The sequence below is a fragment of the Pedococcus sp. P2_D7 genome (assembly GCF_056404295.1).
In genome coordinates this window covers 1-230686 of sequence record NZ_JBFUEH010000005.1, presented here as the reverse complement: position 1 = coordinate 230686, position 230686 = coordinate 1, and the positions used below count along the sequence as shown (strand labels likewise).

General features: G+C 70.7%; 204 protein-coding genes, 1 tRNA gene, 1 other RNA gene and 2 pseudogenes (1 of these 208 cut by a window edge). 103 read left to right on the top strand and 105 right to left on the bottom strand.

The annotated features are described in order from the left end of the window. Positions 1-336, top strand: the final stretch of a protein-coding gene (locus AC1DWJ_RS13520) for a LysR substrate-binding domain-containing protein (RefSeq protein ID WP_477621022.1). It extends 591 nt beyond the left edge of the window; only the last 336 of its 927 coding nucleotides appear in the window; its start codon lies off the left edge, out of view; it ends in the stop codon at positions 334-336. A gap of 294 nt (positions 337-630) precedes the next feature. Beyond that, complete coding sequence (locus AC1DWJ_RS13515) at positions 631-2418, top strand: FAD-dependent oxidoreductase (RefSeq protein ID WP_477621210.1); 1788 nt, start codon at positions 631-633, stop codon at positions 2416-2418. 186 nt (positions 2419-2604) lie between these two features. Here the strand turns inward: AC1DWJ_RS13515 and AC1DWJ_RS13510 are convergent. Together AC1DWJ_RS13510 and mobF are read right to left on the bottom strand one after the other, a co-directional pair. After that, positions 2605-2694 (bottom strand): annotated as a pseudogene (locus tag AC1DWJ_RS13510) (L-serine ammonia-lyase, iron-sulfur-dependent, subunit alpha); the annotation flags it as partial. A 364-nt stretch (positions 2695-3058) separates the two neighbouring features. Further along, on the bottom strand, positions 3059-6271 hold the full coding sequence (gene mobF, locus AC1DWJ_RS13505) for a MobF family relaxase (protein ID WP_477621021.1): 3213 nt from the start codon (positions 6269-6271) through the stop codon (positions 3059-3061). Between the two features lie 330 nt (positions 6272-6601). Here mobF and AC1DWJ_RS13500 point away from each other — a divergent pair, with 330 nt between their 5' ends. Together AC1DWJ_RS13500 and AC1DWJ_RS13495 are read left to right on the top strand one after the other, a co-directional pair. Next, positions 6602-7498 carry a nuclease-related domain-containing protein gene (locus AC1DWJ_RS13500; RefSeq protein WP_477621020.1) on the top strand — a complete coding sequence of 299 codons (897 nt, stop codon included), beginning with the start codon at positions 6602-6604 and terminating at the stop codon, positions 7496-7498. A 116-nt stretch (positions 7499-7614) separates the two neighbouring features. Next, a complete protein-coding gene (locus tag AC1DWJ_RS13495; protein WP_091783928.1) occupies positions 7615-7869 on the top strand; it encodes a hypothetical protein in 255 nt (84 codons plus the stop codon). A 10-nt stretch (positions 7870-7879) separates the two neighbouring features. Here the strand turns inward: AC1DWJ_RS13495 and AC1DWJ_RS13490 are convergent, their stop codons facing one another. Then, on the bottom strand, positions 7880-9124 hold the full coding sequence (locus AC1DWJ_RS13490) for a hypothetical protein (RefSeq protein WP_477621019.1): 1245 nt from the start codon (positions 9122-9124) through the stop codon (positions 7880-7882). Positions 9125-9296: 172 nt separating this feature from the next. On the opposite strand from AC1DWJ_RS13490, the gene AC1DWJ_RS13485 reads away from it, so the two are divergent. Together AC1DWJ_RS13485 and AC1DWJ_RS13480 are read left to right on the top strand one after the other, a co-directional pair. After that, positions 9297-9818, top strand: a complete 522-nt coding sequence (locus tag AC1DWJ_RS13485; RefSeq protein ID WP_477621018.1) for a hypothetical protein — start codon at positions 9297-9299, stop codon at positions 9816-9818. Then, positions 9815-10234 (top strand): hypothetical protein, encoded by a 420-nt coding sequence (locus AC1DWJ_RS13480; RefSeq protein ID WP_477621017.1) that lies wholly within the window; start codon positions 9815-9817, stop codon positions 10232-10234. Before AC1DWJ_RS13485 ends, AC1DWJ_RS13480 begins: the two co-directional genes overlap by 4 nt. Here AC1DWJ_RS13480 and AC1DWJ_RS13475 read toward each other — a convergent pair. After that, the gene (locus AC1DWJ_RS13475; protein WP_477621016.1) at positions 10179-10676 is read right to left on the bottom strand and encodes a hypothetical protein; all 498 of its coding nucleotides are present in this window, start codon (positions 10674-10676) and stop codon (positions 10179-10181) included. The two genes, AC1DWJ_RS13480 and AC1DWJ_RS13475, sit on opposite strands and share 56 nt — an antisense overlap. A 93-nt stretch (positions 10677-10769) precedes the next feature. Here AC1DWJ_RS13475 and AC1DWJ_RS13470 point away from each other — a divergent pair, with 93 nt between their 5' ends. The 10 genes from AC1DWJ_RS13470 to AC1DWJ_RS13425 all read left to right on the top strand — a co-directional run bounded on the left by AC1DWJ_RS13470 (position 10770) and on the right by AC1DWJ_RS13425 (position 22757). Further along, entirely contained in the window at positions 10770-11843 is a 1074-nt protein-coding gene (locus tag AC1DWJ_RS13470) for a C40 family peptidase (protein ID WP_477621015.1), read from the top strand. Between the two features lie 80 nt (positions 11844-11923). Further along, positions 11924-12208: a DUF6112 family protein gene (locus AC1DWJ_RS13465; RefSeq protein ID WP_091783938.1), complete on the top strand. Its 285-nt coding sequence runs from the start codon at positions 11924-11926 to the stop codon at positions 12206-12208. Beyond that, entirely contained in the window at positions 12208-13032 is an 825-nt protein-coding gene (locus AC1DWJ_RS13460; RefSeq protein WP_477621014.1) for a hypothetical protein, read from the top strand. The genes AC1DWJ_RS13465 and AC1DWJ_RS13460 overlap by 1 nt, the downstream gene beginning before the upstream one ends. Continuing rightward, complete coding sequence (locus AC1DWJ_RS13455) at positions 13029-14216, top strand: TrbL/VirB6 family protein (protein ID WP_477621013.1); 1188 nt, start codon at positions 13029-13031, stop codon at positions 14214-14216. The genes AC1DWJ_RS13460 and AC1DWJ_RS13455 overlap by 4 nt, the downstream gene beginning before the upstream one ends. Continuing rightward, positions 14209-15666 (top strand): SCO6880 family protein, encoded by a 1458-nt coding sequence (locus tag AC1DWJ_RS13450; protein ID WP_477621012.1) that lies wholly within the window; start codon positions 14209-14211, stop codon positions 15664-15666. The genes AC1DWJ_RS13455 and AC1DWJ_RS13450 overlap by 8 nt, the downstream gene beginning before the upstream one ends. Then, positions 15626-17068: a VirB4 family type IV secretion system protein gene (locus AC1DWJ_RS13445; RefSeq protein ID WP_477621011.1), complete on the top strand. Its 1443-nt coding sequence runs from the start codon at positions 15626-15628 to the stop codon at positions 17066-17068. Before AC1DWJ_RS13450 ends, AC1DWJ_RS13445 begins: the two co-directional genes overlap by 41 nt. Before the next feature lie 563 nt (positions 17069-17631). Continuing rightward, on the top strand, positions 17632-19062 hold the full coding sequence (locus AC1DWJ_RS13440) for a type IV secretory system conjugative DNA transfer family protein (RefSeq protein ID WP_477621010.1): 1431 nt from the start codon (positions 17632-17634) through the stop codon (positions 19060-19062). Then, positions 19040-19444 carry a hypothetical protein gene (locus tag AC1DWJ_RS13435; protein WP_477621009.1) on the top strand — a complete coding sequence of 135 codons (405 nt, stop codon included), beginning with the start codon at positions 19040-19042 and terminating at the stop codon, positions 19442-19444. Before AC1DWJ_RS13440 ends, AC1DWJ_RS13435 begins: the two co-directional genes overlap by 23 nt. 583 nt (positions 19445-20027) lie before the next feature. After that, complete coding sequence (locus AC1DWJ_RS13430) at positions 20028-20867, top strand: DUF3825 domain-containing protein (RefSeq protein ID WP_477621008.1); 840 nt, start codon at positions 20028-20030, stop codon at positions 20865-20867. 264 nt (positions 20868-21131) lie between these two features. Further along, a complete protein-coding gene (locus tag AC1DWJ_RS13425) occupies positions 21132-22757 on the top strand; it encodes a DUF6119 family protein (RefSeq protein ID WP_477621007.1) in 1626 nt (541 codons plus the stop codon). Positions 22758-22947: 190 nt separating this feature from the next. Here the strand turns inward: AC1DWJ_RS13425 and AC1DWJ_RS13420 are convergent, their stop codons facing one another. Genes AC1DWJ_RS13420 through AC1DWJ_RS13400 form a run of 5 tightly spaced genes read right to left on the bottom strand, consistent with a single transcriptional unit; the run spans position 22948 to position 30828 of the window. Continuing rightward, complete coding sequence (locus AC1DWJ_RS13420) at positions 22948-23361, bottom strand: hypothetical protein (protein ID WP_477621006.1); 414 nt, start codon at positions 23359-23361, stop codon at positions 22948-22950. Beyond that, positions 23354-23806, bottom strand: a complete 453-nt coding sequence (locus AC1DWJ_RS13415; protein ID WP_477621005.1) for a hypothetical protein — start codon at positions 23804-23806, stop codon at positions 23354-23356. Before AC1DWJ_RS13415 ends, AC1DWJ_RS13420 begins: the two co-directional genes overlap by 8 nt. Before the next feature lie 10 nt (positions 23807-23816). After that, positions 23817-27566 (bottom strand): type I restriction endonuclease subunit R, encoded by a 3750-nt coding sequence (locus AC1DWJ_RS13410; protein ID WP_477621004.1) that lies wholly within the window; start codon positions 27564-27566, stop codon positions 23817-23819. A gap of 5 nt (positions 27567-27571) precedes the next feature. Continuing rightward, on the bottom strand, positions 27572-28825 hold the full coding sequence (locus AC1DWJ_RS13405) for a restriction endonuclease subunit S (protein WP_477621003.1): 1254 nt from the start codon (positions 28823-28825) through the stop codon (positions 27572-27574). After that, on the bottom strand, positions 28822-30828 hold the full coding sequence (locus tag AC1DWJ_RS13400; protein ID WP_477621002.1) for a type I restriction-modification system subunit M: 2007 nt from the start codon (positions 30826-30828) through the stop codon (positions 28822-28824). The genes AC1DWJ_RS13405 and AC1DWJ_RS13400 overlap by 4 nt, the downstream gene beginning before the upstream one ends. A gap of 353 nt (positions 30829-31181) precedes the next feature. Here AC1DWJ_RS13400 and AC1DWJ_RS13395 point away from each other — a divergent pair, with 353 nt between their 5' ends. The 9 genes from AC1DWJ_RS13395 to AC1DWJ_RS13355 all read left to right on the top strand — a co-directional run bounded on the left by AC1DWJ_RS13395 (position 31182) and on the right by AC1DWJ_RS13355 (position 41299). After that, positions 31182-31826 (top strand): hypothetical protein, encoded by a 645-nt coding sequence (locus AC1DWJ_RS13395; RefSeq protein ID WP_477621001.1) that lies wholly within the window; start codon positions 31182-31184, stop codon positions 31824-31826. After that, the gene (locus AC1DWJ_RS13390) at positions 31823-33292 is read left to right on the top strand and encodes a CHC2 zinc finger domain-containing protein (protein ID WP_477621000.1); all 1470 of its coding nucleotides are present in this window, start codon (positions 31823-31825) and stop codon (positions 33290-33292) included. The genes AC1DWJ_RS13395 and AC1DWJ_RS13390 overlap by 4 nt, the downstream gene beginning before the upstream one ends. Positions 33293-33307: 15 nt before the next feature. Further along, positions 33308-33640, top strand: a complete 333-nt coding sequence (locus AC1DWJ_RS13385; protein WP_477620999.1) for a hypothetical protein — start codon at positions 33308-33310, stop codon at positions 33638-33640. Further along, positions 33637-35028 (top strand): MerR family transcriptional regulator, encoded by a 1392-nt coding sequence (locus tag AC1DWJ_RS13380; protein ID WP_477620998.1) that lies wholly within the window; start codon positions 33637-33639, stop codon positions 35026-35028. The genes AC1DWJ_RS13385 and AC1DWJ_RS13380 overlap by 4 nt, the downstream gene beginning before the upstream one ends. A 623-nt stretch (positions 35029-35651) precedes the next feature. Beyond that, positions 35652-36020, top strand: coding sequence for a DUF7793 family protein (locus tag AC1DWJ_RS13375; RefSeq protein ID WP_457252280.1), 369 nt, complete (start codon positions 35652-35654; stop codon positions 36018-36020). Between the two features lie 131 nt (positions 36021-36151). Further along, a complete protein-coding gene (locus tag AC1DWJ_RS13370) occupies positions 36152-38176 on the top strand; it encodes a response regulator (protein WP_457252281.1) in 2025 nt (674 codons plus the stop codon). 195 nt (positions 38177-38371) lie between these two features. After that, positions 38372-39127 (top strand): alpha/beta hydrolase family protein, encoded by a 756-nt coding sequence (locus tag AC1DWJ_RS13365; RefSeq protein WP_477620997.1) that lies wholly within the window; start codon positions 38372-38374, stop codon positions 39125-39127. A 71-nt stretch (positions 39128-39198) separates the two neighbouring features. Then, positions 39199-39996: an IclR family transcriptional regulator gene (locus AC1DWJ_RS13360; RefSeq protein ID WP_477620996.1), complete on the top strand. Its 798-nt coding sequence runs from the start codon at positions 39199-39201 to the stop codon at positions 39994-39996. Positions 39997-40084: 88 nt separating this feature from the next. After that, positions 40085-41299, top strand: a complete 1215-nt coding sequence (locus AC1DWJ_RS13355) for a 4-hydroxybenzoate 3-monooxygenase (protein WP_457252284.1) — start codon at positions 40085-40087, stop codon at positions 41297-41299. A gap of 25 nt (positions 41300-41324) precedes the next feature. Here the strand turns inward: AC1DWJ_RS13355 and AC1DWJ_RS13350 are convergent, their stop codons facing one another. Beyond that, positions 41325-41996 carry a substrate-binding domain-containing protein gene (locus AC1DWJ_RS13350; RefSeq protein WP_477620995.1) on the bottom strand — a complete coding sequence of 224 codons (672 nt, stop codon included), beginning with the start codon at positions 41994-41996 and terminating at the stop codon, positions 41325-41327. A 125-nt stretch (positions 41997-42121) separates the two neighbouring features. Here AC1DWJ_RS13350 and AC1DWJ_RS13345 point away from each other — a divergent pair, with 125 nt between their 5' ends. Genes AC1DWJ_RS13345 through AC1DWJ_RS13325 form a run of 5 tightly spaced genes read left to right on the top strand, consistent with a single transcriptional unit; the run spans position 42122 to position 47120 of the window. Continuing rightward, on the top strand, positions 42122-43147 hold the full coding sequence (locus AC1DWJ_RS13345; RefSeq protein ID WP_477620994.1) for an amidohydrolase family protein: 1026 nt from the start codon (positions 42122-42124) through the stop codon (positions 43145-43147). Positions 43148-43171: 24 nt separating this feature from the next. Then, positions 43172-43861, top strand: a complete 690-nt coding sequence (gene ligK, locus AC1DWJ_RS13340) for a 4-carboxy-4-hydroxy-2-oxoadipate aldolase/oxaloacetate decarboxylase (RefSeq protein ID WP_457252287.1) — start codon at positions 43172-43174, stop codon at positions 43859-43861. 3 nt (positions 43862-43864) lie between these two features. Continuing rightward, a complete protein-coding gene (locus AC1DWJ_RS13335; RefSeq protein ID WP_477620993.1) occupies positions 43865-44794 on the top strand; it encodes an amidohydrolase family protein in 930 nt (309 codons plus the stop codon). Beyond that, positions 44791-46158 (top strand): protocatechuate 4,5-dioxygenase subunit alpha, encoded by a 1368-nt coding sequence (gene ligA, locus AC1DWJ_RS13330; RefSeq protein ID WP_477620992.1) that lies wholly within the window; start codon positions 44791-44793, stop codon positions 46156-46158. Before AC1DWJ_RS13335 ends, ligA (AC1DWJ_RS13330) begins: the two co-directional genes overlap by 4 nt. Further along, positions 46155-47120, top strand: a complete 966-nt coding sequence (locus AC1DWJ_RS13325; RefSeq protein WP_477620991.1) for a Gfo/Idh/MocA family oxidoreductase — start codon at positions 46155-46157, stop codon at positions 47118-47120. The genes ligA (AC1DWJ_RS13330) and AC1DWJ_RS13325 overlap by 4 nt, the downstream gene beginning before the upstream one ends. A gap of 52 nt (positions 47121-47172) precedes the next feature. Here AC1DWJ_RS13325 and AC1DWJ_RS13320 read toward each other — a convergent pair whose 3' ends face one another. Then, positions 47173-47481: a prolyl oligopeptidase family serine peptidase gene (locus AC1DWJ_RS13320; RefSeq protein WP_477620990.1), complete on the bottom strand. Its 309-nt coding sequence runs from the start codon at positions 47479-47481 to the stop codon at positions 47173-47175. Between the two features lie 201 nt (positions 47482-47682). On the opposite strand from AC1DWJ_RS13320, the gene AC1DWJ_RS13315 reads away from it, so the two are divergent. Next, entirely contained in the window at positions 47683-48018 is a 336-nt protein-coding gene (locus tag AC1DWJ_RS13315) for a hypothetical protein (protein WP_477620989.1), read from the top strand. Positions 48019-48233: 215 nt separating this feature from the next. Further along, positions 48234-50417, top strand: coding sequence for an MMPL family transporter (locus tag AC1DWJ_RS13310; protein WP_477620988.1), 2184 nt, complete (start codon positions 48234-48236; stop codon positions 50415-50417). Positions 50418-50439: 22 nt separating this feature from the next. On the opposite strand, the gene AC1DWJ_RS13305 is transcribed toward AC1DWJ_RS13310, so the two are convergent. Next, positions 50440-50670, bottom strand: a complete 231-nt coding sequence (locus AC1DWJ_RS13305) for a DUF3263 domain-containing protein (protein ID WP_477620987.1) — start codon at positions 50668-50670, stop codon at positions 50440-50442. A 181-nt stretch (positions 50671-50851) separates the two neighbouring features. On the opposite strand from AC1DWJ_RS13305, the gene AC1DWJ_RS13300 reads away from it, so the two are divergent. From AC1DWJ_RS13300 to AC1DWJ_RS13285, 4 genes are all read left to right on the top strand, one after another. Continuing rightward, complete coding sequence (locus AC1DWJ_RS13300) at positions 50852-53134, top strand: fibronectin type III domain-containing protein (protein WP_477620986.1); 2283 nt, start codon at positions 50852-50854, stop codon at positions 53132-53134. 78 nt (positions 53135-53212) lie between these two features. Further along, positions 53213-53890 (top strand): hypothetical protein, encoded by a 678-nt coding sequence (locus AC1DWJ_RS13295; protein ID WP_477620985.1) that lies wholly within the window; start codon positions 53213-53215, stop codon positions 53888-53890. A gap of 385 nt (positions 53891-54275) precedes the next feature. Next, positions 54276-54761 carry a cupin domain-containing protein gene (locus AC1DWJ_RS13290; RefSeq protein WP_477620984.1) on the top strand — a complete coding sequence of 162 codons (486 nt, stop codon included), beginning with the start codon at positions 54276-54278 and terminating at the stop codon, positions 54759-54761. Beyond that, positions 54758-55267 carry a rhodanese-like domain-containing protein gene (locus tag AC1DWJ_RS13285; protein ID WP_457252298.1) on the top strand — a complete coding sequence of 170 codons (510 nt, stop codon included), beginning with the start codon at positions 54758-54760 and terminating at the stop codon, positions 55265-55267. Before AC1DWJ_RS13290 ends, AC1DWJ_RS13285 begins: the two co-directional genes overlap by 4 nt. Positions 55268-55360: 93 nt before the next feature. On the opposite strand, the gene AC1DWJ_RS13280 is transcribed toward AC1DWJ_RS13285, so the two are convergent. Together AC1DWJ_RS13280 and bcp are read right to left on the bottom strand one after the other, a co-directional pair. Beyond that, positions 55361-55651 carry a DUF3618 domain-containing protein gene (locus tag AC1DWJ_RS13280; protein WP_457252299.1) on the bottom strand — a complete coding sequence of 97 codons (291 nt, stop codon included), beginning with the start codon at positions 55649-55651 and terminating at the stop codon, positions 55361-55363. A 64-nt stretch (positions 55652-55715) separates the two neighbouring features. After that, complete coding sequence (gene bcp, locus AC1DWJ_RS13275; protein ID WP_457252812.1) at positions 55716-56186, bottom strand: thioredoxin-dependent thiol peroxidase; 471 nt, start codon at positions 56184-56186, stop codon at positions 55716-55718. Positions 56187-56377: 191 nt separating this feature from the next. Between bcp and AC1DWJ_RS13270 the strand changes: the two genes are divergently transcribed. Genes AC1DWJ_RS13270 through AC1DWJ_RS13255 form a run of 4 tightly spaced genes read left to right on the top strand, consistent with a single transcriptional unit; the run spans position 56378 to position 58950 of the window. After that, entirely contained in the window at positions 56378-57067 is a 690-nt protein-coding gene (locus AC1DWJ_RS13270; protein WP_457252300.1) for an energy-coupling factor ABC transporter permease, read from the top strand. Further along, positions 57064-57441 carry a PDGLE domain-containing protein gene (locus tag AC1DWJ_RS13265; RefSeq protein ID WP_457252301.1) on the top strand — a complete coding sequence of 126 codons (378 nt, stop codon included), beginning with the start codon at positions 57064-57066 and terminating at the stop codon, positions 57439-57441. Before AC1DWJ_RS13270 ends, AC1DWJ_RS13265 begins: the two co-directional genes overlap by 4 nt. Position 57442: 1 nt before the next feature. Continuing rightward, on the top strand, positions 57443-58204 hold the full coding sequence (gene cbiQ / locus AC1DWJ_RS13260; protein ID WP_477620983.1) for a cobalt ECF transporter T component CbiQ: 762 nt from the start codon (positions 57443-57445) through the stop codon (positions 58202-58204). Further along, positions 58201-58950 (top strand): energy-coupling factor ABC transporter ATP-binding protein, encoded by a 750-nt coding sequence (locus tag AC1DWJ_RS13255; protein ID WP_477620982.1) that lies wholly within the window; start codon positions 58201-58203, stop codon positions 58948-58950. Before cbiQ ends, AC1DWJ_RS13255 begins: the two co-directional genes overlap by 4 nt. Here the strand turns inward: AC1DWJ_RS13255 and AC1DWJ_RS13250 are convergent. The 4 genes from AC1DWJ_RS13250 to AC1DWJ_RS13235 form a co-directional block, all read right to left on the bottom strand. After that, complete coding sequence (locus AC1DWJ_RS13250; RefSeq protein ID WP_477620981.1) at positions 58947-60287, bottom strand: CoA transferase; 1341 nt, start codon at positions 60285-60287, stop codon at positions 58947-58949. The genes AC1DWJ_RS13255 and AC1DWJ_RS13250 overlap by 4 nt on opposite strands. A gap of 74 nt (positions 60288-60361) precedes the next feature. Then, the gene (locus tag AC1DWJ_RS13245) at positions 60362-60634 is read right to left on the bottom strand and encodes an Ada metal-binding domain-containing protein (RefSeq protein WP_477620980.1); all 273 of its coding nucleotides are present in this window, start codon (positions 60632-60634) and stop codon (positions 60362-60364) included. 6 nt (positions 60635-60640) lie between these two features. Continuing rightward, a complete protein-coding gene (locus tag AC1DWJ_RS13240; RefSeq protein WP_457252306.1) occupies positions 60641-61300 on the bottom strand; it encodes a DUF1684 domain-containing protein in 660 nt (219 codons plus the stop codon). A gap of 127 nt (positions 61301-61427) precedes the next feature. Then, positions 61428-61931 (bottom strand): cupin domain-containing protein, encoded by a 504-nt coding sequence (locus AC1DWJ_RS13235; RefSeq protein WP_457252307.1) that lies wholly within the window; start codon positions 61929-61931, stop codon positions 61428-61430. 33 nt (positions 61932-61964) lie between these two features. Here AC1DWJ_RS13235 and AC1DWJ_RS13230 point away from each other — a divergent pair, with 33 nt between their 5' ends. After that, entirely contained in the window at positions 61965-62585 is a 621-nt protein-coding gene (locus tag AC1DWJ_RS13230; RefSeq protein WP_457252308.1) for a TetR/AcrR family transcriptional regulator, read from the top strand. A 67-nt stretch (positions 62586-62652) separates the two neighbouring features. Further along, positions 62653-62736: transfer RNA gene (locus AC1DWJ_RS13225), tRNA-Leu, on the top strand. 18 nt (positions 62737-62754) lie between these two features. Here the strand turns inward: AC1DWJ_RS13225 and rdgB are convergent. Together rdgB and rph are read right to left on the bottom strand one after the other, a co-directional pair. After that, positions 62755-63378 carry an RdgB/HAM1 family non-canonical purine NTP pyrophosphatase gene (rdgB, locus tag AC1DWJ_RS13220; protein WP_457252309.1) on the bottom strand — a complete coding sequence of 208 codons (624 nt, stop codon included), beginning with the start codon at positions 63376-63378 and terminating at the stop codon, positions 62755-62757. Continuing rightward, complete coding sequence (gene rph, locus AC1DWJ_RS13215) at positions 63378-64124, bottom strand: ribonuclease PH (RefSeq protein ID WP_477620979.1); 747 nt, start codon at positions 64122-64124, stop codon at positions 63378-63380. The genes rdgB and rph overlap by 1 nt, the downstream gene beginning before the upstream one ends. Before the next feature lie 57 nt (positions 64125-64181). On the opposite strand from rph, the gene AC1DWJ_RS13210 reads away from it, so the two are divergent. Further along, on the top strand, positions 64182-64982 hold the full coding sequence (locus AC1DWJ_RS13210) for a deoxyribonuclease IV (RefSeq protein WP_477620978.1): 801 nt from the start codon (positions 64182-64184) through the stop codon (positions 64980-64982). 16 nt (positions 64983-64998) lie between these two features. Here the strand turns inward: AC1DWJ_RS13210 and AC1DWJ_RS13205 are convergent, their stop codons facing one another. The 6 genes from AC1DWJ_RS13205 to clpS all read right to left on the bottom strand — a co-directional run bounded on the left by AC1DWJ_RS13205 (position 64999) and on the right by clpS (position 69038). Then, positions 64999-65718, bottom strand: coding sequence for an MBL fold metallo-hydrolase (locus tag AC1DWJ_RS13205; RefSeq protein ID WP_477620977.1), 720 nt, complete (start codon positions 65716-65718; stop codon positions 64999-65001). Positions 65719-65842: 124 nt separating this feature from the next. After that, on the bottom strand, positions 65843-66352 hold the full coding sequence (locus AC1DWJ_RS13200) for an ASCH domain-containing protein (RefSeq protein ID WP_477620976.1): 510 nt from the start codon (positions 66350-66352) through the stop codon (positions 65843-65845). Next, positions 66349-67128, bottom strand: a complete 780-nt coding sequence (locus AC1DWJ_RS13195) for an MBL fold metallo-hydrolase (protein ID WP_457252314.1) — start codon at positions 67126-67128, stop codon at positions 66349-66351. The genes AC1DWJ_RS13200 and AC1DWJ_RS13195 overlap by 4 nt, the downstream gene beginning before the upstream one ends. Beyond that, the gene (gene murI, locus AC1DWJ_RS13190) at positions 67125-67946 is read right to left on the bottom strand and encodes a glutamate racemase (protein ID WP_457252315.1); all 822 of its coding nucleotides are present in this window, start codon (positions 67944-67946) and stop codon (positions 67125-67127) included. Before murI ends, AC1DWJ_RS13195 begins: the two co-directional genes overlap by 4 nt. A 146-nt stretch (positions 67947-68092) precedes the next feature. After that, the gene (locus AC1DWJ_RS13185) at positions 68093-68746 is read right to left on the bottom strand and encodes a DUF2017 domain-containing protein (protein WP_477620975.1); all 654 of its coding nucleotides are present in this window, start codon (positions 68744-68746) and stop codon (positions 68093-68095) included. Position 68747: 1 nt separating this feature from the next. Further along, positions 68748-69038 carry an ATP-dependent Clp protease adapter ClpS gene (gene clpS, locus AC1DWJ_RS13180; RefSeq protein ID WP_457252813.1) on the bottom strand — a complete coding sequence of 97 codons (291 nt, stop codon included), beginning with the start codon at positions 69036-69038 and terminating at the stop codon, positions 68748-68750. A 61-nt stretch (positions 69039-69099) separates the two neighbouring features. Between clpS and AC1DWJ_RS13175 the strand changes: the two genes are divergently transcribed. The 10 genes from AC1DWJ_RS13175 to AC1DWJ_RS13130 all read left to right on the top strand — a co-directional run bounded on the left by AC1DWJ_RS13175 (position 69100) and on the right by AC1DWJ_RS13130 (position 82425). Beyond that, the gene (locus tag AC1DWJ_RS13175; protein WP_477620974.1) at positions 69100-70395 is read left to right on the top strand and encodes a nicotinate phosphoribosyltransferase; all 1296 of its coding nucleotides are present in this window, start codon (positions 69100-69102) and stop codon (positions 70393-70395) included. 37 nt (positions 70396-70432) lie between these two features. Continuing rightward, positions 70433-71017, top strand: a complete 585-nt coding sequence (locus AC1DWJ_RS13170) for an isochorismatase family protein (RefSeq protein WP_477620973.1) — start codon at positions 70433-70435, stop codon at positions 71015-71017. 111 nt (positions 71018-71128) lie between these two features. Next, on the top strand, positions 71129-71602 hold the full coding sequence (locus tag AC1DWJ_RS13165) for a nitrite reductase (NAD(P)H) small subunit (protein ID WP_477620972.1): 474 nt from the start codon (positions 71129-71131) through the stop codon (positions 71600-71602). 211 nt (positions 71603-71813) lie between these two features. Then, positions 71814-73202 (top strand): MFS transporter, encoded by a 1389-nt coding sequence (locus AC1DWJ_RS13160; RefSeq protein WP_477620971.1) that lies wholly within the window; start codon positions 71814-71816, stop codon positions 73200-73202. Between the two features lie 22 nt (positions 73203-73224). Beyond that, a complete protein-coding gene (locus tag AC1DWJ_RS13155; RefSeq protein WP_477621209.1) occupies positions 73225-75441 on the top strand; it encodes a molybdopterin oxidoreductase family protein in 2217 nt (738 codons plus the stop codon). Then, the gene (locus AC1DWJ_RS13150; protein WP_477620970.1) at positions 75438-77078 is read left to right on the top strand and encodes an FAD-dependent oxidoreductase; all 1641 of its coding nucleotides are present in this window, start codon (positions 75438-75440) and stop codon (positions 77076-77078) included. The genes AC1DWJ_RS13155 and AC1DWJ_RS13150 overlap by 4 nt, the downstream gene beginning before the upstream one ends. Positions 77079-77088: 10 nt before the next feature. After that, a complete protein-coding gene (nirB, locus tag AC1DWJ_RS13145; protein ID WP_477620969.1) occupies positions 77089-79668 on the top strand; it encodes a nitrite reductase large subunit NirB in 2580 nt (859 codons plus the stop codon). Further along, the gene (gene nirD, locus AC1DWJ_RS13140) at positions 79665-80102 is read left to right on the top strand and encodes a nitrite reductase small subunit NirD (RefSeq protein ID WP_457252323.1); all 438 of its coding nucleotides are present in this window, start codon (positions 79665-79667) and stop codon (positions 80100-80102) included. The genes nirB and nirD overlap by 4 nt, the downstream gene beginning before the upstream one ends. Further along, positions 80099-81313, top strand: a complete 1215-nt coding sequence (gene cobA / locus AC1DWJ_RS13135) for a uroporphyrinogen-III C-methyltransferase (protein ID WP_477620968.1) — start codon at positions 80099-80101, stop codon at positions 81311-81313. The genes nirD and cobA overlap by 4 nt, the downstream gene beginning before the upstream one ends. A gap of 20 nt (positions 81314-81333) precedes the next feature. Then, on the top strand, positions 81334-82425 hold the full coding sequence (locus tag AC1DWJ_RS13130) for a uroporphyrinogen-III synthase (protein WP_457252815.1): 1092 nt from the start codon (positions 81334-81336) through the stop codon (positions 82423-82425). Between the two features lie 46 nt (positions 82426-82471). Here AC1DWJ_RS13130 and AC1DWJ_RS13125 read toward each other — a convergent pair whose 3' ends face one another. Together AC1DWJ_RS13125 and AC1DWJ_RS13120 are read right to left on the bottom strand one after the other, a co-directional pair. Continuing rightward, positions 82472-84373, bottom strand: coding sequence for a bifunctional metallophosphatase/5'-nucleotidase (locus AC1DWJ_RS13125; protein ID WP_477620967.1), 1902 nt, complete (start codon positions 84371-84373; stop codon positions 82472-82474). A gap of 139 nt (positions 84374-84512) precedes the next feature. Continuing rightward, the gene (locus tag AC1DWJ_RS13120) at positions 84513-85787 is read right to left on the bottom strand and encodes a homogentisate 1,2-dioxygenase domain-containing protein (protein WP_477620966.1); all 1275 of its coding nucleotides are present in this window, start codon (positions 85785-85787) and stop codon (positions 84513-84515) included. A gap of 106 nt (positions 85788-85893) precedes the next feature. On the opposite strand from AC1DWJ_RS13120, the gene AC1DWJ_RS13115 reads away from it, so the two are divergent. Both AC1DWJ_RS13115 and fahA read left to right on the top strand, forming a co-directional pair. Continuing rightward, entirely contained in the window at positions 85894-86748 is an 855-nt protein-coding gene (locus tag AC1DWJ_RS13115; protein WP_477620965.1) for a hypothetical protein, read from the top strand. Position 86749: 1 nt separating this feature from the next. Further along, entirely contained in the window at positions 86750-88030 is a 1281-nt protein-coding gene (gene fahA, locus AC1DWJ_RS13110; protein WP_477620964.1) for a fumarylacetoacetase, read from the top strand. A 102-nt stretch (positions 88031-88132) separates the two neighbouring features. On the opposite strand, the gene AC1DWJ_RS13105 is transcribed toward fahA, so the two are convergent. Continuing rightward, positions 88133-89044: an RDD family protein gene (locus AC1DWJ_RS13105; protein WP_477620963.1), complete on the bottom strand. Its 912-nt coding sequence runs from the start codon at positions 89042-89044 to the stop codon at positions 88133-88135. A 150-nt stretch (positions 89045-89194) separates the two neighbouring features. Continuing rightward, positions 89195-90415, bottom strand: a complete 1221-nt coding sequence (gene hppD / locus AC1DWJ_RS13100; RefSeq protein ID WP_457252330.1) for a 4-hydroxyphenylpyruvate dioxygenase — start codon at positions 90413-90415, stop codon at positions 89195-89197. 108 nt (positions 90416-90523) lie between these two features. Between hppD and AC1DWJ_RS13095 the strand changes: the two genes are divergently transcribed. Next, positions 90524-91000, top strand: a complete 477-nt coding sequence (locus tag AC1DWJ_RS13095) for an Lrp/AsnC family transcriptional regulator (RefSeq protein WP_457252331.1) — start codon at positions 90524-90526, stop codon at positions 90998-91000. Between the two features lie 32 nt (positions 91001-91032). On the opposite strand, the gene AC1DWJ_RS13090 is transcribed toward AC1DWJ_RS13095, so the two are convergent. From AC1DWJ_RS13090 to AC1DWJ_RS13040, 11 genes are all read right to left on the bottom strand, one after another. Then, complete coding sequence (locus tag AC1DWJ_RS13090; protein WP_056923837.1) at positions 91033-91242, bottom strand: dodecin; 210 nt, start codon at positions 91240-91242, stop codon at positions 91033-91035. A gap of 85 nt (positions 91243-91327) precedes the next feature. Next, positions 91328-91723: a hypothetical protein gene (locus AC1DWJ_RS13085; RefSeq protein ID WP_477620962.1), complete on the bottom strand. Its 396-nt coding sequence runs from the start codon at positions 91721-91723 to the stop codon at positions 91328-91330. 78 nt (positions 91724-91801) lie between these two features. Then, positions 91802-93553, bottom strand: a complete 1752-nt coding sequence (locus AC1DWJ_RS13080) for a DEAD/DEAH box helicase (RefSeq protein WP_477620961.1) — start codon at positions 93551-93553, stop codon at positions 91802-91804. 159 nt (positions 93554-93712) lie between these two features. Then, entirely contained in the window at positions 93713-94699 is a 987-nt protein-coding gene (locus AC1DWJ_RS13075; protein ID WP_477620960.1) for a zinc metalloprotease, read from the bottom strand. A gap of 183 nt (positions 94700-94882) precedes the next feature. Beyond that, positions 94883-95194: a DUF3039 domain-containing protein gene (locus AC1DWJ_RS13070; RefSeq protein WP_056923710.1), complete on the bottom strand. Its 312-nt coding sequence runs from the start codon at positions 95192-95194 to the stop codon at positions 94883-94885. 42 nt (positions 95195-95236) lie between these two features. After that, the gene (locus AC1DWJ_RS13065) at positions 95237-95788 is read right to left on the bottom strand and encodes a YqgE/AlgH family protein (protein WP_457252816.1); all 552 of its coding nucleotides are present in this window, start codon (positions 95786-95788) and stop codon (positions 95237-95239) included. Positions 95789-95912: 124 nt separating this feature from the next. Further along, complete coding sequence (locus AC1DWJ_RS13060; RefSeq protein WP_477620959.1) at positions 95913-98141, bottom strand: DEAD/DEAH box helicase; 2229 nt, start codon at positions 98139-98141, stop codon at positions 95913-95915. Positions 98142-98355: 214 nt separating this feature from the next. Further along, positions 98356-98736, bottom strand: a complete 381-nt coding sequence (locus AC1DWJ_RS13055) for a VanZ family protein (protein ID WP_477620958.1) — start codon at positions 98734-98736, stop codon at positions 98356-98358. A gap of 43 nt (positions 98737-98779) precedes the next feature. Continuing rightward, positions 98780-100234 (bottom strand): NAD-dependent malic enzyme, encoded by a 1455-nt coding sequence (locus AC1DWJ_RS13050; RefSeq protein WP_457252338.1) that lies wholly within the window; start codon positions 100232-100234, stop codon positions 98780-98782. Between the two features lie 17 nt (positions 100235-100251). Next, a complete protein-coding gene (locus AC1DWJ_RS13045; RefSeq protein WP_457252339.1) occupies positions 100252-100704 on the bottom strand; it encodes a hypothetical protein in 453 nt (150 codons plus the stop codon). Then, positions 100704-101423 (bottom strand): class I SAM-dependent methyltransferase, encoded by a 720-nt coding sequence (locus tag AC1DWJ_RS13040; RefSeq protein ID WP_477620957.1) that lies wholly within the window; start codon positions 101421-101423, stop codon positions 100704-100706. The genes AC1DWJ_RS13045 and AC1DWJ_RS13040 overlap by 1 nt, the downstream gene beginning before the upstream one ends. Positions 101424-101446: 23 nt before the next feature. On the opposite strand from AC1DWJ_RS13040, the gene AC1DWJ_RS13035 reads away from it, so the two are divergent. Further along, positions 101447-102088 carry an SIMPL domain-containing protein gene (locus AC1DWJ_RS13035; RefSeq protein WP_457252341.1) on the top strand — a complete coding sequence of 214 codons (642 nt, stop codon included), beginning with the start codon at positions 101447-101449 and terminating at the stop codon, positions 102086-102088. Positions 102089-102090: 2 nt separating this feature from the next. Further along, a complete protein-coding gene (gene trxA, locus AC1DWJ_RS13030) occupies positions 102091-102462 on the top strand; it encodes a thioredoxin (protein WP_457252342.1) in 372 nt (123 codons plus the stop codon). 10 nt (positions 102463-102472) lie between these two features. Here the strand turns inward: trxA and AC1DWJ_RS13025 are convergent, their stop codons facing one another. The 3 genes from AC1DWJ_RS13025 to AC1DWJ_RS13015 all read right to left on the bottom strand — a co-directional run bounded on the left by AC1DWJ_RS13025 (position 102473) and on the right by AC1DWJ_RS13015 (position 105451). Next, positions 102473-102850, bottom strand: coding sequence for a hypothetical protein (locus AC1DWJ_RS13025; protein ID WP_457252343.1), 378 nt, complete (start codon positions 102848-102850; stop codon positions 102473-102475). Positions 102851-102920: 70 nt separating this feature from the next. Further along, positions 102921-104618, bottom strand: coding sequence for an alkaline phosphatase family protein (locus AC1DWJ_RS13020; protein ID WP_477620956.1), 1698 nt, complete (start codon positions 104616-104618; stop codon positions 102921-102923). Next, on the bottom strand, positions 104615-105451 hold the full coding sequence (locus tag AC1DWJ_RS13015) for a CDP-alcohol phosphatidyltransferase family protein (protein WP_477620955.1): 837 nt from the start codon (positions 105449-105451) through the stop codon (positions 104615-104617). Before AC1DWJ_RS13015 ends, AC1DWJ_RS13020 begins: the two co-directional genes overlap by 4 nt. Positions 105452-105542: 91 nt before the next feature. Between AC1DWJ_RS13015 and AC1DWJ_RS13010 the strand changes: the two genes are divergently transcribed. From AC1DWJ_RS13010 to AC1DWJ_RS12980, 7 genes are all read left to right on the top strand, one after another. Continuing rightward, entirely contained in the window at positions 105543-106604 is a 1062-nt protein-coding gene (locus AC1DWJ_RS13010) for a zinc-dependent alcohol dehydrogenase (protein ID WP_477620954.1), read from the top strand. Positions 106605-106618: 14 nt separating this feature from the next. Then, positions 106619-107008, top strand: coding sequence for a 6-pyruvoyl trahydropterin synthase family protein (locus tag AC1DWJ_RS13005; protein WP_477620953.1), 390 nt, complete (start codon positions 106619-106621; stop codon positions 107006-107008). Positions 107009-107018: 10 nt separating this feature from the next. Continuing rightward, the gene (locus AC1DWJ_RS13000; protein ID WP_477620952.1) at positions 107019-108173 is read left to right on the top strand and encodes a glycosyltransferase family 4 protein; all 1155 of its coding nucleotides are present in this window, start codon (positions 107019-107021) and stop codon (positions 108171-108173) included. Between the two features lie 74 nt (positions 108174-108247). Next, on the top strand, positions 108248-109258 hold the full coding sequence (locus AC1DWJ_RS12995) for a lysylphosphatidylglycerol synthase transmembrane domain-containing protein (protein WP_477620951.1): 1011 nt from the start codon (positions 108248-108250) through the stop codon (positions 109256-109258). After that, positions 109251-109970, top strand: a complete 720-nt coding sequence (locus AC1DWJ_RS12990; RefSeq protein WP_457252350.1) for a RibD family protein — start codon at positions 109251-109253, stop codon at positions 109968-109970. The genes AC1DWJ_RS12995 and AC1DWJ_RS12990 overlap by 8 nt, the downstream gene beginning before the upstream one ends. Beyond that, positions 109957-110610: a GTP cyclohydrolase II gene (locus AC1DWJ_RS12985; RefSeq protein ID WP_457252351.1), complete on the top strand. Its 654-nt coding sequence runs from the start codon at positions 109957-109959 to the stop codon at positions 110608-110610. Before AC1DWJ_RS12990 ends, AC1DWJ_RS12985 begins: the two co-directional genes overlap by 14 nt. 34 nt (positions 110611-110644) lie before the next feature. Then, a complete protein-coding gene (locus AC1DWJ_RS12980) occupies positions 110645-111268 on the top strand; it encodes a hypothetical protein (protein ID WP_457252352.1) in 624 nt (207 codons plus the stop codon). A 7-nt stretch (positions 111269-111275) separates the two neighbouring features. Here AC1DWJ_RS12980 and AC1DWJ_RS12975 read toward each other — a convergent pair whose 3' ends face one another. Then, complete coding sequence (locus tag AC1DWJ_RS12975; protein ID WP_457252353.1) at positions 111276-112100, bottom strand: phosphatase PAP2 family protein; 825 nt, start codon at positions 112098-112100, stop codon at positions 111276-111278. 163 nt (positions 112101-112263) lie between these two features. Beyond that, positions 112264-112630: a transfer-messenger RNA gene (gene ssrA / locus AC1DWJ_RS12970) on the bottom strand. A 234-nt stretch (positions 112631-112864) separates the two neighbouring features. Between ssrA and AC1DWJ_RS12965 the strand changes: the two genes are divergently transcribed. Next, positions 112865-113506, top strand: coding sequence for a fasciclin domain-containing protein (locus AC1DWJ_RS12965; protein WP_457252354.1), 642 nt, complete (start codon positions 112865-112867; stop codon positions 113504-113506). A gap of 122 nt (positions 113507-113628) precedes the next feature. Here AC1DWJ_RS12965 and AC1DWJ_RS12960 read toward each other — a convergent pair whose 3' ends face one another. Together AC1DWJ_RS12960 and AC1DWJ_RS12955 are read right to left on the bottom strand one after the other, a co-directional pair. Beyond that, positions 113629-114366, bottom strand: coding sequence for a CAP domain-containing protein (locus AC1DWJ_RS12960; RefSeq protein WP_457252355.1), 738 nt, complete (start codon positions 114364-114366; stop codon positions 113629-113631). 62 nt (positions 114367-114428) lie between these two features. Beyond that, a complete protein-coding gene (locus AC1DWJ_RS12955) occupies positions 114429-114812 on the bottom strand; it encodes a winged helix-turn-helix transcriptional regulator (RefSeq protein ID WP_457252356.1) in 384 nt (127 codons plus the stop codon). A gap of 89 nt (positions 114813-114901) precedes the next feature. On the opposite strand from AC1DWJ_RS12955, the gene AC1DWJ_RS12950 reads away from it, so the two are divergent. The 3 genes from AC1DWJ_RS12950 (at position 114902) to AC1DWJ_RS12940 (ending at position 119423) form a co-directional block, all read left to right on the top strand. Then, positions 114902-115531 (top strand): NAD(P)-dependent oxidoreductase, encoded by a 630-nt coding sequence (locus AC1DWJ_RS12950; protein ID WP_457252357.1) that lies wholly within the window; start codon positions 114902-114904, stop codon positions 115529-115531. 158 nt (positions 115532-115689) lie between these two features. Beyond that, entirely contained in the window at positions 115690-119067 is a 3378-nt protein-coding gene (locus AC1DWJ_RS12945) for a pyruvate carboxylase (protein ID WP_457252358.1), read from the top strand. Between the two features lie 182 nt (positions 119068-119249). Further along, positions 119250-119423, top strand: coding sequence for a CsbD family protein (locus AC1DWJ_RS12940; RefSeq protein WP_457252359.1), 174 nt, complete (start codon positions 119250-119252; stop codon positions 119421-119423). Positions 119424-119534: 111 nt separating this feature from the next. Here AC1DWJ_RS12940 and AC1DWJ_RS12935 read toward each other — a convergent pair whose 3' ends face one another. The 8 genes from AC1DWJ_RS12935 to AC1DWJ_RS12900 all read right to left on the bottom strand — a co-directional run bounded on the left by AC1DWJ_RS12935 (position 119535) and on the right by AC1DWJ_RS12900 (position 128735). Continuing rightward, the gene (locus AC1DWJ_RS12935; protein ID WP_457252360.1) at positions 119535-121457 is read right to left on the bottom strand and encodes a DUF2207 domain-containing protein; all 1923 of its coding nucleotides are present in this window, start codon (positions 121455-121457) and stop codon (positions 119535-119537) included. Positions 121458-121461: 4 nt separating this feature from the next. After that, positions 121462-121947 (bottom strand): SsrA-binding protein SmpB, encoded by a 486-nt coding sequence (gene smpB / locus AC1DWJ_RS12930; RefSeq protein WP_200961977.1) that lies wholly within the window; start codon positions 121945-121947, stop codon positions 121462-121464. 165 nt (positions 121948-122112) lie between these two features. Continuing rightward, the gene (locus tag AC1DWJ_RS12925) at positions 122113-123477 is read right to left on the bottom strand and encodes a M23 family metallopeptidase (RefSeq protein ID WP_457252361.1); all 1365 of its coding nucleotides are present in this window, start codon (positions 123475-123477) and stop codon (positions 122113-122115) included. 198 nt (positions 123478-123675) lie between these two features. Next, positions 123676-124581 (bottom strand): permease-like cell division protein FtsX, encoded by a 906-nt coding sequence (gene ftsX, locus AC1DWJ_RS12920; RefSeq protein WP_457252362.1) that lies wholly within the window; start codon positions 124579-124581, stop codon positions 123676-123678. Positions 124582-124664: 83 nt separating this feature from the next. Further along, positions 124665-125354 carry a cell division ATP-binding protein FtsE gene (gene ftsE, locus AC1DWJ_RS12915; RefSeq protein ID WP_457252363.1) on the bottom strand — a complete coding sequence of 230 codons (690 nt, stop codon included), beginning with the start codon at positions 125352-125354 and terminating at the stop codon, positions 124665-124667. Positions 125355-125511: 157 nt separating this feature from the next. Continuing rightward, a complete protein-coding gene (prfB, locus tag AC1DWJ_RS12910) occupies positions 125512-126627 on the bottom strand; it encodes a peptide chain release factor 2 (protein WP_457252364.1) in 1116 nt (371 codons plus the stop codon). A 114-nt stretch (positions 126628-126741) separates the two neighbouring features. Then, complete coding sequence (locus tag AC1DWJ_RS12905; RefSeq protein ID WP_457252365.1) at positions 126742-128148, bottom strand: GntP family permease; 1407 nt, start codon at positions 128146-128148, stop codon at positions 126742-126744. After that, positions 128145-128735: a gluconokinase gene (locus AC1DWJ_RS12900; RefSeq protein ID WP_457252366.1), complete on the bottom strand. Its 591-nt coding sequence runs from the start codon at positions 128733-128735 to the stop codon at positions 128145-128147. The genes AC1DWJ_RS12905 and AC1DWJ_RS12900 overlap by 4 nt, the downstream gene beginning before the upstream one ends. Before the next feature lie 149 nt (positions 128736-128884). Between AC1DWJ_RS12900 and AC1DWJ_RS12895 the strand changes: the two genes are divergently transcribed. The 4 genes from AC1DWJ_RS12895 to AC1DWJ_RS12880 all read left to right on the top strand — a co-directional run bounded on the left by AC1DWJ_RS12895 (position 128885) and on the right by AC1DWJ_RS12880 (position 130788). Further along, positions 128885-129625, top strand: coding sequence for a FadR/GntR family transcriptional regulator (locus tag AC1DWJ_RS12895; protein WP_457252367.1), 741 nt, complete (start codon positions 128885-128887; stop codon positions 129623-129625). A gap of 165 nt (positions 129626-129790) precedes the next feature. Further along, entirely contained in the window at positions 129791-130123 is a 333-nt protein-coding gene (locus AC1DWJ_RS12890) for a PadR family transcriptional regulator (protein WP_457252368.1), read from the top strand. A 31-nt stretch (positions 130124-130154) separates the two neighbouring features. Then, positions 130155-130337, top strand: coding sequence for a hypothetical protein (locus AC1DWJ_RS12885; RefSeq protein WP_457252369.1), 183 nt, complete (start codon positions 130155-130157; stop codon positions 130335-130337). A 16-nt stretch (positions 130338-130353) separates the two neighbouring features. After that, on the top strand, positions 130354-130788 hold the full coding sequence (locus AC1DWJ_RS12880) for a hypothetical protein (RefSeq protein WP_457252370.1): 435 nt from the start codon (positions 130354-130356) through the stop codon (positions 130786-130788). On the opposite strand, the gene AC1DWJ_RS12875 is transcribed toward AC1DWJ_RS12880, so the two are convergent. Both AC1DWJ_RS12875 and ligA (AC1DWJ_RS12870) read right to left on the bottom strand, forming a co-directional pair. Next, positions 130785-131243, bottom strand: coding sequence for a mycothiol transferase (locus tag AC1DWJ_RS12875; protein WP_457252371.1), 459 nt, complete (start codon positions 131241-131243; stop codon positions 130785-130787). The two genes, AC1DWJ_RS12880 and AC1DWJ_RS12875, sit on opposite strands and share 4 nt — an antisense overlap. A 19-nt stretch (positions 131244-131262) precedes the next feature. Further along, positions 131263-133437 carry an NAD-dependent DNA ligase LigA gene (ligA, locus tag AC1DWJ_RS12870; RefSeq protein ID WP_457252372.1) on the bottom strand — a complete coding sequence of 725 codons (2175 nt, stop codon included), beginning with the start codon at positions 133435-133437 and terminating at the stop codon, positions 131263-131265. 152 nt (positions 133438-133589) lie between these two features. Between ligA (AC1DWJ_RS12870) and AC1DWJ_RS12865 the strand changes: the two genes are divergently transcribed. Beyond that, positions 133590-135092: a long-chain-fatty-acid--CoA ligase gene (locus tag AC1DWJ_RS12865; RefSeq protein ID WP_457252373.1), complete on the top strand. Its 1503-nt coding sequence runs from the start codon at positions 133590-133592 to the stop codon at positions 135090-135092. Positions 135093-135168: 76 nt separating this feature from the next. On the opposite strand, the gene AC1DWJ_RS12860 is transcribed toward AC1DWJ_RS12865, so the two are convergent. Next, positions 135169-136164 (bottom strand): DMT family transporter, encoded by a 996-nt coding sequence (locus tag AC1DWJ_RS12860; protein WP_457252374.1) that lies wholly within the window; start codon positions 136162-136164, stop codon positions 135169-135171. 7 nt (positions 136165-136171) lie between these two features. After that, entirely contained in the window at positions 136172-137158 is a 987-nt protein-coding gene (locus tag AC1DWJ_RS12855) for a uroporphyrinogen decarboxylase/cobalamine-independent methonine synthase family protein (protein WP_457252375.1), read from the bottom strand. A gap of 219 nt (positions 137159-137377) precedes the next feature. Between AC1DWJ_RS12855 and AC1DWJ_RS12850 the strand changes: the two genes are divergently transcribed. Together AC1DWJ_RS12850 and AC1DWJ_RS12845 are read left to right on the top strand one after the other, a co-directional pair. Continuing rightward, the gene (locus tag AC1DWJ_RS12850) at positions 137378-138295 is read left to right on the top strand and encodes a hypothetical protein (RefSeq protein WP_457252376.1); all 918 of its coding nucleotides are present in this window, start codon (positions 137378-137380) and stop codon (positions 138293-138295) included. Positions 138296-138361: 66 nt separating this feature from the next. Next, positions 138362-140173: a hypothetical protein gene (locus AC1DWJ_RS12845; RefSeq protein ID WP_457252377.1), complete on the top strand. Its 1812-nt coding sequence runs from the start codon at positions 138362-138364 to the stop codon at positions 140171-140173. A gap of 18 nt (positions 140174-140191) precedes the next feature. Here the strand turns inward: AC1DWJ_RS12845 and AC1DWJ_RS12840 are convergent, their stop codons facing one another. Genes AC1DWJ_RS12840 through AC1DWJ_RS12830 form a run of 3 tightly spaced genes read right to left on the bottom strand, consistent with a single transcriptional unit; the run spans position 140192 to position 142853 of the window. Then, complete coding sequence (locus AC1DWJ_RS12840) at positions 140192-140578, bottom strand: MmcQ/YjbR family DNA-binding protein (RefSeq protein WP_457252378.1); 387 nt, start codon at positions 140576-140578, stop codon at positions 140192-140194. Positions 140579-140580: 2 nt separating this feature from the next. Further along, positions 140581-141666, bottom strand: a complete 1086-nt coding sequence (gene mnmA, locus AC1DWJ_RS12835) for a tRNA 2-thiouridine(34) synthase MnmA (RefSeq protein ID WP_457252379.1) — start codon at positions 141664-141666, stop codon at positions 140581-140583. Further along, the gene (locus tag AC1DWJ_RS12830) at positions 141666-142853 is read right to left on the bottom strand and encodes a cysteine desulfurase family protein (RefSeq protein ID WP_457252380.1); all 1188 of its coding nucleotides are present in this window, start codon (positions 142851-142853) and stop codon (positions 141666-141668) included. Before AC1DWJ_RS12830 ends, mnmA begins: the two co-directional genes overlap by 1 nt. Before the next feature lie 198 nt (positions 142854-143051). On the opposite strand from AC1DWJ_RS12830, the gene AC1DWJ_RS12825 reads away from it, so the two are divergent. Beyond that, positions 143052-144503 (top strand): S8 family serine peptidase, encoded by a 1452-nt coding sequence (locus AC1DWJ_RS12825; RefSeq protein WP_457252381.1) that lies wholly within the window; start codon positions 143052-143054, stop codon positions 144501-144503. 325 nt (positions 144504-144828) lie between these two features. On the opposite strand, the gene AC1DWJ_RS12820 is transcribed toward AC1DWJ_RS12825, so the two are convergent. Further along, positions 144829-145788, bottom strand: coding sequence for an electron transfer flavoprotein subunit alpha/FixB family protein (locus AC1DWJ_RS12820; protein ID WP_457252382.1), 960 nt, complete (start codon positions 145786-145788; stop codon positions 144829-144831). 31 nt (positions 145789-145819) lie between these two features. After that, positions 145820-146602 carry an electron transfer flavoprotein subunit beta/FixA family protein gene (locus tag AC1DWJ_RS12815; protein ID WP_457252383.1) on the bottom strand — a complete coding sequence of 261 codons (783 nt, stop codon included), beginning with the start codon at positions 146600-146602 and terminating at the stop codon, positions 145820-145822. Between the two features lie 173 nt (positions 146603-146775). On the opposite strand from AC1DWJ_RS12815, the gene AC1DWJ_RS12810 reads away from it, so the two are divergent. After that, complete coding sequence (locus AC1DWJ_RS12810; protein WP_457252384.1) at positions 146776-147537, top strand: class I SAM-dependent methyltransferase; 762 nt, start codon at positions 146776-146778, stop codon at positions 147535-147537. Between the two features lie 21 nt (positions 147538-147558). On the opposite strand, the gene arfB is transcribed toward AC1DWJ_RS12810, so the two are convergent. Beyond that, positions 147559-147966, bottom strand: coding sequence for an alternative ribosome rescue aminoacyl-tRNA hydrolase ArfB (gene arfB / locus AC1DWJ_RS12805; RefSeq protein WP_457252817.1), 408 nt, complete (start codon positions 147964-147966; stop codon positions 147559-147561). A gap of 74 nt (positions 147967-148040) precedes the next feature. After that, entirely contained in the window at positions 148041-148754 is a 714-nt protein-coding gene (locus AC1DWJ_RS12800) for a VOC family protein (protein ID WP_457252385.1), read from the bottom strand. Positions 148755-148948: 194 nt separating this feature from the next. Between AC1DWJ_RS12800 and AC1DWJ_RS12795 the strand changes: the two genes are divergently transcribed. Further along, positions 148949-149365: an MmcQ/YjbR family DNA-binding protein gene (locus tag AC1DWJ_RS12795; RefSeq protein ID WP_457252386.1), complete on the top strand. Its 417-nt coding sequence runs from the start codon at positions 148949-148951 to the stop codon at positions 149363-149365. 3 nt (positions 149366-149368) lie between these two features. Here the strand turns inward: AC1DWJ_RS12795 and AC1DWJ_RS12790 are convergent, their stop codons facing one another. Beyond that, entirely contained in the window at positions 149369-150067 is a 699-nt protein-coding gene (locus AC1DWJ_RS12790; RefSeq protein WP_457252387.1) for a hypothetical protein, read from the bottom strand. A gap of 70 nt (positions 150068-150137) precedes the next feature. On the opposite strand from AC1DWJ_RS12790, the gene AC1DWJ_RS12785 reads away from it, so the two are divergent. Together AC1DWJ_RS12785 and AC1DWJ_RS12780 are read left to right on the top strand one after the other, a co-directional pair. Then, a complete protein-coding gene (locus AC1DWJ_RS12785) occupies positions 150138-151658 on the top strand; it encodes a 1,4-alpha-glucan branching protein domain-containing protein (RefSeq protein ID WP_457252388.1) in 1521 nt (506 codons plus the stop codon). 177 nt (positions 151659-151835) lie between these two features. Beyond that, positions 151836-152267: a hypothetical protein gene (locus tag AC1DWJ_RS12780; RefSeq protein WP_457252389.1), complete on the top strand. Its 432-nt coding sequence runs from the start codon at positions 151836-151838 to the stop codon at positions 152265-152267. A gap of 48 nt (positions 152268-152315) precedes the next feature. Here AC1DWJ_RS12780 and AC1DWJ_RS12775 read toward each other — a convergent pair whose 3' ends face one another. The 4 genes from AC1DWJ_RS12775 to AC1DWJ_RS12760 are packed head-to-tail and all read right to left on the bottom strand — an operon-like array spanning position 152316 to position 155255. Next, positions 152316-152972: an acyltransferase gene (locus AC1DWJ_RS12775; protein ID WP_457252390.1), complete on the bottom strand. Its 657-nt coding sequence runs from the start codon at positions 152970-152972 to the stop codon at positions 152316-152318. Positions 152973-153000: 28 nt separating this feature from the next. Then, positions 153001-153972 (bottom strand): class I SAM-dependent methyltransferase, encoded by a 972-nt coding sequence (locus AC1DWJ_RS12770; protein ID WP_457252391.1) that lies wholly within the window; start codon positions 153970-153972, stop codon positions 153001-153003. 3 nt (positions 153973-153975) lie between these two features. Then, complete coding sequence (locus tag AC1DWJ_RS12765; protein ID WP_457252392.1) at positions 153976-154770, bottom strand: enoyl-CoA hydratase/isomerase family protein; 795 nt, start codon at positions 154768-154770, stop codon at positions 153976-153978. Beyond that, the gene (locus AC1DWJ_RS12760) at positions 154767-155255 is read right to left on the bottom strand and encodes a T3SS (YopN, CesT) and YbjN peptide-binding chaperone 1 (protein WP_056922757.1); all 489 of its coding nucleotides are present in this window, start codon (positions 155253-155255) and stop codon (positions 154767-154769) included. The genes AC1DWJ_RS12765 and AC1DWJ_RS12760 overlap by 4 nt, the downstream gene beginning before the upstream one ends. Positions 155256-155290: 35 nt before the next feature. On the opposite strand from AC1DWJ_RS12760, the gene glgX reads away from it, so the two are divergent. Further along, on the top strand, positions 155291-157447 hold the full coding sequence (gene glgX, locus AC1DWJ_RS12755; protein WP_477620950.1) for a glycogen debranching protein GlgX: 2157 nt from the start codon (positions 155291-155293) through the stop codon (positions 157445-157447). Positions 157448-157453: 6 nt separating this feature from the next. On the opposite strand, the gene AC1DWJ_RS12750 is transcribed toward glgX, so the two are convergent. The 3 genes from AC1DWJ_RS12750 to glgP form a co-directional block, all read right to left on the bottom strand. Beyond that, the gene (locus tag AC1DWJ_RS12750) at positions 157454-158944 is read right to left on the bottom strand and encodes an FAD-dependent monooxygenase (protein ID WP_477620949.1); all 1491 of its coding nucleotides are present in this window, start codon (positions 158942-158944) and stop codon (positions 157454-157456) included. Positions 158945-159060: 116 nt separating this feature from the next. Continuing rightward, complete coding sequence (locus AC1DWJ_RS12745; protein ID WP_477620948.1) at positions 159061-160098, bottom strand: acyltransferase family protein; 1038 nt, start codon at positions 160096-160098, stop codon at positions 159061-159063. 151 nt (positions 160099-160249) lie between these two features. Continuing rightward, entirely contained in the window at positions 160250-162829 is a 2580-nt protein-coding gene (gene glgP, locus AC1DWJ_RS12740; protein WP_457252396.1) for an alpha-glucan family phosphorylase, read from the bottom strand. A gap of 155 nt (positions 162830-162984) precedes the next feature. Here glgP and AC1DWJ_RS12735 point away from each other — a divergent pair, with 155 nt between their 5' ends. The 6 genes and pseudogenes from AC1DWJ_RS12735 (at position 162985) to AC1DWJ_RS12710 (ending at position 173194) form a co-directional block, all read left to right on the top strand. Next, positions 162985-165063, top strand: coding sequence for an alpha-1,4-glucan--maltose-1-phosphate maltosyltransferase (locus tag AC1DWJ_RS12735; RefSeq protein WP_477621208.1), 2079 nt, complete (start codon positions 162985-162987; stop codon positions 165061-165063). Further along, positions 165063-166772 (top strand): maltose alpha-D-glucosyltransferase, encoded by a 1710-nt coding sequence (gene treS / locus AC1DWJ_RS12730; protein ID WP_457252397.1) that lies wholly within the window; start codon positions 165063-165065, stop codon positions 166770-166772. Before AC1DWJ_RS12735 ends, treS begins: the two co-directional genes overlap by 1 nt. Beyond that, entirely contained in the window at positions 166765-168201 is a 1437-nt protein-coding gene (locus tag AC1DWJ_RS12725; RefSeq protein ID WP_477620947.1) for a maltokinase N-terminal cap-like domain-containing protein, read from the top strand. Before treS ends, AC1DWJ_RS12725 begins: the two co-directional genes overlap by 8 nt. A 488-nt stretch (positions 168202-168689) precedes the next feature. Further along, positions 168690-170885: pseudogene (glgB, locus tag AC1DWJ_RS12720) on the top strand (1,4-alpha-glucan branching protein GlgB); the annotation flags it as partial. Next, positions 170882-172525 (top strand): phosphoglucomutase (alpha-D-glucose-1,6-bisphosphate-dependent), encoded by a 1644-nt coding sequence (gene pgm, locus AC1DWJ_RS12715; protein WP_477620946.1) that lies wholly within the window; start codon positions 170882-170884, stop codon positions 172523-172525. The pseudogene glgB and the gene pgm, both read left to right, overlap by 4 nt. A 498-nt stretch (positions 172526-173023) precedes the next feature. Then, on the top strand, positions 173024-173194 hold the full coding sequence (locus AC1DWJ_RS12710; RefSeq protein WP_457252400.1) for a hypothetical protein: 171 nt from the start codon (positions 173024-173026) through the stop codon (positions 173192-173194). A 75-nt stretch (positions 173195-173269) separates the two neighbouring features. On the opposite strand, the gene AC1DWJ_RS12705 is transcribed toward AC1DWJ_RS12710, so the two are convergent. The 4 genes from AC1DWJ_RS12705 to AC1DWJ_RS12690 form a co-directional block, all read right to left on the bottom strand. Continuing rightward, positions 173270-174583 (bottom strand): ATP-grasp domain-containing protein, encoded by a 1314-nt coding sequence (locus AC1DWJ_RS12705; protein WP_457252401.1) that lies wholly within the window; start codon positions 174581-174583, stop codon positions 173270-173272. A 66-nt stretch (positions 174584-174649) separates the two neighbouring features. Beyond that, positions 174650-175660, bottom strand: a complete 1011-nt coding sequence (locus tag AC1DWJ_RS12700; protein WP_457252402.1) for a tetratricopeptide repeat protein — start codon at positions 175658-175660, stop codon at positions 174650-174652. Between the two features lie 15 nt (positions 175661-175675). Next, positions 175676-176665 (bottom strand): DUF8094 domain-containing protein, encoded by a 990-nt coding sequence (locus AC1DWJ_RS12695; RefSeq protein ID WP_457252403.1) that lies wholly within the window; start codon positions 176663-176665, stop codon positions 175676-175678. Beyond that, positions 176662-177429 carry a hypothetical protein gene (locus AC1DWJ_RS12690; protein ID WP_457252404.1) on the bottom strand — a complete coding sequence of 256 codons (768 nt, stop codon included), beginning with the start codon at positions 177427-177429 and terminating at the stop codon, positions 176662-176664. The genes AC1DWJ_RS12695 and AC1DWJ_RS12690 overlap by 4 nt, the downstream gene beginning before the upstream one ends. 167 nt (positions 177430-177596) lie before the next feature. Between AC1DWJ_RS12690 and AC1DWJ_RS12685 the strand changes: the two genes are divergently transcribed. Next, positions 177597-178238 carry a TetR/AcrR family transcriptional regulator gene (locus AC1DWJ_RS12685; protein ID WP_457252405.1) on the top strand — a complete coding sequence of 214 codons (642 nt, stop codon included), beginning with the start codon at positions 177597-177599 and terminating at the stop codon, positions 178236-178238. A gap of 115 nt (positions 178239-178353) precedes the next feature. Here the strand turns inward: AC1DWJ_RS12685 and AC1DWJ_RS12680 are convergent, their stop codons facing one another. The 12 genes from AC1DWJ_RS12680 to AC1DWJ_RS12625 form a co-directional block, all read right to left on the bottom strand. Then, the gene (locus AC1DWJ_RS12680; protein WP_457252406.1) at positions 178354-180093 is read right to left on the bottom strand and encodes an acyl-CoA mutase large subunit family protein; all 1740 of its coding nucleotides are present in this window, start codon (positions 180091-180093) and stop codon (positions 178354-178356) included. Between the two features lie 156 nt (positions 180094-180249). Beyond that, positions 180250-180765 (bottom strand): MarR family winged helix-turn-helix transcriptional regulator, encoded by a 516-nt coding sequence (locus tag AC1DWJ_RS12675; RefSeq protein WP_457252407.1) that lies wholly within the window; start codon positions 180763-180765, stop codon positions 180250-180252. A gap of 10 nt (positions 180766-180775) precedes the next feature. Beyond that, positions 180776-181486, bottom strand: coding sequence for an ABC transporter ATP-binding protein (locus AC1DWJ_RS12670; protein WP_457252408.1), 711 nt, complete (start codon positions 181484-181486; stop codon positions 180776-180778). Beyond that, the gene (locus AC1DWJ_RS12665; RefSeq protein WP_457252409.1) at positions 181479-182357 is read right to left on the bottom strand and encodes an ABC transporter ATP-binding protein; all 879 of its coding nucleotides are present in this window, start codon (positions 182355-182357) and stop codon (positions 181479-181481) included. The genes AC1DWJ_RS12670 and AC1DWJ_RS12665 overlap by 8 nt, the downstream gene beginning before the upstream one ends. Beyond that, entirely contained in the window at positions 182354-185473 is a 3120-nt protein-coding gene (locus AC1DWJ_RS12660; RefSeq protein WP_477620945.1) for an FtsX-like permease family protein, read from the bottom strand. Before AC1DWJ_RS12660 ends, AC1DWJ_RS12665 begins: the two co-directional genes overlap by 4 nt. Positions 185474-185623: 150 nt before the next feature. Beyond that, positions 185624-185932, bottom strand: coding sequence for a thiamine-binding protein (locus tag AC1DWJ_RS12655; RefSeq protein ID WP_457252411.1), 309 nt, complete (start codon positions 185930-185932; stop codon positions 185624-185626). Between the two features lie 73 nt (positions 185933-186005). Continuing rightward, positions 186006-187067: a GNAT family N-acetyltransferase gene (locus tag AC1DWJ_RS12650; protein WP_457252412.1), complete on the bottom strand. Its 1062-nt coding sequence runs from the start codon at positions 187065-187067 to the stop codon at positions 186006-186008. Positions 187068-187108: 41 nt separating this feature from the next. After that, positions 187109-187531, bottom strand: a complete 423-nt coding sequence (locus AC1DWJ_RS12645; RefSeq protein ID WP_457252413.1) for a DUF4265 domain-containing protein — start codon at positions 187529-187531, stop codon at positions 187109-187111. A 26-nt stretch (positions 187532-187557) separates the two neighbouring features. Next, on the bottom strand, positions 187558-189246 hold the full coding sequence (locus AC1DWJ_RS12640; protein WP_477620944.1) for an NAD(P)/FAD-dependent oxidoreductase: 1689 nt from the start codon (positions 189244-189246) through the stop codon (positions 187558-187560). 10 nt (positions 189247-189256) lie between these two features. After that, on the bottom strand, positions 189257-190801 hold the full coding sequence (locus tag AC1DWJ_RS12635) for a serine/threonine-protein kinase (RefSeq protein ID WP_477620943.1): 1545 nt from the start codon (positions 190799-190801) through the stop codon (positions 189257-189259). Positions 190802-190951: 150 nt separating this feature from the next. Next, on the bottom strand, positions 190952-191914 hold the full coding sequence (gene meaB, locus AC1DWJ_RS12630) for a methylmalonyl Co-A mutase-associated GTPase MeaB (protein ID WP_477620942.1): 963 nt from the start codon (positions 191912-191914) through the stop codon (positions 190952-190954). Positions 191915-191917: 3 nt separating this feature from the next. Then, positions 191918-193132: an acetyl-CoA C-acetyltransferase gene (locus AC1DWJ_RS12625; RefSeq protein WP_477620941.1), complete on the bottom strand. Its 1215-nt coding sequence runs from the start codon at positions 193130-193132 to the stop codon at positions 191918-191920. Positions 193133-193480: 348 nt separating this feature from the next. Here AC1DWJ_RS12625 and AC1DWJ_RS12620 point away from each other — a divergent pair, with 348 nt between their 5' ends. Continuing rightward, entirely contained in the window at positions 193481-195226 is a 1746-nt protein-coding gene (locus AC1DWJ_RS12620; RefSeq protein WP_457252418.1) for an HNH endonuclease signature motif containing protein, read from the top strand. Between the two features lie 24 nt (positions 195227-195250). Here the strand turns inward: AC1DWJ_RS12620 and AC1DWJ_RS12615 are convergent, their stop codons facing one another. Together AC1DWJ_RS12615 and AC1DWJ_RS12610 are read right to left on the bottom strand one after the other, a co-directional pair. After that, positions 195251-199141, bottom strand: a complete 3891-nt coding sequence (locus AC1DWJ_RS12615; RefSeq protein ID WP_457252419.1) for a hypothetical protein — start codon at positions 199139-199141, stop codon at positions 195251-195253. Beyond that, positions 199141-205956 carry a hypothetical protein gene (locus AC1DWJ_RS12610; protein WP_477620940.1) on the bottom strand — a complete coding sequence of 2272 codons (6816 nt, stop codon included), beginning with the start codon at positions 205954-205956 and terminating at the stop codon, positions 199141-199143. The genes AC1DWJ_RS12615 and AC1DWJ_RS12610 overlap by 1 nt, the downstream gene beginning before the upstream one ends. 407 nt (positions 205957-206363) lie before the next feature. Between AC1DWJ_RS12610 and AC1DWJ_RS12605 the strand changes: the two genes are divergently transcribed. Further along, positions 206364-206486, top strand: coding sequence for a hypothetical protein (locus tag AC1DWJ_RS12605; RefSeq protein WP_457252421.1), 123 nt, complete (start codon positions 206364-206366; stop codon positions 206484-206486). Positions 206487-206509: 23 nt separating this feature from the next. On the opposite strand, the gene AC1DWJ_RS12600 is transcribed toward AC1DWJ_RS12605, so the two are convergent. From AC1DWJ_RS12600 to AC1DWJ_RS12570, 7 genes are all read right to left on the bottom strand, one after another. Then, positions 206510-206926, bottom strand: a complete 417-nt coding sequence (locus AC1DWJ_RS12600) for a pilus assembly protein TadG-related protein (protein ID WP_477620939.1) — start codon at positions 206924-206926, stop codon at positions 206510-206512. Between the two features lie 77 nt (positions 206927-207003). Continuing rightward, complete coding sequence (locus tag AC1DWJ_RS12595) at positions 207004-207459, bottom strand: TadE/TadG family type IV pilus assembly protein (RefSeq protein WP_477620938.1); 456 nt, start codon at positions 207457-207459, stop codon at positions 207004-207006. A gap of 8 nt (positions 207460-207467) precedes the next feature. Beyond that, positions 207468-207818 carry a TadE family protein gene (locus AC1DWJ_RS12590; RefSeq protein ID WP_477620937.1) on the bottom strand — a complete coding sequence of 117 codons (351 nt, stop codon included), beginning with the start codon at positions 207816-207818 and terminating at the stop codon, positions 207468-207470. Positions 207819-207865: 47 nt separating this feature from the next. Continuing rightward, positions 207866-208075: a hypothetical protein gene (locus AC1DWJ_RS12585; protein ID WP_457252424.1), complete on the bottom strand. Its 210-nt coding sequence runs from the start codon at positions 208073-208075 to the stop codon at positions 207866-207868. 58 nt (positions 208076-208133) lie between these two features. Further along, the gene (locus AC1DWJ_RS12580) at positions 208134-209066 is read right to left on the bottom strand and encodes a type II secretion system F family protein (RefSeq protein ID WP_457252425.1); all 933 of its coding nucleotides are present in this window, start codon (positions 209064-209066) and stop codon (positions 208134-208136) included. Then, a complete protein-coding gene (locus AC1DWJ_RS12575; protein WP_477620936.1) occupies positions 209063-209929 on the bottom strand; it encodes a type II secretion system F family protein in 867 nt (288 codons plus the stop codon). The genes AC1DWJ_RS12580 and AC1DWJ_RS12575 overlap by 4 nt, the downstream gene beginning before the upstream one ends. Positions 209930-209934: 5 nt before the next feature. Beyond that, complete coding sequence (locus tag AC1DWJ_RS12570) at positions 209935-211158, bottom strand: CpaF family protein (protein WP_477620935.1); 1224 nt, start codon at positions 211156-211158, stop codon at positions 209935-209937. A gap of 153 nt (positions 211159-211311) precedes the next feature. Here AC1DWJ_RS12570 and AC1DWJ_RS12565 point away from each other — a divergent pair, with 153 nt between their 5' ends. Continuing rightward, entirely contained in the window at positions 211312-215631 is a 4320-nt protein-coding gene (locus AC1DWJ_RS12565) for an FtsK/SpoIIIE domain-containing protein (protein ID WP_477620934.1), read from the top strand. Further along, positions 215628-216038 carry a PPOX class F420-dependent oxidoreductase gene (locus AC1DWJ_RS12560; RefSeq protein WP_457252429.1) on the top strand — a complete coding sequence of 137 codons (411 nt, stop codon included), beginning with the start codon at positions 215628-215630 and terminating at the stop codon, positions 216036-216038. The genes AC1DWJ_RS12565 and AC1DWJ_RS12560 overlap by 4 nt, the downstream gene beginning before the upstream one ends. Positions 216039-216051: 13 nt before the next feature. Here AC1DWJ_RS12560 and AC1DWJ_RS12555 read toward each other — a convergent pair whose 3' ends face one another. Next, on the bottom strand, positions 216052-216465 hold the full coding sequence (locus AC1DWJ_RS12555; RefSeq protein ID WP_457252430.1) for a hypothetical protein: 414 nt from the start codon (positions 216463-216465) through the stop codon (positions 216052-216054). A 412-nt stretch (positions 216466-216877) separates the two neighbouring features. On the opposite strand from AC1DWJ_RS12555, the gene AC1DWJ_RS12550 reads away from it, so the two are divergent. Further along, on the top strand, positions 216878-217126 hold the full coding sequence (locus AC1DWJ_RS12550) for a WhiB family transcriptional regulator (RefSeq protein ID WP_056922793.1): 249 nt from the start codon (positions 216878-216880) through the stop codon (positions 217124-217126). A 74-nt stretch (positions 217127-217200) separates the two neighbouring features. Here the strand turns inward: AC1DWJ_RS12550 and AC1DWJ_RS12545 are convergent, their stop codons facing one another. Next, positions 217201-218694: a sensor histidine kinase gene (locus AC1DWJ_RS12545; RefSeq protein ID WP_457252431.1), complete on the bottom strand. Its 1494-nt coding sequence runs from the start codon at positions 218692-218694 to the stop codon at positions 217201-217203. Between the two features lie 89 nt (positions 218695-218783). Between AC1DWJ_RS12545 and AC1DWJ_RS12540 the strand changes: the two genes are divergently transcribed. After that, positions 218784-219350, top strand: coding sequence for a cyclic nucleotide-binding domain-containing protein (locus AC1DWJ_RS12540; protein ID WP_457252432.1), 567 nt, complete (start codon positions 218784-218786; stop codon positions 219348-219350). Here the strand turns inward: AC1DWJ_RS12540 and AC1DWJ_RS12535 are convergent. After that, on the bottom strand, positions 219327-220046 hold the full coding sequence (locus tag AC1DWJ_RS12535) for a metallophosphoesterase family protein (RefSeq protein ID WP_477620933.1): 720 nt from the start codon (positions 220044-220046) through the stop codon (positions 219327-219329). The genes AC1DWJ_RS12540 and AC1DWJ_RS12535 overlap by 24 nt on opposite strands. A 79-nt stretch (positions 220047-220125) precedes the next feature. Continuing rightward, entirely contained in the window at positions 220126-220836 is a 711-nt protein-coding gene (locus AC1DWJ_RS12530) for an MOSC domain-containing protein (protein ID WP_477620932.1), read from the bottom strand. Positions 220837-220900: 64 nt separating this feature from the next. Here AC1DWJ_RS12530 and AC1DWJ_RS12525 point away from each other — a divergent pair, with 64 nt between their 5' ends. Then, positions 220901-221359: a hypothetical protein gene (locus tag AC1DWJ_RS12525; RefSeq protein WP_477620931.1), complete on the top strand. Its 459-nt coding sequence runs from the start codon at positions 220901-220903 to the stop codon at positions 221357-221359. Positions 221360-221413: 54 nt separating this feature from the next. Here the strand turns inward: AC1DWJ_RS12525 and AC1DWJ_RS12520 are convergent, their stop codons facing one another. Continuing rightward, the gene (locus AC1DWJ_RS12520; RefSeq protein ID WP_477620930.1) at positions 221414-226303 is read right to left on the bottom strand and encodes an NAD-glutamate dehydrogenase; all 4890 of its coding nucleotides are present in this window, start codon (positions 226301-226303) and stop codon (positions 221414-221416) included. A gap of 223 nt (positions 226304-226526) precedes the next feature. Here AC1DWJ_RS12520 and AC1DWJ_RS12515 point away from each other — a divergent pair, with 223 nt between their 5' ends. From AC1DWJ_RS12515 to AC1DWJ_RS12485, 7 genes are all read left to right on the top strand, one after another. Next, positions 226527-226685, top strand: coding sequence for a DUF6131 family protein (locus tag AC1DWJ_RS12515; RefSeq protein WP_091784347.1), 159 nt, complete (start codon positions 226527-226529; stop codon positions 226683-226685). Positions 226686-226774: 89 nt separating this feature from the next. Then, positions 226775-227065, top strand: coding sequence for a hypothetical protein (locus tag AC1DWJ_RS12510; RefSeq protein WP_477620929.1), 291 nt, complete (start codon positions 226775-226777; stop codon positions 227063-227065). After that, the gene (locus AC1DWJ_RS12505; RefSeq protein ID WP_477620928.1) at positions 227062-227583 is read left to right on the top strand and encodes a hypothetical protein; all 522 of its coding nucleotides are present in this window, start codon (positions 227062-227064) and stop codon (positions 227581-227583) included. Before AC1DWJ_RS12510 ends, AC1DWJ_RS12505 begins: the two co-directional genes overlap by 4 nt. Further along, positions 227580-228350, top strand: coding sequence for a LamB/YcsF family protein (locus AC1DWJ_RS12500; protein WP_477620927.1), 771 nt, complete (start codon positions 227580-227582; stop codon positions 228348-228350). The genes AC1DWJ_RS12505 and AC1DWJ_RS12500 overlap by 4 nt, the downstream gene beginning before the upstream one ends. 6 nt (positions 228351-228356) lie before the next feature. Next, entirely contained in the window at positions 228357-229118 is a 762-nt protein-coding gene (locus AC1DWJ_RS12495) for a 5-oxoprolinase subunit B family protein (RefSeq protein ID WP_477620926.1), read from the top strand. Then, the gene (locus AC1DWJ_RS12490; RefSeq protein ID WP_477620925.1) at positions 229115-230023 is read left to right on the top strand and encodes a 5-oxoprolinase subunit C family protein; all 909 of its coding nucleotides are present in this window, start codon (positions 229115-229117) and stop codon (positions 230021-230023) included. The genes AC1DWJ_RS12495 and AC1DWJ_RS12490 overlap by 4 nt, the downstream gene beginning before the upstream one ends. Positions 230024-230120: 97 nt before the next feature. Next, positions 230121-230612, top strand: a complete 492-nt coding sequence (locus AC1DWJ_RS12485; RefSeq protein ID WP_477620924.1) for a DUF2505 domain-containing protein — start codon at positions 230121-230123, stop codon at positions 230610-230612. The last annotated feature ends 74 nt before the right edge of the window (positions 230613-230686 follow it).

The following is a 230686-nucleotide window of genomic DNA, read 5'->3' as shown; positions in this document are numbered from 1 at the left end:
ATGGTGCTGCTCGACGCTCCGCCCAGCGCGGAGCACGCCATGGCCTGTTGCCAAATGGCCGGCTTCGTCCCCGAGATCGCCTACCGAACACGCACCTACGAAACAGCGCGCTCCTTCGTCGGCCGCGGCCTCGGCTGGACCATGCTGCTCCAGCGGCCCACCGCCGACGTTACCTACGAGGGCCTGCCCGTCGTCGTGCGCGAGATCCGCACCCCACAGCTCGAGCCGGTCTCGATTGACGTTGTGATCCATGGCGACACGCTGCTCAACCGCGCCTCACGCAAATTCGTCGACCACGTCGTACGGCTCGGCACCCAGATCACGCTTCTGCAATAGATTCGAGCAATAACCTTCAAAATCACTGCTTTTCAACAGAACTGCTCGCCGCCACACTCGTGATCAGGACCCGGAGGACGATCCGGGACCATGACCGCTTGGGGGCCTTTTCGTGACAGCATCCACCGTCGGCGTGCCCCCGAGCGCGGCAGCGCGGCCGCAAATCGGCCTGCCCGTCGGCGTTGTGTCCGTCGGAGCGCCCACGCCCGGTCACGGGATGGCTACTGCCGAACGCGGTGGGAGACGATGACCACTACCCCCTACTTCAGGCCGCCGATCCATGAGTCGTCATACTTGCCCGACGAAGCGCCCGCCGCGATGGTGGTCGTCGTCGGCGGGGGCCCCGTGGGGTTGGCAACCGCACTCGGACTGGCCCGCCGCGGCGTGCGGGTGGTCGTGCTCGAAGCAGCCAACCAGGTCTCCTTCGGCAGCCGTGCAATCTGCGTTTCCCGCCACAGTCTTGAGATCGCAGACCGGCTCGGTTTCGGCAACGAACTCACCGCACGGGCACTTGAGTGGGAGGGCGGCCGGAGCTTCCATCGCGACCACGAGGTGCTGCGATTCCGGATGCGGCGCGAACCGCACGCTGTGCGCCCGCCGATGGTGAACGTCTCGCAGAGCGAACTCGAGTACGTGATGGCCGAGGCCGTCGAGGCGGACCCGCTCATCACGTTGCACTGGGGCTGCGAGGTCACCGGGCTGGCCCAGGGCGAGCACGCCGTCCAACTCCAGGTGACCACCGCCGCCGGACCGCGACTTCTCAACGCTGCCTGGGTGGTTGCTGCGGACGGTGGTCGAAGTCGTATGCGCGAGCTCGAGGGACTGCGGCTGCAGGGCACCTCATATGAGGGCCGCTACGTCATCGCCGACATCCAATGGGAGTCCGGCTTGCCCGCTGAGCGGATGGTCTGGTTCGACCCGCCCAGCAATCCGGGGTCGACTGTGATCATGCACCGCCAGCCGCACGACATCTGGCGGATTGACTACCAGCTCGGTCCCAACGATGACGCCGACGTCGAGACCTCTGAGGAGCGGATCCGCGAGCGCATCACCCGCCACCTTGCCTGGTTGGAGAGCACAGCCCAGGAGTCGGGAGGGCCATGGACGCTCGAGTGGTTCGGCTTCTACAAGGCCCACGCACTGGCCCTCGACGACTTCGTGCACGACCGCGTAATCTTCGCAGGCGACGCCGCACACCTGGTGCCCATCTTCGGCGTTCGCGGGCTCAACTCGGGCATGGAGGACGCCGATACCCTCTCCTGGATCCTCGCAGCGGTGGTGCACGGCGCAGCCGACCCAGCGCTGCTCACCTCGTACGCCGCGGAAAGGCACGACGCGTGGAAACAGAACGTCGCCGCTGCCGGGAAGTCCACGCTGATCATGACGCCCGGGAGCGACGGGTACCGCGCTACCCGCGACGCGCTGCTCGACTTGGCGGAGACACGACAGGAGTTCAGGCACCTCATCGACCCTCGCCAGAGCACGGCTACCCACGCGCGCCGCTCCGCTCTCACCGTGGCTTCGGCAAAGCCGGGGCTGGTGCCAGGCGATCCGCTGGAGGACCGGGCCCTTGACATCAACGGCAAAGAGCGGTCGCTGCACGAAATCCGGGGCACCGGCTTCGGGCTGTACGTCGTGCAGCCGCAAGCGCCCGACCTGGAGGCCGCCCGGGGAATGGCGACCGATCTCGCTACCGCGCTGCCGCACGAGGACATCGGGTTGATCGCAGTCCACGACGAGGACACCGTCACGGCCTGGCTAGCGCGGCCCGGCGAGGTCGTCGTGGTCCGCCCCGACGGCCTTGTGCTGGCCCGCGGCCAAGTCGAGGACCTCGCCGGGCTCGGCGCGCGGCTCACCGGCCGCGACCCGCACGCGGTCCGCACCACGGCTCCTGACCCCCAAGCCCTCTCCCGCGAACAGCTCGCCCGCGAGCAGGTCTGGCTTGCGCTGTCCGAGGCGCTCGACGACGCGCCCGCCGACGACCGGCAATCCATGCTGACCCGGCTAGCGCTCGTCTTGGGCGACCACGTCGGTCCCGAACAGGTGCGCGCGGCCCTTGCGGACGTCGCACGCCCCCAATAGCAGCGAGCGACAGCGAAGCCACCTGCTCGTCGGCGACGCGCCACTCATCCGTCGTACCCAGCACCGCTCGTCACATAGCGCCTCCACCAAACGCTCTCCGCGCACGACCGACACGTTGGCGCCGACCGCACGACGCCTTCCTCGCTGAACGACGGCAGGAACCGCTGGCAATAGTGCAGGACCGCCGGGGATGATGCCGGCGGCGCCGTTCGTTGGCGCTGTCACCACCCTGCCACCGGCGGAGTTCTCCGCGTTGATTGCCAAGGCAAATGCTCCAAAACTGGGAGCCAGCCGAGCTCGACTGCAAAGAAGAACACCAGAATCAGCCCCGCCACGAATGCGGGTGTGGCGCTGAGGACGCTCGTTGAAGCCACGACGATGTCGTCCGCCAGGCGACGAGCCTGTGGCACTGCGGCGTCCAAGCGAGCTGCACGTTTGGCCGGGAGGATTCCACGCATTCGACCTGACAGCACCGGGTACCGCCCTCGCCCAAGCGATGACGGCCGCGCGCGACGCCTGGGTCAACCGGTTGTTCGCGACAAAGCATCGGCGTGGACGTCGACGATGTCATCATTGTCGGTGCCTCCGATCCTTTCCAGCTCGTCCGCATCCTGTTCGAGGTGGTGCGGTCCCTTTGGAGTCACTCCAGTCGGGGACTCTGCTGCGGCCTGACAGGCGGTTCGGACCGGATCCGTTGGTCACACTCGCGGCGGGTGTCGTGGTGGGCGTTCCAGGCAGCGAGTCCGGCGTCAACTCGAGCCATTAGCGGCTGGTCCGGCTTCCCCCGTGCACTGGCGGTCTGCAGTGCAGCTTGCAGGTCGAGACCCAACTGTTCGGCCAGTCGCATCCGCTCCAGCATGGGGCGCCAGCGATTGGCGGCCTTGGCCCCTTCGATGTGCTCGGGCGGGACCCCTGCGGCAAGTAGGAGGTCGGTGTAGCGCTGGTGGCGTCGGTGGTGCTGGATGGCGGCGCCTTCGGCGTCCAGTCGGGCCGGGCTGCTCGCCGCGGCGGCCTCGTGGTCGCGGGTTTGGATGGCTGAGATCTCGGCGCCGGACGTGGCGAGAACCTTCTTTAGGACCTCTTCGACCGGGACGAGGTCGCCGAGGTCGTGTGCTGTGTCGGTGTCCGGGTCGTAGCTGGTGTCGATGTAGAGCCGGTTGGCCTCGCGGCCTCGGGTGGCCATCACGTAGAGCGGTTCGCGGACGGTGGCGGCGCTGACGTAGGCGTGGCAGGTGTCGACGGTGCGGCCTTGGGCTCGGTGGGCCGTGGTGGCGTACCCGAGTTCGACGTGCTCGCGCACGTAGTCGGCCGGCAGCCGGGTCGTCGTCCCCACCTTGTTGGTGCGGTGGACGGTGAGCGATCCGTCGGCGTGGACGGCGCTGACCCTCCACTGGTCGCCATTCTTGACCCACCCCCCGGCGGCATGCAGATCGCGCTGGTTGAGTCGGGTGACCACAACGTCACCGGCCCCGATCGTGGTCCCGTCCGTGACCGACACCCCATGGTCAATGACTTGACCGGTGGCGACCAGGTCCGCGCGAGCGCGGGCGTTGAGCTCGGCCACGGTCTGAGCGTCAGCGGCCACCATCAGGGAGGTGCGACCGGCCCGAGTATCGGCCCGCCACGCCCGGTAGACGGCCTCGATCATGGTGTCTCGGTCACCGTCCTGGACCCGGCCATGGTGCAGGTAGGGGTGGGCGGCGGTGGGATGGCCATCGCGCAGGGCCAGGCTGGCCGTGCGTTCCCATTCGTGCCGGAACCGGCGCACGTCAACGAGCTCGGGCGCGTCTTCCCGGTCGGTGACCAGGAGCCGGAAGGCGCCGCCGGCGGCGACCGGGGACAGCTGTGCCGGGTCCCCGACCAGCAGCACCTTCGCCCCGACCTGACGGGCTTGGGTGGTGAGGGTGTCGAGCTCGAGGGTGCCGACCATGGAGGCTTCGTCGACGATGACCAGCTGACCATCGCGCAACCGCCACCGGTCCAGTTCCGCCTTGACCTGGCGTGCGCGGCGGGTGATAGCGCGGGTCCGAAGGGACGGGCTGGCGAAGCGCAGCTTGCCATGCAGGGAGGCCAGTTCAGCAAGTCGCTGGTCCTGCCGGGCTTGTTCGGTTAGCCACTTGGCGGTGTTCTCCGTCGGCACCCCGACCGCGTCCGCGAGGACCTCGGCGGCTGCCGCGGAGGGGGCCAGCCCCACCACACTCCCCCGCCCAAATACCGGCTCCCACGCGGCCCGCACACCCGCCATGGTGGTCGACTTCCCCGTCCCAGCCGCACCCACCAGCACGTCGAGGGCGCGGCCGGACGTGACCACCCGGCATACAGCGTCGGCCTGCTCGCCCGTGAGCCGGCAACCATCCGCCCGCCCCGGCAACGGCGCACCGGCCGCAGCCGAGGCCACCCCCGCATGCACCTGGGGTCCGTCGGTGGCGCGGCCCGCGGCGAGCAGCCGTTCCTCCGCCTCCAACACGGCCGTGGTGGTGTAGATGGTGGCGTCCCGGGCCCGCAAGCGCGTGGAACCGTCGGGACGCAGCAGCGTCGCGGGGACGCGTCCGACCTCCGGTGGGGACAGCTGCACCGAGGCCTCCAGCGCCATGATGGTGACTCGTTCGGCCGCGTGGGCGCGCTCGTGCGGGGTGGTGAACCGGACCCCGTGCAGCTGCCGCAGCGCCTCGGCCAGCACGTTGGAGCGGGTGAACGTCGCCCGCCTGGCGGCGACCGCATCCACCACCACGGTCGCCGCGTCTTTGAGCATTCCGTCCTCGAGGTCGGCCGCGCTCAGGGCGGGGAGGTCGCACCTGTTCGCCAGCGTGGCCACCCATGCCTGCGGCTCAGAACCCAGGTGCGGCTTCGCCCGGAGTCGCCAGTCGCGGACCAGGTTGGCCAGCGGTCGCAGCTCCTTGTCGGGTCGGGTGGCCAGGGTGGCCTGCTGCCGAAGCCGGATGACCTCGGCCGCGGTGGGCTGCCGTTCGCGGGAGTCGGCGAAGCCCGCGATGAGGTCACTGGCGGCGGCGTTGATCGCGGTCGAGCGTTGCGAGAACTCCTCCCGCAACTCCTTCCCAACCCCGGCCACCTCCCACGTCGGGGACGTGGACCGTGCCCGTGCCCGGGCTTCCCAACCCCACCCAAGATCGGCGGTGAGCAGGTCCATCAGGGCGCCGTTGTACAGCTCCGACAACGCGACGTTCGCCTTGAACAACGCCCGCGAGTCCAAGGTGCGCCACGCCCCATCTGTGGCGGCCCGGACCCGGTTCAGCACCACCGCGTGGGTGTGCAGCTGCGGGTCACCCGCGCGGGAGTCCCAGTGGTCAAAGCCGGTTGCAACCACACCCCGGACGGCTTCGCTGACCACCCCGCCGCGCCCGGTCCGGGTGGTGAACACCTCCCGCTCGGCGTATTCAATGACGAACTCCAAAGCCCGCTGGTGCGCCGCGCAGATACGCTCCCGGGTCGGCCCATCCGCCATCGCCCACGCCACCGACACGCTCTTCGGGGCGGAGAACGTCAGGTCGAACCCGGCCACGGTCCGCGACGCCGGACGGCGCCTGCCCCCCGCGTCACGACGGGACGGCCGATCCGCGACCGGGGCACGCCCAAGGGCGCGCCCGGTGACCGGGTCCTGCAGCATCCCGAGCATCCGCCACAGGTGCTCCTCGGTCACGACCGACCCCGGCTCGACCCCGCTCCCACCGGCCAGACCAGCCAGCCCGGACCCGAGGAACCGGCCCGGCGGGGTGCCCCCTTGGGTGTAGTACGCCGTCAACGGATCCGTCGTCAGGCCCTCCCGATCGGCGCGCGCGACCGAGGACATCAGGTACCGGAAACCAGCCCCCAACGTCATTCGCCGCATCGACATCGTCACGCCAAGGCAACGGGCATCACGGGGCACCATCGGCCCACCAGCGCAGCTGGTGCCTGACGTGTGGCACGAGAATGAGAGCTGGATGGAGGTGTTCGGGTGGGCGTGGCTGAGGTGGAGTGGGTCGGGGTGGATGCGCCGGGGACAGGCGGGGCAGATGGGGTAGCCGAGGCTGTGAGGAGTTGGGTCGCGGGGGTGACGGGACGAGAAGGTCTGAGGCCGGGCCGTCAGACTCCGAGCGGCTAACAACCGAGCAGCATCCGCCGAACGGACCAGTGGACCTCCAGTCCCCCGCGACTCCCCCTGAGGCTTCGTAGTGTCAGAGTTATGGAGACCGACGAGCCGCCCGCGGCGAAGCCGCTGCGCCTGCGGTATGCCGGCACCTGCACAGTCTGCGCCGCCGAGCTCCCAGCCCGGACCACGGCGATCTACGACCGAGGATCCAGGACCGTCCGTTGCCTCGACTGTGACCCCACCGGACACCTGGCTGACCCCGTAGTCGACGTCCGACAACGGCCAACTCCTCCAGCCGCGGAAGAACCAAGCGAAGGGCCGACCCAAGATGAGTCCGCGGCGACCGGGATAGCCGGCGCCTCGGCGCGCCGCGAGTTCGAACGCCGCAAGGCGCGCCGCGAGGACCGCGTCCGTGCGGCCCACCCAAAGCTGGGCGGCCTGCTCCTCGCCGTGTTCGATGATCCGCAGTCGACCCGCGCTTGGGACCAGGGCGCCATCGGCGAAGAACGTCTCGGCCACCGGCTCGACGGCCTCATCGACGAGGGTGTGGCGATCCTTCACGATCGACGGATCCCGAAGACCAAAGCCAACATCGACCACATCGCGGTGACGAGCAACGGGGTGTGGGTCATTGACGCCAAGCGCTACAAGGGGCGACCGACGCTTCGCGTCGAAGGCGGAATCATGCGACCGCGGGTCGAGCGACTCCTCGTAGGCCGCCGTGACTGCACCAAGCTCGTCGACGGTGTCGCCAAGCAGATGGTGCTGGTCGCCGAGGCCCTCGCGGCCGAGGGGCTCTCGGCGCCAGTCAAGGGTGCGCTGGCCTTCGTCGACGCCGACTGGCCACTCGTCGGAGGTTCCTTCACCATACGAGGGCTGCAAGTCCTCTGGCCCAAAAGATTGGCCAAGATGCTCGCGGAGCCGGCCGAGGAGGTCGCGCACGTCACCGCTATCCACAAGGCCTTGGCATGCCGCTTTCCACCAGCCTGACCGCCAGCGCCCTCCGCAAGTCTCCGGCCGGTTTGCACAGATCGCTACTGGTCCGAGTCGCATGGTGCCCCCTTCCAGCGGTTGTCCACGTATGGACATAAGGAGGAAGGGCTGGGATGAGTAGGTTCCAGAATGACGAGGGGGCGCGCCGCCGGCTGTTGGACGCGCAGCGTGCCGAGTCAGGGGCGCTCCGAGCGGTGATGGCAGTCGAGCGCAGGAAGCACAGCGCCCAGGAGCGCCTCGACGCCGTGGATGGCGAACTCGCTGAGGCTCAGGCCATGCTGGTGTCGATCTCCGGCTTGAGCCGAGCCGCGCAACTCCTCGAGGCGGATGAGCGCGAACTGAAGCAGAGGGTGAAGCGAACCGACTAGGAGGCGCGCCTCAGTGGGGCCCGGAGTCCTTGACCGGATGTCCGAGCAGGTAGATATGGCGACCGAAGTCGACGGCGCTCTCGCTGTGCGGATGCAGACGCACCAGCTCATCCGCGACCTCGCTGCCAACCATGAGCAGCGACGGCAGCGACCGACGGTCACCGGCGAGCCCAGCCTCCGCGGCTGACGTCGCCTGATCGACCTCACCATTCCGCGCGAGCACCGTGGCCCTGGTGAGTTCTGCCTCTGAGAGTCGCATCGGCGAGATGACTTCACCGCCAGGTGAAGTACTCGTCGCGGTCACCGCATCGGCCATCGCCATCGCGAGTGCATCGTCGCCGACGGCGCGATAGCAGTCCATGGCGTAGAAGTCGAACTTCGCTGGGTCCACCTGGAAGTGGTTGCGCGGGTTGGTTGGGTAGTCCATCCGGTCCAACAGGTCTCGCCCACGGTCGAGCGCGAGCTCGACCTCTCGGCGCCTGCCAAGACGGGCCCACGCCTTGGCAGACTGAGCCTCGAGCTGTACCGCCACCGAGTGCTCGCGGGTCTCGCGCAGCCCGACCTTGGCGGCCTCCAGGACGCCGTAGTAGTCGCCGCGGGTCAGGGCCATCCACGCACGGATCTCCTGCGCCCATCCGAGGATCTCGCGGTGGCCAATTTCTTTGGCGAGCATGATGGCACCAGCTCGAGCCTTCTCGGCACTCCGCTCGTCGCCCTGGTCATAGTGCAGACACGCCACCAGCAGCGAAAGCCAGCCCGCGAGTGCGTAGATCTCGCCGAGCTGTTGATAGCGCATGGGCTTGTCCTTCAATGCGGCGATCTCCGCGAGCCAGCGTTGCGCCTCGTCCAACACCTCCTCTCCGGGCCGAGAGGCGTAGTCAGTGCACAGCCGATCCGTCATGACCTGCGCCAACTCCAGGGTGGCCGGGTCCACGCTGGAGGCACGCAGCCGTTGCACCAGTTCGAGGGTCTCGTCGTCACTGAGATGTGGGGGCGCAGCGACGGGTCCAGACGGCCCAAAGTACGCGTCGACCGCGGTGCCGAACATCGCCGCGATGGCCTGCTGGTTCTCTTTGGCCGGCACGCCCTTGATGGCGCCGCGCTCCCAGCGCTTCCACGCAGTCAGGACCGATTCGAAGTCGTCCGGAACATGGTGGTCGGCGTGCGCGATGAACTCCCGGACGGCCTGCGCTTGCGAAAACCCCCGGGTCTCACGGTCTCGTCTGAGCCGTTGCCACCACTCCTGTGACGCCATCAACCACCCTTCCTGCTGTGGCACATCCTTGCGGATGGAGTCATTTGCGAAGGTAACACACAGGGACATGGGGGACATTGACGTTATCCCCAGCTGTGTACCTTTTGTCGCGCTATCCCCCCGGTGAGAGTAAGCATCGTAAGAGCACAACTTTGGAGCCGAGGGGGCAATCATGAAAGCGCTGACCACACAGTCGAATCCCGTTGCGGGACAGTCGTTCTCCAACCGACCGGAGCACGGTTCGTTCCGAAACCATCCGTTCGAAGGCCAGGCCGACGCCCTGGTCGACAACCAGGAGAAGGCCGGACGGGTGATCCACAAGGCTTTGCACGCCTGCCCGAGCCTTGGTGAAGAGTCACCCGCACGTGACGTGCTGTGGATGACCGTTCAGGAAGAGATCTGCACCACGACCCCAAGGATGATCCAGCCGTTCGGATCCAAGAGGCCGTTCCTCGTGACACAGGAGCACGCGACTGAAGAACTGATCACGGCGATGACGTGGCTGACCGCACACGAGGCGGACGCTCGCTCCTACTCGCCGCTCCACCTGTTCGTCATGCTTCGTGGCGTAGCCACCAGGAGTAGCGGCGGCTCGGCACGCGCGGCGCAAGCGGACTCGCTTTGCGGCATCACCGACGTGCCGCAGGGCTGCTTGCTCAAGCGTGGATCCGCCGACGAGGTGGATGCGGCATGACCTCCGACGGATCCTTCGAGGTGTGGGTGGCCAACGAAGCCGGGCTGAGCGCGCCCGAACTAGAGGAGCTCAAGCTGACCGCATCCTTCGATGTCTATGTCTCCCGACTGGAGATCGCCCGCCAGCGCGGCGCCGAAGACCCACTGGCGACGATCTCGCCATGCGGCGCGGGTGGGAACTCCCGCGCATGCACCCGCGGGATGCTCGCGCAGCTCGGCTACACCGCGGCCGAACTGCGCGTTGTGCACCGGCTCATGGCCGGCTCCGCCAGCGGGTGGCCCGGTCTCATCAGGCTGTATGCCGCAGGGTCAACCCTGAGCGCAGCGCAACGCGAGTACGTCCACCGACAGGTCCACCTCGTCACCCAGCGTTCCGAGCCGTCCGCCGCAACGCAGCAAGTGCCGGGTGCGTCGTGAGCGCTTTGACGCCATACAGGCTGGCGACGCCAGCGACAGCCACCGAGGCTGCGCCCGGTCCGGTCACGGCGCGCGGTGAGCCGTCCCCATAGTCGAAGACGACATGCCCTAGTTCGAGATCGGGGTCGAAGCCCACAAGGGATCCCCACCACAGTGAGAACACCTCACCGCTGTACAGCCGCACCAGCAGGCGTCTACTGGTCAGCAGAGCCAGACCCGGCGATGCAACGCTCCATGCACCATCCACCATGACCCTGAACCAGAGGCTGTCCAGCCGTCGCCACGCGGTCTCGTCGAGCTCGAGAACGACCCGCATACCCACAGGGTCCACAGACACACCGGGCTCGAGCCCGGCGAGTTCCATGGCCAGCCGGCGAGCCTCCTCGTGGGCGTTGAGGACTCGGTTCTCCACCGATTCGGCGGTGCGCCCCTTGCCCCTCATTTGTCCTCCCAGATAGTGACCTACCACTGTGCCCCGAAACACCGACAGTCGCGAGCCCTGCGGATGTTGCCCCTTCCTCTCGGTTGACCTGACGTGCCGATTGCCAAGCTGACCGCCGCCACCGTCGCGCTATTGCTCGGCCTGGTTGGCGCCGTGGTGCTGCTCGTGCGCCTGTCTGGCACCGACGCGAGTCGTATGCCGGTCTGCACAACGTCCGGTCCCATCGAGGGCTTGAGTCCGGTCCAAGCCCAGAACGCGCGCACGATCGCGGCCACCGCCTCGGATCGGGGCGGCCAACGCGCTGCTCTCGTTGCCATCGCGGTGGCCCTCACAGAGTCGGGCCTGCGGGTTTTGGGCAATCCGAGCGTGGTGGACGCGAACCTGGTGCCCAACCAGGGCCTCGGGTCCGACCACGACTCCGTGGGTCTGTTCCAGCAGCGCGCTAGCTGGGGCAGCGCCGCTGCTCGCATGGACCCGGTGACCTCGACGAATGCATTTCTCGACGCGCTGTTCGCCGTGGACGGGTGGTCCTCACTGCCGCCTTGGGTCGCCGCTCAGCAGGTGCAACGCTCCGCCTTCGACGGTCGGCCGGCAACGGCCAACCACGGCTCGACGGTGTACGGCGGAAACTACCTCGCGCAGCTGTCCCTCGCCGATCAGGTCCTTGAGGCCATCGAAGAGCCGTCGTCCACAGATTCCTGTGCAGGCATTGACAACGTGAACAACATCCTGGCCTCGGGTGGACCGGGTCATGGACTCCCAGCTGACTACGAGCTCCCATTAGGTGTCTCGCCTGCTGCGAGGATCGCGGTCAGCTACGCGCTTGCCCAGCGCGGAAAGCCGTACCTATGGGGAGGGACCGGACCCGACCGGTTCGACTGTTCTGGACTGACCATGTCCGCGTGGGGAGTCGCCAGTCACCGGCTCGGGCGAACCACGTGGGATCAGATGAGGGACGGCGCGCCCACCACGATCGCCCGCTTGCGTCCGGGCGACCTCGTGCTCACTCCTGGCAGCGGAGGCTCCCTCGCTTCGCCCGCGCACATGGGTATGTACATCGGCGATGGCCTCGTCGTCCAGGCCCCCAAGACCGGTGACGTCGTCAAGGTGACGCCCCTGTCCGCGTTCACCTCCAGGGGCATCTCTGCCCTGAGGCACATCGCGTGAGCGACGAATGCTGCCCCGTCACCATCCGTAGACCAATCACGCGCGGGATCGGCCCGCCACCACCAGAGAGAGGCAAGGTCATGGTTGTTCCATCAATCGATGTTCAGCCCAACGGCGACGGGCTTCCAGGCATCACTGCGCTGAGCCACATGGTTGGCGCGCTGCTCACCTTCGGACTGGTGGCCGCCGTTGCCGGGGTGGCAATCGCAGCAATCACGTGGGCGATCGGCTCGAACTCCTCCAACCCCCACATCGCCGGGCGTGGCAAGAACGGCGTACTTGTCGCCGGCGCGGCCGCCCTGCTCATCGGCGCTGCCAACACCTTGGTCAACTTCTTCAACAACGCTGGAGCGGCGATCCACTGATGTCCAGGTATCCACGTTCTCGAACGCGGTTCCGCGTCGTCGGCGCGACGGTCGCCATCCTCACCGTGCTAGTCGCGAGCACTGTCATTGGGGTCTCCTTCGTGATGGGCGACGAACGCGAGGGTGCCACCCAGCACAGGGAAGTCACCCAATCTCCATCCCCGCCCACAGCTACTCACACTGGTGAACCCAGCACGGCGGCGGAGCAACCCGGCATACGAAACGGCGAGCTCGATGCGGATATCGCAAGGCTTCGCGCGTTACCCGCGACGGCCACTGGCTCCCCGCTCCCGAGAATCGATGGCGATGCGACGCAGCAGCCGGACCTTTACGCGGCTGAGTTCACTCGACGGCTGCTGACCCAGAACTACGGCAAGTCGCGGCAGGCCTGGCTGTCGTGGGTACAGAGCGAGTCAGCCCGCACAGAGGAGCCACTTGTGGTGGGACTCGTCCCGCCCGAGCTACGGGATCGGTGGGCGGTGTTCTCGGTGACCGACGTGACCGACAGCGCGGCTCCGATTCCGACAGCGGAGGAGTGGGCAAGGCTTTCCCAGCAGTCCGGCCGGACCACGGTCCGGGTGCAGCGCGTCAGCGAACCAATGGCGTGGACCAACGCAGTCGAAGCCGGACGAATCACCGACCCGGGCATCACCGCGCGCATCGTCAGTGCCGAAGTGACCCTGACGACTGAGATCGACGGACGCACGCGCCGCGACGTGAACAGCGTCGAGCTTGGCCTCGAGTTCGAAGGTCCTCCGACCCGCGACGCCTGGGGTTTCGTTGGCGCCGTCACCTACACCGCAATCCCCTTGGGGTCGTCATGAGGTGTGACGGCCTGCAGAAGCTCGACCCGCTCTGCCAAGCCGGCCAATACATCCAAGGTCAGGCGAACAACGCCGTCGACAGCGCGTTCACCCGCGTCGCCAACTCTTTCAGCGAGGTCGCGATGAACGCCACGACCTGGCTGTGGCAGCAGATAAACGACGCGACCACCCTCGACTTGCAGGACCCCAAGCTGCTCCGCGAGATCGGCACCAGCGCGGCAATCGCTGCCGTACTGTGCCTCGGCCTGTTCGTCATCCAGGTCGTCACTTCGGTGCTGCGTCGCGAGCCGGGCGGTCTCGCCCGCGCCGTGTCGGGACTGGCCGTCAGCTTTGTCGGTTCCGCCCTCGCCATCGCGGCCACCCGCACACTGCTCGGGGTGGTCGACGCGCTGAGCGCCGGCTATGTACAACACGCGCTGGGCACCAACGTCGAAGGCCTCGGGGAGAAGTTCGCGTTCGCACAACTGGGTAACGTCCAGGCTCCCGCCGCAACGCTGCTCCTATCACTGGTGATCCTCATCGCCGTGGTCATGGTTTGGGTCGCGATGATGGTCCGCAAGATGGTGCTGATCATCGCCGCCGTCCTCGCCCCACTCGCGTTCGCGGGCGCCACTGCGGACATCACCCGAGCGTGGGTGCGGCGCTGGATCGAGTTCGTCTGCGCGATGGTCGTGTCCAAGCTGCTGCTGGTCATCATCCTCAGCATCGGGCTCGCGGTGTTCAACGGCAGTGGGCAGGACGGCAGCGGCGTAGGCCAGGGCGCAACCCAACTCGCCGCCGGGTCGCTGATCCTCATGATGGGCGGCTTCGCGCCGTGGATGGCGATGCGGATGTTCTCTTTCGCCGGCGACACCATCCACGCCGCCCACGCCAGCGTCGGACAGGTGACCGCTGGCGGACAGGCTGTCATCGCCGCTCCGCAAAAGGTGTCCTCGATGGCCTGGACCGCCAGCTCGCTCGGGAGCATGGCCCGCGGTCGCCCGGGCATGGTTGGCCAAACGCCGGCGGCTCAAGTGGGCGGTCCGCGACAGAGTTCCTCGCTGGTCAGCACCAGCGGCGCACCGCAGGCTCCCCCGAAGTTCGATGTCGGCCGCGCCCAGGTGGCCCAATCCGCGCCGGCCAAGACGGTCAACCCGCCCCCTGAGCAGTCGCAGATCAGGTCCCCAGGAGCAAGCCATGAATGACACCGCACCCGTCGCCCCGGCCGCCGCCACCGTCCGATTCGGTCGACTCCCCCAGCGTGGTCTGCTGCTCGGCTTCTCCACGCCTCGAGTGCTCTGCGTTGCCGGAGCGGCCGCTACCGCCATCCCCATGCTCTTCACCACCGGCATGCTCGGCGTCGCGGCGTCCGCGCCGTTGTGGCTCACCTTCTTGGTCCTCGCGTTTGCACCTTGGCACGGGCGTCCCACGATCGAAACGCTGCCCACTGCCGGCCACTATCTATGGCGTCGCTCATTTGGCCAGACCAAACATCGGGCACGGCCATCCACGCCAAGACCGGCCGGCGCCATGGCCCTTCCCGGCGACCTCGCCGCGCTCCGCTTCCACATCGACGAGGACACCGGCACGGCGATGGTCCACGACCCACACGCTGGCACCCTGACGGCAGTCGCACTCATCCGCCACCCGGCCTACGTCCTGCTATCCGCGGAGGAGCAGACCCGTCGCGTGCACGGCTGGGGGCGCGCCCTCGCCACCCTGGCCAACTCCGGCACCATCGCCCGCATCCAGATCCTCGAGATCTCCCTGCCCGACTCGGGCAAGGGCATCACTGGCTGGTGGGCGACGCATGGACACAAGGACACCAGCCAATGGGCAGTTAGGGAGTACGAGGAGCTCATGCGCACCTGCGCCCCGTCCGCCAGCACCCATCGCACCCTCATTGCCCTGTCCCTCGACATGAGAGCCGCCCGCAGCAGCATCCGACGCCGCGGACGGGGACTCGCCGGAGCTGCGGCTGCGCTGCGTCAGGAGATGAGCTCGCTCGAGGCCGGTCTGCGCGCCGCTGAGCTCCACCTCGCTTGCTGGCTCGACGAACCCGAACTCTCCGCCACGCTGCGCACCGCCTACGACCCTGCCCACGACGCCTCCACGAACGGCGGGCCACGATCGCTAGCGGCGGCCGGGCCTATGGCCGTGGACGAACACTGGGATCACCTGCGACACGACACCGGGCAGTCCGCCGTTCTGTGGGTCAACGAGTGGCCGCGAGTCGACGCAACGCCATCGTTCCTCCACGCCCTGGTCTTCCGCCCGGGCGTCCGCAAGACCCTCTCGATCACCGCGACCCCAGTCGCCACCGCCGTTGCGATGAGAGACATCCGTCGCTCCAAGGTCGAGTACGCCACCGACGCGACCCAGAAGGCACGTATCGGCGCCCTCGCCAACCTGTCCGACGAAGCCGAGTGGTGCGACGTCATCGACCGCGAACGCGCCCTGCTCAACGGCCACGCCGACCTTCGCTTCTCCGGTCTCGTCGCGGTCACCGCGCCATCACGGGACGAGCTCGAGGCCGCTGTCGCAGAAATGGAGCGGGCCGCCATCCAGAGCGGATGCGAGACTCGACGCCTGTTCGGCCAACAAGCGCGCGCGTATGCCGCTGCTGCGCTGCCTCTGGCACGCAAGGTCAGCTGAGCGCGCCATGGGACTAGGGCTGAAGAGACACCAACGCTCCTCGACCGCGCCGGTCCGCCGGCTTTCGCCGTCGACGGCCGTTCCTCCACCCTCCGGCGAGCGGGGGGCCGAAGCGCTCCGGGCCGTTCGACGCCTGCGGCTTCCAACGCACCGTGCCACATCAGACGTTCTGGCCGGTGCCTACCCCTTCCTCGCCGAGGCCGGTCTGGGCAACGAAGGTGTGTATGTCGGTCAGGACGCGTGGTCCGGTGGCGGATTCTGCTTCGACCCGTGGGAGCTCTACCGCCAAGGAGTCCTGACCAACCCCAACTGCCTGCTCGCGGGCGTCGTTGGGAAGGGCAAGTCCTGCCTCGCGAAGTCAATTGCCACTCGGTCCATCGCGTTCGGCCGACGCGTGTACGTCCCCGGCGACCCCAAGGGTGAATGGTCCGTCGTGGCGCGCGCCGTGGGCGGAGCTGCGATCCAGCTCGGAGGCGGCACGCCAAATCGACTCAACCCGCTGGACCCTGGGCCGCGCCCGAACAACCTGGCGAACGACCAATGGGCCCAGCTGGTCCAGAGCAGACGTCGAGTGCTCCTGGGGTCCCTCGCCGAGTCAGCGCTAGCCCGACCTCTCGCATCCGTCGAGCACACAGCACTGGACGCCGCCCTCCACGACGCGATCGCCGGGGCCGAGGTGCCGACGTTGCCCCGGGTCGTCGATGCTCTGCACTCCCCCACCGACGCAGTCCCCGGCGCAACCAAGGAAGAGCTGACCAGGGACGGACGCGACCTCGCCCACGCCCTGCGCCGCCTGGTGAAGGGCGACCTCGCCGGATTGTTCGACGGTCCCTCGACCGTTACCTTCGACCCCGCGCTGCCGATGATCTCGTTGGACCTCTCGCAGATTCAGGGTTCCGACCAGCTGATCGCCATGGTGATGACCTGCACCTCCGCGTGGATGGAGGCCGCCCTGACCGACGCAGAGGGCGGGCAACGCTGGGTGATCTACGACGAAGCCTGGCGCCTCATGCGCCAGCCCGCACTACTCGCACGAATGCAGTCCCAGTGGAAGCTCTCGCGCGGGCTCGGTATCGCGAACCTGCTCATCGTGCATCGGCTCTCCGACCTCGACGCGGTCGGCGACGCAGACTCCGAAGCACGCGCCCTGGCACGCGGGCTCCTTGGCGACTGCTCCACCAAGATCGTCTACCAGCAGGAGGTCTCCGAGGCATCGCGCACCGCCCGGGAACTCGGGCTCACCAGCGCAGAGCGGCAACAGCTCCCCGATCTTCAACAGGGAGAAGGACTCTGGCGAGTCGGCCAGCGCTCGTTCGTCGTGAGGCACGCTGCAACCACGAACGAGCTTGCCGCCTTCAACACCGATGTCCGCATGACCACGCTTGCAAAGGTGCGGTTCTGACCGATGGCCTGGAAGCAAGGCTCATGCCTGACACTTTGCTCTCGTGCGACGTGCTTGCCCATCCACCCTCGCGAACAGAGGTGCCCCCTTCGATTTCAATATGGCGCAGTGTCAGCGGTCCTGCACTTCTCGGGGGAGGAGCATCAAGCCGCCGCGAAATCGCCTCTCCCCGACCCTCGTTGCGTCGTCCAACTCTGCCCCCTTGCGGCCGTTGACCAGTCATCGGATCTTCCGGAGGAGCGAAGGTGTCGCAAGGTCGAGCTGGTGTATCTGACAACGCGGTGGCCGCTGCGGTGCTGTCCGGTGGGTTGCTGTGGGGCACTCTGTGGGCTGGCGCCGCATCGAGCACGGCACTGTCCGGACAGGGCTGGCTGAGGCCACGGGTGGCGCCACCCTTCCTCGCGCTCACCCAGCCGTCAGACCCGGCTCAGGGGTGGGACTCGCCGGTCGGCCCGAGTTGGCTGTATTGGGCAATGACGGCACTGGTCCTCGCCATGACCGCGGCAGGCGCCCTCCTGCTCCGACACAACACGAAGGCAGGTCCAGAGGCGGTGGGGTCGGGCATGCAGGGGACCGCCAGGCCGGGCGAGATTGCCCGATCGGCCGGTGCCCGGCGACTGAGCAGAAGGGCAGAGGTCCTGCGCCCTGGACTCGTCAGCCCATCGGTCAACGATCTGGGCCACGAACTCGGCCGCGCAGGTAGTCGGATCTGTTACGCCTCGATCGAAGACTCGGTAGTCCTGCTCGGTCCGCCCCGCTCGGGCAAGGGACTTCACTTGGTCATCCCGATGATCCTGGACTCGCCGGGCGCGGTGATCACCACAAGCACCCGGCCCGACAACCTCACCGCCACCCTTCGAGCTCGTCACCGTAAGGGACCGGTGGCGGTATTCGACCCGCAGGGGCTCGCGCGCGGCATACCGTCGGCCACCCGCTGGTCGCCCATCCGTGGGTGCGAGGACCCGCACATCGCCATGGTCCGGGCCAAGGCGCTGACCTCCGGCACCGCCGCAGGCACCACCGACTCGAACTTCTGGCAAGCATCTGCTGAGCAGGCGGTCCGGTGTTTGCTGCATGCCGCCGCGCTGGCTGGGTGTTCGCCGACTGACCTGTACCGCTGGTCCCTCTCGGCCGTTCACGCCCGCGAAGCAGCCATGACCCTGGCCACCCACCCGCACGCGGCCACGGGATGGCACGAAGCGCTCGAGTCGATCACGAATTCCGATCCACGCCAACGTGATTCCGTCTGGTCGATGGTCACCATCGCGTTCTCGGCGATGGCCGACCCTCGGGTCCTCGATGCCCTCTCCCCCGCACCCCACGAACACTTCGACCCCGAACGGTTCCTCCGGCAGCAGGGCACCGTTTACCTGCTTGGCACCTCCACCGGCACGGCCGCCACCGCGGGGATCGTCGGCGCATTCGTCGAAGACGTTGCCGAAGCCGCCCGCCGACTCGCCGCCGGCTCCGCCGGCTCACGGCTCGACCCACCGCTCGCGCTGATCCTCGACGAGGCCGCCAACTACCCACTGCCATCGCTGCCATCGCTGATGTCTGAAGGCGGCGGCACCGGCATCTCCACCATCGTCGCCCTTCAGTCACTCTCCCAGGCGCGCGCGGTGTGGGGCGAACACGCCGCCAACGCGATCTGGGACGCCGCCATCGTCAAGGCCATCCTCGGCGGCGGGTCCAACGCCCGCGACCTAGAGGACCTGTCCAAGCTCATCGGCCAACGCCCCGACCGGCAGACCTCCATCAGCACCGGACCGGACGGTCGGCGCAGCACATCCACCAGCACCCACCAGGTCCCGATACTCGAGCCCGGCCGGCTGCGCACGCTGCCGTTCGGGACGGCGGTCCTGCTGCTGCGCTCAGCCCGCCCGATCGTCCTGACCCTGCGGCCATGGATCGAACGCCGGGACTCCAAAGCCCTGCAGGCTCAGCGCCTCGAGCTCGAGGAGGCGATCCACCGTGCGCACGCTACGGCGCCGTGACCGGGGCACCGTCATCCGCCGGCGGGCCGTCTACGACGCCTACCTCGCCTCCCACGCCTGGCGTCAACGCCGCAAGGCCTGGTATGCCGCGTGGCTCACCCGGGCGGGCACGCCACCTGCCTGCCTGGTGTGCAACCGCGAATGGAGCCTGCGCAACGGACATCTGCACCACCTGACCTACATGCGCATCGGCGACGAGGACGACCGCGACCTCGTGCCGTTGTGTGCCCGGCATCACCGTCGACTGCACGAGGTCCTGGAGAAGTCGACATGGTGGCGAAAGGTCGGACGGGAGCAGGCAAGCCTCCAGATCATCGCCCTACTTCGACAATCGCACCTAGAGCACACCCTGGCTCGCACTTCGGGGTTGTCCACGTCATGACGGCCCACGAGCCCCTCAGCTTTGACGCAGGCCCCCTCGGGGACGCATTCGGGCAGCTTGACGGACCAATGCACCTGCCGTCGCTGACGGCGCCAGAGCGGGAACGCGCTATGGGGCAGCTGCGCGAGTGGGTCACCGCCCTGGTGCGCCGATTCGCGATCGAGCCTCGTGTGATCCCGCCCTGCTGGGAGCAGCACAACGGGACGGTCGAGGCGTTGTCCGCACTGCGGGACCACGAACGCGCCTGCTTCGCCGAGACCGCCTCACCCACCGCAGCCGTCGAGTGGTTCCACGCCTTCCGCGAAATTGAGGCTCGACTATTGAGCTTGGGAGCCTTGACCCGATGCACAGTTCACGAGCACCGGCCAACTCCCGTTCAAGCCTGGGAGTGAGTCGGCGGTCCAGGAGCCATCTCTCCGATAGATCTGGGCTAGTGCGCTCGACCACACTTAATGGGCCAGTCTCGCAGCGGCGTTGACGGCGGAGAGACGCAGCCCAACCTCAACGAGGTGACGTGGGCCAATTCCCTCGGATCGGCGGCACATCTGGCAGCATGTGGCAACGACCTTGCATTAGGGGGGGCATGTTCTTTCACGACTTTGCTTCATGGACTCAAGCCTCGCTGGCAGCCCTTGCCGGCATGGCCCAGCCTGACGAATGGGAGTACCGCCGGACTACAAGCGAGCGGCCGTTGCCGATCCTGCGAAACTACGTCGTATACACGTTCCGACGTGCGCACTTCCAGAACAGGGTCATGGAGTTAGCTGACGATGACGGCTCTCGGCATGCTGCTTTCAACACGGGTCTGCTCACCCCCCACTTCGAGGGCATCTACGGCTATTTCGTCGAGCAGACCAACCACGCCTACCGCCAGCCATGGTTTCTCCATGGGTTCTACCGCGAAAGCGATCACCGGCTCCTCCGCTTCCAGCGGCTCCCAGAGCGAGCCTCCTACTTCGACGAGCCGGCTGATCTTCTTTACGACCCCAGGCTCGACCTCCGAATCCAGTACGAGCACATTGTGAACGACAACGTGGATCGCTTTCCCGACGATTTGCAGCGAGACGAACAGCGTCGCGTCGAGGCCGTACGTCAGGCGGTAAAGCATGCCGAGTTTCGAGTCGAACAGAACTACAAAGCCGCCATCCCGCAGTACTACTGGCCAACGCGCGGCGATGCGGACCCAGGAAAGTTGCAACTCCTTCTCCCCCTTTGCCTGCAAGACGTCAACCGAGCTGACCTTGCGTTGAGCGTCGACAGGGTTGGATCTGTCTACCGAGCTGCCACAGTGCTCACTCTCGACATGGCATACAACAACGCCCGCCTCATTGCTCGCCCCGACAAGGAATGGCTTGAGCCGATCTCGACGACCGTGTCTGCTGCAGACAAGGACTCGGAGGAAGGGTCGACTGCTGACGATTGACGAGGGCCCTCGTGGTCGCGAGAGGGCGCCCAACGCGGAGGAAGGGCGCAATCCCTAGGGCAGCAGTTACGCAGACCGGGTCGTGTCAGCCAGACCCGAGGACCGCCTCCTTCCCGGAACGCCGCAGCGAAGCAGGCGTCTCCCGGGCAAGGCTCAGTTTCGCCTGATTCCATCCCAAGGGCCCAAAAGGTGGGCAAAGACTCCCCCGGAGTGGCAGCCTTGGATTCACGTGTCCGGGGGTAGCGCGGATGACTTGGGGGAGGCATGGCCACACGCAGACTGACGATCTACCTGTTGAACGAGTCGACCAGCGATTTCGACGAATGTCTCGCGCAGGGGAAATCCGCTACGGTCATTGATCTTTCGCCCGATTCGGGACTCGACGGACGATTTCATCACGCCGTCAGCACCCCCAAGACCCCGGGGTGGGTTCCGTACCTACAACCGGTCCTCCTTGGGGACATAGCTGGAACACGGAGCCTTTCCGCGTCGGGTCTCCTACTGCTCAGGGTTCGTGATCGGGTCTTCGCCCTCACGTTCGGCTACGGGCGAGCCCTTTTGGACCTGTCGCGGATTGAGTACCAGTTTGGTCTCCGCGTTGCCCTGAACTGCATCGACGCTTCCCAGCTCAGGAGTCTTGACACGAAGACATTTGAGGATCTTGTCGTGACTACTACGACTCAAGTTAGCCGGAGCGCAGAACTGCCTACATTCGGAGTAGACGTGTCCACGGACATCCTCAGGGGTGTCACAGGCGAGCCGAAGGATGCCGCCCTGGCCAAACGCCTCTCGGGCTCGGATGCACTGGTGCTCAATGTCGAGACGGCTGTAACGGACCTAGGCGCCCTGTGCCAGCGCTTGCTTGATGCCTTTGGCGACAGCGCGTACAAGGAGAACTTCGAGTGGATCGATCAGCTCGCCCAGGTGCGGAGGTCGGATCTCATCGAAGCACTGGATGAAGCCATGTTGACTGAGCTGCGCGAGGGCACAACGAGCGCAACACACCTTGCCCTTCCGGAGTCGATTGACTGGGAAGACATAGACGTTTTCAAGATTGCTGGGACGCGTGCGCACGAGTATGACGACCTAGACCTCGATGCCTATCTGGCAGAACTAGGCGAAGGGCGGTCAGATCTGACCAGCGACGTTCTGCGGTCTCGGCGCGTGTCGGTCCGCTTTTCGCGCAACGACAGCTTCGACGACCGGTGGAGTCTCTATCGCTGCCTGGTGTCGGAGCAGCGCGTCTCCGACCAACAGTACGTCTTGATCGAGGGTCGATGGTTCGCCGTAAGCGACACACTTGTTGAGCAGGTGGATCACTTCTTGGCAACTATCCCGGCATCCCCTCTAACGTTCCCTGTCGCCGAAATCGGTGAAGTTGAGAAGGCGTACAACGAGCGCCTGGCCGCCTCAGTCGGTCAGGCGGCACTCAACTTGGATGCGCGGATCAAACGACCGGGTGGCGCTGCAAGTGGAATTGAGGTCTGCGACGTGTTCACACGGGATGGAGAGTTCGTCCATGTAAAGCGCAAGTCGCGATCAGCCACACTCAGCCATCTTTTCGCCCAAGGCAGCGTGTCGGGGACGGCGTTTCTGACTGACGGGCACTTTCGAGATGAGATCCGTGACGAGATCAGGTCGATGGTGGCGGAGGTGGAGCAGGAGGAGTGGCTGCAGTTAGTTCCTGGTGCTGCGGACGAGGTTGACCGGACGCGCGTGTACGGAGTCACATATGCCGTTGTAACGGCATCGAAGGGGCAGGGTACGGACTGGTTGCCGTTCTTCAGCAAACTGAACCTCATGCAGAACACACGCCAACTCCGAAGTCTCGGCTTCCGGGTCTCGATAGCCCGGATCCCGGTTCGGGCCGGAGACGCAGTCAGCGGTTGAAGAGGGTTAGGGAGACCGCAACCAGGTCGTTCCGAGTCGAGTCGGAATGGCGCCGGTGCTGGACCGCACGATCCACGGTATGCACGGATGAATCCAACTTTAGGCTCGGACGGCCACGGCAGAGCGTTGCTCGTGGCGCTGCCGGACGGACGCGGCGGCACGCGGTGCACTCACTGCGTCGGGCGTCGAGTCACCGAGGTGGCCCACCAAAGACGAAGGCGGCAGAACCGAGAACCAGAATGACCACAAAGACGCCGAGACTCACCGGGCTAACGAGCCCCCAGAGCACGCTTCGGGAGGCGTACGCCTGCGGCTCGTGGGCCATCAGCAGGACCACGAGTATGCCCGGACACAAGATGGAAGCGGCCACGGTCAGAAGAGTCATGTTCGGGCCTAGGTGGCCGGCGAACGCAGCGGCCGTCAGACCAAGCGTCATCATGGTGGGAAAGGTCTGTGCCACATCGAGTCGGTAGTCGAAGTCTGCTCTCGCTGCCGCCGCATCCTGTGTCGCCACACGCCGCATCGGCTTCGCCAACTGTTGCCCCACGATGCCGGCGACCTGTGTCAGCAATGTGATTACGTACGGCATGAGCAGATCAAGCATGACAGGTGAATTGATAGCTGGTTGCGCCACCTTTGGGCACGTTTTCTTCGGGGTTCGCGCCACGAATCGACACCCGGACGTCGGCGGTATGGCCATTGCCTGCCGCACAGGACCCCGGGTGTTCTAGAGCGCGAGCCCTTTGGGCCCTCGCTGCCCGCACCAACAGCCCCGTGCGCGGCGGGTCGACAGGGAACTCCTCGGATGTCCAGATTTGTCCCCCACCGCGGTCGTACTTCACCTCGGCTCCATCAAGCTCCGAGGTCAGGGTGAAGAAGAGCCTCTGGCCCTGCCATCGATTGGCGACACGAATCTGGTGGAGCGCGGTTGCGCCGATTACGATCGTTGCGTCCACTTCGCCGCTCGTGATCCGCGTCTCGGCCTTGACGGTACCGGTGTTCTGCGGAGGGACACTGTTCATCGTGATCTGAATGTTCTGGAACGACATTGGACCCCAATCAGATGATGCTTGCAGTTAGTGCGGCGGCCAGTCCGCCACGGTTCTCGTTGAGGTGAGCTCGCACTGACTCAGTCGCTGTAGCCGCGATTAGGCCGATCAAGGTCTCGAGACCTAGTGACTCGAAGCTGACGGAAATCTCGCTGTATGGCACTTGTCCATTCCTCAACTTGACCAGCGGCTCACGCCAAGAGACGACAGAGTCGATGAATCCCAGCGCGACGGCGACCGGGTCCGCTAGATCATGTGCCAAGTCGGCGACGGTCTCGGTCGCCACAACGTGATCCCGACCGTCTCTAGCGACCACATAGCCCGCACACTCGTCAGTGTGTTCGCCGAACCGAGCGGCGCTCCCATCTACGAATTCGAGTGCCGAGGCTGTTGTCGACCACATAACTGTGGAGCCGCCGTCGGTAACCTCAATTTGAACGTACTCCTCGCTGTCGAACTCGTAATACCCACCAGTCACGCCAAGGCCAGGCGTCAGACTGACGGTCTTCACGAGTCCGCTCCAAGGGCGCTCCGGCTCCTCGATAGGTGGAACTCCAATTGGCGTCTCGTCGCTCATCCGGAGCCGGCGGGCCTGGTAGAGGTATGCGCCGATCAGTCCTATGAGGTCGTCGGCACGTTCGTTCTCGCCCGTGAGTGCACTGGTGAGCTTGCCGAACGCACCTTCGTTTAGAACGGCGGCGTCAGTTAGGGTCTCGCGGAGGTCGGGGGATGCCAGGAACTGGTCGACGGCGTTGTGGTCGATCTGATCGGCGATGCGGGAGTCCTCCTCAGCCATGCCGGCGGCAGCGATCACGAATCCCTCGATCTGCGGGTCGCCGAACTCGGACCCAAAAAGTTCGTTGATCCGCGCGACCACCTCCGACAGCAGTGCTTGCTGTGGGTCCTTATGCGACACACCTGATCCGATCCCCGTGATGCCCCTCAACGACGGAGTGGGCTGGTCACCGGACAGGCCGATGTCTGCCTTTCCCTGGTCGATCTGCCGGACCCGGCGCAGCACCAGACCGGACACGTCCACGTCCGCCCCTGGCCCGTCGACCGCGAGCAGTCGCGTCAGCTGACGCAAGAACTCCGCCAGCTTTTCCAGATCACTGGTGCCGTAGTCGACAACCTGTGACATGAAGTCGTACAGGCGCACATATGAGCCGCAGTCCTTACGGAACGTCCGCAACTCGTCGAGGGTCTGCCGGTCCTGCCGGTCGGTGGCCTCCGCCCATCTGTGCGCGAACTCGTCGCGAGCCGGTGTCACTGCCGCAGCCAGCGCAGCATGAGACTGCGTGGGGGCCCACCAGGCCTCCGCGTAGCGTTCCACGTCCGCGCGTGTGTAGATCCTCGCTTGGGCCAGCTTGGTCGCAAGCCGGTGAACCAGGTTCGGGTCGGTGGCAGTCTCCACATGTGCTTCGAGGTAGTAGGTAAGGAACGCCTCCCGAATGTCGGCGGGGTCGTTGACGAAGTCGAGCACGAATGTGCGGTCTTTTGTCTCTCCCGACGGTGTTCGGTAGACGCGGTTCAGGCGGGAGAGGGTCTGGACCGCGTGCACGTCCGGGAGTCTCTTGTCCACGTACATGGCGCACAGCAGCGGCTGGTCGAAGCCGGTCTGGAACTTGTCGGCGACGAGCATCAGCCGGTACTCGGGCCGGCGGAACTCCCTTGCCAGGTCGGAGCCGAGACCCGGGTTCATCGAGGCCTCGGTTGCGCCTACCAGGCCGTAGTCCTCGTCGCTGATATTGCCGGAGAACGCCACGATCGTCTGGTACCCGTATTGCTTCTGCTTCAGGTACTTGTCTGTCTCGACCTTGTACCGGACCGCGGCCTGCCTCGAGTCGGTCACAACCATGGCCTTGGCGTGCCCCTCGAGGAGGTGGGCAACGTTCGCGTGGAAGTGCTCGACGATGATCTCGACCTTCTGGCCCACGTTCGAGGGGTGTAGGTTCGCAAACCGCATGAGTTTCCGGGTCGCGACCTTCGGGTCTACGAGTTCATCTGCTCCATCGTTCGTCACCGTGCCGTCGGTGAGGGCGGTGACGACGCCCTGCTCGCCGCGCTGTTCGATCTCGAACGCGGTCCTGTAGGTCTGGTACCCGCGCAACACGTCGAGGATAAAACCCTCCTCGATCGCCTGCCTCATCGAATAGACGTCGAACGAGACCGGCCTCCCCTCGTCGTCGGGACGACCGAAAAGCATCTTCGTCTTGACCTTAGGCGTGGCCGTAAACGCAAGCAACGACAAGTTCGCTGCGCCCGCTCGCGCCGCAGTCTCGGCGGCGATCCGCGTCTCCCGCTCTGCCAGTTCCGCCTCCACCAGCTCGTTGACGACGTCCTGGGCGTCGATCTCCTCGTCGGTCGTGACCTGGCCGCCCTCGGTGAGGACCTTCTTCAGGTCGGCGGCCGTCTTTCCGGACTGCGAGGTGTGCGCCTCGTCCACGATCACCGCGAAGTTCTTGTCGCCCAAAGTGGTCTCGAGAAGCCCCTTGACGTACGGGAACGTCTGGATTGTAACGACAACGATGAGCGCTGACCCAGTCAGCGCATCCACGAGGGCTCTCGACTTGGAGCCGCCGGAGCGGCGAACGGCGGCGGAGTCGATGACGGCGACAGTGCCAACGGTGTCGTCAACCTGCTCGACCGCCTGTTGTAGCTGCGCGTCCAGGACCCTCCGGTCGGACACGATCAGGATCTTGTCGAACACCTTGTTGTTGGCCTTGTCGTGGAGCCGGGCGAGCCGATGCGCGGTCCAAGCGATAGTGTTCGTTTTCCCCGACCCGGCGGAGTGCTCGATCAGGAACCTGCGACCGGGACCTTCGTCGCTGACGGCGGACACGAGCTTCTTCACGGCGCGCCACTGGTGGTAGCGCGGAAACATGAGCGTCGTGGACCGCCTAATCGTACCGGTGGTGGGATCTTCGTCGGTCTCGGTCTTCAAGAACATCTGGGAGCCGAGGATGGCCAGCCAGTTGTCCCGCTGCAGGACGTGCTCCCACAGGTACGACGTGGCGGCCCCCTCCGGGTTGGGCGGGTTGCCGGCCGCGCCGGTGTCCTCGTGTCCTCGGTTGAAGGGAAGGAAGTAGGTCGCGTCGCCCGCCAGCTTGGTAGTCATGTGGACCTGGTCGTCGTCGACGGCAAAGTGGACCAAGGCGCGGGTGCCGAACCCGAGCAGCGGCTGTCCCGCCGGGTGCCGGTCGCTGCGGTACTGGCTGACCGCAGCGTGCCACTCCTGCTTGAAGAACGACTTCAGCTCACAGGTCGCCACCGGCAGGCCGTTGACGAAGAACACCAGGTCGATCGACCGGGCATCGCCCCGCTTCGGGGAAAAGTGCACTTGGCGCACTACCCTTAGGCGAACCTTCTGATAGTGCTCGGTGACTTCTCTGTTCAAGGTAGTGGCAGGCTTGAACTGGCACATCCTGAGGTGCGCGGTTGCCCCCCTGGTATGGGCGAACCGCCGCCGCAGCACGTTCAGCGTGCCACCGCCCGAGCCCATCGGCGTATCCAGCCGGGTCACGAGCGAGTCCAGCAGCGCGTCGCGATCCGCCGCCTCCGCAGCGGTACCGACCCGAACCACCTTGCCGTACTGGTCCGGCTGCGTCTCGCTCAACCACCAGTGCACGTCCTCGGGCCACAAGGCCCGTTCGGTGTCGTAGCCCTCGTCGGTCTCGCTGTACTCCCAGCCGTGCGCGTCCAGGTACTCGGCGATCTCGGTCTCGAATGCCTCCTCACGAGTGCCGTCAGGTGCCCCCATCGTCGTCAGCTCGCCTTCCGTTCGGTTCGAACATCGATCTGCCCCGCCACCGCCGCCGCGATCAGAGCCGAACGCCGCTCCTTAGCCAGCGCGATGTGCTCCTCAGTCTTGGCGATCAGGGCGTCGATCCGGGTCGTCTGCTCCCGGATGTGCTCGACCATGGCGCGCTGTTCTTGGATCGGCGGAATCGGCAGGGCCAGGTTATCGAGATCGTTCTGCTTGATCCGGCGGTCGAACGTGGTGTTGGACCGTGTGTACAGCTTGTATTGGTCGAAGTACGGCGCGGAGCGAAGCACAGCGTGCAAATACCACGGATCTAGGACATCCACGATCTCGAAGACGCGATAGTCGGGGCTCACGACCCCTCGCTTGTCTGAGACGCCGATCGCACCGCCGATCAGCCACATCGGGTTGACGACGAGATCGCCCGGGCGGGCCACGAAGTAGCGCGGTATAGACGCGTCCGAGGCGTTCTGCTGGACCGCCATCGTTGACCGGTCGATCAGGTGTCCCTTGACGGTCAACGAGAGCATCAACTCGGTGCCCTCGACATTGCGTTCCTCCCGTGGGAAGCACACAGTCTTGAAGCGCTCCATACCCCAGCGGCGGGGTGCCCTCAAGAGCCACGGCTCGAGAGCGAGCGAGCTGCCCCATCGGGTGATGTCGTGGCTGCCGCTTTCCTCGCTCCGAAGACCAGTCAGGGCTGTCCGCGTGACAACCGCGAGTCGTCGCTCCTCCAGGTGGCGGATCAACTCCTGCTGCGTAGCCACAAGCGCGTCGATCTGAGCGGTCTCGTGGTCGAGGTAGTCGGCAATGGCACGCTGCTCATCGGTCGCGGGAACAAGCAACGGGATCGACAGCATCGCTCCCTGGGTCAACTTGTCGCGCGTTGCTCCCGAGATCACTGTCGAGTAATCAACGGCGTTTAGAGCGTAAGCGAGCCAACGGCCGTTGACGTCGAGATTCGGAAACAAAACGTGGATGTGGTTGTTAGGCCAGATCGGCTCGTCGACATAGAAGGCGACCGGTTTGTCGCGATCCAGGAATGGTGCCCCGTCTTCGCCTAGGAGAACGACGGGCGCGCTCACCTTGGCGCGATTCACGTAGTCCTGGATCGCATTCGCCCCCCAGTACGGGACTGATCCCTTCATCTGTGCTCGCTCGGTCGCATTCACGGGCTCACGCAGATCGTCGCGACACACGGCAAGTCGACGAACAGGCATGCGTCTCCAGTCCGGTCGCGCGATGGTGATCGTCATGCCTCGACCTCTTGCAGCATCTGAAGGATCTCACCGACGACCCGGTTCAGGTCCGCGTCGATCTCCTCGAGCGGCCTGGGAGGCTCATACGTATAGAAGTGCCGATTGAAGGGGATCTCGTACCCGGTCTTTGTCTTGGACCAGTCGATCCAGGCGTTGTGGAGGTGGGGCTTGACCTCGATGTCGAAGTACGACTGCACGGTTCGCGACAGGGCCTCGTGGGTCTTGGGGTGTCCGCCCCAGCCGAACGGGACGTTCTCGGTGTCGCGCAGGGCTGGGTCGGGCTCGGGCTCGCCCTTTTGGGCGCCGCCAGTATGCAGACAGATGTCGGCGGCCTCGTCGTGGACGCCGATGGTCTGCCACAGGATCTTGCGCTGGGCGGTGGTCAGGTTGACTCCGTGGTCGCGCAGGTGGGCGGCGATCTCGCGGTTGAACTTCTCCCGGTTGAGGTACGGCTCATCGCCGAACGCCTCCAGAGCGTCAACCAGGCCCCTGATCTTGCCGAGCGTCTTGTGCGTTTCCACCTCGGCGATGGATTCGGGGGTGCATTCGAAACGGAGTTGGAGTGGCCGCTCGACTGTGACGGTCCAGTAGGCGAAGTCGCGGTTGGCGAACACCTGCACGGGCACTGTGGTCCAGTCATCCTCGCTATCGGCGCCGGCGAACGCGCGCACGATCGCGTCGCGGTCCTTGTCAGCAATCTCAACGCGCTTGTCGCCGATCGACTTGTGCAGCTTCGAACCGAGCCCGGTCGCGTCAATCAGCTGGACCCTGCCCTTACGGTCGGCGGGCTTGGCGTTGGAGAGAATCCAGAGGTAGGTGGCGATGCCGGTGTTGTAGAACATGTCGTTCGGCAGGGCGACGATGGCCTCGACCAAATCGTTCTCGAGCATGTGGCCCCGGATGTCGGATGGCCCGGATCCGGCGCCGCCGTTGAAGAGCGGTGAGCCGTTGAGGACGATGCCGGACTTGCCACCACGTCCGGTGTCGTCGACGTCGCGCATCTTGGAGGCGACGTGGAGCAAGAACAGCATGGCCGCGTCACCAACTGCGGGGAGCCCCGGGGCGAACCGGCCCTGGCCTCCGCGCGCGTGCTCATTCTTGACCTCGGCCTCGACGGCTTTCCAGTCGGTCCCGAACGGCGGGTTGGATAGCACGTAATCGAACCGCCGGTCAGCGAACCGGTCTACGACGAGCGTGTCGCCCTGGCGGACGTTGGACGGGTCTTGGCCCTTAATCAGCAGGTCGGCCTTGCAGATGGCGTAGGTGCGCGGGTTGATTTCCTGCCCGAAAAGCGCGGTGGAGGCATCGGGGTTGAGACTGTGGAGGTGCTCGTCGGCGACGGTCAGCATTCCGCCGGTTCCGACCGTGGGGTCGTAGATGGCACGGACTGTGCCGCGGTCACGCAGTGCTTCCGTGTCGTCGGCGTAGACGAGGTCGACGAGGAGCCGGACGACGTCGCGAGGCGTGTAGAACTGCCCGGCCCCGTCGTTGGCGGACTCCGCGAAGCGGTAGATGAGGTTCTCGAACAGGTCCCCCATGTCTGCGTTCGAGACCTCGTAGGGGGACAGGTTGATGCCCTCGAAATGTCGGGTCACCTGGGCAAGGCGGTCACGTGCGTCGAGCGTGCGGATCACATTCTCGAAGTCGAACGACTTGAACACGTCCAGGTTCGCAGAGAACCCGCCCACGTAGTCGATGAGATTCGCGGCCAAGTTGTCCGGATCCTGCAACGCCCTCCTGAGCGTGTAGTCACTGGAGGTCCAGAAGGACAAACCGGCATTGTCCTCCGTGCGGGTCTTGATCTTCAGATGGGTGCGTCGCTGCTGCTCGCCCGGATACTGCGCGACGATCTCGGCCATCGGTTCCCGGTGCGGGGCCATCACGCACTCCAGTCGGCGCAGCACGGTGAAGGGCAGGATGACGGAGCCGTACTCGGCCTCGGCATACGGGCCGCGGAGAGTGTCGGCGACACTCCACACGAAGCTGGACAGGACAGACACGATGGTGGTACTCCGGATCTGAGAAGACGCTTTGGGGATGGGACTCAGCCTAGTAACGAGGATCGAGCCCTTGTGGCCAGTCGGGCCGACTAATGGCGATTGGGACCTGATGCGGTACCGCGACGTCGACAATAGCGACAACCAGGCTGCGTCGATGTTGGCGATTCGACCGCGCGTCTATGTGGGCGCAATGACGCAGGGAGTGACGTTCCTGCCCGGTTAGTGGTCGCGCTCATCGCGCAACTCGGTGTCCAGTGGCAAGGAGGCGTCATCACACGTCCCAGCAGATGATGCCCCCTTGCGGCGGTTGACCTTTCGGAAGCGCGGGAAGGGCTCGCGCGGGGAAGGCCGCCATGGTCGCTCAGCCAGCCGAACGGCATACCGATCAGTTGCACGAGAAGCTGGTCGCGTTGTCCCGCAACGCCCAGGTCAACGTCGACCTGGACGACCCCGCGGACTACTGGTACCGGCTCGGACAGCGCAACGCATACGCGCACGCACTCGGGCTCAGCGTCGCCAGGGGTGTTGACCACATTGCCTTCGAGGTCGGCGACCGGCTCACCGGCGCCCTCGCAGATGGCGAGCACAGGGTCGACCTCCTGCTCGCCAGAGCCCTCGACAGAGCACCTTCCAAGGATCCGACATCGCCTGAGTGGATTGGGCCGCAGGCGTTTTCGGCGCAGTACGGCCACGTCCCAGGAGTCGACCGCGACTACGGGATGCGGTGGGGCAACCGCAGCGACCAGCGAATCTCTTGGCGAGCACCGCTCGACGCCAACACCGGACTGCTCTACGCCTACGACCCTCTGTGGGCGGAGTACAAGGTCTTGGGGACAGACGTGCCGCGGCAGTCGGTGGAAGCGGCCTTCAAGCAGGCGCTGGACATCGACGTCCACATGGACGTCGCCGCCTTCGCCGAGATCGCCCGCGCCCACACCCTGTCGCAGCGCGCGCGACCCTTCGACCCCATAACAGCAGTGCGGGTGATCGAGCCATGACACCGTCCAGCGCGAGCCAAGTAGACATATCGGCGGTCCGCATCGCCCATCCGATCCACGAGGTCGTCGCCGCCGCCGGCATCGAGTTGACCCCGCGGGGGCACGGGTTCGTCGGCTGCTGCCCCTTCCACGACGACTCGACCCCATCACTGTCGGTCGGCGGCGTCCCGGATCGGTTCCACTGCTTCGGGTGCGGCGCCTCCGGTGACGTCATCGACTTCGTTGCCCGCTTGGAGAATCTCGGCTTCCGTGAAGCCGTGCACCGCCTCGACGCTGCCACCAACGCCGTTGCTCCTTCCAGGCCAGCCGCACGTGCACCTGCCGGACCCGATCGGTGGCCGATGGTCAGCGCCGAACGCGGCTACGCCATCAACGCCCTCGCGTGGGAGTACTGCTGCGCAACGGTTCCGCACGCGTTCGCCGTCAGCTACCTGCGTCACCACCGCGGCATCGACGTCAGCCATTTGGAAACCCAGGCTGGCAAACCCTTGGTGGGTCACAGCGGGCAGCCCTGGGCCGGCATGACTAGGCACCTGCTGGGCCGCGGCGTAAGTGCGGACGAGCTGCTCGCGATGGATCTGTCTCGGCGCAGCAAGAGCGGCCGACTCACCGATACCTTCCGCGGTCGACTCATCGTCCCGGTCCGCTCCCCCTCCGGCCAGATCGCTGGGTTGCTGGGCCGCACCACCTTGACCGAATCGCGAACTCCCAAGTACCGCAATCCCACCCGCACCGCCACCTTCGACAAGTCCACCGCCCTCTACTCCCCAACGGCCGCCAGCTCCGGAGCTACGGCCGTGGTCGTTGAGGGGGCCCTTGACGCGCTCGCGGTCGCCGCAGCGGCCGCCAATCGCGGGCGGCTCGCCGAGTTCTGGCCGTGCACCGCCAACGGGGTCAGCGTGTCCCCTGCGCAGGCGCGCCGGGTCACGAGCAGTGGCGCGGCGAAGGTTGTGGTTGCCCTCGACGGGGACATCGCGGGCGCCGAGGGCAGCGAGCGGTGGATCGATGCCGTATGCCGCGGGGAACGGCGACCGGCGATGCTCACCCGCCTGCCGGACGGATGGGACCCAGCAGACTGGCTTGCCCAGCACGGCCCGACCGGGTTGGCAGCCTTCGACCCCGCGGCCACCTCAGGTGACCCGCGACCAGGACAACCCGGCCGTGAGCTCGTGCGGGCCGCGCTGGCTACCGCAAATGATCCGGTGCGCGACAGCATCCGCGACCTCCTGCCCGTCCTCATGGCATTGCCGGGCAGGGACGCCCGAGCCCTGGCCGCGCAGGCCGACGGCGAGATGACCCGTCAGGGGTGGAATCCGAAGGGCACCTTCACGCAGACCCTTCGGCAGGCCGTCGCGGTCGCCGCCGCACAACGGTGCGACGTCGACGCCCCGCGCAGCCTGCGATTCGACACGCCAACGGCCGGCCGCCGCCTCGAGCTGGAACCCGGCCGTGCGGCATACCGCTGACCCTCAAGGAGACCCGTGCACCCCCACCAGACACCAGACGACCTCATCGAGCTCGCCGCGGCCCACCTGCGCATGGCAGCCACCGAGGCAGGCCGCCGGGGTGACGCCGACCCGTTCTCGCCGTGGCATGCCTACGCAGGCCAGCTCGACCTAGCCGCTGCTGGCCTCGGCACTCGGCCCGGGCTCATCCCTCAGGTCGCCGACCACGCCGACGTACTCACCCACCTCGAGTTGGCCAGTCGAGCCCTCGACCAAGTGCCGCCCGGCCGGGGCCCCACCGACGTCGCACTGTGGTGCTGGCACCTCACCGAGCTGGCGCGCGCGGCCAGGGAGATGGCGGCCGCATGAGCACCACCACCGGGCAGGACCTCATCGACCGCGCTGACCAGCTCGCCCGCGAGCTGAGCCGTTTTCGGCTGCCCGTCGAGACCAAACTGTGGGAGTCCTTCGACACCACTGCCTACCGGCTGATGCGCGAGCTCATCGGTCCTGGACGCGACGACGCTGGCTCGTCCACCCATCGCCGCGCCACCCTGCTCCAAGTGATCCACGCATACCCCACCCCGTTGCGCCCCCCTTTGGACGCAGACTTCTCGGTCACAGAGGCGACACGTTTCCTCACCTTCAGCCGCAAAGACCTGATCAGGCGCATCCGGGAAGGCGAGGTGCCCACCCATGTGGTCGGCGGCCAGCCCCGGATCGACGCGGCCGACCTGGACGCCCGAACCGACATCACCCCTACCGACCCGGCCGACCCGCACCCGCTCGCGCGTCTGTCCACCACGCTGGGGGTCCTCGCGGACATGGTCAACCATGAACGCCGCCACCCCGGCACCGTCGACGGGCTGAGCGACGACGCTGTACGTGATGCCGCCGCTCGCGTCATGACCTGGTTGGCAGTCGCCGGCCGCTACACGCTCCGGCACGGACCGATCGAGAACGGCGACCGACCCCTCGCCGTCGCCCAGTATGCGGATCGGTCCATCGACGCACTGGGTGGCACAGCGCGGTCGATCGCAGGCCTGGATGCCCTCGCCGCGCGAGTCCCGACGCTTGGGTCGGGTTTGAGCGAACAGCTGGACAGCAGCCTGCACCGCTGGGCCGCGGCCGCGCGCCAGGAGCTGCAGAGGACCATCCCCGCCACACAGGTGATGGCCAACATCGCCAGCGTCGGCACGCTCATGATGGCCAGCACTCACCGACTGCACACCTTGTCGCCCTCGACGCCAGCGGAGGCGCTTGTGGCGATGACCAGCGACCTGCGGGGTGCGGCGGATGCCCTCAAGGAGGCAGAGGCCACCTGGAAACGTGTCACGACCCTTCAACCGCAAGGCCGCGCCTTCGGCGCCGCGTCGTTCGAGCTATTCGACACCCTGCGCAAGGTCGTCGCCGTGCCGGCCGAACCGGCGAAGCAGCACGCGCTCGGGCTCGGGACTGACCAGTCAATTCCGTCGCTCGAGCGAGGTATGCGCGACTTGGCGACCTTCGTCGAGCAGAGTCACGACGCAACACGGGCCTGCCTCAACAGCGAACTCCTGTTCGCGCCGGCTCGATGCCTGGACCAGTCGGCCGAGCACCTGCAGTCTCGCGCCCGCGGCGGCTACCTCCCTGTTGCCCCCGACGCTGCTAACTACCTGTTGGAGTCCATCCAACGCGCGGCATCCCTCACCGCAGCCCTCTCGGTTGACCTGGTTGCCGTGGAAACGGCTCACGCATCCTTGGCCGTTCGTCGGTAAGAATGGAGTGCACCAGTTGCACAAGGTGGCTCGCCCGCCGGAGATCGCAATCGAGGCCGAGCGTCCGACAAACCCTCCGGCTTTGGACGAGAAACGCGACGAACTGACGAGCACCTCGGAGGTCCCCAAACCGGCATCTTTGCAGGTCAGAAGGCATTCACGGGTTCGCATGGGCAGCGATCGGCCCCTCTCACCTTTGCCACTTCAGGATCTCTCGCTCGCTCGATCCCCGTCCGTGAAGCAGCACGACGATCGGTGCCGACGAGTCGGTCGCGCCGTAGGTCGCGACCACGGGCGCGCTTTTCGTTGGCTGCGAGGGAGATCTGCAGGAAGCCGATCGCCTCGAGCTCGCTGGTTCCTGTCCTTGCGGCAACTACGGTTGCCTCGAGGCGATGGCCTCAGGGCCCGCCATCGGAGGGTCCATCTCGGCTGTCGGCGAGCAGTCGCGGGAGCGGAGGCCGCCCACCGATCGGCCGCCTGTCGCGAACGTGAGGCAGTACACCGAAATGTCGGACATCACCACTGGGGGGCCAATTGCCTGGGCCGATGCCGTTCTGCCCTTTACGGGAGGTACTGGACTACATTGGCCGTAAGTCGTGAGGTGCGGTTGCGGAGGTGTGGGGATGGATGCCGAGGACAAGTGCTACGCCGTCACGTGGGACGAGGAAAGCGCTGTCGCACGAACCGACTGGCTCCCGGGTGCGGTGTGCGGCATTGAGGAGGCTCGCGCTGTGGATGCCGAGATCAAGGCACTAGGACGGGGCAAGGTGCTCTCGCTGGTCGACCTCCGTCAGGTCGCCTCGATCGACCGGCCCGCCCGGGAGTTCTTCATGGACCGCAATCCCAACTACCGGGCCGTCGCGCTCATCGCCGCCTCCGCGTCGACGCGAATGCTGGCCAACTTCTTCATGGGCCTGAAGCGAGGCGCGATCCCGGTGAAGATGTTCACCTCCGAGGCCGACGCAGTCGCGTGGCTGCAAGTGCAGGCATGACCGGGGCGCGTCAGACGGGCATCGACAACATCATCGAGCTCCTCACCCGCCTCGCCGCTGGCGACCTGGACGCCCGTGGGGCACGCAGCGCGGCGGACGACGACCTCGACGCTGTGGTCTTCGGAATCAACATGCTCGCCGAGGAGCTCAGCGCCAACCGCTCGGAGCTCGAACAGCGAGTACAAAGCCGCACCGTCGAGCTCGAGGTGGCGCGCAAGGAGGCCATGGAGGCCTCGCGCCTGAAATCGGAGTTCCTGGCGACGATGAGCCACGAGATCCGCACTCCCATGAACGGGGTCATCGGACTCACCGAGCTACTCCTGCACACGGGCCTGGACCAAACCCAGGCCCAGTACGTCCACAGCCTCCAGAATGCCGGGCAGACCCTCCTTCGGGTCATCAACGACATTCTCGACTTCTCCAGACTCGAAGCGGGCATGGTCGACTTCGAGCTCGTCGACCTCGACCCCCGAGCGCTGGTCGAGTCCGTCGCGACCCTGGTGGCGCCGATATCCTCGCGCCAGGAGCTGGAGCTCATCGCCTACTGCGCCCCTGAGGTCCCGTCGCGGCTGGTCGGTGACGAGGGCCGACTGCGTCAGATCCTGCTGAACCTGGCCGCGAACGCCGTCAAGTTCACCGACAAGGGTGAGGTCGTGATCACGGCCCGGATGAGCGAGACGAACCCGGGCCTGGTGCGGTTTCAGGTGGCGGACACGGGCATCGGCATTCCAGACGACGCCCAGCACGCCATGTTCGACTCGTTCACCCAGGCCGACGCCTCCACCACGCGCAGGTACGGCGGCAGCGGTCTCGGGTTGGCCATCTCGCGCAGCTTGACCGAGGCGATGGGCGGCACCATCGGAGTAGACAGTGAGGAAGGCGTCGGCAGCACGTTCTGGTTCGAAGTGCCGCTCCCCGTGTCGGCGACCGATCCGCCCTCGGTGCCTGGCCGCGACCAGCTACGGGGACTGCGCGTCTTGGTCGTCGACGACAATGCCACCAACCGGCTGGTCCTGGAGGCGCAGCTCAAGGACTGGGGAACGCGACCCGACGTGGTGGAGCATCCGCACGCCGTCGTCGGCCTGATGCGGGCCGCTCTCGCTGCTGGCGATCCCTATGCGATCGCGGTGCTCGACATGTGCATGCCGTCCGTCGACGGCCTCGAGCTGGCCGGCCTCATCTGCGCCGACGAGACGTTGAGCGGCACCGCGCTGTTCATGCTGTCGTCGACGATCGAGGTCGACCGAACCGCGCTGCGCCGCGCCGGGGTCCGGGACGCGTTGCGCAAGCCTGTGCGCAGCGGCGAGCTCTTCGACCGGCTCCTCAGACTGGTGGGAGATGCGCCGGTCAAGGCGTCTCGACGGGCGGAGCAGACCGACGCCCCGCGCGCGGAGACTGTCTTGGGACGGGTACTCGTGGTCGAGGACAACACCGTGAACCAACTGGTCGCCGAGGGGCTGGTCTCGCATCTGGGTTACGACGTCGACATCGCGGAGGACGGTGCGCAGGCCCTCGACGCCGTCGCGGCCACCCACTACGCAGCCGTGTTGATGGACTGCCACATGCCCGTGATGGACGGGTACGCCGCGACCCAGGAAATCCGGCGGCGGGAGGCCGGTGGTGAACGGGTGCCGATCATCGCCATGACGGCCGGAGTGATGGCCGCGGATCACGAACGTTGCCTGGCGGCCGGGATGGACGCCTACATTCCCAAACCCGTCGACCTGAGCACGCTGGAGGACGTTCTCAGCCGCTGGGCGCGGCCCGCCCCTGGCCAGGCAATCCAACCCGACCCGGAGCCGGCCGCCTCGCTCGACAGTGACACGTCGGCCTTGGACCCGGAGCGCCTCGCGGCCCTCCGCGCGCTCGGCGCAACGGCCGGGCCCGGGCTCCTCCCCGCGCTGGTCGATGCCTTCACCACCGCTTCCCCGGGCCTGCTTGCGACGATGCGCCGGGCCCTCGACACGACCGACACGAACGGCCTGCGAAGCGCCGCCCACGAACTCAAAGGATCCGCAGCGAACATCGGTGCCGTCAGGGTCGCCGACCTGGCCCGTCAGGTCGAAACCGGCGGAAGACCAGCTGACGTCGCACTGCTCGACCTGCTGGGGTCCGAGCTCGAGCGCGCACAACGACTGTTGCGCGTGGCCTTCTGACACCAGAGGACCCGCCGACCAAACGACCACGCGTCGCTATCGGATGGCCAACGACGCGAACCCCATCTGGATAACCAGCGGGTTCGGGGCTCGAATCCCTGATGGCGCACTGTCGGCGAAGCATCGGGTTCCTCGTCGTGCCGGCTCCTGAGATCGACGAGCCGAGATCCCTCCAGCTTTGGGAGGATGGGCGCCATGGCCGAACCTGTGTGGTTTCCGAGCACCAGCGGGCCGCGGCTGGCCGGGGTGATCGACCACCCCGAAGGCGCCGTCCGGGGCTGGGGGGTGTTCTCGCACGGCTTCACCCTCGGCAAGAACAGCCCCGCGGCCAGTCGGATCTGCAAGCAGCTGGCCTACGAAGGCGTGGGGATGCTGCGGTTCGACAACCTGGGACTGGGTGACTCCGACGGCGACTGGGGCGACGGCTCCTTCTCGCACAAGGTCGCCGACACAGCTCAGGCGGTCCGCTTCATGAACGACTCCGGTCGGACCGTGCGGCTCCTGGTGGGCCATTCCTTCGGCGGAGCAGCCGTCATCGCGGCCGCTCACGAGCTCGACTCGGTGCGAGCCGTGGCGAGCATCTGCGCGCCGTACCAACCAGGACACGTGGAGCACAACTACGACGCCCTCGTGGAGCGCATCATCGCCGAGGGCGAGGCCCCATTCCTCATTGGTGGCAAGGCGCTGGTCCTGCGTCGGCACTTCATCGAGGACGTGCGCGCGGCTGACCTGCGCGAGCAGATCCGCACGCTTCGGCGCGCCCTGATGGTCATGCACTCCCCCACCGACAACACGGTCGGCATCGCGAACGCCAGCGAGATCTTCCGGGCCGCACGGCACCCCCGCAACTTCGTCTCGCTCGAGGGCGCCGACCACCTCCTGACGGGTCGGGACCAGGCCAAGCGTGCGGCCCGGATCATCAGCGCCTGGGCCGATCCCTACCTCACCTGAGACCCTCCACCCCATCGCTTCGTCCGGCGGAACCTCGACTCGGCGGCCGACGAGAGTGACAGGATCGGGCCATGGCGAGTGAAGGCGTGAGTGCGGCCGGCAAGGCCTTGGCGGTCCTGTCCACCTTCGGGCGCGACCATGACCACCAGACCCTCTCCCAGATCGCCCGGCGCACCGGGCTTCCGCTCAGCACCGCACACCGGATCGTCGCCGAGCTCGGAGACTGGGGAGCTCTGGAGCGCGATGACGAAGGGCGGTGGCACATCGGCCTGCGCCTCTGGGAAGTGGGCTCGCTCTGCCCTCGCGGCCAGATCCTGCGGGAGGTGGCTCTCCCTTATCTCCAGGACCTCTACGAGGTGACCCACGAGAACATCCAGCTCGCCGTGCGGGAGGGCACTGAGCTCACCTTCGTCGAGCGCATCGCGGGCCACCGGTCCGTCGAGCTGAAGACGATGGTGGGCACCCGATTCCCGTTGCCGTCGACCGGCGTGGGCATGGTGCTGCTCGCCTTCGCCCCGACGGACATCCGGGACGCCGTCCTGTCCCAGCCGTTGCCGCGGCACACCGAGTTCACGGTCACGGACCAACGACGGCTCCGCGCCATGCTCGCCTCCGTCCGACGACACGGGTATGCCGTCAACGACCGCCAGCTGTCCGACCACACCGTGGGACTCGCCGCCCCGGTGCGGATCGGCGCGGCAGGTCCGGTCCATGCCGCCATCGGCATCGTCGTGCTGGGCAAGACCGCGGCTGCGGTGCGCCACCTGCGGCAGCCCGTGGTCGCCGCGGCTGCTGCCATCTCGGTCGAGCTGGGCCGACGGGCGGGCCCCACGTCGGGCGTCGACGTGGCGGACACCGCGCCTCGATAGTCCTTCCACCTGGCGGAAGGTGGCTGTGGAGGCCTTGGAATACCGGCGATGCTGAACCCCACCACACCACCGCCCCGAGGAGACCCGGGTGGCACCTGCCCCAGCATCCCCCGTCGACATCGTCGTCGACGTGCCCGTCGCCATCGTCGGCGCGGGTCCGGCGGGGCTGATGCTCGCGCACCGGCTGGGCAGGTCGGGCATCGACTGCGTGAACATCGACCTGCGCACGCGGTCGGAGATCGAAGCCACTCACCGCGCCGGCATCCTCGAGGCCGGCGCCGCTCGGGACCTCGTCGACACGGGCGTCTCGGACCGCATCCTGCGGGACGGGCACGAGCACGGCGGGACCGAGCTGCGCTTCGCCGGTCGGGGACACCGCATCGACTTCCGCGACCTCGTCGGCGGGTCCGTGTGGCTGTATCCGCAGACCGATGTCTTCATCGACCTGGCCAACGCGCGGGACCGCGACGGGGGGACGGTCCACTTCGGCGTGACCGATCCCGAGGTGAGCGGGGTCGAGGGAGATCGACCGACGTTGCGGTTCACGAGTGCCGACGGCGTGCGCCACGAGGTGCGCGCCAAGGTCGTCGTCGGTGCAGACGGCTCACGCTCGATGTGTCGGTCGCTCATCCCCGAAGCACGCCGCACCCAGTACTTCCGGGAGTACCCGTTCGCCTGGTTCGGCATCCTGGCTGCCGCGCCGAAGAGCGCCCCGGAGCTCGTGTATGCCCACTCAGAGCACGGCTTCGCGCTGATCAGCCAACGCACCGACGCCGTGCAGCGCATGTACTTCCAGTGCGACCCCGACGAGGACACCGCGGCGTGGAGCGACGACCGGATCTGGGAGACGCTGCAGCTGCGCGTGGCCGGCGACGACGGCTTCTCCCTCGTCGAGGGGCCGGTCATCGAGAAGACCGTGCTGCGCTTCAGATCCTTTGTGCAGCAACCAATGCGGTGGGGTTCCATGGTGCTGGCCGGGGACGCGGCGCACACCGTTCCACCGACCGGCGCCCGTGGTCTCAACCTGGCTCTCCACGACGTCAAAGTCCTCGCCGAGGTGCTCCCGCGCGCCCTCGGCTCGGCAGGGCTCGACGCCCTCGACGGCTACGAGCCGCGAGCCCTCAGCCGGGTCTGGCGGGCGCAGAACTTCTCCTACTGGATGACCCAGATGTTGCACACCGCGCCCGGCGCGAGCGCGTTCGACCTGCGCCGACAGCTGGGCGAGCTGGACAACGTCGTCTCCACGCGCGCCGGCCGGACCTACCTCGCCGAGCAGTACGCGGGGTGGCCCAACGACTCGTAACGGCAGTGACGCGTGACGCTCGACGTCAGTCGACGGGATCACCGGCAGGCGCGAGGGCGTGACGCCTGATCACGTCGTGAGCCGCTGCGTGAGCGAGCAGGGTCAGGGCAGCCAGTGCCTCAGCCGGGTGGTCCGAAGACGTCGCGACCGCGCCCGTGAAGATCGTGACGATCTCTGCACCGGGTGGCATCGGGCCGATGACGGTCACGCCCGGGGCGGCGGCGAGCTCGCTGCGCTGCTGGAAGCCGAGATCCGCTGCGCCGTCGGCGAGCAGCCGGGCGACCGGCATACCCGGAGGTGCCTGCACCCACCTGTCCGCGAGGTCTTCGCCGAGGCCCCAAGCCCCGACGAGGGCAAGCAGGGCCGAGCCACTCGGCCCAGTGGAGTGGCCGATTCGTCGCGAGGCGAGCAGGGCAGCAGTCAGGGCCTCGATGCTGCTGATGTCCGGTACAGGAGCGCCCGCGGGGACCCCGACCACGACATCGGACACGAACAAGGGCCGGGCCGTCTGACCGTCGACGACGCCGTCGTGGGCCAGCGCCTCGATCGCGTCACCCGCCAGCACCACGACGTCGGCCACCTCACCCGCCCTGAGTCGCTGCGCCACCTCGATGCCGCCTCCCGACTCCACAGTGAGGTGACCCAGTCCGAGGTCGTCCTCGGCTGTCAGCGCAGTCAGCACGCCACGCGTTGCCATCGACGAAACCCCTCGCAGCGCAACCACGGTGTCCACGCTAGGCGGCCACCACAGTCCTCCACAGAGCCCTTCCGTCAGGCGGAAGGCCCGCTCGACGACCGGTCCACGGATGCGAGGCTGGACCGGTGATCATCGACTGCCACGGGCACTACACGACGGCGCCGGCGCCGCTCGAGGCCTGGCGCAACGCCCAGGTCGCCGCGATCGGCGACCCGGCCAGCGCGCCCGACCCGGCGGCACTGCAGATCACCGACGACGAGATCCGGGCGAGCATCGAGGCCAACCAGCTGCGGCTGATGGACGAGCGTGGCATCGACGTGACGATCTTCTCGCCGCGCGCCAGCTTCATGGCCCACCACATCGGCGACTTCGACGTCTCCTCGACCTGGGCCCGGATCTGCAACGACCTCTGCCACCGGGTCAGCACCCTCTACCCGGACCGCTTCGTCATGGGAGCCATGCTGCCGCAGTCGCCGGGGGTCGATCCCGCCACCTCGGTGCCCGAGCTGCGGCGTGCGGTCGAGGAGCTCGGCGCCGTCACGGTCAACCTCAACCCCGATCCGTCGGGTGGCCACTGGGACAGCCCGCCCCTCACCGACCGGTCCTGGTACCCGGTCTACGAGGCGTTGGTCGAGCTCGACGTGCCGGCCATGGTGCACGTCAGCACCTCCTGCAACGACGCCTTCCACACGACGGGGGCGCACTACCTCAACGCCGACACGACGGCGTTCATGCAGCTCCTCCAGGGCGACCTCTTTGCCGACTTCCCCACGCTGCGCCTGGTCATCCCGCACGGCGGCGGGGCAGTCCCCTACCACTGGGGCCGGTTCCGAGGACTCGCGATGGCACTCAAGCGGCCGGACCCGGAAGCGTTGCTCGCCAACGTCTTCTTCGACACCTGCGTCTACCACCAGCCGGGGGTCGACCTGCTGACGAACGTGATCCCCAGCAGCGCCATCCTCTTCGCCAGCGAGATGATCGGAGCCGTCCGTGACGTCGACCCGCGCACCGGTGCGTACTTCGACGACACCAAGCGCTACGTCGACGCCACACCGCACCTGACCGATGACCAGCGCCAGGACGTGTATGCCGCGAACGCGCGTCGGGTCTACCCCCGCCTCGACGCGCGGCTGCGCGAGCAGGGACGCTGACATGAGCACTGAGGAGGAGACGCCGTGAGCGGGACAGAGCTGGGTGTCGTGCACACCAGGGTCGAGCGGGCTGACGCTGACGCTGTCCGGGCCCTCTCGGCCTACGGCGTGGCCACCGTCCACGAGGCCATGGGCCGGGTCGGCCTGATGCGGCCCTACATCCGGCCCGTCTACCAAGGCGCGAAGCTCTGCGGGCCGGCCGTGACGGTCCTGCTCCAGCCGGGCGACAACTGGATGCTCCACGTCGCCGCCGAGCAGGTCCGGGAGGGCGACGTCCTCGTGGCGGGGTGCACGACGGAGAGTGAGGACGGGTTCTTCGGCGAGCTGCTGGCCACCTCCCTCCGCAGCCGGGGCTGTGCCGGTCTGGTCATCGACGGTGGTGTGCGGGACGTTGCCGACCTGGAGAAGATGGACTTTCCCGTCTTCAGCCGGGCCATCAACGCCAAGGGGACGATCAAGGCGACCCTGGGCTCCGTCAACATCCCGGTCGTGTGCGCGAATGCCCTCGTCCACCCCGGTGACGTCATCGTGGCCGACGTCGACGGGGTGGTCGTCGTGCCCGCCGCGAGCGCGCCCGCCGTGGCAGCGGAGGCGGCCAAGCGGGAGGCGAACGAGGAGGGCAAGCGGGCCAAGTTCCGCAGCGGCACACTGGGACTCGACCTCTACGACATGCGTGAGCCGCTCGCCCGTCTCGGCCTGCGCTACGAGGACTGACGGATGACCGAGACCATCACCAAGACGCCCGGCTGGCTGGACTGGTACGCCGGCCCGACGAAGCCCGGCTTCGTGCTCCCCGACGGCGCAGTCGACGCACACTGCCACGTCTTCGGCCCTGGCGCGGAGTTCCCCTTCGCGCCGGAACGCAAGTACACCCCCTGCGACGCCTCCAAGGACCAGCTCTTCGCGCTGCGCGACCACCTCGGCCTCGGCCGCAACGTCATCGTCCAGGCGACCTGCCACGGCGCCGACAACCGCGCCATGGTCGACGCCTTGCAGGCCTCCGACGGCAGGGCTCGCGGGGTGGCGACGGTTCGTCCCGGCATCTCCGAGGTCGAGCTGGCCGACCTGCACGAGGCCGGCGTCCGCGGCGTGCGGTTCAACTTCGTCAAGCGGCTCGTCGACACACCCTCCCCTGCGGACCTGCAAGACGTCGTCGCCCGGATCACCCCCTTCGGCTGGCACGTCGTCATCTACTTCGAGGCTCCGGACCTGCCCGAGCTGCGCGACTTCTTCACCGCGATCCCCCTGCCCCTCGTCGTCGACCACATGGGCCGGCCCGACGTGTCCGCGTCGCCGGACGGACCTGGCTTCACCGGCTTCCTCGACCTCATGCGGACCAAGCCCGACGTGTGGTGCAAGGTGACCTGCCCCGAACGCCTGTCGCGCACCGGGCCACCGGCCCTCGACGGCGAGCACGCGGCATACCGAGACGTCGTGCCGTTCGCCCGCCGCGTCGTCGAGGAGTTCCCCGACCGGGTGCTGTGGGGCACCGACTGGCCGCACCCGAACCTCACCGACCACATGCCTGATGACGGCCTCCTCGTCGACGGCATACCTCACATCGCGCCCACACCCGAGCTGCAGCAAGCTCTGCTGGTCGACAACCCGATGCGCCTCTACTGGCCTGAGGAAGGATCAACCCCATGACGATGGACAAGCCGTACCTCGACGTGCCCGGCACGACGATCTTCGATGCCGACCAGTCGGCCAGGGGCTACCACCTGAACCAGTTCTGCATGTCGCTGATGTCGCCGGAGAACCGCAGCCGCTTCATCGCCGACCAGAGTGCCTACCTCGACGAGTGGGAGCTGTCGCCCGAGCAGAAGCAGGCCGTGCTCGACCTCGACCTCAACGAGTGCATCCGGCTGGGCGGCAACATCTACTTCCTGTCCAAGATCGGTGCGACGTTCGGGCTGTCCTTCCAGCAGATGGCCGGGTCCATGACGGGCATGACCGAGGCCGAGTACCGCGACATGATGCTCGCCGGGGGTCGCTCGATCGAGGGCAACCGGATCCGCGACGCGCTCGCCGCCCGGATCGTCGAGAAGGGCTATGCCGCGCAGCCCGCAGCGGTCGAGGCGCACCCGACGATCACGGCCAGTGTCTACACCTCGCACGTGCCGGCGATCGGTGCGGCGATGGACCTCGGCAAGACCGAAGAGCCGTACTGGAAGGCGGTGTTCGACGGGTACGAGTGGTCGCGTCAGTGGATGGCCGAGAACACCCCCGACGTCGTCATCCTCGTCTACAACGACCACGCGACGGCCTTCGACCTGCACCTCATCCCGACCTTCGTCATCGGGACCGGACCCCACTTCCCGGTGGCAGACGAGGGGTATGGACCGCGCCCGGTGCCCCCGGTGGAGGGCGACCCCGACTTCGCGGCCCACCTCGCCCAGTCACTCATCCTCGACGACTTCGACCTCACCCTCGTCAACGAGATGGCCGTCGACCACGGCCTGACCGTGCCGTTGTCGCTGATGTTCGGCGAGCGCAGTCCCGACGACCCGTGGCCGTGCAAGGTCATCCCCCTGGCCGTCAACGTCGTGCAGTACCCCGTCCCCCACGGTGCCCGCTGCTACGCGCTCGGTCGGGCCCTGCGCCGGGCGGTCGAGTCGTATGACCAGCCGCTTCGCGTCCAGGTCTGGGGCACCGGCGGCATGAGCCACCAGCTGCAGGGGCCGCGGGCCGGCCTGATCAACCGGGAGTGGGACAACGCCTTCCTCGACCAGCTCATCTCGGACCCCGCCGGGCAGGCAGAGGTGGGCCACCTCAACTACGTCGAGGAAGCCGGCTCCGAGGGCATCGAGCTGGTCATGTGGCTGATCGCGCGCGGCGCGATGGCCGACATCGCCGACGATGGTGGCCCCGGGGCCGGCACCACCGAGGTGCTGCACCGCTTCTACCACGTGCCGGCATCCAACACCGCGGTCGGACACCTCGTCCTCGCCAACCACGCGGCCCAGGACCCAGCCAGCGGTCCGGCTACCCCACAAACAGGAGCGAGATGACCAACCAGCCGATCCGAGTGGCCCTCGCCGGGGGCGGCGCCTTCGGCGCCAAGCACGTCAACGGGTTGAAGCGCATCCCCGACGTGGAGGTGGCCGCGGTGGTCAGCAGCTCGCTGGAGTCGGGGCTGGCCTTCGCGGCCGAGCACGGCGTAAGCCGGGCCGTGGCCACCCTCGACGAGATCCTCGCGATGGACGACGTCGACGCGGTCATCCTGGCCACCCCGACCCCGATGCACGCCGACCAGACCCAAGCCGTGCTGCGGGCCGGCAAGCACGTCCAGGTGGAGATCCCCCTCGCCGACTCGTTGGCGGGGGCGCTGGCGTGCGCTGAGCTCCAGCGGGAGACGGGGCTGGTCGCGATGGTCGGCCACACCCGCCGGTTCAACCCCAGCCACCAGTGGGTGCACCAACGAGTCGTGGAGGGCAGCTTCACCATCCAGCAGATGGATGTGCAGACCTACTTCCTGCGCCGTCAGAACCTCAACGCCCTCGGCCAGCCCCGGTCGTGGACCGACCACCTCCTGTGGCACCATGCCGCCCACACGGTGGACCTGTTCGCCTACCAGACCGGCTCACCCATCGTGCAGGCCAACGCGATCCAGGGCCCGATCCACCCCGAGCTCGGCATCGCCATGGACCTGTCCATCCAGCTGCGGGCCGAGAGTGGCGCGATCTGCACCCTGTCCCTGTCGTTCAACAACGACGGCCCGTTGGGCACGTTCTTCCGCTACATCGGCGACACCGGTACCTACCTGGCGCGGTACGACGACCTCAGCACGGGCAAGGACGAGCCGATCGACGTGACCCGGGTGGCCGTGTCGATGGACGGCATCGAGCTGCAGGACCGCGAGTTCGTGGCGGCCATCCGCGAGGGCCGGCAGCCCAACTCCTCGATCGCCGACGTCCTCGCCTGCTACCAGACCCTCGAGGCACTGGAGCGGCAGCTCGAGGCGGCCCGGTGACCCAGGCCTCGGCAGGGGGTCCTGGGGTCAGCCCGCGTGAGCCAGCAGGAAGTCAGTCGTCCGGTCCACCAGGGCCTCGACCTCTGGCGTCGGCAGCGTCGGGAACATGGGCCCCTCCCCCGGGCACGGTGACCACCTCGGCCGCCACCCCGGCAGCCAGCAGAGCCTCGGCCAGGCGGGCGCTCTGCCGATGCGGTACGGCCAGGTCCGCGTCACCGTGCACCAGCAGGAACGGCGGCGCACCGGAGTGGGCGTGGTTGACCGGGCTCGCCTCCCGGGCCAGATCGGGGAGGTCGGCCGCCGGTCTGCCGAGGAGCACCGCCTCCCGCGAGCCCGGCCCACAGTCGGCATCGCCCCCCACCGCGGCCGGTCGTCGGGCATGGCCAGCAGGTCTGTGACGGGGTACCAGAGCGCGGCTGAGGTGACGGGCGGCGCAGTCTCCGTGCGGAGAGCGTGCAGGGTGGCGAGGTGGCCGCCGGCGCTGACTCCGACCACGGCCATGGGCACGTCACCGAGGCCGAGCTCTTCCCGGTACGGGCCGCACGTCCCACCGTCGGAGACGGTGCGTCTGGACCCCGAGTCGGTCCGGGTGGTCGAGACGGCGTTCCGGCTCGGCGAGGACGCCCTGCGCGAGTTCAGGCCTGACGCGGAGCGGACGCTCTGGCCGGAGCACTTCGACCTCGCCATCACGGTGGACCGGGTCAACTTCGGAGTCTCCCCCGGCGACGGCTACCTCGACCGGCCCTATGCCTACGTCGGCCCGCACCACCCGCTGACCGGGGACTTCTGGAACGCACCCTTCGGCGCCGCGCGGCTCGTCGACGAGCTCGGCGACGTCGCGGAGATCGGCGCCTTCTTCAGGGACGGGGCCCGCCTCGCGGCCCGATCGCAACCCTGACCTGCAGCTGACCCAGGCCGTCGCACTCGCGGCCTCTCCCCCTACAAGACCCGCCCCTGTCTGCAGCCAAGGTGTGCCGGACCGGGAAGTGGGGTATTCCTTCTCCATCACACGAGAGGCTGGTCAATGAGGTCGTGGCGCAAGTCCGAGGCCGGCGGTCTCGCCAGGCTGTTCGCGTGGCTCATGGTCACGTTCCGCTGGTCCATCGTGGTCGGGTGGGCGGCATCCTGGTCGCGGCGGCAGTGTGGCTCCCAGCCTCCAGCACCAGCGCCGACCTCGGCGGCTTCGCGCCGCCCAACAGCAAGGCCATCGCCACGGAGACCACCTCGGCCAAGGCGTTCGGCTTTCCCGTCCTGTCGCGCACCATGCTCGTGCAACGCGACGCCAACGGCCTGTCGCAGGCAGCGCAGCAGCGGGCCGTGGAGCGCGCCGTGGCCGTGGCCAAGCACACCGGAGGGGACGTCGGCCCGATCGTGGCGGTCGTGCCGATCGGCAACACCCAGGGCGTCTTCCCCTCGTCGTCGGAGCGGGACACCACTGCCGTGAGCTACGTCTTCACCAAGCCGGGCACCACGTTCGGCGACGAGGTCGGTGCCGCGGACAGGTTCGCTCGGGAGAAGGTGAACCAGCCGGATGACCACTTCGTCGGGGTCACGGGGACGGTCCCCGCGCAGCTCGCTCAGTCCACGATCCTCTACGACCACCTGCTGCTGCTCGAGGGCGTCACGCTGGTGGCAGTCATCGGGATCGTGGCCCTCAAGTTCCGGTCGATCGTCGCCCCGCTCGTGGCTCTGGTGACGGCGGCAGCGTCGTACTTCCTGGCCGTCCGGGTCACCAACTACGCCGGGGGGTTCGTGGAGGGCGGTGCGCCCGACGAGCTCAAACCCTTGGTGCTGGCGCTGGTGCTCGGCATCGTGACGGACTACGCGATCTTCTACCTGTCCAGCATGCGCGCCGGTCTCGAGAGCGGGTTGGACAAGGTGGCGGCGGCCAGGGCCTCGTCCGCGCAGACCGGTCGGATCGTGCTGGTCGCCGGGATCGCGGTGGCGGCAGGCAGCGCCGCGATGGTGGTCGCCGAGTCGGGCTTCTTCCGCGCGTTCGGACCGGTGCTGTCGCTGTCCGTGCTGTCCTCCATGGTCGTCTCGCTGACCTTGCTGCCCGCACTGATGGCGATCTTCGGTCGCGCGCTGTTCTGGCCCACCCGGCCCCAGCGGGAGCGGAACCAGCCCGTCGCGCGGGCCGCCGCCCGGGTGCTGACGGTGCGGGTGGTGGCGCTGGTCCTCGGTGGAGCGTGCGTGGTCGGGCTCGCGACCCTGGCCACGGACGCGGGGCGGCTGCACCTGGGCGTCTCCTTCGCGGCGTCCCTCCCCTCCGACAGTGCGCCGAATCGGGCGGCTCAAGCGGCCGCATCCGGGTTCGCACCGGGCATCGTCGCGCCGACCGAGCTGCTGCTCCAGGGGAGCAACGTCGGCGGCGACCGGGACAAGCTCACCCGCCTCGGCCACGAGCTGTCAGAGCAGGAGGGGGTCGCCGGCGTGCTGAGCCCTGACGCACTGCCCGACGAGGTGGTGCGTGGGGCGCTGGTGACCAAGAGCGGCGACGCGGCTCGCCTGATCGTGGTCCTCGACCACGATCCGTTGGGGCCCACCGCGATCCGTGACCTCAACCGGGTGACTGCAGCCATGCCCGACCTGCTGCAGCGGGCCGGGCTGGACGAGGTCCCCTATGGCTTCGCCGGCGACACCGCAGTGGCCAGCGAGCTCGTCGCCGCCACCAACGCCGACCTGCGCCGCATCGCGGTCGCGGTGCTGCTCGTGAACCTCGTCCTCCTGATGGTGTTCCTGCGTGCGATCGTGGCGCCGGTGCTGCTGCTCGGCTGCAGCGTGCTGGCCCTCGCCGCATCGCTCGGCTGCCTCACGCTCGTCTTCCAGGACCGGCTAGGCCATGACGGGGTCGCCTTCTACGTGCCCTTCGCCGCGTCGGTGCTGCTCCTCTCGCTCGGGTCCGACTACAACATCTACGGCGTCGGCCACATCTGGACCCGGGCGAAGCACACCACGATGCGGGAGGCCATCGCCGAGCGAGTGCCCGAGACCTCTGGAGCGATCACCGCAGCAGGGGTCACCCTCGCGGCGAGCTTCGCCATGCTCGCCATCGTCCCGCTGCGGCAGTTCCGCGAGCTCGCGTTCGTCATGGGCCTGGGCGTCCTCATCGACGCACTGGTCGTGCGGGGCGTCATGGTGCCCGCACTGCTCGCCCTTCTTGGTCGGTTCAGCGCCTGGCCCCGGAAGCTCGGGGGTGCCACGGCACGCGAAGAGCCGGCGGGGGCCGCCCAACTCGACCAACTCGACCGGGCCGACCGAGCCGACCGAGCCGACCGGGCCGACCGAGGCAACTAAGGCGCGAGGCCGAAGCGCCCGGTCAGTGTTCGACGAGCTCCGTGCGGCGCTGGGGCACGAGCCTCCTGCGGATCCGCCGCACGGTGAGCGGGTCGTACTCCATCGCCTCGGGACGCAGGGCGATCCCAATCAGTCGGCCGCCGTACTCGGCGGCGCTCAGGCCCCAGCGCTGCTGGACCTCTGCCTCCTTGGTGCCGGCGTGGCGCCACCACTCCCGCTCGAAGTCGAGCATGGCCATCTCATCGGCCGTCATCGGAACCTCCTTCACCGGGCGCGCCAGCGGACGTCACCAGCACGCCCTTACCCGGATCCGTCCTCCTCAATCACTCCGCCCCGCCGGTCACCTGGCCAGTCGGTGCGTGAAGTAGCCCTCAGGGACGGCATCGGGCCGTACACTCGTGCCGCCACACGACCATCTCTTGGGGGGACCAACCGTGAGCTTTCTGCCGTCCTGGCGCCATGTCCTGGGTGGAGCCACCGCGTTCGGCGTCCTCGTCGGCGTGCTCGCTGTCGCTGCGCCGGCAGCCCAGGCCGCCGACACCGACGCTCCCGTGCTGACCTCCTTCTCGGTCGCGCCCCGCGCCGTCGCGCCCGGACAGGATGTCACGGTGACCTACGCGGCGACGGAGGCGGCGGGGACCCTCTCGTCGGTCGAGTTCCAGTTCCAACGCGGCACAGTCGCCTACACGGCCCACGCGACCGGTGCGGTGCCGACCTCAGGCACCGTCCACGTCAGCCTGCCGGACGGCTCCGCGAACGGGATCTACTCCCTCACCCTCGTGCGGCTCAAGGACCCCGCGGGCAACACTTCCATCGCCTTCCGCAACGGCTCAGTCAGCTACTCCGCGGGCGCCACCGGCCCGGCGACCCATCCGTTGACCCTCTCCGCCGGGGACCTCACCCTGACCGGCTCGGTCCCCGACCAGACGTCAGCCCTGTTGACCTCCGCCTCCATCACCGACTCGACGCTCACGGTGGGCGATCAGGTGGCCGTCGGCTACGGGATGACCGAGCAGCACCTCCTGCGCGCCGTGACCGTGTACTACCAGAACAAGACCGCCAACTTCTCGACCTCCGTCCAGGCTGCCAAGCCGGTCGACGCCGACCTGCCGACGTCGGGGGTCGTCACCACCACCGTGCCTGACACCTGGGCCAACGGCCTGTATGCGGTGACGTCGGTGGCCGTGGTCGACCAGTTCGGCAACACCTCGAGCTTCTACTCCGACGGTAGGACGCTCCGCGATGGGTTCTGGGGCACCCACAGCGTCGACCTGACCGCCCTGTCCTTCACCGTCTCGGGCTCCCCGGCCGACTTCGAACCCCCGGTCCTGACCGGCCTGGGTCTCCCGACGCCGCTGGCCACCTTCGGGGGAACGGTCTCCCTGCCGTACACCACGACCGACGCCAGCGGCCCGCTCAACAGCATCACGGCCACCTTCGCCTCGTCGTCCGGCGACGCCTTCACCCTGACCAACACCGGCGCGCCGTTGTCGGGGACGCTCACCGGACCAGCCAACCCGGCCCCGATGAAGAGCATCGCGGACTACGAGCTCGCCTCCCTCCGCATCACGGACGCGAAGGGGCGCTCGGCGACCTATCACCATGGCGGCCTCCTCGACCTCCCCGGCGGCTCGACCACCCACAGCTTCGACTTCTCGCTCCGCGAGATCCGCCTCGCGAAGGCTCCGACCGCTACGACGTGGGCTGCTGTGACCCCGGGCCCGGCCTCGGCCAGGGTCCAGTGGGACGACGCCGGTGACAACGGCGCTCCGATCACCGGCTGGACCGTGACCGTCAGCCCCTCGGGCAAGGTGGTCACGACGAGCGGCACGGCCCGGTCGGCGACCATCACCGGGTTGACCAACAAGACTCGCTACACCTTCACGGTCCGCGCGAAGAACGCCGTCGGCACGGGTGCAGGGAGATCGGTCTTGGGTATGCCGCGCGCCTTCGGGCTGCGCATCCTCTCGCCCGGGGACTTCGACGGTGACAGCAAGAGCGACATCCTGGCCGTCAACCACGACGGCAAGCTGCTCTTCTACCGCGGCAACGGGCGCGGCGGTTTCGCCTCCACCGGCAAGGTCATCGGTGCCGGCTGGCAGGTCAACCGACTGGTCTTCCCGCGACAGGGTCCCCAAGAGGGCGGTCTGTTCCCCGACGTGTGGGCGGTCAGCTACGACGGCACCCTCCTACGCTACGCCTCGACGCGAAACGGGACGCTCTCGCCCGGGGCGCCGATGGGCTCCGGCTGGGACAAGTACGCCAAGGTGTTCACGGCCGGCGACTTCGGCACCGATGGCTACCCGGACGTCATGGGCATCACCGACGGCGGCGACCTCTACTACTACCCGCACCGGTGGCAGACGGGCGGCTTCTACCCGGGCGTCCGGATCGGCGGCGGCTGGCAGGCGTTCACGCAGGTGTTCGGCGCGGGCGACCAGACCGGCGACGGGCGCAACGACCTGATGGCGATCAAGTCCGACGGCACGCTCTGGCTCTACGCGGGCAACGGCAAGGGCGGGTTCGCCGCAGCCGGCAAGCGGATCGGCAGCGGCTGGGGCTCGGTGCGGGCGGCGTTCATCACCGACTTCGACGGTGGCGGTCCCGACCTCCTCACCGTCGACGCCAAGGGCGACCTACGGCTCTACCGCGGCAACAACCGGGCCGGGTTCAGCTACCGCGGCGTCATCGGCAAGGGCTGGAACATCTTCCTCTGACCGTCGGTCACGACTGGCTGACGAGCGGGCACCGGGCGGAGCACACTGGCCAGACGAGTCGTCGGCAGGAGGCCCAGCATGACCGTGTCGCCATCGGAAGCACCCCCACCGCAGGGAGTCCCCGATGGGGTCCGTGCGCAGATCCTCGCCACTGAGCACTGGAGCCTGCTCGCCACGCGCAGCATGACCTGGTCGGAGGTGATGAGCCGGATCACCATCCACCTCACCGTGGCCTCGGCGTCGCTCGTCGTGCTCGCCCTGTTCGCCCAGGCGTCCGGGTTCACCACGGCCTTCCAGGTGATGGCCATCGGCCTGGCCGCAGCGGTGCTCGTCATGGGCACCCTGACCCAGATCCGGGTCGTCAACGCCAGCATGGACGACGCCTCGACGGTCCTCGGCATGAACCGCCTCCGCGCGGCCTACCTCGACCTCGACCCAGGTCTCGCGCCCTACTTCGTCACCTCTCCCCACGACGACCAGAAGGGCCTGATGCAGACCTATCTCATGGGCTGGCCCCGATCGACACTGAGCCATGTCGCGGGCAGCACGAGCGTCTTCCTGACCGTGGTCAACGCGATCGTCGCGGGGACCCTCGGGTCCCTGGTGGCCGATGCGACCGGCGCCGCCTCGGCCGTCGTCGTGGGCGCGGGTCTCCTGTGCGGCCTCGGCTACGTGGCCGGCCAGCTCGTCATCGGGCAGCGGACCTTCGCCTCGATCCGCCAGGAGTCGCGCTTCCCCACCCCCGAAGACGACTGAGCTGTTCGTCCGTCCCGGTTCCGCCCCCGTCTCGTCCGGTCTGCGAGACATCCCCCCGACGTCGTGGACGAGCCCCGGCCACTCGTGCTCCACTGGTGACATGTCTTCGACCACCGCGGTGACCGCCATGCGCATGGACTCCATGTGCTGCGGCGTCATGCGGTGTTGCTGCTGCGCCTGAGTCCCAGCCCGCACCAGCCCGGCGCTCCATCTGAGTGAGCGCCCCACCCCATCGGAGACCAAGTCATGAGCAGCACCCTCGCCAGCCACGCGGCATACCACCGCATCCACCTCGACCTGCACCTGACCCAGGGCTATGTGTGTCCCCGAATGTGTTGCCACGCCGCACATTCCGACACCCAGTCCACTGAACAGGAGCAGTTCCATGACCGCCATCACCACCGCCGGGACCCCCGGCGTCAACCGCTTCACCCGTAGCCAGCTGCTGCGCACCGCACGGCTCTTCGCCACCGACCCCGACCTCGACCGCCTGGTCGACCCCGAGGCCACCGAGCGCAGCTGGCAGCGCCTCGACGCGACCGACCACCTCGAGATCTGGCTGATCAGCTGGCCCGTGGGCGCGAGCACCGGGTGGCACGACCACCTCCAGTCGGAGGGCGCCTTCCTCACCGTCAAGGGCGAGCTCGCCGAGCAGTCCTGGTCCGGGGGCACCGCCCACGACCGCTACCTCTGGGAGGGCGAGGGCCGCACCTTCGGCCCGCACCACGTCCACAACGTCGCCAACCTCGGCGACCGGCCGGCCCTGTCCGTCCACGTCTACTCCCCCTCGCTGCGCGGGATGACCCGCTACGCCCTGCTCGACGGGCGGCTCAAGCAGACCGCGATCGAGCGGGCAGGAGAGCAGTGGTGACCGCCACCGTCGCACCGACCACCACGGTCGCGCCCTCCGTCCACTGGGAGACCCGGCTGTTCAGCGACCCGACCGCGACCAGCGCGCCGCCGGCCGGACGCGGCTGGGACGCGCCCACCTACGCCGGCATCGACGACCAGCTGGGTGACGCCCGCAGCCGGCTGGACCGGGTGAGTGTGCGCGCCGCCTACCAGGAGGTGCTCTACGGACGGGCCATCCTGGTCGACATCCGTCCGGCCGCCCAGCGCCTCGTCGAGGGCGAGGTGGCTCCCCACCTCGGCGTCCTCGTCGTCGAGCGGAACGTGCTCGAGTGGCGGTTCGACCCGCGGCACGACGCGCGACTCGACGTGGCATCCTTCGACGCGCGCATCCTCGTGCTGTGCCAGGAGGGGTTCACCTCGTCGCTGGCTGCGGATGCCTTACTGCGCTTGGGGATCCACCGCAGCACGGATATCGTGGGCGGGTTCCGTGCCTGGCGCGAGGCGGGCCTGCCCGTCGTCGCCTGAGCGGTCACCCCGGCGACCGAGGTATGCCGCGCGGCCCGGCCCCGCGGCATACCTCCGTGCGTCGTGGTCCAGCAGTGTCGGGGCCTTGGTGGCTCAGCCGCGTCGGCGGCGGATCGCGCTCAGGCCGATGAGGGCGACCGCTGCCGCGGCCAGCGCGGCGATGCGCTCGGTGCGCAGGTCACCGGACTCGGTGCGGGTGGCCTCGGTGAACTTCGCCTTGGCCGACTCCACCTGACGTCGGGCGATCTCGTGCGGCGCGGTGCGGGTGTGCAGCTCGTCGACCGTGCCAGCGAGCCGCTCGCGCGCGGCGGCGATGTCGGCCTCGATCTGGTCGACCGACCGGCTCGCCTCGGACGAGGCCTTGCCGTTCTGGTTGTCGCTCATGCGGCGCTCCTCGGTGGGTGGGGCGGAGTCTGGGTCAGGCGGGGAGACGGGGCTGAGCCGGTCGTCAGGCCAGCCCCAGGTCGCGGCGCAGCTTGGCGACGTGGCCGGTGGCCTTGACGTTGTACCAGGCGTTGGAGACCTTGCCGTCCTCGTCGACCACGACCGTGCTGCGCAGGACGCCCTCGACGGTCTTGCCGTAGAGCTTCTTCTCGCCGAACGCGCCGTAGGCGTTCATGACCGCCTTGTCGGCGTCGGAGAGCAGCCGGATGGTCAGGCCGTCCTTCTCCCGGAACTTCGCGAGCTTCTCTGGCTTGTCGGGGGAGATCCCCAGCACCTCGTAGCCCTCACCGCGCAGCGTGTTGATGTTGTCGCTGAAGTCGCACGCCTGCGTGGTGCACCCCGGCGTCATTGCAGCCGGGTAGAAGTAGACGATCACCTTGCGGCCACGCAGGTCGGACAGCGAGACCTCGCCGCCCTGGTCGTCGGGCAGGGTGAAGTCGGGGGCGATGTCACCTGTGGTCAGTCGCTCGGCCACTGCTGTCTGCTCCTCGTCGTCCGGACGGTGTTGTTGCACGATGATGTTATTGCGAGTCAGTTGCAATAACGTGGCTGTCACCAGCGGTTCCCAACCTATCCCAGCCCGGCTACGAACACCTCAGGGACAGGGCACCGTCAACCAGGCGGCAGCCTCGACCAGGCGGCACCATCCACCCGAAGGAGCGACCCGTGCACGTCCCCGACGGATTCCTCGACGCACCGACGTCGATCGGCACCGCAGTCGTGGCCGCCGGTGGGGTGGCGCTGGCCCTGCGTGGAGCCCGTCGCGAGCTCGACGACCGCACCGCACCGCTCGCCGGACTGGTCGCGCTGTTCATCTTCTGCACGCAGCTGCTCAACTTCCCGATCGCCGCAGGCACGTCGGGCCACCTGCTCGGGGGCGCCCTCGCTGCGGTCCTGGTCGGACCGTGCACGGCGACCCTGTCGATCACCGTGGTCCTGCTGGTCCAGGCGACCCTGATGGCTGACGGCGGGATCACCGCGCTCGGCACCAACATCACCCTGATGGGGCTGGTCGGGGTGTGGACCGGCTGGCTGGTGTTCATCGCCCTGCGCCGGGTGCTGCCCCAGCGCCCCCTGTGGGTGGTGCCCGCCGCAGCCGTCGCAGCGCTGGTCTCCGTGCCCACGGCCGCCTTGGCGTTCTCCGTCCTCTTCGACGTGGGCGGCACGGTGGACGTGCCGTTCGCGACCGTCGCCACGGCCATGGTCGGGGTGCACGCCATCATCGGCATCGGCGAGGCGATCATCAGCGCCCTGGCCGTCCTGAGCATCGTCGCCGTGCGACCCGACCTCGTCCACGGAGCCCGGCCGAACCTCCAGCACCGCACCCTGACCATCCGCGAAGGGGTGCCCGCGTGACCGCTCCCCGACCTCGCGTCTCGACCCGACGCCTCATGGCGGTCGGCATCCTGGTGTGCCTCTTCCTCGCGGGGGTGGTCTCCTACTACGCCTCCAGCCACCCCGACGGGCTCGAGTTCGTCGCCAAGGACAAGGGTTTCGCCGGCTCGGCCGCGCCCCACGCCAGCGACGACTCCCCGTTCGCGGGCTACGCGACGCGTGGCATCGACAACGCCCGGGTGTCCGGCGGCGTGGCCGGCATCGTCGGTGGCGCGCTCGTCTTCGTGATCGCCGGCGGGCTCTTCCTGGCCGTGCGTCGACGCGACGACGGCACCGGGCACGCGGAGGCCGGCGTCGACACGGTCGGCGGCCACCCCGAGCGGGACGGCGACTGACATGGGCGCGGGACACGGCCACCACCTTCATTTCCACGGGCACTCCCCCGTCCACCACCTGCCGGCGCACCTCAAGATCCTCGCCCTGGTGGGTTTCGTCCTGACCGTCGTCCTCACCCCGCGCACCGCCTTCGCCGCGTATGCCGTCTACCTCCTCCTCGTGCTCGTCGCCCAGCGTGCGTCCCGGGTGCCGTTCGGCTACTTCGCCAAGCGGATGGTGGTCGAGGTGCCCTTCGTGCTGTTCGCGCTGCTGATGCCGTTCGTCGCCACTGGCCCCCGCCTCACCGTGGGTCCGCTGCGGCTGTCCGAGCACGGGCTGATCGGCGCCTTCGCCCTGCTGGCCAAGGGCACGCTGGGGGTGATGGCGTCGCTGGTGCTGGCGACCACCACCGAGCCGCGCCACGTGGTCGCCGGTCTGGAGCGGCTCCGGCTGCCCGGCCAGCTCGTGCAGATCATGGGCTTCATGGTCCGCTACCTCGAGGTCGTGACCGGCGAGGTGTCACGGATGAAGGTCGCCCGCGAGTCGCGTGGCTTCCAAGCCCGGTCGGTGCGCGCGTGGCCGGTGCTCGCGTCCACTGCCGGCGCCCTGTTCATCCGCTCCTACGAGCGTGGCGAGCGGGTCCACCTGGCCATGCTCTCCCGCGGCTACACCGGGTCGTTGCCGGTGACCCACCCGGTGACGGCGACACCCGCGCAGTGGCGCGTGGCCGGCATACTCCCCGCCGCGGCCCTGGCGACCCTGCTCGTGGTGGCGACCCGGTGACCACGCCGGTGCTCGACGTGCGCGGGCTGGCCTACGCCTATCCCGACGGACACCAAGCGCTGTTCGGCGTGAATCTCCATGTGCACCAAGGGGAACGTGTCGCCCTCCTCGGACCCAACGGCGCGGGCAAGACCACCCTGGTGCTCCACCTCAACGGCATCCTCACGGCCGGTGCCGGGTCGGTCTCGGTGTCCGGCCTGCCGGTGACCGAGCCCAACCTCATGGAGGTGCGCCGGCGGGTGGGCGTGGTCTTCCAGGATCCTGACGACCAGCTCTTCATGCCGTCCGTGCGGGCCGACGTGGAGTTCGGGCCGGCCAACCTCGGCCTCCGTGGCGCGGCGCTCGAGGCCCGGGTGGTCGCCGCCCTTGAACAGGTCGGGATGCTCGACTTCATCGACCGACCACCGCACCACCTGTCGTTCGGTCAGCGTCGACGGGTCGCGGTGGCCACCGTGCTCGCGATGGAGCCCGAGATCCTGGTGCTCGACGAGCCCTCGTCGAACCTCGACCCCGCGTCGCGACGGGAGCTGGCCGACATCATCCGGTCCCTGGACGTGACCGTCCTCATGGTCACCCACGACCTCCCCTACGCCTACGAGCTCTGCCCCCGCTCGGTGGTCCTGTCCGACGGGGTCGTGGTCGCGGACGGCGCGACGCGGGAGGTGCTGACCGACGACGCCCTGATGTCGGCGCACCGGCTCGAGCTGCCGTTCGGGTTCGACCCGCGGACCATCCCCACCCCCTAGCGGGGTCCGGGCTCCCACGCGGCCTCGTCGGCGCCGTAGCGGCGCCCCACCCACGCGAACTCCCGCGGGGCGTCGTCGAGCGTGAACGCCGGACGAGCCTGCACGACGTGCCCGTATGCCGTGTCGAACCCGACCGTCCACGGGCCCAGGTCGTCGACTGGCTCGACTCCCCCGTCGAGGGCGTCGGTCTGCAGCAGCCAGTGGGCGGTGCGCGCCAGGTGCGCCTCCACCCGCCAGGTGCCGCCCTCCTCGGCGCGGCGGCGCAGCGCTGACAGCACGCCCGCCGCGAGGAGGTAGCCGGTCGCGTGGTCGAGCGCCTGGGCGGGGAGCGCGCCCGGCGTCCGTCCGTCGCGGGACTCGAGCACGGCGATGCCGGTGGCCGCCTGCACGATGCTGTCGAAGCCGCGGCGCCCGCCCCACGGCCCGCTCGGCGTCCACGCACTCAGGCTGGCGCAGACGAGGTGGGGGTGCTGCTCGGCGAGGTGCTCGGGGTCGAGGCCGAAGGCTGCCAGCGCCCCGGGCCGGTAGCCGGTGACCAGGACGTCGGCCGCCGCCAGCAGGTCGTGGAGGCGGTGGCGGGCATGCTCGTCCTGCAGGTCCACGAGGGTCGAGCGCTTGCCGGAGTCCGTGTCGAGGTGCAGCACGTCCAGCTCGGGGAGGTGGGGGCTGTCGACCCGCAGCACGTCGCACCCCAGCTGGGCCAGCGCCCTCGTCGCCACGGGGCCGGCGAGGACGCGCGTGAGGTCGAGGACGCGAGGCCGGACCGGCGTGGGCATCGGGTCCGTCGTGGCGACCGAACGCACCGCCAGGACGTCGTGGCGCGCGATCGCGTGGGCCTGTTCGGACGCCATCCACTCGGTGATCGTCCGGACCCGGACGGCGATGCCGTGGTCGGCGGTGACGACGTCCTCGAGAGCCTGCGCCGGCCGGTCGGCGATCGCCGAGCTGGCGTCGTGGCGGGTGGCGCCGTCGGGCAGCCCGAGGGCCCGCAGCAGTCGCACCCGGTGGTGGGGATAGTTGGCGTGCGTGCGGACCCAGCCATCGCTCGCCTCGAAAAAGCCTGACAGCGCTGCGAATCCGGGCTCGCGCGCGCCGTCGATGGTCTGCACCTGGTCGTTCCGGAAGGACACCGACACCTGACGAGGGTCGACCCGCACCCGCTGCGCACCCCGCAGCGCGGCGCCGGCCAGCCCGGCGGCAGCGACCGCTCCGCAGGCGAGGGTGTTCACCGGGAGTTCGGAAGGAAGGGCGCCGCCGGGCGCGAGCTGGAGGTGCGCCGCCGCATACCCCTCGTCGAGGCCCAGGGCCGGGAGCACCTCGCGCAGCAGGTGGTTCACACGTCGACTCTAGAACCCCCGGGAGACCTCGTCGTCCTGGCTGCTCGCCGGTGCCTCAGCGGCTCGCCGGTGCGTCAGCGGCTCGCCGGTGCGTCGGCGACGGCCTGGGCCTTCCACGCGGCGTACTCGGTCCGCAGGCAGGTGCCGCAGGGGCGGTAGCCCGCGGCGACGGCGGTCGCCGCGTCCGCGAAGAAGACCCGGTGCTGGACGTAGCCGCCCTGGCGGATGGCGCGCAGCGCGGACGGGCAGTCGAGGCGTCCGTAGAGCTTGCCCCGGCGGTTGCCACCCAGCGTCCCGGGCACCTCACTCTCGCAAGGCTTTCCGTCAGCGCCGATGAGCGTGAACACGGTGGCCTAGTAGCCCTCCGGAAGGAGCTCGCCGACCGGAGTGCTGGGCTCGATCCGGTTGGCCGCAGGCGCCAGGGGGCAGACCCAGCGGTAGTCGTAGACGCACGACGGGTTGTACGCGAAGTTGAGGTCGACCACCCACCGGCCGTCGTCGTCGCGACCCAGGTCGGTGCCCTTGACCGTGTCGAGCAGGTAGCGACCGGCACCGTAGGTCTCGGTGCCCGCCGAGCCGTCGCGCACCGGCAGGAAGATGCCGCCGCCGTAGGAGTTGAGCCACCACACGTCGAGCGTGCCGAGTCCGTCGAGGGTGACCCGACCGGCGCCGGTGAACGGGACCACCCCGTCGGTCGCGGACCGGAACTCCCATGGCTGCTGGGCGTCTGCGTCGTCCTCCCCCACCGCCTGCACCTCGACGACGAACCGGTAGGCCGCGTCGTACGCCGCGTGCCGCAGCTGCTGGCCCTCGCGCCGGGGCGAGGCAGGGTGGTCGAGGAAGAGCTCGGACCGTCGCTCGACCCAGAGCGCGTGGGAGGTGGCCGGGTCCGGCTCGGCCCGCACCGCGGCATACAGGGCATGCACCTCACGCCGCCACGACGCGACGTCAAGGGCACCGGGGTACTCCAGCTCGTCCTGCCCTTCGAGGTCGCTGCCTTCGTGGTCGCTCACTCGCCGATCGTAGGCGCCTCGCCCTGCTCCGTCGTCCCCACCCAGCGTGGGTCGCTCCCCAGCACGTACCCGGACTGGACCAACAGAGCCGTGACGTGCCCTGCCGACAGGTCGGCTTCGGGCGCGGTCAGAACGGCGGGGGTCCCAGGATGACGATCGCGCCAGTGGCCGCGGCCGCTGAGGCGACGCGCTCAAAGTCAGGAGGCGGCGGCTCCGCGAGCCCGGCCGGGTCGCTTGCCTGCCGGTAGAAGGCTTCCCCTGTGCCGGGAGTCTGGAGGCAGAGCATCCGCGCCGTTGGCGTCGTCACCATGAAGGCGTGCGGTATGCCGCGCGGGATGATCGCGATGCCGCCCGCCGCAAGGGTCTGCTCGTGACCGGCGACGTGAAGGCGCACCTCGCCGTCGAGCATGTAGAAGGTCTCGTCCGCCTCAGGGTGCTGGTGCAGCGGGGTCACCTTGCCCGCGTCCAGGAGGTCCTCGAAGAGGAGGTACGCGCCACCGGTCTCGTCCTCGGTGGCCAGCCAGGTGTGCACTCCCCCGCCGCAGAACCAGCGACGCTCACCCGCTCCGTCCGCTCGCAGTGTCGTTGCCAGCGTCGCCATGAAGAGACCCACCTTCTTCGTGGGACTCATGTCCCATGATGAGATTAGGGTACCGTGAAACTCGTGTCAACGCCCTATGAGCTCACCGGTCGATCCCGCCAGAAGGTGCGAACCCGCGACGCGCTGGTCGCCGCCGCGCGTGATCTCGTCGCGCAAGGTGGAACCGCGCCAACCGTCGAGTCGGCCGCTGAGGCGGCATCGGTCTCGCGCACGACCGCCTACCGGTACTTCCCCACTCAGAAGGCTCTGCTGGTCGCTGCGCATCCCGAGATCAGCGCGAAGACCCTCGTCCCTGAGGACGCCGGCGACGACCCGGAGACCCGACTCCTGGGCGCGGTCGACGCCTTCATCAGGATCGTCGTGGACACCGAGCACCAACAGCGAACCATGCTGCGGCTCTCGCTGGACCCGGACATCTCGCGCGAGTCACTGCCGCTCCGTCAGGGGCGCGCCATCACGTGGTTCGAGGAGGCCCTCGCCCCCCTGCGTCCGCGCCTCTCCGACGCTGAGATCCATTCACTGGCACTGTCCGTCCGCAGCGCCGTCGGCATCGAGTCGCTGGTCTGGTTCACCGACATCGCTGGGCTCACCCGCGAGGAGGCGGCCCATCGGATGCACTGGTCCGCGCGAGCCCTCCTTCGGCAGACGCTCGCGGAAGCCGGTCTCGGGAGCTCGACCGGCTGACGCTCAGGCGCGTGGCCACCGCAGGGGGCCAGCGCGCCCACGGCGTCTGCGTAGAATTGCCGCGCTCGCCGGAGTGGTGGAACTGGTAGACACGCGGCACTTAGGATGCCGTGCCTTAGGCGTGGGGGTTCGAGTCCCCCCTCTGGCACCAATGCCTGACGTGTGGGGCTCAGCCGAGGAGCTCGCGCAGGTGCGGGACCATGGCGCGGAAGGCCTTGCCGCGGTGCGAGATGGCGTTCTTCTCCTCGGGGCTCAGCTCTGCCGCGTGGCGGGTGTCGCCCTCCACGACCAGGACCGGGTCGTAGCCGAAACCGTTGGCGCCCTTGGCCTCGCGCGCCAGCGACCCCGCCATCCGGCCCTCCGTCGCGCGGACCGTGCCGTCGGGCAGGGCGAGCACCGCAGCGCAGACGAAGGCCGCGGCGCGGTGCTCGTCCTTGACGTCGGCGACCTGGGCCAGCAGCAGGTCGAGGTTCGCCCGGTCGTCGCCGTGCCGCCCCGACCAGCGCGCCGAGAAGATGCCCGGCGCACCACCGAGCACGTCGACCGCGAGGCCGGAGTCGTCGGCGAGCGACGGCAGGCCGGTGTGGGCGGCGAGCGCCACGGCCTTGAGGCGGGCGTTGCCCTCGAAGGTCACCTCGTCCTCGACGACGTCGGGCGCACCGTCGAACTCGGACGCCCCGACGATCTCCAGGCCGAGCTCCTCGCACACGTCGGCGAGGATCGCCCGCAGCTCGCCGACCTTGTGGTCGTTGCGGGTGGCAAGGACGACCCGGCACACAGGCTGCGCTGACATCAAAGGACGCGCTCGCGCGGGGTCGTGGCGAGCGCCTCCTGCTGCTTGAGGGTGAGGTCGGCGCACCCGACGGTGGCCTTGTCGAGCAGGAGGTTGAGCATCTCGCGGTCGAAGGGCGCACCCTCGGCGGTGCCCTGCACCTCGACGAACCGCCCGTCGCCGGTCATGACGACGTTCATGTCGGTCTCGGCCGTGGAGTCCTCGGGGTAGTCGAGGTCGATGACGGCCTCCCCGTTGACGATGCCCACGGAGACCGCCGCGATCGAGCCGGTCAGGGGCTGGGCGTCCTTGCGGATCAGGCCCTTGGCGCGAGCGTCCTCGATGGCGTCGACCAGGGCGACGTAGGCGCCGGTGATCGAGGCGGTGCGGGTGCCGCCGTCGGCCTGGAGGACGTCGCAGTCGAGCACGATGGTGTTCTCGCCCAGGGCCTTGGTGTCGATGATGGCGCGGAGGCTGCGACCGATGAGCCGGCTGATCTCGTGGGTGCGCCCGCCGACCTTGCCCTTGCGGGACTCGCGGTCGGAGCGGGTGTTGGTCGACCGCGGGAGCATCTCGTACTCCGAGGTCACCCAGCCGGTGCCCTTGCCCTTGAGCCAGCGCGGCACGCCCTCGGTGAACGACGCCGCCACCAGCACCCGGGTGCGGCCGAACTCCACGAGCACGCTGCCCTCGGCGTGGTCGAGCCAGTTGCGCGTGATGCGCACCTCGCGGGTCTGGTCAGGGGTGCGTCCGTCGTGGCGAGTCATGCGGCAAGGCTAACGGGGGCGTGCCGGGCGTCGGTGGCCCGGCCTAGGGTGGGAGCCATGGCTGACACCACTCGTCTCGGCGCCCACGTCGACTCGGCCGACCCCGTCACCGCTGCCCAGGAGCGCGGCGCCGGGTTGAGCCAGTTCTTCCTCGGCAACCCGCAGGGCTACAAGGGTCCTGAGTACGCCTACGAGGGTGGGCCGGAGGCGTTACGGGCTGCTGCGGAGGCCGCCGACGTCGACCTCTACATCCACGCCCCCTACCTCATCAACGTCGCCTCGACGAACAACCGCATCCGCATCCCCAGCCGCAAGCTGCTCCAGCAGTTCATCGACGCGGGTGCGCTCATCGGGGCCAAGGGGCTCATCGTCCACGGCGGCCACGTCGAGCAGGCCGCTGACGTCGACAAGGGCATCGACAACTGGCGCAAGGCGATCGAGGCCACCGACCTCAAGATCCCGCTCCTGCTGGAAAACACCGCAGGCGGCGACAACGCCATGGCGCGCACGCTCGAGCGCATCGCCCGGGTCTGGGACGCGATCGGCACTGCCGAGGGGTCCGACAACGTCGGCTTCTGCCTCGACACCTGCCACGCCCACGCCGGCGGCATCCCCCTGGCCACCGCGGTCGACGACCTCCGGGCCATCACGGGTCGGATCGACCTGGTCCACTGCAACGACAGCCGCGACGAGTTCGACTCCGGAGCCGACCGGCACACCAACCTCGGCGAGGGACTCATCGACCCCGACGAGCTGGTGGGCGCGGTGCGGGCAGCCGGGGCCCCCGTCGTCATCGAGACCCGTGGCGGGCTCGAGGGGCAGCAGGCCGACCTGGACTGGCTCCGCGCTCGGCTCTGACCCGGGTGGAGACCGCTCAGTCGACCAGCGGGTGGGTGGCGAGGAACCGGCGGATGTGCTCGCGCGGCTGGTCGGCCAGGTGCGGGCCGTGGGTGAAGGCCGCCGTCGAGTAGTCCAGCTCGGCGAGCCGGTGGGCGGTCTTCTGGGTCAGGGCGAAGTTGGAGCAGAACGACTTGATCGGCCAGCGCAGTCCGCGGACGTTGAAGATCGAGTCACCGGTGATGAGCACCCCCGACTCGCGGTGCAGGTATGCCGCGTGGCCGGGTGAGTGCCCGGGAGTGTGCACGACCTCGAGACCACCGGCGACGTCGAGCACCTGGCCGTCGGTCAGCCGCTCCCCCACGGTGACCGGCGGGAACCCGTTGGTGCCCATCAGCCTGGTCATGATCCTGGCCACGAGGAACGACTGGTCACGCTCGGCCGTGTGCCCGGCCTCGGCGTACGGGGCGTCGTCCTCGTGGATGCCGAAGTCGCGCCCGGTCTGCTGGGCCACGTGCGCCGCCCCGCCGGCGTGGTCGGGGTGGGCGTGCGTCAGGAGCAGCCGCGTGACGTCCGACGGGCCGGAGCCGATCGACGCGAGGGCGGCCATCACCTTGGGCCCGGACTGCTTGATGCCCATGTCGACCAGCGTCACCTGGCCGTCGGCGTCACGGAGGATGAAGCCGTTGACGAAGTCCCCGAGGAGGGGGATGCGCCAGACACCGGACGCGATGGGGACGGCTGCCGCTCTGGCCATGCTGCGAGCCTAGGCGATCACCTGCCACCCCGCCCTTCTCCACTTCTGGCCGCCCATGCCGCACCGACTGCCCCTGAGGCGGCCCGCACGCGGCACGCGTGGCCGGAAGTGCGCGGGGAGCCGGTCAGTCGGCGAGGTCCGGGGGCCAGACGAGGGTGAACCGCTCGAAGCAGACCTCCAGGTCCTCGGAGAACGCGATGCCGAGCCCGGCACACTGGCGCTCGTAGGCCGCGCGGTGACCGTCGAGCCAGGTCTGCAGGGTGCGGTCGTACTCCCCCTCGTCCCACGCGAACCGGGTGTCGACGCTGTGGAACGGGCCGAGCCGCAGCTCCGTGGTGCGCAGCACGGCACGGGGCACCCCGGCTCCGTCGCAACAGACCCAGTAGGCCCCCAGCGGTGGGAACGGGTCGCCCGACGCGAGGTATCCCGCGACGAGGGTGGCGGTGGCCCGCTTGGCACCCCCGACGATGAGGCCAAGGATCTCGTCGGCGACCTCGGGCGTGCTGCCGAAGCAGATCACCTCGGTGTCGTCGCGGCGTGGGACCTCGGGGTGGGCGGCGAGGAAGTCGTCGTACATCCGCAGGCCGGCGTCCCGGTCGACGGGCACGGAGGGGCCAGTCGGGTCCCCGCTCACGAGCTGCCGCCCACCTCGTAGGTCGCGCCCTGGAAGGCCACGTCCAACGGACCGGACCAGATCGCGGCGGCCTCCGCGCGGCATACCTCGGGGTCGTTCCACGGCGGGATGTGGGTGAGGACGAGGCGACGGACACCCCCGGCCGCGACCGCTGCGGCGGCGGCGCGTCCACCCGACAGGTGGATGCCCTGGGTGTCGTCGCGCCCCTCGACGAACGCGCTGTCGGTCAGCGCGAGGTCGGAGCCGGCCAGGAGCGGGGTCAGGGCCTCGCAGGTGTCGGTGTCGCCCGTGTAGGCGATCACCGCGCCGTCGGCTTCGACGCGGAAGCCGTAGGCCTCGACCGGGTGGTTCACCCGGTATGCCGTGATGGTGAACGGACCGACGCGACTCACCTGGGTGTCGGCCAGCTCGTGCACGGCGAACTCGTTGGTCATGCCCCCGTGCTCGAGGCCGTGGTACATCAGCGCGAAGCGCTCGTCGGCGCCGGAGGGCGCATGCACCGGGAGCTGGCCCTCGACCGGGCCGCTCGGGCGGTACTTGCGCGTGACGTAGAGGCCGCAGACGTCGACGCAGTGGTCGGGGTGCAGGTGGCTGATGAAGACGGCGTCGAGGTCGGCGAGGTCGACGTAGCGCTGGAGCGGGCCGAGGGCGCCGTTGCCGAGGTCGAGGACGATCGACCAGGAGCGCCCCTGGTGGTCAGCCTGGATGAGGTAGGAGGAGGCGGGGGACGCGGGCCCGGCGAAGGAGCCGGAGCAGCCGACCACGGTGAGCCTCATCGAGCCACCACGACCGTCCGCACCACGGAGTTGCCGTAGACGTCGCCGACCTCCGGCCCGAGGAACCGGCGGGCCAGAGCCCGGAACTCCTCGGCATCGCCGGTGGTGGTGAACCCGTGCTCGGGTGCGGGCAGGTGGCCCGGCCGAAGCAGGTCGCGGTCCGCGAGCACCCGGTAGACGTCCTTGGCGGTCTCGTCGGCGGAGGAGACCAGCGTGACGCCGTCGCCCATCACGTAGGAGATCGCGCCCGTCAGCAGCGGGTAGTGCGTGCAGCCGAGCACCAGGGTGTCGACGTCGCGGTCGACGAGCGGCGCCAGGTAGTCCCTCGCGACGTCGATGACCTCCGGGCCACTGGTGACGCCGGACTCGACGAACTCGACGAACCGCGGGCAGGGCACGCTGGTGACCTCGAGGTGTGGGGCGGCGGCGAAGGCGTCGACATAGGCGCCGGACTGGTGTGTGCCCCGCGTGGAGATGACGCCGACCCGGTGGTTGCGGGTGGCGCGGGCAGCGCGACGGACCGCAGGCCGGATGACCTCAACCACCGGCACCTCGTAGCGCTCGCGGGCGTCGTGGAGGACGGCCGCGCTCGCGGTGTTGCACGCGATGACGAGGGCCTTCACGCCGTGGTCGACCAGGCGGTCGAGGCACTCGAGCGCGAACTCCCGGGACTCGGCGATCGGCCGTGGTCCGTAGGGCGCACGGGCCGTGTCGCCGAAGTAGGCGATCGACTCGTGGGGCAGCTGGTCGAGGACGGCCCGGGCAACGGTCAGCCCGCCATAGCCCGAGTCGAAGATCCCGATGGGTGCGTCCGCCACGGGGTCAAGGCTAGGTGCCGACCCCGGTCTCGTCCTCATCCTTCCGGCGTCTCGTGTGTCACACGGTCGCTCTCTCATGCAAAAGGCGAGTTAGCGCCGCGGCTGGCGGCGCTAACTCGCCTTTTGCATGAGTGGTCACCGGGAGGTCAGGGCGCCAGCGCGTGCGCCAGCGTCTCCTGGAGCCAGGTGAGGAAGTCGTAGACGGCCAGGGCGTAGACCGCGGGGTCGTCGTCCTCGAGGCCGGACACCTGCTCCTCCAGCAGCTCCATGTCGTCGTCGTGCTTGAGCCCGAGCCGCTCCCCCAGCACGAGGCGCACGTCGGTCAGGGCGATGAGCAGGGCGAGGGCCTGCGGCTGCTCGAGGGAGATCTTCTGGTCGTCGATGGCGGCCAGGGCCGTGATCGCCGTCGTCAGGTTGGCCGCCTTGCGCGCCCGGAGCCCGTCCTCGGTGAGGCGGCGGAACTCCGCGGCCACCTGCTCGTCCTCGCGGTTCGCCGTGGGGAAGATGCGCTCGAGGGCGGGGTCGCGCGGCTGCGGGACGGAGCCGGAGAGCTCGGGCACCTGGTCGGCCGCGGACAGCGAGATGCCCATCCCGATGCTGCCCAGCCCGGCCACGATCCGGTCGAACTCGTCCTCGTCGGTCGGGTCGGTCGGGTCGGTCGGTTCGGTCCCGAGGTCGGGCTCCGGCTCGGGCTCGACCAGCTCGAGCACCTGTTCCATCAGCCCGACCACCAGCCCACGCTCGACGGCGTCGAGCTTGGCGACGAACCGCCCGTCGCGGCGTTTGAACCCGCGGGCCACGTCAGCTGTCCTTCTGGAAGGTGGCCCACAGGCCGTAGCCCTGGAGTGCCTCGGTGTCGGTCTCCATGCGTTCGCGGGCGCCGGTCGACACGACGGCGCGGCCCTTCACGTGGACGTCCATCATCAGCCGCTCGGCCTTGGCCTTGGAGTAGCCGAAGTAGGTCTGGAAGACGAACGTCACGTAGGACATCAGGTTGACCGGGTCGTTCCACACCAACGTGATCCACGGGACATCCACCTCCGCCAGCTCGTCGGTGGAGACACTCTCCTGCTGCACGGGCGCGATGGACATCACCGCAGTTGACGTCATGGAGGGGACAGCATGGGGCACGGGTCCACCTTAGGCTGCGACCGTGACCCCGCGTTCACCCAGCACCGCCCTGTTGACCGACCACTACGAGCTCACGATGCTCGAAGCCGCCCTGCGCAGCGGGGCGGCCTCGCGCCGCTGCGTCTTCGAGGTGTTCGCCCGCCGGTTGCCCGACGGTCGTCGCTACGGCGTGGTGGCCGGCACCGGTCGGCTGCTCGACGCGATCGAGCGCTTCCGCTTCGCGGACGATGAGCTCGAGCACCTGCGCGAGGTCGTGGACGAGCCCACCCTGGCCTTCCTCGCCGACTACCGCTTCGACGGCGACGTCTGGGGGTATGCCGAGGGCGAGAGCTACTTCCCCGGCTCACCGGTGCTCGTGGTCGAGTCCGACTTCGCCCACGGGGTGGTCCTGGAGACGCTCGTCCTCAGCATCCTCAACCACGACAGCGCGATCGCCTCAGCGGCGTCGCGGATGACGTCGGCGGCGGGCGACCGGCCCTGCATCGAGATGGGGTCGCGCCGCACGCACGAGGAGGCGGCGGTGGCCGCCGCCCGCGCGGCATACCTCGCCGGGTTCGCCACCACCTCCAACCTGGAGGCAGGACGCCGGTTCGGGGTGCCGACGGCGGGCACCGCCGCGCACGCCTTCACACTCCTGCACGACGACGAGCGGGGGGCCTTCACGGCCCAGATCGCGGCGCTCGGCAAGGGCACCACGCTGCTCGTGGACACCTACGACGTGGCGACCGCGGTGGCCCTCGCCGTCGAGCTGGCCGGGCCCGAGCTCGGTGGCGTGCGGCTCGACTCGGGTGACCTGCTGGCGCAGGCCCGCGAGGTGCGCGAGCAGCTCGACCGGCTCGGCGCCACGCAGACCCAGATCGTGGTGACCAGCGACCTCGACGAGTACGCCATCGCCGCGCTGGCCGCGGGCCCGGTGGACCGCTACGGCGTGGGCACGTCCCTGGTCACCGGCTCTGGCGCCCCGACCGCCGGCATGGTCTACAAGCTGGTGGCCCGGAGCGACGACGACGGCGTCATGGTCGGGGTCGCCAAGAAGAGCAAGGACAAGGCGTCGGTCGCCGGGCGCAAGTACGCGCTGAGGAGGCGCAACGCCAGGGGCATCGCCGACGCCGAGGTGCTCGGCATCGGCGAACCGCCGGTCGACGACGGCGACGACCGCGAGCTGCTCGTCCCCTTGATGACGTCCGGACGCACCGTCTCGACGTCGACCCTCGAGGACGCCCGAGAGCGCCACGCCGCGTCCCTGGCCGAGCTCCCCCGGGCTGCCCTGCGGCTGCAGCGCGGCGAGCCCGCCATCCCCACGGTCTACGAGGACTGACCACGCGTCGGCCCGCGGTGGGCAGTAGCGTCGCGGCATGAGCCGCGCGCTGGTCATCGTCGACGTGCAGAACGACTTCTGTGAGGGCGGCTCGCTCGCCGTCGCGGGAGGAGCGGAGGTGGCGCGACGAGTCAGCGAGCACGTGGTCGCCCACCTCGACGACTACGCCGCGATCGTCGCCACGGCCGACTGGCACGAGGATCCGGGCGCGCACTTCTCGACCGACCCCGACTTCGTGGACAGCTGGCCGGCACACTGCCGGGTCGGCAGTGACGGCGCGCTCTTCCACCCCGCTGCCGGGCCCGCATTCGAGCACGTCGAGGCGATCTTCCGCAAGGGTCACCACAGCGCCGCCTACAGCGGTTTCGAGGGTTTCACCGTCGAGGCCGACCGCAAGGTCGCCCTCGCCGACTGGCTGCGCGACCGGGCCATCGAGCAGGTCGACGTCGTGGGGATCGCCACCGACCACTGTGTCCGCGCCACGGCTCTCGACTCCGCGGACGAGGGCTTCGAGACGACCGTGCTGCTCGACCTCACCGCGGGCGTCGCCGCCGAGACCACGAGGGCAGCCCTGGCCGAGCTCGCCGCCGCCGGGGTGGAGACAACCGGCGCACCGGCCTGACGGCTCAGGCGGCCACCGGGCCTGACGGCTCACGCGCCCCCTGACTGAAGGTTTACCGGGACGACACACGGGCACCCTCATCGCGAAACAGGCGGTCCCTAGCGTGGCGGCGTGGACCAGGACCCCGATGCTGCCGCCGGACCGCGGACGGCGTCCGCGCGGGTGGCGTCGGCGCGGGTGGCGTCGGCGCGGATGGCGCCCCACCTGGTGGCGCTCTGCGGCCTCAAGCACGTGCCGACCCGGCACGGAGCGGCCATCACGGTCGCGGGCGTGGCCCTTGCACTGTTCCGCGCCGGCGACCGGGTCTGGGCGGTCCACGACCACAACCCCTACACCGGGTGCGGCGTCGCCGGTGGCCGGATGTCACGGGTCGGCCGCACGCCGGTCGTCGTGTCGCCGATGTACCACCTCGTGTTCGACCTGCGGACCGGCGCCTGCCTGAATGCGGTCGACCTCCCGCAACAGCGTCTGCGCACCGTCCCGGTGGAGGTGGTCGCGGACGTCGTCCACGTCGACCTGACTGACCTCCGGGCTGACCAGCTCCACCGCGCCGACCGGGCCGTCGCCGCCCGTGTCAGCGCCTAGTCAGCGGGCACCCGCCCCGTCGATCTCCCCACTTCTGGCCAGCCGTGCGCCTTCGGACCCCGGGTCCGGGCCCCGCGTGCCGCCTGCGTGGCCAGAAGTCGGGGAGGGGTCGCAGTTCTCACAACCACTCGGGACCCCTTGTGCGGCAATGGTTACGGAGCCTTTACGGCAGTCGTCGGGACGGGAAACACGGTCTTGCCACGCTGACTGCGTGACCACGAACCTGAGCCCCGACCCCACGACCGCGACGTCGCCGACCACGACCACGCCGCCCCCGTCGTCCACCACCACGGCCGCCCCCACGCACCGCAGCGGCCGCTGGATCGACCACTGGGATCCCGAGGACCCCACCTTCTGGCGCGGCGGCGGCCGCGCGATCGCCCGTCGGAACCTGACCCTGTCGGTGTTCGCCGAGTTCCTCGGCTTCTGCGTCTGGGCCCTGTGGAGCGTCGTCGTGCCGCTGCTCCCCGGCGCGGGCTTCAGCCTGACCCTCGACCAGCAGTTCTGGCTGATCGCCGTGCCGAGCCTGGTGGGCGCGACGGTGCGGATCCCCTACACCTTCGCGGTACCGCGCTTCGGTGGCCGCAACTGGACCATCATCTCGGCCCTCCTGCTGCTCCTGCCGGCGTCGGCCCTCGCATGGGTCGTGAGCGACCCGTCGTCGTCGTTCGGGCTGCTGCTCACCTGCGCCGCGCTGGCCGGCTTCGGCGGCGGCAACTTCGCCTCCTCGATGACCAACATCTCCTTCTTCTTCCCGGAGGCCGAGAAGGGCAAGGCCCTGGGGCTCAACGCCGCCGGCGGCAACCTCGGCACCGGCCTCGTGCAGCTGGTCGTGCCCGCTGTCATCGTCATCGGCGCCGGGACGCACCTCGAGCGGGCCGGGCTGATGTTCATCCCGCTGGCCATCCTCGCGGCCGTCCTGGCCTGGCGGGGCATGGACAACCTCACGGGCGCCAAGGCGGACTACCGCAGCTTCGCGGCTGCCACCCGCAACCGGCACACCTGGATCATCTCGTTCCTCTACATCGGCACCTTCGGGTCGTTCATCGGCTACTCGGGGGCCTTCCCGACCCTGCTCAAGACCCAGTTCCCCGAGACGCCCACGACGATCGCCTTCCTGGGCGCGCTGATCGGGGCGCTGACCCGACCGCTCGGTGGCATCGTGGCCGACCGGCTCGGTGGTGCCCGCGTCACGATCGCCTCGTTCACCCTCCTCATGGTCGGTGCGATCGGTGCCATCGAGGGTCTGAAGTCGCACAGCTTCGTCGTGTTCTTCGGGTCGTTCCTCGTCCTGTTCGTGGGTGCCGGTATCGGCAACGGCGCGACCTACCGGATGATCCCTGCGGTCTTCCGCGCCGGTGTCAGCGCCGACCGCCTCCCCCTCGCCCGCAAGACGGCCGCCGGGTGCATCGGCATCGCCGGCGCAGTCGGCGCCTACGGAGGCTTCTTCATCCCCCGTGGCTTCGCGATGGCCAAGGAGACCTACGGCTCGCTCGTGCCTGCGCTGTGGGTGTTCGTGGTCGCCTACGCCCTCATGGCGGCAACGACGTATGCCGTGTACGCGCGGCGCGGCTCCGCCCTCGCCGCCGAGTCGATCTGAGCCGGGAATCCTGTTGACCCCCATTCCCCGCGCCACCGGCAGCCCGACTCCCAGCGACAGCGCTGCTGGGAGCCCGGGTGTCGCCACCCACTGCCCGTACTGCGCCCTGCAGTGCGCCCAGACCCTGACGGCCACCCCCGGACTCGACGGTGCCAACGGCGTCACCGTCGAGGGCCGGGCCTTCCCCACGAACCGAGGAGGTCTGTGCCAGAAGGGCTGGACGAGCGGAGAGTTGCTCACGACTCACGACCGACTCACCACCCCGCTCGTCCGGGGGCACGACGGCGAGCTGGCGCCGTCGAGCTGGGAGGACGCCCTCGACCTCGTGGCAGATCGGCTGCTCGTCATCCGGCAGCAGTCCGGCCCGGACGCCGTCGCGGTGTTCGGTGGGGGCGGCCTCACCAACGAAAAGGCTTACCAGCTGGGCAAGTTCGCCCGGGTGGCCCTCGGCACCGCAAACATCGACTACAACGGGCGGTTCTGCATGAGCAGTGCCGCAGCCGCCGCCAACCGGTCGCTCGGGGTGGACCGGGGCCTGCCGTTCCCGCTGACCGACCTGGGCGGGGCCGACGCCATCCTCCTGCTGGGGAGCAACCTCGCCGAGACCATGCCTCCGTCGGTGGCCCACCTCGCCGAGGTGCGCGCTCGAGGAGGGCTCGTCGTCGTCGACCCGCGCCGCAGCGCCACCGCCGACCTCGCGGCGGACGAGCAGGGGCTGCACCTCCAGCCGGTGCCCGGCACCGACCTCGTGGTCCTCCTCGCACTGCAGCACGTGCTGCTCACCGAGGGCCTCGTGGACACCGACTACGTGGAGCGACGCACGAACGGGCTCGAGGACGTCCGGCGGCGCTCGGCGCTGTGGTGGCCGGAACGCGCCGAACAGGTGTGCGCCGTGCCCGCCGACGTCCTGCGCGACGCGGCCCGACTGCTCGCGGCCGCCAGCCCGTCCCGGGGCGGCGCCGGCGCCTTCGTGCTCACCGGCCGGGGGGTCGAGCAGTCCCGCCAGGGCACCGCCACGGTCTCGGCGGCCATCACGCTGTCGCTGCTGCTCGGGCTACCGGGCCGGGTGGGCAGCGGGTACGGCGCCGTCACCGGCCAGGGCAACGGCCAGGGTGGCCGCGAGCACGGGCAGAAGTCCGACCAGCTGCCCGGCTACCGCATGATCGACGACCCCGCGGCGCGCGCCCACGTGGCGAAGGTCTGGGGCGTGTCGCCGGAGTCGTTGCCCGGCAAGGGAATGCCCGCCGTCGAGCTGCTGGCCTCGCTCGGGACGGCCGACGGTCCGCGCGCGCTGCTGGTGCACGGCTCCAACCTCCTGGTCAGCGCCCCGAACGTCCACCGCGTGGCGGACCGCCTCGCGGCCCTCGACCTGCTCGTGGTCTGCGACTTCGTCCCCTCCGAGACGGCGTTGCTGGCCGACGTGGTCCTCCCCGTCACCCAGTGGGCCGAGGAGGAGGGCACCATGACCTCCCTCGAAGGTCGTGTCATCCGGCGACGCAAGGCGGTCGACCCACCCAGCGGCGTCCGCAGCGAGCTCTGGGTCTGGGCGCAGCTGGCGGCCCGCCTCGAGTCGGCGGGCACCTGGGACACCGAGCCGACCCTGGTCTTCGACGAGCTCGCCCGGGCCAGCCGCGGGGGCCGCGCCGACTACAGCGGCCTCAGCCACGCGCGGCTCGACGGCGACCAGGCCCTGCACTGGCCCTGCCCCGCCACCGCCGACGGGGAGCCCGACCACCCGGGCACCCCACGACTGTTCGCCGAGTCGTTCTCGACTCAGGACGGGCGGGCCCTGATGGTCGCGGTCGACCACCTCGGGCCGGCCGACGACCTGCGCCCCGACGCTCCCCTCTACCTCGTGACCGGCCGGGTCCTGCAGCACTACCAGTCCGGTGCCCAGACCCGGAGGGTCCCGGCCCTGGCCGGCGCCGTGTCCGGCGCCTTCGCCGAGGTCCATCCCCTGCTGGCCGCGCGGATCGGGATCGGGGACGGCGAGCGGGTGCGACTGACCACGGCACGGGGGTCGCTCGCCGTCCCGGCCAGGGTGACCGACTCGATCCGCCCCGACACGGTGTTCGTGCCCTTCCACTGGGCCGGCACCGGCAGCGTCAACCGGCTCACCAGCGACGCGACCGACCCCGTCTCGGGCATGCCCGAGTTCAAGGTCTGCGCCGTGGAGGTCACCTCCGCGCGGGTGCGGCCCGCAGCTTCGCCGCGACCGACGGCAGGGGTGTCGGCATGACCCGCCTCGTCGTCATCGGCAACGGCATGGTGGGCTCCCGGTTCGTCGAGGACCTGCTGGCCGCCGACACCAGCGGCCGCTACGACATCACCGTCGTCGGGGCCGAGGCGTGCGAGCCCTACAACCGGGTGCTGCTGAGCGAGGTCGTGGCAGGCAAGCACGACCTCGCCGCGCTCACCCTCCCCACCCCCACCAGTCCCCGGCTGACCGTGCTGCGCGGGGCGCCCGCCGCGCACCTCGACCGGGAGGACCGCGTCGTCGTGACCGCGGACGGCGTCCGACTGCGCTACGACCGCCTCGTGCTGGCCACCGGGTCGGCGGCCCGGGTGCCCCCGCTGCCGGGCCTGCGCAGTGCCGACCCACTGCACGGTGACGAACACCAGCACAGTGCCGACCCCCTGCGCACCGACGACCTGGCTGCCGGCGTCCACGCGCTGCGCACCATCGACGACGCGCGTGAGGTCGTGGCCGCCACCCTCAACGCGACCCGGGCCGTGGTGCTCGGCGGGGGCGTGCTCGGGATGGAGGCGGCCTGCGGTCTGGCCCGGCGTGGCGTCGTCGTCACCGTGGTGCACCCCGCGAGCACGCTCATGGAACGCCAGCTCGACGCCGAGGCAGGGCGGGTGGTGGAGCTCGCGATGGCGCGCCTGGGCATCGACCAGCGCGTCGGCGTCGGGGCCACCAGCGCCGTCGTCGACGGTGGGCGCCTGACGGGACTGCGCCTCGACGACGGCGAGCTCGTGCCGACCAACCTCCTGGTGCTGGCGACCGGCACCGTGCCGAGCACGGCGCTGGCCGCGAGCGCCGGGCTCGGGGTGGACCGCGGGGTCGTGGTGGACGACGACCTCCGCTCCCCCGACGACCACCGGGTCTTCGCGATCGGTGACTGCGCCCAGCCCCCTGAGGGCGGCACCGGGCTGGTGGCCCAGGGGTGGGAGCAGTCACGACGCCTTGCCGCCCACCTCTGCCGCGCCTCCAGCGCCTCCAGCGCCTCCAGCGCCTCCAGCAAGGCCACTTCCACCCTCACCGTCAGCACCGACCTGGCTCGCCGGTCGTCGACGTCCGGCAGCGACGTGGTCCGGCTCAAGGCCCACGGCCTCGACGTCGTGACCATGGGCGTGTGCGGTTCGGCTCGCGCGGACGACCCGGCCCAGCGCACCCTGCGCCTCAGCGACCCGGACGTCGGTCGGCACGTCGAGGTCGTCGTCTCCGGGGGTCGGCTGGTCGGCGCCACGTGTGTGGGCGCCGGCGCCGTCGCCGCCGACCTGGTCACGACGTACACCCGGCGCACGCCCGTGCCCGCCGACCCGGCATACCTGCTGCTGCCGGCCCTCGCACCGCACCAGGGGGGCGGGCCCACCTCCCCCGCCGACCTGGCCGACGACGCCGCGGTCTGCCGGTGCAACGGCGTGACCAAGGCCGGCATCGAGGCGTGCGTCCGGGACGGCGCGACCAGCGTCGCGGAGGTCGCCACCGCCACCCGCGCCACGACCGGCTGCGGTGGGTGCCGCGACGACGTGTGCGCCCTCCTCGACTGGCTCACACCCGCGTCCTCACCCGAGCGCGCCGACACCGGCGAGAACGACGTAACGAAGGGGAAACACATGATCCACAGCACCGAAACGGCGGGCTCCTAACGTGGCCGCCATGGTCCAGCCCACGGCTCCGCGCCAGCTCGTCGTCGTCGGCGGCGGGATGGTCGCGCGCCGGCTGGTCGATGCCCTGCGCTCGCGGGACGTGGCGGGCCAGTGGGCGGTGACGCTGCTCTGCGAGGAGCCGCGCGCTCCGTATGACCGCGTCGCCCTGACGTCGTACTTCACCGGTCGCGACCCCGACGACCTGGCGCTGGGTGGCCAGGAGCTCTGGGACGACCCGCTGGTGACGCTGCGGCGCGGCGTGGCCGCCACGTCGGTCGACCGCGACGCCCACACCGTCAGCACCACCGACGGCCGCGTCCTCCCCTACGACTCCCTCGTGCTGGCGACCGGTTCGTATGCCGCCGTGCCCCCGGTCCCGGGCAAGGACCTGCGCGGCGCGTTCGTCTACCGCACCATCGACGACGTCGCCGGGCTGCGCTCCTACGTGGAGAGCCTCCGCACCGAGGTGGACCGCCCGCTGCGCGGAGCAGTGGTCGGAGGCGGCCTGCTCGGGTTGGAGGCGGCCGGTGCACTCACGGCCCTCGACGTGCACACGACCGTCGTCGAGTTCGCTCCCCGGCTGATGCCACTCCAGGTCGACGAGGGCGGCGGCGAGGCACTGCGCCGGCTCATCGAGGCCCTGGGCGTCAGCGTCCGCACTGGCACCGCCACCGCCAAGATCGTGGGGCGACTCGGACGGGTCTCCCGCATGGAGTTCGCCGACGGGGCGCCGCTCGATGTCGACGTGGTCGTCTTCGCCGTCGGCGTGCGTCCCCGCGACGAGCTGGCCCGCGAGTCCGGTCTCGAGGTCGGCGAGCGCGGTGGCGTGGTCGTCGACGACGCCTGCGCCACGAGCGACCCGGCGGTCTGGGCCGTGGGCGAGGTCGCGTGCATCGGTGGCCGCACCCTCGGCCTGGTCGCCCCCGGCTACACCATGGCCGAGGTCGTGGCCGACCGGCTCCTGGGCGGAGCGGGCACCTTCCCGGGGGCCGACCTGTCCACCAAGCTGAAGCTGCTCGGGGTCGACGTCGCGTCGTTCGGCGACGCCTTCGCGGCCGAGCCCGGTGGGCTCGAGGTGGTCATCTCCGACCCCGTCGCCGGGGTCTACAAGAAGCTCGTGATGTCCGACGACGCCCGCACCCTTCGGGGCGGCATCCTCGTCGGCGACGCCAGCGCGTACGCCGCGCTGCGCCCCATGGTGGGCCGCGCGCTGGGTGGCGACCCAGCGGCATACCTGCTCCCCGAAGGGTCGGCGCCGGCACCCGCCGGCGACCTCCCGGACGATGCGGCCGTGTGCTCCTGCAACAACGTCACCGCCGGTGCCATCCGCTGCTCGGTGACCGACGCGGGCTGCACCGACCTCGCCGGGGTGAAGGCGTGCACGCGAGCCGGCACGAGCTGCGGCTCCTGCCTCCCCCTCGTGAAGCGGCTGGTCACCACCGAGCTGGAGAAGTCCGGCATCGCGGTGAGCAGTGCGCTGTGCGAGCACTTCGAGCTCTCCCGCGCGCAGCTCTTCGACGTCGTGCGGGTGCAGGGGCTGACGACCTTCAGCGAGATCATCGCCCGGCACGGCACCGGCCGCGGCTGCGACATCTGCAAGCCGGTCATCGGTTCGATCCTCGCCTCGCTCGGCACCGGTCACATCCTCGAGGGCGAGCGCGCGTCCTTGCAGGACACCAACGACCACGTGATGGCCAACCTCCAGAAGGACGGTTCGTACTCCGTCGTCCCACGCATCCCGGGCGGTGAGGTCACCCCCGAGGGCCTGATCGCCATCGGCGAGGTCGCCCAGGACTTCGGGCTCTACACGAAGATCACCGGCGGCCAGCGGATCGACCTGTTCGGGGCACGGATCGAGCAGCTGCCCAGGATCTGGAAGCGGCTCGTCGATGCGGGCTTCGAGTCGGGTCACGCCTATGGGAAGTCGCTGCGCACCGTGAAGTCGTGCGTCGGCTCGACGTGGTGCCGCTACGGCGTGCAGGACTCGGTGGGTCTGGCCATCGCGCTCGAGCTGCGCTACCGAGGGCTCCGCTCGCCGCACAAGCTCAAGCTCGGGGTGTCGGGCTGCGCCCGCGAGTGCGCCGAGGCGCGTGGCAAGGACGTCGGGGTGATCGCCACCGACCACGGCTGGAACCTCTACGTGGGCGGCAACGGTGGCTTCACCCCGCGCCACGCCCAGCTCCTTGCCGAGGACCTCGACACCGAGACCTTGGTGCGCACGATCGACCGCTTCCTCATGTACTACGTCCGCACCGCCGACCGCCTGCAGCGGACGGCGGCCTGGGTGGAGGACCACGAGGGTGGCCTCGACGCCATCCGGGCGGTCGTCCTCGAGGACTCGCTCGGGATCGGCGCCGACCTCGACGTCGCGATGGCCGGGCACGTCGACGCCTATGAGGACGAGTGGGCCGCTGCCCTGGACGACCCCGAGACGTTGCGGCGCTTCGGGTCGTTCGTCAACGCACCCGACCAGCCCGACGACACCTTGGCCTACGTCAGCGAGCGCGGACAGCCGCGCCCGGCCACGGAGTCCGAGCGCGCCGACTCGAGCGTCTTGATCGCCGGGACGACGCTGGAGGTGCGGCGATGAGCGTGGAGGTCGGCGCCGACCTCGGCACCAGTGTCGAGGTCGGCTCGGGGGCGGTCGCCGCGAACGACTCCACCGTGACGTGGCACGAGGTGTGCGTGCTGGCCGACCTGTCCCCGGAGCGCGGCGCCGCCGCCTTCCTCGACGGCGTGCAAGTCGCGCTCTTCCGCACCCACGACGACCAGGTGTATGCCGTGCAGCAGCTCGACCCCTACAGCGCCGCGAACGTGATGTCGCGAGGGATCGTCGGGAGCCGGGGCGAGGTGCCGACCGTCGCGTCGCCGATGTACAAGCAGGTGTTCGACCTGCGCACCGGTGAGTGCCTCGACGCGGTGGGCAAGGAGCCGAAGCCCTTGGCGTCCTATGCCGTGACCGTCCTCGACGGCGTCGTGCGCGTCGCCGTGCCCGGCTCCGGTCCCCCCGGCGGTGCGGGATGACGACCCTGGTCGGCCTGGACGTCACCGGTCGGCGCGTCGTCGTGGCCGGCGGTGGACCTGTGGCCGCCCGCCGCGCCAACGCCCTGGCCCACGACGGAGCCGTTGTCACGGTCGTCGCCCCACAGCTGTGTGAGGACCTGGTCGACGCGGTCGCCGACGGCACGGTCGCGTGGGTCGCCCGCGAGGTCGTGGAGGGCGACCTCGCCGACGCGTGGCTGGTCCACGCCGCCACCGACGACCCGGGCGTGAATGCCCGGGTCTCGCAGTGGGCGACCGCCGCCCGGGTCTGGAGCGTGTGCGCCAGCGATGCCGAGCTCGGGACGGCCCGCACCCCTGCGACCACCGAGCACGCCGGTCTGCTCCTCGGGGTGGTGTCGACCGGCGACGCCGACCCGCGCCGGGCCAGGGCCGTGCGCGACCAGCTCGAGTGGACCCTGCAGTCCGGCGAGGTCGACCTGCGCGCCCGGCGTCGACGTCCTGGCGCCCAGGGACGGGTCGTGCTCGTCGGCGGCGGCCCCGGGGCCGCCGACCTGATGACCCTGCGGGCCCGCCGGGTGCTGTCCCAGGCCGACGTGGTGGTGACCGACCGGCTGGGACCGACCAGCGTCCTGGCGGACCTGCCGCGCGACGTCGAGGTCATCGACGTCGGCAAGACCCCCGGCCTCCACGCCGTGACCCAGGACGAGATCAACCGCATCCTGGTGGACCACGCCCAGCGGGGTCGGCTCGTGGTGCGCCTCAAGGGCGGCGATCCCTTCCTCTTCGGTCGCGGCGGCGAGGAGGCGCTCGCCCTGGCGGCCCACGGCATACCGGTCGAGGTCGTGCCCGGAGTGAGCTCGGCCCTGTCGGCTCCGCTGGCTGCCGGCATCCCCGTCACCCACCGCGGCACCGTCGCCGCCGTGCACGTCGCGCACGGTCACGGCCGGCTCGACGACACCGCAGTCGGTGCCGTGGTGCGAGGCGAGGCGACCCTCGTGGTCCTGATGGGGATCAGCCTGCTCGCCGACCACGTCGCCCGCCTGCTGACCGCCGGGGCCTCGGAGCAGGTCCCCGTGGCCGTCATCGAGGACGCCAGCCTCGACTCTCAGCGCGTGACCCGGGGCACCTTGTCGACCATCGCCGCGACCTGCGCCGCGCGGCAGGTGCGGGCCCCCGCGGTCGTCGTCGTGGGTGCTGTTGCTGCCGAGGGCTTCCTGGCAGCGCCACCGTGAACACCCGTCTGGGCCAGGTCATGACCGGCTGCGTCGTGCTGGTGACCGCCGACCGCCGCTCCGGAGAGCTGGCGTCGGCGCTGACCCGGCGCGGTGCCACCGTGCGTCACGCCCCGGCCATGAGCATCGTGCCGCACGAGCACGACGACGAGTTGCTGGCCCACACCCGAGAGCTCCTCGACGCCCCGCCCGACATCGTGGTCATCACGACGGGCATCGGGTTCCGGGGGTGGGTGGAGGCCGCCGACGCCGCCGGACTGGCCGACCAGCTGGTGCAGGTGCTCTCCGGGGCCCGGATCATCGCGCGGGGCCCCAAGGCGCACGGGGCGATCCAGGCCGCAGGGCTCCAGGCGGACTGGGTGGCCGAGTCGGAGACCAGCGCCGAGATCCTCGACCTGTTGCTCGCCGAGGGCGTCACCGACCAGGTGATCGCGGTGCAGCACCACGGCGCCGGGGCCGACGGGCTCGACACCGAGCTCGCCGCCGCGGGGGCGCAGGTCCGCAGCCTGGTCGTCTACCGCTGGGGCCCGCCACCGGACCCGGTCGCCCTCAAGCTGTCCGTCATCGCTGCTGCCGACGGCGAGATCGACGCCGCCGTCTTCACCTCGGCGCCCGGGGCTGCGGCCTGGCTCGCCGAGATGGACGCCCAAGGGGTCGGGGACGAAGTCGTGGCGCGCATCCGCAGCGGCACCATGGTCGTGGCCGCCGTCGGTCCTGTCACCGCAAAGCCGTTGCAGGAGAGAGGAATCCAGCCGATCATCCCCGACCGCGGACGGCTCGGGGCCTTGGTCCGCGGGCTCGTCAACCACTACGAGCAGGCCCAGACCTCCGCGGTCCAGACGACCGCCGGCCGACTCCAGGTCAGGCGCACCGTGGCCCTGCTCGACGACCACGTGCTCCCGGTGTCACCCAGTGGCCTCGAGGTGCTGCGGGTGTTGGCCGAGGCAGGCGGTGAGGTGGTCACTCGCGCCCAGGTGCTGTCCGTCCTCCCCGGGGACTCGACCGACCCGCACGCGGCGGAGGTGGCCATCGCCCGCCTGCGCGAAGCCGTGGGGCACAAGGGCATGGTCAAGACCGTGGTCAAGCGCGGGTACCGGCTGACCACCACGTGACCCATGACGTGACCTGACGTGACCCTCGACCTGACCTCGTCCTGACCTAGTGGCGGCCGCCCTCGGCGGCTCCCTCGACGACGACCGGCTGGCCGTTCGAGACGAGCTTCCAGTCGTAGGTCGTGAAGGTGGTCGGGTCGATCACGCCCTGCTCGGTGGTCCAGTCGATGAGCAGCTGCCGGATCTCGACCTGCGCGTTGTAGAGGACCGGCGCCGTGGTGACGCCCGGGAAGCCGCCACCACCGGACTGGCGGTAGTTGTTGATGGCGATGACGAACCCGGCCGACGGGTCGACGGGCTGGCCGGCATAGGTGAGGTTCGTGATCCGCTGTCCCGCCGGCTGGGCGATGTCGATGTCGTAGGCCAGCGAGGCGTCGAGGCCACCCATGATGTCGTAGTTGTAGTCGGGGATCGGGGTGCCGTCCACCGGCGGTCGCAGCGCGTTCGTGACCGAGTCCGGCGTGAACGGTCCGGTGCCGGTGACGGTCTTGAAGTAGGCCGCGGAGTACTCGAGGTAGGCCTTGACCTGCGCGCCAGTGAATCGGATGCCGAGGAGCGTGTTGTCGTAGATGTACAAGCCCGCGACGTCGCGGACGGTGACGTTGCCCGCCGGGATCGCGGCGTCCCGGTTGAAGGGCGCGGCGATCGACAGGACCGGCAGCGACTCGTCGGGGGTGCCGGCCAGGGCTGCCTTCACGGCGTCGGCCTGCACGTGGTTGATGAAGTCGATCGCCGCCGTGTCCTCGAACCGCGCGGTCGCCGCCGACATGGCCAGGGTGCAGGTGCCGATGACGGAGTTGACGTAGGTGCGCACCACCGCGTGGTCCTCACCGACGAGCTCGGCGACCTCCGGGTCCTCCGGGACGGTGTTCGCGTTGAGCAGCGTCGCCCCCGAGCTGGTCAGGTGCCAACGGCCCTTGGTGAACTCGAGGACGAAGTCCATGACGGACAGCCGCATCCCCCACTTGAGCGGCTCGGTCAGGAGGACCTTCTTGCCGGACGTGACCTTGCTGGGCACGAGCAGCTCGACGACCTCCTCGTGGGCATGTCCCACGAGCACCGCGTCGACGCCTGCGACCTCTTCCGCCAGCTGGCGGGAGGCGTTCTCCGGCACCGGCAGGGCGTCGCCGTACGACGAGCCGGGCTTGGACCCGGAGTGGCACGAGACGATCACCAGGTCGCACCCAGCCTGCTTCAGGCGCGGGACCATCACGGTGGCCTGCTCGACGATCCCCGGGAACTTCACGAGCCCCTCGACGTTGGCCTTGTCCCAGATGGCGACGCCGGGGGTGACCAGACCGAGGATGCCGACCTTGACCGGCTTGCTCCCCCTGACCTTGAAGGTGCGGATCACAAAGGGCTTGAAGATCGGGGCGCCGCTGGTCCAGTCGACCGAGTTGGCGCTGAGCAAGGGGAAGTCGCACTGCGACTCGAAGGTCCGCAGCGTGTCGAGCCCGTAGTTGAACTCGTGGTTGCCCAGGGCCGCAGCGTCGTAGCCGATCGCGTTCATCGCCTTGGCCATCGGGTGCTTCGAACCGCCCGTGATCGGGTCGACCTTGGCGTAGTAGTAGGCCAACGGGGTGCCCTGGATCGTGTCACCCGCGTCGAGCAGGAGGGTGTTCTGGGCGCCACGCTCGGCCCGGACGGCGCTGACCAGCGTGGCGATCTTGGCCAGCCCGATGTCGTTGTGTGTCGAGTCGTCGTACTCGACGTCCTTGAAGTAGTCCCAGTTCAGGGCGTTGCCGTGGGTGTCGGTGGTGCCCATCACGGTCAGCCGGAACGTGGGCGTCTTCGTCGTCGGTCGGCCTGCCTCAGGCACCGCGTCGGCCCTCGGGGCACTGGCGAAGAAGGCCGCTCCTGCGCCTCCGACCACCGCGAGCGCGAGCATCTCGCGACGGCTCTTCTCGTGCTGGACGAGGTCCTGAACGGCAGTGCGGGCAGACGTCACGATTGCCTCCAACGACAAGTGGCCGGGAGCGGGGGCGGTGTCCCGGGTGCGCGTGCCTCGTCGTCGTCGACGGGGCGGGTCTTTCAGCCTAACCCGGGCACGACATGACAGACCATGTCGAAGTGGCAAAGTCTGGCGGTCAGCCGATGCTGTAGTCGGACCCGTCCTTGGTGCGCCCGCGGCTCCACGACCAGGCGTACTTCCCGTCGTCGACGGCGCGGCCACCCTCGCCGAGCTCGAGCGGACGGAAGGTATCGACCATGACGGCCAGCTCGTCGAAGTACTCGACGCCGATCGACGCCTCGGACGCACCGGGCTGCGGCCCGTGGGCATGACCTCCCGGGTGCACGGAGATCGAGCCCTTGCCGATGCCCGAGCCCTTGCGCGCCTCGTAGTCGCCGTCGACGTAGAACATGATCTCGTCACTGTCGACGTTCGAGTGGTAGTAGGGCACCGGGATCGACAGCGGGTGGTAGTCGACCTTGCGCGGCACGAAGTTGCAGATGACGAAGTTCCAGCCCTCGAAGACCTGGTGCACCGGCGGGGGCTGGTGCACCCGCCCCGTGATCGGCTCGTAGTCCCGGACGTTGAACGCGTAGGGGTAGAGGCACCCGTCCCAGCCCACGACGTCGAGCGGGTGGAAGGGCAGGGTGTGCACCGTCCCGACGATCCCGCCACTACTCGATTGGCCGTTGCCACGGTGCTTGATGTAGACCTCGGTCTCGTCGCCCGCCTTCGCACCGACGTCCTCGGCCAGCAGCGGACCGGCCGGCGCGCGCAGGTCGCGCTCGCAGTAGGGCGCGTGCTCGAGCAGCTGGCCGTACTTGGACAGGTAGCGCTTGGGCGGCGCGATGTGGGAGTTGGCCTCGATGCAGTAGGCCCGCAGCGGCTCCGTGGTCGAGCGCTTCGGGATCCAGCGGTGCGTCGTCGCCCGCGGGATGACCAGGTAGTCGCCCTCGGCCACGTCGAAGGCCCCGAACACGGTCTCGACCCGCGCCTTTCCGCGCTCCACGTAGACGCACTCGTCGCCGATCCCGTTGCGGTACCACGGGCTGGGAGCCCCGGCCACGGCATACGAGATGCGCACGTCGCCGTTGCCGAGGACGAGGCGACGTCCGGTCACGACGTCGGTGTTCTTGACGTCCTTGGCCTCGAAGAGGTCGTGCAGCTTGAGGTGCCTGGGCATCAGCGGGTGGTTGGGCGTCGTCGACAGGTCGCCGATCGTCCACTCGCGTGCGCCGGCAACGGTCGAGGGGATGTTGCGGTGGTAGAGCAGCGAGGAGTCGGAGGAGAAGCCCTCCTCCCCCATCAGCTCCTCGTAGTAGAGCTCACCCTGCTTGCCCCGGCCGGCTGGCCGGCGGTGCTGGGTGTGCCGCTTCGGCGGGATGTTGCCCTGGTGCTGGTAGAACGCCATCGCTCACTCTCTCGTCCGGTTGGGCCGAGCATGGCACGACTGGCCGCCACCCCGACACCTCGGGCTGCCGGGAGCGCCGGCCGGAGTCGCGGGTAGCCTCACGGCCATGACATCGCTGTCGGAGGCCGCGGCCGACCGCCCGGCCGAGCCGGCCCTGTTCGCCGGCCTCGTCGACGACGCCGCCGTCTTCCCGCCGGGCAACGCACCACTCGCGGATGCCGTGCGGCTCCACCGCGTCCACCGCGCGAGCCGGTATGCCGCGTGCGTGGGTCCGCTCCTCGTCCCCGCCTCGGCTGCCCCCGACCTCGCCGGGCTGCTCGACGGGGAACCGCTGCGGGTCGGGGTCATCGGGCGGCCCGGCACGCCGGCCACCGACGTGGCCGACGCGGTGGCGCTCCTGCGACAGACCCCCGGCGTCGAGGTCACGGGGGTGGAGCTCGGCTGGACACCCGACTGGCGGGCCACGGACTTCGCCGGGCTCCCCCGCACCCTCGAGGTGCCGCGCGGCGCCCAGCAGGAGGCGGCCGTCGCCGACATCGCCGCCGATGCCTCCGATTCCGTTGTCCTGCAAGCAAAGTTCCGCACCGGCGCGACTGACACCTGGGCGTGGCCCGACGAGACAGAGCTCGCGACGTTCGTCCGCAACGCCATCGACCACGACCTCGGCTTCAAGCTGACCGGCGGACTGCACCACGTCGTCCGCGGCACCCACGACGGCCAGGAGCAGCACGGCCTGCTCAACGTCCTGGCGGCGGTCCGCTGGGCGCTCAACGGCGAGGAGGTCGGCGAGCTGGTGCCCCTCCTGGCCGAGCGCGACCCGGCCGCCCTCGTCCCCCAGATCACCCGCATGAGTGCCGCCGACGCGGCCATCGTGCGGGCCTTCTTCACGGCATACGGCTGCTGCGAGGTCACCGACCCGCTCGGCGAGCTGACCACCCTCGGCCTCATCCAAGGAGCCTGACGTGTCCTCCCCCTCGACGCCTGTCGCCACCACGGCGCCCGCCCAGACCTGGCTCGACCTGCCTGCCGACCACCCGTTCGGTGTCGCGCACCTGCCCTACGGCGTCTTCTCGACCGCGAAGACGGCACCACGGGTCGGGGTGCGGATCGGCGACTGGGTGCTCGACGCCAGCGAGGTCGCGCGGATCGGCCGGGACGCCTACGGCGTCGGCGAGGGCCCCGACCTCACCGCGGCGTGGGAACGGCCCAGCCTCAACGCGTTCCTCGACCTGGGCCACCGGGCCTGGGCGGTCGCGCGCGCGTGGCTGGTCGAGATCCTCACCGACGACGTCCACGAGGAGGGGGTGCGACCCCACCTGGTGCCGCTCGCCGACGTCATCCTGCACCTGCCGATCGAGGTGGCCGACTACGTCGACTTCTACGCGAGCGAGCACCACGCCACCAACGTCGGGCGCATCTTCCGCCCCGACTCCGAGCCGCTCACCCCCAACTGGAAGCACCTGCCGATCGGCTACCACGGTCGCTCCGGGACGGTCGTCGTGTCGGGGACCGACCTCGTGCGGCCCCAGGGGCAGCGCAAGGCACCGAGCGACCCGGCGCCGACCTTCGGACCGAGCCGCAAGCTCGACATCGAGGCCGAGCTGGGCTTCGTCGTGGGCGGCGGCACCGTCCTCGGCGAGCCGGTCGACGTCGGCCTCGCCGCCGAGCAGCACCTCTTCGGAGTCGTCCTGCTCAACGACTGGAGCGCCCGCGACCTCCAGGCGTGGGAGTACGTGCCACTGGGGCCGTTCCTCGGCAAGTCCTTCGGCACGTCGATCAGCGCCTGGGTCACGCCGATGGCCGCCCTGACGTCGGCCCGGGTGCCGCTGCCCGGCCAGGACCCCGAGCCGCTCCCCTACCTGCGTGGGGGAGCCGACGCGGTGTTCGGGCTCGACCTGCACCTCGAGGTGGAGTGGAACGGCACCGTCGTCGCCCGACCCGAGTCCCGCGACCTGTACTGGTCGCCGGCCCAGATGCTGGCGCACCTGTCGGTCAACGGCGCGTCGATCCGCAGCGGCGACCTCTTCGGCTCGGGCACCATCTCCGGCGCCGCGAAGGACACCCGCGGCAGCTTCCTCGAGCTCTCCTGGAACGGCACCGAGCCGGTGCAGCTCGCGGACGACAGCGAGCGCACCTTCCTCGAGGACGGCGACACGGTCGTGCTGCGGGCGTGGGCGACCGGCACCGACGGTGCCCGCCTGGAGCTGGCCGAGGTCAGCGGCACGATCCTTCCCGCGCGCTGACCCGCGGCACGGGTCCGCGCCGGGCCCCCACGGCGTCGCCACCCCATGCAAAAGGCGAGTTAGCGCCGCGTGGTTGCGGCGCTAACTCGCCTTTTGCATGAGTCAGCGTCGGGGCTGTTTGCCCACCACGACGTTGGTCCGGGCGAGCTTGTCGTGCAGGGCCTGCTTGCGCTCGTCCCAGGCCGGCCACAGGAGGTCGACCAGGGCCGCGAGCGAGAACAGGTTGCCGACCAACGGGATGTTGCCCAGCAGGCTGAGCCCGGCCTGGAGTGAGGTGCGCTTGGCCGCATCCGCGACGGACAGGACGCCGGGCCGGTCGCGCAGCCGCACGCTGATGCCGACCGCCGCCTTGCCGGGCGTGGCGCCGGTGCGGCTGAGGAAGAACACGGCATACGCGAAGGTGACGACGGCGGCGATGAGGCCGAACGCGAGGATGTAGCCGAAGTTGACGTTGTCGGCCGTGATCCGGTCGAAGGCGCCCGGGTCCCCGGAGTCCATCGCCGTGGTCAGCTCGTCCCACACGGGCTCGAAGCCCTTGAACAGGAACCAGCCACCGAGCACCAGCATCAGCACGAACTGGATGATGCCGTCGATGATGAACGCGCCGACGCGCTGCCAGTAGCTCGCCAGCGGCTGGCCGTCGGGCGTGGTCGCCACGCGCTGCGCGCCGCCGTAGGTCGGGGCGTTCCAGCCACCCTGCTGCGCGCCGGGGAACTGCGGGTGCTGCTGACCGGGCTGGGGCGGGGGTGGGGCCTGCCAGCCACCGGCCGCGGGCGGCTGCCCCTGCACCTGACCCACCTGCGCTCCCGGCTGCGCCTGGGGCCCACCCTGGCCCGGGTACTGCGGCGGGTGGCCCTGACCCGGGAACTGCTGCTGGCCGGGCTGCGCCGCCCCTGAGGCGGGCCTCGTCGAGCGGGGCGTCGTGTGCTTGCTCCAGACCACGCCGTCGAAGTACCGCAGCTGGGTGTCGTCCTCGGGGTCGTCGTACCAGCCGGGAGTCGTGGGCGTGCTCATGCCGCAAGCCTCTCACGCGCTGAGGAGGGTTTCTCCCACGACCGGTCCGCGGCCTTGCCACCACCACGACGAGGGCGGGTATGCCGGGTGGTGACCACCCGGCATACCCGCCCTGTCGTGCGGTGCGGCGTCGCGCCGCAGGCCTCAGGCTCAGAGGTTGCCGCGGGCGTCCTGCTCACGCTCGATGGCCTCGAACAGCGCCTTGAAGTTGCCCTTGCCGAAGCCGAGGGAGCCGTGCCGCTCGATGATCTCGAAGAACACCGTCGGGCGGTCGCCGAGGGGCTTGGTGAAGATCTGCAGGAGGTAGCCGTCCTCGTCACGGTCGACCAGGATCTTGCGCTTCTGCAGCTCCTCGATCGGGGCCCGCACCTCGCCGATGCGGGCGCGCAGCTCGTCGTCCTCGTAGTAGGAGTCGGGGGTGTCGAGGAACTCCACGCCGTTGGCGCGCAGCTCGTCGACGGTGCGCAGGATGTCGTTGGTGGCCAGCGCGAGGTGCTGGGCGCCCGGGCCGTTGTAGAACTCGAGGTACTCGTCGATCTGGCTCTTGCGCTTGGCGATAGCAGGCTCGTTGAGCGGGAACTTGACCCGGTGGTTGCCGTTCGCGACGACCTTGGACATCAGCGCGGAGTAGTCGGTGGCGATGTCGTCGCCGACGAACTCGGCCATGTTCACAAAGCCCATGACCTTGTTGTAGAAGGTCACCCACTCGTCCATCTTGCCGAGCTCGACGTTGCCGACGATGTGGTCGAGGGCCTGGAAGAGGCGCTTGGGGGCACCCTCTCGCTTGACCCAGGTGGACGTCCTCGCGACGTAGCCCGGCAGGTAGGGGCCGTCGTAGCGCGAGCGGTCGACGAGGGTGTGGACCGTCTCTCCGTAGGTCGCGATCGAGGCGATCCGCACCGTGCCGTGCTCGTCGGTGACGTCCTCGGCCTCACGGACCACGCGGGCGCCGGCGCGCTTGGCCTGGGCCACACACTTGTCGACGTCGGGCACCTCGAGCGAGATGTCGACGACGCCGTCGCCGTGCTTGGCGTGGTGGGCGATGAGCGGGCTGTCGGGGCTGACCGCGCCGTTGATGACGAAGCGGATCGAGCCCGACTTCAGGACGAACGACTTGTGGTCGCGCTGGCCGTTCTCGGGGCCGCTGTAGGCGACGAGCTCCATGCCCCACGCGGACTGGTAGTAGTGCGCGGTCTGGCTCGCGTTGCCGACGACGAAGACGATCGAGTCCCAGCCGGTGACCGGGAACGGGTCCTTGCTCTCGTCGTACTCGACGAGGCCGACGAGCTGCTTGAGCTGCTCGAGGTCGAGGTTGGCCTCGCGCTCCTGCGGCGTCAGGTCCAGGGCGGTGTCCGTGGCGTGAGTGGTCATGCGTGCAGGGTGCCGGGCCCGGGCCGTGGTGTGCAACCGTGGCCTGATGGGCTGCACACTCTGCGCAGACTGTTGGTCATACCCGGCCCAACAGTGGACAATGTGCCCATGAACCTAGACGAGCTCGATGGCCGGCTGATCACCCTGTTCAGCGAGCAGCCGCAGATCGGGGTGCTCGGCGCCTCGCGCCAGCTCGGCGTGGCCCGCGGCACGGTGCAGGCCCGGCTCGACCGGCTGGTGCAGCACGGGGTGATCCGGTCGTGGGCGCCGCAGATCGACGCCGCGGCGATGGGCTACCCCGTGTCGGCGTTCTGCACCCTGGAGATCCGCCAGGGGCGCGGCCACACCCCCGTCGTCGACCACCTCTCCGGCATCCCCGAGGTGCTGGAGGCGCACACCATCACCGGCTCGGGTGACCTGTTCATCCACATCGTCGCGCGCGACAACGCCGACCTCCAGCGGGTCATCGACGCGGTGGTCGACGACGAGCACGTGATCCGCGCGAACACGGCGATCTCGCTGGCCACCCGCATCCCGCTGCGCACCCTCCCCCTGGTCCGCGCCGCCTCGACGGCTCGGGCCTGACTGCTCAGTCGTCGAGGCGGAAGCCGAACTGCTCAGTCGTCGAGGCGGAAGCCGAGCTTGACGGTCACCTGCCAGTGCGCGACTGCTCCGTCGGCGATCTGTCCACGGACGCTCTGTACCTCGAACCAGTCGAGGTTGCGCACCGTCTTGGCAGCCTGGGTGACGGCGTTGCCGACGGCCGCCTCGATGCCGTCGGGCGAGGTGCCGACGACCTCGGAGATGGAGTACACGTGGTTGGCCATGGCCTGCTCCGTCCTCGGCGGCCGGGCGGCGCCGTTGCCGTCACGCTAGTCCCGTGCGCGAGACCCGGCCAGACGGCGACCCTGCCTAGACCGCCGCGAACGCGTCGGGGTCGGTGCTCAACCGCGCGCGGAACGCGTTGTCGAGGGCGGCGTCGTCCTCGATGGCCGCGTCGTAGTGGTCATCCGACGACAGGTCGAGCGCGCTCGCCCGGTCGGGGTCGTCGAGGGCGCCCTCGGCGATCGCGCGCCGCACCGCGGCGATGGCCTCGGAGGCAGCCGGCACGTGCAGCCAGCGGTAGCCGGCCTCAGCGGCATCCAGCTCCTCGTCGGTCATGCTCTGGACCGCGTCGAGGACACCGTCCGCCATCGCCGAGCTGTGCAGTCGCAGCGCAGCGGCGAGCGCCTTGTCCCCCTCGCCAGGGGTCGAGCCGCCGGCCTCCAGTGCAGCGCGGTTCCAGATGGTGTCAGCCAGCTCGTCCATGACCGCAGCATGTCACCTGTTCCCGCCGACGTCCCGCAGAACACCCGCTCCTGGACGTCGCGTCGAAGCCGGGACCGGTCAGCGGCGGCCGACGAACCAGGCCCGGATCTTCTCGACCCGTGCGACGACCTGCTCCGAGGTGGCCTCGTCGAGAGCAGGGCCACCACAGGCCCGGCGCAGCTCGTGGTGGACCACCCCGTGCGGGGTGCCCTTCTTGCGGGCGTAGGCCGCGACCAGCTTGTTGAGCTCCTGGCGCTGGGCCGCGAGCGCCCGGTGCGCCGACACCGGCGCCTCCACCTTGCGCGGGCGGCGGGTGCTCTGGGCGGTCTGCCGCTCCTGGAGCAGCACCGCCATCTGGTCCGGCTCGAGCAGCCCCGGCAGACCGAGGTACTCCTGCTCCTCCTCCGACCCGGTGACCGCGTTGAGCCCGAACTGCTTCGCGTCGAACAGCACGTGGTCGAACTCGGCGTCGGACTCCAGCGCCTCGAAGGCCATCTGGTCGACGTCCGGGGTGCGCGCCGTGCGGTTGGCGGCGTCGACGAGGGCGTCCTCCTCGGCCCACATCGAGGCAGCACTGTCGTCCTTGGCCACCCGGTCGAGGGCGTGGTCGCGCTCGTCCTCGAGCCGGGCCGCGTGCTCGAGGATGACCGGCACCGACGGCAGGAAGACCGAGGCGGTCTCGCCGCGACGGCGCGCGCGCACGAAGCGCCCCACCGCCTGGGCGAAGAACAGCGGCGTCGAGGTCGAGGTGGCGTAGACGCCGACGCAGAGCCGGGGCACGTCGACCCCCTCGGAGACCATCCGCACCGCGACCATCCACCGCGACTCGCTCGAGGCGTACTGCTCGATCCGGGCCGACGAGCCGGCATCGTCGGAGAGCACCAGCGTGGGGCTCTCCCCGGTGATGGACTCGAGGATCTTGGCGTAGGCGCGGGCCGCCGTCTGGTTGGAGGCGATCACGAGGCCCCCGGCATCGGGCACGCCCCGACGGACCTCGGTCAGGCGCTTGTCCGCCGCGGCGAGCACCGACGGGACCCACTCGCCCTTGGGGTCCAGCGCGGTCCGCCAGGCCTGCGCCATGGAGTCCTTGGTCAGCATCTCCCCGAGGCGGGCCGAGATCTCGTCGCCGGCCTTGGTGCGCCACCTCATGGCGCCTCCGTAGGCGAGGAAGAGCACCGGTCGGACGACCCCGTCACGCAACGCCTCGGCATACCCGTAGGTGTAGTCGGCCGACGAGCGGCGGATGCCGTCGGCATCCTCCGCGTAGGTGACGAACGGGATGGGTGAGGTATCGGAGCGGAACGGGGTGCCGGTGAGCGCGAGCCGGCGGGTGGCGGGCTCGAACGCCTCACGGATCGCGTCGCCCCACGACAGGGCGTCGCCGCCGTGGTGGATCTCGTCGAGGATCACCAGGGTCGGCGTCGCCTCGGTGCGCGTGCGGTGCAGCGCGGGCTTGCTCGCCACCTGCGCGTAGGTCAGCGCCACGCCGTCGTACTCGCTGGAGTGCCGGGCCGAGGAGTTGGAGAACCGCGGGTCGATGTGGATGCCGACCCGCGCGGCCGCCTCGGCCCACTGGGTCTTGAGGTGCTCGGTGGGCGCGACGATCGTCACGGCCGAGATGGTGCCGCGGCCGAGCAGCTCGGTGGCCAGGCGCAGGGCATAGGTCGTCTTGCCGGCGCCTGGGGTCGCGACCGCGAGGAAGTCCCGTGGGTCAGCGCGCAGGTATGCCGTGAGCGCAGCCTGCTGCCAGGCGCGCAGCTTGTCGGCCGTACCCCACGCCGCCCGCTCCGGGAAGGCTGGTGACAGGTGCGAAGCGGCTGCGGTACTCATGGGACCGGCCACGTTATCCGTTGTCGCAAAACGACATGCCGAGGCCCCGGCGTCTCCGCCGGGGCCTCGGTGGTGTGCTAGGCCGTGGGGGTCACGTCCAGGGCACGGGTGGGCTGCTCAGCCGCGGGAGGTCAGCCGCGGGAGGTCAGCCGCGGGAGGTCAGCCGCGGTAGGTCAGCCACTGGTTCTGCATGCGGGTGGTCTGACCAGGCGTGAAGGTGTTCATGCACGCGTCGTCCGTGTAGTCCATGAAGTTCTTGATCGGGTCCAGGCCGGTGGCCGCGCAGGTGTCACGACCGGTGGGGCACCCGAACGCCGGGGAGGCCTCGGCCGGGGTGTCGCTCACGGAGTCGCCGCCCGAGCAGCCACCCTGGAACGTGTGGTAGAGCCCGACCCAGTGGCCGACCTCGTGGGTCGCCGTGTCGCCCTGGTTGTACGGCGCGAGGCTGCCGCCGGGGATGCTGCGGTAGTCGAGCACCACACCGTCGAGGGTGGTGTTGTTCGTGGACGGGAACTGCGCGTAGCCCAGCGTGCCGTCGGAGAACGTCGTCGAGTAGATGTTCAGCGCGGCCTTGGTGCCCTTGTGGAGGGCCGTCTTCATCGCCTTGGCGTCACTCGGCTCCTGGCCGCTGGCGGGGAAGGCGATGCTGTACCAGTCGCTGTTCGTCGTGGTCTCCGTGCCGGCGAGGGTGAACGAGAAGCTCGACGAGGCATAGGCGTTGTTGAGGACGTTCAGCTGGCTCTGGATCTGCGTCGTCGTGAGCTTGCCGCTCGTGCCATTGGTGATCACGTGCCAGTAGACGCTGACCGTGGTCGCGGCGAAGGCGGGCGTGGTCGGCCCCGGCTTCCTGGTGCTGGTGTGGCCCAGCTTGCCGCTGGCGGTGGGCGCCAGGCCCTTGGCGGCAGCGGCGCTGCGGTAGGCGGCCTCCATGCGGTCGACCTGGGCCTGGCTGAACTCGTGCGGGTCGACGCGGTTGCCACCCTTGGCGGAGCGCGCGGTGTTGACGGCGTCGGTGTGGATAGCGCAGTCCGCAGCCACCGTGGCCTCCCCGGCCATCGGCTGGGCGACGGCGCTGCCCTGGCCGAGTCCGAGGGCGACGGCTCCCAGCATGAGGGAGGAGAGTGCGATTCGAGAGCGAAGCTTCATGGGCGTCCTTTCGAGGTGCCTCCCTCCGGGTTCGGTGGGTGGCTCGACCTCGCACGCTAGGAGCCCGATGCCCTGTCCCCGGGTCAGGGGAGGCAGGCGCAGGTAAAGACTCGTTCAGGCTTTCGGTGGGTGGGAACCCCTGTGCCGCGGCGGACGTCGGTGACCCCCACCTGCCGACTCAGGTCACTCGCCGCCGTCCTGCGGCGCCCGCAGACCTTCGTAGATCTCCTTGCACGTGGGGCAGACCGGGAACTTCTTCGGGTCGCGTCCGGGCACCCACACCTTGCCGCAGAGCGCGACGACCGGGTCTCCGGACAGGGCGCTCTCGAGGATCTTCTCCTTGCGCACGTAGTGCGAGAACCGCTCGTGGTCGCCCGGCTCCTGCAGCTGCTCCTCGACCTGCTCGCGCTCGAGCACGGCGGTCGTCGTGGAGGGCTGGGAGGGCTGGGCCTCGGGGGCCAGCGGGTCGTCCAGGGGGATCTGGGGCTCGCTCATCCAGCGATTGTATGCCGCGTGCCCGGCGCCGTTTCCAGGCGCTCAGTTCATCTCGGGGTCGGTCGGGAAGGTCGCCACGAAGGCGAGGTGGTCGCGCTGGCGCCGCAGCACCCGGGCCCACAGCTGCTCCGGGTCGGCGTCGAACGCGTCGCGCCCCTCGGACTCCACGACGTACCAGCTCCCCGCACGCACCTCGTCCTCGAGCTGCCCCGACGACCACCCGGCATACCCGGCGAAGATCCGCAGGCCGGCCACCTCGGGGACCACGATCGCGGGTGGGGTGTCGAGGTCGACGAGACCGAGCCCCCTGAACAGCCGCTTCACCCCGAGCGGCTCGACGTCGCCCGGGACCGTGACCAGACCGAGGGCACTGTCGAGACCGACCGGGCCCCCCTCGAAGAGCACCGACGGTGCGGTCGCGTGGGCCTGCCAGTCCGGCAGCACCGCATCGACGCGGGCATCCATCGGACGGTTGAGCACGACACCCTGGGCGCCCTCGTCGTCGTGGTGGAGGATCAGGACGACACTGCGGCAGAACACGCCCTCCTCGATCTGGGGGGTCGCGACGAGCAGGCTGCCCGACAGGTCCGTCATCTCCACGGGTCCATTCTGCCTGCCGACGCCAGAGCCCCGGTCGCGGGGACCGGGGCTCTGGCCGTTCAGATGATGCGTCGTTCGGGTGGTGCGTCGTTCAGGTGCTGCGCGTTCGGGAGACCGATCAGCCGCGGGCAGCGCGCGAGTAGCTGCCGCGCTCGCCCCGCGAGCCGCCGGAACGGTCGTCACGGTAGGAGCGGTTGCCACCCTGGCGCGGACCACGGGGGCCACCGCCACGGGGACCACCGGACGGGCGACCGCCGCTGCGCTTCGGGCCCTCGAGCACCCGACGGACCTGGTCCTCGGGGACCGGGATGCCGCTGGGGGTGACGGCGCCGGTCGCCGCGAGGCGGTCGTCGCCGGGGACGGCCTTGGTCGGCATCGCGTCGATGCCGGCCTCGCGGGCCATCCGCTCCATGGTGCGCCGCTGGTGCGGGAGCGCCAGGGTCACGACCGTGCCCTTGTCGCCGGCGCGGGCCGTGCGGCCCGAGCGGTGCAGGTAGTCCTTGTGGTCGGCCGGCGGGTCGACCTGGAGGACGACCGAGACGTCGTCGACGTGGATGCCGCGGGCGGCGACGTCGGTGGCCACCAGGACCGGCAGGCTGCCGTCCCGGAAGGCCCCGAGGACACGGTTGCGCGCGCCCTGGTTCAAGCCACCGTGCAGCGCGGCAGCGAAGACGCCCTGCTCGCGCAGCTGGAGGGCCACGCGGTCGGCGCCGAGCTTGGTCCGCACGAAGACGACGGTGCGGCCCGCCCGGTTGGCGACCTCGGCGGTGATCGTCTTCTTGTGCATCGGGTCGATGAGCAGCACGTGGTGCTCCATCGTGGTGACCGAGGCCTTGGCGTCGTCGGTGGAGTGCGTCTTGGGGTCGGTGAGGTAGCCCTCGACGAGCTTGTCGACGCCCTTGTCCAGGGTGGCCGAGAACAGCATCCGCTGGCCACCGGCAGGCATCTGGTCGAGGATCGCGGTGACCTCGGGCATGAAGCCCATGTCAGCCATGTGGTCGGCCTCGTCGAGGACGGCGATCTGGATGTCGCGCAGCTGCACGGCGTCCCGCTCGATGAGGTCCTTGAGGCGACCCGGCGTGGCGATGAGCAGGTCGACGCCACGGTTCAGCGCGCTGATCTGCGTCGTGTAGGACAGGCCACCGGCGACGAGCTTGTGCTTCAGGCCGAGGACGTGCACGAGGGGCTCGAGCGCGTCGGACACCTGCATGGCGAGCTCGCGGGTCGGGACCAGCACGAGGGCACGGGGACGGCGCGGACGGGCCCGCTCGCCGTCGGCGAGACGGGACAGCATCGGCAGCCCGAAGGCCAGCGTCTTGCCGGAGCCGGTCTGGCCACGGCCGAGGATGTCCTTGCCGGCCAGCGCGTCCGGGATGGTCGCGGACTGGATCGGGAACGGCGTGGTGATGCCGTCACGGGCGAGCCGCTCGACGAGGCGCTCGGTCAGGCCCAGGCCGGCGAAGCCGTTGTCGGAGTCCACGGTGACGGGACCGTCGACGGTCTTGCGGGTGGCCTTGACCCAGGTGTCGGCCTCCATGCGCTCGGCCTCGGGGTCGACCTGGCTGTCGAAGCCACGGGCCGGACGGTCGCTGCGGTCGAAGCTGCGGGCCGGACGGTCGCTGCGGTCGAAGCTGCGGGCCGGACGGTCCGTGCGGTCGAAGCTGCGCGCGGGGCGCTCGCTGCGGTCGGTGCTGCGGGCGGGGCGCTCGCTGCGGTCGAAGCTGCGGGCGGGGCGGTCGGTGCTGCGGGCCGGACGGTCGTCACGGTTGTAGCTGGTCACAGGGCGGTCCTCACGGTTGTACTGACGGGGACCACGGCTCTCACGACGGTCACTGGCATCACGGTCATTGCGACGAGCCGGGCGGTCGTCACGGGTGGAGTCGCGGCGCTGGGGCCGGTCGTCACGGTTGAAGGTGCGAGCCGGACGGTCGTCACGGTCGAAGCTGCGGGCGGGGCGGTCGCTGCGGTCGTAGCTGCGCGGCGCACGGTCGTCACGGCTGAACGAGCGGGCCGGACGGTCGCTGCGGTCGAAGCTGCGCGGCGCACGGTCGTCACGGCTGAACGAGCGGGCCGGACGGTCGCTGCGGTCGAAGCTGCGCGGGGCACGGTCGTCACGGCTGAACGAGCGGGCCGGACGGTCACTGCGGTCGTAGCTGCGGGCCGGACGGTCCGAGCGCTCGGGGCGACGGTCACCGTCGCGAGCCGGCCGCGCGGCATACGCGGTGCCACCGGTGGGTGCGGAGGACTGGCCGCGGTGGGCCTTCTTGGGGCCCTTCTTCGCGGCAGCCTTCTGGTCTGGGGTCCAACGGGCTTTTTTGGGCGCGCCGGATCGCAGGTTCTTGGGCACAGATGTTCAACTCACTTCAGGTACTCGAGGTAGACACGTCTCGAGCCACCTGGCGAGGGCAACGAAGAAGACGAGCCTCAGGCCGCGAGGGCCCGTTGGACCGGATCAACAGTTGTCATCCGGTGGTCTGCAGTCGGAGTAGGGAATGCGTCTGTGGCGCCTGTGCCACCTGATGGCGCTGCCGAGCGCCGCCGAACTGAGCCCGAGCAGTCTATCAGCGCCGCAGCGCCCTCCCGACCACGACGGACGTGACCCCCAGCACCACGCCGGAGAGGTCCGCCACGGCGTCCCAGGCATCGCCCGACCGGTGCGGGAGCAGGTAGTGCTGGAGCAGCTCGCTGACCGGGGCGTGCAGGGCCAGCAGCGCGACGAGGTATGCCGGGCGCACGCCGGCGAGCAGGCCCGCCACCGTGGGCGCGAGGAAGAGCAGGACGTGGGCGACCTTGTCGCTCCACGTGACCGGGCCCTGGATGTCGACCCGTGGCCAGTAGAGCGCGGCGAGGTGGGCGACGAGCAGCACCGCAAAGACCACCGCGGCGGTCCGGTGCGGTGGGCCGACGACCACGGTCGCCTCTCCCGGGTCGGCACTGAGCACGGCGCGGGTCGAGCCCGTGGCAGTCTGGTCGCCGGGCGACGAGCTAGCCAATGAACTCGGGCTCTTCGGCCATCCGACGCGTGGGGACCTGCTCCGGCGTCGTGCCGAGCACCGCCGCCTTGACCGCGGCCGCGACCACCTTCGACACGTCGGGGTGGAACACGCTGGGGATGATGTAGGCGGCGTTGAGCTCCTCCGGGTGGACGACCTCCGAGAGTGCCTTGGCGGCGGCGAGCATGACGTCCTCGTCGATCGAGGTCGAGGCCGCGTCGAGCAGACCGCGGAAGACGCCCGGGAAGACCAGCACGTTGTTGATCTGGTTCGCGAAGTCGGAGCGACCCGTGGCCACGACGGCTGCGTACTGGGCCGCGGCGATCGGGTCGACCTCGGGCTCGGGGTTGGCCATGGCGAAGACGATCGCGCCCTCGTTCATGGTCGCGATGTCGTCACCGGTGAGGATGCCCGGGGCCGAGACCCCGACGAACACGTCGGCGCCCGCGATCGCCTCCTTGAGGGTGCCGGTGACACCGCGGTGGTTGGTGTGCTCGGCCGACCAGGCCAGTGCCGGGTGCTCCCCTGAGGCGATGTCGTCGCGATCACGGTGCAGCACGCCGAACTGGTCGGCCACGACCACGTCGGTGGCGCCGGCCTTGAGCAGCAGCTTGAGGATCGCCGTGCCTGCCGCGCCCGCTCCGGACATGACCACGCGGCATTCGCTCAGCTCCTTGCCGACCACCCGCAGCGCGTTGCGCAGGGCGGCGAGGGTGACGATGGCCGTGCCGTGCTGGTCGTCGTGGAAGACGGGGATGTCGAGCTCGTCACGCAGCCGCCGCTCGATCTCGAAGCACCGGGGAGCCGAGATGTCCTCGAGGTTGATGCCGGCGAAGACCGGGCTGATCGCCTTGACGGCGCGGATGATCTCCTCGGTGTCCTGGGTGTCGAGGCAGATCGGGAACGCGTCGATGTCGGCGAACCGCTTGAAGAGGGCAGCCTTGCCCTCCATCACCGGCAGCGCCGCCAGGGGGCCGATGTTGCCCAGCCCGAGGACCGCCGAGCCGTCCGTCACCACGGCCACCGTGTTGCGCTTGATGGTGAGCCGCCGGGCGTCGGCGGGGTTCTCCGCGATGGCCATGCAGACCCGGGCGACCCCCGGGGTGTAGATGAGGGACAGGTCGTCGCGGTTGCGGATCGGCACCTTCGACTCGATCTTGAGCTTGCCGCCCAGGTGCGCGAGGAAGGTGCGGTCGGACACCTTGCCGATCTCGACGCCGTGCACGCCGCGCATCGCCGCGACGAGCTCGTCGGCATGATCGGTGTCGCGAGCCGCGGCGGTCACGTCGACGCGGAGCCGGTCGGAACCCGACGCGGTCACGTCGAGCCCGGTGACCAGGCCGCCCCCCTTCTCGATGACCCCGGTGAGCTCGGAGACCGCGGTGGCGCGGGCCGGGAGCGTCAGCCGGACGGTGATGGAGTTGGACACGGAGGGGGCTGCGGTCATGTCCGGCATTCTCCCGATTACCGCGCGGTATGCCGAACCGGGTCCACGACGGGACTCCCCGGCCGAGCCCTCGCCAGCCGGCGGTCGACGAGGTCCTGCCCGCTCACGGCCAGCCAGCCGCACACGGCGGCCAGCGGGAGCTCGACCAGCACCGCCATCGCCAGCGCGACCCACCGCTCCCCGTGCGTGGGCGCGGTGACCACGTCGAACCACGCGTCGGCGGCGAGCAGCGCGGCACTGGCCCCCGCCACCGCTGCGAGCCACCGCCGTCGCCGCACCGCGGCCCAACCGGTCAGGGCGAGCATCACCAGGAGGGCCAGGTCGAAGCCACCCCACGCCAGGTCGAAGTGCGCGGCGGGCGCGGTGCGCGGCAGCACGACGAACAAGTATGCCGTCCACGGCACCATGAGGGCGGCCAGTGCGGCGAGCGTCCAGCCCGCCACCGTCACGCGTCGCGCCCGCGCGCGCATCAGGGCGTCGCCGCCCGCGCCACGGCGCGCAGCAGGTAGCGCTCGTGCTCGATGTCCTTGCCCCAGAACACCGAGTCGGTCAGCTGCACGACGGTGCACTCCCCCACCAGCTCGGCCACGACGGCTGCCAGCTCCTCCGACGGCACCCCGGCGCTCCAGGGCAGGGCCGGCTTGTCAGCCGCCGCCTCGAGCCCCCAACGCCCCTCCACCAGCACCATCCGGCCACCCGGGCGCAGCAGGGCGGCCCAGCGACGCAGCGCCTCGGTCGGGTCAGGCAGCGTCCAGAGGATGTGCCGCGCGAAGACCACGTCGACGGACCCTGGCTCGAAGGGCGGGTCGCCCGCATCGCCCTGCTCGACCTCGATCGCGGCACCGAACGGCGCGGCCTTCGCCTGCGCCCGGCGCACCATCTCGGCCGACAGGTCGACCCCGCGGACCTGGTGACCCAGCTCGGCCATCAGCGCGCTCATGGTGCCCGTGCCACAGGCGAGGTCGGCCACCAGCGAGGGGGTCGTGGGCAACCAGGTGCGCAGCAGGTCCTTCCACGCCGACCGGATGTCGGAGTCGAGCAGGCCGTGGTCGGGGTAGCTGTCGTACTCCGCCGCGAAGTCGTCCCAGTAGCGGCGGATCTCCTCGGTGGTCGTGCCGTCGGCGCTCGTGCCGTCCGCGCTCGGCTGGGCGGCGGTGACCGCTCCGGTGCTGGTCTGTTCGGTGCTCATCTGCTCCACCCTAGGCTGGTCCCATGACAGGACACAGCGGGTCGGGGGGTGGCGCTGCCCACGTCGAGGTCACCGGTTCCGGGACCGCGTCGGCCGCCCCCGACGTCGTCCGGGTGCGCGTCGGGGTGCGGTGCGAGGCCGACGACGTCACGTCAGCCCTGGCCGACGCGGGGAGCCGCGCCCAGTCCCTCGCCCAGGCGGCGCGCGACCACGGGGTCGCGGACGCCGACCTGCGCACCACGGGCACCGGGGTCCACCCCCGCCACGACCGCGAGGGGGTCACCGTCGTCGGTTACACGGCATACCAGAGCCTGTCGGTGACGGTCCGCGACCCGGCCCTGGTCGGGAGCCTCGTCGAGGCCTTCGCCGGCGCCGCCGGCAACGCCCTGACGATCGACCACCTCGGGCTCGAGCTGGCGGACTCCGCCCCCGTGCTCGCGCAGGCGCGGGAGGCGGCGTTCACCGACGCACTGGGCAAGGCGCAGCAGTATGCCGCGCTGGCCGGTCGCACGCTCGGGAAGGTTGAGCGGTTGTCCGACGTTGAGCGTGGTGGAGCCCAGCCCCGGTTCGCCATGATGGCGGCCGGCAAGGCAGCAGACCTGTCCGTCGAGCTGGGCGAGAACTCGGTGACCGCGACCGTCGTGGTCCGATGGGAGTGGACGTAGAGATGGCTAGCACGACGCTGACGGCGGAGAACTTCGAGAAGACGATCCTCGAGGGCGGCACCGTCTTCGTGGACTTCTGGGCCGAGTGGTGTGGGCCGTGCAAGCGGTTCGGACCGGTCTTCGAGAGCGCGTCCGAGCAGCACGCCGACGTCGTGTTCGGCAAGGTCGACACCGAGGCCGAGCAGGCCCTCGCGGCCGCCGCCAACATCACCTCGATCCCCATGCTGATGGGTTTCCGCGACGGCATCCTCGTCTTCGCGCAGGCCGGCGCCCTCCCCGCGACCGCGCTCGAGGACGTCATCACGCAGGTCAAGGCGCTCGACATGGACGCCGTGCGCGCCGACATCGAGTCGCAGAAGGCCACCCAGTCGTAACGACCGCAGGCTAGGCCGCTCGACTCCCGACCACGGGCCGGTGCGCCCGAGCCGCGACGAGCAGGCTGGCGCCGACGGCGATGCACACCACCTCGGAGACGGCTGCTGCGTACACGGCGAAGCCCTCCCAGTGGGAGTGCACGCCCATCAGGCCCACGGTCGTCGAGATGACGAACGCCCCCAGCGTCGACAGGCCGAAGCCGAGCGTGAGGAAGGCGGGCACCCAGTGCTGCCACGTCAGCAGCAGGATCGCGATGACGACCCCGGCCACGACGTTGACGAGGAACGCTGGGCCGACGGACTGGTCCCGCACCCCACCGAACCAGAGCTTGAGGTGGACCGCGGCCGACACGACCAGCGCGACCGCTCCCAGTGCATGCCACTTCATGTGACCTCCCTTGCCGGCCGAGCCTGGTGCCGGCCTCCACCCTTGATGACGGGCCAGCCCGCGCCGGGGTTCAGCGTGGTGCAGCGACCGGTGTGCCGGGGGTCGGGCCGAAGGCGGTGAGCACCCGGTCGCGGAACCCATCCATCCGCCAGACCGGCGCCGCCGCAGTGGGGCGCATGCCTGCCTGCCATCCCCACCCTGTGATGCGCTGGGTCACCGCGGCGTCGTGGGCGACGAGGGTGACGGGCACCCGGTGGCTCGCCCGGGGGCCCGAGACGACGGTCGAGGGCTGGTGGTCGCCGAGCAGCACCAGCACGAGGTTCGGGTCGTGGGCCCGTTGCACGAGCTGCACGAGGCTGGCGATCGAGTAGGAGACCGAGTCGGCGTAGGCCGCCCGCACCGAGGCCGGGTCGCGCCACACCTGCGCCCTGGTGGCGGCCTGGTCACGGATCGGCCCGAACACCGACCCGTCGCCGAGGGAGTCCCAGTCGACGAGCCGCGGCAGCGGTGCCCACGGGACATGGCTGGTCACGAGGTCGATCTCGGCCATGACGGGGGCGCGGGGACGGGCAGTCAGCTCACGGTCGGCGAAGGCCTTGAGGGTGTACTGGTCCGGCATGGTGGCGTAGCCGAACCGTGGCCCCGCGTACCCGACGTTGCGGGCGTCGTAGACCTGGTCGTAGTGGTAGAACGACCGCGCCTCGGGCCAGTCCTCCCGGTTCGACGGGACATCCACCACCGTGCGCCACCCGGCCCGGCCGAAGGCCCCACTCAGGGTGAGCCGGTCGCTCGCCATGAGCTGGTCGTACCGCCGCTGGCTGTCGACCCAGACCCCCGACTGCAGGGTGGAGTGGGCCAGCCAGCTGGTGCCCCCGAAGGTGGGCGAGTCCAGCCAGGCGCTCCGGGTGGAGTAGCCGGCCGCTCCGAGCGCGCTCGTGGCCCGGTCGAGCGCGGGTGCGACCCCAGCCGGTGCCGGCCGGCCCGTGACGGCGACCTCGCCGTAGCTCTCGACGAAGACGAAGAGCACGTCCTTGCCGCGCAGCCCGGTCAGCAGTTCCGCCGCGGGCGCCCGCGCGAACGGATCCGTGGCCACGGCGCGGTCGAAGGTCGCGCCGTCACGCAGCGCCGCGTGCACCCTGGTCACGTGGTCGCCGACGAGCCCCACGGACGAGGTGGAGGCGAGCGGCAGTCCCGGCGCGACCTGGACCTGGGTCACGGCCGCCACCAGCCACACCGCGCCCATGACGACGAGCGCGCGAGCCCATCCGCGCGGATGCCGGTCGAGGTGTGGCTCGAACCGGCGCACCAGGGCGCCGGTCGACCAGGGCACGACCGCGAGCAGCAGGATGACGATGGCCACGGACCCGACGAGCGCCGCCGTCGCGCCGGACCGGCCCACCGAGTCACCGAGCAGGTCGCGCGCGGACCGCAGGTAGGTCCAGTCGGCCACGAGGTCGAACGGGCGGCGCAGCGCCGTGGTGAAGCCGATGTCGAGGAGCTTCACGAGGGTCACGACACCGAGCAGGGCCCCGACGACCAGCGCCGCCCGACGGCGCCACGACCCCCGGACCACGAGGAGCAACAGCACGAGGAGGATCGGGTCGACCGGCAGCCGGAGCAGCCAGGTGAGCGGTTCGTCGGTCGGGTCGTCCGGTGCCACGAGCACCACCCACACGGCGAGGAGGGGCAACAGCGCGACCGCCAGCGCGCCGCGGCTGCGGAGTCGACTCCCCCGGCTCGCCTTGTCGATGGCGCCGGTCGAGCTCACGGAGTGGCCTGGACCCGCGGCCCGGCACCGACCTCCACCACGACGACGCTTGGCAGCACCTCCACGGGGCGCTCACCTGCACGGGTCGATCGGGTCGCCCGCGCCCGCCACAGCTCTGCGCCCTGGGTACCGAACGACCACGCGAGCAGGACGAGCGCCAGCACGGCGAGACCGACCAGCGCCGGGCGGGGCAGGACCCGGGCGGTGGCCAGGGTGAGCACGATCCCCTGCATCGCCGCAACTGCCTTGCGCCAGTAGCGCGGTGGGACCTCGCCGCCGAGCCACGGCGCAGCCCAGGTGGCCCCCACGAGCAGGTAGCGGAAGAGGCCGATGGCCACCACCCACCAGCCGAGCACCAGCGAGGCAGCGACGCTCAGGACCAGGATCAGCCAGGCGTCGACCTCCATGTCGAGCCTGGCGCCGAGCGCCGACGCCGTCCCGGTGCGTCGGGCGACCCAGCCGTCGAGGGCGTCGAGCGAGAGGGCCACGGACGCGAGCAGCACCAAGGAGGTCCGCGCGGGGTGGGCGGACGGGCCGGTCAGCGCACGGTCGAGGACCGAGCTCGTGGTCAGCGCCGCCACGACGCAGGCGAGCGTGCCGCGCGTGACCGTGACGTGGTCGGCGGGTCCGAGGCCCCGCCGACCGCGGCGGGCCAGCGCCCGCACCAGGACGACCCAGCCGACCCCAGCACACGCGACGGCGACGAGCACCCCTGCGGCTGCGGCCAACCCTGCCGACCCCGTCGGTCCGGGTGCCAGCGCCAACAGAAGGACGCCGAGCAGCGCCGACTGCGCGGCCATCGGCACCACCGGGACTGCACTCCTGCCCACCACACCTCCAGTCTCTCCAGCCTGACCCTAGGACGGCACAGCCGACCCGCCAGTTCACCCGGGCGGCATACCGGCCGATCGCTAGGGTGGGGCCGTGTCCGGGTCTGCACTCGCGTACTGGCTGACCGCACCGGGGGTGGGCGAGCTCCGGCCCGTGACGGTGCCCTCACCCCGTCCGGACGAGGTCCTCGTCCGGACCGTCAACTCCGCCGTCAGCCGAGGCACCGAGACTCTCGTCTTCGAGGGCCGGGTCCCCGAGAGCCAGTACGCCACGATGCGGGCACCCTTCCAGGAAGGGGACTTCCCCGGACCGGTGAAGTACGGGTACCTCACCGTCGGCATCGTCGAGCAGGGGCCCGCGCACCTGCGTGGCCGGCTGGTCTTCTGCCTCCACCCCCACCAGACGAGGTTTGTCGTGCCGGCCGACGCCGTCGTGGTGGTACCCGACGGCGTGCCTCCCGAACGGGCCGTCCTGGCAGGCACGGTCGAGACAGCGGTCAACGCCCTGTGGGACGCTGCGCCACTGGTGGGTGACCGGGTCGCGGTGGTCGGGGCAGGCATGGTCGGGTGCTGTGTTGCGCGCCTGTTGTCCGGCATCCCCGGCGTCCGCACGACGCTCGTCGACATCGACCCCTCCCGGGCCGGGGTGGCGGCTGCCCTCGGTGTCGACTTCGCGCTGGCCCCCGACGCCGGGTCGGTGCCCGGGGCCGGGTCGGTGCCCGGGGCCGGCGCTCACGACCTCGTCGTGCACACCAGCGCCACCTCCGAGGGTCTTCGGCTGTCCCTGGCCCTCCTCGCCACCGAGGGCCAGGTGGTCGAGCTCAGCTGGTACGGCGACCGCGAGGTCAGCGTCGGGCTCGGCGGGTCGTTCCACTCGGGGCGGCTCACCATCCGGGCCAGCCAGGTGGGCGCGGTGTCCCCGGCCCGGCGCTCCCGCCGCACCACCACGGACCGGCTCTCGCTCGCCCTGGACCTGTTGAAGGACCCCGCCTTCGACGCCCTCGTCACCGGGCGGTCGGCCTTCGATGAACTCCCGGCCGCCATGGCCCGTCTCTCGGACGGGAGCCTTCCGGCGATCTGCCACCTCATCACGTACGACAGCACCGACCACCACACCGACGACAGCACCGACGACAGCACCGACCACCAGGGGTAGGCACCGTGTTCAGAGTGACCGTGCGGGACCACATCATGATCGCCCACAGCTTCCGCGGCGAGGTCTTCGGTCCGGCGCAGTCGCTGCACGGCGCCACCTATGTCGTCGACGCGACCTTCCACCGCGCCGACCTGGACGACGACGGCATCGTGGTGGACATCGGCCGCGCCGGTGAACAGCTCCGGGCGGTCCTGGCCGACCTCAACTACCGCAACCTCGACGAGGACCCCACCCTGACCGCCGGCAACACGACCACCGAGGCCCTGGCCAGGCTGGTCGCCGACCGCCTCGCCGCCCGCGTCCACGCCGGCGACCTGGGTGCCACGGCCTCCGGGATCAGCGCGATCACGGTGACCCTGGCCGAGTCGCCCGTGGCCTGGGCGAGCTACGAGCGCGGACTGTGAGCGCGCTGCCGTGAGGACGGTGCACGTCGTCGTCCCGGACTCCGTCGACGACCCAGCCCGTCCGAGCGGCGGCAACACCTACGACCGCCGCGTCTGCGCGGGCCTGCAGGACCTCGGGTGGGCGGTGCGCCTGCACCCGCTCCCGGGGCGCTGGCCCCATCCGGACGCGAGCAGCCTGGCCGGCCTCACCCGCACCCTGGCGTCCCTGCCGCTGGGCGCCGTGGTCCTCCTCGACGGACTGGTCGCCTCGGGGAACCCCGCTGTCCTCCTGCCAGCGGCACGGCGGCTGCGGCTCGTCGTGCTCGTGCACCTCCCGCTCGGACACCCCCTCGCGGTCGAGGCGGCCGGCCGGAGCCCGGGTGAGGCGAAGTCTGCGGCGGCCGAGGGCGAACGGCTGGTCCTCCAGGCTGCCGCAGCGGTCCTGACGACGAGCCGCTGGACGACGCACTGGCTCCTGGCCTCCTACGACCTCGACCGCAACCGGCTGCACGTGGCGAGACCGGGAGCCGACCGGACCCACCCCGCGACGGGCACCTCCTCGGGCAGCGCGCTGCTCAGCGTCGCGGCAGTGGTGCCGGCCAAGGGCCACACCGAGCTGCTCGAGGCCCTCGCGTCGTTGGGCGACCGATCGTGGCGGCTCGTGATCGCCGGCGCCCTCGACCTCGCCCCCGACCACGTCGCTCACCTCCGCGAGAAATGCAGGGAGGCGGGCCTCACCGACCGCGTCACCTTCGCCGGCCCCTTGGCCGGCGCGGCGCTCGATCGCGAGTATGCCGCCGCCGACCTCGTCGTCGTGGCGTCACGGATCGAGACGTACGGTCTCGTCGTGTCAGAGGCGCTGGCGCGAGGGCTGCCGGTGGTGGCGACCGCGGTCGGTGGCGTCGCAGAGGCAATGGGTGCCGTCCAGGGCACCGGTCGCCCGGGACTCCTGGTCGACCCCGGAGGCGACGGCCTGGGGACGGCCCTGCGGTCCTGGCTCGACGACGCGACCCTGCGGGACCGGTTGCGCACGGCAGCACGCGAGCGCAGCAGCACCCTGGAGCCGTGGTCGGCCACTGCACATCGCGTCTCCGACGTGCTGTCCGAGGTCGCGGGAGGGCGCTCACCCCAGGGCGCGGTCGGCCGGGACGAGACGCCTCACCCCGTGGACGGGGCGCTCCGGTGAACCGCAGCCACGCGGCATACGTAGGTCTGGGTGCAGGGCCACACCGAACTCCACCTGATCTCGAGGGGCGCGCCATGACGCTGACCGAACGCTCCGGCGACCCGGCGCGCGCCGCGGACGGGCTGGCGACCACGGCCCGCCGACTGGCCCGCTCCCCACTGGCGCGACGGCTCGGCGGCGGGGCCGTCCTCGGCTTCCTGGTGTGGCGGCTGGGGGTCGAGCAGTCAGTGCGCGCGCTCGGCGCCATCGACGCACGAGCGCTGGCTGCGGCGCTCGTCCTCACCGCCCTGACCACCTTCTGCTGTGCCTGGCGGTGGAGCCTCGTGGCCGCCGCCCTCGGTGCGCAGGTCCCGCTTCGAACGGCGGTGGCCGCGTGCTACCGCTCGCAGTTCCTCAACACGGCAACCCCGGGTGGCGTCCTCGGCGACGTGCACCGGGGTGTGCGCCACGGTCGCCGCACGGGCAGTGCCGCGAGGGGCCTCAGGTCCGTGCTCATGGAGCGGTCCGCCGGTCAGGTGGTGCAGGCCGGCATGGCCCTCGTGGCCCTGTCGGTGCTGCCCTCGCCGGTGCGGTCCTCCGTCGCCTGGGCGTGGGCGGCCGTCGTCGTCATCGCCCTCTGCGTGGGCCTCGCAGGACGGTCGGGTCGGCGGCGCGGCCGGGACGGGCTCGGGTCCGCGTGGATGGGCGAAGTCCGCCGCGGTGTGCTCGCCCGTCGCACCGGGCCGCTCGTTGCCCTCGCGTCGGCGCTGGCCGTCGCGGGTCACGTGCTCACCTTCCTCGTGGCGGCACGCACGGCCGGGTCGACCGCCTCGGCGACCCGGCTCGTGCCCTTGGCGTTCGTCGTGCTCATCGCGATGGGGATCCCGGTGAACATCGCCGGGTGGGGTCCGCGGGAGGGAGTTGCGGCGTGGGTCTTCGGAGCTGCGGGACTGGGCGCAGGAGCCGGCCTGTCCACGGCCGTCGTGTACGGCGTGCTCGTCCTCGTCGCGAGCCTTCCCGGTGCGGCCGTGCTGGTGGTGGCCCACGGGCGAGCGCGGCCACGTCCGGCTGTCGGTCGCGTCGCCGAGGAGGTCGCCCGTGGCTGACCGTCCCTACACCCTGCTCAGCTGCAGCATGTCGATGGACGGATACCTCGACAGCGCCACACCCGGCCGGCTGGAGCTCTCCAACGCGGCCGACTTCGACCGGGTCGACGCCGAGCGGGCCCGGTGCGACGCGATCCTCGTCGGGGCCGCCACGATCCGCAATGACAACCCCCGCCTGCTGGTCCGCTCAGCAGAGCGGCGAGCGGACCGCGTCGCCAGGGGCTGCCCGCCGTCACCGGTGAAGGTCACCGTGACGAACGGTGCCGACCTGGACCCCGGGGCCGAGTTCTTCGCCCCTGGCGAGGTCGAGAAGCTGGTCTACTGCCACACGAGCGCGGTGGACGACGCCCGTGCCCGCCTCGACGGTGCGGCGACCGTCGTCGACGCCGGCGACCCCGTGACGCTGCGCTGGGTCGGTGAGGACCTGGCGCGGCGGGGGGTGGGGCGGCTCATGGTGGAAGGCGGTGGTTCGGTACTCACGCAGCTGCTCAGCGAGGACCTCGCCGACGAGCTCCAGCTCGCGGTCGCGCCCCTGTTCGTGGGCGACTCCCGCGCCCGCCGGTTCGTCGGCGACGCCCAGTTTCCTTGGTCGCCCGGCCGTCGGGCAGACCTCGTGGAGGTGCGCCACATCGGCGACGTGGCGCTGCTGCGCTACGCCCTCTCACCGCGCTTCGACCAGCGCCGGACGGGTGGACGCCATGGGTCTTCGTGACGCCACGATCCGTGCGCAGGTGAGCATCCCCCTCACCCTCGCCGACGGCCTCCACACGACCGCGCGGGCCTTCACCTTCACCGGCCTGCACGACGGTCGCGAGCACCTCGCCCTCGGGCTGGGTGGCTGGGCGCATCGGCCGGTGGCCGAGTCCACGCTCGAGCGGCCTCCACTCACCCGGGTGCACAGCGAGTGCCTCACCGGTGACGTCCTGGGCAGCCGACGCTGCGACTGCGGCCCCCAGCTCGACGAGGCCCTCCACCGCCTGGCCGAGGAGGGCGGGCTGTTGCTCTACCTCCGGCAGGAGGGACGCGACATCGGCCTCTACGCCAAGCTCGACGCCTACGTCCTCCAGGACGAGGGGCTCGACACCTTCGAGGCGAACCTCGCCCTCGGTTACGAGGAGGACGCGCGCGACTACACCGCCGCCGCCCAGATGCTCAGGGCGCTCGGCGTGACCCGGGTGGCGCTGCTGACCAACAACGCCGACAAGGTCGCCCAGCTCGAAGGGCTCGGGGTCGACGTGGTCGAGAGGGTGCCGACTGCCGTGCACCGGTCCGATGCCAACGGTCGCTACCTCGCGACCAAGCTGCTCAGGCAGCCCGCGCCGCCCGCGCCGCCCGACCTGCTGCACGGGTGAACCACGCGGGCAGGGGCGCTGGCAGACTGCACCCATGACGTCGTGGTCCATCCAGGCCTTGGGATGGGCAGGCTCCGCCCTGCTCATCTTCTCCCTCCTCCAGCAGCGCGTGCTGCGCTTCCGGATCCTCAACCTGACGGCGAGCTGCACGCTCATCGTGTTCAACGCGTTGCTGCACGTGTGGCCGATGGTCGCCATGAACACCGTCACCGCGGGCATCAACATCTGGATGATCACCAAGCTGCTGCGTGAGCGGGGCGACGAGTCGGTCTACGAGGTCGTCGCGGTCGGACCGGACGAGTCGTACCTCCAGCACTTCCTCAAGGTGCAGGGTGCCGACATCCGCAAGTACTTCCCGCAGTTCGACGCCGGGGCCCTGGGCGCGGGCCGCAGCGCGTACCTCGTCGAGCGCGGCAACGAGACGGTCGGCGCCGTCGTCGTCCGCGACGCCGGGGACGGCGTGGCCCAGGTGGAGCTCGACTACGTGACGCCGCGCTTCCGCGACTTCTCCCCCGGCGAGTTCGTCTATCGGAGCAGCGGACTGTTCCGCGGCAAGGGGATCCGCCAGATCGTCACGCCCCCGGGCATGGTCAACCCCTACTACGCCCGGCTGGGATTCCGGGAGGAAGGCGACCACTGGGTCGCCGACCTCGCCTGACCCGACCTCAGCCGACCGGCGCCGGCTCGACGCTCTCCCGCGGCGCCACGCGGCGCACCGTCAGGAACAACCGGTGCGCCGTGACCACCGCAGCCGCCCACCCGAGCCCGAGCGCCCAACCCGCCACCACGTCGGTCAGCCAGTGGTGCCCGAGGAAGACGCGGGACAGTCCCATCGTCAGGACGAAGACCGCCCCGACGGCGACCGCGGTGGTGCGCGCCCACGCCGAGTCGAGCCGTCGCAGCAGCAGGTAGACGAGGACCGCGGTGAGGACCGTCGCGTTGAGGGTGTGGCCGCTCGGGAAGCTCGGTGAGGTCTCGTAGGGCGGCACGGCCTGTGCCAAGGGCGGACGGGCCCGCCCGATCAGCGCCTTGCCGGTCGTCGTCATGGCCAGCGAGCCCGCGGCCGCGATCAGCACGAGCACCAGCGGGGTGCGCGAGCGCCACCGCCAGACCATCAGGAGCGTCAGCACGGTGGCCACGATCGGCATCCCCACCGGGCCACCGACGTCGGTGTACAGCGTGACCGCGTGGGCCAGCCCGGGCGACCGCCAGGCGATGGCCTGGTCGAGGACGGGCTGGTCCAGCCCCGCGATGCCGTCGGCCTCGGTGACCGCGTCGTAGACCTCGGCCGCCACCGCGGTGAGTGCGACCGCGACGGCTCCCCCGACCAGGGCCGTCACGACGAGGACGAGGTGCGCGGCGCTCCACCGTGCGAGGTCGACCGCGTGCCCGACGACCCAGTCCGCGAGGCGACGACCCGCCGGGGTGCGCCAGTCGGTCAGGTCGCGGGAGCCGATCCGCTCCTCGGCGGGGGTGTCGTCGCGCAGCATGAGCCCATCCTCGCAAAGCCGGCCCGGCGGCATACCCACTGGCCTGCGGCGATGCCAGTATGCCGCGGGGTCGGCGACCGCGCGTGACCGCGCCCCGGGCACCACGAGAGCCCGGTCGCGAACGACCGGGCTCCGGGGCTGAACTGACGGGTGAACACCGCGGTGGTGGAGGTGGCGGGAATTGAACCCGCGTCCACTGACGGGAATCCAGGACTTCTCCGGGTGCAGTGCGCTGTGGATTTTCTCGGCCCCAGTGCTCGCACGCACACGTCCACTGACAGGCCCAGTCGAGTAAGAGTCCCGCGCAGTCCCCCGACATGACTGCGCAGCAAGTTCTCTAGCTGACGCCAGACACTGAGTCGAGAACTAGCTCAGGCTGACGGACTTCGGAGCTCGCTCAGGCGGCGAGGGCGAAGTCGGTGCGCTTGGAATCGGCACCTATTGGTTTGCCAGGATCGTTAACGAGATAACCGGGCATCCTCGACCCGCTTCCCCTGAAATGCCGACCAATGTCGAAACCGATCACCCCCGTGCTCCTGCGAGTGCAGGGGTGTTCACACGTCCACTGTTCAGTTGGTGCTGCTCTCACAGCCTACCGTCCAACGCCGACGGGCCCGCACGCATTTCCCGGCCAGCCTTGTCCAAGGTTTGTCCAATCCAGGCCCCCGGTGGTGCCGAATCCCCGGCGCAGGGTCCGGAGGTGCGGCCAGCGGTGACCGTGCGTCCGGGACCACCACACCGCAGTGGATTTCTGGAGGACAAGCATGTTCGCTCGACGCTTCATGACAGCGGTGGCGGCCCTCGGCCTCGCCGGCACGGCCGCCCTGGCCGGAGCACCATCCGCCTCGGCACACGGGTGGGACCATTCCGCCACGGGCACACGCAGCCTGGCCGCGCTGCTCGCCCGGGACGGATCCGGCTTCGACCGCAACTGGAACGACTTCGACATCGTCGACAACGCGGTCACGGCAGTACTGACTGCCAAGCCGGGCTCGGCCGTCGGGGTCCTGGCCGACGGGACGGTCGCCCTCACGGCGTTCCTGCCCACCGACCGGGCCTTCCGCCACCTCGCGTCCGACCTCACCGGCAAGCACTACAGCTCGGAGACAGCGGTCTTCGCCGACGTCGCCTCCCTGGGCATCGACACCGTCGAGGCGGTGCTGCTCTACCACGTCGTCCCCGGGGCGACGGTCACCTACCGCCAGGCGCTGGCTGCCGACGGCGCGACCCTCACCACGGCGTCCGGTGGCACCGTCCAGGTCGACGTGGTCGGCCGGTGCGTCGTCACGCTCGTGGACGCCGACCCCAGCGACCGCAACCCCTTGGTCGTGCGGGCCAACCTCAACAAGGGCAACGCCCAGATCGCCCACGGCATCTCCGAGGTGCTGCGACCGCTCGACCTCTGAGCGGAGCAACCGACCGGGTCGCGGGCGTACAGCGGGCACCCGCGGCTCGGTCAACCGCGGCTCGGTCAACCGCGGCTCGGTCAACCACGGCTCGGTCAACCACGCGGCTCAGGCAACCGCCGTCAGCCCCCGAAGTCCTGGGTCCAGTAGTGGCCGTACGAACCGCCGGTGGCATGGCCGACCCCGAGGGCCGTGAACGAGCAGTTGAGGATGTTCGCCCGGTGTCCGGAGCTGGCCATCCACGACTTCATCACGGCAGACGCGGTGGTATGCCCCGCGGCGATGTTCTCGCCGATCGTGCTGCCCCGGTAGCCCGCCGCCCGGATGCGGTCGGCGAAGGTGCGCCCGTCCTTGCTGGTGTGGGAGAAGTAGTCCTTTGCGGCCATGTCGGCGCTGTGTCGCTGCGCGGCGCTCTGGAGCGCGGAGTTCGCCCGGACCGCACCGCAGCCCGCCTTCGACCGCTCGGAGTTCACCAGCGACAGGACCTGCCCCGCGACACCCCCACCGGACGGTGGCTTGGGTGCCGGCTTGGGTGCCGGCTTCGGAGCGGGCTCCGGCGTGGGCGTCGGAGCGGGCTTCGGGGTGGCCCGCGGTGTGCTCGTGGCCGGCTTCGTCCGCGACGCCGACGGACGAGCCGTCCGGGTGGTGGTGGTCGGACGGGTGGTCGTGGTGCTCGTGGTCGGCAGGGCCGTCGAGGTCGTGGCCGCCGAGCTCGTGGTGGACCCGGCCCCGGTCGGACCTCCCGCTCGGTCCGCCCCGTCGGTGCAGCCGGTCAGCGTTGTCAGGGCCAGGGCCACTGCAGCCAGGGCTGCGGCACGGCGGGCGGGGCGATGGGCCAGGCGTCGTGCGATGCCGGTCACGGGGGATCTCCTCGAGCGGGGAGCGTGGGGGCGGCGGCTGCAGGCGCGACCGGTCGCCCAACCTACGCTCCTTGCGCCTCGAAATCGTCCCTGGCGGCCACGATCTGGCCGACGTGGGCCTCGGCCCAGTCCGTGAGCACGGCGATGGGTCCACCCAGCGAGACCCCCAGATCGGTGAGCGCGTAGTCCACCCGCGGTGGCACCTGCGCGAACACCGTCCGGGTGAGCAGCCCGTCGCGCTCCATCGCGCGCAGGGTCTGGGTGAGCACCTTGGGCGCCACCCCACCGACGCGCTGGCGCACTGCGGTGAACCGCAGCGGACCGTCGACGAGGGCGCCGATCACCAGGACCGTCCACTTGTCACCGATCCGGTCGAGCACCACCCGCGTGGGGCAGTCGGGGTCGAAGGCGTCGCCCCGCTCGAAGACTGCACGCTTGGTAACCATGAGGTACTTATAGCACGTTGAAGTGCTCAGTTACCAATAGTTACTGTCGAGCCGACCCAGCAACCCCCAGTCCGATGAAAGGCATCACCATGACGAAGACCCCCCAGCTGAAGATCGCCCTGTTCGGCGCCAGCGGCATGGTCGGCTCCCGGATCGCCGCCGAGGCCGTCGCGCGCGGCCACGCGGTCACCGGCTACACCCGCCGCGGCGGCGAGCTGCCGTCCGGCGTCACGGCCGCCACCGGCGACCTCGCCGACGAGACCACGGTCAAGGAAGCCGCGACGAGCCACGACGTCGTCCTCTCCGCGACCGGCCCGAGCCGGACCGGCGAGAGCCACGAGCCGTGGCTCGACTCCGTCCGGAACCTCGTGGACCACGCCGTCGGGGCCCGGGTGCTCTTCGTGGGTGGCGCCGGCTCGCTGCTCACCCCCGAGGGCACCCGCCTGCTCGACACCCCCGGCTTCCCGCCGGAGTATGCCGCCGAGGCCACCTCGGGCGCAGCCGCCCTGGAGCTCTTCCGGGCGGCTCCGGAGGACCTGGACTGGACCTTCGTGTCGCCGGCCCCGGTGATCGCGCCCGGCGAGCGCACCGGCAGCTACCTCGTCGCCCTGGACTCCCCGGCCGGCGACTCCATCAGCGCCGAGGACTACGCGGTGGCCCTGGTCGACGAGCTCGAGCAGCCGCGCCACCGCGGCGAGCGGTTCACCGTCGCGAACTGACTCCCGCGGCATACCCCTGGGTCGGCCCGTCCGCATCGCGGGCGGGCCGTCTCACTTGTCGGGACCTCACTAGGATCGGGGCACCCTGCCCGTCCCCCGTGCTCCTCGAACTTCGCCGGCTCCCACCACCTCCCGGGTGCCGACCACCTGGAGGTCAAGTGTTCAGCAAGGTCCTCGTCGCGAACCGGGGTGAGATCGCGGTCCGCGCGTTCCGCGCCGCCACCGAGCTCAGCGCCAAGACGGTCGCCGTGTTCCCCTACGAGGACCGCAAGTCCGAGCACGTGCTGAAGGCGGACGAGGCCTACCGCATCGGCGAGCAGGGCCACCCGGTCCGCGCCTACCTCGACCCCGAGGCGATCGTGCGGACGGCCGTCGAGGCCGGGGCCGACGCGATCTACCCCGGCTACGGCTTCCTGTCCGAGAACCCCGACCTCGCCGAGGCCTGCGCCAACGCCGGCGTCACCTTCGTCGGCCCGCCGGCCTCGGTCCTGCACCTCACCGGCAACAAGGCCCGGGCCATTGCGGCGGCCAAGAAGGCGGGGCTCCCCACGCTGGAGAGCGCCGAGCCCAGCACCGACGTCGACACCCTCGTCGCCGCGGCCGAGGAGATCGGCTTCCCGATCTTCGCCAAGGCCGTCGCGGGCGGCGGGGGCCGAGGCATGCGGCGGGTCGAGCGACGCGAGGACCTGCGGGAGGCGCTCGAGGCCTGCATGCGTGAGGCCGAGTCGGCCTTCGGCGACCCGACCGTCTTCCTCGAGCAGGCCGTGGTCAAGCCCCGCCACATCGAGGTGCAGATCCTCGCCGACGGCGAGGGCAACGTCATCCACCTGTTCGAGCGGGACTGCTCGGTCCAGCGGCGCCACCAGAAGGTCGTCGAGATCGCCCCGGCCCCGAACCTCGACCCCGAGCTGCGCGAGCGGATGTGCGCCCACGCCGTCGCCTTCGCCAAGGAGATCGGCTACGTCAACGCGGGCACCGTCGAGTTCCTGCTCTCCCCCGACGGCCGCTACGTCTTCATCGAGATGAACCCGCGCATCCAGGTCGAGCACACCGTGACCGAGGAGATCACCGACGTCGACCTCGTGAGCTCCCAGCTGCGGATCGCCAGCGGCGAGACCCTGGCCGACCTCGGGCTCTCACAGGACACCCTGCAGATCCGCGGCGCCGCCCTCCAGTGCCGCATCACCACCGAGGACCCGGCCAACGAGTTCCGCCCCGACACCGGTCGCATCACCACCTACCGCTCCGCCGGTGGGGCCGGCGTCCGGCTCGACGGTGGCACCGTCTTCGTGGGGGCCGAGATCGGCGCGCACTTCGACTCGATGCTGGTCAAGCTCACCTGCCGCGGCCGTGACTTCCCGACGGCGGTCCGGCGGGCCCGCCGCGCCCTGGCCGAGTTCCGGATCCGCGGGGTCTCGACCAACATCCCCTTCCTCCAGGCCCTGCTCGAGGAGCCCGACTTCCAGGCCGGCCGGCTCTCGACCTCGTTCATCGACGAGCGCCCCGACCTGCGCACCGCGCGGATCCCGGCCGACCGCGGGACCAAGCTGCTCACCTACCTCGCCGACGTCACCGTCAACCAACCGCACGGTCCGGGCCGCACGCGGGTCTCGCCGCGCGCCAAGCTGCCGGCCATCGACCGGTCGACTCCCCCGCCCCCCGGCGCGCGCGACCGGCTGCTCCGCCTCGGCCCACAGGGCTTCGCGGAGGAGCTGCGGGCGCAGGAGGCGGTCGCCGTCACCGAGACCACCTTCCGCGACGCCCACCAGTCGCTGCTGGCCACCCGGGTGCGCACCCGCGACCTCATGCACGTGGCCCCGCATGTCGCCCGGCTCACGCCCCAGCTGTGGTCGGTCGAGGCCTGGGGCGGGGCGACCTACGACGTCGCGCTGCGGTTCCTCGCGGAGGACCCCTGGGACCGGCTCGCGGCCCTGCGCGAGGCGATGCCCAACCTCCCGCTCCAGATGCTCCTGCGCGGACGCAACACGGTGGGCTACACGCCCTACCCGACCGAGGTCACCGACGCCTTCGTCACCGAGGCGGCCAGCACCGGCATCGACATCTTCCGCATCTTCGACGCCCTCAACGACGTCGACCAGATGCGCCCGGCGATCGAGGCGGTGCGGGCCACGGGCACGGCCGTCGCGGAGGTCGCGCTCTGCTACACCGGCGACCTCACCAGCCCCGACGAGAAGCTCTACACCCTCGACTACTACCTCCACCTGGCCGAGCAGATCGCCGAGGCCGGGGCGCACGTCATCGCCATCAAGGACATGGCCGGGCTGCTGCGCGCCCCCGCGGCCCGCACCCTCGTCACGGCCCTGCGCGAGCGGTTCGACCAGCCGGTCCACCTGCACACCCACGACACCGCCGGTGGCCAGCTGGCCACCCTGCTGGCCGCCATCGAGGCGGGGGTCGACGCCGTCGACGTCGCGAGCGCCGCGATGGCGGGCACCACGTCCCAGCCACCCATGTCGAGCCTCGTCGCGGCCACCGACGGCACCCCCCGCGCCACGGGGCTGGACCTCAGGGCGGTCAACGACCTCGAGCCCTACTGGGAGGCCGTGCGGCAGCTCTACTTCCCGTTCGAGTCCGGCCTGCCCTCCCCCACCGGTCGCGTCTACACACACGAGATCCCCGGCGGCCAGCTCTCCAACCTGCGCCAGCAGGCCATCGCGCTGGGTCTCGGCGACCACTTCGAGGAGGTCGAGGACATGTATGCCGCGGCCAACCGCATCCTCGGCAACATCGTCAAGGTGACACCCAGCAGCAAGGTCGTGGGTGACCTCGCGCTGGCCCTGGTCGGAGCCAAGGCCGACCCGGCCGACTTCGAGGCCAACCCGACGAAGTACGACATCCCCGACTCCGTGATCGGCTTCCTCTCGGGCGAGCTCGGTGACCCGCCCGGCGGCTGGCCCGAGCCGTTCCGCACCAAGGCCCTCGAGGGGCGCACCCCCAAGCCGCGCGTCACCGAGCTCGGCGACGACGACCGGGCTGCCCTCCAGGCCGACCCCCGGCACACCCTCAACCGGCTGCTCTTCCCCGGTCCGACGACCGAGTTCGAGAAGTCGCGGGACGCCTACTCCGACCTGGCCGTCCTCGGCACCCGGGAGTTCCTGCACGGGCTCGAGGTCGGGTTCGAGCACGAGATCGACCTCGAGCCCGGCAAGCGCCTGCTGCTCGGCCTCCAGTCGGTGTCGGACGCCGACGACCGCGGCATGCGCACCGTGATGTTCACGATGGGCGGCCAGCTGCGCCCGGTGCAGGTGCGCGACGAGCGGATCGCGGTGGACGTCAAGGCCGCCGAGAAGGCCGACCCGTCGGCCAAGGGCCAGGTCGCGGCACCGTTCGCCGGGGTCGTCAGCCTTGCGGTCGAGGAGGGCGCCACCGTCGAGGCCGGCGCCGTGGTGGCCACCATCGAGGCGATGAAGATGGAGGCCAACATCACCGCTCCCGTCGCCGGGTCGGTGCAGCGGCTGGCCATCGGCACGCAGCAGCAGGTCGAGGGCGGCGACCTCATCCTCGTTCTCGGGTAGCTCAGCCTCGGACAGCTCAGCCTCGGACAGCTCAGCCTCGGGTGGGCCGGATTCACGATTCACCGGACCCCTGACCTGCGGAAATGTCGTTTTCGGGTTACGGTCGAAGGGCAGGCGGTCAAGAAGCGGCTGCTGTCGCGAAGCACGACTCATCCGTTCGCATCCGACAGAGGAGGCCCCACATGGGACTGAATGACAAGCTCGACAACGCCAAGGACAAGGCCACCGGCGAGGCCAAGGAGGCCACCGGCAAGGTGACCGACAACGAGCGCCTCGAGGCCGAGGGCAAGGCCGACCAGACCGAGGCCGACCTCAAGCAGGCCGGCGAGAAGGTCAAGGACGCGTTCAAGAACTGAGCCCAGCCACAGGTATGCCGCGTGCGGACGTCCGCACGCGGCATACCTGTGCCTGGGGCCGGCATACCTGTGCCTGGGGCCGGCGTCCCGGTAGCGCCGGCGCCGGCGCGGCTACCAGGAACCGCCCGAGCTGCCACCCCCGCCGCCCCCGGAAAAGCCACCGCCTCCGGAGAAGCCCGACCCGCCGGAGCTGCCGGGCGTGCTCGTGAAGGTGCCCCCCGCGGTCGTCGCGAACGAGTCCATGTCGCGGGCGACCCCGTCGTAGTCGAACGCACCCGAGCCGACGTACCAGAGCGGCGGGGTGAGCGAGTGTCCTGCAGCGGCCGCGGACTCTGCGACCTGGCGGAAGGTGCCGGCCCACTGCGAGGCCACGCCGAAGACGATCGCATAGGGGAGGTAGCGGCTGAAGATGTCCTGCGCCTCCTCCCACTTGATCTGGGATGCCTCGGCCGTCACGAGGTACTTCTTGAAGCCCTCGGACTGGGCCGTGACCGCGCTGCCCTCGGCGGTCCGGGCGGCCATCCGCTGCCCGAGGATGCCGACGATGGCACCGGCCACCACCAGGCCCCCGAGCAGGATGAATGCCGGCGGGATGGGCAGGCCGGCGCCGGCCCCGAGGTCGGACAGCGGGCCGCCCAGCCAGACGAAACCGAAGAACGAGCCGACGACCAGGACGGCGGCGAGCCCCGTCCAGGTCGTCCGCTGCGCCTCGGGCGAGCGGCGGAACCAGCCCCGTCGCACGACCTCGTCGTACATCAGCTCCTCGACCCGGTCCAGCGTCGGCTTGAAGTGGTTCTTGAGGCTGGACAGGGTGCGCGTGGGGCCGTTCTCGAAGAGCCCCACGAGGAGCGCCTCCTCGTAGGGCAGCAGCGCGGTGCGGGACTGCTCGGCCGTGGGGGTGGTGCGGGTCAGCCGCCAGTCCTTCCCCTGGAGGAAGCCACCCTCCTCCTCGGCGATGGTGAGGTGTCCACGGGCGGCGAGGTCGATGATCGTGGCGGAGACGTCGATCGTGTTGGCGGTCTCGTCGATGACCGTGCCCACGAGTCCCGGCTGCACGCCGTCCGGCGGGGTGAACCGCACCGCGATCGGACCCCTGCGACCCTGGACGACCTGGCCGTCCTCACCCACGACCGGGCTGAGCCCGGGCGTGAGCCCGGCGTACTGCTCGTCGCGGCCACGGGTGTAGACGAGCACGCCCATCAGAGCGGCAGCCAGCAGCGGGATCGTGACTCCCGCTCCCGCCGCCAGGGCGCCGAGTGCCTTGGACGTGGTCGAGGTGACGATCTGGCCGTCGTCCGACACCTGCCCCTCGTGGAGCACGGGGTCGAGCGAGCCGAACCCGTCGATCGGCAGCGACGCCAGGATGGAGACACCCTGGCCGGCCCCCGCCTTGGGCGCGCTGAACTGGGCGCTGGCGCCCGGCGTGGCAGTGCAGCGCTGCGTCGAGCCGAACTCCCCGATGAAGCACTCGGCCCGGTCGCTGGCCCCCGGTCCGGTTACGGTGGCGCTGACGTCCTCGTAGACGTTGTCGTCGGAGGCGTCGACCAGGTTGTAGTAGACCTCCGCGTGGTCGGTGAAGCCGTTGACGTAGGCGTCCAGGTGGTAGCGCACCACGTAGGTCTGCGTGCCGCTCACCGTCTCGTCGGCCCGGCCCACCCGGATGCGCATCGCCGAGCCGTCGGTGGCGTCGGTCACCGACACGTCGGCCGGCGCCCCCGAGGGCGAAGTGGCCGATACGTGGGACAGCGGGTACTCGCGATAGGTGTCGGCGCGGTCCTGGTAGCCGACCCGCACCGTGACGAAGCGCTCGATGCCGTGCCGGTCCTCGCCCTGCGGAAAGTGCCACGTGATGTTCTCGACGACGTCGAGCGAGCCGTCCTGGTTGGCGGTGATGTCGACGTGGAACCGGGTGGCCAGGTCGTCCGGCGCGGCGGCGACGGCACTCGAGGCGCCGAGGACGAGCGCTGCGGAGGCGAACAACAGCGCGAGCCCGGCCCCCGCGGCATACCGTCGTCCGCCCCCGCGCACGCGCATGGCCCTAGCGTCCCTCGCCCGAGGCCCGCCGGGCCTGGCTGAGTGCGCGCTGCGTGTCACGGGTGTCCTGGCGCTCGCGCAGCGCGTGCCGCTTGTCGTACTGCTTCTTGCCCTTGGCGATGGCGATCTCGACCTTCGCCCGGCCGTCCTTGAAGTAGAGCTGGAGCGGGACGATGGTGTGCCCGCTCTCGGTCGACTTCTTCATGATCTTGGCCAGCTCCGCACGGTGCAGGAGCAGCTTGCGGCGGCGCCGCGGGGTGTGGTTGGTCCAGTTGCCGTTGACGTACTCGGGGATGTGCACGCCCTCGAGCCACAGCTCGTCGCCGCGCCACGTGGCGTAGCCGTCGATGAGCGAGGCGCGCCCCATCCGCAGCGACTTGACCTCGGTGCCCATCAGGACGAGCCCGGCCTCGAAGGTGTCCTCGATGAGGTAGTCGTGGCGCGCCTTCTTGTTGCTCGCCACCACCTTGCGACCTTGTTCCTTGGCCACTGCCCGTCCACGCCCTCGTCTTGGTTGTCTCAGCGGTCATCGCTGGGTCGCCGTCCGGGTCGACAGCCGACCCGGCGAGGCAACGCTACCTGCAGGACCGGGTATGCCGGCCAGTCGGTTTCCGCGCGGCGCGCCGGACGACCCGGGAGCCGACGACTGCAGACCTCAGAGCCAGCGCCGCGGGTCCCTCGGGATGCCGTCCTCATAGGTCTCGAAGTGCAGGTGGCAGCCGGTCGACGAGCCCGTGGTCCCCACGTAGCCGATGATCTCGCCGCGGGAGACGTTGCCGCCACCCACGGCGTACCGCTCCATGTGGTTGTAGGTGGTCACGAGGTCGACCCCACGGACGATGCCGTGGTCGATCATGATCCGGTTGCCGTAGCCGCCGCCCCAGCCGCGGGAGATGATGTGGCCGGACGCAGCCGCCCTGATCGGGGTGCCGCAGTTGGCCGCGAAGTCGCGCCCGGCGTGCAGGCGCCAGTAGTGCAGGATCGGGTGGTAGCGCATGCCGAACTCGGAGGAGATCCAGCCCTCGGAGGGACGCGACAGGTAGCCGCCGGAGGACGAGACCGGCGGCGGCACCGGCCTGTGGTGCTTGCGCAGCCACGCGGCGCGACGGGCCGCCGCAAGCTTCGCGGCCTTGGCCCGGGCGACGAGGACGCGTTGCAGCCGCGCCTGCTCCTTCTGCGCTGCGTCGAGCTTGGTCTTCTCGGCCTTCTTCTGGGCCTCGAGCGCGTTCGACTGGGCGGTCTGCTGGGCGGCGAGGGCGTCGAGCCTGGCCTTCGCTGCCGCCGCGGCGGCGCGGGCCTTCTGCGCCTTGGCCAGCGCGGCCTCGGCCTGCTTCTTGGCCGCCTCGACCTGCACCTTGAGCGCCTTGATGTGCGCTTCCTGGGCGGTCGCGGCCGCACGGGCGGTGGCCAGCCGGGTGAGCGACTGGTTCTGCACGTCCATCACGGTGTCGTTCATCGCGATGCGGTTGGCGAAGTCGTCGGGCGTGGTCGCGCTCAGGGCCACGGACAGCTGGCCCATGCCCTGGTCCTGGTAGAGCTGTGCCGCGAACCGGGCCACGCGGGTGCGGGTCGCGGCCAGCTGCGCGCGGGTGGCCGCCAGCTCGTCGACCGCGCGGGCCTCGTTGGCGCGGGCGACGTCGAGCCGCACCGCCATCTCGTCGTTGTAGGCGTCGGCCCTGGACACGGCGGCGGTGGCCTGGTCGAGGGCGGCCTGGGCCCCCGGCAGCGCGGCCTGCGTGCGGCGCAGCGCGATGTAGGCGTTCCTCAGGCTGGCCGAGGTGTCCTCGAGCTCGTCCTTGAGGGACTCGATCTCCTTGTCGACCTGCTTCTTCGCCTTGCCCGGGTCGCCGGCGCCCGGCGCGGTCCCGACCGTGGACCCGAGGACCGGCGCGGCGGCCAGCGACGGGGTCGCGACCCCCACCGAGCAGGCGACGGCCAGCCCGAGGGCGAGCAGGCGGACGCGGCGAGACCCGCGTCCGACACGGTGGTGGGCGCGAGAAGGCGGGGGGATTGCGCTCATAGGCCTCATTGGTAACACACACCACACCCGTATCCGGGGATTGGCGCCTGTGAAATGGCCGATCTGCCCAGTCTCCCGATCCCCCAAGCAACCTTTGCTAGCAAAGGTTGCTTGGTCGAGGACAGGTTGCAGCCTGTCCACGAACCAGTTTCCTGTGCCAGCAAGGTTTCGTGGAACTAGGGGTGCGCGGGGCAGCGGTCAGACGCGCAGGTAGCGGCGCAGCGTGGCCCAGGAGGTGAGCACCGAGACCACGAGCATGAAACCGACCAGCCACGGCGCCACGAACCAGATGTCGTGGGCACCGACGAGCGGGGCGTCCTGCAGCACCGCGGAGACGCGTGGGATCAGCGAGTCCGCCGTCACCCACAGGCCGGCGATGGCCAGACCGGTGCCGGTCAGGGCGGCCAGGACCGTCTCCATGACGAAGGGCAGCCGGATGGTGAAGTTCGAGGCACCGACGAGCTTCATGATCCCGGTCTCGCGTCGTCTGCTGAACGCGGCCTGGCGGATCGTCGTGGCCATCAGCAGGATCGAGCAGAGCACCATCAGCCCGGCGAGGAACAGCGAACCGATGGTGACGACGTTCATCACCTTGAACAGCTTGTCGAGGGTCTTCTGCTGGTCCTGGACCCGACCGACCCCCGGGGCGCCGTCGAAGGCGCTCACCACGACCTCGTACTTCTTGGGGTCGGACAGCTGGACGCGGAAGTTCTGCGGGATGTCGCCGACCTGCAGGTAGTCCGACAGCGGCGAGTTGCGGTACTGCTGCTTGAACCGGTCGAAGGCCTGCTGCTCGGACTCGTAGTAGACGTTCTTGACCAGCGGCTTCATCTCGTCGAGCTGGGAGCGCAGGGCGTCGCGCTGCTCGTCGGTGACCGCCTTGCCGTCACAGTTGACGTCGAGCGAGTCCTTGCCGCACATGAAGATCGAGACCTGGATGCGGTCGTACCAGTAGCCCTTGAGGGTGTCGACCTGTCCCTGGGCGAGGAAGCCGATGCCCATGAGGTAGACCGACACCATCGTCACCAGCATCACCGAGATGGCGATGGACAGGTTGCGGCGCAAGCCGATCCAGATCTCGCTGAGCATGAACTGCAGTCGCATGGGGGTGGGTCTCCAGTGGGTTCTGTTCGGGGCGCTGCCGGCCGTGCGTGCAGGGACAGGTCGGGGTGGGCGGTCGGCGGCGGTCAGCTGCCGCTGCCGTAGACGCCCTTGTTCTCGTCGCGGATGATGTGGCCGTTGCGCAGCTCGACGACGCGCTTGCGCAGCTGGTCGACGATGTCGTCGTCGTGGGTGGCCATCACGATCGTCGTGCCGGTGCGGTTGATCCGGTCGAGCAGCCGCACGATGTCGAGGCTGGTGGTCGGGTCGAGGTTGCCGGTCGGTTCGTCGCACAGCAGGATCGGCGGCTTGTTGACGAACGCGCGCGCGATGGCGACGCGCTGCTGCTCGCCACCGGAGAGCTCGTGCGGGAGGCGCTTCTCCTTGCCCTCCAGGCCGACCATCTCCAGGGTCTCGGGGACGACCTGGCGGATCGCGTGGCCCGAGCGACCCAGGACCTGGAGCGCGAACGCGACGTTCTGGTAGACGTTCTTGTTGGGCAGCAGGCGGAAGTCCTGGAACACCGTGCCGATCTCGCGGCGCAGGCGCGGCACCTTGCGGGCCGGGAGGCTCCCGACCTCCTGACCCGCGACCAGGACGGTCCCCTGCGTGACGCCCTCCTCCTTGAGGACCAGGCGCAGCAGGGTGGACTTGCCCGAACCGGAGGCGCCCACCACGAAGACGAACTCACCGCGCTCGACCTCGAGGTTGATGTCGCTCAGCGCCGGTCGGGTCGACCGGGGATAGACCTTGCTGACGTTCTCGAAACGGATCATGCGCGCTGGGTGAGCCTCACGGGGAGATACGGGCGGAACGGGACGGAAACGGCATCCGTGCGCCAGCAGCGCACGACCACCCGAGGATAGGTCGCCAACCTTGGTATGCCGCGCAGCCCCACCTCCTCGGCGTTGCGGCTACCGGCCCGCCTCCCCGTCAGCCGTCCAGCTTCTGCTGCTCCTTGCGCCACCGGACGCCGGCCTCGATGAAGCCGTCGATGTCGCCGTCGAAGACGGCCGAGGGGTTGCCCACCTCGTACTCGGTGCGCAGGTCCTTGACCATCTGGTAGGGCTGGAGGACGTAGGACCGCATCTGGTCGCCCCACGACGCCTTGACGTCTCCGGCCATCTCCTTGCGCTCGGCGGCCTCCTCGGCCTGGCGCTGGAGCAGCAGCCGGGACTGCAGCACACGGAGCGCGGCCGCCCGGTTCTGGATCTGCGACTTCTCGTTCTGCATGGAGACGACGATGCCGGTGGGGATGTGCGTCATCCGGACCGCGGAGTCGGTGGTGTTGACGCTCTGGCCGCCGGGACCGCTGGAGCGGAAGACGTCGACCTTGATCTCGTTCTCGGGGATCTCGATCGAGTCGGTCTGCTCGATCAGCGGGATGACCTCGACCGCCGCGAAGCTGGTCTGCCGCCGCCCCTGGTTGTCGAACGGGCTGATCCGCACGAGGCGGTGCGTGCCGGCCTCGACCGAGAGGTTGCCGAACGCGTAGGGCACGTTGATCTCGAAGGTGGCGGACTTGAGCCCGGCCTCCTCCGCGTAGGAGGTGTCCATGACCTGGGCCGGGTAGTTGTGCCGCTCGGCCCAGCGCAGGTACATCCGCATCAGCATCTCGGCGAAGTCGGCGGCGTCGACGCCACCGGCGCCGGCGCGGATCGTGATGACCGCGGCCCGCTCGTCGTACTCCCCCGACAGCAGGGTGCGGACCTCGAGCTCGCCGACCGCCTTCTGGAGGGACACGAGCTCCTTCTCGGCCTCGACCATCGTCTCGGCGTCGCCACCGTCCTCCGTGCCCATCTCGACGAGGGTCTCGAGGTCGTCGATCCGCTGGTCCATGCCGGTGACGCGCTCGTACTCGGAGTTCGCGCGGGAGAGGGCGGAGGTGACCTGCTGGGCGGCGTCCGGGTCGTCCCACAGGTCGGGGGCCGACGCCTTGGCCTCGAGCTCGGTGATCTGGGCCTGGACGGAGGCCAGGTCGGTCACCTCACGCACCGAGTCCATGGTGTTGCGGAGGTTCTTGATCTCTTGCTGGAAGTCAACGGCCACGAGACCCAACTCTATGGCACCTCGCGCACGCCCCCGACCTCCGTGGGCCGGGCGGGGACATGGGTATGCCGCGTGGCCCGGGCCACGCGGCATACCCACCTCACCTGCTGGGCGTCAGACGACGAGGCCGAGGATGAGGACGAAGACCAGGCCGGAGACGGAGAGCAGGGTCTCCATGAGGGACCAGGACTTGATGGTCTGGCCGACCGAGAGGCCGAAGTACTCCTTGACCAGCCAGAAGCCGGCGTCGTTGACGTGGGAGAAGAACACCGAGCCGGCGCCGATCGCGAGGACCAGCAGGGACACCTCGGAGGTGCTCATGCCGGCGGCGAGGGGCGCGAGGATGCCGGACGCCGTGACCGTCGCGACGGTGGCGGACCCGGTGGCGAGGCGGATCAGGACGGCCACGACCCAGGCGAGCAGGAGGATGCTCACGCCGCTGCCCTGCACCCAGTCGGCGACGAGCTGCCCGATGCCGGTGTCGACCAGCGTCTGCTTGAACCCGCCACCGGCGGCGACGATGAGCAGGATGCCGGCGATGGGCGGCAGCGACTTCTCGAGCGAGGAGGCCAGCTCCTTGGTGCCCATGCCGGCGCCGCGGCCGAGGGTGAACATGCCCACGATGACGGCGATGAGCAGCGCGATGATCGGCGTGCCGAGGAAGTCGAGCACCGTGCGGACCGCGTTGCCCTCCTCGGCGAAGATGTCGGCGAGCGCCTTGCCCATCATGAGGACCACGGGGGTCAGGACGGCGAACAGCGTCACCGCGAAGGTGGGGCGCTGCACCCGGGCCTCGTGGTCCTCCCCCGTGCCGAAGAACTCCGGGGCCGGGACGTCGACCCAGCGACCGGCGAACCGGGCGAAGAGCGGACCGGCGATCGCGATGGTGGGCAGGGCGACGAGCACGCCGAAGGCGAGGGTGATGCCGAGGTTGGCCTTGAGCGCGTCGATCGCCACCAGCGGACCGGGGTGTGGCGGGACCAGGCCGTGCATGGCGGACAGACCGGCCAGGGCGGGGATGCCGACCTTGACGATGGACAGCTGGGAGCGTCGGGCCACCAGGAAGATGACCGGCATCAGCAGGACGAGGCCGATCTCGAAGAACATCGGCAGGCCGATCAGGGCGCCGACGCCGGCCATCGCCCACGGGAGGGTGCGCGGCGAGGAACGGCCGACGATGGTGTCGACGATCTCGTCGGCGCCACCGGAGTCGGCCAGCAGCTTGCCGAACATCGCGCCGAGCGCGATCAGGGTGCCGACCCCGGCCGCGGTGGAGCCGAAGCCCTTGGTGAAGCTGTCGATGGTGTCGGACATCGCGACGCCGGCCACCGCCCCCACCGTCAGCGAGCCGAGGGTCAGGCCGAGGAACGGGTGGAGCTTGAAGCGGGTGATGAGTACGACGATCACGGCGATGCCGAGCAGCGCCGCCGGGATCAGCCGGGCCGCCGGGATGTCCGGGACCTCGGCCGCGTCGGCCGCGGTCAGGAGGGGGTGCAACAGGGAGAGGACGTCGCTGGTCATGCGGGGTCACGCCTTTCGAGGGGGTGGCTGGCCGGGGAGGTGAGGCCGGAGGGGGAGGTGAGGCCGGAGGGGGCGGTGAGGATGGCGAGGGACTCGTCGACGAGCGTGTCGACCGGCTGGGCCACGTCGAGGGTGGCGCCGAGCTCGTCGGGCTGGAGCACCTCGAGCGTCGCGAACTGCGAGTCGATGAGGGCGGCCGGCATGAAGTGACCGGGCCGGCCGGCGACCCGCGCCGCGAGGACGTCGCGGTCGCCGTGCAGGTGCAGGTAGACGGCCTGGGGAGCCGCCGCGCTGAGCACGTCCCGGTAGGCGCGCTTGAGGGCGGAGCAGCTGGCGACACCGCCCGTCGCACTGTGTTCACGCAGCCACGCGGCGATGGCCTCGAGCCAGGGCCCGCGGTCGTCGTCGTCGAGCGGGATCCCCGCGGACATCTTGGCGATGTTGGCCTCGGGGTGGAAGTCGTCGGCGTCCGCGAAGGGGACGCGCAGCCGCTGGGCGAGGGCCGCGCCGACGGTCGTCTTGCCTGACCCGGACACCCCCATCATCACGACAAGGGGCGGTGCGGGGTGTTCCGGTGCTTCAGGCATGGGCTGACTCCTGTGTCGGCTCGGGCTCGTCATCGAGGACCTGTCGACCAGAGTGACCCATCAGAACGGCTTTATCAAGACTTTGAGACAAATAAATAGTATTTAAATTCCTACCCACGAGTTCGCGGCATGTCTGGCACGCTGGACCCATGACCGACTCCGTGGACGCCTCCCCCACCGGTCATGAGCCGGGTCTGCACGCCGGCGTCCTCGACCGGCTGGGCCAGGAGATCGTGTCGGGGACCCTGCCCGTCGACTCGGTGGTCCGGATCGACCAGCTCGACGAGCGGTTCGGGGTCTCCCGGTCGGTCGTCCGCGAGGCCGTGCGGGTGCTGTCCTCGATGGGGCTGGTCGAGACGCGGCGCCGGCTCGGCGTGCGGGTGCTCCCGTCCGTGCAGTGGAACGTGTTCGACCCCCGGGTGATCCGCTGGCGCCTGGACGGGCCCGACCGGGAGGACCAGCTGGTCTCCCTCGGTGAGCTGCGCCGCGGCTTCGAACCGGTGGCCGCCGAGCTGGCCGCCGACCGCGCCACGCCCGACCAGTGCGGGGCGATGGCGGCGGCGGTCATGCAGATGACCGTGCACGCGAAGTCGGGCGACCTGGTCGCCTACCTCGAGGCCGACAAGGACTTCCACCGCACCATGCTCGAGGCCTCGGGCAACGAGATGCTGGCGGCCCTCTCCACCGTGGTGGCCGAGGTGCTCGCCGGGCGCACCCACCACGACCTGATGCCACGGACGCCCAACCCCGCGGCCATCCGCCTGCACGGCGATGTCGCGCAGGCGATCGGTTCGGGCGACGGCTTGGCCGCGAGCGCCGCCATGGCGGCGATCATCGACGAGGCGAGCGCCGCCGTGCGCGAGACCAAGGGATCGGGCCACCGCAGCTAGGGGACGGCCCACTCCCCTCCCCTCACAGGTCGCAGGTGTTGACGAGGTCCCCGGCCGCAAGCGGTCGGGAAGGCGGCATACAGGCCGGACCGGACGACATCCTCTCGTGACTAACTCGTACTTGACTACCTTGTACTCTACCTAGGGGCTAGGTAGAGTACGACCATGACTTCACCTCGTGAGCCACGGATGACGTTGGCGACCCAGCTGGTCCTGGGTGCGCTCCTGGCCGATCCGTCGAGCGACCACTACGGCCTCGAGCTGAGCTCGGAAGCGGGACTGCCGAGCGGGACCATCCACCCGATCCTCGCCCGGCTCGAGGCCCTCGGCTGGGTGGAGTCCGAGTGGGAGGACATCGACCCCCGCGTCGAGGGCCGGCCCGCCCGGCGCTACTACCGGCTCAGCGCCGCCGGAGCCGACTCGGCCCGGGCCGCACTCGCCCGGGTGCCGCGTCGTCGAGCCACCGCTTCGCTTCGGCCCGCCCCAAGCGGACACTGATGTGGCCTCCGCGCCACCCCTGGAGGACATCGTGAGCACCACCAAGCCGTTCCTCTGCCGCACCAACCTGCGGCACCGCTGGGAGCTCGCCGAGACCAGCGACGGGGAGGAGTACATCCGGTGCGCCAAGTGCCTCAAGGAGAAGTGGACCGGGCTGGGCAACGACCGGTCGGTGGCCTCCAACGTCATCGCCAACTACGGCAGCATCAACTGAGACTGGGGAGGGCGGCATGATGCCCACGCGCAGACCGCCGGACACGCGGTGGACGCTCGCGCTGCCCTGGCCCTCCCGCATCGTGCGCCTCGCGACGCACGCCCTTCCGGCCGGCACGGTGCGTGACCGGTACCGGTTGGAGCTCCTCGCCGAGCTCGCGGCCGTACCCGGACCGCACCAGACCCGCCACGCGGCGGGGATCCTGACCCATTCGCTGGCGCTGCGCTCGGCGGTCCGAGGCACCCAGGTCACTCCCCTGGAGGCAGTCATGACCACCCCGACCAAGCCCTGGCTCTGCCGGACCAACCTCCACCACCGGTGGGAGTGGGCTCACACCCGCGATGGTGAGCGGTACATCCGCTGTGCCAAGTGCCTCAAGGAGAAGGACTACGGTGCCGGCACCCGGTGGGTCGGTGGCGCCAGCATGGGGGGCGGCTACACCGGCCCCTAGCCGACCGGGTGGCGCAGGACGTCGCGGGTCAGCTCGAGCTGGCCGCGGTGCTGGGCCAGCTCCTCGTAGACGTGCAACAGCACCCCGCCGCAGGTCGCGGCATACCAGTCCTGCCGCGGGATGGTGGGGTTGGCCGGCGGGGCCGTCGGGTCGGTGCGGGCGACCCACTGCCGCAACGACTCCCGCATGTGGTCCGTGTCGGCGGCCAGCGTGGCGACGGCTCCCGTCGCGGTGAACTCGGCGTCTCGGTCGCGCGGCACCACCTCGCCGAGGTTGACCGTCGACGCCCACCGCGCCGTGACGCCGAGGCAGTGGGTCAGGATCGCGAACGGGCTGTTCGCGCCGGGCAGGTCGGGTCGCTGGTTGGCCAGGTCGTCGCCCAGCTCGACAACGATGTCGCGCATCGCCACGAAGGCCTCGTCGCAGAACCGCAGGTAGGTGTCCTTGTCGATCACGGCTGCGCCTCCGGGTCACTCACGGCTGACCGGTCTCGAGCAGCCGGCGGAACCCCTCCTCGTCGAGGATCGGGCGCCCCAGCTCACGCGCCTTGTCCTCCTTGGTGCCGGCGTTCTCACCGACCACGACGTAGTCGGTCTTCTTCGACACCGAGCCCGACGCCTTGCCGCCCCGCGACAGGATCGCCTCCTTGGCCGAGTCGCGCGAGAAGCCCTCGAGCGAGCCGGTGACGACCACCGTCATCCCCGCCAGGGTCTGCTCCACGGACTCGTCACGCTCGTCGGCCATCACCACCCCGTCGGCCTGCCACTGGGTGACGATCTCGTCGTGCCAGTCGACCGCGAACCACGCGGCCACGGCGTCGGCGATCACCCCGCCGACACCCTCCACCCCGGCCAGCTCCTCGGGACGCTCCTTGGCCGCCTCACGGAGCGCGGCCATGGTGGCGAAGTGCTGCGCCAGCGCCCGCGCTGCCGTGGGCCCGACGTGGCGGATCGACAGAGCGACCAGGACCCGCCAGAGCGGCTGCTGCTTGGCCTGCTCGAGGTTCTCGGAGAGGCGGATCCCGTTGGCGGACAACACCTTGCCGTCGACCACCGACTCCTCCGGGTCGGTCTTCTTGGCCGCTCGGGTGAACAGCGGCACCGTCGCGAGTCGGGCGCGCCCCGCCTCGCCGGCCAGCCCGAAGAGCCCGCTCTCGTCCTCCAGAACCCCCGAGTCGAGCAGCGCCCCGGCGCCCTCCCAGCCCAGCGCCTCGATGTCGAACGCCCCACGCCCGGCCAGCCCGGCCAGCCGCTCCCTCAGCTGCGACGGGCAGGTCCGGGAGTTGGGGCAGCGGATGTCCTTGTCGCCTTCCTTTTCGGGGGCCAACGGCGTGCCGCACGAGGGGCACTCGGTCGGCATGACGAACGCACGCTCGCTGCCGTCGCGCAGGTCGACCACCGGCCCGAGGATCTCGGGGATGACGTCGCCGGCCTTGCGCAGCACCACCGTGTCGCCGATCAGGACCCCCTTGCGGTGCACCTCGTCGGCGTTGTGGAGCGTCGCCCGCTCGACCGTCGAACCCGCCACGACGACCGGCTCCATCACGCCGAACGGGGTCACGCGGCCGGTGCGCCCGACGTTGACGAGGATGTCGAGGAGCTTGGTGTTGACCTCCTCCGGCGGGTACTTGAAGGCGATCGCCCAGCGCGGCGCCCGCGAGGTCGAGCCCAGCCGGCGCTGGATGGAGATCTCGTCGACCTTGATGACGATGCCGTCGAGCTCGTGCTCGACGCTGTGCCGCTCCTCGCCGTACTGGTCGATGAACTTCTGCACGCCCTCGATCGAGTCGAGGACGCGGTAGTGGGTCGAGATCGGCAGCCCCCACTCGCGGAACAGGTCGTAGGCCTCGGACTGCCGCGTCAGCTCGAAGCCCTCACGCAGCCCGATGCCGTGCACCAGCATGCGCAGGCCACGACTGGCGGTGACGCGGGGATCCTTCTGCCGCAACGACCCCGCGGCCGTGTTGCGGGGGTTCGCGTAGGGAGCCTTGCCGGCCTCGACCAGGCTGGCATTGAGGTCGCCGAACGCCTCGACCGGGAAGTAGACCTCGCCCCGGATCTCGACGCGCGCCGGGTGGTCGGACCCCGCGAGCTGGTGCGGGATGCCGTCGATCGTCTTGACGTTGTTGGTGACGTCCTCCCCGGTCCGGCCGTCGCCGCGGGTCAGGGCCCGCACCAGCCGGCCCTTCTCGTAGAGGAGGTTGACCGCGAGCCCGTCGATCTTGAGCTCGCACAGGTAGTGGTAGCCGGACGAGCCGGCGTCGCGGGCGACCCGCGCCGCCCAGGCGGCGAGCTCTTCGGGCGAGAAGCAGTTGTCGAGGGACAGCATCCGCTCGAGGTGGTCCACCGCGGTGAAGTCGGTCGAGAACACCGCGCCGCCCACCTGCTGGGTGGGGCTCTCGGGCGTGCGCAGCTCGGGGAACTCCTCCTCCAGCTCGTTGAGCCGCCGGATCAACCGGTCGTAGTCGCCGTCGCTGATCGTCGGCGCATCCTTCACGTGGTAGGCGAACTGGGCTGCCGTCGCCTTCTCGGCCAGGTCGGCCCACTCGTGCCGGGCGGCCTCGGGGGCGTGGCTCGGGGCAGGGCGGGAGTCGTCGCCGGCGGCTGTCCCGGATGCGGTCGTCGAGTCGTTCTCACTCACGGTGCCCATCCTGCCGCACACCCCAGACGACGCACCCCGCGCTCCCCGGTCGCGGCGCCGCGGGACGCAGGCACGCGGCATACCCGAACCCGTAGCCAAACCGCCCACCCACCGGAGAGGATGGCTGGAACCGGACCCCCCAGCGTCGAGGAGCCTGCGTCATGACCAATCTCGCCACCAACCTGGTCACCACCGCCCAGGAGCGGCCCGACCAGGCCGCCATCAAGTTCATGGGCAACGACCTCAGCTACGCCCAGATCCACGGCATGGCTGCTCAGGTGGCGGGGTCGCTCAAGGCGGCGGGCATCGAGCCCGGCGACCGGGTGGCGATCATCCTCCCGAACGTGCCGGCCTTCCCCGTGGTCTTCTTCGGCTCCCTGCTCGCCGGGGCGATCGTCGTCCCGATGAACCCGTTGCTGAAGTCCGGCGAGATCGACTTCTTCTTCACCAACTCCGGCGCCAAGGTCGCGTTCGTCTGGCCGGACTTCGTGGCGGAGGCGACCGAGGGGGCCAGGAGCTCGGGCACCCGGATCATCACCTGCGGGCCGATGGGTCCAGTCGAGGGCGCCCTCGAGGGCGGCGAGCCGATCGCCGAGCCCGTCGAGCGCGACGACGAGGACACCGCCATCGTGCTCTACACCTCGGGCACCACCGGCCGCCCCAAGGGCGCCGAGCTCACCCACCGCAACGTCCACCTCAACGCCCACCGCAGCGCCGTCGAGATCCAGGCCACCACGCCCGACGACGTCGTGATGGGCTGCCTGCCGCTGTTCCACGTGTTCGGGCTGGTGGTGGGGCTCAACGCCGCCGTCATCGCGGGCGCGGCGTTGGCGCTCATCCCCCGGTTCGACCCCGCCGAGGCGATCAAGGTCATCGGCAACGAGAAGGTCACCATCTTCATGGGGGTGCCGACGATGTATGCCGCGATCCTCAACCACCCCGACTCCGACGCCCTCGACGCGACGTCGCTGCGCACCTGCTGCTCGGGTGGGTCGGCCATGCCGCTGGAGGTCATGAAGGCGTTCGAGGCAAAGTTCGGCTGCATGATCCTCGAGGGCTACGGGCTCTCCGAGACCTCACCGGTCGCGTCGTTCAACATGCCGACCATGGAGCGCAAGCCCGGCACGATCGGGGTGGCCATCCCCGGCTGCGAGATGAAGCTCGTCGACCTCGACGGCAACGACGTCCCGCCGGGCGACGGCGTCGGGGAGATCGCGATCCGCGGCGACAACGTCATGAAGGGCTACTGGCAGAACCCCGAGGCGACCGCCGAGGCGATCCCCGACGGCTGGTTCCGCACCGGCGACCTCGCCACGGTCGACGACGAGGGCTACTACACGATCGTCGACCGCAAGAAGGACATGATCCTGCGCGGCGGGATGAACGTGTACCCGCGTGAGGTCGAGGAGGTGCTGTACACCCACCCCGACGTCCTTGAGGCCGCGGTGGTCGCAGTGCCCGACGACCTGCTGGGCGAGGACGTCGGCGCCGCGGTGGCGCTGCGCCCCGGGGCCACGGCGACGCTCGACGAGGTGCAGGCGTTCGTCAAGGAGAAGATCGCGGCCTACAAGTACCCCCGCCACCTGTGGCAGGTCGACGAGCTCCCCAAGGGCCCGACCGGCAAGATCCTGCGCCGCGAGGTCCACAAGCCGGCCGACGCCTGACCGGACCCGCCTGACCGGACCCGGCTGGCCTTGACACGCCGGACCACCGCCGGACGGGGTCCCGTCCGGCGGTGGCTCAGGCGGCCTTGGGTCGCCTGGCCGGCAGGCCGATGGTGACGGCCGAGACGAGCACGATCGCGGCGCCCAGCAGCTGCGGCCAGGCCAGGTGCTCGTCGAGGACGACCACGCCGAGCAGCACCGAGACCACCGGGATGAGGTAGGTGACCGTCGTGCTGACGGTGGCCCCGGCCCCGCGGACGACGTCGAACTGCAGCATGTAGGCCAGGCCGGTGCCGACGACACCCAGGGCCACCACGCACAGCAGGGGCAGCAGCGCTCCCCCGCCCTCGACGTCGACGTGGCCGGACCACGGAGCGGCGTAGCTGTCGCGCGACACCAGCCACCAGACGAGGAGCACCGGCACCATCAGGGCCGAGCCCACGAGCAGGAGGGCGGTCGGCATCGAGAGCCCGCCGAGGTCTGCGCCCCCGAGGAAGCGGCGGTTGTAGGTCCAGCCGAGGCCGTAGCACGCGCCGGCGACGAGGGTCATCCCGAAGCCCAGCAGGTCGGGCCGCCCGGTCGACTCCCAGGGCTGCATGATGACCACCACCCCGACGAAGCCGATGACGACGGCGGCCAGCTTGCGCGGCGAGAGCCGGTCGCTCGGCAGGAAGATGAGGGCGAAGAAGACGGCAGCAAGGGGCGTCGTCGCGTTGCCGATCCCCGCCAGCGCCGACGAGACGCGGACCTCGCCCGCGGCGAACAGGCTGAACGGCAGGGCCGTGAGGAAGACACCTGACACCGCGAGGTGGCCCCAGACGCGACGCTCCCGGGGCAGCCGACCACCGGTGACGGCCAGCAGGGCGAGCAGGGTCGCGGTGCCGGCGAAGATCCGCAGCCCGGAGATCTGCAGCGGCGCCATCGTGCGCAGCCCCACCTTCATGAGCAGGAAGCTGGAGCCCCAGATCAGGGCGAGCAGGAGGTACTTGGCCTGCCAGGGCACGCGCGTCGACGACGCGACGCCGGGGACGACGGTGGCGTCGGATGGGCTGGCGGCAACTCTGGCACTCATGGGCGGGTCAACTCTCGGCTCGTTCGGACCATTCCGCGGCCACGTCGACCGCTGCGCGTTGAACGCGCCAGGCCCCCTCCGGTGTGAGTCCGGGGAGGCCGCAGGCGGGGGTGGCGGTCAGGGCGTCGAGGCCCCGCGGGGCCAGGCCAGCGTCGCTCCAGCCGCGCACGACGAGGTCGGACGCACTGCGCACGGTGCCGGTGCCATCGGTCGGGAGGCACCCGGCATACAGGGCGACGCCGTCCTCGACCGTGGCGGCGATGGACTCCCACCGCGCGGGTGAGAGCGCGGTGACGTCGAGCGCCACGGCGCCGACGCCGGTGGCGCGCAGCAAAGGCAGCGGTATGCCGGGGTCGCAGCAGTGCACGACCGTCGCCGTGCCCGCGGGCACCGCCGCGAGGACGTCGCGCAGACCGGTCATGGCGGTCTGGGGGTCGACGGCACGCAGGTGGCCGTAGCCGGAGATCGTCGGCAGCCGACCCGCGAGGACCGCGGGCAGCGACGGCTCATCCACCTGGACGACGACGGTGGCGCCCGGGACCAGCCGCTGCACCTCGGCGACGTGCTGGCGGACCCCCTCGGCCAGCGACCCGACGAGGTCGCGCAGGGCACCCCGGTCGGCCAGGGACTTCTCGCCGCGGTTGAGCTCGATGCCGGCGGCCAGGGTCCACGGCCCCGTGACCTGGAGCTTGAGGTCGCCGACGTAGCCGTCGAACACCTCGGCGAGCTCGTCGAGGTCTTGGTGCCAGAGCGAGGCAGCGCGCGACGAGTCACGCCCCGGCCGGTCGACGAACCGCCAGCCACCGGGCTGCAGGTCGACGTGCAGGTCGACCAGGAGGGCTGCGGTGCGGCCGACCATGTCGGCGCCGGGGCCACGCGCGGGGAGCTCGGGGAGATAGGGCAGGTGGCCGTCGCCGAGGATCTCGCGCACGCCCCGGAGTGCCTCGCTGACGTCGGTGCCGGGAAGGGATCCGATGCCAGTTGCGCGAGCCACGCCCTGAGCGTAGCCAGCCCCTCCGACACCACCGTGGCCGGCAGGGGAACTGCGTCATTTGACTGGGGTGTCCACGATTCGCGGTCGTTAGCCTTGGTGGGTCCCAGTTCGTGAGGGACAGGCGCGACGCAGGGTGACCGGGCCCGAGGGCCCCACCGGAGCAGGCCCGGGAACGGGGTGCTCCGATCGTCCCGTCCCTTCGCCCAGGGGAGCGAAGCCATGCCCTTGTCCACCATCGCCGCTGGTACTGCCTCCGTCCCGGTCACCCAGCTGGGCCAGAACGCCACCCTCGCCAAGGAGGTCCAGACCCGGCTCCGGCTCCTGGGCTGCCTCGACCCGCCCGCGAACGGCGACTTCGGGTCGACCAGCCAGCTCACCCTGGCGCGCTACGCCAAGCTGCGCGGCTTCGCCTTCACGAACGCCATCACCCCGCAGGTCGCCAAGGGGCTGCTGACCGACAAGGCCGACACGATCCTGCCGCTGCGGCTCGGGAACGACTTCGCCAGCCGGATGGTCCGCTACATGCAGGCCAAGGGATTCTTCGTCGCGCGGCTGCCCGGGTACCTCAACATCGTCTACGTCGAAGGGGCCGACCAGAGCGGCCGGCACAACGTCGACAGCCCCAACGTCTTCAACGACCGCAGGACGGTCTTCCACTTCGACAAGACCGGCAAGCCGGTCATGGCCCTCAACGCGCTGTGCACCACCGAGCCCGGCCAGTTCTTCACCAACAAGCCGCTCGACCCCAAGGGTGCGGCGCGAATCGCCTTCGGCCAGTACAAGTCGTGGACCATCGGCACCCACCACGCCGAGGCCAGTCCACCGCGAAAGCACAAGGCACTCGTCCAGGCCGACAAGATCCACATCTTCCGTGACAAGAACAAGGACGGGATCCGGCCCGGGGACAAGGAGTTCATCGTCGGCCCCGGGACGGCCATCAACCAGCACTCCGGTCTCGGCCAGTCCCCTTCGAACATCGGGAAGTCCAGCGCCGGGTGCCTGGTCGGCCAGAACGACGACGAGCACAAGAAGTTCATGGCCCTGCTCGAGGGCGACCCGCGGTTCATGGCCAACCACGGCTACAAGTTCATGACGACGGTCATCGCCGGGGACGACCTGGACAAGAAGGTGCCCTGACCGGCGGTGTATCACGGGCGACGGGTCGCTCCTCCTCCCACCAGGGACCACCTGAGAGGAGCGACCATGTCCGAGCAGCGTCGCCTTGCCGTCATCGTCGTGCGCAACGACTCGTCGACACCACAGCCGAACATGGCCGAGGTCATGGACCTGGTGCTGTTCAGCCCCAGCTCGATCGCGCGGTACTTCAGGGAGAGCGCCGAGGACTTCTTCCAGTTCGCCAGGCTCGACTTCTTCGGGTCGTACGACGTGACCCTGCCGATGGCCCCCAGCAGCCGGGACGTGGGGATCGAGGCGGCGCGCAATGCCGCGGCCGGGGCAGGGGTCGACCTCAGCCCGTACGACGGCACGGTGGTCTTCGCCTTTCCCGGCACCGGGTACGACGCGGGCGCCTACGGCTCCTCGGCGTTCCTGCCGACGACGGCCGACTTCACCTTCTTCTGCCACGAGCTGGGCCACGTCCTGGGCCTGGACCACAGCTACGGCATCTTCACCACCGGGGCGGACTGGATCGACAACAACCAGCCCGACTACTTCCCGGTGTACGGCGACCCGTACGACCTGATGTCCTCCGCCACCTTCGGCGCCGCCGACCCGACGACCACGCGACCGGCGGCCGACGTGCCCACCGCGCATCCGTCGTGGGGCTCCGCGCCGCCGCACATCGCCCGGGCCCTGCTCCACCACCAGAAGCCGGCAGCGCTCGAGGACAAGGGGCGCGTCGTCCACGTCAACGAGTCGCAGGACGTCGCCACCACCCTCTACCCGGTCGGTACGGCGACCGACGGCAAGCCCGAGCTCGTCGTGTTCCACCCGACGGGCGAGGACGGCGCGGGACACGGACGTGTCTACGTCGAGTACCGCCAGCCCTTCGACCACAACGCCTACTCCCGCTGGGACGAGGGGCTCGCAGACACGAACGAGCCCGGTGCACGGGACCGGTGCGGCGTCATCGTGCACACGATCGTCGACCAGCCGGGCGTCACGCCGGGTCCGGTCGTCTGGTACGCCGGCCGCATCGTCTTCCCGACCCCCGACACCGACGTCGCGGTCGACACACCCCTCGGGCAGGTGCACGTGGGCGTGACCCAGGAGTTCGGCCAGGCGACGCGGCCCGGCTTCGTGCGGGTGCGGGTGCGGCGGCACAGCGCGCCGTCGCTGACCGTCCGCACGACCAGTGCGGACACGACCGACGTCATCCGGACCGAACGCCGTCCGCACCCGGGTTGGGAGTGGGCCGGCGACTTCACCTGGGAGACGCGCGAGACCGTGCGCGTGACGACGTACACCCCGGTGACGGTCGGCATCGGTGGGACGTCACCGATCGACGCGGAGTCCAGCGTGGTCGTGAGCTGGTTCGTCGGCGGGACGCAGGTCTTCGGCCCCAGCTCGTCGATCCCCCTGACGCTGCCGGACGGACGGGTCGTGACGCTCGAGACCACCCTCCACGCAACCACCCGGGTCCTGACCCTGCGCAACCACCCGGCGGACGGTGACATCGACGTTCCCGTCGTCGCCCGCGCGTCCGCGGCTGACGGGGCCGGCGAGGTCTTCGCCACGAGCGCCTACTCGGTCCGGGCTCGGACCAGCGGGTGGGGCTCGGACTGGGACCGGTTCATGGACTTCTGGTACCGCATCACCCACCCGGTGCCGCGGGAGCGGATCGGGCCGCCGGACCCCGGGGACCCGCTCAAGCGGTTCGACCCGCTCGCCGAGGTGGCGCGACAGCAGCTCGAGCGCGTGCGGGAGGCGTATGCCGAGCTCGCGAGGGTGAGCCCGGCGGTGGCCGAGAACGCGCGCTCGGTGATGGCCGATCAGGAGCGGATGCTCCAGCCCCAGCGGCTCAAGGCTGTCAGCGTCGAGCGACGGGTGGGATAGGCGCCCCCGCGTCTGATCTCAGGTGGCGTCGAGCTCCGCGAGCAACCGCTTCGGTGCCACGCAGCGCCAGCCGTCCTCGACCAGCGCCTCGACGTGCGGCCAGTCGATGTCGTCGACGTCCAGGTAGACCCCCACCCAGCCGCGGTGCCCGACGTACGGCGGCCGGAAGTAGCGCTCGGGCTCGGCGGCAACCAGGGCTGCCTGCACCCCGTCCGGCGCGGCCAGCCAGACGGCGGTCCGGTCGTCGTGGTGCTCCTGCGCGGCCATCACGAAGGTCTTCTTCCCTCCGGCGAACCAGCACGGCTCACCGTGCGACTCCCGCTGCTCGGTCCCGGGGAGGGCCAGGCACAGCGACCGCACCCGCGCGAGCGGTGACCCGTCCCGGATCTCGCTGCGCAGCGGCATACCTAGCGCTCCAGCCAGGTCGCCGCGATCGTCGCCGAACCCACCACGCGCGTCCCCTCGTAGAGGACGACGGACTGTCCCGGCGCGACCCCGCGAAGTCGGCCGGACAGCCGCACCTCGACGTCGTCACCATCGGCCCACGCCTGCGCCGGCACTTCCTCCCCATGCGCTCGCACCTGGGCCCCGACCTCGACCACGCCCTCGGGCGGCGGCCCGCACCAGCGGGCGTGGTCACCGCGAATCGCGTTGACCCCCAACAGGTCTGACGTGCCGATCAGCACGCGGTTGGTTGCGGCATCGACCTGCACGACGTAGCGCGGGTCACCGTCGAGAGCGGACCGGTCGAGGCCCAGCCCCCGCCGCTGCCCCACGGTGTAGGCGTACGCACCCTGGTGCGCCCCGACGACCTCACCCGACTCGGCGTCGACGATCTCGCCGGGCTGCTCGCCCAGTCGGGCGGTGAGCCATCCGCGCGTGTCACCGTCGGCGATGAAGCAGATGTCATGGGAGTCGGGCTTGCTCGCGACGTAGAAGCCGCGCTCCTTCGCCTCGGCCCTGATCTCCGGCTTGGCGGTGTCGCCGAGCGGGAAGAACGCCCGGGCCAGCTGGTCGGCGTCGAGGACGCCGAGCACGTAGGACTGGTCCTTCGCCATGTCCACCGCGCGGTGCAGCTCCCGCCCACCGTCGGGTCGCTCGACGACCTGCGCGTAGTGGCCGGTGGCCACGGCGTCGAAGCCGAGCGCGATGGCCTTGTCGAGCAGCGCCGAGAACTTGATCTTCTCGTTGCAGCGCAGGCACGGGTTGGGGGTGCGTCCTGCGGAGTACTCGGCGACGAAGTCCTCCATGACGTCGCGCTTGAAGCGCGCGGCCATGTCCCAGACGTAGAACGGGATCCCGAGCATGTCGGCGACCCGTCGGGCGTCGCCCGCGTCCTCGATCGTGCAGCAGCCGCGCGCGGACTCGCGCAGCGTGGCGGCACTCTGCGACAGGGCGAGGTGCACGCCGACGACCTCGTGCCCGGCATCGAGCATGCGCCCCGCGGCGACGGCGGAGTCGACCCCTCCCGACATCGCGGCAACGACCCGCATCAGCCGGCCCACCCGCTGGCCCGGCGCGCCCGGTCGATGGCCGCCGGCAGGGCAGCCAGCACGGCGTCGACATCGGCGTCCGTCGAGGTGTGGCCCAAGGTCAGGCGCAGGGCGCCCTTGGCGGACTCCTCGGGAATCCCCATGGCCAGCAACACGTGCGACGGCTGCGGCACGCCGGCCTGGCAGGCCGAACCCGTGGAGCACTCCACGCCTGCGGCGTCGAGGAGGTAGAGCAGCGAGTCGCCTTCGCAGCCGGGGACGAGCAGGTGGGCGTTGCCCGGCAGGCGGCGGATGCCGTCGCCGGCCTCCCACGCGCCGGTGACCGTCACGTCGTAGCCCAGGCCCATCGCCTCGTGGACCAGCCGGTCGCGCAGGGCCACCAGCCGAGGGGTCTCCGTGGGCACCGACTGCACCGAGTCCTCCATGGCCACCGCGAAGGCACGGATGGCCGGGACGTCGAGGGTGCCGCTGCGGATCTGCCGCTCCTGTCCCCCGCCGAAGCTCTGCGGCACGACGACCGCGTCCCGGCGCACCAGCAGGGCGCCGACCCCGAGGGGGCCGCCGACCTTGTGCCCGGTGACGGTCATCAGGTCGGCCCCGGACGCGGTGAAGTCGACCGGGAGGTGCCCGGCCGCCTGGACGGCGTCGGTGTGGAACGGCACGCCGTACTCGTGGGCCAGCGCCGCGAGGTCGGCCACCGGCTGCACCGTGCCCACCTCGTTGTTCGCCCACATCACGGTGACCAGCGCGACGGAGTCGGGGTCCTCCTCGATGGCCGCGCGGACGGCCGTGGTCGTGATGAAGCCGGCCGGGTCGGGGTCGACCCAGGTCACCTTCGCGCCCTCGTGCGTGACCAGGTGCTCGACGCAGTCGAGAACGGCGTGGTGCTCGATCGAGCTGCAGACGATGCGGATGCGGGCCGGGTCCGACTCCCGCCGGGCCTCGAAGGTCCCCGCCACCGCCAGGTTGTCGGACTCGGTGCCCCCGGACGTGAAGACGACCTCCGACGGGCGGGCACCCAAGGCCTTCGCCAGCCGCTCGCGCGACTCCTCCACGACGCGACGGGCCATCCGGCCCGAGGTGTGCAGCGACGACGCGTTGCCGGTCGTGGCCAGCTGGTCGGCCATCGCCGCGATGGCCGATGGCAGCATCGGCGTGGTGGCGGCATGGTCGAGGTAGGCGGTCACTGGCGAAAGTTTACGCGTCAATCGTCCCTCCGGCCGCCCGGCGTCCACCTGACCAATCCTTTACCTACCGGCACGTAACCCCGGTCACACACCCTCGTTGACACGGCATACCGACCATCGCCGCTGCTGGTCAGTCGCCCTGGTCAGTCACCCTGGTCAGTCACCCTGGTCAGTCACGAAGGGAAATCAATGCACACCGTGAAGAGAACCCGGGCAGTCGTCGCGACTGTGGCCACGGCCGCCCTCGCCGCCATGGCCCTCGCCACCCCTGCCTCCGCAGGTCTGCTGTCTTCCGGCAAGGCGCTCGCGCCGGTCCAGCCCTGGCTGGCCTCCCAGCTGGGTGTGCTCAAGGCCGCCACCCCGACCACCGTCCTCGTGCACGGCACGGACACCGCCGCCGCCACCAAGGCCGTCCAGGCGGCCGGTCTGCGCAGGGTGACCACGTTCGACAAGGTCGGCGTCGTCGTGGCCACCGGTCTGCCCGCCCAGGTACAGGCCGTGCGTTCGCAGCCCGGCGTGACCTACGTCGAGGGCAACCAGCCCATCGAGATGCTGCTGTCGACCTCCAACACCGCCACCCGCGGCTCCGAGGCCCGCAGCACCCTGACCGGCGCCAACGGCTCCGCCCTCGACGGCAAGGGCGTTTCCGTCGCGGTCATCGACTCGGGTGTCGACCCCACCCACCCGTTCCTCACGAACGCCGACGGCACCTCCGCCGTCGTCAAGAACCTCAAGATGCTGTGTGACCCGCTGACCGAGGGCACCTGTGCCCCGGTCGACGCCGGGTCGCTCAACACCGACCTCCTGTCCGGTGGCGGTCACGGGATGCACGTCAACGGAATCGTCGCCGGTCGCGACGTCACCCTGTCCGACGGCACCACGATGCACGGAGCCGCCCCCGGCGCGAGCCTGGTCAGCATCAGCACCGGTGCCGTGCTGTTCATCATCGGCGCCGACGCGGCGCTCAACTGGGTGCTCGAGAACCACGACGCTCCCTGTGGCGCCGGTGTCCCGGCCAGCACCTGCCCGCCGATCAAGGTGACGTCGAACTCCTACGGCCCCACCGGCGGTGGCGCGTTCGACCCGAACTCCGCGACGGTCAAGATCCAGCGTGAGCTCGTCAAGGAAGGTGTCGTGTCGGTCTGGGCCAACGGCAACGACGGTGGCGACGGGTCCGAGGACCTGTCCAACCCGCCCGGCAAGGACCCGACGCCCGGCATCCTCTCGGTCGCCTCGTTCTTCGACCAGAACACCGGCACCCGCAACGGCACCGTGTCGGACTTCTCCAGCCGCGGCAAGGCCGGCGACCAGTCGACCTACCCGGACATCTCGGCGCCGGGTGAGGACATCACCAGCTCGTGCCGCGTCTACCTGCCGATCTGCTCCTCGGGACTCGATCCCAAGGACGGCGGCGACTACAACACCATCAGCGGCACCTCGATGGCCACGCCCCACATCTCGGGCATCGTCGCGCAGCTGTTCCAGGCCAACCCGAACGCCACCCCGGCGCAGGTCGAGGCGGCCCTGGAGTCCACGGCCTACAAGTACACGGACGGTGCCCCGTACGAGTCGGGCACCAACGGCACGACGAGCTTCGACAAGGGTCACGGCCTGGTCGACGTCGTAGCCGCCGCCAACGCTGTTCGCTGACAGCCCAGCGCAACAGCGCGGCGTCTTCGGAGTCCCGTGWGGGGGACTCCGAAGACGCCGACACCGCAGCCGGCACGCGACCCAACCCCGCACGCAGGCAGCGCGAACGCCCCGGACCCCCCTGTCCGGGGCGTTCACCTGTCCCGCCCCCCGCCAGCACCCCCGCCCAGCAACCTTTGCTAGCGCACGAAACTGGTTGGTGGACAGGTGGCACCCTGTCCACCAACGAGGTTCCTGTGCTGGGTGCCGAAGCGCCCCGGACCGGGTGGTCCGGGGCGCTTCGTCGGTATGCCGCGTGGCCGACGTCGAGCGTCAGCCGGCGAGGTCAGCCCTTGGCAGCGTTGACTGCCTCGGTGGCCTGCGGGAGGACCGTGAAGAGGTCACCCACGACACCGAAGTCGACGAGCTCGAAGATCGGGGCTTCCTCGTCCTTGTTGATCGCGATGATCGTCTTGGACGTCTGCATGCCCGCGCGGTGCTGGATGGCACCGGAGATGCCACAGGCGACGTAGAGCTGCGGCGACACCTGCTTGCCGGTCTGGCCGACCTGCGAGGTGTGCGGGTACCAGCCGGCGTCGACGGCGGCGCGGGACGCACCGACGGCGGCACCGAGGGAGTCGGCAAAGCTCTCGACGGGCGAGAAGTCGCCGCCGGTGCCACGACCACCGGAGACCACGATCGCGGCCTCGGTCAGCTCCGGGCGGCCAGTGGCCTCCTTGGGCTTGGACTCGGTCACCTTCGCGCCCTTGGCGGCGTCGGAGATGGTCGGCTCGAACGCCTCGTCGGCGGCCGCACCGGCGGCCTCCTCCGGCGTCGCCGAGTTGGGCTTGACCGTGATGATCGGCGTGCCCTTGGTGACGGTGGCCTTGACGCTGTAGGACCCGGCGAAGACGGACTGGGTCGTGGTGACGCTGCCGCCCTCCCCCGCCTGCACGTCGACGGCGTCGGTGATCAGGCCGGAGTCGGTCTTGATCGCCAGCCGGGCCGCGATCTCCTTGCCGGCCGAGTTGCTCGGGATGAGCACCGCGGCGGCGGAGGTCTTCTCGACCAGCTGCGCGAGCAGCTCGGCCTGCGGGGCCACCAGGTAGTCGGTGACGTCGGCGCTCTCGACGCGGTAGACCTTCTCCGCGCCGAACCTGGCGAGGGTCTCCTTCGCCGCGTCGAACCCGTCGCCGACGAAGACGGCGCTGGGCTCGCCGAGGCGACGGGCGATGGTCAACAGCTCTGAGGTGGTCTTGCGGACGGTGCCGTTCGCGTGGTCGACCAGAACAAGTACTTCAGCCATGGGGGTGTTCCTTTCCTTGTCTCTGGCCGGCTCAGACGAACTTCTGCGCGGTCAGGAACTCTGCGAGCTTGGTGCCGCCGTCGCCGTCGTCGGTGACGATCTGGCCCTGCTCGCGCGGGGGGCGCTTGGTGAACGACTCGACCTTGGTCCAGGCGGCGTCGAGGCCGACCTGCGACGCGTCGATGCCGAGGTCAGCCAGGGCCCACTCCTCGACCGGCTTCTTCTTCGCGGCCATGATCCCCTTGAACGAGGGGTAGCGCGGCTCGTTGATCTGGTCGGTGACCGAGACGAGCGCGGGCAGGGTGGCGACGATGGTCTCCGATGCGGCGTCGCCGTCACGGCGGATCGTCACGGTGGACCCGTCGACGGTCAGCTCGGAGGCGAAGGTCACCTGCGGCAGCCCGAGGCGCTCGGCGAGCATGGCCGGGACGACGCTCATGGTGCCGTCGGTGGAGGCCATGCCGGTGATCACGAGGTCAGGGCTGCCGATCTTCTTGACCGCCTCGGCGAGGACCAGCGAGGTGGCCACGGCGTCGGAGCCGTGGATCGCGTCGTCCTTCACGTGGACGGCCTTGTCGGCCCCCATCTGCAGCGCCTTCTTGAGCGCATCGGCGGCCTGGTCGGGGCCGACGGTGACCACGGTCACCTCACCCTCACCGGCTTCGACCAGCTTGAGGGCCTCCTCGACGGCGTACTCGTCGAGCTCGGACAGCAGTCCGTCGACGCCCACCCGGTCGGTGGTGTTGTCGGAATCGTTGAACGTGCGGTCGGACTGTGCGTCCGGCACGTACTTCACGCAGACGACGATGTTCATGTGCGACTCGTCCCCTTCTTCACAATGGTTGCCGCTGGGATCGACAGTGGTTTGTCGAGACTTGGTCAGGTGCCATCCTTACAGCCCCTGCCCGTAATCCACACGCCGCCAGTGCGTGACGCTCACCACGAGCCCGGCACGGCAAGCGCTCTGCGCGCCCGGAGGAGGTGACGGTGCCCACACCGCTGACGATCACCGGCGAGCGCACGGTGCCGGGGGTGGCCGCCGAGAACTACTGGTTCCGGCGTCATGAGGCCGGGTATGCCGCCGTGCCCGGCTGGGTGTCGTCGACCCCGAGCGTCGTCCTGGACGCCGGCTGCGGCGAGGGGTATGCCGCGGGCCTCCTCGACACGGCCTGGCCCGGAGTGCGCGTCGTCGGCGTGGACTACGACGCGGCGACCACCGCCCACGCCGCGCGCGTCCACGGAGGTGAGCGGGCGGCATACCTCGGGGGTGCGCTGACGGCGCTCCCCCTGGCCGACGGCGCCGTCGACCTGGCGGTCTCGCTCCAGGTGCTCGAGCACATCTGGACGCCCGGCGACTACGTGCGCGAGCTGGCCCGGGTGACGCGCGCCGGCGGGGTGGTGGTGGTCTCCACCCCGAACCGCCTCACCTTCTCCCCCGGGCTGGGTCGCCGGGAGAAGCCGGCGAACCTCTACCACTGCCGCGAGTACGACGCGGCCGAGCTGGGCGACGAGGTACGCCGCTGGCTGCCCGGCGCCACGGTGGCCGTGGTGGGGCTCGGCCACGGCGAGCGGTTGGCTCGCTGGGAGTCGGCGCGCGGTTCGGTCGTCGCGGCCCAGCAGGACTGCGACCCCGAGGCGTGGGACGTCGACCTGCGCGCGACCGTCGAGTCGGTCACCGCGCGGGACTTCGTGATCGGCGACGCAGACGACTCGAGCCTCGACCTGTTCGCCGTGGCGCGGCTGACGTAGCCCGTCGCCGTGGGTGGCGAGTCAGCCGTCGTCGACGGTCCGGCGGCCGGACTTGAGCTGACCCCGGCGCTTCTTGGCATCGACCCGGCGCCGCTGCGAACCCTTGGTCGGCCGGGTGGGCCGCCGGGCTGGCGGGTCTGGCGCGGCCGCCTCGCGCAGCATCATGACCAGCCGCTGCCGCGCGACCACGCGGTTCTGGCGCTGCGAGCGGTGCTCAGACGCCACGACGAGCAGCCGCCCACCCACGAGCTTCGGCGCCAACCGCTCCAGGAGCCGCTCGCGGGTGGCCTCGGGCAGCTCGGCGACCGCGCGCGACGTCGACGGGTCGAAGTCGAGCTCCACGCGGCTGTCCGTCGTGTTGACGCCCTGTCCCCCGGGCCCGGAGGAGCGGGAGAAGCGCTCGACCAGCTCACCGGCGTCGATGACCATGCCGTGGCGCAGCCCCGGACCCGCGGGCAGGCGCAACGGCGCCCCGGGTTGCGGCCTGCCGCCTGGAGCCGCGATCACGGCAGGAGGCGCAGCTCGTTGCCGTCGGGGTCGGCCAGGGTCGTGCCAGCGCCCTCCCGGCCGAGCTGGTCCCAGTCGTCCACCCGAGTCGCCCCGAGCGAGAGGAGGCGGTCGACCTCCGCGTCGTGGTCGTCGGTGGCGGCCAGCAGCAGGCGCTGGCGGTTCCTCGTGGGCTTGGGGGCGAGCGGGGGACCTCCCCAGGCGACCTTCGTCCCACCCTCCGGGGACTGGATGGCCGTCTCCTCGTCCTGGTCCCACACGAGCGGCCAGCCGAGCACCTCGCTCCAGAAGACCCCCACGTCGCGCGTCCCGTCGCAGGCCAGCTCGCCGAGGAAGCCGCAGCCCGCGAGGAAGGAGCTGTCCGGCGGGATGACGCAGAGCTCGTTGCCCTCGGGGTCCGCCAGGACCACGTGCCCCTCCTCGGGCAGCTGGCCGACGTCGAGGTGGCGTGCCCCGAGGCCGACCGCCTCGGCCACGACGCGCTGCATGTCCCCCTCGTCGGTGCTCGTGAGGTGCAGGTGGATCCGGTTGGGGCCGACCTTCTCCGCGGGGCTCGCGACGAACCGCAGACCCACCTGGGTCGCGTCCCCCGCCAGGAGCAGACCCCCGCCGAGCTCCTCCACCGGCCGGTCGAGCACCGAGCCCCAGAAGCCGGCCAGCTCGGCCGGACGGCGTGCGTCGAAGTCGACGGCCACCAAGGTGCAAGACATGCCCGCACCGTGTCACGGGCCTCCGGATCGGGCAACCGGGTTTCCGCAGCAAAGGCCCTCGCGCAGCAGGGCAGGGCCGCAGGCGAGCAGGGGCGCAGCTGAGCCGTGGCTTGGCAGAGCCGTGGCTTGGCAGGGCAGCCGCGCGGGGTCGATCGGGGCACGGGCTGTCGGTGCGCCGGACTAGGGTCGCGGCCGTGGGAGACGTCGACGACGACCTCGACCCGGCCCTGGTGGCCCGGGTCGCCGCGATCTGCCTCGCGCTGCCCGAGACCCACGAGCAGGACGCCTGGATCGGCGTGCGGTGGCGGGTCCGGCAGCGCACGTTCGCCCACCTCGCCCACGTCGACCCGCGCGGCGGCTCGGTGTTCGGGCTGGCCGCGCGACTGGGCAGTCCCGCCGACGTGGTCACGTTCCGTTCGACCGGTGCGGAGCTCGAGGCCCTGGTCCACTCGGGGCTGCCGTTCTACAAGCCGGACTGGAGCCCCCACGTCATCGGCATGGTCATCGACGCCGCCACCGACTGGGCCGAGGTGGCCGAGCTGCTGGCCGACAGCTACTGCCTGATGGCCCCGAAGAAGCTCGCCCGGCTCGTCACGCGACCCGATGGCTGACCGTCAGACGACCAGGTAGGCGACCTTCGCGGTGACGACGTAGTGCATCGCGAGCTTGGATTCAGCGACTGCGGACTCCGTCGAGTCGGGAAAGGGCTCGGAGCGCTGGGTGCGAGTCGCGATGTACGGAGTGAGCATGACGTCAGGCCTCAGGTCGTAGCGCTCGTCACGACCCGCCGCGTAGGGCTCCACCTCGAGCTCGACGGGTGGTCCGTCGCCGGTGGCACAGGTGTACCGGCCCGAGGGCAGCATGCCGGGAGAAGGGTTGGCCATCCTCTGGCGCGACGGCCAGTACACGTCGGCCACGCCCTCCAGGCCCGAGCCGCCGTAGAGGAGGGTGCAGCCCGCGCCGAGGGCACGCCGATGCATCGCGCGCAGGGACGCGTCGACCTCCGGGGTCGTCGCGGCACCGGGGACCACCCGCGAGTGCGCGAGGTCGCACTCGTGGTCGTAGTCGTCGTGGCGTTTCCAGTTGTGCTGCCCCTCCGTGCACTGGTCGAACACCGCGGACCCGACCGGCTGCGCACCTTCGGTCACCTCGTCGAGCAGGCGCTCGGCCGCGGCATCACCAGCTGACCGGGCCGCGACCGCCTCGTCGCCGTCGGGTCGGAACGACGCACCGCATCCCGACATCAGCACGCCGGCCGTCACGGAGAGGACGAGGGGTGCGAGGAGCGCGCGGGGTGGGCGCCGGGTCGACATGGCGACAGTCTGGACGCCCGGGGGCGGCCACACATGAGTATCCGCACCCACTGCGGCAGACTGGTGGCTTGTGACTCCACCCGTGCCGGGCGCCTTCTGCCTCGTCCTGCACTCCCACCTGCCCTGGCTGCCCGGGCACGGGGTCTGGCCCCTCGGCGAGGAGTGGCTGTTCCAGGCCTGGGTGGAGTCCTACGTGCCTCTCGTCGCGGAGCTGGACTCCCTTGCGGCCGAAGGGCATCGCGACATCCTGACCCTCGGCGTCACCCCCGTGCTCGCCGCCCAGCTCGACCACCCCCGCATGCGCCGCGACGCCGCGACCTGGGCCGGACTGTGGGGCCTGCGGGCCCGCGAGCTGGGCTTCGACCCCGACCCGCACCGCCGGTCGACGGCCGAGCGGGAGTATGCCGGCGCGTCCGGGGCCGCGCGGCTGCTCGAGACACGGTGGCGCGCGGGTGGGTCGCCGGTCCTGCGCGGGCTGCGCGACCAGGGCGTGGTCGAGCTGCTCGGCGGGCCGAGCGCGCACCCGTTCCTCCCGCTGCTCCTACCGGAGGTCGCCGCCCTCGCGCTGCACACAGGTCTGGCCGACAGCGCGTGGCGACTCGGCGAACGACCGCGTGGGATCTGGTCGCCCGAGTGCGGCTGGCACCCGGCCCTCGCGCAGCAGTTCACCGAGGCCGGCGTCGGCCACTTCGTCGTCGACGAGCAGACCGTGCGCGACTCAGGCGGACACCCCCATGCCGCGTGGCGGGTGGCCGGGACCGACGTCGTGGCCGTGCCCCGCAACCTGGAGGTCACCAACCTCATCTGGTCCTCGCGCAGCGGGTACCCGGCCTCACCCGTCTACCGCGACTTCCATGCCCGCGAGGAGCTCACCGGCATCAGGCTTTGGGCGATCACCGAGCCCGACGTGGATGTCGGCCGGAAACGGCCCTACGACCCCGACGAGGCCCGCGGCCAGGTGGACCACGACGTGGCGCACTTCGTCGACGCGGTCCGCGACCAGCTGCTGCACGCCCACGAGGTGCGCGGTGAGCCGGGACTGGTCGTCGCGGCATACGACACCGAGCTGTTCGGGCACTGGTGGCACGAGGGTCCGGTGTTCCTCGGCACGGCGATCCGCGCGCTGCGGCGCGCCGGGGTCACGGTGACCACCGTCGAGAAGGCGCTCGCGCAGGGTCACGTCGCCGGCGACCTCGACCTGGCACCGGGTTCCTGGGGCGCGGGCAAGGACTACTCGGTGTGGGACGGCCCGGCGGTGCGCCAGATCGCGCACGAGAACGAGTGGCTGCAACGGCGCTGGCTCGACGTGCTCGGTCGCGAGCGCCTGGCTGGCCGGCTCCAGAACCGGCGACCCGACCTCGACCAGCTGCTGCAGACGTTGTGGCACGCCCTGTCGAGCGACTGGGCGTTCCTCGTCACGCGGGGGCAGTCGGTCGACTACGCGCGACGCCGGGCCGAGGAGCACCGCCGCGACTTCCACCTCCTGGCCCAGCTCATCCACGACGGACGACGTGACCAGGCGCTCGACGAGGCCAGACGACAAGGCTTGCAGGACAACGCCTTTCCCGCGCTGGACGCCCGCCTCGGGTGACCTCCGGAGCACGTGGGGGCGCGCGCCGCCGACCCGTGGACATAGGTGGTTTCCGTGATGTGACGGCCCGCCGGATGCCCTGCAATGGAGGGGGGTCGGCGCCCGCCGGTCACCACGTCCATCGAGAGAGGCCTGGTCATGATGACTTACCACCGCGTGGCCGCTGCAGGGGCAGCCATGGCACTCGGAACCATCGGGCTCGGGGTGAGCGCGGCCTCGGCGGTCGAGCCGACGCCGTTCACCATCACGGAGACCTTCGACGCGTCCGTCGCGGGTGACCCCACCTTCACCGCAACCGGAGGACTGTGCCCGTCCGGCACCCTGTCGGACGACGTGCCGGTCTTCGCCGGCAACCCGGTGATGCCCAAGGCAGCGCTGCTGATCCGCACGGTCTACACCTGCGCGGACGGCAGCGGCCAGTTCTACGCACAGAAGCACGTCTTCATCGTGTTCGGCGAGACGGGGCTCACCAACACCGGGCCGGTGAGCCTGATGGGGGGCACCGGACGCTACGAGAAGCTCAGCGGCCACGGGGTCGACATCGGCGCGCAGGACTTCGAGTCGGGCACCGGCACGGGGGTCGTGACGGGCGTCCTCTCACTCCGGTGAGCGCAGCGGGCGCGCGCCTCGCGCCGGAGCGGGGCGTCCGTCCGCGGGTCACTCGCGCGTCCTGACGACCCTTCCCGGTATGCCGGCCACGACCGACCGCGGCGGGTAGTCACCCCGGGCGACGGCCGAGGCTGCGACCACGCTCTGGTCGCCGATGTCGGTGCCGCGCGTGACGACGACCTTGGTGCCGAGCCAGACGTCGTCGCCGATGCGCACCGGCGACTTGACGATGCCCTGGTCCTTGATCGGCACGTCGAGCGATGTCGTCACGTGGTCGAAGTCGCACACGTAGACGTCGTCGCCGAACAGACACGCCTGACCGATCGAGATGTCGATCCAGCAGTTGATCGTGTTGCGGATGCCGATGACCGACTTGGGACCGATCCGCAGCGTGCCCTCGTGGGCCCGGACGCGGGCGTGCGCACCGAAGTGGGTGTAGGGGCCGACCACGAGGCGGCCGTAGCCCTCCCGGACCTCGAACCGCACGTCCGGTCCGATGAAGCAGGGGCCTTCGAACCGCAGCGACGGGTAGCGCGCGCTCGCTCGCGCCATCCGCAGGTAGCTCAGCAGGTGGTGCCGGGTGAACGCCCGGTTGGTCATCGCCCAGACCACCCAGCGGACCCAGGCCAGCGGCCGGGGCAGGCCGGAGGGACCGCGCTCGCCGTGGTCGGCCGGCGACATGTCCGCATTCGCTGCAGAGGTCACGGGTGTTCGCCTGTGTCTCGGTCGGCGGTCAGCCGGGCTTCACGCCGGTGATGCCGACGTTGTAGAAGAGCCGCGCCGGCACCGCCTTGGCCAGGACGCGGTCGACGGCCGAGAGCCGCTTCCACGAGCCGTAGGCGAACATCGCCCAGCCCCAGCCCAGCACGCCGGGCTTGACCGCTGCCTCGAACGTGCGCATCGGCCACCCCAGCAAGGCCGCCGTGAGCTCCTCGGTCTGGGTACGGACGCCGACGGCGCCCGCGCGCAGGGCCATCCGGGCCAGCTCGTCGGGGTCGAAGGTGTGCAGGTCGACGACCGCCTCCAGGGCCGCGGCGCGCGACGACTCGTCGAGCGCGTCCTGGTCCTTCGCCCATGTGTCGCGCAGGGCCGGCAGCTGGGTGACCGCCTTGGTCGCCTTCCAGGTCACCCGGCCGAGCTGGCGGGCGTACCAGTCGCCCACCCTGGTGGGCTCCCCCGCGATGACGAACCTTCCACCGGGCTTGAGCACCCGCAGGACCTCGCGGAAGGCCGCCTCGACGTCGGGGATGTGGTGGATCACCGCGTGACCGACGACGACGTCAAAAGTGTTGTCGTCATACGGAATTCGCTCGGCATCGGCGACCCTGCCCTGCACCCGGAAGCCGAGCGACTCGGCGTTCGCCTTGGCGGCCTCGACCATCCCGGGCGACAGGTCGGTGACGTGGACCTCGTCGAGGATCCCGGCCTGCTTGAGGTTGAGCGAGAAGAAGCCGGTGCCGGCGCCGAGCTCGAGGGCCATCCCGTAGGGCAGCGGGTCGGGCGTGCCGGTGATGGCGTGGAAGCGGTCACGGGCGTAGTCGATGCAGCGCTCATCGAACGAGATCGACCACTTGTCGTCGTAGGTCTGCGCCTCCCAGTCGTGGTAGAGCACCTGGGCCAGCTTGTTGTCGGCGTACGCGGCGGCGACCTGCTCGGCCGTGGCCGCGCTGACGGGAGCTGCCGCGCTCGTCGGGGTGGACGACATGGGTCAGGCGCCCTCGAACTTCGCCTTGCCGGGACCGTTCTCGACGAACGACTTCATGCCGATCTCGCGGTCCTTCGTGGCGAACAGGCCGCTGAACAGCATGCGTTCGATCTCCAGCCCGGTCTCGAGGTCGGTCTCCAGGCCGCGGTCGATGGCTTCCTTGGCGGCGCGGATCGCGTAGGCGGGACCTCCGACGTACGGCGCGAGGCGCGCCTTCGCGGCGGCATACACGTCCTCGGCCTCGACCACCTCGTCGACGAGCCCGATCGCGAGCGCCTCGTCCGCGGAGACGAAGCGTCCGGAGAACACGATGTCCTTGGCCTTGGCCGGGCCCACGAGCCGGGCCAGCCGCTGGGTGCCGCCGGCGCCGGGGATGATGCCGAGCAAGATCTCGGGCTGGCCGAGCTTGGCGTTCTTGGCGGCGACCCGGAAGTCGCAGGCCAGGGCCACCTCGCAGCCCCCGCCCAACGCGTAGCCGGTGATCGCGGCCACGGTCGGCTTGGGGATGCGCGCAAGGGTGCGGGTGAAGTCCTGGAGCACCCCGGAGTAGTCGGCCATGTCCGTGTAGGACATCCGCTCCATCTCCTTGATGTCCGCCCCGGCGGCGAAGACCTTCTCGCCGCCGTAGAGGACGACCCCGGCGACGTCACGTCGCTGCCCGGCCTCGATCGCCGCCGCCGACAGGCCGGCCTGGACCTCGGCGTTGAGCGCGTTCATCGGGGGGCGGTTGAGGCGGATCGTGGCGATCCCACCCTCGACCTCGAGGGAGACCACGCCCGTGGAGGAGCTGTCGCTCATGCGGGGCCGCCCCCGGGTGCCGGCTGGCCCGCGCCGGGACCGGTGTCCTCGCCGCCGCCCATGATCCGCTCGTGCCACATCTGCACGCCCGCGAGGACGAGCTGGATGGACACGTTGACCAGCGCGGGGACGTCGCTGTTCTGGTCGACGATGTGCTCGCTCGTCACGACCAGGGTGTCGTTGGCGAGCCCTGCCTTCACGACGTTCATCTGCAGGGTGATCTCGTTGCAGGTGGCCAGGCGGGTCAGCGGGTCGCTCGGGACCGCGTCGCTGATCGCCCACTGGCCGAAGACGCGCATGATCTGGAAGTCGCCCTCGGTGCAGCGCACGAACAGCTGCTGGTCCTGCACCGTGAAGGCGACGTCGCCGTCGTTGTCCACGTTGGGCGCCAGTGACTGGTCGATCAGGGCGTCCAGGACCCGTCCGCGCAGGGGGTGTTCGTTCGCGGGCGGGGGGAAGTTGGGCAGGGAAGTCGGATCCGTCATGTGCCCAACCGTAACCACTGCCTAGGCTGAGGGCCATGTCGCCCGCCACGCGCCCGCGTGACCTTCCTCCCACCCTCGGCATGACCCTGGTCGAGGGTGGAGCCGAGTTCGCCGTCTATGCAGGTCACGCCGATTCGGTGGAGGTCTGCCTCTACGACACGGACGACGCGGACGGCAGCTCGGAGCGTCGGCTGCCCCTCACCGAGCGCACCCACGGCATCTGGTTCGGCTTCCTCCCGGGGGTTGGCCCGGGCCAGCGGTACGGCCTGCGGGCCGACGGTCCGTGGCGCCCGGCCGAGGGCCTGCGCTACAACCCGGCGAAGGTGCTGCTCGACCCCTACGCCCGCGCCATCGAGGGCGACGTGTCCTGGACTCCCGAGGTGTTCGCCCACCGGGTCGACGAGCGGCTCAAGGGCGATGACCTGGTGCGCAGCCTCACCGACAGCGTGGGGTCGGTCCCCCGGTGCGTGGTGGTCGACGAGGCCTTCGACTGGGGCGCTGACGCGCCGCCGCACACCCCGTTGGCCGACACCGTGATCTACGAGGCCCACGTGCGCAGCCTCACGATGCAGCACCCCGAGGTGCCCGAGCACCTGCGGGGCACGTATGCCGGCCTGTGCCACCCGTCGGTCATCGCGCACCTCAAGGCGCTGGGCGCCACCGCGGTCGAGCTGCTCCCGGTGCAGGCGTTCACGTCCGAGCCCGAAGTGGTCCAGCGCGGCCTGACCAACCACTGGGGCTACAACACCCTCGGCTTCTTCGCCCCGCACGGGATGTACGCCTCCACGACCGACCCGCAGGGGGCCCTCGACGAGTTCAAGGGCATGGTGCGGCTGCTCCACGCCGAGGGCATCGAGGTGCTCCTCGACGTCGTCTACAACCACACCGCCGAGCAGTCCGGGCGCGTCGGCGCCTCGCTGTCGTGGCGGGGACTGGACAACCGGGCCTACTACCGCCTGGACGAACGCGGCCAGGACATCGACGTCACCGGCTGCGGCAACACCCTCGACCTGCGGCACGCGATGGTCTGCAAGATGGTGCTCGACTCCTTGCGGTACTGGGTGAACGAGTGCCACGTCGACGGCTTCCGCTTCGACCTCGCCGTCGCGCTCGGACGTGGCCAGAACGACGACTACGACCCCAACCACCCCTTCCTCGTCGCCCTGCGCACCGATCCCGTCCTGTCCCGGGTCAAGCTCATCGCGGAGCCCTGGGACGTCGGCATCCACGGCTGGCGGACCGGTCAGTTCCCTCCCCCGTTCGCCGAGTGGAACGACCGGTTCCGCGACTCGGTGCGCACCTTCTGGCTCGACGACCTCAAGGCCCAGACCGCCGGTCACCACCAGGGCCACGGGGTGCGTGAGCTCGCCACCCGGATGGCCGGGTCGCAGGACCTCTTCGGGTCCCGCGACCGCGGCCCCGTCGCCTCGGTGAACTTCGTCGCGGCGCACGACGGTTTCACCACCAGCGACCTGACCCGCTACAACGCCAAGCACAACGGCCCCAACGGCGAGGGCAACCGCGACGGCACCGACAACAACCGCTCGTGGAACCACGGCGTGGAGGGCCCCGACACCGGGCTCGCGGATCCAGAGGTCGAGGAGGTCCGGCGTCGCTCGGTGCGCAACCTCCTCGGGTCAACCCTGCTCGCCACGGGGGTGCCGATGCTCAACGCGGGCGACGAGTTCGGCCGCAGCCAGGGCGGCAACAACAACCCCTACTGCCAGGACAACCCGACGTCCTGGTTCACCTGGAGCCTTGAACCCTGGCAGCAGGACCTCCTCGCCACGACCCGGTTCCTCACCCGCCTGCGCGCCGACCACCCGGTCCTGCGCCAGCGCACCTTCTTCACCGGTCGCGAGGTCCACGAGGACGGCTCGACCGACCTCGCGTGGTTCGACATCGAGGGCGAGACGATGGAGAACGGCCGGTGGGAGGACCCGTTGACCCGCACCCTGCAGATGCTGCTCAACGGCGCCTGGATCGGCCACGCCTCCCTGCTGGTCGTGCTGCACGGCTCACCCGAGGTCGGGAAGGTGACCCTGCCCGCCGTCCCCGGCCTCACGGCATACCAGCTGCTGTGGGACTCGAGCGACGAGCGCCCGGGCCCGCCCGGCGACTCGACGCCGCCCGGGCCGGTCGAGGTCGGACCCACCTGCATCCGGGTCTACCGGGCGAGCGACGCGACCTGACCGCGCTCAGCCTGCGGGTGCGCCGAACCAGGTCGTGAGCGCCTCGTCGAGCCCGGCCGCCGTCCCCTCGCCCACCCAGGCCACGTGGCCGTCGGGCCGGACCAGCACGGCAGTCGGGGCCGTGACCGTCCCGACGACGGGCAGCACCCAGGGGCCCGGGCTCTCGGCGTCCACCAGCGTGACGCGCCCGTCCACCGAGAAGGGGTCGAGGATGCCCGGCTCGCCGAGGTTGAGCAGGAGGGGCCGGGCGTCGTGGAGCAGCTCGAAGACCCGGCGCGGGCCGTTGGCCGTGGCGAGGTCGAGGTCGGGCATGCGACGTCCCACCAAGGGGTGTCCCCCGCCGAGGTCGTAGACCACGTCGAGCCCGGCCAGGAGCGCGGCGACCTGCGTCCTGGGCTCGTCCGCGCCCAGCACGTCGGCGAACGTCGCGCGGACGGCCTCGGTCCGCGCGTCGCCGCGCTGCAACAGCGCCTGGGTCACGACGTTCCTCAGGACGCGAGCCGTGGCTGGGTGGCGCTCGGTGAAGTAGGTGTCCAGCAGCGTCTCTGGTGCTGCGCCCTGGGCGACCCGGGCCAGCTTCCAGCCGAGGTTGACCGCGTCCTGCACCCCGAGGCCGATGCCCTGGCCGCCGGTCGGTGGGTGGATGTGCGCGGCGTCGCCGGCGACCAGCACCCGCCCACGCCGGTAGTCGGTGGCCTGGAGCGCGGCATCGGTGAACCGCGAGATCCACGAGGGGTCGTGGATCCCGAAGTCCGTGCCGTAGACCTCGGTGAGGGCTGCGCTGAGGTCGGCGAGGGTGGGTTCGGTGGCGTCGCCCAGCGCACGCTCGGTCACGACCATGCCGAAGGTGGTGCCGTCGACGAGGTTGATGCCGTGGATCCCCACGTCGTCGTGTCGGATCCCGGTGGGCGGCTCCTCAGCGAGCTCCGCCTCGGCGATGAGGTGGCTGCGGGTGGCCCGGGCACCGACGAGCTCGATGCCGACCGCCTTGCGGACGACACTGCGACCGCCGTCGGCCCCGACGACGTAGCCGGCCCCCAGCTGGGCGCCGTCTGCGAGGAGGAGGTCGACCCCACTGTCGTCCTGGCGGAGTCCGGTGACCTCCACGCCGAAGCGGATCGGCACCCCGAGCTCGTCGACCCAGCCGCGCAGGATGCGCTCGACGTGGCCCTGCGAGAGTCCGAGCGTGTACGGATGGCGCGAGGGAAGGCCGGCCACGTCCAACGGGACCCCAGCGAAGCTCATCGCCTGGAAGGTCTGGCCCTCGGACAGGAAGCGGTCGGCGATGCCGCGCTGGTCGAAGACCTCGATCGTCCGCGAGTGGAAGCCGCGGGCGCGGGTGCCCACCAGGTCAGGGGTGGGACGGCGTTCGAGGACGAGGACCTGCACGCCGGCCAGCGCCAGCTCCCCCGCCACCATCAGACCTGTCGGTCCGGCGCCGACGATCGTCACATCGACCGACTGGCCCACGCCACCCATGCGGCTCCCCTCGCTCACGTCATCCGGATGCTCAGCTCGCTCAGCTCGCCGTCGATCATGCCAGCCCCAGGCGTTCGTCATGGGACGTCGTTGGTCACGTCATGGTCTCCGGCCCTGAACTCCATGGGCCTGTCTCACCGAGCGGGAAGGGCGTCGCCCGCCAGGGCCACGAGCTCGCTCGTGTCGGTAGCGTCCTTCACGGGCCGGCGCTGGAAGGGTCGCTCGACGACGAACCACGAGGCCAGCGCCAGGGCGACGCTGACGACCGTGATCGTGGTGGCGCTGACCCACAGCGGCAGGTCCCGCGACTCGACACTCAGGGCCACCGGGAAGCTCCACAGGTAGAGGCCGTAGCTGATCCGCCCGGTCGCCACCAAGGGCCGCCAGGTGAGCAGTCTCGGCGTGCTCTGCGCTGCGAAGGCGACGAGCACCAGTGATGCCACGGTGATGGGGGGCAACAGCCAGGCGAGGCTGGACTGCGGTGGCGCGGCACACATGCCCGCCAACAGGAGCGCACTCCCCACCGCGGCCGGTCTCAGGAAACGCACGGAGGTCCGTGCGAGGGCGAACGCCAGCGCGCAGCCGATCACGATGGCGTCGGCACGGGTGTCCGGCCCGAAGTAGATCCGCTCGACGGGGGCTCCGCTCAACGACAGGACCACGCGCCAGGCGACGACCAGCGCGACCACGACAGCCAGGATGACAGCAGGTCTGCGGCGTCTGGCCACCACCGGGAGCAGGAGCGGCCAGAGGAGGTAGAACTGCTCCTCGAGGGAGAGGGTCCAGGTGTGCACGAGGTTGCCCAGGTTGTGCCCGGCGGCGCCCGCGAGGTTCGACGCGTAACCGGCCGTGAGCACGACGTCCAGCAGCGACTGGTGAGACACCAGCAGGTAGGCACTGACGCCGATGAGGAGCAGCGCCAGAGCGGGTAGCAGGCGTCGGGCGCGTCGCAGGTAGAAGCCGCGGAAGTCGATCCGACCCGTCGCGTCCTGCTCCGCACGGAGGATCGAGGTGATGAGGAACCCCGACAGGACGAAGAACAGCGTCACCCCGACGGTGCCCCCCTGCGGGAAGAGCGGGAGGCCCGCGTGCTGGGCCAGGACGAGCAGGACGGCGACTCCGCGCAGCCCGTCGAGTGCTGGCCGGTGGCCCAGCCGTCCCCCTCGTGTCATGCGCGCAAGTGTGGCGGGCCTCGGGTGGCCTCCGAATCCGCCGAATGGGCCAATCCCGGTGCGCTCGCCCCGCCGCCGCCAGCCCGGGCCCGGACACAGGTATGCCGCGTGCGGACGTCCGCACGCGGCATACCTCCGAGCCGTGCTCGGGTCAGGCGTTGGCGACCAGACCCAGCTCGCTGGTGCTGGCCAGACCGGCGTGCTTGGGCAGCACCCGGACGGTGTAGCCGAACGAGCCGGTGCGGGCCAGCGCGAGGTCTCCGGCGAAGTGGTGGCGACCACCCTCGTAGGACTCCACGAACTGGAGCGACTCACTGACCACGTCGCGCAGCTCGTCGGAGTCACGAGCGGTGCCGTGCACGACCTGGACGTCGACCTCGTCGGGGTCGAGCCCACCGAGGGAGACGTAGGCGTTGACGTGCAACGTCTCGCCGATCTCGGGGCTGTCACCGACGCCCGAGGACTCGACGTGGTCGACGCGGACGTTCGGCCACGCAGCCTTGACCTTGGCCTTGTAGGCGGCCAGGTCGCGGGCGCCCTCGAAGGTCGCACCGTTGAGCGCCCAGCCGGCGCGGGCAGCGGGCCCGTAGAGCTGGGTCGTGTAGTCGCGCACCATCCGGCTGGCCAGGACCTTCGGGCCCAGCGTTGCGAGCGTGTGCGTGATCATCGAGATCCAGTTCTGCGGGAGGCCCTCGGCGTCGACGTCGTAGAAGCGCGGCGCCACCGAGTTCTCGATGAGGTCGTAGAGCGCCGAGGCCTCGATGTCGTCGCGACGCTCGGCGTCCTCGACCCCGTCAGCGGTCGGGATCGCCCAGCCGTTCTCGCCGTCGAACCACTCGTCCCACCAGCCGTCGAGGATCGACAGGTTGAGGCCACCGTTGAGCGCGGCCTTCATGCCGGAGGTGCCACACGCCTCGAACGGGCGCAGCGGGTTGTTCAGCCAGACGTCGCAGCCCGGGTAGAGGTACTGCGCCATCGCGATGTCGTAGTTCGGGAGGAACACGATGCGGTGACGGATCTCCGGGTCGTCGGCGAAGCGCACCATCTGCTGGATGAGCTGCTTGCCGGTCTCGTCGGCAGGGTGGGACTTGCCGGCGATGACGAGCTGGATCGGGCGCTTCTCGTCGAGCAGGAGGCGCTTGAGCCGGTCGGGGTCGCGCAGCATGAGCGTGAGCCGCTTGTAGGTCGGCACCCGTCGGGCGAACCCGATGGTCAGCACGTCGGGGTCGAGGATGTCGTCGACCCAGCCGAGCTCGGCCGGGCTGGCACCGCGCTTCTTCCACGAGGAGCGGGTGCGGCGGCGGGCCTCCTTGACGAGCTGCTCGCGCATCTCGCGCTTGGTCGCCCAGATCGCGTCGCGGGGCACGTCACCGATCCGGTCCCAGGCGTTGTCGCGCTCGATGTCGGTGGTGCCGAGGTGCTTGGCAGCGACCTCGTAGACCTTGCGATCCACCCAGGTGCCGGCGTGGACACCGTTGGTGACACTGGAGATCGGGACCTCGTCGTCGTCGAAGCCCGGCCACAGTCCGTCGAACATCCCGCGGCTGACGACACCGTGCAGCTGGGAGACGCCGTTCGCGCGCTGGCCGAGCCGCAGGCCCATGACGGCCATGTTGAACATGCCCGCCTGGCCACCCGGGTAGTCCTCCGCGCCGAGGGCGAGGAGCCGCTCCACGGGGACACCCTCGACGGCGCGCTCGCCACCGAAGTGACGGGTGATGAGGTCTGCCTCGAACCGGTCGATGCCGGCCGGCACGGGGGTGTGCGTGGTGAAGACCGTGGCGGCGCGGACCGCTTCGAGGGCCTCGTCGAAGGTCAGCCCGGCCGACTTGGTCAGCTCGTGGATCCGCTCGACGCCGAGGAATCCGGCGTGGCCCTCGTTGGTGTGGTAGACGTCCGGGGTCGGCGCGCCGGTCAGTCGCGACCACAGGCGCAGGGCGCGGACGCCGCCGATGCCGAGGAGCATCTCCTGCTGCAGGCGCTGCTCGCCACCGCCGCCGTAGAGACGGTTGGTGATGTTGCGGGCGGCCTCGTCGTTGTCGGGGACGTCAGAGTCGAGCAGGAGCAGCGGCACGCGGCCGACCTGCGCCTTGAGGACGTGGGCGTGCAGCTCCCGGCCACCGGGCAGGTCGAGGGTGATGACGCAGGGGGTGCCGTCCTCCTCGCGGAGGAGGCTCAGCGGCAGGCCGTCCGGGTCGAGCACCGGGTAGGTCTCCTGCTGCCAGCCGTCGCGGTTGAGGCTCTGCTTGAAGTAGCCGGTCTTGTAGAACAGGCCCACGCCGACGATCGGGACGCCGAGGTCGGAGGCCGTCTTCAGGTGGTCACCCGCGAGGATGCCCAGGCCGCCGGAGTACTGCGGCAGCACCTCGGTGATGCCGAACTCGGGGCTGAAGTAGCCGATCGCCTTCGGGGCGCCGCCTTCGACCTCGTCGGCCCAGGCCTGGAACCACCGGGGCTCGGTCAGGTAGGTGTCGAGGTCGGCCTTCGCCGCGGCGACGGCCCCGACGAACTCGGCGTCGCCGGCGAGGTCGGTCAGCTCCTGCGGGGACAGCGCCGACAGCAGCCGGACGGGGTCCTTGCGCACCTTGTCCCAGCGCTGCGGGTCGATCCGCTGGAAGAGGTCGCGCGTCGGTGGGTGCCAGGACCACCGCAGGTTGCTTGCCAGGTCGCCGAGCGCGGCAATGGGCGCGGGCAGGACAGTACGGACGCTGAAGCGTCGGATCGCCTTCACGTGGGGCATCCTAAGGCCTCCGGAGCAAAGTCAATGACGCGTTCTTGCAGAACTTTCAAGAAATTTCAGCCGTGCGTCCATCTCTGCACGTGGGGAGGTGCGCTGGGTGCCGACCGAGTAGCGTCGGGCGCGTGACAGCGAAGCCACCGGCAGCCATGCCCAGCCCTCCTGACGCACCCAGTGCCGGCAGCACCGGCCAGAGACCCGCGGTGACCAAGGCACCGAAGACCTCGCACCCCCAGGTCCCCATCGGCCGGATCCCGGTCCAGGGGATCAGCCCCGTCGTCGACAACGGCGCCCGGCCCGCCAAGGCGGTCGTCGGCGAGCAGTTCACCATCGGCGCCACGGTCTTCCGCGAGGGCCACGACGCCGTCAACGCCTCCGTCGTCCTCGTGGCGCCCGACGGGTCGGAGCGGGTCACCGCCATGACCCCCGTGAACCCAGGTCTCAACACCTGGGCCGCCGTGGTCGAGCCCGACACCGTGGGCTGGTGGTCCTACCGCGTCGAGGGGTGGTCCGACCCCTACGGCACGTGGGACCACGACGCGACGATCAAGGTCACCGCCGACGTCGACGCCGAGCTGATGCTCGAGGAGGGCGCCCGCATGCTCGAGCGCGCCCTGGCCGAGGTGGAGCGCAGCAAGAAGCAGAAGGCCGTCCTGGCCGACGCGGTCACCGCCCTGCGCGACACGCGGCGCCCGCCCCTGGCGCGCCTGCACGCGGGCACCGACCCGTCCGTGCGCGCCGAGCTGGCCGCCCGCCCGCTGCGCGACCACGTGAGTCCGTCCGCGGCATACCCGTTGCTCGTGGAGCGCGAGCGGGCCCTGTATGGCGCGTGGTACGAGATCTTCCCCCGCTCCGAAGGTGCCGTGCAGGACCCCGAGACCGGGAAGTGGACCTCCGGCACCCTGCGCACGGCGGCCAAGCGGCTGCCCGCCATCGCCCGGATGGGCTTCGACGTCGTCTACCTGACCCCGATCCACCCGATCGGCACGACGGAGCGCAAGGGACCCAACAACACCCTCGACGCCGGTCCCGACGACCCGGGCAGCCCCTACGCGATCGGCTCCCCCGATGGCGGGCACGACGCCATCCACCCCGACCTGGGGACGTTCGACGACTTCGACTTCTTCGTCGCGCAGGCGGCCGAGCAGGGGCTCGAGGTGGCGATGGACATCGCGCTCCAGGCCTCCCCCGACCACCCCTACGTGACGACCCACCCCGAGTGGTTCAAGCACCGCGCGGACGGCACGATCGCCTACGCGGAGAACCCGCCGAAGAAGTACCAGGACATCTACCCGCTCTACTTCGACAACGACCCGGCCGGGTCCTACGCCGAGATGCGCCGGGTGATCCAGGTGTGGATCGACCACGGGGTCAAGATCTTCCGCGTCGACAACCCCCACACCAAGCCGGTCGAGTTCTGGCAGTGGCTGATCGACGACGTGGCGCGCGACCACCCCGAGGTGATCTGGCTGGCCGAGGCGTTCACCAAGCCGGCGATGATGCACACCTTGGGCAAGACGGGGTTCCAGCAGTCCTACACCTACTACGCCTGGCGCAACCAGAAGTGGGAGCTGGAGGAGTACGTCACCGAGCTCGCCGGTGACGCGGCGTCCTACATGCGGCCGTCGTTCTGGCCGACGACGCACGACATCCTCACGCCCTACATGCAGTTCGGTGGTCCGGCCGCGTGGAAGCTGCGGGCCGCGCTCGCCGCCACCCTGGTCCCGACCTACGGCATCTATGCCGGCTACGAGCTGATCGAGCACGTCGCCCGGCCCGGCGCCGAGGAGCAGATCGACAACGAGAAGTACCAGTACAAGAACCGCCACTGGGAGGACTACGAGCCCGGCGGGGTGAAGGAGGGCCAGTCGCTGGCCGGCTACCTCACTCGCCTCAACGAGATCCGGCGCGAGCACCCCTCCCTGCACTGGCTGCGCAACATCACGTTCCACCACGTCGACGACGAGAACATCATGGCGTTCTCCAAGCGACGCGTGCTGCCCGACGGCACGGAGGACACCCTCGTGGTGGTCGCGAACCTCGACCCGCACAGCACCCGCGAGTCCACCGTGCACCTCGACATGCCCGCCCTGGGCCTCGACTACCACGACGGGATCGCCGCGCAGGACCTCCTCACCGGGGCCTCGTGGCACTGGGGCGAGCACGTCTACGTCAGACTCGGGCCCGAGACCGAGCCCGTCCACATCGTCGCTATCCGGAGGTTCTGATGCAGGGTCTCAACCTCGCCCAGCCCGGGCTGAAGAACGACCCCGAGTGGTTCAAGACCGCCGTCTTCTACGAGGTGCTCGTCCGCGGGTTCGGTGACTCCAAGGGCTCGGGCTCCGGTGACTTCACCGGGCTGATGGCCCGGCTCGACTACCTCGCCTGGCTCGGGGTCGACTGCCTGTGGCTGCCGCCCTTCTACGCCTCGCCGCTGCGCGACGGTGGCTACGACATCGCCGACTACACCGCCGTGCTGCCCGAGTTCGGCACGCTGCCCGACTTCCAGGAGCTGGTGTCCCAGGCGCACGCCCGCGGCATCCGCGTCATCACCGACTTCGTCATGAACCACACCAGCGACGCGCACCCGTGGTTCCAGGCCTCGCGGTCCGACCCCGAGGGCCCGTTCGGCGACTTCTACGTGTGGTCCGACACCGACGAGCCCTACTCGGACGCGCGCATCATCTTCATCGACACCGAGGTGTCGAACTGGACCTTCGACCCGATCCGGCGCCAGTTCTTCTGGCACCGGTTCTTCTCCCACCAGCCCGACCTCAACTTCGAGAACCCGGCCGTCCACGAGGCGATGTTCGACGTCGTCCGGTTCTGGATGGACATGGGGATCGACGGGTTCCGGCTGGACGCGGTCCCCTACCTCTACGAGGAGGAGGGCCACAACTGCGAGAACCACCCGAAGACGCACCAGTTCCTGGCCAAGCTCCGCAAGATGGTCGACACCGAGTACCCCGGCCGGATCCTGCTCGCCGAGGCGAACCAGCCCCCGGCCGACGTCGTGGACTACTTCGGCACCGAGGAGGAGCCGGAGTGCCAGATGTGCTTCCACTTCCCGGTCATGCCGATGCTCTACTACTCGCTGCGCGAGGAGAAGGCCGCGCCGATCGTCGACGTCATGGCCGACACCCCCGACAAGCCGGCCGGCACCCAGTGGGGCACGTTCCTGCGCAACCACGACGAGCTCACCCTCGAGATGGTCACGCCGGAGCAGCGCACCGCGATGTACGGCTGGTACGCACCGGACCCCCGGATGCGCGCCAACGTCGGCATCCGGCGACGGCTGTCACCGTTGCTGGACAACAGTCGAGCCGAGATCGAGCTGATCCACGCGCTGCTGCTCTCGCTACCGGGGTCACCGTGCCTCTACTACGGCGACGAGATCGGCATGGGCGACAACATCTGGCTCAACGACCGTGATGCCGTGCGCACCCCGATGCAGTGGACGCCCGACCGCAACTCGGGCTTCTCGTCGGCCGACCCCGGCAAGCTCTACCTGCCGGTCGTGTCATCGCTCGTCTACCACTACAACAACGTCAACGTCGAAGCCCAGATGGCGAGCAGCTCCTCGCTGCTGCACTGGGTGCGGGCGATGCTCGAGATCCGCAAGCGCCACCCCGTCTTCGGGCTCGGCGACTTCGAGGTCTGCCCGTCGGACAACGAGGCGGTGCTCTCGTTCCTGCGTGTCACGTGGGACCACGACGGCAACAGCAACTCCGAGGCGGTGCTCTGCGTCAACAACCTCGCGAGCCGTCCGCAGGCGACGACCGTGCGCGTGCCCGACGAGTTCAGGGGCGCTCACCTCGAGGACCTCTTCGGCGGCCAGGGCTTCCCCAAGATCTCCGACGACGGCACCATCACCCTGACCCTCGGCTCGCGCGACTTCTTCTGGCTCCGCCTCGTGCCGGGTGCGGCGCATGGCTGAGATCCACGACGCCACGATCTCCCCCACGAAGCTCGAGCTCGTGGGGCCCTGGATGGCGCGCCAGCGCTGGTATGCCGCGAAGGGGCGGCTGCCGGTGCTGCGCAAGCTCTGGTCGTGGCGGCTCGACGACCCCGCCGGACAGGTGGGCATCGAGACGCTCGTCGTCGTCGACGAGGGCGGCCCCGAGCCGGTCGTCTACCAGGTGCCCCTCACCTACCGTGGCGCACCGCTGGAGGGCGGTCAGCAGGCTCTCGTCGGGACGATGGAGCACAGCGTCCTCGGGCCGAGGTGGGTCTACGACGGACCCCACGACCCGGTCTACGCCGCGCAGCTCCTCGCCCTCGTGCTGGAGCAGGCCGTCCCCCAGGCCGGCAGCGAGTCCGACACCGTGGAGCCCGACGTCGTGCCTCGACGGCATCCGTCGTGGCAGACCGAGACGGCCTTTCGCTCGTCGAAGGTGCTCTCGGGTGAGCAGTCGAACACCTCCATCGTGTTCGACTGCACCGATGCCGACGGTGATCCGAAACCGTTGATCTGCAAGGTTTTCCGCATGCTCCAGTCGGGTGAGAACCCCGACGTCACGGTGCAGGGCGCACTCTCCGAGGCCGGCTCGACCAGGGTCCCCACCATGGTCGGCACCGTGAGCGCCGCCTGGCCTGCGCTCACCGACGGCGACGAGCCCTCCCGCGGCCACCTGGCCTTCGCCCAGGAGTTCTTCCCCGGCACCGAGGACGCCTGGCGGGTCGCCCTGCGGGCCGTCGGCTCGCACGAGGACTTCGACGAGTCGGCCCGCCAGCTCGGCGCCGCGACCGCAGAGGTGCACGCGCGCCTGGCGGAGATCCTGCCCACCGAGGCAGTGTCGGCCGAGGTGATCGCCACGGTCGCGGCCGGCATGCGGGCCCGCTACGTCGCGGCTGCCTCGGAGGTGCCAGCCCTGGCCGCCTACGAACACCGCATCGCCGATGTCGTCGACCGCGCCGTCAACGCGAGCTGGCCTGTCCTGCAACGGATCCACGGCGACTACCACCTGGGCCAGGTGCTCAAGGTGGACGGCCGTGGCTGGGTGCTGCTCGACTTCGAGGGCGAGCCGTTGCGCCCGCTCTCCGAACGCATGCTGCCCGACCTCGCGGTGCGCGACATCGCCGGCATGCTCCGCTCGTTCGACTACGCCGCGGGCTCGTGGGAGCAGTCCCACCCCGGCGGCAGTGCCCGCGACTGGGCCGAGAGCGCGCAGCGCGCCTTCCTCGACGGGTATGCCGCGGAGTGTGGCCGCGACCCGCGCGCGGATGCCGCGCTGCTCATCGCCTTCCAGCTCGACAAGGCGCTCTACGAGGTCGTGTACGAAGCCCGCAACCGGCCCACCTGGCTGACCATCCCCACGGCTGCCGTGGTCCGACTGCTCGACGACGCGAGGAAGGACCTGACGTGAGTCCACGGTTCGGCAAGAAGAAGCAGAAGCCCGGCTCCGACGAGATCGGCGCGACCACCGAGGCGACCGAGTCTCCGGTCACCCCCGAGTCTTCGGAAGATGCACCGGGTCCTGATCCGGCGGATCCTCCGAACACGGCGGATCAGCCCGAGGCCGAGGCCCCGCCGGCCCGCACGTGGTTCGGTCTCCCCGACTCCGACGACGCGCCCGCGGCCGACGCATCCACCGACGCTGCGCCCGCAGCCGATGCTCCCGACGCCGACGCTGCGCCCGCAGCCGATGCTCCCGACGCCGACGCTGCGCCCGCAGCCGATGCTCCCACGGCCGGCGACGCGTCCACCGACGATGCCACCGTGACCGCCGAGGTCCCCGCCGGGCCGCCGGCCGAGACGCCGACCAGCCGCTCGGCCGCTCGACGGGCTGTCGAACCACCGGTCGAGCCCCCGGTCGAGCGCGTCCCCGAGCCGGTCCCCACGCCGTCGACCCCGGAAGAAGCGATCCGCGCGCTCGCCGACGGCCGCCACCAGCAGCCGCACGACCTGCTCGGGCACCACCTCGAGGAGGAAGGGCTGCTGGTCCGCACCTACAAGCCGTTCGCCTCGTCGGTCGGCGTGCGGTTCGAGGACGGCGAGCGGATCGAGCTGCTGCACGAGTCCGACGGGGTCTGGGGCGGCATGCGGGTCGGAGCCACCCAGACCCAGGACTACCGCGTGGTCGTCGCCTACGCCGACGGCATCGAGCACGAGATGGACGACCCCTACCGGTTCGCCCCGACCCTGGGACCGATCGACCTGCACCTCATCGGCGAGGGCCGGCACGAGGAGCTGTGGACGGTCCTCGGCGCCCACGTCCGCGAGTACCCCGGGCCGATGGGCACGGTCGTCGGCACGTCGTTCGCCGTGTGGGCCCCCCGGGCCCAGGCCGTCCACGTGGCCGGCGACTTCAACGGCTGGGACACCCGCAGCCACTCGATGCGACTCCTCGGCGAGTCCGGCGTCTGGGAGCTGTTCGTGCCCGGCGTCGGCGACGGCACGCTCTACAAGTTCCTCGTGCGGGGTGCCGACGGCAAGGTCCGCGAGAAGGCCGACCCGATGGCCCAGGCGACCGAGCTCCCGCCCGGTCGCGCGTCTTCGGTCGTCCAGTCCCGCTACGGCTGGAGCGACGACGCCTGGATGGAGCAACGGGCGGGCAGCGACGCCCACAAGGCGCCGATGAGCGTCTACGAGGTGCACCTGGGCTCGTGGCGCAGCGGTCACGGCTACCGCGACCTCGCCGAGCACCTGGTCAACTACGTCGCCGACCTCGGGTTCACGCACGTCGAGTTCATGCCCGTCATGGAGCACCCCTATCCGCCGTCGTGGGGCTACCACGTCACGAGCTACTACGCCCCGAGCGCGCGGTTCGGCCGGCCCGACGACTTCCGCTACCTCGTCGACCGCCTGCACCAGGCCGGGATCGGTGTGATCCTCGACTGGGTGCCGGGACACTTCGCCACCGACCCCTGGGCCCTGGCGCGGTTCGACGGACTCCCCCTCTACGAGCACGCTGACCCGCGCAAGGGCTGGCACCCGGAGTGGGGCTCCTACATCTTCGACTTCGGCCGGATGCAGGTGCGCAACTTCCTCGTCGCCAACGCGGTGTACTGGATGGAGGAGTTCCACGTCGATGGCCTGCGCGTCGACGGCGTCGCCTCGATGCTCTACCTCGACTACGCCCGCAAGGACGGCGAGTGGGTGCCCAACATCCACGGCGGTCGCGAGAACCTCGAGGCGGTGGGCCTGCTCCAGGAGGCCAACGCCACGGCATACAAGCGGGTGCCCGGGATCGTCACCATCGCCGAGGAGTCCACCTCCTGGCCGGGCGTCACGAAGCCCACCAGCTCTGGTGGCCTCGGGTTCGGGCTGAAGTGGAACATGGGCTGGATGAACGACTCCTTGAAGTACCTCAAGGAGGACCCGATCCACCGGCAGTACCACCACCACCTGCTGACCTTCTCGCTGATGTACGCCTACAGCGAGAACTACCTGCTGCCGATCAGCCACGACGAGGTCGTGCACGGCAAGGGTTCGCTGCTGCGCAAGGCCCCCGGCAGCCGCTACGACCAGCTCGCGACGGTGCGCGCTTTCCTCGCGTACATCTGGAGCCACCCCGGCAAGCAGCTGATCTTCATGGGCAGCGAGTTCGCCCAGGAGGCCGAGTGGGCCGACGGACGACAGCTCGACTGGTGGCTGCTCGACCACCCAGCGCACTACCGGGTGCACAACCTGGTCAAGGAGCTCAACCGCGTCTACCGGGAGAACCCCGCGCTCTGGGCGCTGGACTCCGACCCTTCCGGGTTCGAGTGGCTCAACGCCGACGACAACGCCTGGAACACCTACTCCTACCTGCGTTTCGGCACCCAGGACCGGCAGGGTGCGGTCGTCGCGGTGGCGGTCAACTTCGGCGGCCTGGCCCGCGACCCGTTGCGCATCGGGGTGCCCCGACCCGGCGACTGGAAGGTCATCCTCGACACCAGCGGCTACGACGAGTTCGGGACCCCCAGCCAGGCCGAGGTGGTGGTGACCGCACAAGAGCACGGGGCGAACGGCCAGCCCTGGTCGGTCGAGGTCCGCGTCGCCGCCCTGTCCGCCGTCTACCTCGCACCCGTGGAGGGCGACAAGCTCGTGGAAGGCACTGACCGATGAGCGACCCGCGCGCTGGACAGCTCGCCGAGCCCTCCGACCTGGTCGACGTCGCCCACCTGGTGACCGCTTACTACACGCTCTCCCCCGACCCCGACGACCTCGACCAACAGGTCGCGTTCGGCACCTCCGGGCACCGGGGCTCGAGCCTGAGGACGGCGTTCAACGAGGCACACATCCTCGCAACCACGCAGGCGATCTGCGACTACCGGAAGTCGCAGGGCTACGACGGCCCGCTGTTCATCGGCCGGGACACCCACGGGCTGTCCGAGCCGGCGTGGGCCACGGCGCTGGAGGTGCTGACCGCCAACGACGTCATCGTGCTCGTCGACGACCGCGACGGCTACACCCCCACCCCGGCGGTCAGCCACGCCATCATCCGCGCCAACGAGGGCCGCACCACCGGTTCGGTGCTCGCCGACGGCATCGTCGTCACCCCGTCGCACAACCCGCCGTCCGACGGTGGCTTCAAGTACAACCCGCCGCACGGTGGGCCCGCCGACAGCGACGCCACGAAGGTCATCGCCGCCCGCGCCAACAAGCTGATCGCCGGTGGCCTCGAGGGCGTCCGCCGTATGCCGTTCAGCCGAGCCCGCGCGCACGCGCAGCCCTACGACTTCCTGGGCACCTACGTCGACGACCTGCCGAACGTCGTCGACCTGCAGCGGATCAAGGATGCTGGGGTCCGGATCGGTGCCGACCCCCTCGGCGGCGCCGCGGTCCACTACTGGGGCGAGATCGCCGACCGCCACGGGATCGACCTCACCGTGGTCAACCCGCTGGTCGACCCGACGTGGCGGTTCATGACCCTCGACTGGGACGGCAAGATCCGGATGGACTGCTCGTCGCCGTCGGCGATGGCGTCGCTGATCGCCCGCAAGGACGAGTACGACATCGCCACCGGCAACGACGCGGACTCGGACCGGCACGGGATCGTCACCCCCGACGGCGGCCTGATGAACCCCAACCACTTCCTCGCGGTCGCCATCCAGTACCTCTTCGGCGGCGCGCGCCCCGACTGGCCGAAGGATGCCGCGATCGGCAAGACGCTGGTGTCGTCCTCGATGATCGACCGAGTCGCGGCCGACGTGGGCGGTCGCCTCGTCGAGGTGCCGGTCGGCTTCAAGTGGTTCGTGCCCGGGCTCATCGACGGCAGCTTCGGCTTCGGCGGCGAGGAGTCCGCCGGCGCCTCGTTCCTGCGCCGCGACGGCCGGGCCTGGACCACCGACAAGGACGGCATCCTCCTGGCGCTGCTGGCCTCCGAGATCCTCGCCGCGACCGGCCAGAGCCCGAGCCAGCACTACCGCGAGCTCACGACGCGGCACGGCGACCCGGCCTACGCCCGCATCGACGCCGCGGCCACCCGCGAGGAGAAGGCCAACCTCGCGGCACTGTCCCCCGGCGACGTCGCGGCGGACAGCTTGGCTGGGGAGCCGATCAAGGCCAAGCTCACCGAGGCCCCCGGCAACGGCGCGGCCATCGGCGGCCTCAAGGTGACGACGGAGAGCGCCTGGTTCGCGGCACGACCCTCCGGCACCGAGGACGTGTACAAGATCTACGCCGAGTCCTTCCAGGGCCCCGAGCACCTCGCGCAGGTGCAGGCCGAGGCCAAGGAGGTCGTGGGCGCCGCCCTCGGCGGCTGAGGCCGCAGCACGCGCCCTTGACCCCACGCGCGGCACGACCCGGCGGCGCGGGAGCGGACGCCTGCGGGCCGTTCGCGGACGCTATGCCGTGCCCCTCAGGGTGGGGCAGACCTCCGCGTGGCTCCTTCCCTGGCTCAGGTCGCAGTGGGCGCACCGAAGTGGAGCACCGAAAGTGGAGCACCGAAAGTGGAGCACCGAAAGTGGAGCCCCGCCTGGCGTTGCCCGATCCGGCGCACCTGCCCCTGAGGGTGGGGCATCGCCTATGGCCGTCACCGAGGGTTCGGCACGGCGTGGCACGATCCGTCGCACCTGTCGTCGCACCTGTCGTCGCACCTGTCGTCGCACCTGTCGTCGCACCTGCCCCTCAGCGTGGGCATCGCATAGCGCCTTGAATGCGCTGGCCGGCGGGTTACCGGTCTCGGGGGACACCGACCCCGTGGCCGGAAATTCGGAGGCATCCTCCGGAACAAACCGGAGGCACGCTCCGTTGGACCGGACATGACGCCCACGAACACCACCCAGACGTCCGGGCCGCGCACCTTGCCACGCACGGGCAGCTCCCGCCCCAACCTCGCCACCCTCGACCAGCTCCGCGGCCTGCGTCGCCCCCGGCTGATGCAGCCGGAGGCCCGCCGACACCAGATCGAGCAGGAGTGTCGGGCCTGTTGAGTCCGCGCTCCCGCACAACCCGCCCTGACCCGAACGGGCCCCGCCAGCTGGCGGGGCCCGTTCGTGCGTCGGGGCTCAGTCGGTCGTCACCGCCGGTGCGGGGCCGCTGACGACGGTCTCGTCGACAGCCGAGCTGCCTGCGCCGAGCCGCGACTGCTCGTCCTTGACCCACATCCGGGTGAGCCCGCCGAAGTGTCCCTCGAACTTGTCCCACTCGTGCTTCGGGTAGGTCGTCTGGATCGTGTCGCTGAGCAGGCTGCGGAAGTCGTCCGAGTCGACCCACTCCAGCACCATCTCGTCGATGTGCGGCAGCGCCGCGTCGCAGAACTCGCGGTAGCGGTCGGTGTCGAAGTGCGCGTCGGCGAGCCCCTGGTAGGCCGACAGCTTGCCGCCGTAGTCGAGGTCGGCATCGTCGGCCACGCTGAACCACGGGTCGGTGTCGACCTGGGTGCGCGCCTTGCGTCCGGTGGCCACACAGAACACCGACCACTTGATCAGCGCCTTCATCGCCCAGGGGAAGTAGTAGTGCAGCGAGGTGACCGCGACGTCGGGGCAGGCGTTGGCGTAGTCGATCGGGTAGACCACGCCGTCCTTGACGAGCATCTCGCAGGAGTTGAACTCCCACCGGAAGAACGCGTTCACCGTCTGCGCGATGGTGACCGCCTCGGTGCCGACGCCTTCGGACAGGAAGCCGTGCTCCACGGCATACCGGTTGTGCATGGGCTCGTCCGGCTGGAACTTCATCACCATCGTCTCGGGGCCGATGGTCAGCGCTCGCGCGAAGACCTCGAAGTCCTTCACCGAGGCCTGCAGGTGCATGAGCATCTCGCCCGAGTCGTCGTACGCGCTGTGCAGGTCGTCGACGTTCTTGACCTGCGAGACCCCGCGCCAGCCGCCACCGTCGAACGGCTTCATGAACAGCGGGTAGCCGATCTCCTCGGCGATCTGGTCGAGGTCGAAGGACTTGTTGTAGCGCTCGGCGGTGTAGGCCCAGCGGACGTTGTCGAGCGGGTTCTTGTAGGGCACCAGGACGGTCTCGGGGACGTGCATGCCGAGCCGCAGCAGGGCGCAGTACGCGGAGTGCTTCTCCATGGACTGGAACGTGAACGGGCTGTTGAGCAGGTAGACGTCGTCCATCAGCGCGACCTTCTTGAGCCACTCGCGCGGGTGGTAGTACCAGTACGCCAACCGGTCGATGACCAGGTCGTGCCGTGGTTTGTCGCGCAGGTTGAACGGCTCGATGGTCACGCGCTCGGTGTTGACCTGGTGGCTCGCGCCGTCGGGTCCGGTCAGGACTCCTAGTCTGCCCGCGAGGGTCTCGAACGCGCGCGGCCAGTCACCCTCCGCGCCCAGCAACAGTCCGATGAGGTGTTCCTGAGTCTTCGCCATGCGACCCATCCTGTCGGCTCAGGAGTCCGGCCGCGACCCCTCAGGGCTGCTCGATCGATGAAGCCGTCAGAACAGGGCGCTCATCAGCGCGGTCCGCGCCTTGCGCACCCGCTCGTCGTGCGACCCGACCACCGCGAACAGCTGCAGCAGGTGGTTCCTGGCCTGTTCGCGCTCGTCACCGGAGGTCGCTCGCACGAGGTCGATGAGCCGCAGGAAGGCGTCCTCCACGTGCCCGCCGAGCACGTCGAGGTCGGCGACCAGCCCCTGGGCCGCGACATCGGTGGGGTGGTCCGCCGCCGCCGCACGCGCCTGCTGCAGGTCGGCACCGTCGGTGCGCTGCATGAGGCCCACCTGAGCCAGGCCGAGCTCGGCGTCGGCGTCCGCGGGGTTCTGCTTGAGCGCCTGCTGGTATGCCGCGGCGGCACCGTCGAGGTCGCCGCGCTCGATGGCGTCGTAGGCCTCCTGGTGCAGCGGCGGGAGCTGCTCCACGACCTCTTCACCCTCGGCGGCCGGCTCGGCGGCGGCGACCTCCACGCGACCGGCCACGCCGTGCTGCACGGCCAGCGCGAGGAACTCGTCGAGCACCGGCCGCAGCGCCGACTCGGGCTGGATGCCTGCGAACATCGGCACCGGCTGGCCCTGGATCAACCCCATCGTCATCGGGACGCTCTGCACCTGGAAGGCGCGCAGGAGGGTGGGGTTCTGCTCGACGTCGACGCTGACGACCTGGAAGCGGCCCTCGTAGGTCCCGGCCACCGCCACCACCGTGTCGAGGTAGTCGCGCGACTCGGGGATCTGGGCGGCCCACAGGATGACCAGCATCGGCACGCCCACCGAGGCGTTCGCGATCTCCTGGAAGTTGGTGTCGCTGCCCTCGACGACGACACCGCTGCGACCGGCGACACCGCTCGCTGACGGCCCGGCGGCGGGAGCCGAGTCCCCCGCCTGGGCTCCAGCGCCGCCCGCAGCGCCTCCTGCAGCAGCTCCTGCAGGGCTTCCTGCAGGGGGCTGGTTGCGCAGGGCGGTCAGGTCGACGGCGCCACGCAGGCCACCGGAGGTCAACGGCTGGTCAGTCATGGCGGTGATTCTCCCTCACGAGCCCTTGGCGGAGAACAGCACCTCGTCGACGGCGACGACAGTGGCCTGGCCCTCGGCGGGCACGGTGAAGACCACGGTCTCGTAGGTCCTCAGCGTGGCGCTCTTCGTGAGCGTCTTCTTGCGCACCAGGCGCTGGAAGCCGGTGCTCGGCGTGAGCGACTTCCCTCCCTTGCGCAGGGTGATCGTGTCGGTGCGCTCGAGGAGGCCGAAGACCAGCGCTCCTCCGCCGCGCAGGGCGATGGCGACGGTGCTGTCCGGCTCGACCGTGTGCACCTGCTTGAGGGCGGCCAGCTTGCCGAACGCCTTGGCCTGCTCCCCCGCATGGGCCCGGATGGCCGCGGAGAAGGGGTCGGCCGGGTCGACGTCCTTCGCCGCGGCGCGCTTGGGGTAGGCCAGGCTCGCGGCATACTCCGTCAGCAGGGCGGCGGGCTGCACGGGGAGGTTGCTGCCCGTGGTCACCACCGGTGACCCGGCGTTGAGCGAGTCGAGGGCGGCAACGCTCGCACCCGGTTGCATCGGGGCGGCGGCGCTGAGCCGGAACGGCGTCCTGGCGTCCGGCGAGACCAGCAGGTTGAGCACCGCGCCGCCCTCGGCGGTCGCGGTCTGCACGAGGATGAGCCGGGGCCAGTCCGTGCCGCGGGACACCGCGAGGACCTTCGGCGGCTCCGTGCGGGTGAGCGGAGCTGGTGCGGCGGCCGCGCCCGACTCGAGCCGGCTCGCAGCGTTGGCGACGGCGAGCGCGCTGCCGGTGAGCGCCTCGGTGCGCAGCTTCTGTGCGTCGGCGGGCTTGGCCGCCGCGGCCTCGGCGGCCTTCGCGAGGACTCGGGCGGCGATGGTCTCGGCCGTGTCGGGAGAGATCGGCGCGGTGGTCGTCACCTGGGCCGGTGCGTCGTGCACCCCGACCAGTCCGGTGCCGACACCACACCCGGCGAGGGCGAGGCTGAGGGCGGCCACGACGGCCAGCTGGGTGGTGCTGCGGCTCATGCGGTCACCTCCGGGGTGGGTACGTCGGTCTGCGTGGGGGCCTCGGGCTGCTTCGCCGTGTCCGGCTGCTTCGCCGCCTCGGGCTGCTTCGCCGCGTCCGGCTGCTTCGCGGCATCGGGCTGCTTGGCCGCGTCGGGCTGCGGTGGTGCCTCGGCCCGGCGCGGGCGCCGCGGTCGGGTCTGCCAGAGGGAGGCACCGCCGCTGACGGCCGCGAGCAGCCCCACGAGCGTCACGAGCAGCGCCTGGAAGAACCACGTGCGCCGCTCGACGGTCACGGTCAGGGAGGTCAGGTCGACGGGGCTGCCGTCCGGCGCGGCGATGACGATGGACTCGGGAGCGCCGGTCTGCTCGACGCTGAGGTGCACCCGGCCCTCTCCGGTCGCGGTCTGGCGCCAGACGTCCGCGCTAGCCAGGTCGGGAGCCTTTCCCGCCCCGGCCCGCGAAGCCCTGAGGCTCCAGTCCCGGAGGTGGGCACCGGTGACCGACGTGCGGTCAGCGCCACCCACGATCGCGTCGGCGTCGGTGGGCGTGGTCCGACCCATCCAGATCGTGGTGCCCGGTGCGGCGACCGCCGTCACGGTGGCCGGCGCGTCGACCCGGTTGAGCACGGACGGCTCGACGACGACCAGCGCCCCGTGGTCAGGGGTGGTCCGCAGCGTGGCGCTGCCGGACGAACCGAGGTGCACGGTGAACCAAGCACCGACGGACACGAGGACGAGTCCGATCACCGTCAGCGCTGCGGACAGCACGCGTTTGGCGACCATCGACACAGTAGAAATCCTTACGTGAGCGGGCCGGCCAACGGGCGTTCCCCGCAGCCGGCATTCACACCACCATGACTCAGTCTCCCCCACGACGACAAATCCCCGACCCCACCCTCACCACCCGCATCAGCGGGCATTTCCCGGCTTCGGTGGCATGATCGCGCGTGATGACCACACGCTCACGGCACGACCGAAGTCGCCGCCCGGGACGCCCCCGCGAGGAGGCGACCGAACAGGCGATCACCGCAGCAGCACGCCAGGTGCTCGCGGACAAGGGCGTGGCCCGGATGTCCATGGAGCACGTCGCGGCGAAGGCCGGTGTGGCCAAGAGCACGCTCTACCGACGGTGGCCGTCCAAGATCGAGCTCGCCGTGCACGCGGTCGCGGCCACCTTCGACGAGATCGAGATCACCGACCACGGCTCGCTGGAGGCCGACATGCGCGCGGGCATCGGCGAGGCAGCCCGCCTGCTGCGTGACCCCTCGACCGGCGGTGCGTATGCCGCGTTGCTGGCCGAGTCGGCCCGTGACCCCGACGGGGTCGGCCAGCGCGTGCGCGAGTCGCTGTCGACGCGCCTGCACGCCCTGGTCGCGCTCTCCGTCGAGCGGGCCATCGACCGGGGCGAGATCCGCCGCGACATGATCGACGTGGACCTGCTCGCGGACGTGGTCGTCGGGTCGGTGATGCACCGGGCGCTGGCCACCGGCGAGCCGGACGAGGCGTTCGTCGACGGGCTCATCGCCCTGCTGGCCGACGTCGCCTACGCCCGGCTGCGCCGCGAGCAGCGCGAGGGCGGCGAGAACGACTGACCCGGCGCCATCTCATACAAAAGGCGAGTTAGCACCGCCACCCCCGGCGCTAACTCGCCTTTTGTGTGACTGGGCGACGCGTTGCAGCTGGCTGCCACGCGGCATACCCCTGCTCCTAGAAGCGGGCCGGCTCGCGGTAGACGCCCCACTCGTCGCGCAGCGCGTCGCAGATCTCGCCCAACGTCGCCTCGACGCGGACCGCATCCAGCATCGCCGGCACCATGTTGTCGTCGGTGCGGGCGACGTCGACCATGTGCTGGACGGCGGCGCGCACAGCGTCCTCGTCGCGGTCGGTCTTGCGGGTCTTGAGGGTCGCGACCTGCTCGCGCTCGACCTCGTGGCTGACCCGCAGGATCTCCAGCTCGTGCGTGACCGAGGCGGTGTGGCAGTTGACGCCGACCACCTTCTTGTCACCCTTCTCCAGCGACACCTGGTACTGGAAGGCGGCCTCGGCGATCTCGGACATGAACCACCCGTCCTCGATGCCGCGCAGGATGCCGGAGGTCATCGGGCCGACGGCGTGGTCGACGCCCCCCTCGGAGTTGAGCGGCTTGCCGAGCTCGCCCATGGCCTTGATCTTGTCGAAGATCGCCTCGGCCTCGGCCTCGATCTTGTCGGTCAGGGCCTCGACGTAGTAGCTGCCACCGAGCGGGTCGGCGACGTTGACGACGCCCGTCTCCTCCATGATCACCTGCTGGGTGCGCAGCGCGATCTCGGCCGCCTGCTCGCTGGGGAGCGCCAGCGTCTCGTCGAGGGCGTTGGTGTGCAACGAGTTCGTGCCACCGAGCACCGCCGCGAGCGCCTCGACGGCGGTACGGACGACGTTGTTGTAGGGCTGCTGCGCGGTGAGGGAGACTCCGGCGGTCTGGGTGTGGAACCGCAGCCACTGGGCCTTGTCGGTCTTGGCGCCGTAGACGTCGCGGAGCCAGCGCGCCCAGATGCGGCGGGCGGCGCGGAACTTGGCGATCTCCTCGAAGAAGTCCAGGTGGCTGTCGAAGAAGAACGACAGGCCGGGCGCGAACGTCTCGATGTCGAGGCCCCGCGACAGCCCGAGCTCGACATAGCCGAAGCCGTCGGCCAGGGTGAACGCGAGCTCCTGCGCGGCCGTCGACCCGGCCTCGCGGATGTGGTAGCCGGAGACCGACAGCGGCTTGTAGTCAGGGATGTTCTCGGCGCAGTACTCCATCAGGTCGCCGATCAGGCGCAGGTGCGGCTCGGGGGCGAACAGCCACTCCTTCTGCGCGATGTACTCCTTGAAGATGTCGGTCTGCAGCGTCCCGTTGAGGACCCCGAGGTCGACACCCTGGCGTTCCGCGGCGACGAGGTACATGCAGAAGACCGGGACCGCAGGGCCGCTGATCGTCATCGACGTGGTGATGTCCTCGAGCGGCAGCTCGTCGAACAGCACCTCCATGTCCTTGGCCGAGTCGATGGCCACCCCGCAGTGACCCACCTCGCCGAGGCTCATCGGGTCGTCGGAGTCGCGGCCCATCAGGGTGGGCATGTCGAAGGCGACCGACAGTCCGCCGCCCCCACGCTCGAGGATCATCTTGTAGCGCTCGTTGGTCTGCACGGCGTTGCCGAAGCCGGCGAACTGCCGGATCGTCCAGGTGCGGCCGCGGTATCCGGTCGGGTAGAGACCGCGGGTGAACGGGTACTCCCCCGGCCAGCCGATCCGCTCGGGCACCTCGGAGCCGTCGGCCGGCCCGTAGACCGGCTCGACCTCCATCTGCGAGAGCGTGGTGAAGTCGGCGTCCCGCACCTGCCCCTTGGCCTGGGCCGCGTCGTAGCGGGCCTGCCAGCGGGCGGCGCCGTCGCTCGTCGCGGGGGTGGTGGGTGCGGGGTTCTCGGCCATGCGCGCCAATTTACTAGGACGTCCTAGTAAATGTCACGCCGGGGCCAGCATTATCGGGTTTAGCAGGAAGGTTGCGCTTCACCCGAGAACGATTGTCGGGTGAAGCGCAACTTTCTCCTTAGACCCGATAAAGGGGAGGTATGCCGCGTGGCAGGGTCAGGCGTCGAAGTCGGCGGCGCCCACGCGCACCTTGCGCAGGAGCTCGAACAGCTGCTCGTGCTCGGCTGCGGACAGCATGCCCAGACCGAACTTGCGCTGCACCAGGTCGGCCGTGGCGGCCTCCATCGCGTCGCGTCCGGCCGGCGTGATGATGGCCAGGGTGCCGCGCCCGTCGTCGGGGTTCGGGACCCGCTCGACGAAGCCCTGGGCGTCGAGCCGCTGGACGATGTTCGTGGCGCTGGTCGGGTGCACCATCAGGCGCTGCCCGATCTTGCTCATCCCCAACCGGCCGTCCCGGCTGAAGGCGAGCAGCACCAGCGCCTCGTAGCGGGCGAAGGTGAGGCCGTGCCGGCCGACGATCGCGTCGTAGTCGGTGATGAGCAGCTGCTGGACGCGCATGATCGACGTCGCGCTGGCCATCGCCAGGGGCTGCGAGGTGCGCCCCCACCGGCGGGTCCACAGCTGCGCCGCACGCGTGATGGGGTCGAACGGCAGGCGGATCGGCTTCGGCACGCGCAGCAGGCTAGCCCTGCGGGGTGCGGATCGTCTCGAGCTGTCCATCATCGAGACGGATCTCGCCGTCGGCCTCCTCGGCCGCCTCGGGGTCGTGCGTCGCCATGATGACGATGGCACCGCGGCGCGCCTCGGCCCGCAGGAGGGCGAGCACGCGCTCGCGGTTGTCGTGGTCGAGCTCGGAGGTGGGCTCGTCGGCGAGCAGCACGTGTCCGCGCAGGGCCAGGCCGCGGGCGACGGCGACCCGCTGCTGCTGGCCGCCGCTCAGCTCCTCGGCGAGGTGGCTGCCCGACTCGTGCAGGCCCACCGACTCCAGCGCGGATCTCGCCCGGCGCTGGGCGTGATCGGGTCGCACCCCGCGGGCGAGCAGGGGCAGCGAGACGTTCTCGTGGGCGGAGAGCAGGACGGCCAGGGCGCTGCCCTGCGGGATCACCTCGATCCCGAGACGGGCCGCCTGGGCGCGGTCACGGACGTCGTCGTCGCCGAGGCGCACCACCCCGTCGAAGGCGACGGCGCCACCGATGGCCCACAACAGCGACGACTTGCCGGCGCCGCTGTGGCCGGTCACGGCGATGAACTCGCCCGGGTAGGCATCGAAGGTCGCCTCGGAGACCGCGACCGTCGAGCCGTAGCGGACGGTCACCCCCTCCACGCGCAGCGGCGGCGACTCGACGTCCTCGAGCAGCTCCGGGCCGTCCGCCCGCATCGTCCTGTCACTCACCGGACTCACCCCTCCCCTGCGGGATCAGCGTCCACACGCCGTCGACCTCCGCGACCCGCACCAGCGCACCGGGCGGGAACGCATCCACCGCTGCGGGCGGGAGGGGAAGGGACCCGTCGGCTGACACCACGGCATACGCCTCGCCGGAACGGCCCTCGCCACCGACGCGGCCGTCGCGGATCGTGACCGTGCGCGGCAGTCGCGCGGCCACCTCGGGGTCGTGGGTGACGACGACGACGGTGGTCCCCCACTCACGGTTGACCCGGTGGAGGGTGTCGAGCACGAGGTCGCGGGACGAGTGGTGCAGCTGCGAGGTGGGTTCGTCGCCGAGGAGGAGCCCGGGCCGGCTGGCCAGGGCGACCGCGAGCGCGGCGAGCTGGAGCTGTCCCGGGGGTAGCGAGTCGAGGGGTGCGGTGGCCGCGTGGTCGAGCCCCACGAGCTCGAGGACCTCGCCCGGAGGCGGCACCTCGCGGCCGGCACGGCGGGCGGACCGCTGGGCGAACTCGACGTTCTGGCGAGCCGTGAGGTAGGGCAACAGGTTGCGCGCCGCCCCCTGGAGGACCAGGCCCACCTCGGCGGCCCGGAACCGGTCGAGGTCGGCCTCGGTCATCGTCGAGAGCTCGTGCTCGCCCACCAGCACCCGGCCTGCGCTGGGTCGCATGAGGCCGCCGAACAACGTGAGCAGGGTCGACTTCCCGGCACCCGACGGGCCGAGCAGGCCGACCACCTCGCCGGGGTGGACCGTGAGGTCGACTCCGGACAGGGCGGCCACGTCGTGGCCCTCGGCGCGGTAGATGTGGACCAGGCCACGGGTGCTCACCCGCAGCCCGCCCGCAGGCGTGCCGTGCGTCACGAGGCTGTCGCTGCTCACAGCGACTCCCTGATCCGGCGCAAGGTGATCCGTCGGCCCGCCCCGACCGCGGCCAGCCAGCCGACGGCGACGAGCACCACGGCGGCCCCGACGGCCGAGCCGACGACGGCCAGGACGTCCGGCGCCAGCTCGAGGGCGGGCACCGGATCGGCGGCGCTGTCGAACAACGGGACCAGCGACATGGCCACCCACGAGCTCACGGCACCGCAGACGACGCCCACGACCGTGCCGACGAGCACGAGCACGACCTGCTCGCGCACGAGCGACCGACGCAGCTCCTTGAGTGGGACGCCGGACATGTGGAGCGCGGCGAGGTCGCGGGCCACCACGCGCCAGCCGGTCACGGTCATCACCAGGACGACGAGGGCGGCGAGGAGCACGCCCATGCCGCCGGTGAAGACGGCCAGCCGCAGGCCCCACGCCGACGCCGACTCGTCGAGGCGGTCCTTGGCGGCGGCAGTGCTGTGCCGGGCGAGCACCCCCACGCCCTGCGACTGCAGGCGGGTGGCCACCGCGTCGACCTTGGCCGGGTCGGCGACCCACACGGACAGTGTCCCGGCGTCGGGCAGGCGGCCACCGAGGCGCGCCAGCGTCTCGTAGTCCACGAGGACGCCCTGGCTGCCCAGCACCGGGAGGGTGTCGACGGTCTGCTGCGCGGCGGCGACCATCGGCGTCCCGTTGAGGCCGATGGCGTCGAACCCCTGCGCCGTGCCGCCCGGCGGGACCGGTCCGGCGAGCAGTCCCGGCAGGACGGCCGGCACGTCTGCGTGGGACAGCTCGAGGGCGAACCCGGTGCTGTTCAGCGCGAGCGCCAAGGTGTCGGCGCCGGCGGCCACCTGCTCGAGCTTGTCGCTGGTGCTCGTCGGCGGGGCGACGAAGGGGTTCCACTGGTTGGCGGCGGCGATGCCGAGCGACCTGCCGTCGATCCCGAGGCCGGTGATGCTCAGCCTCCCGCTCACCTGGCTGACCTGCTCGTCGGTCTTGCGGAACTCGAGGCCGTCGAGCCGGCAGCCGTCGGGGCAGAGCAGGAGACCGTTGAGCTCGGTGGATCCCTTGCCGTGCAACGGCACCTGCGCGATGAGCCGGGTGAGCCGTTGGCCGGTCGGGGTGGTCACCGAGACGCGCAGCTCGTTCGGCGCCTCGGAGCCGGGGCCGACCGTGGGCGACACCGGTGCGCCGGACTGTCCGGGGGGTCGAGGCGTCGACTCGTCACCGGGGATGGTGAGGTCCCAGGCGAGCCGGCCGGTCACCCTGGTGCCGGAGAGCTGCACCGGCGCGATGTCGGGAGGGGCGAGCGCCCCGAGCCGGTAGGGCTCCCCCGGAGGAGCGAACGACGTCTCCTCGAAGTCCTTGGTGACGACCGCCATGGTGGCCGTCGAGCTCCGGTCGGTCTGCCGCACGATCGCGACCGGGCTGGCCAGGGTGCCGGTCGGGTCGATGGTCCGGACGGTGGCGAGCAGGCTCGTCGGGTTGCGGCTGTCGGTGTCGATCACGGCGGGCGCACCGGTCTGGACCTCTGCGCGGGCCTGCCAGTTGCGGTCACCGACGACGAGGGCGTTCGCGGCGAAGACGGTGAGGGCCACCGCGACGCTGACCACCGTGACGACCTTGCGCAGCGTCGGTCGGCGCTCCAGCCCGAAGGCGGTGAGGGCAGGACCGATCCGCCCGCGACGCAGGTTCGCGCGGCCACTGGCACCGGCGATCGGGACCGCCAGCCGGGAGGCCACGAGCCCGGCCGCCAGCGCGACCAGGGTGGGGGTGACGAGCGCGAGCGGACCCTCGAGCGACCCGGTCGCGAGCCCGATCAGGCCGAACGCCGCCAGCGCCACGGCCAGGATGTCGACGATCCCGAAGGCCCGCGCGCGCGCTCTCGACACCCTGCGCAGCAGCGCCGACACCGTCAGCCGCTGGACCGGTCGCGCAGCGAGCCAGATCGCCACGGCGCACACGACAGCCGAGGCAGCCAGCGCGACCACGGAGTACCAAGGCACCTCGAACGGCACTCCGTCGGGGAGGAGGAACCACCGCACCAGCGTCGTCAGCAGCAGCGCGAGGCCGAACCCGATGGGCAACCCGATCGCCACGGTCGCGGCCAGCTCGCCCATGACGATGCGGCCGGCCCCCTCCCGGCTGCGACCGCGGAGCCGGGCCAGCGCCACCTCGGGTCGGCGCTGCTCCACCGCGGCCTGCGCGACCAGCAGGAGGATCGCGGCGGCGAGCAACCCGAGCTGGGCCATGAGCAACGGGACGATGACCCGCAGCTGGTGCTGACCGACCCTGATGCCGTCGATGATCGTCGGCAGCTGGGTCTCGACGAGGGCACCGTCGATGCCGCCACCGGCGGCGCGGTTGTCGCCCTTCGCCGCGAGCACGTCGGAGATCTGCTGCAGGTTGCCGAGCGTGAACAGGTCTCGCTCGAGGGGGAAGGTCAGGGTCGCCTGCGCCACGCTCCAGTCGCGGGTGAAGGTGGCCTCGGTGGTGACGAAGTCGTCGATGGCGGGCACCGGTTCCAGGCCCGCGGTGATGAGCGTGCCCGACTTGCCGTCCAGCTGGGTGCGCTGCCAGTACGCCTCGTCCGGGACGACCTCGTAGGCTCCGACGACCTTGAGGGTCGCGGTGGGTCGCTCGGTCTGGCTGATGCTCGGCACCGGGGTCTTGAAGGTCGTGCCGACTGGCCACTTCCACGCCGCCAGGTCCTTGGCCGACACGAGGATCTCCCCCGCGGCCGCCGGGCACGTGCCCGTCGTGATCGTCAGGTGCTCACACACCTGGTCGCGGGCCACGAGGTCACCGGGCGACGGCTTCAGCCCTGGCCGCGGCACGATGGTGATCGAGTCGGCCAGCTGCCCCACCGGTGCGCCGTAGAGGACGCGCACCGATCCTGGCACGTTCCCGCTGAGCGCCGAGGGCCCGAACGTCGGGTTGGCGGTGCCACGCCCGGCGCGCACCACGAGCGCGATGTCGGCGACGCTGGCCGAGCTGATGCTGGAACGCAGCAGCGACTGCTCGAGGGCCCGCTGGTAGAGGGGTGCGAAGACCGCGCAGGTGGCGACCAGCGCCGCGAGCAGGACGAGCACGACCGCCTGGGCTCGGCGATATCTGATCGCAGCCCACATGCCGTCAGTGCCTCCGTGTGTCCGGCGGAAGAAACCCCCTCGGGCCGTCCCGTACCCGGTCGACCCTAAGGCGGATTCGTCCGGGAGGGGGCCACATTCCGGCAACGATTCACGGTCGCGGGCTCACGACGGCGCAGGTGTTGCGGTGGGCTACTCCTGCGCGTCGATGGCCGCCTCGAGGCGGTCGAGCTTGGCAGTGAGCTCACCGGCATACCCGTCGCGGATGTCGGCCTTGAGCACGAGGCTGACGCGCGGACCGAACCGGGCCACGGCGTCGACCGCGCCCTTGACGACGGCCATCACCTCGTCCCACTCCCCCTCGACCTCGGTGAACATGGACGACGTGTGGTGCGGCAGCCCGGACTCGCGCACGACGGTGACGGCGGCGGCGACCGCCTCACTCACCGAACCGGTCGAGTCTGCTGGCGTGGACGGGGCGACGGAGAAGGCAACGAGCATGAGCCCACCGTATGCCGCGCGCCTGCGCCCCGCCGCACCCCCCGGTGCGACGGGGCTGGCCCCCCGTGCTGCGTCAGCCGTCGAGGTGACGCTGGTAGGCCAGCAGGGCCTCGACGCGCCGGAAGCCGAGCTCGACGTTGACGCCGACCATGTGGGCGTTCTGCTCGGCGTTGCAGGTCTGCACCCGCTTCGCCTCGGGAGCCACCTCGGCCAGACCCTGCAGTCCGCGCGCCTTGACCGCCATGCCGAGCCGGTGGCCCCGGTGGTCCTTGCGCACGAGCGTGCCCCACTGCATGACCTCGTCGGGGTCGTCGGCCGACACCACCAGGTCGTTGTAGGCCACGACCTCGCCCGACGGAGCGATCGCCACGGTGTGCAGCATCGTGCGGCCCTGGGCCCCGAGCCGACCCAGCTCCTCGAGATAGGTCGCGGGGCTGAGGGCCTCCTCCTCGAAGTCCACCTCGCCGGTCGGGGCGTCGACGGCCAGCTGGTTCCAGCACTCGCAGTAGGACGCCTGCAGCTCCTCCGGCAGCGAGCCACGGTGGAACTCGATGCGGTATCCCTCGTGGTGCGATGCCGCGCCGGCAGCCAGCTCGGCCAGCCGTCCCGGGTCGAGCGGCAGGTCGAGGATGCGGCGGATCTCGGTGTTGGCGTAGGCGAAGCCGTGGCGCTCGGCGAAGCGCGCGTAGGGGTGACCCTCCCGGGCGTCGTCGGGCACGTTCGTCTCGACGAGGACCGTGCGGCGCCCCTCTGCACGGGTCCGCTCGATCGCGCGCTCGATCAGGGCGCTGCCGGCTCCGCGGTGGCGCAGCTCGGGGTCGATGTCGAGCTCGGCCCAGGTGAACTGGGTGTTGTCGAGCAGCGGGAACCACAGCAGCACGAGGCCGGCGACCCGCCCGTCCACCAGGGCGACGATCGGCTCGAGCCGCTCTACCGTGCTCTCCGACCGGAGCATGACGGTCATCTCGCGCAGCGACCACGTCTTGCCCCACGGGCGCTGGTACTTCTTGGAGGCGTCAGTCGCCTGGTGGGCCGCCGCGACCTCCGCGTCGTCGTGGATGTCGAGCAGGCGGACGACGACGCCCTGCGCCACGTCGTCGCGCTGGGTCACGGGTGAGTCAGTCGTCGTCTTCATGCCTCGAGTGTCCGACCTGGACCGTTCCGCGACAACGGGTTTTACCCGGCGGCCACGGGGACACCGATGTCGTAGTCCCACCGGCCCGAGGACCGACCGGCTTCGAGGACCAGGTCGAGCGCGTCGGGGTCCACCTCGGCCGGCACGTCGACGGCGACCAGCCCGTGCTCGGTGCCGTGGGACACGCAACCGATGGCGCCCAGCTCGGCGGCGACCTCCTCGAAGGTCGTGTCGGCGAACGGCACCACGCGGACGGTCCCGTGCCCGGACGCCAGCATCACGGACGTGACCCACCACCGGTCGTCGTCCTCGGTCTGGACGACCGACACGATGTCGTCGACCGCGATCCCGTTGGTGAAGACGGGCACGCCCACGACCGTGCAGGCGCCGTCGTGCCGCAGCTCGACGTCGATCTCCTCGCTGTCGAACGGCGGGTAACCGTCCTCGTCCTGTTCGAGCGACACGTACGCGTGCATGAGTACCTTTCCGGTCACGGGGCGAGGTAGGTGTGGACGAGGGCCACCGTCGCGGCGCCCTCACCGCTGGCGGAGGCGACCCGCTTCATCGAGCCGGCCCGCAGGTCGCCGGCGGCGAAGATGCCGGGCACCGTGGTCTCGAGGGCAGCGGGTGGACGGCCGTCGGACCAGTGCTCCATCGGCACCTCCCGACCGGTGTAGACGAAGCCACGCTCGTCGCGCACGACCTCCTCGGGCAGCCAGTCGCCGCAGGGGTCGGCCCCGAGCAGCAGGAAGAGCCCACCCGCGTCGACGCGCTCCGAGCCGTCCGGCCCCTTCAGCTGGAGCCACTGGAGCGACGGGTCGCCCCCACCGTCGACGACCTGGGTGGAGGGCCGGACCCTGATCCGGGACGTCGAGGCGATCTCCCGGATCAGGTAGTCGGACATGGTCGCCGCGAGGTCGGGACGCCGCACGCAGAGGGTGACGCTCGCGGCATACCGGGCGAGGTAGACCGCCGCCTGTCCCGCGGAGTTGCCACCGCCGACGACGAAGACGTCGCGCCCCTCCATCTCCCGCGCGGCGCTGGTCGCGGCGCCGTAGTAGACGCCGAGCCCGACCAGCTCCTCGAGCGCGTCGATGCCGAGGCGCCGGTACGTCACGCCGGTGGCGACCAGCACGGCTCGCGCCTGCAGCTCACCACCCTCCGTGCGCACCACGTGGGGGTCGCCCGGTTGAGCCGCGGGGACGATGCCCTCGGCGGCCACCCCGGTGTAGATGCGCGCCCCGAACCGGGTCGCCTGGAAGCGTGCCCGCTGGGCCAGCCGCATGCCGGAGATCCCCCGAGGGAAGCCGAGGTAGTTGCGGATCATCGAGCTGGTGCCCGCCTGTCCCCCGACGGCGTCAGACTCGATGACCACGGTGTCCAGGCCCTCGGACGCGCCGTAGACCGCGGCCGCGAGACCGGCCGGTCCGGAGCCGATGACGACGAGGTCGATCAGGTCGTCGGCATCCATGGTCTGGGGCGAGCCGTAGACCTCGCGCGCCACCATGCGTGCCGTCGCACCCTCGATCACCCGTCCGATGACCCCGGACGCCACGACGGGGAACGCGGGTGAGGCGCCGCTCTGCACCGAGGGCAGCTCCGACAGCACCCGCCGGGCGACCTCGCTGTCGGGCGAGTAGACCCGGTGCGGGAGGCCCATGCGGTCGAGGAAGTCACGGATGCGGGCGACCTCGGCCCGCGACCCACCTTCGATGATCTGCACGCCCTCGACCTCGGGGGTCGAGGCGGTCCAGCCCCAGTCGGAGAGGTACTCGGTGACGGCGGTGTGGAACTCCTCGTCGCGAGGCCCCTGGGGAATCAGCAGGTAGGTGTCGATCCGCCCACGCCCCAACGCTTCCCGGAGCTTGGCCAGCGAGAGGTTGTAGTCGCCCCGGGTGGTGAGGCAGATCCGTCGGGCAGCCGGCAGCAGGGTGTGCAGCTCGTCGAGCAGGTCGAGGCCCACCTCCACTCCAGGCAGGGTCCACCCGACAGCGAGCAGCGCCACGGGTTGCCCGTCGGCGAGCGCCTGGCGCACGAGCTCGCGCCCACCGTCGGCGTCGTCGGCGCAGAGGACGTCGTAATCCCTTGCGTAGCGTGCGAACTCGCTGTCGACCACCGGGATGTGCTCGGCCGCGACCACGAGGACGATCGCCGGACGGACGCGTGCCGCGGTGGTCATGGCCTTCGCGTCACTGCTGCTTGTCGCTGTCGATGAGCCACGAGTCGCCGTCCCGGACGAAGGTCAGCGTGTGGGTCTCGTCGCTCTTCTCCCCGTCCTTGGGCTTGAAGGTCAGCTCGACGGTCGCCTTGTCGTTGGCGGAGTCGGCCTCGACCTTTCCGACGTCCACCGAGTCGATGGTGCTCCAGAAGCTCTCGTAGCCGTCTCGCCCACCGGAGTCCGCCTGCATGGTGGGAGTCAGCTGGGCGAACGTGGCGTCGCGCTTGTTCGCCTTCGTGACGTCGCGGTAGTAGGACTCGACGAAGCGGGTCAGCTTCGCGTCGTCCTGGGCCGTGTTCGCGGTGGTGGTCGTCGTCGTCGTGGTGGACGACGACGAGCTCGACGAGCTGCTCGACGACGTCTTCGAGGGGGTCTGGGTCTGCGTCTTCGTGGAGGTGACCGTGGTGGTCTGGCCGGGGGTCGGCTTGTTGGTGCCGAAGCCGTCGGTCAGCGCATAGGCGATCCCGAGGGCGAGCAGCGCCAGGACGACCAGGGCCACGATCCAGCCGACCGACCGCGAGCGCCCGTCGTCACGGCGCTCGCCGTGGGCCCGGTCCCGCGGAGCCCCCGGCGGAGGGGGCAGCGGAGTCGTCTCGAGCCGCTGGGTGGTCTCGAGCGGCGTGCCGAGCACCTCGGTCGCGCCGAGCACCTCGGTCGCGGCGGCAGCGGCGCCCGCGCCACCCAGGGCCGTTCCCGCCGGCAGCGCCATGGTGGCGTCGCCGTGGGCGATCCGGTCCAGCCGTGCGGAGGCGGTGGCCATGTCCCAGCGGCGTTCGGGGTCCTGGTCCATCATCGCGGCGATGGCGCCACCCATGGGGCCGGCCTTCTCCACGGGTCGGGCGTCGCCCCGGGCGATGGCCTGCAGGGTGGCGAGCGGGTTGGCCTGGGACTCGTAGGGCGGCTGTCCCTCGACGGCGTAGTAGAGCGTCGCGCCCAGGGCCCAGACGTCGGACGCCGCGGTGGGGTCGCCGCCACGGGCGAGCTCGGGCGAGAGGTAGCCGGGCGTGCCGGTCATGAACCCGGTCTGCGTCAGCTGGTCGTCGGTGTGGGCCCGGGCGATCCCGAAGTCGCTGATCTTGGGGGTGCCCGCGAGGTCGATGAGGATGTTGCCGGGCTTGATGTCGCGATGCACGATGCCCCGCTCGTGGGCGCGGGCGAGCGCGCTCGCGACCGCTGACCCGATCTCGGCGACCCGGGTGGGGGGCAGCGCGCCGACCTCACGGATCAGCTCGGCGAGGCTCTGGCCCTCGACGTACTCCATCACCAGCCAGTGCGAGTCGTTCTCGTCGACGACGTCGAACACCCCGACGGCGTGGGCGTCATTGAGCGACGCGGCGATCCGCGCCTCCCGCATGGCCCGCGCGGCTGCAGCAGGCTCCCCCGGCAGCGCCCCGATCTGCTTCACCGCGACCTCGCGACCGAGCACGGTGTCGAGACACAGCCACACCGTGCCCATCCCACCACTGCCGATGGGACGGACCACCTCGTAGCGTCCGGCGATGACCTGGGGCTGCACTGGGGTCCTTTCGATGGGGTCCGACGATCACCCTATTCGCCGCGGCTGATCCTTGACACTCCACGATGCCGCGCCTGCACGACCTCCGTTGTTCGGAAGATCCGCCGTGCCCAGGCTCGGCGGATCCACCGAACAACGGCGGGAGGAGGGTCAGGCGAGGGCGGCGACGACCTGGTCGGCCGCGGCATACGGGTCGGTCGTGCCGTCCACGACAGCGGCGGCGAGCTCGTCGACCCCGTTGCCGTGGCGGAGGTCACCCATCTTGGCGCGCAGCGCCTGCAGGGCGATGGACTCGATCTCGTCGCCGGCCCGGCGGATCCTGCGCTCGCGGAGCGCGCCTGACTCGTCCATCCACGACCGGTGCTTCTCGATCGCCTCCATCACCTCGTCGATCCCCTGGCCCTGCTGCGCCACGGTCTTGATGACCGGCGGGCGCCAGAGGCCGGGCTCGGTGCGGTCACCCAGGGAGATCATGTGGCGGATGTCGCGCACGGTCGCGTCGGCGCCGTCGCGATCCGCCTTGTTGACGACGAAGACGTCGCCGATCTCGAGGATGCCGGCCTTCGCCGCCTGGATGCCGTCCCCCATGCCCGGCGCCAGCAGGACGATCGTGGTGTCGGCCAGGCCGGCGACCTCGACCTCCGACTGACCCACGCCCACCGTCTCGACGAGGATCACCTCGCACCCGGCGGCGTCGAGCACCCGCAGGGCCTGCGGTGTCGTCCACGACAGGCCGCCGAGGTGTCCACGGCTGGCCATCGAGCGGATGTACACGTCGGGGTCGAGGGCGTGGTCCTGCATCCGCACCCGGTCACCGAGCAGTGCGCCACCCGAGAAGGGCGACGACGGGTCGACCGCGAGGATGCCGATTCGCTTGCCCTGCTGACGAAAGGTGCCGACGAGCGCGTTCGTCGACGTGGACTTCCCGACGCCGGGACTGCCGGTGACGCCGATGATGTGCGCCTGCCCGGAGTGGGGCGCGAGCGCTGCCATCACCTCGCGCAGGGCGGGGTGACCATCCTCGACAAGAGAGATCAACCGCGCGACAGCGCGAGGCGACCCTGCCCTGGCCGACTCGACCAGGGCAGGGACGTCGACGGTGCGGGGAGCCAAACGTCAGGCGCTGTCGGAGGAGACGCGCGGGACGCGCACGATCAGCGCATCCCCCTGGCCGCCGCCGCCACAGAGCGCAGCCGCGCCGATGCCGCCGCCCCGTCGCCCCAGCTCGAGCGCGAGGTGGAGGGCGATGCGGGCGCCGGACATGCCGATCGGGTGGCCGAGGGCGATCGCGCCACCGTTGACGTTGACCTTCTCGACGTCGATGCCGAGCTCCTTGGCGGAGGCCAGGCCGACGGCGGCGAACGCCTCGTTGATCTCCACGAGGTCGAGGTCGGCGGGCGTGATTCCCTCACGCTCGCACGCCTTCGCGATGGCGCGGGCGGGTTGCTGCTGGAGCGTGGAGTCCGGGCCGGCGACGACTCCGTGGGCGCCGATCTCGGCGATCCAGGTGAGCCCGAGCTCCTCGGCCTTCGCCTTGCTCATGACCACGACCGCGGCGGCGCCGTCGCTGATCTGGCTCGCCGAGCCGGCCGTGATGGTGCCGTCCTTGGAGAAGGCGGGGCGCAGCTTGCCGAGCGTCTCGGTGGTCGTGTCGGCCCGGATGCCCTCGTCGGTCTTGAACTCGAGCGGGTCGCCCTTGCGCTGCGGGATGGAGACCGTGACGACCTCGTCGTCGAAGAGGCCGTCCTTCCAGGCGCGCGCGGCGAGCTGGTGGCTGCGGGCGCTGAACTCGTCCTGCTGCTCCCGGGTGAACTCCTGGTCGCCAGTGTTCGCCTGCTCGGTGAGCAGCCCCATGGCCTGGTCGGTGAAGGCGTCCCAGAGGCCGTCGAAGGCCATGTGGTCGCGCATCGTGACGTCGCCGTACTTGAAGCCCTCACGGGACTTCTCGAGCAGGTGGGGAGCGTTGGTCATCGACTCCTGACCGCCGGCGACCACGACGTCGAACTCACCGGCGCGGATCAGCTGGTCGGCCATCGCGATGGCATTGATGCCCGACAGGCAGACCTTGTTGATGGTCAGCGCGGGGACGGTCATCGGGATGCCGGCCTTGGCGGCGGCCTGGCGCGCGGGGATCTGGCCCGCGCCGGCCTGCAGCACCTGGCCCATGATCACGTAGTCGACCTGGTCGGGGCTGACCCCGGCCTTCTCCAGGGCGCCCTTGATGGCGAAGCCGCCGAGGTCTGCGCCCGAGAAGTCCTTGAGCGAGCCGAGCAGGCGGCCCATCGGCGTGCGGGCACCCGCGACGATGACGGAAACGGGACGGTCAGACATGGTTGGAGGCCTCCAGCGCCATTGGGGATTACCTGCCTTCACTCTAATGCGGCGGACCGCGCCCGGGTCCGCCCGGGCTGGTGGTGCTGGCCACACTCGGGTATGCCGTGTGGAGCTCCTCAAGCACTGGTCTCACCCTCACGGCGGGACCCAAGGCTGAAGCACCTCCGGCGCAGCGTGCTGGGCGCGTCGCGCGAATTCCCTGTCGGGACAATCGAATTGGTTGGTATCTGCGCTTGACGCTGTCATGGCCCTTCGGTAGGATTCGAACATACGTTCGACTATGGGGCCCATTGAGCCGACCACGGGGTGATGGCTGTGGCGAGTGTCGCCGGGAGTGGAGACTGGGTGCCTGCCCGCCCGTCCGCGACGCCCTCGTTCGGCTCCGGCCTCCTCACGGCGGCCCTGGTGCGCGATGCCGACCCGGTCGCCCTGGCTGCCGCGGTGTTCGCGCTCTCGAAGTCCGACGTCGCTGCACTCGACCGGGTCGAGGCGGAGGCCTACGTCATCGCGTGCGAGCGGGTCACGGCCGCCCTCGAGGCGCGCCAGTCGCTCGCCATGGACACCATGGCCGACCGCGTCGAGGACGACCAGCACCGTCGTCGGATGGAGCCAGCGCTCCCGGTCAGGCCGGTCGCGTGCGACACCCACGGCCTCGTCGCCTCCACGCTCTCCCCCGCCCTGCACTGCGCGACGCGCACGGTGCAGCGACGGCTCATCGCAGCTCGGTGGCTGGCCTGCGAGTTCGGCGCGACGTTCGACGCGGCCTGGGACGGCGACCTCGAGCGTCGCCGCACCGAGGTCGTGGTCGAGGCGGGGCTTTCACTGCCGGTCCAGCTGCGCGGGGCTTTCGAAGCGTTGGTCCTGGAGTCCTCGGTCGACCAGGTCACGGGCGAGTACGTCGTCGTGTCCGACCGGGTGCGCGAGCTGTCGCGGTCCGAGCTGACGAGCAGGGCGACCAAGGTCGCCCGCGAGCTCGACCCGACGAGCGAGGAGGCTTCCGCCGACCGGGCCCGGGATGCACGTCGGGTGGTCATCCAGCCCGCCCGCGGCAACCCGGGCATGGCTCGCTGGGTGGTGACGTTGCCCACCGACTCCAGCCAGCGGATGGCTGCGGCCGTCGACGCGCTGGCCGGTGAGTACGCCAGGGCCAACCCCGGCACCCCGATCGACGCTGCGCGGGCCGATGCCCTCACCGACCTGGTGCTCTCGAGCGCCGACGTGTCGACGGTGGTCGAGCTGCTGGTCCCGGCCCTCCCGGCCACCGCAGCCCTGGTCGCGTCGCAGTCCGCTGACGAGGCGGCAAGCTCGGACGAGGGTCGTGGCGCAGAGCAGGGTCAGGGCGTCCGCTGGGTCATCCCCGGAGTCGTCGACGACCCTCGCCACGGCGCGCTCGCTCCCGACGTCGTCGCACGACTCCTGAGCGATCCCGACGTCACGCTGCGGCTCGCCCGCCTCGACCCGGACGGCTCGATCGTGCAGGACCCGACCACCTACCGACCGAGCGCCTCCGTCCGGCGTCGAGTCAGGTCGAGGGATGGCGGGTGCCGCTTTCCCGGATGCCACACTCCTGCGCGCAACACCGACCTCGACCATGTCATCGCGTTTCCGCACGGGCCAACCGACCCGGCCAACCTGGTCTGCCTGTGCCGCGCCCACCACGGGTTCAAGCACCACGGCGGCTGGACCCTGGGTCTGGCCCGTGATGGTAAGGCAACCTGGCGAGCGCCCGACGGCCGCAGCTGGGTCACCGAGCCTCGGCCCCACGGCATCCGCGAGGACCTCCACCTGACCGACCGCCTGCATCCCGAACGGCTGCACGACTTGCGTCGTGGGTGGTTGCCGGGACTGCCGGTGGGCATGACGCCGGCCGACCTCCTCAGTGCCGAACGCTGCCTTCCCGACGACCCGCCGGAGAGCCCGACCACTCCGCCGGCCCCGGCCGACTGGGCTGGCCTCCACCACGGTGGCCACGCTGATGACAGCACGGACCACGGTCCAGCCGTCCGGGCCGCGTCATCACCGAGCGACCCGACGCCCTGGCCCTCAGCACTCGAACGCCACCTCGAACGGCAGCTGGCCCTCGCCGCCTGACGCCCGCGGGTCGAACGTTCGGCGTCAGTCGGTGTGGACGGCCGTGACCCGCTGGCCGTCCGGCGAGATGATCGAGACGCTGATCCGCAGTGGCCCCGCGAGCGGGATGAAGGCTTCATAGGGCGGCGGCGGGTTGAGCCCACGGCGCAGCCGGTTGCGGACCACGACGATCTCGGTGGTGCGGGGGAACCCGACGGACGCCAACGGGATCTCGTCGAGGGGGAACGACCCACTGAGGGTGCGCGGCCTCAGCGCGGGGCCGATCGGCGGCCGGAAAGGTTCCCGCGGCAGGAACGGTCCGCCGGGCCGGACCCCGTCGGCGGGGACTCGCCCGGGCGACCGCGCGGGCAGGATCGGGCCGGGCGGGATCGGTCCGGGTTCGACTCCGCCGGGCAGGATCGGACCGGGTCCGCCCGGACCGATCGGCGCCACCGGCGCGATGGGCAGCGGAAGCGGGCCGAGCAGCCGCTGCTGGGCGACGATCTCCATCACGTAGGGCGGCCGACGACGGTAGCTCGCGTCGGTGATGATGCCCACGTGGACGCCTCGACCGGCGATCGCGAAGACGTCGACGATCGAGACCGTCACGTCCGGTGGCGGGGGGACCCAGCCGGGCACGGTCAGCTCGCGGACCACCTCTCGCCCGAAGGGGTCGACGAGCCGCACCCGCACGGCCACCGGGTCGCCGGCGACCGGTCGGGTGAACCACAACGCCAACGGTGAGCGGCCCGTCACCCTGGTCCCCTGCTCGAGCACCGGTGTGGTCGCGGCGGCCGCGGGGGCACTCGTGAGCGGCGTCGTGGGCACGGCCTGGAGCTCGACCGACGCGATGGGCTGGGCACCCGCGTCGCCGTCGAGTCGGTGGACCCCAGCCGGCAGCACGCGGGGTGGAGCCGTCGTGGCGGTCCGCACGACCACGCCGTGGTGGTCGCCGCCCCAGACGTCGGCGGCGAGCGGTTCGAGCTCGGGAGGTCCGGGCGGTACGAGCAGGCCGACCACGTCTGAGGCAGCCGAGGGGAGCCCGCGCTCACCCTTCTGCGGGACGACGTCGACGGGCACCGCGACGGCCCGCAGCAGCCACTGGTCCCAGCGTCCCGGCAGGGTGCCGGTCCAGGTCGCGGAGTAGATCGGCTGACCGAGCACCGGGTCGATGTCGGTCGGCGACGGCACCGTGGTCACGACGGCGTCGGCGAAGGCCGGGCCCATCGTCGAGACCTCGCGGGCGGCCTCCTCGGAGGTGGTCCGGTAGATCCGGAAGCGTTGCACCGCAATGGCGCTCGCGGCATACAGGGTGATGGTGACGGTGCCGTCGACAGCGATGGACGGTCGAGCCAGAGGAGGCGCAGGGCGGCGCAGCCGCGGTGCCATGACCGCCTGGAAGTGCTCGTGGGGGGTGCCGCTCGACGGCCAGGGGCTCTCGATGCCGGTCTTCGTCATCGTGGTGACGATGAAGAGGTGGATGTCGTTGGACCCCTTCGGCAGCGTGACGTCGTGCGAGCGCACCGCCCCGTCGACCTCGACGAGCCGGCGGAACGACGCCCGGCGTTGCGTGGGGGTCATCGCGTCGTACGCGGTGCGCAGGTCGACGAGCCGCTGACCCGGCAGGGTCGAGTCGGGTGGACGGGCCGCCAGTCCGGCCCGCTGGCGCAGGGACGTCTCGTTGACCTCCCAGATGATGCAGGTGCGCACATCGGCTCCGCCGGGCAGCGACCACGCCACCCGCACGTGGCTGCACCCCTGGGCGTCGACCGTGCTCCCGAGCGGCACGCCGGGAAGCGGCGGCGGCGGGAGCGGGAGGACCGGCACGGGGCTCGCGGCGCTGGTGCGCGCGGGGTTCGGGTCCACCGGCGACCACGGGGTGGGGCTCGACCCGACGAGCAGGTGCCGCCGCGCCCACACCTGGACGCCCCACCGGGCGGTGCTCCCGAAGTCGAGGGACGGGACGTCTGCCACCACGGCATACCGGCGTCCGCCGTCGCCCTGGCCCGGACCGGGCGTGACCACCTCGGTGCCGTCGGGGCTGAGGGGTTGCACGGTGCACCCGCTCGGGACGGGCGTGTCCCCGGCGAAGGTGAAGCCGAGGTCGCGACGGAAGCAGCCGGACGGGGTCGGAGCGGCGGGTGACATCCCGACCGGCGGCACGTCGGTCGCCGCTGCCATCGGGAAGTACAACGCGACGATGTCGACCTGGGTGGGGGTGCGCTCGAGCCACTCGACCGCGACCTCGGCCTTGAGGGTGCCCGGGCAGGTGGGGCTCCCGGCGTAGTGGGTGTCGAGGGCGACCGAGATGAGGCGGGTGGGCTGGGGCGCCGGCTCGGTGCCGTCCCACGGCACGTCCTGCCACGGCGACCAGATGCCGTGCACGTCGCTCACCGCGACTGCATAGCCGACATGCCGCCCGGCGCTGCCGATCACGATCTCCTGGCCGCCGTCGACGAGCGCCACGCGGTTGAACCCGGTGTTGCCCTCGGAGCCGTCAGGGCTGATCAGCAGGGGTCGGTCTCCCCCGGCGTCCCGCTTGGGCAGCAGCGACTGGGCGGGACCGGCGGTCCCGAGCTCGTACCGCGCCAGGGCCGACTCGGTGACCGGGGAGGCGGCGGCGTTCTTGGGCACGCGGTCCCAGGTGAGCCGGATCGACTCGCGCCAGGGCGCGTCGGGGGTGATGGGGCCGACCAGACCGGCCCGCTCGGACAGCAGAGCCGTCGGCGTCGGCACCACGAGGTGCGGCTCCGGTGCCGGGGCGTAGGCCGCGAACTCGGCACCCCCGCGGTCCGGAGGCGCGAGTCGCGAGTACTTCCCGGTGACGAGGAAGTCGCAGTGACCCACGGCGACCTGGAGGTCGTCGAGGCGCTCCATCGTGTACGACGCCCCGAACCCGGTGGCGAGGTTGAGGAACGGGTCGCTCAGCGCCGGGAGCATGAGCATCGGCCACGGTCCGGTGTCGGCCTGGGTGGTGAGCGACGACATCTTGCCGTCCTGCTGCGGCGGGTCGACCGCGCGCGGGCTGGTGACGGCGAACTGCTGGTACTCGCGCACCGACAGGTCGTACATCGGCGGCAGCTCGGGGAACAGGTCGCGCCGCACCTCCGCGACGAGCAGCTTGGGGTCGGGCGCGGCCCACGGCGGGGCGATCCGGCCGGCCTGGGTGACCGGCCCCCAACCGATCGGCGGCCCACCACGCAGGAGGCGGTGCACCGCGGCGTCGACCGGCGACATCGGGGTCGCGACCGGCCCCTGGTCGCTGGTGTCGTACTCGAACCCCGCCGCCGGCTGGTCGACGGGCAGGCCCACGACCTCGAGCGGCTTCCAGTTCGGGTCGTCGACGATGTCGGCCAGCGGCTGGATCGCGACGCTGATGTCGGTGCCGTTCCAGACCTTGGCGTAGGTCGCGCCCGAGGTCCGGACGGTGATGCTCAGCGGGTCGGCGTTGACCGGCTGGACCGACCCGGCCGCGACCGCGTAGTCGGCGTCCTCCCCGGTGCGGAAGAGGTAGACCGCCACGGGCGACGAGGGGTCCAGCGGCCGACACGTGACCCGCACGCACCCGGCCTCGACCGGACCCCAGGTGACGAACGGGATGCTGTCGCCGGAGACCGAGACCCGCGCCCGCTTGGGTGAGTCCTTCGGACTGCGGGTCCAGACCGTGAACGGCCCGCGCGGCACCCCGAGCGCCGGGCCACACGCCCAGCTGAGGTGGATGTCGAGCGAGCGCAGCTTGAGCTGGCGGTCGTCGAAGACGGGTGCGAGGGCAGCGCGCGGCGCGACGTGGGTGAGGGCATGCGTCCCGAACGCGCCTGCGTCCGCCACCCCGATGTCGAACTGGCGAAGCAGCTCCCGCTGGCGCGCGGCGAGGGTGGCCCAGGGCAGCCGGACGGCCTTGGCGCGGAACCGCGACGAGTCTGACCTGCGTGCCATCAGAGCTCCTCCTCCCAGGGTGCGCGCTGCAGGGGGACGTCCACGGCCACGGCCCGCGACTCGGCGCTCCCCGCGAGGGCGTCGGCGGCGACGACGAGGTCGAGGGCGGCGCGGGTGCCGCGAGCTCCGGGGGCGAGGAGGACGACCGCGCGTCCCAGGCCGGGCCCGCGGATGATTCGAGTGATCCCGGCGGCCGGGAGCGAGCCGGCAGGCGCCGGGCCCGTGCTGGGCTTGAGCGACAGCCAGTCGGTCATCCGCGCGGCCCACCAGTGGTGCGTCGGGTCGACGGAGTCGATCGGGCCCTGCACCTGAGTGGGCATGAGCCGCGACCGCCACAACGTCTCGCTGCACTCGACGACCAGTGCCAGGGGTGTGGGCGTGGCGTCGGTCGACCAGAGCACCTGCACCATCGGCGCCCCGGGCGTCTGCGGCGTGGTGAGGCCGGCGGCCTGGAAGGCCGCGTCGAGCTGGTCACCGGTGGGCGCGTCAGGCAGCGCCGCGAGCGGTCCGATGGCCGGCACGACGGTATGCCGCCAGCGCGCCTCGCGGAGCAGGCTCGCCAGCTGCGCGACGGTGCCGAAAGCACTGGTGGTGAAGCCGATCCGGTGCACAAGGCCACGGGCACTGGCGGCCGAGCCCTTCGGCACCGCATGGATGTCGATGAGGTAGTCGGTGAGCGGTTCGAAGTCGTAGGGCAGCTCGAGCACGTCGTGCCGCACCCGCTCGCCGCTGATGTCGATGCAGCGCTGGCCGTCGCCGAGGACCTCGAGCACCGCTTCCTCCCACGGCGTCGAGACGGCCAGGCCCTTGAGCTTCTTGAGGTGGATGCCGTCGGCCACCAGCGGCACGGTGAAGCCGGTGCCGGGGGCCCCACCACCGGGAGGCGCGGGGTGCTTGCCCGACGCAGCCAGGACGATGACCCGCAGCTCCTTGTCGTAGGCGTCGAAGAGTGCGGCGACGTTCTGCGTGGCGAGGGCGATCCGGATCGGCTCGGCACACAGGACACCGACGTCGTCCATGCCGGGCGCGGACGCGAGCAGCCACGGCGACAGGTCCTTCGGCGACTTGTCGGCACCGTCGGCGGTGAACCGGTAGCTGTCGGTGTGCCCGCCGTCCCACGACGGTGCGGAGGTCGGCTCGGCGTCCTGCTTGACCGAGGCAGCCCGCCAGTTGACGGCCACCGTGTAGGCGCGGCCCGGGACGAGCAACGCGTGGTCGTCGGGGTCCTGGGTGAGGGCGGTGGAGATGGCCTCCTGCTCACTGGTGACGACCGAGGTGTCCCACGACCAGCGGGTGGCTTCGCTGGTGAGGATGCCGGTCATGGCGACGAGGTAGAACGCCGGTGGCTGTTGGTCCTTCGGGAAACGCGTTGCGTCCCAGCCGATTTCGACCGTCGCGACATCTTGGAGATCCCGGGAGTGCACCAACAGCAGGGTGTGGGGCCAGGTGGCACGGGAGGCGACGCGCGCGGCGGCCTGGCCGGCGCGGCATACCGGGTCGAACCACGGACCGTCCCCGTCGACCCACGCGGCGGGCAGCGGGTTGTCCCCGTCGAGGCGGTCGTCGGAGTCGAGGGCACGCTGGTCGAGGACGTTGCCCTTCTCGTCGAGCCACCGCACGACGAGCCGCTGCATGAAGACTTCCTCGGGCACGAGCAGCAGCATCGTGAGGTCGCCCGCGCCGCCGTCGGGGCGTATCCGCACGGTGTCGCGCAGGTCGCTCGGCGTGAACTTGAGGCGGTCCCAGGCGCGCTTGACGCGATCCATGTCCTCCTCGGTGCCCATCGGTGCCGGTTGGTCGGAGTCGCGCACCGGCGAGCGGAGGATGCGACCTTCGCAGCCGAGCCCGGTCGACGCGGCCGCAGGCGTGACGGCGAGGACCGCGCTGGCCGCGGTCGCCGCGTGGTTGAGCTGCGGGTCCCAGCCCTGCGCGAGCCGCACCGCCTGCACGTCGCCGAGGCTGGCCCCGCTCGCCAGCGCCTGTGCGACTTCGCCCAGCGCGCTGTCGTCGTTCCCCGTGGCGCGGGTCGACCAGGCCGAGCCGGCCGTGGCGACCCACGCCTTGAGGGGGTTGGGCACGTCGCGCCCACGGCGGGGCGTGCAGCAGCGGACCGAGTCGCCGAGCACCACGGCGGGCGTCGTCCCCTGGAGGATGTCGATGGCCGGGTCGCCGGAGCGCCATGCCTCGGTGACGTCGCACTCGCCGTGAACCGGCCGGGTGCGCAGGGTGTCGGGCGGGTCTGGCCACGGGATGCCGTCGAGGTCCCAGCCGACGCTGCTCGGCCCGGGTGGCTTGCCGTCGAACGTCCAGAGCACCGGCGCGGGCGGAGCGGCCGGGTTGCAGACCGTCCCCCAGCGGTCGGTGACGCTGGTGGTGAGGGCCTCGCCGTAGGGCAGCGCGCGGCTGAACGGCGTGGGCAGCCAGTTGAGGAGGGCGAGCGCGGGGCCGGACGACGGGTCGGCGGGTGAGGTCTGCTTCCACCACGAGCTCGGGGTCTTGCCGGCCGGGGGCGCGGGCTGGAGGTCGCCGGTGAGAGTCACCGCGGTGATCTCGTAGGTCCACCAGCGGTCGCCGAGGCGGACCCACGGCCGTGCCCCGCTGTTACCGAGTGGGGTGCCGCCCATGACCTGGCCGCCGACGCTGGGGGCGGCGTTGAAGAGCACGACGGGGATGGCGTCCAGCGGCACCGAGGGGGGTGTGCCGCTGGCGCCGGTCCGCAGGGCGTCGGCGAGCTTGCCGTCGATGGCGCGCTCGGCCCCGGTGCCCTCGACGAGAGCCGGCGAGCGCGACACCAGGCTGACGCCGGCGACGAGGGGCGGAGGGGTGAGGGTCTCCGAGGGCTGGTTGCCGATCGTGAGCGAGACACAACCCTTGACTGAGAAGAAGAAGAAGTCGACCTCGCCACAGACCTCGCCGTGGACGTAGGTGATGTCGGGGCTGCTCGGCGTCGTCCGACCGACGAGGACGTCGAGCTCGGCGCTGGCCCCGATGCTGATGATGAAGAGCCGCAGCTCGCCGCGCACGTAGATCTTGCCGGCCAGGAAGAACGGGTCGAAGCCGAGGATCGCGTCGAAGCCACCGGCGACCTCGAGGTAGAGCCCGATGCTCTTGCTGCCCATGAGCACGCAGCTGATGTGGAAGCCGGTGGCGATGGCCATGCCGCCGGTGACCGGTGGGAGCACGGGGATGGTGATGCCGTTGCCGTGCACCATGAGGTAGCCACTGCCCTTGATGACGTCGAGCACCTCGATGGTCACCCGGTCGTCGTAGGACCCCAGGTCGACCAGCCAGTTCTGGGGGTTGCGGGTGTCGAAGAACGCGGTGACCGGCACCCGGATCTTCAGCAGCTTCTGGATCTCGTATGCCGCGACGATGCCGAGCGTGATCGTGCCCCGGCCGAAGTCGATGTCGAGGACGGCGAGGAAGGTCGCGCTCTGGCTGGCGTCCTTGAGCACCGGGGGCAGCTTGAGGACGTCGGCCTTCATCACCAGCAGGAGCCGCGGACCGGGCACCTCGATGAGGATGATGCCCTTGAGGTGGACCACGAACCCGCCGTCGACGGTGCCGAGCAGCATGCCCGCAGCGAAGGCGTACGAGCCAGCCGTGTGGGTCCACCCGTCGGGGTGCATGACGTGACCGCGCTGGAGCTGCGCCTGGAGCCAGTCAAGGGAGGGGACGGGCCTTGAGGCGTAAGGTGACTCGTCACGCGCGTAGTTGATGCCGACGCCGCCCAGGAATCCGTAGATGCCCAGCCCGGAGTTGCCGAGCAGGAGCGGCACGGGCAGCTCGACCTCGGCCCCGATGAGCACGCCGGTCACGCCGTTCTTGGTCTCGACCGCGAGCACCGCACTGGCGCGCAGGTTGATCGGCGTGACGGTGAGGTCGAAGTAGCCCTTGAACCCGAACGGCGTGAACTCCAGCGACCCCTTGCCGTGCAGGACGCCCGGCACCTCCAGCGAGGCGGCCAGCTTGGTGAGGGTGATCTCGAACGGCCCGTCGAGCCGGGCCCTGACGCGGACGGTGTCGACGGTGACGATGCCCAGGTCGAGCCCGAGGCCGACCTCGACCTCCATGTAGGTGGGGTTGTCGCGGCTGACCCGGAAGCCCAGCACCCGCAGCAGCTCGTCAAGCGGTGGGCTGGCGCTGAGGGCACCGGCCGGGATGTCGAGGCTGTATCCCTTGCTGGGGTCGAAGACCGGGATCGGCAGGTAGTCGAGGTGGCCGGGGTGCGCCGGATCGGGCGCGGTGTTCCACGACGACCGCACCCCGATCGCCTTGTACCGCGTGGTGACTGGGTGCGCCGGGTTCACCTTGACGATACCGAGGTCGAAGGTGAACGTGACCTCGATGTCGAGCAGCACGCTCACCGAGGTGCCACGCGGGTCGACGGTGGCCGAGCCGTCGGGGGCGATGATGCCCTGGCTGACGACGAGCTCGCCCCCGCGCAGGATCAGCTTCTGGGTGTTGATCAGGCTGCTCGCGCCGAGGGCGATGCTGCCGATCGAGACCAGCGCCCCGGCCGCGGGTGACAGCTCGGCCGCAGCGGAGCTGAGCGGCGCGAGGACGCTCAGCGCCCCGAGCACGTTGAGGGCGTTGGGGTTGGAGTGCGCCAGGTCCATCTGGGCGAGCCCGTCGAGGTCGGCCTCGGCTGCGCGGAACTCCGCACTCACCAGCCACGACTCGCGGTCCTCGGCGATCCGCAGTCGCACGAGGAAGGTGCAGATGCCGTCGGAGGGGTTGCGGGGGCCGGTGCGCAGCGCGGGTTGGGAGTGTTGGCGCAGGGCGGTCTCGGCCGCCGTCTCGATGTCGAACTCGCCGTAGACCTCTGCCCTGATGAAGGTGCTCCGGAGCAGCTCGACCCGGACCCCGATCTTGCGGAAGCAGTCGGGGCGGCCACCGGTCGGCGGCGTACGGTCCACCTCGCGGGCCGGTGGCCGCACGACTCTCTCCACTCGGGCGGTGATGGTCTCCTGGCCGTTGCCGGCAGTGGTCGCGCGAGCCCGCCACCAGGCGCCGCTGCCGGCGGCTGGTGGCGGGGTGGTTCCCTCCGCCGAAGTCGTCTGGGCCTTGGCCTGGGTGAAGCCGTCGGCCGCACCCGCCGTGACGTTGGTGAATCCCTGGTGCAGCAACAGCTCGACGAGCACGTCACGGCGGCGCTCGCTGAGCAGTCGGTTGTAGGTCGCGTCGCTCGAGGAGTCGTGCTGCGGCCCCTCCCACGAGGCATATCCCTTGACGGTCAGCGCGGTCGCCGCGCCGATCTCGGTCACGACCTGCGGGGTGATCGCGGCGAGGAGGGCGCCCCCAGTGGGCGCGGCGCCCTGGGCCGGTGCGCGCGCGGTGCCGACGTTGTCGGAGTTGGTGGCGAAGAGGTGCACCGGCGTGGCCGGGCGGCCACAGACGGCGCAGTTGTTGGGGGCACCCGTGCTGGTGTTGAACGGGTCCGGCTTCGCGAACCGGAAGAAGGCGTCGACCGCCTGCGGCTGGGTGGGCGGCAGGGTGGCCGTGACGTCGACCCGCGCCCCCGCGGCGACCGGCACGTCCGCCTCCACCGATGGGCCGGCCCCTCCACCGGCCCAGGTCCAGTTCGCGGCCACCGGTGGGTCGGTCGTGAGCTTCACGTGGGTGGCAGTCTCCGACACCCTGCGTATGGCGTGTGGCCGGCTGTTCGTCGGCGTGACCGTGACGGTCGACGAGCCTGCGCCGGTGGCCCCGAGCGCGCTGCGGCGGACCACGGTGAAGGTGCGGGTGGTCGGGGGGCCCGTGCCCGGGGTGGCGGTGACGGTGATGCTGAGGTTGCCGCTCGACGGGACGGTGAGCTCGACCCGGTCGTCCGCCGTGACGACGCCGTCGACGCTGATGCTGATCGTGATGGGCGCCAAGCCACCGGCCGTGTCCACGAAGAGGGTCGCGTGCTCCGGCAGCTCGGCCGCGCCGGTGCCCGGGTCGCCGATCCACTCCCCCGAGGCGGTCCGGAAGCTCACCGTGATGACCGGCGCCGAGCCTCGGTTGACCACCTCGGCCTCGAAGATGCCGGTGACGCCCGCGTGGACCCCCAGACCGATCCAGAGGCTGCGCACGCCCGCGCTGACCGCAAGGCCAGTGAGGCCGGTCGGGGCGACGAAGAGCCGCGCCTCCGGAAGGTAGAAACCCTGCCAGTCGGCGGGCATCGAGCGGGCTTCGGCCGGGACGGCAGGGACGTTGGGGCCAGCCGTGCCCGACAGGTCGAGGACGGCGGTGCGGAAGGCGAAACCGACGACGTCAGAGGGGCCGACGAGGGCGTAGGGCGGGTTCATCGAGATGAACTCGTAGATGTGGTCGACCGGGGTGCCACCGGTCTCGGCCGACAGCAGCTCGACGCCGACGGACTGACCGGCGAGCTGCTTGGCGCGGATCCTCAGTGACGGCAGCGTGAACGTGACGGGGAGGCCGTTGGCGCGCAGCTGGCCCTGGCCGTCGAGGTCGGCGCCGCGCAGGAACGGCAGCCGCACCAGCACGATCGGCACGGTCAGCGTGACCCGCCAGCCGCCGTCACCGACCCCGCCGGTCTGGTGGAGCCCGAGCTGCACGCTGACGCTCGGGTCGGGGAACTCGATGGGGGTCGTCGAGGTGGTGCCGCCGTTGCCGAAGCCGCCCGAGCCCGGGTCGAGGGTGATCGGGGTCGGCCAGGTGCCGGTGGCCGTGTAGACGTGCCAGGTGCCGTCCTCGTCGGTCTGCAGGCCGTCGTCGGTGCCGGTCAGGCCCTGCAGGAGGGGCCGCACCTGGTCGAGGGCACCGGAGTTCTGCGCGCCGGCCGGCAGGTCGGTCCACAGCGACACAGCACACCTCCCCGGGGGCGGCGCGAACCTCAGGAGGACGGCACGTGCGGGTGCCGCCCGGGTGCGAAGCTGGCTGCGGGTCCCCTCGTAGCCACTCCAAGCGAATGCAAGCCAGTGATGCTCTATGCAGGTAACCAGTGGCGAGACGCGACGGTCAACGACCTGTCACAGAGCCGCCATCCCCGACGACGCAAACCTCGACAATCACGGCACCACGGCGGCGCGGCGAGCAGGTGTCGAAAATCGTCATCGCGCAACGGTCTTCGCCGCCAGTGCCCGACATCTGACGTTGTGTCCCGATACGGTCCGTCGGCCTTTCGTCCCGCGCCTCTCAGCTTTTTGGTGGACTTTCGGTGTCCGGCAGCGGGGTGACGCGTGTCGCCTTCTGGCGCCGTTAATCTTCCTGCATGCGCAACCCCAGCCACCAGAACGACGACGCCCGGACCCTCTCAGAGGTCGAGCGCGCGGAGCTCATCCAGCTGCTCCGCGGTGGCTCCTGGCGCGTCCTCGGCGGCGCCTCGCACGACTGAGGCCCCGCGCGCAAAGCACCCGGCTAGCCGAGGTCGGCTCGCGCCCGCGACTCCACGGTGATGGTGACCGAGCCGCCCACTGACTCGAGCAGCCCTCCGACCAGCGGCACCCTGGCCTCACCCGAGATCCGCACCACGGCGGTCTCGCCGTCAGGGCTCCCCGTGCCGCCAACCACCTGCCAGCCCAGCAGGCTCTCGGGTCGCGGTCTCTGCGCGAGGTAGTCGACGGCGGTGCGGCGAACAGTGGTGTCGCTGAGCGCGACCGCCCCGCCCAGGCCCTGGTGGTAGGCGCCCACGTCGAGCGAGTCGGCGGCATCGAGGGCCGCCCCGTCGGCCGCATCGAGGAGACGCATCCGCGACAGCTGGATGGAGGTCACCGCCACCGTCCCCACGATGAGCAGGATCGCGACGACGCTGAACCCCAGGACGAGCAGGGACACCTGGCCGGACTCGGATCTCGCTGCACGGCACCGGAGGGCTGGACCGGTCCGCCACGGTCGAGCGGCGGCTCCCCACCTCACGGCTCGTCCCGAAAGCGGTCGACCACCGCGACGTGGCTCGCGGTGATCGGCACCTCGAGCGGCACCACCCGGCGGGCGAACGACGGGACGAGCGGCAGCGGGACCACGACCGTCGTGGTCACCTCCACCCGTCCTTCCGGTCGCAGGCAGGGGGTCCCGTCGCAGGCCATCGCCAGGCGCAGGTCGTCGGCACCGAATCCCTGGTCCTCGAACGCCACCCGTGCTGCAGCGTGGGCCCGCTCCCCCGCCGAGGCCTCGTCATGGGCAGTCACATACGCGCGCCCGGCTTCACGCGCCGCGGTCGACGCGGCATACGAGCCGGCCTGGACCCTCGACACGGTCATCACGAGGTAGAACAACGGCACCAGCACCAGCACGGTGAGGAAGACGAACTCGACCACGGCACTGCCGCGCTCGGTCGGCCCGCAGGCCCCGGACACCCTGCCCCGCATCACGGCCCTCACTGCGTCTCCAGGAAGGCACGACCGACGAGGTCGAATCCGTCGTCGGGACCGAGAAGCCCGAAGATGGGCAACGGCGCCCGGACCCGTACCGCCACCACCTGCACGCCACCATCGACCGTCACCTCGGCGGACACGTCGTCGGCGAACCGCGACGACAGCGATGCCGAGATGAGCTCACCGGCCCGGCTAGCCCCTTCCTTCGGGCTGGACCCCGCACGCGCGCCAAGGCGGGCACCTTCGGATGCACACGAGATCAAGGTGTTCCGCACATGGAGGGTCAGCCCCACCTGGAGGACCGCGACGAACAGGACTGACACCAAGGCCGAGACGAGGACGAAGTCAGCCACTGCTGACCCTGCCTCGGCGCGCGGTCTCAGAGGATGCATCTCGACGGTCAGCGGCGGACGCTGTCCAGGGCGTCGGTGAAGAGCGCCTTGAGCTGGTCCTCGGCCACCGCCCACAGCGCCGCCACCAGACCAGCGGTCATCAGGGTGATCAGCACCCACCCGGGGACGTCACCGCGTTCGCCTCGGGCGTTGGCCTGACGGGCGGCTCGGGCCAGCGCGAGCTGGGACCGCACCAGGGTTCGGTGGAGCTGGGTCATGGTGTTCCTCTCGGGTGCTGCACAAGGGTCATCGGGGGTCATCGGGGGTCATCGGGGGTCAGATCTGGAACCGCAGAAAGGCGAAACCCGGGAAGACTGCGAAGAGGACGGTGATCGGGAGCACGAGGAAGACGACCGGCACCATCATCGCGATCTCCTTCTTGCCCCCGGCCTCCATCACCGCTCGCCGTCCGTCCTCCCGCACGTCCTGGGCTTGCGCGCGCAGGACCTCCGCGAGGGGGGTGCCGCGCTCGACCGCGATCACCATGCCGTCCACGAACCTCGAGAGGCTCACCAGCCCGGTCCGGTCGCCGAGGCCTTGCAGGGCGGTCGGCAGTGGAGCTCCCGCCCGCGCGTCGGCGAGACACCGCCTGAGCTCAGTGGACAGCTCACCCTGGGACAGTCGACACACCCGCTCCAGGGCTCCCACCGCGCCCTCGCCCGCGCCGACCGCGAGGGCCAGGAGCTCGGCGATGGTGGGGAACTCGCTGAGCATCCGTCGCTCGCGGACGGTGGCCTCGTGGCTGAGCCACTGGTCCCGTGCCACCACCCCGGCCCCCATCCCGCAGAAGACGATGAGGAGTGGGCGGACCACCGAGCCACCCTGGCCGAGCCAGACCATGCTTCCGAGGGCGAGGCCGACGCCCATGCCCGCCGCACCCCACACCACCTGCTCAGCCCGGAACCGGTCTACATCCGGTGCCTTGCCGGCGCGGAGCAACCGCCTCGCGACCGAGGACGACCCGCCGAGCGCCGACTCGACGCGGCGCGCCAGGTCCGTGACCACCGGTCGGGCCAGGACGTCGAGGGCGCCGGGACCGCCCACCCGCCTCGCGGCCAGGAGCCGCGAGGGCCGAGGGGCATCGCGCAGGTACGGGAGCAGCCGGTCGTCGAGTGTGGCGCGGCGGTGGGCCGGGAGCCGCACCCAGACCAGGACCAACCCGACCCCGAGGGCCAGCCCCAGGAGCGCGCCGGCCAGCGGCGGGTTCATCGCAGCACCCGCTCGTCCTCGGGCAGCCGCCCCACGAAGAGCATGATCCGGTATGCCGCGACGGAGGCGATCGCGCCCACCACCAGGACCAGCGTGCCCGTCGAGCTCGCGTACGCCTGGATGGACTCCGGACGAGTGCACAGCATGCCGAGCACCACCCAGGGGGCGGCCACCGCGAGCCTGGCCGCGTTCACCGTCCAGCCCTGACGCGCCTCCAGCTCGGATCGGGTGCGGCTGTCCTCGCGCAGGAAGGTCGACAACGTGCGCAGGAGCGTGCCGAGGTCGCTCCCGCCCACCTCCCTCGCGATGCGCAGGGACTCGATCAGCCGGTCACCGACCGGGTCGCTCAGGCTCGCCTTGAGACGGTCGAGGCACTCGTGGAACCGCCCACTGGATCGGTAGTCCTCGGCAAAGACGCGGAAGGCCGGCCGCAACTCCTCGGGTCCGCGAATCGCGAGCTGGCTCAACGCCTCTGGCAACGCCAGCCCTGCTCTCACCCCCGAGATGATGTTGTCGACGGCATCCGGCCACAGCTCGCGCAGGTTGGCCCGACGGCGGCGGGCACGGATCCTCACGAGGGCGACCGGCGCATAGCCGGCCATGGCCGCGAAGGAGAGCGCAACGGGCGCAACTCGGGTCGCGGCATACACGAGCAGGCCGACGAGGCCGAACGCCACCAGGCAGGCGGCCACCAGCCCACGCGGACCCAGCGTCTCGTAGCCGGCCTGGGCGAGCTGGTCACGCACGCGGCCCACCATCGAGACCCGCCGGGCGGCCCTGGGCGTGGCATCGGGCACCCAGCAGGCCCACCACAGGCAGAACAGTCCGCACCCCAGCAGCAGGCCCACGACGATCCCACTCATCGCGATCACTCCGCGGCCAGGAGGGCCGCGACGTCGTAGCCGGCCCGCCGAAAGCGCTCGGCGTGCGGAGGGAAGCCGTCGGCGCGGCGGAGGACGCCCTCACGCTGGGTGAAGATGTCAGCGGTCTCGACCACGTCTCCCTCGACCCGGCCGGGGACCGCCACGACCTCGCGGACCCGGCGGACGCCGTCGTGCTCGAGGGCCGCGTGGACGACGAGGTCGATCGACCCTGCCACCGTGGGGACGACGAACCGGCTACCGACGTTCTCGCCTGCGAGCAGTGGCAACGTGCACATCTTCGTGATGGCTTCGCGGGCGCTGTTCGCATGGATGGTGCACATGCCGGGCAACCCACTGTTGAGCGCGATGAGGAGGTCAAGGCTCTCTCCTTGTCGGACCTCGCCGACGATGATCCGCGACGGGCGCATCCGCAGCGCTTCCTTCACCAGCCGCCGCAGCGGGATCTCACCCGTCCCCTCGAGGCTGGGCTGTCGACACTGCATGGACGCGACGTCACGCAAGGGGATCTTCAGCTCGAAGACCTCCTCACAGGTCACCACGCGCTCCCGGGGTGGGATGGCAGCGCTCAGGCAGTTGAGCAGGGTGGTCTTGCCGGCCTGGGTGCCTCCGGCGACGAGGATGTTCAGGCCGGATGCGACTGCTGCGCCGAGGAATCGGGCCGCGTGGGCGGTCAGGCTCCCCAGGCCCACGAGATCGTCCAGGTGGGCTGCGCGGACCACGAACTTCCGGACGTTGACCGACCAGTGCTTCCTCGTGATGTCGGGGATGACGACGTGCAACCGCGAACCGTCCGGCAGGACGGCGTCGACGAAGGGGCTCGACAGGTCGACCCGGCGACCACTGGTCTTGAGCATCCGCTCGACGAGGTCGCGCACCCCGTCTGCCGTGAGCATGGTGGTGGTGAGCTCGGCGACTCCGCCACGAGCCACGAACACCTTCGACGGCTCGTTGATCCAGATCTCCTCGACGTCTGGGTCGTCGAAGTACTGCTGCAACGGACCGAACCCGGCCACGGCGTCCTTCACCGACTTGACCGCGTCGTCGACGCTAGGCAGGGCCGGGAGACTGCCGTGCAGCGACCGCTCGTCGTAGTCGGCGACCGCGTCACGGACCAGGCGATCGAGCTCCCCGACATCGCGCGCCGGGTCGAGCCCGGAGCGGCGGATGAGCTCCCGGACCTCGGACTCCACGGTCACGAGCGCATCCATGCCGCCCCCTTCACGCTGGCTCGAATCATGTGTTGACCTTGGTTTGACTACGTTTGCGGAATGATAGGGACACTGAACGTTCGGTGAGCTCAGTTGTCCACAGCTGTGGACGATGCAGCCATCGGCCCTTCGCGCTTCCCTAGCGTCGGCTGAATGCGTCTCCAGCTCACCGTGCTGTTGTCGGCAGCCGGCGGCGAACCTCCGACCGCGCCTGCCGAGGTGGAGGTGGAGGCAGCTCCCGGAGCCACGGCCGCTCAGCTGGCCAGCGCCCTCGTCTGCGCGCTCTCCGACGCCGACGGAGCCGCTGAGCCGACCCTCTCGGTGGCGGGCACCGTCGTCGAAGCGGCGGCCGAGGTGGGCAGGGCACCCTTGGTCGACGGCGCTGCCGTCACCCTCGCTCCGGGGCCCGCTCCGCTCCAGCTGCCGTCTCCCATGGACCCACGGACCCCCGTCACGGCGGCGATCACGCACGGCCCGGACGCCGGGCGCACGCTCGAGCTGCCCCCCGGCGTGCACACCCTCGGGCGCGGATCGGAGGCAACGATCGTGATCGATGACGCCCGGATCTCCCGAGTCCACGCCGTGATCACCGTCGACGCCGACTCGATCACGGTCGCCGACACCGGGTCGACGAACGGCACCGAGCTCGACGGAGCGCCGGTCGCTGCCGTTCCCCACCCTGCCCGCATCGGAGCCACCATCCGGGTCGGGGACACCCTGGTCGCGCTGCGAGCCGGAGGCGGGGTGCCGGCTGCCGTGGCTGCCCGTGATGACGGCACGGTGGGAGTCAACCGGCGACCGCGTCTCCTTGGGGCACCCACTGCTCCGTCGATCTCGCTGCCGGCTCCGCCCGTCGCACCCCACGCCAATCGCGTGCCGTGGCTACCCATGCTGCTGCCGTTTCCGATCGCGGGCGTGATGGCGCTGCTCTTCGGTCCGATGATGCTCGCCTTCGCCGTCATGAGCCCAGTTCTCATGGCGGGCAACGTCATCGGCGACCGGCTGACAACCAAGCGCAGGTATGCCGCGGAGCACGCGGCTTACCTGCGTCGCCACCGAGAGGCCGAGGAGCGGGTGCAGGCCGCCTGCCGCGCTGAGGCCGACCTGCTGTCCCGCGCCTTCCCGGATCCGGCGCAGACCCTGGTGGCCGCCACGACCCCGACGGTGCAGGTCTGGCAACGACGGCGCACCGACCCCGACGCGCTGACCGCGAGCGTCGGGTGGTGCAACCAGCCTGCCTCGGTGCGAGTGCTCAGCGGGATGGGCGCCGACACCCCGGAAGCCCCTCTGCTGCAATGGGTTCCGTGCGCCATGCCCCTCGCCGAGCTGGGGGTCACGGGCATCTGTGGTGAGCGTACTGCCGTGATGGGTGTGCTGCGAGCCCTGCTGGGCCAGCTCGTCACCCTGCACTCCCCCCGCGACCTCGAGCTGGTGCTCGTCACGGGGCCTGGGCGCGCAGACCCTGCCTGGTCCTGGCTCGGGCGGCTGCCGCACGTCCGCACCGCCGACGGGCACCCGCGGCCAGAGTGTCTCCTGGCCTTCGAGCGCCCCCACGACGCACTGGCCGACGCCGCACGGGCCGGCGTCGCAGCACTCGCGGCCGTGGTCCGCCAACGGGTCGCCCAACGCGACGGCCTGGCCGAAGCCTGGTCGGGAGCACGGACCCTGGTCGTGCTCGACGGGGCCGCCGCGCAGGCTGCGCTTCCCGACCTCGCGGTCGTGCTCGAGCACGGTCCTTCCGTGGGGATCTGTGTCCTGGCCGTGGCCGACGAGCGGCCCCGACTGCCCTCGGAGTGCCGAGCGGTCCTCGACCTCGACCTCCCCACACCCGTGCTGCACGTGCCCGGCACCGCACCCACCCGCCTCGTGGTGGACCGGGTCGGGCCGTGGTGGGCGGACCGGCTGAGCCGTGGCCTCGCACCACTGCGCGACGCCACGCCCGCGACCGCGGCCGGTTCGCCTCCGGCCGGGCTCGGGCTCCGCGAGCTGCTCGGACTCGACGACACCGAGTCGATGCCCGCGACCATCGCGCGCACCTGGTCGCGGTGTCCGGAGAGCACCTCGGTGCCCATCGGTCACACCGGAGAAGCCGCCTTCCGTGTCGACCTCGCGTCCGACGGCCCGCACGTGCTGGTAGCCGGCACCACGGGCGCCGGCAAGTCCGAGCTCCTGCGCACCCTCGTGGCCTCCCTCGTGGTGCAGCACGGCCCGGAGCACCTGTCGCTCGTGCTCGTCGACTACAAGGGCGGCGCCGCCTTCCGCGAGTGCTCCCCGCTCCCCCACGTCGCTGCCGTGGTCACCGACCTCGACGAGCACCTCGCTGCCCGAGCCCTCACCTCCCTCCGGGCCGAGCTCAAGCGTCGGGAGCAGCTGCTCGCCGATGCCGAGGTCGCGGACTTCCTTTCGTACCAGTCCTCATCTGCCTCCGTCTCGTCTCCCCTGCCCCGGCTGGTCGTCGTCATCGACGAGTTCCGCGCTCTCGCGGAGGAGCTGCCCCAGTTCATCGACGGCATGGTGGCCGTGGCGGCACTCGGGCGGTCCCTGGGCATCCACCTGGTCCTCGCGACCCAACGACCCGCCGGCGTGGTCACGGCGGACATCAGGACGAACATGAACCTACGGATCGGACTGCGACTGCGCGACCGGTCCGACTCGGTCGACGTCATCGACGCCCCGGACGCCGCGGCCCTGGATCCGGGGGCACCCGGGCGGGCGCTCGCGCGGGTGGCAGACGGACCCATCACTGCCTTCCAGACGGCGTTCGCCGGGGCCAGGTCCGTGGTCACGCAGGGACCGCCCGACCGGATACGGGTGAGGCGACTGCCGTGGGGTGCAGCGCCGGCGCCGTGGCCGGAGTCCACGACTCCGCACACCGACACCTCCACGGACCTGTCGGCCGTGGTTGCTGCCGTGTCAGCCGCGGTCGCCCAGACCGGGGCGCGTCGAGCCGCAAGTCCATGGCTCGCACCTCTCCCCGAGCGGATTGAGGCGCAGTCACTTCCGAGGCCCGAGGACGCCATGCGACTCCCGATCGGGCTGGTCGACGAACCTGCCCATCAACGGCAGCGGCCGCTCGAGGTGGCCCTCGACGAGCCCGGGCACTGGGGTTTCGTCGGCGGCCCGGGGAGCGGGCGCACCACGGCCCTGCTCGCGGTGGTCGGCTCGGCGACCCTCACGCACGGTCCGAGCGACCTCCATGTGTATGCCGTCAGCGGCGGTTCGCTGTCGACGGTCCAGTCACTGCCCCATTGCGGAGCGCACGTTTCGATCGACGACCTGCCCCGTCTCACGCGACTGGTAGCCGGGTTGTCGGAGGACTTGGCCGATCGGCGCGAGCGGCTCGCCACCGCCGGTCGCCCGTCGATGGCGCACTGGCGCCGGGCGGACCCGAAGACCGCCCCCGCTCCGGTCGTGCTCCTGGTCGACGACTGGGACCTGCTCGCGCAGCGGGCCGACGACCACGATGGCGGCCAGGTGGTCACGAAGCTGCTGGGCCTGCTGCGCGAGGGTGCCGGACTCGGCCTGACTGGTGCGCTGGCCGGCGACCGGGCTCTCCTCGTCGGGCGGGCCGCCGCGGCCCTGGCCCACCGGGTCCTGCTCCGGATGAACGACCCCACCGACCTGCTCCTCGCAGGGCTGTCGCCGCGATCGGTCCCTACCGAGCAGCCTCCCGGCCGGGGCCTGCTCCTTGACGGCACCGAGGTCCAGATCGCCGTGCCCCCGCGGTGCGCACCGCCGCGCGGGCCGACCGGGACGTCCGTCAACGGCGCCGTCGACAGCGCGCAACGACGTCCATGGCGTGTCGATGCCCTGCCAACCCGCGTGTCCACGCGCTCGCTGCCGCAGCCGACCGATGCGGACGACGTCATCCTGGTGGGGATCGGCGGCGACGTGCTCGCACCCCGAGGGCTGAGTCCCTCTCGCGACCCGCGTCGGTGGGCCGTCATCGGCGGGAGCGGGTCCGGTGTCAGCACGACCCTCGCGACTGTCGCATCGGGGCTGGCGACGAAGGGTCGTCAGCTCTGTGTGGTCGCGACCCCTTCCGCGCCCTGGGCGGTACTCCGCGGGGACTCCCGCATCCTGTGGTGCGACGACCCCGGCCGCGTCGAGGGGCTGGTCGCCCTGAGACGGCGGGCACCCGACCTCGTCGTGGTGGTCGACGACGCCGACCAGCTCCTCGACACACCGCTCGACGCGGCCGTGCGTGAGATCGCCGCCTCGGTCGACCGCGACGGGGGACTCGTCGTGGTCGGAGCGAAGGCCGACGCCGTGTCCGTGCAGTACCGCGGGTTGGCGGTCAGCGTGGCGAAACACCGCACGGGCATCCTGCTCGGACCGTCCAGCGCGACGGCGGCTGACCTGCTCGGCACGCGGGTCCCGGTGGACCGGCTGGCACCGCCGGGGCGTGGCTACCTGGTGCGGTCGGGGGCTGCACTACCGATCCAGGTTGCCTCGACTAGTGTCAGGAGGTGACCCTCCCCCCTGACCTGGCCGCCCTCGGTGACGAGAAGTTCGTCTCCCTCACCACGTTCCGCAAGTCCGGCGCCGCCGTGGAGACCACGGTGTGGATCGGGCGCGACGGCGAATCGCTGATCGTGACGACGCCGAGCGGCAGCGGCAAGGTCAAGCGCCTGCGCAACGACGAGCGCATCGCCCTGCGGCCGTCGAGCCGGCGGGGGAAGGCCGACACCTCGGTGCCGCCGGTCGCCGGCGTGGCCGAGGTCGTCGAGGGCCGGGAGGCGATGTACCGGCTCGACTCGGTGATGGGAGCCAAGTACCCGCTCGAGTACCGCCTCGTCATGGGGATCGAGCGGCTGATCCGCCGCGGCGCACCTCAGCGGGTGATGCTGCGCATCACGGCAGCGGACGAAGCTGCCTGACCCGGCTCACCGCTCACCGCTCAGCGGTGTCTGCCGAATCCTGGTCCCTCGTGTCGGCGCGGATCGCGGCGAGGATGCCGACCAGGGCGATGACGATGACCAGGGCGCCAACCAGCGCACGGTCGCTCTGCACCAGGCTCCAGCCGACCGGGAGCAGCAGGGCGTTCCAGACGGCGGTCGGGGTGCTGGGCCAGTTGTCGCCGCGCACCCAGCCACGGGCCAGCGCCGCGATGCCCACCGCGAAGACCAGGATCAGCAGGGCCGACATCACGACCCGCGTCGCGTCGTCAGAGGAGTCCTGGGTCAGCTCCCACAGGTAGAACCCGACGAACCCCAGCAGCGCCAACGCCTGCAGGGCGCAGATGCCGGCGGCGACGGTACGGAACGGGTCGCGCGGGCGGGACGGGGCGGGGGCCGGACTGGTCACGGCACTCAGGCTAGGCCCGGGCGCGGACGGCGCGCACGCGGCATACCGCGGTCCGCGGGTGAGCCGGAAATGGGCGGACGTGACGCGACACGTCCGACATGTGACCAACACCTCACTGTCACCGGGTCGAAATCTCGTGCTCAGGGTGTCTATTCAGGTCCGGATGCGTCAGGCTGGAACAGAAAGCCGCGGCAACCCGTTGGCAGAAGTGCGTCCACCCCTCCAAACTGAGGTGCGCACGCGTTTCACCCTGTGCGGAAATGGGTCGGCTAGTGTTTGCCGTTCGGCCCTGACCTGCTCAGGCGCACGACCCCCTGCACACCCCCGCAATGACGCGTCCGTGCTGTGAGGTCCGCACCCCAGGGCCACACCGCGCGGATGCGAACCCCCTGCACTACAAGGAGCACCCTTCATGGATTGGCGCGATCGCGCTGCCTGCCTCGACGAGGACCCCGAGCTGTTCTTCCCGATTGGGAACACCGGCCCGGCCATCCTCCAGATCGAGGAGGCCAAGGCCGTCTGCCGGCGCTGCACCGTCGTCGACGTCTGCCTGAAGTGGGCCATCGAGTCCGGTCAGGACGCCGGAGTCTGGGGCGGCATGTCCGAGGACGAGCGCCGCGCCCTCAAGCGCCGCAACGCTCGCGCCCGCCGCGCCGGCTGACCGAGCCCGCTTCGCCGCCGACGCGTCGGCGGACCCCCTGTACGACCACAACTCCAGACGACCGGGACCCGCCCTCAGGCGCCGTCCCTCCCCAGTGGCCGAAGCCGCGCGATGAAACGCACCCGCGTCCCGCGCGGCTTTGCTGCGTCCCAGGCGATCCTGCCCCGCAGGTCCTGCACCAGCGACTGCACGATCTGGGTGCCGAGCCCCGAGCCACCCGGCGTGAAGTCGGCCGGCAGGCCAACTCCGTCGTCGGTGATCGTCACCGTGAGCAGCTCGTCGCCGCGGTCGTCGGCCGAGCGCTGCGCCTCGACGTCGACGGTGCCGCCACCGGTCTCGGCGAGTCCGTGCTCGACGGCGTTCTGCACCAGCTCGGAGAGCACCATCGCGAGCGCCGTCGCGTCCTCAGCGCGCAACGTGCCGAACGACCCCCGCACCTGGGAGGTGATCGGGTGCTCGATCTTGGCGACCTCGGTGATCGCCTGCAGGCCACGCACCGCGATGTCGTCGAAGTCCACCGTCTCGTCGAAACCCTGGCTCAGCGTCTCGTGCACCAGCGCGATCACTCCGACGCGCCGCACCGCCTCCTCCAGCGCCGCCCGGCCCGCCTCGCCCTCGGGGAGCCGCCGGGCCTGCAGCCGCAGCAACGCCGCGACCGTCTGGAGGTTGTTCTTCACGCGGTGGTGGATCTCGCGGATCGTCGCGTCCTTGGTGAGCAGCTCGAGCTCACGACGACGCAGCTCGGAGACGTCGCGCAGGAGCAGCAGCGCCCCGACCCGGTTGCCACCCTCGGTGATCGGGATGGCGCGCATCGACACGCTCGCGCCACGTGAGGTGACCTCGGTGCGCCACGGCGCCCGACCGGTGACCACCAGCGCCAGCGACTCGTCGACCGGCGACTCGTCGCGCAGGAGGTCGGCCACCACCTTGGCCAACAGCTCGCCGATGACGTCGCCGACGTGGCCGAGCCGGTGCACGGCAGAGAGAGCGTTGGGGCTGGCGTAGGACACGATCCCGTTGACGTCGAGCCGGATCACGCCGTCACCGACGCGCGGCGCACCGCGCCGTTGGCCGGTGGGGGCGGAGCTGTTCGGGAACTCCCCCGCTGCGATCATCCGCGCCAACGCGTCGGCGAGCGCCTGATAGGTCAGCTCCAGCCGGCTCGGCGTCCGCATCGCCGCAAGATTGGTATGCCGCGTGATCACCGCGAGCGCGCGGCCCTCCCGCACGACGGGGATGGCCTCCTCGCGGACCGGCATGTCGTCGCGGAAGATCGGGTCCTTCTCGCGGACGATCCGCTGGTCGAGGTAGGCCTGGTCGAGCAGCGACTGGCGGCCCCGATGGGTGCGCCGCCCGACCACGTCCTCGAAGAACACCATCTGGCCGGTCGTCGGTCGCACGTGCGCCACCGCCAGCCAGCCCTCGAGGCCACCCGGCACCCAGAGCACGAGGTCGCCGAAGGAGAGGTCCGAGATCAGCTGCCAGTCACCGACGAGCAGCTGGAGCCACTCGACCTCAGCGGGGGCGAGGTCGGTGGCGGACTGGAGCACCTCGTTGAGGGTGGGCACGCGGGAAGCCTAATCGCGCGTCGGGAGGGCGGTGTTCGACGGGTGGGCGGCCCCTGTCTGCGCCGACGATCCTGCACGACACTGGCCCGGTGACCGACCTGCTCCCCTTCGCCGCCGACCTGCCGTCGGAGACCGTCGGCGCCGGCGAGGTGCTGATCACCGAGGGCGCGCCCGCGGGACGGATGTTGGTGCTCGTGTCCGGGTCGGTCGTCATCGAGCACGACGGGGTGCCGTTCGCCCGCATCGACTCCCCCGGCGCGGTCTTCGGGGAGATGTCCGCCGTGCTGGACCGTCCCGCGACTGCGACCGTCCGCGCGGTCGAGGACGTCGTGGTGCACGTCGTCGAGGACCCGCTCGACTTCCTGTCGGAGCAACCGGGAGCCGCGCTCGCCGTCCTGCGCACGACGGCGTCGCGCCTCGACGGGATGACGCACTACCTCGTCGACGTGAAGAGGCAGTTCGCCGACCAGGCCGGGCACCTCGGGCTCGTCGACCAGATCCTCGACGTGCTGGTCCACCACCAGGGCCCTGCCCCGCGCACCGGCTCGGCGCGGGACCCCGAGGGCGACCACCACGGTGACGACGAGGGTGGTGACGACGAGGGTGGCCACGACGGGGGCCCCGAGCACCCGTCAGGCGAGGCTGAGCTGCTCTGAGTCGAAGACGCCGAACCACGTCGCCGTGGCGGCGTCGGTGTCGAGGGTGATGTGCGCCGGCACCTTGCCGATCTGCTTGCCCGCGTTGAAGACCCACGTGTCGCCGAGGCGCGCGTGCCACGAGCCGCCCTTGGCCCACGGCGCCTGGTGGATGTGACCGCAGAGCACGACGTCGGGGCCGTGCAGCGCGATCCAGGCGGCCAGCTCCTCGTCGGGGAAGGTCCGGCGGCCGTCGAAGCACAGGGCGGTCCCCGCAGGCGGGGCGTGGTAGAGCCACACCCAGCGAGCCGGGCGGTCGACCGCGGCGGCAGCGAGCTGCGCTGCCACCTCGTCGCGGGTGACCGGACCGTCCCACCAGGGGCACACGGTGAAGCGGGTGTCACCGATGTCCACGCTCATGCCGTCGACGTGCACCGACTCGGGATGGGGAAGGCGCAGCCAGGCGGCCACCTGTTCGCCGTGCGCGCCCGGCCCGTCGAGGTCGTGGTTCCCGGACGCGACGAGGACCGTGCCGCGTGCCGCGAGGAGCGCGAGGTACCTCGTCAGGACGACGGTCTGCACGGCGTGCGGCACCGGGCTGACGACGTCGGCGAGGTCACCGACCACAGCGACGACGTCCACATCGGAGGCCGCCTCCACGAGCCAGTCGTAGTGGGGCAGCCGGTAGTGCAGGTCCGACACGACGAGGATCCGCATGACGTGATCCTCGCGGACCAACGGCCAGGGGCGCGCCCCCGGTGTCACCGGCTGGACGCGGCGCCCGGTGAGACGGCAGTCAGGCGAAGCGGACGAGGTCGCCGACGGCGATGGTGCCCGGCTGCTCGACGGTCGCGTAGATCCCGGCATGGAGGTCGTGGTGGTCGCTGATGGCCTGGAGCATCCTGGGCCGCTCCGGTAGCCCGACCTGGGCGACCCCGACCATCCGACATCGCTCGATCGCCTCGGTCACGCGCAGCCGCACCGTGCCGATGGTGACGTCGCGCCCGATCCACGACTCCTCGGCATACGGCTGGTCGGTGCGGACCACGACGTTGACGCGGAGGTGGCGCGGGTCGAGCGGGCGCCCGTCGCCCTCGTGCCGGCCGAGCTCGGCGAGCGTCGCGCTCCCGACGATGGAGAAGGTCGCGGCGTCCTGGTGCTGGACGTCGCCCTCCCTCCGCACGGTGACCGGCTCACCGAAGTGGCGCGACACGATGGAGTCCGCGCCGTCCCGTCCGAGCGCGACCTCCGAGCCGTCCGGCAGGGTCACCACCGTGCCCGTGGCGCGCTTCGCCGCGACCAGCTCGAACACCGGGTCCATCCTGCGGAAGCGCCGGGAGTGCTTGCCGCTGGCCAGCTTGCCGTCGGTCGCGTAGACCGCCCACTCGCGGTCGCCGACCACACCGGCCGGCCCGACCTCGACCGAGGCGAGGGCTTCCCCGCCCATCGACTTCACCGGGTAGCGGCTCACGAGCAGGACCTGGGGATGCGTCGTCTCGTCGGCCACGCGCCCACTGTATCCGCGCGGTTTCGCCCCACTCCGGAGCAGTTTCGGCCTACCCTCGGCGACCATGACCGTGCCACCGTCGCAGCCACCCGTGCCGCCCGTGCCGCCCACCGAGCCGCCCCAGCCGACGACACCGGCCCAGCCCGTGGTGGGCACGATCCGGCTGACCATCCAGGGATCGGTGATGACGGCCAACGCCATCACCCCGCGGGTGCGGATCAACGGCTACCCGGTGCCGTCGCGCTACGGGGTGCAGGACCTGCCCGTCCACGCCGGGCCCAACCACATCGACGTCGACGCGCAGTGGATGCGCACCTACGGCCAGGCCGGCATCGACACCACCGTGGCGCCCGGGCAGGTCGTCGAGGTCTGGTACGCCTCGCCGGTGCACCAGTTCGCGCGCGGCAACATCGGCTTCACCAAGCAGCACCGTCCCGGGATGGGCTGCCTGTGGATCGGCCTGGCCGCGGTCGCGTTCGTCGTGGTCCTGAGTGTCGTCGCGGCCGCGCTCGGCGGTCGCTGAGCACAGACCGCAGACCACCGAGCGCGGGCCGGTGAGCGCGGGCCGCCGGGCGCGCTACGACGTCGCGGCGCCCGAGCGGATCACCGAGCGCAGCGTGCGCAGGGCGACCGACAGGGCCGCGATGTTCGGCTTGTCGAGCCGCTCGATCCCGCTGAGCGCCGTCTTGGCCCGAGCCAGGCTCTCGGCGTTAGCCTTGGCCCACTCGTCGTAGCGCGCCAGCGGCGCAGCACCCGAGGTGGACGCGTCGATGACGGAGCGCACGAGGCTCTCCAGCACGGCATACAGGTCATCGCGGAGGGCACCACGAGCCAGCGCGTCCCACCGGTCGTCACGCGGCAGGTTGGTGACCCGCGTGAGCATGGCGTCGATCCCGAACCGCTCGGAGAGCACGAAGTAGAGGGGCGCCACGTCGGTGGGCGACTCCCCCGTGTCGGTGGCGATGTCGACGATGTCGAGCAGTGAGAACTGGTCGAGCAGGCTCGCGGAGCGCAGCGCGAGGTCGTCGGGCACACCGAGCTTCTCCAGCCCGGCGGCGTTGTGCTGCAGGCGCTTCAGCTCCGCACCCTTGAGCAGGTCGGTGATCTGGGGAGCGAACTCGCGGACCACCGCTTCGAACCGCTTCACCTCGTTGGCGACGTCGAGTCGCGACGGGCGCGAGGTGAGGAACCAGCGCATCGAGCGGTCGATCAGCCGCCGGAACTCGAGGTAGAGCTGGCTCTGCACGTCGGTGGACACGACGTTGTCGAGCGCCTCGACCTCGTGGACGAAGCTCGGCAGGTCGAAGATCTCGCGGCAGACCACGAAGGCACGGGCGATCTGCTCCGGGGTCGCGCCGGTCTCCTCCATCGCCCGGAAGGCGAACGTGATGCCGCCCCGGTTGACCATCGAGTTGACCACCGAGTTGGTGATGATCTCGCGACGCAGCGGGTGCTCGGCCAGCTCGCCGGCGAACTGCTCGCGCAGCGCCGCCGGGAAGTAGTCGGTCAGGGTCGCCTGGAACCACGGGTCGTCGGGCAGCTCCGACGGCAGCAGGTCCTCCTTGAGGGCGAGCTTGGCGTAAGCCACCAGCACCGAGAACTCCGGTGACTTCAGGCCGAGGCCGTCGGCGAAGCGCCGGTCGATCTCGGTGTCGGTCGGCAGGAACTCCAGCGCCCGGTCGAGGTCGCCGCGCTCCTCCAGCCAGTGGATCAGCCGCTGGTGGACGGGGAGCATCGGGTGCTCCTGGGCGCGGGCGTTGCCCAGCAGGACGTTCTGCTCGTAGTTGTCGCGCAGCACCTGGGCGGCGACGTCGTCGGTCATCGACGCCAGCAGCGTGTTGCGCTGCTTGAGCGTCATGTCACCGGCCTTGACCAGGGAGGTGAGCAGGATCTTGATGTTGACCTCGTGGTCGGACGTGTCGACGCCCGCGGAGTTGTCGATGGCGTCGGTGTTGACCCGCACGCCGTGCAGCGCCGCCTCGATGCGGCCGAGCTGGCTGAGGCCGAGGTTGCCACCCTCTCCGACCACCTTGCAGCGCAGCTGTCCCCCGTCGACGCGGATCGCGTCGTTGGCGCGGTCGCCGATGTCGGTGCTGCTCTCGCCGGCCGACTTCACGTAGGTGCCGATGCCACCGTTCCAGAGCAGGTCGACCGGCGCCTGCAGGATCGCCTTCATCAGCTCGGCCGGGGTCATCGACGTGGCGTTCTTGGGCAAGCCGAGCGCCGCGGTCATCTCAGGGGTGATGGCGATTGACTTCAGCGAGCGGTCGAAGATTCCACCGCCGCTCGAGATGAGCGAGGTGTCGTAGTCGGCCCACGAGGAGCGCGGCAGGTCGAACAACCGCTGGCGCTCAGGGAAGCTCGTCGCCGCAACGGGATTCGGGTCGAGGAAGATGTGGCGGTGGTCGAACGCCGCCACCAGCCGGATGTGCTCGGACAGCAGCATGCCGTTGCCGAAGACGTCGCCGGACATGTCGCCGATGCCGACCGCCGTGAAGTCCTGGGTCTGGGTGTCGTGACCCATCTCGCGGAAGTGCCGCTTGACCGACTCCCACGCGCCACGGGCGGTGATGCCCATGGCCTTGTGGTCGTAGCCGGCCGAGCCACCCGAGGCGAACCCGTCGTCGAGCCAGAAGCCGTAGGACTGGGCGACCCCGTTGGCGATGTCGGAGAAGGTCGCCGTGCCCTTGTCGGCCGCCACGACGAGGTAGGAGTCGTCGGGGTCGTGGCGCACCACCGAGGCGGGGGGCACGATCTGCGACCCGTCGCGGTTGTCGGTGAGGTCGAGCAGCCCGGAGATGAAGACCTTGTAGGAGCCGATGCCCTCGGCGAGCCAGGCGTCACGGTCGACCGTCGGGTCGGGCAGCTGCTTGGCGTAGAACCCACCCTTGGAGCCGGTCGGCACGATGACGGCGTTCTTGACCATCTGGGCCTTGACCAGGCCGAGCACCTCGGTGCGGAAGTCCTCCCGCCGGTCGGACCACCGCAGCCCGCCACGGGCCACCGGCCCGAAGCGCAGGTGCACGCCCTCGACGCGCGGCGAGTAGACGAAGATCTCGAACTGCGGCCGCGGGGCCGGCAGGTCGGGCACCTTCTTCGGGTTGAGCTTGATCGAGACGTAGGTCTTGGCGGCCCCCGCGGAGTCGGCCTGGTAGAAGTTCGTCCGCAGCGTCGCCGTGATGACCCCGAGGAACGCCCGGATGATCCGGTCGTGGTCGAGGCTCTTGACCTCGTCGAGGTCCTTGGTGATCTGGTCGCACAACGCGCCCTGCGCGGCCTCGCGCTCGGGGCCGGCCGCACCGGCATACCGACTCGGGTCGAACCGGGCCTCGAAGAGGGCCACCAGCTTGGCGGCGAGCCGCAGGTTGGAGACCAGCGCCGACTCGACGTAGTCCTGGGAGAACGTGGACCCGGTCTGGCGCAAGTACTTCGCGACGGTGCGCAGGATGACGACCTGTCGCCAGGTCAGCCCGGCACCGAGGACGAGAGCGTTGAACCCGTCGGACTCGGCCTCACCACGCCACACCGCCCCGACCGCGTCCTGGAACAACTCACGGAGCCGGTCCCGGCCGCCGTCGCCGGTCCACACCTTGTCGTCGCGCACCCGCAGGCCGAAGTCGTAGACCCAGAGGCCGACGCCGTCGCCCCGCGAGATCTCGTAGGGCCGCTCGTCGACGACCTCGACGCCCATGTGGGTGAACATCGGCAGCACCTGCGTCAGGGACAGCGGGCTGCGGCGGTAGAGCTTGAAGCGACGCTCGTTCGCGGGGGCGCCGGGCTCCTGGTACATGTTCAGGCCGGTGGCGTCATCGCTCTCCAGCGCGTCCATGTGACGGATGTCGGCGACGCCGATGCGCGAGGTGAAGTCCTCCTTGTAGGCCTCGGGGAAGGCCCGTCCGTAGAGGCCGACCAGCCGCGCGGCAGCCTCCTCACCGTGCTCGGCCCGGGCCGCCTCGCCGAGGTCCTCGTCCCAGGTGCGCGTCGCGTCGACGAGCTGGCGCTCGAGCACGGCCTCGTCGATCGAGGGGATCGACTCACCCGCCGGGACGCGGACGACGAAGTGCAGGCGGGCCAGCACGGACTCCGAGACGCGAGTCGTGAAGTCGACCGTGGCACCCGGAAAAGCTTGCCGGAGAATGGATTCCATCTTGAGCCGGACGCCCGTGTTGTAGCGGTCGCGGGGGATGTAGACGAGGCACGACACGAACCGGCCGAACCGGTCGCGCCGAAGGAACAGCTTGGTCTTGCGCCGCTCCTGCAGGTGGAGCACCGCCGTCGCGTTGTCGTAGAGCGACTCCTCCTCGGCCTGGAAGAGCTCGTCACGCGGGTAGTTCTCGAGCACCTCGAGCAGGTCCTTGCCCGAGTGCGAGTCGGGCAGGAAACCGGTGCGCTGGAAGATCGCGGCGACCTTGTCACGCAGCACCGGCACCCGGGTCACGGACTCGGTGTAGGCGCTGGAGGTGAACAGCCCGAGGAAGCGCTTCTCCCCCGTCACCTCACCCGCGTCGTCGAACTGCTTGACGCTGACGTAGTCGAGGTAGGTGTTGCGGTGCACCGTCGCCCGCGAGTTGGCCTTGGTGATGATGAGCAGCTCGCGGGCCCGCGCCACGGCCTTGGCCTGCTCGCTCAGCAGCACACCGTCACCCGTGCGGTCGTAGCGCAGGAGCCCGAGCCCCGTGCCCTGGACGGCTTCGAGCATGTCGGCGTCCGGCCCGCGGTGGAGCGCGTACTCGCGGTAGCCGAGGAACGTGAAGTGGTTGTCCGCCAGCCACTCCAGGAGACCGCGCGCCTGCTCCACCTCCTCCTCCGGAAGTCCGGTCGGTGGCGCGTCGACGAGGTCGCGCGCCAGCTGCGAGCAGGTGGCCTTCATCTTGGGCCAGTCCTCGACGGCCTCACGCACGTTGCCGAGGATGCCGCGCAGCCCCTCGGCGATGCTGGCGCGCTCGGAGGCGCTGCTGTCGCGGTCGATCTCCAGGTGCATCCAGGACTCGCGCACGAGGCCGAACCCGTCGTCGGACGCGGACTGCCCCGTGGTGGCGCCGGCGTCGAGGACCACCTCCTCCAGCTGTCCCGCGGCGTTGCGTCGGACCCGCATCGTCGGGTGCACGACGAGGTAGACCGCACGCTCCATGCGCTGGAGCTCGGCACTCACCGAGTCGACGAGGAAGGGCATGTCGTCGGTGACGATCTGGACGACGGTGTGCCCGCTGGCCCAGCCCTGCTCCTCGATCTCGGGGTTGAAGACCTCGACCTTCGCGGTGCCGACGGGACGGTCCTTGGCGAGGTCGCGCTGGGCCATGGCCGCGCCGAGCAGGTCCTCGGGCGCTCGGGCCAGGAGGTCCTCGGTGGCCACGTGGCGGTAGTAGGTGCGCAGGAACTCTTCGACCGCCTCACCACCGGCGTGGTCCGCGCGCTCGGCGGCGGTGTGCAGGAGTTGCTGACGGGACTGCTCCAGCGACGCAGACATGGCTGTCGACTTCATCCTCACTCGGTCTTCGGGCTGTGCGGGTCGTGCACGGCCGCCGCACCACGCTGTGCGACCCAGCCGAGACTATCGCTCACGAGTCGCAGGCGGCACACCCCGCCCCTCAGGTCACATTGGCGGAACGTTTACGCAGGTCAACGTGTGTTTTTGCGCAATGTGTGGTGAGGTGGAGTGTTTGCACCCCCCGAAGCAAAAGGAGTTCCACGTGATCGTCCTCGGCATCATCTTGCTGATTCTCGGCCTGCTCGTGAGCAGCCTCAAGATCCTGGTGACCATCGGCGCCATCCTCATCGTGGTCGGGCTCGTCCTGGCCATCCTGGGTGGCACCGGTCGCGCCATCGGTGGCAGGAAGCACTGGTACTGATCGGGCCTGGTTCGTGACGAACGGCCCTCGGAGTGCCCCATGTGGGTATCTCCGGGGGCCGTTGCCATGACCTCACTACAGTGAGAGGTATGCCGCCCGCCCGGGTCGACCCCGACCGTCTCCGCTTGCTCGCTGCGGCTCTCGGGCCGCTGCGCGAGTGCGCGCGGGACGGCGCCGCGGAGGTCCTCGAGCAGTTCCCCGAGGTGGGTGACCGGGAGACCCAGACCGTCCTCGACGGGTGGGTCGACCAGGTGGCCGACCTCCTGCGCGAGATCGACGCGACCACCACCGACCTCGCCGGTCGGCTGCACGTCGCCTCGCTCGCCGAGCCTCCCGGACTCAGTGACCCTGTGGGCCGCGCCGATCGAGTGCGGTCGTGACCGTCGTCGCCGGCGACCCGGCCTCCTGCTCGCGCCTGGGGGGCACCCTGCGCCACCTGGCCACCCGACTGCGCACCTCCGGCCGAGCAGCCCGCGACCCCTTCGACGACGGTGACCTCGCTCGACCCGGCCCGGTGCTCCTGCAGGCCCGACGGCGCGTCGACGCGCTCGACGCCGCCACGGCTGCAGCTGCTCGCGAGGTCGACCGGGTCGGCTCGGCTCTGCAAGCCCACTCCGCCGACCTGTCCGAGGCGGTCGCCGACAGCCGTCGGATCGCCGCCCGCGCCACCCAGGCGGGGCTCCGGGTGGGTGCCGGCGGCGAGGTCGCCACGGCCTGGGGCGTTACCGGGGTCGCCGACGGCGAGGCCAGCGCCCACCAGCTCGCGGCCGCCGCCCGCATCCAGGCCGAGCTCGACGCCGTCAGCGCCCTCGTGGCCCAGCGCCGGCACCGCTTGGCCGTGACGCTGCGCGAGTCGCAGCAGGTGCTGGCCACGCACGCGGAAGCGCTGCGGCGGTGACGTCCGTCGACCTCAACGCAGACCTGGGCGAGTCGTTCGGGCGGTGGACCCTGGGCGACGACGAGGCGATGCTCGACGTCGTCACGAGCGCCAACGTCGCCTGTGGCTTCCACGCCGGCGACCCCCGAGGCCTGTTGCGGGTGTGCGGGCAGGCCGCCGAGCGCGGTGTCGTCATCGGCGCGCAGGTCGGCTACCGCGACCTCGCAGGTTTCGGCCGCCGGTTCATCGACCTCGACCCGGCTGACCTGCTGGCCGACGTGGTCTACCAGCTCGGCGCCCTCCAGGGCATCTGCGCGGCCGTCGGCGCGAAGGTCCGGTACGTGAAGCCGCACGGCGCGCTCTACCACGCGGTCGTCCACCACGAAGCCCAGGCAGCCGCGGTGGTCGAGGCGGTGCGCCGGGTCGACCCGACCTTGGCCGTGCTCGGCCTCCCCGGCTCGGTGGTGCTGGCCGTCGCGCAGGCCGCGGGGCTGCCGACCGTCACCGAGGCCTTCGCCGACCGCGCCTACACGCCTCAGGGCGGGCTGGTCCCCCGCAGCGAGGAGGGCGCCGTGCTGCACGACCCCACCTCCGTGGCCGCCCGGGCCGTGCGCCTGGTGGTCACCGGCCAGGTCGAGGCGTCCGACGGATCGGCGATCACGGTCGGCGCGCGGTCCCTGTGCGTCCACGGCGACAGCCCGGGCGCGGTGTCGATGGCCACCGCCGTACGCGCCGGCCTCGAGGCGGCCGGGGTCACCATCCGGCCGTTCGTCGCGGCCGACGCCTAGGCCGTCGTGACCGGTCGGCTGTTGCCCAGCGGCGAGCGGGCGGTCCTCGTCGAGGCCGACACCCTCGAGGACGTGCTCGAGCTGCATCGGCGCCTGTGGGTCGACGACCGCCCGCCGGGCCTGCTCGACGCCGTGGCCGGTGCCCGCACGCTCCTGCTGGTCGTCGACTCGGCCGCCGCCCTGGGCCCGGTCCGGTCGGCGGCCGAGACGGCGCTCCGCGAGCTGTCCGGCTCGGCTGGCGCCCCGGCCCGGGCGCCGGAGCGGGCAGACGCCACCGACGTCGAGATCACCGTCCACTACGACGGCCCGGACCTGGCCGGCGTCGCGGAGCTGACCGGCCTGTCGCCGGAGGAGGTCGTCGCGGCGCACACCGGCCGGGTGTGGCGCGTGGGCTTCAGCGGGTTCGCCCCGGGCTTCGCGTACCTCGTGGGCGGGGACCCTCGTCTCGACGTCCCGCGACGCTCCACACCCCGGACCCGCGTGCCTGCAGGGTCGGTCGGGCTGGCCGGGGAGTTCAGCGGCATCTACCCGCGCTCCTCCCCCGGCGGCTGGCAGCTGATCGGCCGCACGGAGCAGGTCCTCTGGGACCTCGACCGCGAGCCACCTGCCCTGCTCCGGCCGGGGCTGTGGGTGCAGTTTGTTGATGCGGACGGTGTTGATGCGAACGGTGTTGGTGCGAACCGTGTTGATTCGGACGGTGTTGATGTGGACGGTGTCGACGCGGACGGTGTTGATGTGGACGGTGTCGACGCGGACGGCACCCCATGACTGGCGAGCGAGCCACGAAGGCCGGCCCCGCGGCATACCCACGGCTGGAGGTGCTCGAGACCGGGCCGCTGGCCCTCGTCCAGGACCGCGGGCGCCCCGGCCTCTCGGAGCTGGGCGTCGGCCCGTCGGGGGCCGCGGACCGTGGGGCCCACGCGCTCGGCGCCCGGCTCCTCGGGCAGGACACCGACCGCGCCGCCATCGAGGTCCACCACGGCGGCCTGGCCCTGCGCGCCCACGGCGCCGTCACGGTGGTGCTCACCGGTGCACCCACGACCGCGACCGTCGACGGCAGGAGGGTCGGCCATGCCGCTCCGTTCACCGTGGGCGACGGCGCGCTCCTCGACCTGGGCCGCCCCACGAGCGGCCTGCGCACCTATGTCAGCGTCCGTGGCGGCATCGAGGTCGGCCTCGTGCTCGGATCGCGTTCGTACGACACACTTTCCGCAATCGGTCCTGCGCCGCTGCGTCCGGGCGACCTGCTGCCGATCGGCATCGCGGTGGGCCAGCCCACGGTCGACGTCGCCCCCGTGCCGACTCCTTCGACCGGCACCGTGACGCTCGAGCTGCTGCCCGGCCCCCGCCGCGACTGGCTGGCCGACGTCGCGGAGCTGACCTCGTCGCCGTGGTCCGTCGACCCGGCCAGTGACCGCGTCGGGGTGCGCCTCGACGGTGCCGCCCTGACGAGGTCGCCGCAGTTCGAGGACCGCGAGCTCCCCAGCGAGGGCGTGGTCAGGGGCGCCGTGCAGGTCCCTGCCGACGGGCGTCCCGTGGTGTTCCTCGCCGACCACCCGGTCACCGGCGGCTACCCCGTCGTCGCGGTGCTCACCGAGCGCTCCGCCGACCTCGCCGCCCAGCTGGTGCCGGGCCAAGCGGTGCGGTTCCGGACTGCCTCGTCGCGGCGCTGAGCCCCGATGGCTACGCTGGCGAGGCGACGTCCGCCACCAGCTGAGCCGACGTCCGCCACCAGCTGGTGGGCAGCATCCCGGTGACAGGAGAAGACGCATGAAGATCGCCAAGTCGATCGAGTACGCCGCCACCCCCGAGGAGGTCTTCGCCGTCCTGTCGGACGTGAAGTTCCAGGAGGCGAAGTGCGCGGCCACCGCGGCCGTCAAGCACTCGGCGGACGTCAAGACCGTCGGCGACCACACCGTCATCACCACCGAGCGCATCCTGCCCAGCGACGGGCTGCCCGACTTCGCCAAGTCGATGGTCGGCGACACCCTCAAGGTGACCGAGACCCAGGACTGGGGCCCGGCCTCCGGAGGTGGCGGCCGGCGCGGCACGGTCGAGATGGCGGTCGCCGGCGCACCCATCGTGCTCAAGGGCACCCTGATGCTCGCGCCCGGTGCAGGCGGGACCGTCGAGACGCTCGACGCCGAGCTCAAGGCCAAGGTGCCGCTCATCGGCGGCAAGATCGAGAAGGCTGCCGCGCCGCCGATCGAGGAGGCCATCGACATCGAGGCCGAGACCGCCGCGAAGTGGCTCAGGCGCTGACCTGAGACGTGGCGAGGTGAGGTGAGGTGAGGTGAGGTGGCGCGCGCGCCACCGCAACGCCCCCCGCCCCCGGC

Coding starts and splice junctions, on each gene's coding strand:
- mobF (WP_477621021.1), bottom strand. CDS start 6,271: ATGTCGATGCGGCGAATGACGTTGGGGGCTGGTTTCCGGTACCTGATG.
- AC1DWJ_RS13500 (WP_477621020.1), top strand. CDS start 6,602: ATGGAGACCGACGAGCCGCCCGCGGCGAAGCCGCTGCGCCTGCGGTAT.
- AC1DWJ_RS13495 (WP_091783928.1), top strand. CDS start 7,615: ATGAGTAGGTTCCAGAATGACGAGGGGGCGCGCCGCCGGCTGTTGGAC.
- AC1DWJ_RS13490 (WP_477621019.1), bottom strand. CDS start 9,124: ATGGCGTCACAGGAGTGGTGGCAACGGCTCAGACGAGACCGTGAGACC.
- AC1DWJ_RS13485 (WP_477621018.1), top strand. CDS start 9,297: ATGAAAGCGCTGACCACACAGTCGAATCCCGTTGCGGGACAGTCGTTC.
- AC1DWJ_RS13480 (WP_477621017.1), top strand. CDS start 9,815: ATGACCTCCGACGGATCCTTCGAGGTGTGGGTGGCCAACGAAGCCGGG.
- AC1DWJ_RS13475 (WP_477621016.1), bottom strand. CDS start 10,676: ATGAGGGGCAAGGGGCGCACCGCCGAATCGGTGGAGAACCGAGTCCTC.
- AC1DWJ_RS13465 (WP_091783938.1), top strand. CDS start 11,924: ATGGTTGTTCCATCAATCGATGTTCAGCCCAACGGCGACGGGCTTCCA.
- AC1DWJ_RS13460 (WP_477621014.1), top strand. CDS start 12,208: ATGTCCAGGTATCCACGTTCTCGAACGCGGTTCCGCGTCGTCGGCGCG.
- AC1DWJ_RS13455 (WP_477621013.1), top strand. CDS start 13,029: ATGAGGTGTGACGGCCTGCAGAAGCTCGACCCGCTCTGCCAAGCCGGC.
- AC1DWJ_RS13450 (WP_477621012.1), top strand. CDS start 14,209: ATGAATGACACCGCACCCGTCGCCCCGGCCGCCGCCACCGTCCGATTC.
- AC1DWJ_RS13445 (WP_477621011.1), top strand. CDS start 15,626: ATGCCGCTGCTGCGCTGCCTCTGGCACGCAAGGTCAGCTGAGCGCGCC.
- AC1DWJ_RS13440 (WP_477621010.1), top strand. CDS start 17,632: ATGCAGGGGACCGCCAGGCCGGGCGAGATTGCCCGATCGGCCGGTGCC.
- AC1DWJ_RS13430 (WP_477621008.1), top strand. CDS start 20,028: ATGTTCTTTCACGACTTTGCTTCATGGACTCAAGCCTCGCTGGCAGCC.
- AC1DWJ_RS13425 (WP_477621007.1), top strand. CDS start 21,132: ATGGCCACACGCAGACTGACGATCTACCTGTTGAACGAGTCGACCAGC.
- AC1DWJ_RS13420 (WP_477621006.1), bottom strand. CDS start 23,361: ATGCTTGATCTGCTCATGCCGTACGTAATCACATTGCTGACACAGGTC.
- AC1DWJ_RS13415 (WP_477621005.1), bottom strand. CDS start 23,806: ATGTCGTTCCAGAACATTCAGATCACGATGAACAGTGTCCCTCCGCAG.
- AC1DWJ_RS13410 (WP_477621004.1), bottom strand. CDS start 27,566: ATGGGGGCACCTGACGGCACTCGTGAGGAGGCATTCGAGACCGAGATC.
- AC1DWJ_RS13405 (WP_477621003.1), bottom strand. CDS start 28,825: ATGACGATCACCATCGCGCGACCGGACTGGAGACGCATGCCTGTTCGT.
- AC1DWJ_RS13395 (WP_477621001.1), top strand. CDS start 31,182: ATGGTCGCTCAGCCAGCCGAACGGCATACCGATCAGTTGCACGAGAAG.
- AC1DWJ_RS13390 (WP_477621000.1), top strand. CDS start 31,823: ATGACACCGTCCAGCGCGAGCCAAGTAGACATATCGGCGGTCCGCATC.
- AC1DWJ_RS13380 (WP_477620998.1), top strand. CDS start 33,637: ATGAGCACCACCACCGGGCAGGACCTCATCGACCGCGCTGACCAGCTC.
- AC1DWJ_RS13375 (WP_457252280.1), top strand. CDS start 35,652: ATGGATGCCGAGGACAAGTGCTACGCCGTCACGTGGGACGAGGAAAGC.
- AC1DWJ_RS13370 (WP_457252281.1), top strand. CDS start 36,152: ATGCTCGCCGAGGAGCTCAGCGCCAACCGCTCGGAGCTCGAACAGCGA.
- AC1DWJ_RS13365 (WP_477620997.1), top strand. CDS start 38,372: ATGGCCGAACCTGTGTGGTTTCCGAGCACCAGCGGGCCGCGGCTGGCC.
- AC1DWJ_RS13360 (WP_477620996.1), top strand. CDS start 39,199: ATGGCGAGTGAAGGCGTGAGTGCGGCCGGCAAGGCCTTGGCGGTCCTG.
- AC1DWJ_RS13350 (WP_477620995.1), bottom strand. CDS start 41,996: ATGGCAACGCGTGGCGTGCTGACTGCGCTGACAGCCGAGGACGACCTC.
- AC1DWJ_RS13335 (WP_477620993.1), top strand. CDS start 43,865: ATGACCGAGACCATCACCAAGACGCCCGGCTGGCTGGACTGGTACGCC.
- ligA (WP_477620992.1), top strand. CDS start 44,791: ATGACGATGGACAAGCCGTACCTCGACGTGCCCGGCACGACGATCTTC.
- AC1DWJ_RS13325 (WP_477620991.1), top strand. CDS start 46,155: ATGACCAACCAGCCGATCCGAGTGGCCCTCGCCGGGGGCGGCGCCTTC.
- AC1DWJ_RS13305 (WP_477620987.1), bottom strand. CDS start 50,670: ATGACGGCCGATGAGATGGCCATGCTCGACTTCGAGCGGGAGTGGTGG.
- AC1DWJ_RS13295 (WP_477620985.1), top strand. CDS start 53,213: ATGACCGTGTCGCCATCGGAAGCACCCCCACCGCAGGGAGTCCCCGAT.
- AC1DWJ_RS13290 (WP_477620984.1), top strand. CDS start 54,276: ATGACCGCCATCACCACCGCCGGGACCCCCGGCGTCAACCGCTTCACC.
- AC1DWJ_RS13280 (WP_457252299.1), bottom strand. CDS start 55,651: ATGAGCGACAACCAGAACGGCAAGGCCTCGTCCGAGGCGAGCCGGTCG.
- cbiQ (WP_477620983.1), top strand. CDS start 57,443: ATGGGCGCGGGACACGGCCACCACCTTCATTTCCACGGGCACTCCCCC.
- AC1DWJ_RS13235 (WP_457252307.1), bottom strand. CDS start 61,931: ATGAGTCCCACGAAGAAGGTGGGTCTCTTCATGGCGACGCTGGCAACG.
- rdgB (WP_457252309.1), bottom strand. CDS start 63,378: ATGTCAGCGCAGCCTGTGTGCCGGGTCGTCCTTGCCACCCGCAACGAC.
- rph (WP_477620979.1), bottom strand. CDS start 64,124: ATGACTCGCCACGACGGACGCACCCCTGACCAGACCCGCGAGGTGCGC.
- AC1DWJ_RS13210 (WP_477620978.1), top strand. CDS start 64,182: ATGGCTGACACCACTCGTCTCGGCGCCCACGTCGACTCGGCCGACCCC.
- AC1DWJ_RS13205 (WP_477620977.1), bottom strand. CDS start 65,718: ATGGCCAGAGCGGCAGCCGTCCCCATCGCGTCCGGTGTCTGGCGCATC.
- AC1DWJ_RS13195 (WP_457252314.1), bottom strand. CDS start 67,128: ATGAGGCTCACCGTGGTCGGCTGCTCCGGCTCCTTCGCCGGGCCCGCG.
- clpS (WP_457252813.1), bottom strand. CDS start 69,038: ATGTCCATCGCGCCCGTGCAGCAGGAGAGTGTCTCCACCGACGAGCTG.
- AC1DWJ_RS13170 (WP_477620973.1), top strand. CDS start 70,433: ATGAGCCGCGCGCTGGTCATCGTCGACGTGCAGAACGACTTCTGTGAG.
- AC1DWJ_RS13150 (WP_477620970.1), top strand. CDS start 75,438: ATGACCCGCCTCGTCGTCATCGGCAACGGCATGGTGGGCTCCCGGTTC.
- nirB (WP_477620969.1), top strand. CDS start 77,089: ATGGTCCAGCCCACGGCTCCGCGCCAGCTCGTCGTCGTCGGCGGCGGG.
- nirD (WP_457252323.1), top strand. CDS start 79,665: ATGAGCGTGGAGGTCGGCGCCGACCTCGGCACCAGTGTCGAGGTCGGC.
- cobA (WP_477620968.1), top strand. CDS start 80,099: ATGACGACCCTGGTCGGCCTGGACGTCACCGGTCGGCGCGTCGTCGTG.
- AC1DWJ_RS13130 (WP_457252815.1), top strand. CDS start 81,334: ATGACCGGCTGCGTCGTGCTGGTGACCGCCGACCGCCGCTCCGGAGAG.
- AC1DWJ_RS13120 (WP_477620966.1), bottom strand. CDS start 85,787: ATGGCGTTCTACCAGCACCAGGGCAACATCCCGCCGAAGCGGCACACC.
- AC1DWJ_RS13115 (WP_477620965.1), top strand. CDS start 85,894: ATGACATCGCTGTCGGAGGCCGCGGCCGACCGCCCGGCCGAGCCGGCC.
- AC1DWJ_RS13105 (WP_477620963.1), bottom strand. CDS start 89,044: ATGAGCACGCCCACGACTCCCGGCTGGTACGACGACCCCGAGGACGAC.
- hppD (WP_457252330.1), bottom strand. CDS start 90,415: ATGACCACTCACGCCACGGACACCGCCCTGGACCTGACGCCGCAGGAG.
- AC1DWJ_RS13095 (WP_457252331.1), top strand. CDS start 90,524: ATGAACCTAGACGAGCTCGATGGCCGGCTGATCACCCTGTTCAGCGAG.
- AC1DWJ_RS13090 (WP_056923837.1), bottom strand. CDS start 91,242: ATGGCCAACCACGTGTACTCCATCTCCGAGGTCGTCGGCACCTCGCCC.
- AC1DWJ_RS13085 (WP_477620962.1), bottom strand. CDS start 91,723: ATGGACGAGCTGGCTGACACCATCTGGAACCGCGCTGCACTGGAGGCC.
- AC1DWJ_RS13080 (WP_477620961.1), bottom strand. CDS start 93,553: ATGAGTACCGCAGCCGCTTCGCACCTGTCACCAGCCTTCCCGGAGCGG.
- AC1DWJ_RS13075 (WP_477620960.1), bottom strand. CDS start 94,699: ATGAAGCTTCGCTCTCGAATCGCACTCTCCTCCCTCATGCTGGGAGCC.
- AC1DWJ_RS13070 (WP_056923710.1), bottom strand. CDS start 95,194: ATGAGCGAGCCCCAGATCCCCCTGGACGACCCGCTGGCCCCCGAGGCC.
- AC1DWJ_RS13065 (WP_457252816.1), bottom strand. CDS start 95,788: ATGACGGACCTGTCGGGCAGCCTGCTCGTCGCGACCCCCCAGATCGAG.
- AC1DWJ_RS13050 (WP_457252338.1), bottom strand. CDS start 100,234: ATGACCGCAGCCCCCTCCGTGTCCAACTCCATCACCGTCCGGCTGACG.
- AC1DWJ_RS13045 (WP_457252339.1), bottom strand. CDS start 100,704: ATGCGCGCGCGGGCGCGACGCGTGACGGTGGCGGGCTGGACGCTCGCC.
- AC1DWJ_RS13040 (WP_477620957.1), bottom strand. CDS start 101,423: ATGAGCACCGAACAGACCAGCACCGGAGCGGTCACCGCCGCCCAGCCG.
- AC1DWJ_RS13035 (WP_457252341.1), top strand. CDS start 101,447: ATGACAGGACACAGCGGGTCGGGGGGTGGCGCTGCCCACGTCGAGGTC.
- trxA (WP_457252342.1), top strand. CDS start 102,091: ATGGCTAGCACGACGCTGACGGCGGAGAACTTCGAGAAGACGATCCTC.
- AC1DWJ_RS13025 (WP_457252343.1), bottom strand. CDS start 102,850: ATGAAGTGGCATGCACTGGGAGCGGTCGCGCTGGTCGTGTCGGCCGCG.
- AC1DWJ_RS12995 (WP_477620951.1), top strand. CDS start 108,248: ATGACGCTGACCGAACGCTCCGGCGACCCGGCGCGCGCCGCGGACGGG.
- AC1DWJ_RS12985 (WP_457252351.1), top strand. CDS start 109,957: ATGGGTCTTCGTGACGCCACGATCCGTGCGCAGGTGAGCATCCCCCTC.
- AC1DWJ_RS12980 (WP_457252352.1), top strand. CDS start 110,645: ATGACGTCGTGGTCCATCCAGGCCTTGGGATGGGCAGGCTCCGCCCTG.
- AC1DWJ_RS12975 (WP_457252353.1), bottom strand. CDS start 112,100: ATGCTGCGCGACGACACCCCCGCCGAGGAGCGGATCGGCTCCCGCGAC.
- AC1DWJ_RS12965 (WP_457252354.1), top strand. CDS start 112,865: ATGTTCGCTCGACGCTTCATGACAGCGGTGGCGGCCCTCGGCCTCGCC.
- AC1DWJ_RS12955 (WP_457252356.1), bottom strand. CDS start 114,812: ATGGTTACCAAGCGTGCAGTCTTCGAGCGGGGCGACGCCTTCGACCCC.
- AC1DWJ_RS12950 (WP_457252357.1), top strand. CDS start 114,902: ATGACGAAGACCCCCCAGCTGAAGATCGCCCTGTTCGGCGCCAGCGGC.
- AC1DWJ_RS12940 (WP_457252359.1), top strand. CDS start 119,250: ATGGGACTGAATGACAAGCTCGACAACGCCAAGGACAAGGCCACCGGC.
- AC1DWJ_RS12935 (WP_457252360.1), bottom strand. CDS start 121,457: ATGCGCGTGCGCGGGGGCGGACGACGGTATGCCGCGGGGGCCGGGCTC.
- AC1DWJ_RS12925 (WP_457252361.1), bottom strand. CDS start 123,477: ATGAGCGCAATCCCCCCGCCTTCTCGCGCCCACCACCGTGTCGGACGC.
- ftsX (WP_457252362.1), bottom strand. CDS start 124,581: ATGCGACTGCAGTTCATGCTCAGCGAGATCTGGATCGGCTTGCGCCGC.
- ftsE (WP_457252363.1), bottom strand. CDS start 125,354: ATGATCCGTTTCGAGAACGTCAGCAAGGTCTATCCCCGGTCGACCCGA.
- AC1DWJ_RS12905 (WP_457252365.1), bottom strand. CDS start 128,148: ATGACCAGCGACGTCCTCTCCCTGTTGCACCCCCTCCTGACCGCGGCC.
- AC1DWJ_RS12900 (WP_457252366.1), bottom strand. CDS start 128,735: ATGCCTGAAGCACCGGAACACCCCGCACCGCCCCTTGTCGTGATGATG.
- AC1DWJ_RS12895 (WP_457252367.1), top strand. CDS start 128,885: ATGACCGACTCCGTGGACGCCTCCCCCACCGGTCATGAGCCGGGTCTG.
- AC1DWJ_RS12890 (WP_457252368.1), top strand. CDS start 129,791: ATGACTTCACCTCGTGAGCCACGGATGACGTTGGCGACCCAGCTGGTC.
- AC1DWJ_RS12880 (WP_457252370.1), top strand. CDS start 130,354: ATGATGCCCACGCGCAGACCGCCGGACACGCGGTGGACGCTCGCGCTG.
- ligA (WP_457252372.1), bottom strand. CDS start 133,437: ATGGGCACCGTGAGTGAGAACGACTCGACGACCGCATCCGGGACAGCC.
- AC1DWJ_RS12865 (WP_457252373.1), top strand. CDS start 133,590: ATGACCAATCTCGCCACCAACCTGGTCACCACCGCCCAGGAGCGGCCC.
- AC1DWJ_RS12860 (WP_457252374.1), bottom strand. CDS start 136,164: ATGAGTGCCAGAGTTGCCGCCAGCCCATCCGACGCCACCGTCGTCCCC.
- AC1DWJ_RS12850 (WP_457252376.1), top strand. CDS start 137,378: ATGCCCTTGTCCACCATCGCCGCTGGTACTGCCTCCGTCCCGGTCACC.
- AC1DWJ_RS12845 (WP_457252377.1), top strand. CDS start 138,362: ATGTCCGAGCAGCGTCGCCTTGCCGTCATCGTCGTGCGCAACGACTCG.
- AC1DWJ_RS12840 (WP_457252378.1), bottom strand. CDS start 140,578: ATGCCGCTGCGCAGCGAGATCCGGGACGGGTCACCGCTCGCGCGGGTG.
- mnmA (WP_457252379.1), bottom strand. CDS start 141,666: ATGCGGGTCGTTGCCGCGATGTCGGGAGGGGTCGACTCCGCCGTCGCC.
- AC1DWJ_RS12820 (WP_457252382.1), bottom strand. CDS start 145,788: ATGGCTGAAGTACTTGTTCTGGTCGACCACGCGAACGGCACCGTCCGC.
- AC1DWJ_RS12815 (WP_457252383.1), bottom strand. CDS start 146,602: ATGAACATCGTCGTCTGCGTGAAGTACGTGCCGGACGCACAGTCCGAC.
- arfB (WP_457252817.1), bottom strand. CDS start 147,966: ATGGTCATCGACGCCGGTGAGCTGGTCGAGCGCTTCTCCCGCTCCTCC.
- AC1DWJ_RS12800 (WP_457252385.1), bottom strand. CDS start 148,754: ATGTCTTGCACCTTGGTGGCCGTCGACTTCGACGCACGCCGTCCGGCC.
- AC1DWJ_RS12790 (WP_457252387.1), bottom strand. CDS start 150,067: ATGTCGACCCGGCGCCCACCCCGCGCGCTCCTCGCACCCCTCGTCCTC.
- AC1DWJ_RS12780 (WP_457252389.1), top strand. CDS start 151,836: ATGGCACTCGGAACCATCGGGCTCGGGGTGAGCGCGGCCTCGGCGGTC.
- AC1DWJ_RS12770 (WP_457252391.1), bottom strand. CDS start 153,972: ATGTCGTCCACCCCGACGAGCGCGGCAGCTCCCGTCAGCGCGGCCACG.
- AC1DWJ_RS12765 (WP_457252392.1), bottom strand. CDS start 154,770: ATGAGCGACAGCTCCTCCACGGGCGTGGTCTCCCTCGAGGTCGAGGGT.
- AC1DWJ_RS12760 (WP_056922757.1), bottom strand. CDS start 155,255: ATGACGGATCCGACTTCCCTGCCCAACTTCCCCCCGCCCGCGAACGAA.
- glgX (WP_477620950.1), top strand. CDS start 155,291: ATGTCGCCCGCCACGCGCCCGCGTGACCTTCCTCCCACCCTCGGCATG.
- AC1DWJ_RS12745 (WP_477620948.1), bottom strand. CDS start 160,098: ATGACACGAGGGGGACGGCTGGGCCACCGGCCAGCACTCGACGGGCTG.
- AC1DWJ_RS12735 (WP_477621208.1), top strand. CDS start 162,985: ATGCCCAGCCCTCCTGACGCACCCAGTGCCGGCAGCACCGGCCAGAGA.
- treS (WP_457252397.1), top strand. CDS start 165,063: ATGCAGGGTCTCAACCTCGCCCAGCCCGGGCTGAAGAACGACCCCGAG.
- AC1DWJ_RS12725 (WP_477620947.1), top strand. CDS start 166,765: ATGGCTGAGATCCACGACGCCACGATCTCCCCCACGAAGCTCGAGCTC.
- pgm (WP_477620946.1), top strand. CDS start 170,882: ATGAGCGACCCGCGCGCTGGACAGCTCGCCGAGCCCTCCGACCTGGTC.
- AC1DWJ_RS12710 (WP_457252400.1), top strand. CDS start 173,024: ATGACGCCCACGAACACCACCCAGACGTCCGGGCCGCGCACCTTGCCA.
- AC1DWJ_RS12705 (WP_457252401.1), bottom strand. CDS start 174,583: ATGGCGAAGACTCAGGAACACCTCATCGGACTGTTGCTGGGCGCGGAG.
- AC1DWJ_RS12700 (WP_457252402.1), bottom strand. CDS start 175,660: ATGACTGACCAGCCGTTGACCTCCGGTGGCCTGCGTGGCGCCGTCGAC.
- AC1DWJ_RS12695 (WP_457252403.1), bottom strand. CDS start 176,665: ATGAGCCGCAGCACCACCCAGCTGGCCGTCGTGGCCGCCCTCAGCCTC.
- AC1DWJ_RS12690 (WP_457252404.1), bottom strand. CDS start 177,429: ATGGTCGCCAAACGCGTGCTGTCCGCAGCGCTGACGGTGATCGGACTC.
- AC1DWJ_RS12685 (WP_457252405.1), top strand. CDS start 177,597: ATGACCACACGCTCACGGCACGACCGAAGTCGCCGCCCGGGACGCCCC.
- AC1DWJ_RS12680 (WP_457252406.1), bottom strand. CDS start 180,093: ATGGCCGAGAACCCCGCACCCACCACCCCCGCGACGAGCGACGGCGCC.
- AC1DWJ_RS12660 (WP_477620945.1), bottom strand. CDS start 185,473: ATGTGGGCTGCGATCAGATATCGCCGAGCCCAGGCGGTCGTGCTCGTC.
- AC1DWJ_RS12655 (WP_457252411.1), bottom strand. CDS start 185,932: ATGCTCGTTGCCTTCTCCGTCGCCCCGTCCACGCCAGCAGACTCGACC.
- AC1DWJ_RS12650 (WP_457252412.1), bottom strand. CDS start 187,067: ATGAAGACGACGACTGACTCACCCGTGACCCAGCGCGACGACGTGGCG.
- AC1DWJ_RS12640 (WP_477620944.1), bottom strand. CDS start 189,246: ATGACCACCGCGGCACGCGTCCGTCCGGCGATCGTCCTCGTGGTCGCG.
- AC1DWJ_RS12625 (WP_477620941.1), bottom strand. CDS start 193,132: ATGTCTGACCGTCCCGTTTCCGTCATCGTCGCGGGTGCCCGCACGCCG.
- AC1DWJ_RS12615 (WP_457252419.1), bottom strand. CDS start 199,141: ATGGCACGCAGGTCAGACTCGTCGCGGTTCCGCGCCAAGGCCGTCCGG.
- AC1DWJ_RS12605 (WP_457252421.1), top strand. CDS start 206,364: ATGCGCAACCCCAGCCACCAGAACGACGACGCCCGGACCCTCTCAGAG.
- AC1DWJ_RS12595 (WP_477620938.1), bottom strand. CDS start 207,459: ATGCGGGGCAGGGTGTCCGGGGCCTGCGGGCCGACCGAGCGCGGCAGT.
- AC1DWJ_RS12585 (WP_457252424.1), bottom strand. CDS start 208,075: ATGACCCAGCTCCACCGAACCCTGGTGCGGTCCCAGCTCGCGCTGGCC.
- AC1DWJ_RS12580 (WP_457252425.1), bottom strand. CDS start 209,066: ATGAACCCGCCGCTGGCCGGCGCGCTCCTGGGGCTGGCCCTCGGGGTC.
- AC1DWJ_RS12575 (WP_477620936.1), bottom strand. CDS start 209,929: ATGAGTGGGATCGTCGTGGGCCTGCTGCTGGGGTGCGGACTGTTCTGC.
- AC1DWJ_RS12570 (WP_477620935.1), bottom strand. CDS start 211,158: ATGGATGCGCTCGTGACCGTGGAGTCCGAGGTCCGGGAGCTCATCCGC.
- AC1DWJ_RS12565 (WP_477620934.1), top strand. CDS start 211,312: ATGCGTCTCCAGCTCACCGTGCTGTTGTCGGCAGCCGGCGGCGAACCT.
- AC1DWJ_RS12550 (WP_056922793.1), top strand. CDS start 216,878: ATGGATTGGCGCGATCGCGCTGCCTGCCTCGACGAGGACCCCGAGCTG.
- AC1DWJ_RS12535 (WP_477620933.1), bottom strand. CDS start 220,046: ATGCGGATCCTCGTCGTGTCGGACCTGCACTACCGGCTGCCCCACTAC.
- AC1DWJ_RS12525 (WP_477620931.1), top strand. CDS start 220,901: ATGACCGTGCCACCGTCGCAGCCACCCGTGCCGCCCGTGCCGCCCACC.
- AC1DWJ_RS12520 (WP_477620930.1), bottom strand. CDS start 226,303: ATGTCTGCGTCGCTGGAGCAGTCCCGTCAGCAACTCCTGCACACCGCC.
- AC1DWJ_RS12510 (WP_477620929.1), top strand. CDS start 226,775: ATGCCGCCCGCCCGGGTCGACCCCGACCGTCTCCGCTTGCTCGCTGCG.
- AC1DWJ_RS12490 (WP_477620925.1), top strand. CDS start 229,115: ATGACTGGCGAGCGAGCCACGAAGGCCGGCCCCGCGGCATACCCACGG.
- AC1DWJ_RS12485 (WP_477620924.1), top strand. CDS start 230,121: ATGAAGATCGCCAAGTCGATCGAGTACGCCGCCACCCCCGAGGAGGTC.